Annotated in this window: 213 protein-coding genes, 2 tRNA genes and 1 other RNA gene (2 of these 216 cut by a window edge); 83 read left to right on the top strand and 133 right to left on the bottom strand. The window is 59.4% G+C overall.

Annotated elements, in window-relative coordinates:
- Positions 1–872 carry the 5' portion of a LysR family transcriptional regulator gene (locus FMN63_RS02095; protein ID WP_162529961.1) on the bottom strand. The gene continues 34 nt to the left of window position 1, outside the view, so only the first 872 of its 906 coding nucleotides appear in the window; the start codon lies at positions 870–872; its stop codon lies off the left edge, out of view.
- A gap of 100 nt (positions 873–972) precedes the next feature.
- Between FMN63_RS02095 and FMN63_RS02090 the strand changes: the two genes are divergently transcribed.
- On the top strand, positions 973–2,160 hold the full coding sequence (locus FMN63_RS02090) for an MFS transporter (protein ID WP_148582279.1): 1,188 nt from the start codon (positions 973–975) through the stop codon (positions 2,158–2,160).
- 16 nt (positions 2,161–2,176) lie between these two features.
- Positions 2,177–3,211 carry an aldo/keto reductase gene (locus FMN63_RS02085; RefSeq protein WP_148582278.1) on the top strand — a complete coding sequence of 345 codons (1,035 nt, stop codon included), beginning with the start codon at positions 2,177–2,179 and terminating at the stop codon, positions 3,209–3,211.
- Between the two features lie 64 nt (positions 3,212–3,275).
- On the opposite strand, the gene FMN63_RS02080 is transcribed toward FMN63_RS02085, so the two are convergent.
- Positions 3,276–4,109, bottom strand: coding sequence for a hypothetical protein (locus tag FMN63_RS02080; RefSeq protein ID WP_148582277.1), 834 nt, complete (start codon positions 4,107–4,109; stop codon positions 3,276–3,278).
- 374 nt (positions 4,110–4,483) lie between these two features.
- On the opposite strand from FMN63_RS02080, the gene FMN63_RS02075 reads away from it, so the two are divergent.
- Entirely contained in the window at positions 4,484–5,161 is a 678-nt protein-coding gene (locus tag FMN63_RS02075) for a FadR/GntR family transcriptional regulator (RefSeq protein WP_148582276.1), read from the top strand.
- Positions 5,158–6,438 carry a CynX/NimT family MFS transporter gene (locus FMN63_RS02070; protein ID WP_148582275.1) on the top strand — a complete coding sequence of 427 codons (1,281 nt, stop codon included), beginning with the start codon at positions 5,158–5,160 and terminating at the stop codon, positions 6,436–6,438. The genes FMN63_RS02075 and FMN63_RS02070 overlap by 4 nt, the downstream gene beginning before the upstream one ends.
- Here FMN63_RS02070 and FMN63_RS02065 read toward each other — a convergent pair.
- Complete coding sequence (locus tag FMN63_RS02065) at positions 6,422–6,937, bottom strand: GNAT family N-acetyltransferase (protein WP_148582274.1); 516 nt, start codon at positions 6,935–6,937, stop codon at positions 6,422–6,424. The two genes, FMN63_RS02070 and FMN63_RS02065, sit on opposite strands and share 17 nt — an antisense overlap.
- Positions 6,938–7,152: 215 nt before the next feature.
- On the bottom strand, positions 7,153–7,683 hold the full coding sequence (locus tag FMN63_RS02060) for a winged helix DNA-binding protein (RefSeq protein ID WP_148582273.1): 531 nt from the start codon (positions 7,681–7,683) through the stop codon (positions 7,153–7,155).
- Positions 7,684–7,804: 121 nt separating this feature from the next.
- Between FMN63_RS02060 and FMN63_RS02055 the strand changes: the two genes are divergently transcribed.
- The 3 genes from FMN63_RS02055 to FMN63_RS02045 all read left to right on the top strand — a co-directional run bounded on the left by FMN63_RS02055 (position 7,805) and on the right by FMN63_RS02045 (position 9,835).
- Positions 7,805–8,896, top strand: a complete 1,092-nt coding sequence (locus FMN63_RS02055) for an LLM class flavin-dependent oxidoreductase (RefSeq protein ID WP_162854973.1) — start codon at positions 7,805–7,807, stop codon at positions 8,894–8,896.
- Entirely contained in the window at positions 8,896–9,381 is a 486-nt protein-coding gene (locus FMN63_RS02050; RefSeq protein WP_148582272.1) for a flavin reductase family protein, read from the top strand. The genes FMN63_RS02055 and FMN63_RS02050 overlap by 1 nt, the downstream gene beginning before the upstream one ends.
- Before the next feature lie 271 nt (positions 9,382–9,652).
- The gene (locus FMN63_RS02045; protein ID WP_148582271.1) at positions 9,653–9,835 is read left to right on the top strand and encodes a hypothetical protein; all 183 of its coding nucleotides are present in this window, start codon (positions 9,653–9,655) and stop codon (positions 9,833–9,835) included.
- Positions 9,836–9,978: 143 nt separating this feature from the next.
- Here FMN63_RS02045 and FMN63_RS02040 read toward each other — a convergent pair whose 3' ends face one another.
- The 3 genes from FMN63_RS02040 to FMN63_RS02030 are packed head-to-tail and all read right to left on the bottom strand — an operon-like array spanning position 9,979 to position 12,306.
- Positions 9,979–11,145, bottom strand: a complete 1,167-nt coding sequence (locus FMN63_RS02040) for a glutathionylspermidine synthase family protein (protein ID WP_148582270.1) — start codon at positions 11,143–11,145, stop codon at positions 9,979–9,981.
- Positions 11,146–11,160: 15 nt separating this feature from the next.
- Positions 11,161–11,832: a PspA/IM30 family protein gene (locus FMN63_RS02035; protein ID WP_148582269.1), complete on the bottom strand. Its 672-nt coding sequence runs from the start codon at positions 11,830–11,832 to the stop codon at positions 11,161–11,163.
- A gap of 33 nt (positions 11,833–11,865) precedes the next feature.
- Positions 11,866–12,306 (bottom strand): YjfI family protein, encoded by a 441-nt coding sequence (locus FMN63_RS02030; RefSeq protein WP_148582268.1) that lies wholly within the window; start codon positions 12,304–12,306, stop codon positions 11,866–11,868.
- Between the two features lie 163 nt (positions 12,307–12,469).
- Between FMN63_RS02030 and FMN63_RS02025 the strand changes: the two genes are divergently transcribed.
- From FMN63_RS02025 to FMN63_RS02000, 6 genes are all read left to right on the top strand, one after another.
- Positions 12,470–13,525, top strand: coding sequence for a potassium channel family protein (locus FMN63_RS02025; RefSeq protein WP_148582267.1), 1,056 nt, complete (start codon positions 12,470–12,472; stop codon positions 13,523–13,525).
- A complete protein-coding gene (locus FMN63_RS02020) occupies positions 13,506–14,153 on the top strand; it encodes a DUF2491 family protein (RefSeq protein WP_148582266.1) in 648 nt (215 codons plus the stop codon). The genes FMN63_RS02025 and FMN63_RS02020 overlap by 20 nt, the downstream gene beginning before the upstream one ends.
- A gap of 20 nt (positions 14,154–14,173) precedes the next feature.
- Positions 14,174–14,584 carry a DUF350 domain-containing protein gene (locus FMN63_RS02015; protein WP_148582265.1) on the top strand — a complete coding sequence of 137 codons (411 nt, stop codon included), beginning with the start codon at positions 14,174–14,176 and terminating at the stop codon, positions 14,582–14,584.
- Positions 14,585–14,676: 92 nt separating this feature from the next.
- Positions 14,677–15,243, top strand: coding sequence for a DUF1190 domain-containing protein (locus FMN63_RS02010; RefSeq protein WP_148582264.1), 567 nt, complete (start codon positions 14,677–14,679; stop codon positions 15,241–15,243).
- A 93-nt stretch (positions 15,244–15,336) separates the two neighbouring features.
- A complete protein-coding gene (locus FMN63_RS02005; protein WP_148582263.1) occupies positions 15,337–15,915 on the top strand; it encodes a glutathione peroxidase in 579 nt (192 codons plus the stop codon).
- 302 nt (positions 15,916–16,217) lie between these two features.
- A complete protein-coding gene (locus tag FMN63_RS02000; RefSeq protein ID WP_148582262.1) occupies positions 16,218–16,892 on the top strand; it encodes a ZinT family metal-binding protein in 675 nt (224 codons plus the stop codon).
- Between the two features lie 190 nt (positions 16,893–17,082).
- Here FMN63_RS02000 and FMN63_RS01995 read toward each other — a convergent pair whose 3' ends face one another.
- Positions 17,083–18,453 (bottom strand): hypothetical protein, encoded by a 1,371-nt coding sequence (locus tag FMN63_RS01995; protein WP_148582261.1) that lies wholly within the window; start codon positions 18,451–18,453, stop codon positions 17,083–17,085.
- 410 nt (positions 18,454–18,863) lie between these two features.
- Here FMN63_RS01995 and FMN63_RS01990 point away from each other — a divergent pair, with 410 nt between their 5' ends.
- Entirely contained in the window at positions 18,864–19,214 is a 351-nt protein-coding gene (locus tag FMN63_RS01990) for a carboxymuconolactone decarboxylase family protein (protein WP_148582260.1), read from the top strand.
- Positions 19,215–19,257: 43 nt separating this feature from the next.
- Here FMN63_RS01990 and FMN63_RS01985 read toward each other — a convergent pair whose 3' ends face one another.
- The gene (locus tag FMN63_RS01985; protein WP_148582259.1) at positions 19,258–20,100 is read right to left on the bottom strand and encodes a LysR substrate-binding domain-containing protein; all 843 of its coding nucleotides are present in this window, start codon (positions 20,098–20,100) and stop codon (positions 19,258–19,260) included.
- A 147-nt stretch (positions 20,101–20,247) separates the two neighbouring features.
- On the opposite strand from FMN63_RS01985, the gene FMN63_RS01980 reads away from it, so the two are divergent.
- Positions 20,248–21,168, top strand: a complete 921-nt coding sequence (locus tag FMN63_RS01980) for a DMT family transporter (protein ID WP_148582258.1) — start codon at positions 20,248–20,250, stop codon at positions 21,166–21,168.
- Between the two features lie 19 nt (positions 21,169–21,187).
- Here the strand turns inward: FMN63_RS01980 and FMN63_RS01975 are convergent, their stop codons facing one another.
- Entirely contained in the window at positions 21,188–22,018 is an 831-nt protein-coding gene (locus FMN63_RS01975; RefSeq protein ID WP_148582257.1) for a TolB family protein, read from the bottom strand.
- A 199-nt stretch (positions 22,019–22,217) separates the two neighbouring features.
- On the opposite strand from FMN63_RS01975, the gene FMN63_RS01970 reads away from it, so the two are divergent.
- Entirely contained in the window at positions 22,218–22,595 is a 378-nt protein-coding gene (locus FMN63_RS01970; RefSeq protein WP_148582256.1) for an HAD hydrolase family protein, read from the top strand.
- A gap of 66 nt (positions 22,596–22,661) precedes the next feature.
- Here the strand turns inward: FMN63_RS01970 and FMN63_RS01965 are convergent, their stop codons facing one another.
- Genes FMN63_RS01965 through FMN63_RS01940 form a run of 6 tightly spaced genes read right to left on the bottom strand, consistent with a single transcriptional unit; the run spans position 22,662 to position 28,884 of the window.
- Positions 22,662–24,329: a hypothetical protein gene (locus tag FMN63_RS01965; RefSeq protein ID WP_148582255.1), complete on the bottom strand. Its 1,668-nt coding sequence runs from the start codon at positions 24,327–24,329 to the stop codon at positions 22,662–22,664.
- On the bottom strand, positions 24,326–25,084 hold the full coding sequence (locus FMN63_RS01960; RefSeq protein ID WP_148582254.1) for a glycosyltransferase family 2 protein: 759 nt from the start codon (positions 25,082–25,084) through the stop codon (positions 24,326–24,328). Before FMN63_RS01960 ends, FMN63_RS01965 begins: the two co-directional genes overlap by 4 nt.
- A complete protein-coding gene (locus FMN63_RS01955) occupies positions 25,084–26,556 on the bottom strand; it encodes a hypothetical protein (RefSeq protein WP_148582253.1) in 1,473 nt (490 codons plus the stop codon). Before FMN63_RS01955 ends, FMN63_RS01960 begins: the two co-directional genes overlap by 1 nt.
- A complete protein-coding gene (locus FMN63_RS01950; RefSeq protein ID WP_162529960.1) occupies positions 26,553–27,491 on the bottom strand; it encodes a lysylphosphatidylglycerol synthase domain-containing protein in 939 nt (312 codons plus the stop codon). Before FMN63_RS01950 ends, FMN63_RS01955 begins: the two co-directional genes overlap by 4 nt.
- 10 nt (positions 27,492–27,501) lie before the next feature.
- A complete protein-coding gene (locus FMN63_RS01945) occupies positions 27,502–28,290 on the bottom strand; it encodes a glycosyltransferase family 2 protein (RefSeq protein WP_148582251.1) in 789 nt (262 codons plus the stop codon).
- A gap of 9 nt (positions 28,291–28,299) precedes the next feature.
- Entirely contained in the window at positions 28,300–28,884 is a 585-nt protein-coding gene (locus tag FMN63_RS01940) for a GtrA family protein (RefSeq protein WP_148582250.1), read from the bottom strand.
- 342 nt (positions 28,885–29,226) lie between these two features.
- Here FMN63_RS01940 and FMN63_RS01935 point away from each other — a divergent pair, with 342 nt between their 5' ends.
- The 3 genes from FMN63_RS01935 (at position 29,227) to FMN63_RS01925 (ending at position 31,102) form a co-directional block, all read left to right on the top strand.
- Positions 29,227–30,033 carry an AraC family transcriptional regulator gene (locus tag FMN63_RS01935; RefSeq protein WP_148582249.1) on the top strand — a complete coding sequence of 269 codons (807 nt, stop codon included), beginning with the start codon at positions 29,227–29,229 and terminating at the stop codon, positions 30,031–30,033.
- Between the two features lie 67 nt (positions 30,034–30,100).
- The gene (locus FMN63_RS01930; protein ID WP_148582248.1) at positions 30,101–30,502 is read left to right on the top strand and encodes a DUF2000 domain-containing protein; all 402 of its coding nucleotides are present in this window, start codon (positions 30,101–30,103) and stop codon (positions 30,500–30,502) included.
- Positions 30,503–30,532: 30 nt separating this feature from the next.
- Positions 30,533–31,102: a LysE family translocator gene (locus FMN63_RS01925; RefSeq protein WP_162529959.1), complete on the top strand. Its 570-nt coding sequence runs from the start codon at positions 30,533–30,535 to the stop codon at positions 31,100–31,102.
- 149 nt (positions 31,103–31,251) lie between these two features.
- Here the strand turns inward: FMN63_RS01925 and FMN63_RS01920 are convergent.
- Together FMN63_RS01920 and FMN63_RS01915 are read right to left on the bottom strand one after the other, a co-directional pair.
- Positions 31,252–31,327 (bottom strand) — tRNA-Ala (locus FMN63_RS01920).
- Between the two features lie 152 nt (positions 31,328–31,479).
- Positions 31,480–31,872 carry a TIGR02300 family protein gene (locus tag FMN63_RS01915; protein WP_148582246.1) on the bottom strand — a complete coding sequence of 131 codons (393 nt, stop codon included), beginning with the start codon at positions 31,870–31,872 and terminating at the stop codon, positions 31,480–31,482.
- A 324-nt stretch (positions 31,873–32,196) separates the two neighbouring features.
- Between FMN63_RS01915 and aroA the strand changes: the two genes are divergently transcribed.
- The 3 genes from aroA (at position 32,197) to rpsA (ending at position 36,147) form a co-directional block, all read left to right on the top strand.
- On the top strand, positions 32,197–33,552 hold the full coding sequence (aroA, locus tag FMN63_RS01910; protein WP_205513788.1) for a 3-phosphoshikimate 1-carboxyvinyltransferase: 1,356 nt from the start codon (positions 32,197–32,199) through the stop codon (positions 33,550–33,552).
- Complete coding sequence (gene cmk / locus FMN63_RS01905) at positions 33,549–34,175, top strand: (d)CMP kinase (RefSeq protein WP_148582245.1); 627 nt, start codon at positions 33,549–33,551, stop codon at positions 34,173–34,175. The genes aroA and cmk overlap by 4 nt, the downstream gene beginning before the upstream one ends.
- A gap of 274 nt (positions 34,176–34,449) precedes the next feature.
- A complete protein-coding gene (rpsA, locus tag FMN63_RS01900) occupies positions 34,450–36,147 on the top strand; it encodes a 30S ribosomal protein S1 (protein ID WP_148582244.1) in 1,698 nt (565 codons plus the stop codon).
- A 260-nt stretch (positions 36,148–36,407) separates the two neighbouring features.
- Here rpsA and FMN63_RS01895 read toward each other — a convergent pair whose 3' ends face one another.
- The 6 genes from FMN63_RS01895 to FMN63_RS01870 form a co-directional block, all read right to left on the bottom strand.
- Positions 36,408–36,662 carry a hypothetical protein gene (locus tag FMN63_RS01895; protein ID WP_148582243.1) on the bottom strand — a complete coding sequence of 85 codons (255 nt, stop codon included), beginning with the start codon at positions 36,660–36,662 and terminating at the stop codon, positions 36,408–36,410.
- A 96-nt stretch (positions 36,663–36,758) separates the two neighbouring features.
- Positions 36,759–37,166 (bottom strand): hypothetical protein, encoded by a 408-nt coding sequence (locus FMN63_RS01890; RefSeq protein ID WP_148582242.1) that lies wholly within the window; start codon positions 37,164–37,166, stop codon positions 36,759–36,761.
- A 65-nt stretch (positions 37,167–37,231) separates the two neighbouring features.
- Complete coding sequence (locus tag FMN63_RS01885; RefSeq protein ID WP_148582241.1) at positions 37,232–37,942, bottom strand: hypothetical protein; 711 nt, start codon at positions 37,940–37,942, stop codon at positions 37,232–37,234.
- Positions 37,943–38,122: 180 nt separating this feature from the next.
- Positions 38,123–38,788 carry a hypothetical protein gene (locus FMN63_RS01880; RefSeq protein ID WP_148582240.1) on the bottom strand — a complete coding sequence of 222 codons (666 nt, stop codon included), beginning with the start codon at positions 38,786–38,788 and terminating at the stop codon, positions 38,123–38,125.
- 208 nt (positions 38,789–38,996) lie between these two features.
- Positions 38,997–39,347, bottom strand: coding sequence for a helix-turn-helix domain-containing protein (locus tag FMN63_RS01875; RefSeq protein WP_148582239.1), 351 nt, complete (start codon positions 39,345–39,347; stop codon positions 38,997–38,999).
- Positions 39,348–39,514: 167 nt separating this feature from the next.
- Entirely contained in the window at positions 39,515–41,446 is a 1,932-nt protein-coding gene (locus FMN63_RS01870; protein WP_148582238.1) for an FAD-binding monooxygenase, read from the bottom strand.
- A 270-nt stretch (positions 41,447–41,716) separates the two neighbouring features.
- Between FMN63_RS01870 and FMN63_RS01865 the strand changes: the two genes are divergently transcribed.
- Complete coding sequence (locus FMN63_RS01865) at positions 41,717–42,196, top strand: MarR family winged helix-turn-helix transcriptional regulator (RefSeq protein ID WP_148582237.1); 480 nt, start codon at positions 41,717–41,719, stop codon at positions 42,194–42,196.
- Positions 42,197–42,250: 54 nt separating this feature from the next.
- Here the strand turns inward: FMN63_RS01865 and FMN63_RS01860 are convergent, their stop codons facing one another.
- On the bottom strand, positions 42,251–42,745 hold the full coding sequence (locus FMN63_RS01860; protein WP_148582236.1) for a nucleoside deaminase: 495 nt from the start codon (positions 42,743–42,745) through the stop codon (positions 42,251–42,253).
- Between the two features lie 398 nt (positions 42,746–43,143).
- Here FMN63_RS01860 and FMN63_RS01855 point away from each other — a divergent pair, with 398 nt between their 5' ends.
- From FMN63_RS01855 to FMN63_RS01810, 10 genes are all read left to right on the top strand, one after another.
- Positions 43,144–44,136, top strand: coding sequence for an ABC transporter substrate-binding protein (locus tag FMN63_RS01855; protein WP_148582399.1), 993 nt, complete (start codon positions 43,144–43,146; stop codon positions 44,134–44,136).
- A 7-nt stretch (positions 44,137–44,143) separates the two neighbouring features.
- Positions 44,144–44,923 (top strand): ABC transporter ATP-binding protein, encoded by a 780-nt coding sequence (locus FMN63_RS01850; RefSeq protein ID WP_148582235.1) that lies wholly within the window; start codon positions 44,144–44,146, stop codon positions 44,921–44,923.
- Complete coding sequence (locus FMN63_RS01845) at positions 44,923–45,774, top strand: ABC transporter permease (protein WP_148582234.1); 852 nt, start codon at positions 44,923–44,925, stop codon at positions 45,772–45,774. Before FMN63_RS01850 ends, FMN63_RS01845 begins: the two co-directional genes overlap by 1 nt.
- Complete coding sequence (locus FMN63_RS01840) at positions 45,771–47,174, top strand: amidohydrolase family protein (protein WP_148582233.1); 1,404 nt, start codon at positions 45,771–45,773, stop codon at positions 47,172–47,174. The genes FMN63_RS01845 and FMN63_RS01840 overlap by 4 nt, the downstream gene beginning before the upstream one ends.
- 110 nt (positions 47,175–47,284) lie before the next feature.
- Positions 47,285–48,283, top strand: coding sequence for an isopenicillin N synthase family dioxygenase (locus FMN63_RS01835; protein ID WP_148582232.1), 999 nt, complete (start codon positions 47,285–47,287; stop codon positions 48,281–48,283).
- Positions 48,284–48,518: 235 nt separating this feature from the next.
- A complete protein-coding gene (locus tag FMN63_RS01830; RefSeq protein WP_148582231.1) occupies positions 48,519–48,947 on the top strand; it encodes an FKBP-type peptidyl-prolyl cis-trans isomerase in 429 nt (142 codons plus the stop codon).
- 416 nt (positions 48,948–49,363) lie between these two features.
- Positions 49,364–50,350, top strand: a complete 987-nt coding sequence (gene sppA / locus FMN63_RS01825) for a signal peptide peptidase SppA (protein ID WP_148582230.1) — start codon at positions 49,364–49,366, stop codon at positions 50,348–50,350.
- A 15-nt stretch (positions 50,351–50,365) separates the two neighbouring features.
- Positions 50,366–50,665: an integration host factor subunit beta gene (ihfB, locus tag FMN63_RS01820; RefSeq protein ID WP_006940254.1), complete on the top strand. Its 300-nt coding sequence runs from the start codon at positions 50,366–50,368 to the stop codon at positions 50,663–50,665.
- A gap of 64 nt (positions 50,666–50,729) precedes the next feature.
- The gene (locus FMN63_RS01815) at positions 50,730–51,095 is read left to right on the top strand and encodes a lipopolysaccharide assembly protein LapA domain-containing protein (RefSeq protein ID WP_148582229.1); all 366 of its coding nucleotides are present in this window, start codon (positions 50,730–50,732) and stop codon (positions 51,093–51,095) included.
- Positions 51,096–51,110: 15 nt separating this feature from the next.
- Positions 51,111–52,019, top strand: a complete 909-nt coding sequence (locus FMN63_RS01810) for an ornithine cyclodeaminase (protein ID WP_148582228.1) — start codon at positions 51,111–51,113, stop codon at positions 52,017–52,019.
- A gap of 398 nt (positions 52,020–52,417) precedes the next feature.
- Here the strand turns inward: FMN63_RS01810 and FMN63_RS01805 are convergent, their stop codons facing one another.
- From FMN63_RS01805 to FMN63_RS01735, 15 genes are all read right to left on the bottom strand, one after another.
- Positions 52,418–53,035, bottom strand: coding sequence for a trimeric intracellular cation channel family protein (locus FMN63_RS01805; RefSeq protein WP_148582398.1), 618 nt, complete (start codon positions 53,033–53,035; stop codon positions 52,418–52,420).
- A 243-nt stretch (positions 53,036–53,278) separates the two neighbouring features.
- The gene (gene grpE / locus FMN63_RS01800) at positions 53,279–53,902 is read right to left on the bottom strand and encodes a nucleotide exchange factor GrpE (RefSeq protein ID WP_148582227.1); all 624 of its coding nucleotides are present in this window, start codon (positions 53,900–53,902) and stop codon (positions 53,279–53,281) included.
- Between the two features lie 145 nt (positions 53,903–54,047).
- Positions 54,048–54,368 carry a thioredoxin gene (gene trxA / locus FMN63_RS01795; protein WP_148582226.1) on the bottom strand — a complete coding sequence of 107 codons (321 nt, stop codon included), beginning with the start codon at positions 54,366–54,368 and terminating at the stop codon, positions 54,048–54,050.
- Between the two features lie 85 nt (positions 54,369–54,453).
- Positions 54,454–57,987 (bottom strand): double-strand break repair helicase AddA, encoded by a 3,534-nt coding sequence (gene addA, locus FMN63_RS01790; RefSeq protein ID WP_205513778.1) that lies wholly within the window; start codon positions 57,985–57,987, stop codon positions 54,454–54,456.
- Positions 57,957–61,103, bottom strand: coding sequence for a double-strand break repair protein AddB (gene addB, locus FMN63_RS01785; RefSeq protein WP_148582225.1), 3,147 nt, complete (start codon positions 61,101–61,103; stop codon positions 57,957–57,959). The genes addA and addB overlap by 31 nt, the downstream gene beginning before the upstream one ends.
- 2 nt (positions 61,104–61,105) lie before the next feature.
- Entirely contained in the window at positions 61,106–61,840 is a 735-nt protein-coding gene (locus tag FMN63_RS01780; RefSeq protein WP_148582224.1) for a nucleotidyltransferase family protein, read from the bottom strand.
- Positions 61,841–61,879: 39 nt separating this feature from the next.
- Entirely contained in the window at positions 61,880–63,406 is a 1,527-nt protein-coding gene (gene tsaE / locus FMN63_RS01775) for a tRNA (adenosine(37)-N6)-threonylcarbamoyltransferase complex ATPase subunit type 1 TsaE (protein ID WP_148582223.1), read from the bottom strand.
- Positions 63,407–63,414: 8 nt separating this feature from the next.
- The gene (locus FMN63_RS01770) at positions 63,415–65,859 is read right to left on the bottom strand and encodes a PAS domain-containing sensor histidine kinase (protein ID WP_148582222.1); all 2,445 of its coding nucleotides are present in this window, start codon (positions 65,857–65,859) and stop codon (positions 63,415–63,417) included.
- Between the two features lie 312 nt (positions 65,860–66,171).
- On the bottom strand, positions 66,172–67,560 hold the full coding sequence (gene ahcY, locus FMN63_RS01765; RefSeq protein WP_148582221.1) for an adenosylhomocysteinase: 1,389 nt from the start codon (positions 67,558–67,560) through the stop codon (positions 66,172–66,174).
- A 206-nt stretch (positions 67,561–67,766) separates the two neighbouring features.
- Positions 67,767–69,077: an SAM-dependent methyltransferase gene (locus FMN63_RS01760; protein WP_148582220.1), complete on the bottom strand. Its 1,311-nt coding sequence runs from the start codon at positions 69,075–69,077 to the stop codon at positions 67,767–67,769.
- Between the two features lie 105 nt (positions 69,078–69,182).
- The gene (locus tag FMN63_RS01755; RefSeq protein ID WP_148582219.1) at positions 69,183–69,467 is read right to left on the bottom strand and encodes an HPr family phosphocarrier protein; all 285 of its coding nucleotides are present in this window, start codon (positions 69,465–69,467) and stop codon (positions 69,183–69,185) included.
- Between the two features lie 7 nt (positions 69,468–69,474).
- Positions 69,475–69,879 (bottom strand): PTS sugar transporter subunit IIA, encoded by a 405-nt coding sequence (locus FMN63_RS01750; RefSeq protein ID WP_148582218.1) that lies wholly within the window; start codon positions 69,877–69,879, stop codon positions 69,475–69,477.
- Between the two features lie 136 nt (positions 69,880–70,015).
- Entirely contained in the window at positions 70,016–70,483 is a 468-nt protein-coding gene (locus FMN63_RS01745; RefSeq protein ID WP_148582217.1) for an HPr kinase/phosphorylase, read from the bottom strand.
- A complete protein-coding gene (locus FMN63_RS01740; RefSeq protein ID WP_148582216.1) occupies positions 70,480–72,297 on the bottom strand; it encodes a sensor histidine kinase in 1,818 nt (605 codons plus the stop codon). The genes FMN63_RS01745 and FMN63_RS01740 overlap by 4 nt, the downstream gene beginning before the upstream one ends.
- 102 nt (positions 72,298–72,399) lie before the next feature.
- A complete protein-coding gene (locus FMN63_RS01735; RefSeq protein WP_148582215.1) occupies positions 72,400–73,098 on the bottom strand; it encodes a response regulator transcription factor in 699 nt (232 codons plus the stop codon).
- A gap of 503 nt (positions 73,099–73,601) precedes the next feature.
- Between FMN63_RS01735 and FMN63_RS01730 the strand changes: the two genes are divergently transcribed.
- The 7 genes from FMN63_RS01730 (at position 73,602) to FMN63_RS01700 (ending at position 82,988) form a co-directional block, all read left to right on the top strand.
- Entirely contained in the window at positions 73,602–75,212 is a 1,611-nt protein-coding gene (locus FMN63_RS01730) for a phosphoenolpyruvate carboxykinase (RefSeq protein WP_148582214.1), read from the top strand.
- Between the two features lie 243 nt (positions 75,213–75,455).
- Entirely contained in the window at positions 75,456–75,791 is a 336-nt protein-coding gene (locus FMN63_RS01725) for an XdhC family protein (RefSeq protein WP_162529958.1), read from the top strand.
- 16 nt (positions 75,792–75,807) lie between these two features.
- Positions 75,808–76,434 (top strand): LysE family translocator, encoded by a 627-nt coding sequence (locus FMN63_RS01720; protein WP_148582213.1) that lies wholly within the window; start codon positions 75,808–75,810, stop codon positions 76,432–76,434.
- Positions 76,435–76,437: 3 nt separating this feature from the next.
- On the top strand, positions 76,438–77,133 hold the full coding sequence (locus FMN63_RS01715) for an XdhC family protein (protein ID WP_148582212.1): 696 nt from the start codon (positions 76,438–76,440) through the stop codon (positions 77,131–77,133).
- Positions 77,130–78,746: an NTP transferase domain-containing protein gene (locus FMN63_RS01710; RefSeq protein ID WP_148582211.1), complete on the top strand. Its 1,617-nt coding sequence runs from the start codon at positions 77,130–77,132 to the stop codon at positions 78,744–78,746. The genes FMN63_RS01715 and FMN63_RS01710 overlap by 4 nt, the downstream gene beginning before the upstream one ends.
- Positions 78,747–79,037: 291 nt before the next feature.
- The gene (locus FMN63_RS01705) at positions 79,038–79,244 is read left to right on the top strand and encodes a hypothetical protein (RefSeq protein WP_148582210.1); all 207 of its coding nucleotides are present in this window, start codon (positions 79,038–79,040) and stop codon (positions 79,242–79,244) included.
- Between the two features lie 324 nt (positions 79,245–79,568).
- Entirely contained in the window at positions 79,569–82,988 is a 3,420-nt protein-coding gene (locus FMN63_RS01700) for a PAS-domain containing protein (RefSeq protein ID WP_148582209.1), read from the top strand.
- Between the two features lie 148 nt (positions 82,989–83,136).
- On the opposite strand, the gene FMN63_RS01695 is transcribed toward FMN63_RS01700, so the two are convergent.
- From FMN63_RS01695 to FMN63_RS01670, 6 genes are all read right to left on the bottom strand, one after another.
- Entirely contained in the window at positions 83,137–83,544 is a 408-nt protein-coding gene (locus FMN63_RS01695) for a F0F1 ATP synthase subunit epsilon (protein WP_148582208.1), read from the bottom strand.
- Positions 83,545–83,636: 92 nt separating this feature from the next.
- Entirely contained in the window at positions 83,637–85,061 is a 1,425-nt protein-coding gene (gene atpD, locus FMN63_RS01690; protein ID WP_148582207.1) for a F0F1 ATP synthase subunit beta, read from the bottom strand.
- Between the two features lie 25 nt (positions 85,062–85,086).
- Positions 85,087–85,971, bottom strand: a complete 885-nt coding sequence (locus FMN63_RS01685; protein WP_148582206.1) for a F0F1 ATP synthase subunit gamma — start codon at positions 85,969–85,971, stop codon at positions 85,087–85,089.
- A 31-nt stretch (positions 85,972–86,002) separates the two neighbouring features.
- On the bottom strand, positions 86,003–87,532 hold the full coding sequence (atpA, locus tag FMN63_RS01680) for a F0F1 ATP synthase subunit alpha (protein WP_148582205.1): 1,530 nt from the start codon (positions 87,530–87,532) through the stop codon (positions 86,003–86,005).
- Entirely contained in the window at positions 87,532–88,092 is a 561-nt protein-coding gene (locus tag FMN63_RS01675) for a F0F1 ATP synthase subunit delta (RefSeq protein ID WP_148582204.1), read from the bottom strand. The genes atpA and FMN63_RS01675 overlap by 1 nt, the downstream gene beginning before the upstream one ends.
- Positions 88,093–88,557: 465 nt before the next feature.
- On the bottom strand, positions 88,558–90,753 hold the full coding sequence (locus FMN63_RS01670; RefSeq protein ID WP_148582203.1) for a primosomal protein N': 2,196 nt from the start codon (positions 90,751–90,753) through the stop codon (positions 88,558–88,560).
- 277 nt (positions 90,754–91,030) lie between these two features.
- On the opposite strand from FMN63_RS01670, the gene fsa reads away from it, so the two are divergent.
- Both fsa and FMN63_RS01660 read left to right on the top strand, forming a co-directional pair.
- On the top strand, positions 91,031–91,684 hold the full coding sequence (gene fsa, locus FMN63_RS01665; protein ID WP_148582202.1) for a fructose-6-phosphate aldolase: 654 nt from the start codon (positions 91,031–91,033) through the stop codon (positions 91,682–91,684).
- Between the two features lie 293 nt (positions 91,685–91,977).
- Entirely contained in the window at positions 91,978–92,937 is a 960-nt protein-coding gene (locus FMN63_RS01660; RefSeq protein ID WP_148582201.1) for a tyrosine recombinase XerC, read from the top strand.
- Positions 92,938–92,940: 3 nt separating this feature from the next.
- Here FMN63_RS01660 and FMN63_RS01655 read toward each other — a convergent pair whose 3' ends face one another.
- Positions 92,941–93,444, bottom strand: coding sequence for a GNAT family N-acetyltransferase (locus FMN63_RS01655; protein WP_148582200.1), 504 nt, complete (start codon positions 93,442–93,444; stop codon positions 92,941–92,943).
- Between the two features lie 124 nt (positions 93,445–93,568).
- On the opposite strand from FMN63_RS01655, the gene FMN63_RS01650 reads away from it, so the two are divergent.
- The 3 genes from FMN63_RS01650 (at position 93,569) to FMN63_RS01640 (ending at position 95,453) form a co-directional block, all read left to right on the top strand.
- On the top strand, positions 93,569–93,973 hold the full coding sequence (locus FMN63_RS01650; RefSeq protein ID WP_148582199.1) for a serine/threonine protein kinase: 405 nt from the start codon (positions 93,569–93,571) through the stop codon (positions 93,971–93,973).
- A gap of 119 nt (positions 93,974–94,092) precedes the next feature.
- A complete protein-coding gene (locus FMN63_RS01645; RefSeq protein ID WP_148582198.1) occupies positions 94,093–94,326 on the top strand; it encodes a hypothetical protein in 234 nt (77 codons plus the stop codon).
- 173 nt (positions 94,327–94,499) lie between these two features.
- The gene (locus tag FMN63_RS01640) at positions 94,500–95,453 is read left to right on the top strand and encodes a metallophosphoesterase (protein ID WP_148582197.1); all 954 of its coding nucleotides are present in this window, start codon (positions 94,500–94,502) and stop codon (positions 95,451–95,453) included.
- Between the two features lie 22 nt (positions 95,454–95,475).
- On the opposite strand, the gene FMN63_RS01635 is transcribed toward FMN63_RS01640, so the two are convergent.
- Positions 95,476–96,072 (bottom strand): cation efflux transmembrane domain-containing protein, encoded by a 597-nt coding sequence (locus FMN63_RS01635; RefSeq protein WP_286192513.1) that lies wholly within the window; start codon positions 96,070–96,072, stop codon positions 95,476–95,478.
- Between the two features lie 126 nt (positions 96,073–96,198).
- Between FMN63_RS01635 and FMN63_RS01630 the strand changes: the two genes are divergently transcribed.
- Positions 96,199–96,618, top strand: a complete 420-nt coding sequence (locus tag FMN63_RS01630) for a MerR family transcriptional regulator (RefSeq protein ID WP_148582195.1) — start codon at positions 96,199–96,201, stop codon at positions 96,616–96,618.
- Positions 96,619–96,717: 99 nt separating this feature from the next.
- On the opposite strand, the gene FMN63_RS01625 is transcribed toward FMN63_RS01630, so the two are convergent.
- The 15 genes from FMN63_RS01625 to FMN63_RS01560 form a co-directional block, all read right to left on the bottom strand.
- A complete protein-coding gene (locus FMN63_RS01625; protein ID WP_148582194.1) occupies positions 96,718–98,256 on the bottom strand; it encodes a hypothetical protein in 1,539 nt (512 codons plus the stop codon).
- A 227-nt stretch (positions 98,257–98,483) separates the two neighbouring features.
- Positions 98,484–99,887 (bottom strand): dihydrolipoyl dehydrogenase, encoded by a 1,404-nt coding sequence (gene lpdA, locus FMN63_RS01620; protein ID WP_148582193.1) that lies wholly within the window; start codon positions 99,885–99,887, stop codon positions 98,484–98,486.
- A gap of 42 nt (positions 99,888–99,929) precedes the next feature.
- The gene (locus FMN63_RS01615; RefSeq protein ID WP_148582192.1) at positions 99,930–100,688 is read right to left on the bottom strand and encodes an SDR family oxidoreductase; all 759 of its coding nucleotides are present in this window, start codon (positions 100,686–100,688) and stop codon (positions 99,930–99,932) included.
- A 31-nt stretch (positions 100,689–100,719) separates the two neighbouring features.
- Positions 100,720–102,129 carry an LIC10280 family protein gene (lfb1, locus tag FMN63_RS01610; RefSeq protein ID WP_148582191.1) on the bottom strand — a complete coding sequence of 470 codons (1,410 nt, stop codon included), beginning with the start codon at positions 102,127–102,129 and terminating at the stop codon, positions 100,720–100,722.
- A 44-nt stretch (positions 102,130–102,173) separates the two neighbouring features.
- On the bottom strand, positions 102,174–102,788 hold the full coding sequence (locus FMN63_RS01605) for a LysE family translocator (RefSeq protein WP_148582190.1): 615 nt from the start codon (positions 102,786–102,788) through the stop codon (positions 102,174–102,176).
- A gap of 133 nt (positions 102,789–102,921) precedes the next feature.
- Positions 102,922–104,472 carry a 2-oxoglutarate dehydrogenase complex dihydrolipoyllysine-residue succinyltransferase gene (odhB, locus tag FMN63_RS01600; protein ID WP_148582189.1) on the bottom strand — a complete coding sequence of 517 codons (1,551 nt, stop codon included), beginning with the start codon at positions 104,470–104,472 and terminating at the stop codon, positions 102,922–102,924.
- A 64-nt stretch (positions 104,473–104,536) separates the two neighbouring features.
- Complete coding sequence (locus FMN63_RS01595; protein ID WP_148582188.1) at positions 104,537–107,524, bottom strand: 2-oxoglutarate dehydrogenase E1 component; 2,988 nt, start codon at positions 107,522–107,524, stop codon at positions 104,537–104,539.
- A gap of 206 nt (positions 107,525–107,730) precedes the next feature.
- Positions 107,731–108,639 carry a succinate--CoA ligase subunit alpha gene (gene sucD, locus FMN63_RS01590; protein ID WP_148582187.1) on the bottom strand — a complete coding sequence of 303 codons (909 nt, stop codon included), beginning with the start codon at positions 108,637–108,639 and terminating at the stop codon, positions 107,731–107,733.
- Positions 108,640–109,839 carry an ADP-forming succinate--CoA ligase subunit beta gene (gene sucC, locus FMN63_RS01585; protein ID WP_148582186.1) on the bottom strand — a complete coding sequence of 400 codons (1,200 nt, stop codon included), beginning with the start codon at positions 109,837–109,839 and terminating at the stop codon, positions 108,640–108,642. It abuts the gene before it with no gap.
- A 75-nt stretch (positions 109,840–109,914) separates the two neighbouring features.
- Positions 109,915–110,877, bottom strand: coding sequence for a malate dehydrogenase (gene mdh, locus FMN63_RS01580; RefSeq protein ID WP_148582185.1), 963 nt, complete (start codon positions 110,875–110,877; stop codon positions 109,915–109,917).
- Positions 110,878–111,050: 173 nt separating this feature from the next.
- On the bottom strand, positions 111,051–112,208 hold the full coding sequence (gene zapE, locus FMN63_RS01575; RefSeq protein WP_148582395.1) for a cell division protein ZapE: 1,158 nt from the start codon (positions 112,206–112,208) through the stop codon (positions 111,051–111,053).
- A 163-nt stretch (positions 112,209–112,371) separates the two neighbouring features.
- A complete protein-coding gene (locus tag FMN63_RS29330; RefSeq protein ID WP_153297086.1) occupies positions 112,372–112,548 on the bottom strand; it encodes a hypothetical protein in 177 nt (58 codons plus the stop codon).
- A 296-nt stretch (positions 112,549–112,844) separates the two neighbouring features.
- A complete protein-coding gene (locus FMN63_RS01570; protein ID WP_148582184.1) occupies positions 112,845–113,627 on the bottom strand; it encodes a DUF7662 domain-containing protein in 783 nt (260 codons plus the stop codon).
- A 74-nt stretch (positions 113,628–113,701) separates the two neighbouring features.
- A complete protein-coding gene (locus FMN63_RS01565; protein WP_209000879.1) occupies positions 113,702–114,199 on the bottom strand; it encodes a protease inhibitor Inh/omp19 family protein in 498 nt (165 codons plus the stop codon).
- A gap of 124 nt (positions 114,200–114,323) precedes the next feature.
- Positions 114,324–114,779, bottom strand: a complete 456-nt coding sequence (locus FMN63_RS01560) for an arsenate-mycothiol transferase ArsC (RefSeq protein WP_209000878.1) — start codon at positions 114,777–114,779, stop codon at positions 114,324–114,326.
- Positions 114,780–115,010: 231 nt separating this feature from the next.
- Here FMN63_RS01560 and FMN63_RS01555 point away from each other — a divergent pair, with 231 nt between their 5' ends.
- The 3 genes from FMN63_RS01555 to recQ all read left to right on the top strand — a co-directional run bounded on the left by FMN63_RS01555 (position 115,011) and on the right by recQ (position 118,439).
- Positions 115,011–115,388, top strand: a complete 378-nt coding sequence (locus FMN63_RS01555; protein WP_148582181.1) for an MAPEG family protein — start codon at positions 115,011–115,013, stop codon at positions 115,386–115,388.
- Between the two features lie 117 nt (positions 115,389–115,505).
- The gene (locus FMN63_RS01550; RefSeq protein WP_148582180.1) at positions 115,506–116,399 is read left to right on the top strand and encodes a GNAT family N-acetyltransferase; all 894 of its coding nucleotides are present in this window, start codon (positions 115,506–115,508) and stop codon (positions 116,397–116,399) included.
- A 150-nt stretch (positions 116,400–116,549) separates the two neighbouring features.
- Positions 116,550–118,439: a DNA helicase RecQ gene (gene recQ / locus FMN63_RS01545; protein ID WP_148582179.1), complete on the top strand. Its 1,890-nt coding sequence runs from the start codon at positions 116,550–116,552 to the stop codon at positions 118,437–118,439.
- A 29-nt stretch (positions 118,440–118,468) separates the two neighbouring features.
- On the opposite strand, the gene FMN63_RS01540 is transcribed toward recQ, so the two are convergent.
- The 4 genes from FMN63_RS01540 to creD all read right to left on the bottom strand — a co-directional run bounded on the left by FMN63_RS01540 (position 118,469) and on the right by creD (position 121,961).
- The gene (locus tag FMN63_RS01540) at positions 118,469–118,888 is read right to left on the bottom strand and encodes a hypothetical protein (protein ID WP_148582178.1); all 420 of its coding nucleotides are present in this window, start codon (positions 118,886–118,888) and stop codon (positions 118,469–118,471) included.
- 239 nt (positions 118,889–119,127) lie between these two features.
- On the bottom strand, positions 119,128–119,772 hold the full coding sequence (gene msrA / locus FMN63_RS01535; RefSeq protein WP_205513776.1) for a peptide-methionine (S)-S-oxide reductase MsrA: 645 nt from the start codon (positions 119,770–119,772) through the stop codon (positions 119,128–119,130).
- Positions 119,773–120,001: 229 nt separating this feature from the next.
- A complete protein-coding gene (locus FMN63_RS01530) occupies positions 120,002–120,379 on the bottom strand; it encodes a VOC family protein (protein WP_148582176.1) in 378 nt (125 codons plus the stop codon).
- Positions 120,380–120,494: 115 nt separating this feature from the next.
- The gene (gene creD, locus FMN63_RS01525; protein WP_148582175.1) at positions 120,495–121,961 is read right to left on the bottom strand and encodes a cell envelope integrity protein CreD; all 1,467 of its coding nucleotides are present in this window, start codon (positions 121,959–121,961) and stop codon (positions 120,495–120,497) included.
- Positions 121,962–122,207: 246 nt separating this feature from the next.
- Here creD and FMN63_RS01520 point away from each other — a divergent pair, with 246 nt between their 5' ends.
- Positions 122,208–123,398: a Rossmann-fold NAD(P)-binding domain-containing protein gene (locus FMN63_RS01520; protein WP_209000877.1), complete on the top strand. Its 1,191-nt coding sequence runs from the start codon at positions 122,208–122,210 to the stop codon at positions 123,396–123,398.
- Positions 123,359–124,183 carry a class I SAM-dependent methyltransferase gene (locus FMN63_RS01515; RefSeq protein WP_209000876.1) on the top strand — a complete coding sequence of 275 codons (825 nt, stop codon included), beginning with the start codon at positions 123,359–123,361 and terminating at the stop codon, positions 124,181–124,183. The genes FMN63_RS01520 and FMN63_RS01515 overlap by 40 nt, the downstream gene beginning before the upstream one ends.
- 27 nt (positions 124,184–124,210) lie before the next feature.
- On the opposite strand, the gene FMN63_RS01510 is transcribed toward FMN63_RS01515, so the two are convergent.
- From FMN63_RS01510 to FMN63_RS01475, 8 genes are all read right to left on the bottom strand, one after another.
- A complete protein-coding gene (locus FMN63_RS01510) occupies positions 124,211–125,002 on the bottom strand; it encodes a nucleotidyltransferase domain-containing protein (RefSeq protein ID WP_148582174.1) in 792 nt (263 codons plus the stop codon).
- Between the two features lie 69 nt (positions 125,003–125,071).
- Complete coding sequence (locus FMN63_RS01505) at positions 125,072–125,854, bottom strand: succinate dehydrogenase iron-sulfur subunit (RefSeq protein WP_148582173.1); 783 nt, start codon at positions 125,852–125,854, stop codon at positions 125,072–125,074.
- Between the two features lie 59 nt (positions 125,855–125,913).
- A complete protein-coding gene (locus FMN63_RS01500; protein WP_209000875.1) occupies positions 125,914–126,759 on the bottom strand; it encodes an FkbM family methyltransferase in 846 nt (281 codons plus the stop codon).
- A 12-nt stretch (positions 126,760–126,771) separates the two neighbouring features.
- Positions 126,772–128,598, bottom strand: a complete 1,827-nt coding sequence (sdhA, locus tag FMN63_RS01495) for a succinate dehydrogenase flavoprotein subunit (protein ID WP_148582172.1) — start codon at positions 128,596–128,598, stop codon at positions 126,772–126,774.
- 5 nt (positions 128,599–128,603) lie between these two features.
- Positions 128,604–128,987: a succinate dehydrogenase, hydrophobic membrane anchor protein gene (sdhD, locus tag FMN63_RS01490; protein WP_148582171.1), complete on the bottom strand. Its 384-nt coding sequence runs from the start codon at positions 128,985–128,987 to the stop codon at positions 128,604–128,606.
- Positions 128,988–128,997: 10 nt separating this feature from the next.
- Positions 128,998–129,396, bottom strand: coding sequence for a succinate dehydrogenase, cytochrome b556 subunit (sdhC, locus tag FMN63_RS01485; RefSeq protein ID WP_148582170.1), 399 nt, complete (start codon positions 129,394–129,396; stop codon positions 128,998–129,000).
- Between the two features lie 277 nt (positions 129,397–129,673).
- Positions 129,674–130,609, bottom strand: a complete 936-nt coding sequence (locus FMN63_RS01480) for a glutaminase (RefSeq protein ID WP_148582169.1) — start codon at positions 130,607–130,609, stop codon at positions 129,674–129,676.
- Positions 130,610–130,717: 108 nt separating this feature from the next.
- A complete protein-coding gene (locus FMN63_RS01475; RefSeq protein ID WP_148582168.1) occupies positions 130,718–131,416 on the bottom strand; it encodes a sulfate transporter family protein in 699 nt (232 codons plus the stop codon).
- 182 nt (positions 131,417–131,598) lie between these two features.
- Between FMN63_RS01475 and FMN63_RS01470 the strand changes: the two genes are divergently transcribed.
- Positions 131,599–132,345 carry a class I SAM-dependent methyltransferase gene (locus FMN63_RS01470; RefSeq protein WP_148582167.1) on the top strand — a complete coding sequence of 249 codons (747 nt, stop codon included), beginning with the start codon at positions 131,599–131,601 and terminating at the stop codon, positions 132,343–132,345.
- Positions 132,346–132,393: 48 nt separating this feature from the next.
- On the opposite strand, the gene recR is transcribed toward FMN63_RS01470, so the two are convergent.
- The 3 genes from recR to FMN63_RS01455 all read right to left on the bottom strand — a co-directional run bounded on the left by recR (position 132,394) and on the right by FMN63_RS01455 (position 135,470).
- Positions 132,394–133,002 carry a recombination mediator RecR gene (recR, locus tag FMN63_RS01465; RefSeq protein WP_148582166.1) on the bottom strand — a complete coding sequence of 203 codons (609 nt, stop codon included), beginning with the start codon at positions 133,000–133,002 and terminating at the stop codon, positions 132,394–132,396.
- Between the two features lie 149 nt (positions 133,003–133,151).
- Complete coding sequence (locus FMN63_RS01460; protein WP_148582165.1) at positions 133,152–133,472, bottom strand: YbaB/EbfC family nucleoid-associated protein; 321 nt, start codon at positions 133,470–133,472, stop codon at positions 133,152–133,154.
- 87 nt (positions 133,473–133,559) lie between these two features.
- On the bottom strand, positions 133,560–135,470 hold the full coding sequence (locus FMN63_RS01455) for a DNA polymerase III subunit gamma/tau (RefSeq protein ID WP_502706263.1): 1,911 nt from the start codon (positions 135,468–135,470) through the stop codon (positions 133,560–133,562).
- A 164-nt stretch (positions 135,471–135,634) separates the two neighbouring features.
- Between FMN63_RS01455 and FMN63_RS01450 the strand changes: the two genes are divergently transcribed.
- Complete coding sequence (locus FMN63_RS01450; RefSeq protein WP_148582163.1) at positions 135,635–135,997, top strand: hypothetical protein; 363 nt, start codon at positions 135,635–135,637, stop codon at positions 135,995–135,997.
- Positions 135,998–136,001: 4 nt separating this feature from the next.
- Here the strand turns inward: FMN63_RS01450 and FMN63_RS29325 are convergent, their stop codons facing one another.
- The 4 genes from FMN63_RS29325 to ffs form a co-directional block, all read right to left on the bottom strand.
- The gene (locus FMN63_RS29325; protein ID WP_153297085.1) at positions 136,002–136,157 is read right to left on the bottom strand and encodes a hypothetical protein; all 156 of its coding nucleotides are present in this window, start codon (positions 136,155–136,157) and stop codon (positions 136,002–136,004) included.
- Positions 136,158–136,184: 27 nt separating this feature from the next.
- A complete protein-coding gene (locus FMN63_RS01445; RefSeq protein WP_148582162.1) occupies positions 136,185–136,400 on the bottom strand; it encodes a hypothetical protein in 216 nt (71 codons plus the stop codon).
- Positions 136,387–136,647 carry a hypothetical protein gene (locus FMN63_RS01440; RefSeq protein ID WP_148582161.1) on the bottom strand — a complete coding sequence of 87 codons (261 nt, stop codon included), beginning with the start codon at positions 136,645–136,647 and terminating at the stop codon, positions 136,387–136,389. The genes FMN63_RS01445 and FMN63_RS01440 overlap by 14 nt, the downstream gene beginning before the upstream one ends.
- A gap of 134 nt (positions 136,648–136,781) precedes the next feature.
- Positions 136,782–136,879: signal recognition particle sRNA small type (gene ffs, locus FMN63_RS01435), an RNA gene on the bottom strand.
- Between the two features lie 132 nt (positions 136,880–137,011).
- Here ffs and FMN63_RS01430 point away from each other — a divergent pair.
- The 5 genes from FMN63_RS01430 (at position 137,012) to FMN63_RS01410 (ending at position 141,860) form a co-directional block, all read left to right on the top strand.
- Positions 137,012–137,431 (top strand): HIT domain-containing protein, encoded by a 420-nt coding sequence (locus tag FMN63_RS01430; RefSeq protein WP_148582160.1) that lies wholly within the window; start codon positions 137,012–137,014, stop codon positions 137,429–137,431.
- A gap of 173 nt (positions 137,432–137,604) precedes the next feature.
- Positions 137,605–138,555, top strand: coding sequence for an NAD(+) diphosphatase (nudC, locus tag FMN63_RS01425; RefSeq protein ID WP_148582159.1), 951 nt, complete (start codon positions 137,605–137,607; stop codon positions 138,553–138,555).
- Positions 138,555–139,133 (top strand): histidine phosphatase family protein, encoded by a 579-nt coding sequence (locus FMN63_RS01420; protein ID WP_148582158.1) that lies wholly within the window; start codon positions 138,555–138,557, stop codon positions 139,131–139,133. The genes nudC and FMN63_RS01420 overlap by 1 nt, the downstream gene beginning before the upstream one ends.
- A gap of 123 nt (positions 139,134–139,256) precedes the next feature.
- On the top strand, positions 139,257–140,414 hold the full coding sequence (locus tag FMN63_RS01415) for a lytic murein transglycosylase (protein ID WP_162854981.1): 1,158 nt from the start codon (positions 139,257–139,259) through the stop codon (positions 140,412–140,414).
- Between the two features lie 180 nt (positions 140,415–140,594).
- Complete coding sequence (locus tag FMN63_RS01410; RefSeq protein WP_148582157.1) at positions 140,595–141,860, top strand: SulP family inorganic anion transporter; 1,266 nt, start codon at positions 140,595–140,597, stop codon at positions 141,858–141,860.
- Positions 141,861–142,070: 210 nt separating this feature from the next.
- Here the strand turns inward: FMN63_RS01410 and FMN63_RS01405 are convergent, their stop codons facing one another.
- The 7 genes from FMN63_RS01405 to FMN63_RS01375 form a co-directional block, all read right to left on the bottom strand.
- Positions 142,071–143,702: an ABC transporter ATP-binding protein gene (locus FMN63_RS01405; protein ID WP_148582156.1), complete on the bottom strand. Its 1,632-nt coding sequence runs from the start codon at positions 143,700–143,702 to the stop codon at positions 142,071–142,073.
- Positions 143,703–143,712: 10 nt separating this feature from the next.
- Entirely contained in the window at positions 143,713–144,975 is a 1,263-nt protein-coding gene (locus FMN63_RS01400) for an ABC transporter permease (RefSeq protein ID WP_209000874.1), read from the bottom strand.
- Positions 144,976–144,978: 3 nt separating this feature from the next.
- Entirely contained in the window at positions 144,979–146,103 is a 1,125-nt protein-coding gene (locus FMN63_RS01395) for a microcin C ABC transporter permease YejB (RefSeq protein ID WP_148582155.1), read from the bottom strand.
- Between the two features lie 63 nt (positions 146,104–146,166).
- Positions 146,167–148,062 (bottom strand): extracellular solute-binding protein, encoded by a 1,896-nt coding sequence (locus FMN63_RS01390; RefSeq protein WP_148582154.1) that lies wholly within the window; start codon positions 148,060–148,062, stop codon positions 146,167–146,169.
- Positions 148,059–149,939: an extracellular solute-binding protein gene (locus FMN63_RS01385; RefSeq protein WP_148582153.1), complete on the bottom strand. Its 1,881-nt coding sequence runs from the start codon at positions 149,937–149,939 to the stop codon at positions 148,059–148,061. Before FMN63_RS01385 ends, FMN63_RS01390 begins: the two co-directional genes overlap by 4 nt.
- A 108-nt stretch (positions 149,940–150,047) precedes the next feature.
- On the bottom strand, positions 150,048–151,457 hold the full coding sequence (locus tag FMN63_RS01380) for a diguanylate cyclase domain-containing protein (protein WP_209000873.1): 1,410 nt from the start codon (positions 151,455–151,457) through the stop codon (positions 150,048–150,050).
- A gap of 166 nt (positions 151,458–151,623) precedes the next feature.
- Entirely contained in the window at positions 151,624–152,175 is a 552-nt protein-coding gene (locus tag FMN63_RS01375; RefSeq protein WP_148582151.1) for a c-type cytochrome, read from the bottom strand.
- A 185-nt stretch (positions 152,176–152,360) separates the two neighbouring features.
- On the opposite strand from FMN63_RS01375, the gene FMN63_RS01370 reads away from it, so the two are divergent.
- From FMN63_RS01370 to FMN63_RS01360, 3 genes are read left to right on the top strand one after another with little or no spacing between them, the layout of a single operon-like run.
- The gene (locus FMN63_RS01370; RefSeq protein ID WP_148582150.1) at positions 152,361–153,107 is read left to right on the top strand and encodes a 3-deoxy-manno-octulosonate cytidylyltransferase; all 747 of its coding nucleotides are present in this window, start codon (positions 152,361–152,363) and stop codon (positions 153,105–153,107) included.
- Between the two features lie 29 nt (positions 153,108–153,136).
- Complete coding sequence (locus FMN63_RS01365; RefSeq protein WP_148582149.1) at positions 153,137–154,027, top strand: prephenate dehydratase; 891 nt, start codon at positions 153,137–153,139, stop codon at positions 154,025–154,027.
- A gap of 31 nt (positions 154,028–154,058) precedes the next feature.
- Positions 154,059–155,060 (top strand): adenosine kinase, encoded by a 1,002-nt coding sequence (locus FMN63_RS01360; RefSeq protein ID WP_148582148.1) that lies wholly within the window; start codon positions 154,059–154,061, stop codon positions 155,058–155,060.
- Between the two features lie 209 nt (positions 155,061–155,269).
- Here the strand turns inward: FMN63_RS01360 and FMN63_RS01355 are convergent, their stop codons facing one another.
- Both FMN63_RS01355 and dapB read right to left on the bottom strand, forming a co-directional pair.
- Positions 155,270–155,890 (bottom strand): 2,3-bisphosphoglycerate-dependent phosphoglycerate mutase, encoded by a 621-nt coding sequence (locus tag FMN63_RS01355; RefSeq protein ID WP_148582147.1) that lies wholly within the window; start codon positions 155,888–155,890, stop codon positions 155,270–155,272.
- A gap of 29 nt (positions 155,891–155,919) precedes the next feature.
- A complete protein-coding gene (gene dapB, locus FMN63_RS01350; RefSeq protein ID WP_205513774.1) occupies positions 155,920–156,732 on the bottom strand; it encodes a 4-hydroxy-tetrahydrodipicolinate reductase in 813 nt (270 codons plus the stop codon).
- Between the two features lie 501 nt (positions 156,733–157,233).
- Between dapB and FMN63_RS01345 the strand changes: the two genes are divergently transcribed.
- Positions 157,234–159,990, top strand: a complete 2,757-nt coding sequence (locus tag FMN63_RS01345) for an EAL domain-containing protein (protein ID WP_148582146.1) — start codon at positions 157,234–157,236, stop codon at positions 159,988–159,990.
- An 81-nt stretch (positions 159,991–160,071) separates the two neighbouring features.
- Here the strand turns inward: FMN63_RS01345 and pnp are convergent, their stop codons facing one another.
- The 30 genes from pnp to dnaK all read right to left on the bottom strand — a co-directional run bounded on the left by pnp (position 160,072) and on the right by dnaK (position 191,855).
- Positions 160,072–162,201, bottom strand: a complete 2,130-nt coding sequence (gene pnp, locus FMN63_RS01340; protein WP_148582145.1) for a polyribonucleotide nucleotidyltransferase — start codon at positions 162,199–162,201, stop codon at positions 160,072–160,074.
- A gap of 351 nt (positions 162,202–162,552) precedes the next feature.
- Positions 162,553–162,822 carry a 30S ribosomal protein S15 gene (gene rpsO, locus FMN63_RS01335; protein ID WP_148582144.1) on the bottom strand — a complete coding sequence of 90 codons (270 nt, stop codon included), beginning with the start codon at positions 162,820–162,822 and terminating at the stop codon, positions 162,553–162,555.
- Positions 162,823–163,031: 209 nt separating this feature from the next.
- A complete protein-coding gene (gene truB, locus FMN63_RS01330) occupies positions 163,032–163,976 on the bottom strand; it encodes a tRNA pseudouridine(55) synthase TruB (RefSeq protein ID WP_148582143.1) in 945 nt (314 codons plus the stop codon).
- Positions 163,977–164,074: 98 nt separating this feature from the next.
- Entirely contained in the window at positions 164,075–164,560 is a 486-nt protein-coding gene (locus tag FMN63_RS01325) for a DUF4198 domain-containing protein (RefSeq protein WP_148582142.1), read from the bottom strand.
- A 203-nt stretch (positions 164,561–164,763) separates the two neighbouring features.
- Positions 164,764–165,180, bottom strand: a complete 417-nt coding sequence (gene rbfA, locus FMN63_RS01320; protein WP_148582141.1) for a 30S ribosome-binding factor RbfA — start codon at positions 165,178–165,180, stop codon at positions 164,764–164,766.
- Between the two features lie 244 nt (positions 165,181–165,424).
- Positions 165,425–168,154 carry a translation initiation factor IF-2 gene (gene infB / locus FMN63_RS01315; RefSeq protein ID WP_148582140.1) on the bottom strand — a complete coding sequence of 910 codons (2,730 nt, stop codon included), beginning with the start codon at positions 168,152–168,154 and terminating at the stop codon, positions 165,425–165,427.
- A gap of 29 nt (positions 168,155–168,183) precedes the next feature.
- Positions 168,184–168,819: an RNA-binding protein gene (locus FMN63_RS01310; RefSeq protein WP_148582139.1), complete on the bottom strand. Its 636-nt coding sequence runs from the start codon at positions 168,817–168,819 to the stop codon at positions 168,184–168,186.
- 140 nt (positions 168,820–168,959) lie between these two features.
- Entirely contained in the window at positions 168,960–170,621 is a 1,662-nt protein-coding gene (nusA, locus tag FMN63_RS01305) for a transcription termination factor NusA (RefSeq protein ID WP_148582138.1), read from the bottom strand.
- A gap of 67 nt (positions 170,622–170,688) precedes the next feature.
- Positions 170,689–171,282: a ribosome maturation factor RimP gene (gene rimP, locus FMN63_RS01300; protein ID WP_148582137.1), complete on the bottom strand. Its 594-nt coding sequence runs from the start codon at positions 171,280–171,282 to the stop codon at positions 170,689–170,691.
- Positions 171,283–171,583: 301 nt separating this feature from the next.
- A complete protein-coding gene (gene trmB, locus FMN63_RS01295) occupies positions 171,584–172,270 on the bottom strand; it encodes a tRNA (guanine(46)-N(7))-methyltransferase TrmB (RefSeq protein WP_148582136.1) in 687 nt (228 codons plus the stop codon).
- 82 nt (positions 172,271–172,352) lie between these two features.
- Positions 172,353–173,525 carry a methionine adenosyltransferase gene (gene metK, locus FMN63_RS01290; protein ID WP_148582135.1) on the bottom strand — a complete coding sequence of 391 codons (1,173 nt, stop codon included), beginning with the start codon at positions 173,523–173,525 and terminating at the stop codon, positions 172,353–172,355.
- Between the two features lie 112 nt (positions 173,526–173,637).
- On the bottom strand, positions 173,638–174,042 hold the full coding sequence (locus tag FMN63_RS01285) for a helix-turn-helix domain-containing protein (RefSeq protein WP_023014432.1): 405 nt from the start codon (positions 174,040–174,042) through the stop codon (positions 173,638–173,640).
- Positions 174,043–174,233: 191 nt separating this feature from the next.
- A complete protein-coding gene (lnt, locus tag FMN63_RS01280) occupies positions 174,234–175,850 on the bottom strand; it encodes an apolipoprotein N-acyltransferase (protein ID WP_209000872.1) in 1,617 nt (538 codons plus the stop codon).
- A 156-nt stretch (positions 175,851–176,006) separates the two neighbouring features.
- Positions 176,007–177,200 (bottom strand): hemolysin family protein, encoded by a 1,194-nt coding sequence (locus tag FMN63_RS01275; protein ID WP_502706262.1) that lies wholly within the window; start codon positions 177,198–177,200, stop codon positions 176,007–176,009.
- A gap of 38 nt (positions 177,201–177,238) precedes the next feature.
- A complete protein-coding gene (ybeY, locus tag FMN63_RS01270; protein WP_148582133.1) occupies positions 177,239–177,754 on the bottom strand; it encodes an rRNA maturation RNase YbeY in 516 nt (171 codons plus the stop codon).
- 16 nt (positions 177,755–177,770) lie between these two features.
- Positions 177,771–178,832 (bottom strand): PhoH family protein, encoded by a 1,062-nt coding sequence (locus FMN63_RS01265; protein WP_148582387.1) that lies wholly within the window; start codon positions 178,830–178,832, stop codon positions 177,771–177,773.
- An 84-nt stretch (positions 178,833–178,916) separates the two neighbouring features.
- Positions 178,917–180,380, bottom strand: a complete 1,464-nt coding sequence (miaB, locus tag FMN63_RS01260) for a tRNA (N6-isopentenyl adenosine(37)-C2)-methylthiotransferase MiaB (protein WP_205513772.1) — start codon at positions 180,378–180,380, stop codon at positions 178,917–178,919.
- A 188-nt stretch (positions 180,381–180,568) separates the two neighbouring features.
- Positions 180,569–181,435 carry a lyso-ornithine lipid O-acyltransferase gene (olsA, locus tag FMN63_RS01255; RefSeq protein WP_148582132.1) on the bottom strand — a complete coding sequence of 289 codons (867 nt, stop codon included), beginning with the start codon at positions 181,433–181,435 and terminating at the stop codon, positions 180,569–180,571.
- Entirely contained in the window at positions 181,428–181,877 is a 450-nt protein-coding gene (locus tag FMN63_RS01250; RefSeq protein WP_148582131.1) for a Fur family transcriptional regulator, read from the bottom strand. Before FMN63_RS01250 ends, olsA begins: the two co-directional genes overlap by 8 nt.
- A gap of 48 nt (positions 181,878–181,925) precedes the next feature.
- Positions 181,926–182,414: a ribosomal protein S18-alanine N-acetyltransferase gene (gene rimI, locus FMN63_RS01245; RefSeq protein WP_148582130.1), complete on the bottom strand. Its 489-nt coding sequence runs from the start codon at positions 182,412–182,414 to the stop codon at positions 181,926–181,928.
- Entirely contained in the window at positions 182,411–183,121 is a 711-nt protein-coding gene (tsaB, locus tag FMN63_RS01240) for a tRNA (adenosine(37)-N6)-threonylcarbamoyltransferase complex dimerization subunit type 1 TsaB (RefSeq protein ID WP_502706261.1), read from the bottom strand. The genes rimI and tsaB overlap by 4 nt, the downstream gene beginning before the upstream one ends.
- Positions 183,122–183,267: 146 nt before the next feature.
- Positions 183,268–183,825 (bottom strand): NifU family protein, encoded by a 558-nt coding sequence (locus FMN63_RS01235; RefSeq protein WP_148582129.1) that lies wholly within the window; start codon positions 183,823–183,825, stop codon positions 183,268–183,270.
- Between the two features lie 187 nt (positions 183,826–184,012).
- Complete coding sequence (locus tag FMN63_RS01230) at positions 184,013–184,507, bottom strand: universal stress protein (RefSeq protein ID WP_148582128.1); 495 nt, start codon at positions 184,505–184,507, stop codon at positions 184,013–184,015.
- An 89-nt stretch (positions 184,508–184,596) separates the two neighbouring features.
- Positions 184,597–185,901, bottom strand: coding sequence for an ATP-dependent protease ATPase subunit HslU (gene hslU, locus FMN63_RS01225; RefSeq protein ID WP_148582127.1), 1,305 nt, complete (start codon positions 185,899–185,901; stop codon positions 184,597–184,599).
- Positions 185,902–185,904: 3 nt separating this feature from the next.
- Positions 185,905–186,423 (bottom strand): GNAT family N-acetyltransferase, encoded by a 519-nt coding sequence (locus tag FMN63_RS01220; RefSeq protein ID WP_148582126.1) that lies wholly within the window; start codon positions 186,421–186,423, stop codon positions 185,905–185,907.
- A gap of 6 nt (positions 186,424–186,429) precedes the next feature.
- The gene (gene hslV, locus FMN63_RS01215) at positions 186,430–186,990 is read right to left on the bottom strand and encodes an ATP-dependent protease subunit HslV (protein WP_148582125.1); all 561 of its coding nucleotides are present in this window, start codon (positions 186,988–186,990) and stop codon (positions 186,430–186,432) included.
- A gap of 173 nt (positions 186,991–187,163) precedes the next feature.
- Positions 187,164–187,739, bottom strand: a complete 576-nt coding sequence (locus tag FMN63_RS01210; RefSeq protein WP_148582124.1) for an NADPH-dependent FMN reductase — start codon at positions 187,737–187,739, stop codon at positions 187,164–187,166.
- A gap of 128 nt (positions 187,740–187,867) precedes the next feature.
- Positions 187,868–188,530, bottom strand: coding sequence for a class I SAM-dependent methyltransferase (locus FMN63_RS01205; protein ID WP_148582123.1), 663 nt, complete (start codon positions 188,528–188,530; stop codon positions 187,868–187,870).
- Positions 188,531–188,634: 104 nt separating this feature from the next.
- Positions 188,635–189,768 (bottom strand): molecular chaperone DnaJ, encoded by a 1,134-nt coding sequence (gene dnaJ / locus FMN63_RS01200; RefSeq protein ID WP_148582122.1) that lies wholly within the window; start codon positions 189,766–189,768, stop codon positions 188,635–188,637.
- Positions 189,769–189,932: 164 nt separating this feature from the next.
- Entirely contained in the window at positions 189,933–191,855 is a 1,923-nt protein-coding gene (gene dnaK / locus FMN63_RS01195; RefSeq protein WP_148582121.1) for a molecular chaperone DnaK, read from the bottom strand.
- 356 nt (positions 191,856–192,211) lie between these two features.
- Between dnaK and FMN63_RS01190 the strand changes: the two genes are divergently transcribed.
- Positions 192,212–193,039, top strand: coding sequence for a glycine-rich domain-containing protein (locus FMN63_RS01190; RefSeq protein WP_148582120.1), 828 nt, complete (start codon positions 192,212–192,214; stop codon positions 193,037–193,039).
- Between the two features lie 21 nt (positions 193,040–193,060).
- Entirely contained in the window at positions 193,061–193,684 is a 624-nt protein-coding gene (locus tag FMN63_RS01185) for an alpha-ketoglutarate-dependent dioxygenase AlkB family protein (protein ID WP_148582119.1), read from the top strand.
- 4 nt (positions 193,685–193,688) lie between these two features.
- Here FMN63_RS01185 and FMN63_RS01180 read toward each other — a convergent pair whose 3' ends face one another.
- A complete protein-coding gene (locus FMN63_RS01180) occupies positions 193,689–194,159 on the bottom strand; it encodes an OsmC family protein (protein ID WP_148582118.1) in 471 nt (156 codons plus the stop codon).
- An 82-nt stretch (positions 194,160–194,241) separates the two neighbouring features.
- Between FMN63_RS01180 and FMN63_RS01175 the strand changes: the two genes are divergently transcribed.
- Entirely contained in the window at positions 194,242–194,862 is a 621-nt protein-coding gene (locus FMN63_RS01175) for a GntR family transcriptional regulator (RefSeq protein ID WP_148582117.1), read from the top strand.
- A 22-nt stretch (positions 194,863–194,884) separates the two neighbouring features.
- On the opposite strand, the gene ubiB is transcribed toward FMN63_RS01175, so the two are convergent.
- Positions 194,885–196,465, bottom strand: a complete 1,581-nt coding sequence (ubiB, locus tag FMN63_RS01170) for a 2-polyprenylphenol 6-hydroxylase (protein WP_148582116.1) — start codon at positions 196,463–196,465, stop codon at positions 194,885–194,887.
- Between the two features lie 3 nt (positions 196,466–196,468).
- Complete coding sequence (gene ubiE / locus FMN63_RS01165) at positions 196,469–197,218, bottom strand: bifunctional demethylmenaquinone methyltransferase/2-methoxy-6-polyprenyl-1,4-benzoquinol methylase UbiE (protein WP_209000898.1); 750 nt, start codon at positions 197,216–197,218, stop codon at positions 196,469–196,471.
- Between the two features lie 295 nt (positions 197,219–197,513).
- On the opposite strand from ubiE, the gene mutM reads away from it, so the two are divergent.
- From mutM to gyrB, 8 genes are all read left to right on the top strand, one after another.
- Positions 197,514–198,407, top strand: a complete 894-nt coding sequence (gene mutM, locus FMN63_RS01160; RefSeq protein ID WP_148582114.1) for a bifunctional DNA-formamidopyrimidine glycosylase/DNA-(apurinic or apyrimidinic site) lyase — start codon at positions 197,514–197,516, stop codon at positions 198,405–198,407.
- A 155-nt stretch (positions 198,408–198,562) separates the two neighbouring features.
- The gene (locus FMN63_RS01155) at positions 198,563–199,336 is read left to right on the top strand and encodes an enoyl-CoA hydratase (RefSeq protein WP_148582113.1); all 774 of its coding nucleotides are present in this window, start codon (positions 198,563–198,565) and stop codon (positions 199,334–199,336) included.
- Positions 199,337–199,511: 175 nt separating this feature from the next.
- Positions 199,512–199,778: a 30S ribosomal protein S20 gene (gene rpsT / locus FMN63_RS01150; protein ID WP_148582112.1), complete on the top strand. Its 267-nt coding sequence runs from the start codon at positions 199,512–199,514 to the stop codon at positions 199,776–199,778.
- A gap of 643 nt (positions 199,779–200,421) precedes the next feature.
- Positions 200,422–200,862: a rhodanese-like domain-containing protein gene (locus FMN63_RS01145; RefSeq protein WP_148582111.1), complete on the top strand. Its 441-nt coding sequence runs from the start codon at positions 200,422–200,424 to the stop codon at positions 200,860–200,862.
- 154 nt (positions 200,863–201,016) lie between these two features.
- Positions 201,017–202,492 carry a chromosomal replication initiator protein DnaA gene (gene dnaA / locus FMN63_RS01140; RefSeq protein WP_148582110.1) on the top strand — a complete coding sequence of 492 codons (1,476 nt, stop codon included), beginning with the start codon at positions 201,017–201,019 and terminating at the stop codon, positions 202,490–202,492.
- A gap of 259 nt (positions 202,493–202,751) precedes the next feature.
- Positions 202,752–203,870: a DNA polymerase III subunit beta gene (gene dnaN / locus FMN63_RS01135; protein ID WP_148582109.1), complete on the top strand. Its 1,119-nt coding sequence runs from the start codon at positions 202,752–202,754 to the stop codon at positions 203,868–203,870.
- A 38-nt stretch (positions 203,871–203,908) separates the two neighbouring features.
- Positions 203,909–205,057: a DNA replication/repair protein RecF gene (recF, locus tag FMN63_RS01130; protein ID WP_148582108.1), complete on the top strand. Its 1,149-nt coding sequence runs from the start codon at positions 203,909–203,911 to the stop codon at positions 205,055–205,057.
- A gap of 132 nt (positions 205,058–205,189) precedes the next feature.
- Positions 205,190–207,643: a DNA topoisomerase (ATP-hydrolyzing) subunit B gene (gene gyrB / locus FMN63_RS01125; RefSeq protein ID WP_148582107.1), complete on the top strand. Its 2,454-nt coding sequence runs from the start codon at positions 205,190–205,192 to the stop codon at positions 207,641–207,643.
- A 68-nt stretch (positions 207,644–207,711) separates the two neighbouring features.
- On the opposite strand, the gene FMN63_RS01120 is transcribed toward gyrB, so the two are convergent.
- Positions 207,712–209,805, bottom strand: a complete 2,094-nt coding sequence (locus tag FMN63_RS01120) for a GGDEF and EAL domain-containing protein (protein ID WP_209000871.1) — start codon at positions 209,803–209,805, stop codon at positions 207,712–207,714.
- A gap of 341 nt (positions 209,806–210,146) precedes the next feature.
- Here FMN63_RS01120 and FMN63_RS01115 point away from each other — a divergent pair, with 341 nt between their 5' ends.
- Complete coding sequence (locus FMN63_RS01115; RefSeq protein ID WP_148582106.1) at positions 210,147–210,563, top strand: septal ring lytic transglycosylase RlpA family protein; 417 nt, start codon at positions 210,147–210,149, stop codon at positions 210,561–210,563.
- Positions 210,564–210,921: 358 nt separating this feature from the next.
- On the opposite strand, the gene FMN63_RS01110 is transcribed toward FMN63_RS01115, so the two are convergent.
- The gene (locus tag FMN63_RS01110) at positions 210,922–212,478 is read right to left on the bottom strand and encodes a cryptochrome/photolyase family protein (protein WP_148582105.1); all 1,557 of its coding nucleotides are present in this window, start codon (positions 212,476–212,478) and stop codon (positions 210,922–210,924) included.
- Between the two features lie 325 nt (positions 212,479–212,803).
- Here FMN63_RS01110 and FMN63_RS01105 point away from each other — a divergent pair.
- The 4 genes from FMN63_RS01105 to FMN63_RS01090 all read left to right on the top strand — a co-directional run bounded on the left by FMN63_RS01105 (position 212,804) and on the right by FMN63_RS01090 (position 215,870).
- A tRNA-Arg gene (locus tag FMN63_RS01105) sits at positions 212,804–212,880 on the top strand.
- 158 nt (positions 212,881–213,038) lie between these two features.
- Entirely contained in the window at positions 213,039–213,797 is a 759-nt protein-coding gene (locus FMN63_RS01100) for a helix-turn-helix domain-containing protein (RefSeq protein ID WP_148582104.1), read from the top strand.
- Positions 213,794–214,255 carry a plasmid mobilization protein gene (locus FMN63_RS01095; RefSeq protein ID WP_502706260.1) on the top strand — a complete coding sequence of 154 codons (462 nt, stop codon included), beginning with the start codon at positions 213,794–213,796 and terminating at the stop codon, positions 214,253–214,255. The genes FMN63_RS01100 and FMN63_RS01095 overlap by 4 nt, the downstream gene beginning before the upstream one ends.
- Positions 214,245–215,870, top strand: a complete 1,626-nt coding sequence (locus FMN63_RS01090; protein ID WP_148582102.1) for a relaxase family protein — start codon at positions 214,245–214,247, stop codon at positions 215,868–215,870. The genes FMN63_RS01095 and FMN63_RS01090 overlap by 11 nt, the downstream gene beginning before the upstream one ends.
- A gap of 184 nt (positions 215,871–216,054) precedes the next feature.
- On the opposite strand, the gene FMN63_RS01085 is transcribed toward FMN63_RS01090, so the two are convergent.
- From FMN63_RS01085 to FMN63_RS01075, 3 genes are all read right to left on the bottom strand, one after another.
- A complete protein-coding gene (locus tag FMN63_RS01085; protein ID WP_353619084.1) occupies positions 216,055–216,477 on the bottom strand; it encodes a very short patch repair endonuclease in 423 nt (140 codons plus the stop codon).
- 23 nt (positions 216,478–216,500) lie between these two features.
- Complete coding sequence (locus FMN63_RS01080) at positions 216,501–217,550, bottom strand: DNA cytosine methyltransferase (RefSeq protein WP_148582101.1); 1,050 nt, start codon at positions 217,548–217,550, stop codon at positions 216,501–216,503.
- A 72-nt stretch (positions 217,551–217,622) separates the two neighbouring features.
- The gene (locus FMN63_RS01075) at positions 217,623–218,327 is read right to left on the bottom strand and encodes a KpnI family restriction enzyme N-terminal domain-containing protein (RefSeq protein WP_148582100.1); all 705 of its coding nucleotides are present in this window, start codon (positions 218,325–218,327) and stop codon (positions 217,623–217,625) included.
- Between the two features lie 95 nt (positions 218,328–218,422).
- Here FMN63_RS01075 and FMN63_RS01070 point away from each other — a divergent pair, with 95 nt between their 5' ends.
- The 3 genes from FMN63_RS01070 to FMN63_RS01060 are packed head-to-tail and all read left to right on the top strand — an operon-like array spanning position 218,423 to position 223,791.
- A complete protein-coding gene (locus FMN63_RS01070; protein WP_148582099.1) occupies positions 218,423–219,913 on the top strand; it encodes an ATP-binding protein in 1,491 nt (496 codons plus the stop codon).
- The gene (locus FMN63_RS01065; protein ID WP_148582098.1) at positions 219,914–220,906 is read left to right on the top strand and encodes a PD-(D/E)XK motif protein; all 993 of its coding nucleotides are present in this window, start codon (positions 219,914–219,916) and stop codon (positions 220,904–220,906) included.
- Positions 220,903–223,791 carry a Z1 domain-containing protein gene (locus FMN63_RS01060; RefSeq protein ID WP_148582097.1) on the top strand — a complete coding sequence of 963 codons (2,889 nt, stop codon included), beginning with the start codon at positions 220,903–220,905 and terminating at the stop codon, positions 223,789–223,791. Before FMN63_RS01065 ends, FMN63_RS01060 begins: the two co-directional genes overlap by 4 nt.
- 164 nt (positions 223,792–223,955) lie before the next feature.
- Here FMN63_RS01060 and FMN63_RS01055 read toward each other — a convergent pair whose 3' ends face one another.
- The 4 genes from FMN63_RS01055 to FMN63_RS01040 all read right to left on the bottom strand — a co-directional run bounded on the left by FMN63_RS01055 (position 223,956) and on the right by FMN63_RS01040 (position 229,664).
- Positions 223,956–227,150: a phosphoribosyltransferase-like protein gene (locus FMN63_RS01055; protein WP_148582096.1), complete on the bottom strand. Its 3,195-nt coding sequence runs from the start codon at positions 227,148–227,150 to the stop codon at positions 223,956–223,958.
- A gap of 342 nt (positions 227,151–227,492) precedes the next feature.
- Complete coding sequence (locus FMN63_RS01050; RefSeq protein WP_148582095.1) at positions 227,493–228,662, bottom strand: Fic family protein; 1,170 nt, start codon at positions 228,660–228,662, stop codon at positions 227,493–227,495.
- 119 nt (positions 228,663–228,781) lie between these two features.
- A complete protein-coding gene (locus tag FMN63_RS01045; RefSeq protein ID WP_148582094.1) occupies positions 228,782–229,276 on the bottom strand; it encodes a hypothetical protein in 495 nt (164 codons plus the stop codon).
- Positions 229,269–229,664, bottom strand: coding sequence for a helix-turn-helix domain-containing protein (locus FMN63_RS01040; protein ID WP_148582093.1), 396 nt, complete (start codon positions 229,662–229,664; stop codon positions 229,269–229,271). Before FMN63_RS01040 ends, FMN63_RS01045 begins: the two co-directional genes overlap by 8 nt.
- A gap of 105 nt (positions 229,665–229,769) precedes the next feature.
- Between FMN63_RS01040 and FMN63_RS01035 the strand changes: the two genes are divergently transcribed.
- On the top strand, positions 229,770–230,093 hold the full coding sequence (locus FMN63_RS01035) for a helix-turn-helix domain-containing protein (protein ID WP_148582092.1): 324 nt from the start codon (positions 229,770–229,772) through the stop codon (positions 230,091–230,093).
- Positions 230,094–230,158: 65 nt separating this feature from the next.
- On the top strand, positions 230,159–230,212 hold the 5' portion of the coding sequence (locus FMN63_RS01030; RefSeq protein ID WP_162529956.1) for a tyrosine-type recombinase/integrase. It continues 882 nt past the right edge of the window; 54 of the gene's 936 nt are visible here — the first part of the coding sequence; its start codon is at positions 230,159–230,161; its stop codon lies beyond the right edge, outside the window.

Raw genomic sequence — 230,212 nt, 5'->3', positions numbered from 1 at the left:
AGCAGCACTCGAACGCGCGCGGGCAGAGGGCCGCCCTGACCAGTGTAGACGGCGTGGAAGGACTCGTTGTCGTCTGCGTAGCATTTTTCAAGAACCGGTTTCAGACGTCCCGCGGCGATGTCGTCGCGCACGGTAAAGCCGGCGAGACGGGCAAGGCCCAGACCATGGATTGCCAGCCGGCGGATGGCCTCGCCGTCGCTGGCCTGAACGCGGCCGGGAGGGCAAACCGCTATCGGTTCGTCGTCCCGCAGAAAGCGCCAGGTGTCGACCTCCCGTGGATAGTTGAAGCCGATTTTCCTGTGTCCTTCCAGATCCGCGACGCTGGCCGGTTCTCCGGCACGCCGAAGATAGTCAGGTGAAGCGACGATCAGCATTGGCGTTTCGCCGAGCTTGCGCGCAACCAGACTGGAATCCTTGAGCGGCCCCGCCCGCACCACAACATCCGTCCGCTCCGCGAGAAGGTCGATCAAGGCGTCGGTCAGAACGATCTCAAGGGAGATATCGGGATATTGCTCAAGGAACAGAGGCAGGACCGGCTCAAGGACGTGGGTCGCATAGGAGGCGCTTGTGTTCAGCCGGATGCGGCCAACAGGCTGCTCGCCCATTCCTGCCTGCCGTTCCGCGTCATTGATGCTTGAGAGAATTTCTCTCGCACGCTCGTAAAAGACGCAGCCTTCGGCCGTCAGATCCAGACGTCGAGTGGACCGGTTGAAAAGCCTTGCGCCGAGCCGAGCCTCCAGCCGGGAAATCAGCTTGCTGACAGCGGACTGGGTCATCCCCAGTTGCCTGGCCGCATGGGAAAACCCACCCAGTTCGACTGCCTGGACAAAGACCTCCATCTCACCGCTGCGGTTAATGCTGGCACGCGACATATGATTTCAATTCACTTATCTTATTCATTTCAGGCGTATAGTTCATGATAGGATTGCTGTCTAGGTTCCGTCCATCAAAATGTCTTGGACGGAACCCACAATGCCTATTGCCCTTTATGCACTGGCTGCCGGAGCCTTCGGCATCGGCGTCACAGAATTCGTCGTCATGGGCCTTCTGCTTGAGGTCAGCCGCGATCTTGGTGTCTCGGTCGCTTCGGCGGGAATGCTCATTTCCGGCTACGCCCTCGGTGTGGTGGTCGGCGCCCCCATCCTGACCGTCTTTACCGCGACCTGGAACAGGAAGCGCGTGCTGGTCGGCCTGATGGTGATCTTCATCATCGGGAACGCTGCCTGCGCACTCGCGCCAAGTTACGGCCTGCTGATGGCGGCCCGGATCCTCACGGCCCTCGCGCACGGCACCTACTTCGGTGTCGGCTCGGTCTTCGCTGCCTCCATGGTCGGCAAGGACAAGCAGGCGTCGGCAATTGCCATCATGTTCACCGGGCTAACGCTCGCCAACATCCTTGGCGTGCCAGCTGGAACCTGGCTTGGCCAGCAGTTCGGCTGGCGCATGACCTTCTGGGCCGTGACACTGCTCGGCCTGGCCGCGCTGGCCGTGCTCCTTCTGCTCGTCCCCGCGGATCGCTCGCGTCCCGTTCCATCCGGCTGGCGGGCCGATCTGAAGGCCGTGACACGCGCAACCGTCCTGCTCGGATTCCTGACCACGGTTCTGGGGTTTGCGGGCGTCTTCACCCTGTTCACTTATATCACCCCGTTGCTGACGCAGGTCAGCGGATTTGCCGACGCGGCAGTCTCTCCCATCCTGTTGATCTTTGGTGGCGGCCTGGTCGCCGGGAACCTGCTGGGCGGGAAACTTGCCGACCTCAGACTGAAGACAGCGCTTATCGGCAGCATGACGACCCTCGCGCTCGTTCTGGCGATCATGTCCGCCGCCTTTGAAAACCAGATCGCGGCCGTGGTGCTGACGGCGCTGCTCGGCGTTGCGGGGTTCGCGACGGTTCCTCCGCTTCAGTCCTGGGTTCTGTCAAAGGCCGTTGGTGCCGGAGAAAGCCTTGCCTCCAGCCTGAACATCGCTGCCTTCAATCTTGGCAATGCGCTCGGGGCCTGGGCTGGTGGCATCGCCATCTCCCATGGGCCCGGACTGGAAAACCTGCCTCTCGTCGCCGCGGGCTTCCCCCTCCTCGCCATCGCGGTCGCGCTTGCCTCCTTCGCGATTGAGCGGCGGCACGTCCGCTCCCCGATCTCCACTCACCAGACTGCCAGCTAAAAAGGACACCATCGACATGGACTTTCGTTATCTGGGAAACTCCGGGCTCAAGGTTCCCGCCCTCAGCTTCGGTGCCGGCACATTCGGCGGCTCCGGCCCGCTCTTCAGTCATTGGGGTACAACGGACATCGCAGAGGCGCGACGTCTCGTCGATATCTGCCTTGAGGCCGGCGTCAACCTGTTCGACACGGCCGACAATTACTCCGAAGGCGCTTCGGAAGACGTGCTCGGTGAAGCGATCAAGGGCCGCCGCGACGCGGTGCTCCTGTCAACGAAAATGAGCCTTCCACTGGGGGATGGACCCAATGAGGCAGGATCTTCACGCTTCAGGTTGATCAGGAGTGTCGAGGCCGCTCTCAAGCGCCTTGGGACGGACTATATCGATCTTCTGCAACTGCACGCCTTCGATGCCTTCACCCCGGTTGAGGAGGTGCTTTCCACGCTTGACCAGCTCGTCCGCGACGGGAAGATCCGCTATGTCGGGGTTTCCAACTTCTCCGGATGGCAGATCATGAAATCGCTCGCCGTTGCAGAAAAATATGGCTGGCCGCGCTATGTCGCCAATCAGGTCTATTATTCACTTGTCGGCCGGGACTATGAGTGGGATCTGATGCCGCTCGGCGCGGACCAGGGCCTTGGCGCCATGGTGTGGAGCCCGCTTGGCTGGGGCCGGCTTACAGGCAAGATCCGCAGGAACAACCCTATCCCCGAAGGCAGCCGATTGCATGAGACCGCAAGTTTCGGACCACCCGTCGAGGACGATCTGCTCTACTCGGTGGTCGATAGCCTCGATGCGATTGCGGAAGAAACCGGCAAGACAGTGCCGCAAGTGGCGATCAATTGGCTGCTTCGACGCCCAACTGTGGCGTCAGTTATCATCGGGGCGCGCAACGAGGCGCAACTTCGCGACAATCTGGGGGCGACCGGCTGGGCTCTGACGGACGAGCAGATTGCCCGTCTGGATGCCTCAAGTGCGCGAACGGCGCCCTATCCGCATTTTCCCTATCAAAGGCAGGACGCTTTCGCACAGCTCAATCCATCCCTGGTCTGAAGAGCACGGAAGAGCGGCGCGACAGGTGAATGCGTGAACCTGTCGCGCCAGTGGACCTTCCTGCTCAATACCAGAACCCTTCCCGCCGCCAGATGGTGAAATGGCCACGCACCGGGGGGGCCGGAGTGCCACCGTCGATCGTGAATTCGCAACCGCCCTTGAGCCCCTTGCCACCGGTACGGCGCAGGATCACGTATTCGTTGCATTGCGGCCCCCCGCTGGAGCTCTGGCACATGTCGATGCGGGCGCGCTTGTCGTCCATTACATCCCAGACCCAGTCGACCATTGCCACATGTCCGTTCCAGACCATGAAATCGAGTGGCTTGACCTCGTTGATGTCATCAATGTTGATCTTGGCTACATGATCCGGGTACCGCTTGGGTGAGACGCCGTAGTATTTGTCCCATTCTCCAGTGAAAATCAGGAAATTGGCGATAAACCCAATGCAGTCCATGCCGAAAAAGCGGTCCTGCACCATCTGCTGCAACGCTGCCTGGTCTGACATCTTGTCGAAATAGAGCTTCTTGATCTTTCCGGTCTGATCGACGTCCTTGGAGCCGTCCTTGTTGGCACGGCCACAGACCTCAACCTTGTATTTGTCCAGTAGATCCTTGTTCTTCAGCATGAAGTTCCAGATCTTGACGAATGTCTTGTCGTTTCCCTGACCTTTCAGTGCCAGATCGATCTCGCGGCCGCCGACATGCTGGTTCAGCGTGATGCCGTGGGGGTCCTTGATCCAGCGAAAATTCTTGAAAAAACTGGTTGCGCTGTCATTGCCGCCGTTACCGCGGTCTTTGCAAAGATACTGCGTGAGCTTGACCCGGCCAGCGCTGGTCTGCAGGCCCGGGTTGGTCAGAACATCGACGTATTCGTAAGGCAGAAAAAAAGACTCGGCCACATTCACTCTCCCATGGTTAGGCCCCCTCAATGGCCCCTGAAGCAGCATGCGTATTCGGCGTCTCTCGTTGACTTGCCGGTGCAGCCAAATAGCCACGGTGCCGGCGAATGCGTCTGTCTTCCACGTCACACAATTTATCATTGTTCCAGTGCGCGGCGTCACACCTTTTGATAGAGCTCGACTGATAAGATTGAACCAGGGCTCTGAGCCCAGCGCGAAACAACCGATGATCCAGTGGCCTTCGATCCGGACACATTTTTCGTTCGGCCAGGCCGGCTCCGGCACAACATGTGTCCACCCCATGCAATTTCGCCAATAGACAAGCTTCACCACCAGCCGTATGATCAAGTCATCTGATGATTTGGTAACTTGTGATGCAATCTCTGGCAAAAACCAGCCTCGTCGACAGCGCGGCCGAGGCAATCCGGGCGGAAATCGTGGGCAATCGCTGGTCTGTGGGGGAAAAGCTGCCCAATGAGGCCCAGCTTTCGGCGCAGCTTTCCATCAGCCGCGGTACCGTGCGCGAGGCTGTTCGCGTGCTTGTATCACAAGGCTATCTGGAAACCCGGCAGGGCTCGGGAACCTATGTTCTGTCGGTCGTGGATACCATCGGGCCGCTGACCATGGCACGGCGGGCCACCTTGCGCGACCAGTTTGAGGCCAGACTGGCGCTGGATGCGGAGGCTGCCCGGCTGGCAGCCCATCGCCAGACGCCGGAAGTGATTTCGGACCTGCGCCGCTTGCTGGCGGAGCGGGGCAACTTTGATGGCCAAGACAAGGCCGGCTTCATCAAGCGCGACTTCGCCTTTCACCGGGCTGTCGTCGCCGCCTCGCAAAACACCGTGCTGGTCAACATGTACGAGTTCTTTTCCTGCCTGATCAGCGAAACAATCGAAGCGACGCTCGGGACAGACCTGCAGGAACCGGACATGGCCGCCCATGCCGCCATCATCGATGCCATCGAGACAGGCGATCCAGAGCAGGCCGAAGCCGCCGTCCGCCGGTTTATGGCCCCGGTGCTGAGAGACCTCGAACGACTGCTCGGCTCATGAGCAAGGCCTCTGAAATCGATCCGGGCTCCATCGAACTGATCGATGCCGAAGACATCGACGTTTCCACTGAACAACCACAGCCCGCCGCGCAGAGTGGACTGGTGCGCTTTCTGCTGGGTGCCAGCCTGGTGATGATTGCCTTCAATCTGCGCCCGGTCTTTTCCAGCGCTTCGGCGCTGCTGCCGGAAATCCGCGAGAGCCTTGGTCTGTCACCCACCGGCGCAAGCCTTCTGACGACGCTGCCCGTTGTCTGCCTTGGCCTGTTCTCGCCGCTGGCCCCACGCCTTGCCCGCCGGATCGGCACCGAACGCACCTTGCTAGCGGTCGTGCTTCTGCTGGCCCTTGGCACGGCGGCGCGCGGTGCGTCGTCCGTGCCGTTGCTGTTTCTCGGAACCGCACTGGCAGGCGCATGCATTGCCGTGGGCAATGTGCTGCTGCCCGGTCTCGTCAAACGGGACTTTCCTGACAAGGCCGCCCTTGTGACCGGCTGGTACACCATGGCGCTGTGCGCGGGCGCCGCCGCGGGCGCGGGTTTGACCATTCCGCTCGAAACAGCCCTTGGCGGCTCCGTCGACGCCGCGCTTGCGGTCTGGGCGGTGCCGGCGCTCGTGGTGGCGGTGTTGTGGTTTCCGCAGGTGATGGCAACACGCAAGCGGGCCAGAGGCCCAACGTATGCCGTGAAAGGCATGTGGGGCGACAGGCTGGCCTGGCACGTCACCTTGTTCATGGGGCTGCAATCCGCCCTTGCCTACTGCGTCTTCGGCTGGATGGTGCCGATCTTGCGCGCCCGTGGGCTGGACGGCGTCACCGCCGGGGCCATCGTGTCCGTGTCGGTGATGGTGCAGGCTGCCGCCTGCCTGATCGCGCCGCATCTTGCCGTTCGCGGCAAGGACCAGCGCGTGATCAACGTGGCTCTTTGCGTCATAGCGGTAACGGCGCTGCTCGGCCTGCAATTCGCGCCGCTGTCCACCGTCTGGATCTGGGCGGTGCTGCAGGGCGTTGGTCAGGGCGGACTGATTGCGGTGGCGCTTACCGTCATTGTCCTGCGAACGCAGGATTCCCATTCTGCCGCACAGCTTTCGGGCATGGCCCAATGTGTCGGCTATACGCTTGCGGCCGTCGGTCCGCTGATCGTCGGTCTTATCCGAAGCTGGACGGGAAGCTTTGCCTGGAGCGCGGCGCTGTTCGTGGCGCTTGGCCTTGGCGCTGCGATCAACGGCTGGTTTGCCGGAAAGGCAAGCCATGTCAACGTGGAGACGGTCAAGCTGTCTGGCTGACCTTGCCAGCAGAGCCTGATGTTTCCAGCCGGTATTTCAGGAAACGATTGCCGTCATAATCGGTCTCACCGATGAAACGCGCCCCCATGCGGCGCAGAGCACTGAGGTTCCGGCGGGAGGGCGGCAGCAGGAAGCTGACGAAAGGAATACGCGGATCTTCATTCGCAAAGGCCAGCGCTTTTCTGGTGATCGGCATGCCGAGGCCGAAGGCTGACGGATGCAGCACCAGGCCGAAATCCCACTCCTCGCCTTCCTTCTGAAATCCGCCCCAGCCGACATAGCGGCCATCTGCCAGAAAAGCCCAGTGACCAAGCCCGTCGCGCTGCCAGCAGGCTTCCTTGGCCGAGACGAATTTTGCAGCGACGTCCTGATCCCAGGCGACCGTCAGAAGCGGCATATGCGTGCCGACACGCGGATCGGACATATGCGCGACCAACTCCTCCAGAGCGATGTCCGGCAGGCGCACAAACTCGATTATCGGCTGACTTGGACTGGGCATGGGCTGGCGTCTCCTGAAACTGGCCAGCGCCTCTTGCACCCAAAATTTCGGCTTCGATCAAGACAACTCATTTGCCGGACGATCAACACTGCGTGTCCAAGGGGCCGGGCCGGTTCCGACGCTGGCGCAGCCGGTCAGCTTGTTGCGATCAAGGCTGTGCGCACAAGGCGCTTACCGGTCCGGAAGACAGGTGCCGAAGTGTGCAGCAACCGGCATCACCGGCGGTACGTCGCGGCGATGCGGGAAATCTCTTCGTATATGCCCGCCAGGATGTTCAGGCTCTGGCCCGCCTCTTTCAGGCGGGTATCGAACTCGGGCAGGCTTGAGATCTGCTCAATCAACAGCCGCTTGCGGACAGCACCGTAGTCATCGGTGATCTTCTTGCCTTCCGCTGTCGCCTGATAGGTGACGCCCGAACGGCCAGAGCCCTGTTTTTCAATCAAGCCCGCAGCCACAAGCTTTCGCATCGAATACTGTATGTTCGGAATATCGTCCCGGTTGGTGAGACGAGCCAGTTCCTTGATGCTTTTCGCTCTGTCGTTCATGCGCACGATATGCAGCAGCGCGTTTTCCGGGCCGGTCGCCCCGACGTCACTAACAGAGGCCAGACACTCTGTCTGCCAGCGCCCAAAGGCTTCGAAGCAGCGCATCAACGCGAATTCCAGCTCCGTGCAAATGACCTCCGCATCGTTCTCCGACAGGTGCCAGTGATAGTTGAGTTTCTGGTCGTCCGACTTGCCGGTCATCGATCCCTCTTCAGTCTTACAAATCGAATATAGCTGCGATTCCGTTTGACGGAAGGGCGATTTTCCACATAGCGTTAAATAAAAAATACAATTGAAAATCTATCCTAAATGGAGGGGATCCATGACTACCAATATGATGAAAGACAAGAACGGCTTTAAACTCGGGACGTTTTCGTCCAACTGCTCGTCCGGAATGACGGTCACCAAATCCCCGTCGCGATGGGTCAACAGCTGGGAAAACAACCTGAAACTCGGCCAGATGCTGGACGATGCCGGCATCGACTTCATGCTGCCGATTGCCCGCTGGATCGGTTACGGCGGCGAGACGGACTTTCACGGCAGCGTTCTGGAAACGATCACCTGGGCCACCGCGCTGCTGGCCTCGACGAAAAACATCACTGTGTTTGCCACGGTGCATACGGCAGCAAACAATCCGGTGGTCGTGGCCAAGCAGATCGCAACGATGGATCAGGTGGGGAATGGCCGCGCGGGGCTGAACATTGTCGCGGGCTGGAACAAGCCGGAATACGAAGCCCTGGGCCTGACCCTGCCCGACGATCATGAAACCCGCTACGGCTACGCCCAGGAGTGGTTCGATGTGGTTGAAAAGCTCTGGACCTCGAAGGAGTATTTCGACTGGGAGGGCAAGTACTTCAACCTGAAGCATGTCGCCGGAGAGCCCAAACCCGTCAGCGGTCGCCCGCCCATTCTGAACGCGGCAGGCTCGACAACCGGACGCACCTTTGCCACCGACAATGCGGACTACCTGTTCACCCCGGCCATCGACCTCACCCGCTCGGTTGACGAAATCAAGGAACTGAAAGCGCAAGCGGCCGAGAAAGGGCGTGATGTTGGTGTTCTGACCTTCAGCCACGTCATCTGCCGCGAGACCGAGGAAGAGGCAACCGCCCTTCGGGACCGGCTGATGGGCGATCTGGCCGACTGGGAAGCGGTGGACAATCTGGTCAACCTTCAGTTCGCGCACGCGCAGTCGTTTCCGCATGACCTGCTGGCCCAGATCAAGAACCTGTTCGCCATGGGCCACGGCGGCTTTCCCCTGGTTGGGACACCGCGGCAGGTTGCCGACGGCATCCTCAAACTGCACGAAACCGGCTTTGCCGGAACGACGCTTTCCTTTGTCGACTATGTCGAGGAGTTCCCCTATTTCCGCGACAACGTTCTGCCTCTGCTTGCGGAAGCCGGTATCCGGTGATGGATCCCGTACCGGCCAAAGATTTCACCAACGCCATGCGGGCGTTGGTGGGCAATTGTTCCGTGATCACGGTTGGCGAGGGAGAGGAAATTTCCGGGCTCCTCGTCACGTCGGCCATGTCCCTCAGTGCCGATCCACCAATGGTGCTGGCCTGTGTCAACAAGGCCTCCTCCAGCTGGCCCCTGCTGAAGAAATACCCAAAGTTCGGGTGGTCTTCGCTCGGACCGGAACACCGGACGGTTGCCGAGAACTTTTCCGGGTTCGGCGGGGTCAACGGTGCAGATCGGTACGCCGGAGCCGATTGGCGTACGGCGGAAACGGGAGCTCTTCTTCTGGAAGATGCACCGGCGGCTTTTGATTGCGAAGTCGAGGAGATGATCGACCGGGGCACCCACTCGATTGTCATCGGCAAGGTGCGCGCGATCCGGCAAGGCCGCTCACAGGGCGCACTGGTTTACTGGAACGGGGCCTTCCACCCCTTGTAGGGGTTTTGGCACCAGGCCGCTGTAGAGAAAGCCTGCGGGCGGAGAAGACCGGACCTTTTACCCAAGAGCGTCTCTCCGCCCGGCGTTCCGGAAATATCTGAAACGTTTCTCCGCGGCTGCAAGGTGTCCGAAGGTCCCTCATTCTTGCGGTTTTCAGAGCATGTCTTCCTTCTGAAAGTCCGTTTGCCCAGCTCCCTGTGCACCAGACAGGGAACCATTCTGGCTGCTGTCCGTTACTTCAGTGGACCCACAACAGATACAGGAGGACCAGATGGACCTTTCCATGAACGACCTCAGCCCGAAACTTCGCAAGGAAGCTGAAGTGGAGGCGGACAAGATCAAGCGGGTCGCCGACAAAGCCAACGCCGGCGGACAGCTCGGCGGAACCTTCTTCGGACAGGAGCCGGACGACGGCATGGCGCCGCCGAAATCGGTCGCAGCCGGCCGCAGCTGACGCAGGCCCGGAGCTTACGGCAGGCTGAGTTAGCCTGCCGGTGAACCGACCGGCGGCCGTGAGGCCCGGAATAATAAGAACGACCCATCATGGCGGCCCGGCCGCCGGGTCGGTTTCACGTAAGTTCGCGTCCCAGCGGACGATCACCATTCCAAAATCAAGTGCGGTACGAAACGGGATAGGTCCTGTGTGACGGGCGCTTTATCCTCACGCAAGCAGATGCCCGATGCCTGACCGCCGATGATCCACGACCCAATCATGACATAATCGTCGCCAAATTTCGGCGGCTCGGCATACGCCTGTAATATGTGCCCTTCAGCGCCATATTTTCCCGGCGTGCTGATGTCTTCGCCCCCGGCCCCGCGCACCGTGATATTCGCGCCTTCCCGGCTGAAAAAGGGTTTGCGCACATGCGCATTTATCAAGAACGTCTCATCTGCCTCGCCCTCGAAGTAAGACGGCAAAAGGTTCGGATGGTCCGGAAACATTTCCCACAGAACCGGCAGGATGGCCTTGTTTGACAGGAGAGCTTTCCAGGGCGGCTCCAGCAACTGGATCGGCGCATCCGGCAGGTAAGGTCCGTAGTCCTCGCGCAGCATATCCTCGTACGGATAGAGCTTGAACAACGCGTCGATCACGAAACTGTCGGCGTCGGCGAAGCGGCCTTCCGTATCAAGGCCGATTTCTTCCACGGCAACAAAATGCGGTATCAGTCCTGCCTGCCTGGCGCAGTCCTCGAGATAGCGCACCGTGGCACGATCCTCATCGTGATCCTTCGACGAGGCAAAGTGTATGTGATAGCCGGGCGCGAACATGGCGGCGAACCGCTCGATCAGGCGATCCTGCACGGAATTGAACTGATCGCTGTTGGTTGGCAAAACGCCAGCCGCCATTTGCTGTTCCAGCCAGATCCACTGAAAGAAGCCGGTCTCGTATAGCGCTGTCGGTGTATCGGCGTTGAATTCGAGAAGTTTGGCCGGGCCGCTGCCGTCGTAGAAGAAGTCGAAACGGCCATAGAGCGACGGTTGCTGCTGTTCCCAGGAATTGCGGATCCAGGAACGGTATTTTTCCGGGATCGCCATTTTATCCAGAAGCGCGTCGTCACGTACGGCCCGGTCGACCAGATCGAGACACATGCCGTAAAGCTCCTGGGAGGGATCTTCCAGGTCGTCCTCGATCTCGCGCAGGCTGAACTGATAGGCGTGGGTTTCGTCCCAGTACGGCGCGCCATACATGGTGTGAAAGCCGAAGCCGAGCTTCTCGGCTTCTTCCTTCCACCCAGGTCTTTCAGGAACTTCGATCCGCTTCATGCTGTAGGCAAAGCGTCAGAGCTTGGCCAGAAGAGCCTGCACGTCGTTGCGGGCCGGATTTTCCAAAGCCTTGATCTTGGCTTCCAGATCGGCACCACTTTCCTGACGCGCATCTTCTTCGGCCGCTTCCAGCATGGCCTGCTGTTCAGCCTGGCGCTGTTCCAGGCGGGCCAGGCTGTCGACCGCGCTGGCCAGCCGGCCATCGGAGGCAGTCGTGTTGGTGGACGCTGCCTTCTGTGCCTTGATCAACGCTTCGTTGGCCCTGGCGCTTTCCATCTTGCGCTGAAGGGTTTCGATCTTGTTCATCGACTGGCGAATGGTGCTGTCCATCCGCTCTTCGGTGGACTTGTACTGGTCGAACAGAGCCTGGTCTGCTTCCGCCTTGTCGCGCAACTTCAAAACGCTCTCGATAATCTCGATGGCCAGAGGCTCGTCCCCCTGTGCCTTGGCGTTGCGGGCGGCTTCCGTACGGCGTTCGATCTCGGTCATCAGCTCGGCGACGGATTTTTCCTTCAGCTTGCGGTTGGCCGCCATGCGCGCCTTTTCGTCCTTGGCCGCTCCGATCGCCTGCTTGGCTTCGCGGACTTCCTGTTCCAGGATCGTCATCAGGTTGGCGTCCTGAACGGACTCCGCGGCATTGTGGGCGTGGCCCTTGAACGCCGTAATCAATTTGCCCCAAACACTCATCTTCAAATGTCCTTCTTCAAATTGGCAACGGGATCAGGCAACGGCCTTCGGGCCGACGTCGGAGGCCAGCTCCAGAGCGCTGTTTGCGATGGTGCGCAGTTCCGTCTCGACGGAATCGAGGGCGGATCTCACGGACATGGCGCCGAAGAGCTCATAATATTCGCGTCCGTCGATCTTATCGATGGACAGGGCACAGAGCGGTAGCAGCTTCTTGTGGTTGCGCAGCATCATCGCTTCGAAGGAAGCCGGATCGTCCTGGGCATCGCACGGCCAAAGGACGGTGGATGTCAGGATCTGGGTTTCGCTGACAACCATGAACAGGGTGATCCCACCGGCCGACTGAAGCTGGACTTCCAGCACGCCGGGCTGGTCCGGGCTGATCACGCAGCCGATTTCACCTTCTCCGAAGGAGTCCGACTGCTCCAGAGCTTCCTTGAGCTCCGCAAGTGTCCAGGGAGATTGCCGCGTACTCATCCAAAGCCCTCCATTTATAATTTCGTGCCGAAATCCGGCACCGAACAAGTAGAAGCCCCGTCTACCCGTTTCAAGCGATTATTCGGAAAGCTATGGCGAATTGACAAGGCGGCGACGGCTGGTCAAGGTAGCCCGCGACCGAAACAGGGGGCAGATTTCAGCGGTGCCAATCCTGCAACTCATCATATCCCGGCTCTACCAGCACGTCCTCGAGCTCAAGCTCTGGCTGCTTGCGACGATGATCTGCGCCTATATGGTGATTTCCTGGATCCTGTTTTTCCTGGCCGGAGAAACAGGCCTGACAGGCAATCCGCTGACCTTCATCTATTTTGCGGCAACGACCGCCTCGACGGTCGGTTACGGCGATCTGTCGCCGGCAACGGAGGCGGGCCGGATGGTCGCAGCCTTCTGGTTCTTTCCGGGCGCGCTGCTGATTTTCTCCGCCGTCCTGGGCCGGTTGACGGGTGTCCTTGTGGAAGGAGTGAGGCGTATGGCTGACGGCAACGGAAACTATGAGCGGGTGCAGAACGCCACGGTGATTGTCGGCTACCACCGGGACAAGACTCCGCTGATGGTGGAGAACCTGGTCGCCGGCCAGGACGGCGACGACAAGATTATCCTGCTTGCGGATTCCAAGAATGTGGAAGTGCCAGAAGGGGTGCGGCTGATCCGGGCCGAACGCATGGATGCACTGCAGTCGCTGCGGCGCGCGGCCATTCCCGGTGCGCAGAAAGTGCTGGTCTATGCCAGCTCGGATGCGGAAACCTTCAACACCTGCCTTGCCATCCGCGAACTGAACGACACCGTGCACGTGGCAGCCTATTTCGAGGACCGGGACACCGCGCGCCGCGCAGGCAAGCTCGCCCATATCGAACCGGTCGTCTCGAGCGCCTGTGAGGCGCTGGTGCGGGCGGCGCAGGATCCAGGCGCAGGCCAGATCCTGATGGCGCTGTCGACGGCCGGGCTCGGCGCGACCATCTATTCGGCCGTGGTCGAGAGCGGCGCCGGTACGGAAACCGACAAACTGGAACAGGCGCTTTCAAGTGCCGAGGGCACGCTGATCGCGGTTTCCCAGCCGGACGATCCGGATTTCCTGTTCAGGCCTTTCCCCAAGACATTGAAAACAGGCGGCTCGATCTATTATCTCGCGAACAAACGTCTCGCGGCGGGCGAGATCGAGAAGGGCCTTGGGGGAGCTGATGTTCGGATCACTGTTTAACAGGAAAGCCAAAGGCTGGCAGCCGCCGGAAATTCTCGGTCTGACCATTGGGCGGGGCATCTCCTTTGACCCCATCGCGCTGCGCCTTCTGCCGACTGACAGCTTGATCGAGCGGCCGGACACAACGCTGATGATCACCGCCCAGGGCCATTGCGATCTCGGCGAGCAATCGCACATGCATCGTTTCTATCCCGATGACGACCGTTTTCTGATCCAGTTTCAGGGCGGCGACGGCGCGGAGGACGAGCGTGTCGACGAGATCATGCTCTGGTATTTCTATGACGTGCAGTACCCGTCCGGCGATGCCGAATGGAACCGGGTGAAAACCGCGATCCGCCAGACCAGTTTTTCGCTGCCGGGCGACGGCCAGGATTACCGCTTCGAGCGCGCCTGGTTCGACACCTCAACCGTTCCCGAAGACCCCATGACCTACTGGGAGGAAGTCTGCGACGACCGCGAAGGCGGCGGCAGGCGGAAGATTTTCCAGACAGCCATGCTCTTTGCCCGAACCCTGCAGGACGGGCGGGACGAAATGCTGCTCGTCAACATGGAAGAGCCGGAAAATGCGGAACGCAGTGTCGCGTTCATGCTAGGGTTCCCGCTCGAACGTCATAATTTTTCTGTCTGAACTGAATAGTGGAGACCCATATGGCAGACCTTCAGGCATCCCTTTCAGGCATCGTTCCGTTTATTGCCTATTTCATTACAGCCATCGTCATGCTGCTGGTTTTCATGAAAATCTATACTGTGATGACGCCACATGACGAAATGGCCCTGATCAAGGAAAACAACGTTGCCGCTTCAGTGGTCTTCAGCGGGGCGTTTCTCGGCTTTTCGTTGCCGCTGGCCAGCGCCGCGGCCAATTCGGTGAGCATCTTCGACTTCATCGTCTGGGGCATCATCGCCTGCGCCGCGCAGCTTGTCGTCTATCAGGTCTTCCGCCGGTTCTTTCCGAAAGTCACGGAGCGTATCAAGGGTGGCGAGATGGCGATCAGCACCAATCTTGCTGCCATTTCACTCACGGTCGGTCTGCTGAACGCCGCCTGCATCACCTACTGACCAGGCCGGTTCGGGCACGGTCGTGCGCCGGTGCTCCAGGCCTTATCATGCAAAGCATTTCATCAGACCGTTAGAAGGTCGGGAGAAAATTCATGAAACGCTCCAAGTCGATCAAGCTGATGGTCATGGCGACAACAACCGTGACCATTGCGGGCTGTTCGGACGAACCGACACTGGATGGCAAGGTCTACAAGACCGAGGCGGAATGTGTCGCTGACAACTATGTTCCGGACGAGGTTTGTGCCGAGGCAATTACAGCTGGCAAGGCAATCCACAGGGCTTCGGGTCCGCGCTACTCAACTGTCCAGCTGTGCAACGAGCAACACGGCAACAATGCCTGCGCCTATGACACTGCCAGCAACGGGTCGTCCTACTACACGCCGTTTCCGGCAGGATACTTCCTGGCAGGGGCGCTGACCGGTCCCGTGACCAACCAGCTGATCCAGAGCAATGTCCGTCCGATCTATTCGGAACGCGGCAGCTCACGGTACTACACATCCGGCGGTTATTACGTCGGTAGCTATGGCGGTGGCAGCTGGCGTACCTATGACGACGCCGTCAAGACGCCGCCCAAGCCGGCAAAGGTCCAGACACGGACCTCCATCGCCTCGCGCGGCGGGTTCGGCAGCCGGTCGAGTTCCGGTTTCCGGGGCGGATAACCGCCCCCACTGGCGTTGGCGCCGCCGTGTCCAGGGTCAGTGATCTGACACCAAACCCTGCGCGTAGCATTTTCAAACCGCAAGGATGTTGAAATGTTCCGGCTGTACTCTTTCGTTTTGTACGTGGCGGCAGTGTTGGTCTCTACCGCCGTTCAGGCCCAGGACCTCGATGAGCAGAGTGGGGCGGGTCAGACGGCCCATGCCTTCACCTTTGAAATGCCCTATGGCGAACCGCTTGCGCTGAAGGACTACGCCGGCAAGGCGGTGCTGGTCGTCAACACGGCAACGGAATGCGGCTTCAGTGGTCAATTGGCCGGCCTGCAGAAACTTCATGAAACCTATTCAGACCGTGGCTTGCTGGTGCTCGGTGTCCCTTCCAACGATTTCGGCGGCCAGGAACCCCGGGCCCATGGTGACATCGCCAAGTTCTGTGAGGCCAAATACGGTGCGGAATTTCCGCTGACCGCCAAAACGGTGGTGAAGGGTGATCGGGCCCATCCGTTTTACCTCTGGGCTGCCCGCGAACTCGGCCCCATGGCGCGGCCCTACTGGAACTTCCACAAGTATCTGGTTGGGCCTGACGGCAGCATTGTTGCCTGGTTTCCGACACCAGTGCCCCCGACCGCGCCGGATGTAACAACCGCGATCGAAAAAGTCTTGCCTGGGTCCTGATCGCCCCCGCAGCTCCCCACCTCACCGCTTCAAAACTATAGAATCTCTCGCCCGTCACTGCCGCAGTTTTCCTCCGAGCAACCGGGTGCGAGAGGACTTGGTTTTTGAAAGAGGCCATTCACTGTCTTCCTTTACCCGGTGGCTCCCCTCCTCCTCCTTGGCTCCGGCTTTCTGCCCCGTGTGGAAATTATGTCTTTGACGTTGCCTCACCACGTGCGGTGCGTTAGGTAGCTCCAAGTAATGTAATAACGTTACGAATCAATTCCCACTTTCCCTCCCCTTTTCATCAGAGGATCACATCCATGCAATCACGTTTTGGCAGGCTGGCAGGCGCCTTTGCGGTCATAACGACGCTTTTCGTGGCCGGCCCCGCACTGGCGCAGAGCGCCAAGGACACAGCGACAAAACACGACCATTCGCACGATCATGCAAGCGATGCAGAGCGGCAGATTTCCAAGGGCTATTTCGAGGATAGCCAGATCAAGCCGCGCCTGCTGACCGATTGGCAAGGCGAGTGGCAATCCGTTTATCCCTACCTGCAGGACGGGACACTGGACCCGGTAATGGCACATAAGGCCGAACACGGCAGCAAATCGGCAGAAGAGTACAAAGCCTACTACGAGGCGGGCTATCGCACCGATGTGGACCGGATCGTGATCGATGCGGACAGCGTAACCTTTCAGACGGAAAACGGCGCCTTCAAAGGGCAGTATGTTGCCGACGGCCTGGAAGTCCTGACCTACAAGAAAGGCAACCGCGGCGTCCGCTTCATCTTCAAGAAAACCGCGGGCGATGACAACGCTCCGGCCTTCATCCAGTTCAGCGACCACCGGATCGCCCCTTCGAAAGCCGATCACTATCACCTTTACTGGGGTGAGGACCGGGCGGAGATCCTGAAGGAACTGACCAACTGGCCAACCTACTATCCGGCGGCGTTGAACGGTGACGAAATCGTCCATGAAATGACGGCGCATTAAGGCCGCATACCGGCTGAAACCGATGATGCGCGCTGGCCGCTTCCCCACAAGGCAGGCAGAGCGCGCATCGTCTCGCGAGGGCGACGACAGAGCGGCCTCGCCAGCAGGCTTGAGCCACATCAACGCCTGCATCGCGGTCCCCGCCTAGACGTGAGTACTAATCAAAGTAATTCTTCCCTATGAAAGCTAACTATGCCGAATTATCATTTCCGGATACCGCGTTGGCTTCGCTTTCTTCCTCAAGCGCCTGTACAGTGACATCACTTGCTTCATTGCGTTGGCTTTTGATTTGGGGAGCTTTTTCTCGCCACGGCACAATAAACTGCCCAACTTCTCGATAGAATTCGGGAACAATTTCCTCCAAATCAGATATAAAATTCTTTCTCTGCGTAAATCTACTTGAAAGTCTTCTAGAAATAAAAATCTGAAATCCCAGTACTTGAGAACCATTTTTGTTGACCTCAATAATAGATGGGTCTTCTTTCAAGCTCTTGAAATCAGCATGATTATTCTCACTTCTGCCTGGCCATATGAATCTTATGTGCAAATCGTCTGGAACCTTTTCCCTGAATTGCCTTAATAACCAATTCAAACGCGCCTTGGAACTTTGCTTATCTTTAGGCGCTGAAATAGACATGCTTACCTCAACTGTACGACGCGTAATATCCGCGACAATTTCCAAAGGAGCAGCTGCATTCGGTATATCTAGCCACGTCTCTAATTTACATTGCTCCTTAAGATGTTGAAGTTCGTCTGCGATGCGCAAGCTGGGATCTGCGGCATGTTTACGTGACAAGCGCTCCGAAACCGCGGCCTCTGTCAGACGGCTGAGTATTAAAGAAAGATCTTTCGTTTCTTGATGCCAAGCAATGAGTACAGATTGGGCAATTTCTGATTTTGTTGAAATCTTGCTACCGGCTGATACTTGTTTGTTAAGTTCCACCCATTCAGGGGGCATACTATCAAAACCTTTTACACCCGCGCTGTCATGGGTAAGAAAACGTCTAAGCTCTTCAAGGAGTAAATACTGATCTCGATCTTCAATAGAATTAGTCTTAATCAACAAGTCTGCTGAGGTTAGCACAAACATCCACGACCAGTGAAAAATCGGTATTTTAGATCGTGTTTTCCGAACCGCTTCAATTGGATGATGATCAACTCTAGTTGCAAATTGATTGGATATTGTGAGTACACAATCAATTCCATTTTCTTTCGCCAAATTTCTATATTTTTCGATTTGATCTGAAGTTAACTCTGCAATACCAACCTTCGCCTCTACTAAACAACGCCATTCCTTTTTTCCGTTTCTTACAATAATGAGGCCATCTGGACGGTCTTTTATTCCTTTACTCTCATTTTTGAATACAATTTCCGTCCAACATTCAACGCTAGCTCGTTTTCCCATAGAAACCCCGATCGGTCTTAGTAACTCTCGAGTGAATTCATCTATTTTTGACAAGCAGGCTAACAAAATGGAAGTCGTTCTTCCTTCTTTGCTTGTCGTTGCCAGTACCGGAAATAAACGAGCTGGTTCTCCTTGAATGAGATATTCTGGCCTCATAACGCTTCCCCCCAATTAATTTATGTAATTAAGAGTGCTACTTTTGCGGGAAATGTCAAAATTTAATCTTAGAAACCTGACTTGAAAAAGATTGGACAAAAAAGTCTATAATTCTGATTTAATTGGTAAAAATCATTATTTACTCTGATGACTTTTTGAAGATTACGCCCGCCCTTCTAGCAGAGCCATGGCCATGTCCTCACACGCACTGGATTATGGTTCTTTGCTGAGAACAAACTGAAACCGATGATGCGCGCTGGCCGCTTCCCCACAAGGCAGGCAGAGCGCGCATCGTCTCGCGAGGGCGACAACAGAGCGGCCTCGCCAGCAGGCTTGAGCCACATCAACGCCTGCATCGCAGTCCCAGCCTAGGTTGCCTGACATAATTTCCCGCAACATGGAGATGAAGCATGGCTGTTTCCGACTGGGACGAGTTTGTGGCCCAAACCGATGAACGCATGGCCGCCGTGCGCAAAGGCATTCCGGAGGTCGCCAAGGGTTTCGGATCCCTGGCGAAAGCCGCGACTGCACCCGGCACGCTTGACGCAAAAACCAAGGAACTGATCGCGCTGGCCATCGGCATCACCGCCCGCTGCGACGGTTGTCTTGCCTATCACGCCCGCGCCGCGGCACGCCTGGGGGCGAACAGGGACGAGATACTCGAAGTGATTGGCGTCTCCGTCTATATGGGCGGCGGCCCCTCGATGATCTACGGAGCCGAGGCGCTAGCAGCCTTTGACGGGCTGAAAGACGACGGCTGAGCACAGCTCTGACCTTTGCGTGCCGGACGGCTGGCCGGTGCGCTCACATCTCCCCTTCCAGCAGAGCGGTTGCCAGAGCTTCGCACGCACTGGATTGTGCGCCTTTGCTGCGCACGAGGATGATGTCCAGCGGCTCCAGGGGCGGCAGGCCGCGGTCGTGATCGACACGCTCGACCGTTGGAGGAACGGCCATCTGTACGACGGCGGCAACCGCAAGGCCCGCCTCGACAAGCGTGACCAGCGCCGAATGACTGAAGCTTGAATAGGCGGACCGGTAGCGCAGACCGCTACGCCCCAGCGCCTCCAGCGTAACCGCGCGGGCCTGGCTGCCAGCCTCATAAAGTGCGACGGGAAGCGGATCCCGTTCCAATGCCTGACCATCGCGGGAGCTGATCCAGACCATCGGCTCCCGGCGGATGAGCCGCCCTTCCGTTCCGCCTGTACGCGTGACAATGGCAAGGTCGATCTGGCCATCGTCGACCTGCGGCAGCAGTGCCGTCGACTGGGCACAAACGACGTTCAACTCGACACGCGGAAACAGACTGGCGAACCGCCTGAGAACATCTGGCAGCATGGCGGCGATGTAGTCGTCCGGCGCTCCGATCGTGACTGCTCCTTCCATCTCGGGCTGGCGAAAGGCTTCGACGGCCTCATCGTGCAGGCGCAGGATTCTCCTGGCGTAACCTTCCAGTTCCTCTCCCGTCCGCGTGAGGGCCAGATTGCGCGTGTCGCGCATAAACAGCGGCTTGCCGATGCGGTCTTCCAGGCGCTGAATCTGCATGGACACCGTCGCCGGCGACTTGTGCACGCGGGTTGCCGCGCGCGAAAAGCTCATGGCATCGACACAGGCGAGGAAGGTGCGCAGAAGGGCGTGATCAAGCTGCATTATTCTTCAATAAATCCAATAAGTATCTTCAAATTATATCGTTTGACCGAACAATAAAAGTGGCCTCATTTTAGCAGCAGACGGCGAGAACACGCCGATGTTGCATCTATGCGCAGCGGCTGAGCGCCGCCAGTCAGGACCCGTCCCATGACCAGACAGATGGAAGGCATGTTCGGCGTCATCACGGCACAGACACTGCTTGGCACGATCGGCCTGTGTGTTCTGGAAAGCGGTGCGGACCCGGTCACCGTCGCTTTCTATCGCTGTGCAATCGGGGGCCTGGCCCTGGCGTTCTACTGCCAGTATCGCGGGGACCTGGCACGGCTTGCCAGGCTGTCACCGCGCATTCTGGCCATGGCTGTTGCCAGCGGTGTTCTGATGGCAGGGAACTGGGTGCTGTTCTTCGAGGGTATACAGCGGACGGGCATTGCCGTTGCCACCATCACCTTCCACATCCAGCCGTTTCTCGTGGTGCTTCTGGGCGCTTTCGTGTTCCGGGAAAAGCTTCATGCGGTCACGATGCTCTGGATCGGCGTTGCCCTGGCCGGTCTTGCGCTGGCCACGGGATTGAGCGGCATGGAGCTGGCAGCAGACCGGTCCTATGTCATCGGGCTCGCGTCAACGCTGGCCGCGGCGTTTCTTTATTCAGGCGTGACAATCATCGCCAAGGGACTGACCGGCATATCCGCACCGCAGCTTGCCACCGTTCAATTCGCGACCGGTTCCGTGATGCTCGCGGCCTTTTATCCGGCAAGCCCCCTGAGCTTGGCCGCCAGCCAGTGGGGGTGGCTCGCGGTTATCGGGCTCGTGCACACCGGCGGTGTTTACGTCGTGCTCTACAAGGCACTGCCGAAACTGACAACACCCGTGATCGCCGTGCTCTTGTTTCTCTATCCGGCCAGCGCTGTGCTGGTGGATGCCGTTGCCTATGGCCATCTGATCAGCCTTCTGCAGCTTGCAGGCCTCGGACTGATCATTCTGGCCAGTCTTGCCGTCACCTTGCGGTGGGGCGTACGGAGAGTGACCCCAGCCGAAGGTCCGCAGATCATCCCTCCGGCCTCCCGCTAGCTCTCGCAACCTCCTGCCGTCACACTTCGTAGCGCATATAGGCAAAACGCCTGCTGTCCGGCGCCCAGGACGGAACATTGATCGTTCCCTGGCCGCCGAACAGCGACCGCAGGATGCGCGGTGAACCGCCTTCAGCGGGCATAACGCGCAACTCGACTGTTCTGTTGGCCGGATGCCCTGTCGTACCGACCTCGTAGGCGAGATAGGCAACGGTCCTGCCGTTGGGAGAAGGATGCGGAAACCAGTTGACCCGCTCGTCCTTCGTCATCTGCTGCAAGCCGCTGCCGTCCGGCCGGACCCGCCAGAGCTGGACAGCCGCTGCCCGCTCGCCGTTGAACCAGATCCATTCGCCATCGGGCGTATAGTCCGGCCCGTCACAATGATCGAACTCGCGGGTGATCTGCCGTTCTTCACCGCCGTCGATACCAATCGTGAAAACCTGAAAGGTGCCCCCGGTTTCCGGCCTTTTGCCGACATAGGCAAGTGTCTCGCCATCCGGCGACCAGCCGTGCCAATAGGACGGTGTTTGCAATGTGACCCGTCGGGGCGCACCACCCGTCACGGGCAGCGTGTAGATGCAGCTTGCCCCGGTCTCCGTCCCGTCGCTGACCGCCAGCAGAGAGCCATCCGGCGACAGACCGTGATCATTGTTGAGGGCTGTGGCAAAGCCGGTATCGATCTCAAGGAGCTTCGGATCATCGAGCGAAAACCGGTAGAGCCGGCCACCGCCATTCACGATCAGAGCCGCCCCGTCCGGCGTCCAGTTCGGCGCTTCCAGATGGTGCTCCGTCTCGTACAGAACGGTTTCCGTGGCGGTTTCAACATCGATCGTTGCAAGAATGCTCTTCATCGGCGGCTCCTGATTTCTCCGGAGCTTGGCACGGGACTGCGCTTTTGAGAAAGGGCGGATATGGCACGCTGTCGGACATAACCAACCCGGACGGCGGGCTTTACCCGGCCTTGATGATTTGTGGGTATAGCAACACCCCGAACAGTAATTTCATGATCTTCCGGTCTCTGCGGAACCGGACCAGCGGGGAGTTGAACCCATCAAGCGCCTTGTTATCGATCTGGACGGTACCCTGACCCTTGCGGATACCTCCGACTACCGGAACGTTTCACCGAACCTGCCCCTTGTTGAAAAGCTGCGGGAGTACAAGGAACAGGGATTCGAGATCGTGATCCAGACCGCACGCAACATGCGGACACACGAAAACAACGTCGGCAAGATTACGGCGCACACCGTGCCGATCATCATCGAATGGCTGCAGAAACACGACATTCCCTATGACGAGATCTTCGTCGGCAAACCCTGGTGCGGTCACGAGGGCTTCTATATCGACGACCGCGCCATCCGGCCGGACGAATTTGTCCGTCTGTCAAAAGCGGAAATCGACGACTTGCTCGACAACGCTCCCAAGAGCTGACGCCGCATAGGTTCCGCGGCCAGACACCTGCGGAACCGGACGCCTTCCCGGGCTAAGGCGTGGCCCCTAAAGGTCCTGACTGTCCTGTCCCTTCTTTCGGTAGACGGTCCAGAACGGGCTGCGGGCAACCTCCCGGTAGTGCTCCAGAACGTAGGGCTGGTAGATTTCCCAAAGCGCTTCTCCAGATTGGTCTCCGTGCCCAACGATCACGAATTCCGCATCCGAAAAGAACTCGTCTTCCGGCTGATGAATATCCTTGGAGAACGTTCTGCCGTCGTGAAACCAGATCGGTGCCCTGGCGGGTGAAGGCTTGTTCAGAAGGGATGGAAACGGATTGGAGAAGTTGAGCGCCAGGACGGGTCCGGCATCCGGCTCTTCGGCTCCGGCTTCCCGTAGCAGGTTGAAACCGTCCAGCATCCGATTGTAGTCGACGTTCACTTCCGCTTCGGGCTGCTCTTGCCTGCGCGGATTCACGACAAAGCCCGCCTGTCCGGTGCCAGCCAGCCGATCGTCCGCAGGATATTGCCGGCTTTGCAGAAACTGCGCGACCATGGCCCCGCCATCACGCACAGGATAGAGCAAGGCTATTGCGATGGCCGCCACCGAGAGAATGTTCAGCGTCAGAGCCTGCGATGCCACTTCCCCCGGCTGCGCAACAACCTTGTCCTTTCGGAACAGGCCGGCCCACTGCACGGCGATGACCGGAAGCACCGCGTACATCGGGCTTTGCGACAGCCAGTGATTCTGCATGAGAATGACGCAGGCCATGGCGGCTGCGACCAGGATCAGAATGACAGGCGTAAAGCGCCTGGGCTCAGAGCTGTTTTCACACAGCAGCAGATAGAGCGCGGCACTGCCGATGGCCCAGATGGCCGCTTCCCCAAGCTGGGTGATCAGCTTGATGATGCGCCAGGTTTCCTTCGCAAACGCGGAAACGGTCTTGAGGTCCGCAAGGTTCGCGCTGACCTGTCCGGTGATCAGCTCAGCCGCCACAAGGGACGCCGCGAGGCCGATCAGAACCACGACGGCATGTTTTAGCGAAACATTCCGGAAGACCGTTGCCGCAACCAGCAGACCGACCAGCGCAGCGCCGAAAGTGACCTTGATCAGGCAGACGACGGCAATCGAAACGCCGAGCAGAAAAGCTTCAGGCACGCCCCTGCGTCCGGGAGGACAGCAAAAGGCCGCCGTAACAACAGCCGCAAGAGCCGCCGCCCAACGATTGTAGGGAGCAAGCCAGCTCATGCTGGTATGGGCGAAGATCGTATCCGGTTCGCGCGGCGTCACGGCCGTGGCAACAGCAATCAGAACAACGAGGCCAAGGGTGCCGAAATTGAGCTGGCGCGTCAGAGTGAGAACCGCCAGCACCAGCGTGGCCAGGGCGAAAATGGCGTTTGCCAGGGGAATAGACGTCGCATCCACCTGGCGCAGACCGGCCCCGATCCGGAAGACCCAGTCGTACACCGGACCGATCAGGCTGAAATAGTCGACGCTCGAGGCCAGCCCGTTTGCGGACTTGTTTGCCGCGTCAAAAGCCGTCCAGAGGTCGTGCAGATAGCGCTCATGATCATAGAACAGGTGCGGCAGCGTGGCGCTGACGAAGATCAGTCCCACGGCGCCCGACAGACAGAGCAGCCCGACGAAGCCGGAAGCATAGTCCTTGCGCAGGTACCAGACCGCAACAAGCGCCGGAAACAGCAGAATGGCAAAGGCATAGGTGGAAAGGGCAATCATTTGGCAATCGTCCACTTTGCTGCCGAAGGTGGCGGGGAGATGATGAAGGATTCCAGCTGTTCCGGCGTGCCGAGCATGCCGACATCTTCGAACGCAAGCTGGCTGATGGTGACATCCGCTCCGTCCGAAATGATCTGGTTGTACATGGGCGCGATATACCGCTCGCCCTTTTCCTCTCCGCTTGCACGGAAGAAACGGGCATAGACGTCCCGATAGCGTGCGACGCTGTCGAACCAGTAGAGACCGACGGTCGCATGATCGGAAATGCGCTCCTTCTCGCGCAGCTCCACCACGCGGCCGTCCTCATCGGTCCGCGCGAAGGACCAGCCATCGCCCGGCCCGGGGAAACACGGCACATGTCCGGCACAAACCGCCGGATCCGCAGGCGCCATCGCACCCGGGGCCACATAGGTATCGATGTTGAAGATGGCGAGCGGCTGGTTTTCAGAGGCTGTGGCCACCAGTTCCAGAGCCGTCGTCGCCTGTCCGTCGGTGAGTTCGTCAAGCTGGACGATGCCGTCGACCTTGATACCAAGCGCCTTGCAGCGGCCAGTCAGGAAGTCCGGCGCGTTCAATCCGCTGCGCACCGCAAACCTGAACGACCAACCGGCTTCCCGATAGGCTTCCAGCGAGAGCATGGACCAGTCGAACAACGGCCGGCCGAGCGCCTCGATCTCGTATTTCGGCCGCTCGTATCCCGCCTTTGTGAAGCGGCTGCCGAGACCTGCCATGGTAATTGCCACGATGCCGCTCATCAGCTGGCCTTTCTCTGCCGTTTCTGTCCGCTTTCGAGCTGATCGAGGATCGACGCCGCGATCAGCGCAAAGCCGACAAGCTTGTCCGGGTGGTCGGTGTGAAGCGGCAACATCGACAGGAACAGTGACAGTTCGACCGCACGCACGTGGGCAATGTCGAGGCCTTCCGCATCCAGCCTGTCGCAGAAGTGCCGTTCGGCCCAATCTGCCGGAGGCGCAATCGTCCAGTCGAGTTCCAGCCTCAGGTCCTTGTTCAGATAGACGCGGAACAGGCCGTTGTTGACATAGTCGTAGCTGCCCAGAATGGAGTGACTGATCTTGGCCACATCATAGAGCGGATGCATCATCGCATCGTCCGCGGACAAGGCGCCACGTGGATCGATCAACCGCATCAAGCCGATCCGCCGATCGAACAGGATGTTGGAAAAACATGGGTCGCCGTGGGAAAACACCAGTTGATCCGTGGTGGCCACCGCCTTGCGGACGAACGGACGTGCCTGCTCCAGCATGTCGGGCAAACCGCCGCGCGGCCCCGCCCGTTCCAGGATCTGGTTGGTCTGCCTGCCAGGCTCGGTTTCCAGGAACGCCGCGATCCTCTTGTCCATTTTTTCCAGTATCTGTTTTTCCGCACGAACCCGGTCTTTCTTTCCCGGTGTTCTGGCGTTCAGATAATTGAAGGCCTGATCGAGCAGGACCTTGAAATCACCTTCGGTGAAGGAGTGATGCACCCATTGCAGCGCTGCATCGGGGATTGCCAGATGCTCCATGCGGTAGCCCGCCTGCTTACCGTCCTCCCAGAAACCAAAGGTCGGCAACAGAAACCGCTGCAGTTCCGGTGGTGCGGCATGGAAGAAGCCGTATTCGGCGCGCATTTTCGCGATGTCGCTGGATTGCTTGTGAAAGACATTGTCTTCCGCGCGGGCGGAATTGAAATGGCGCAGCTCGGTTGCGCCGGACAGAAACAGCATCAGATTGCGCGGTTCGCGAATATCGATGAACCGCGCGTGATCCGTGATGATCTCGGAGCGGTCGCGCAGCGACAGCAGCAGCAGGCGGCGGGCCTCGGGCGTTTCCGCACACAAAAGCGATGCGGCCTCGGTGTGGAACAGGACAGCGACGGCCTCGTCGTTGATGACCGGAGTGGCCAGCATCGTCGTCAAGGCGTATCCGGCCTTGCGGACAAGCACCGAAAAGCCCTCCGGATCAAGCGGTGGCAGGCAGAGCGGTACGCGCAGATAGATCGCCGCATCGCCCCGGTCGCGGATACGGTCGGCAAGTTCCACCCCGCTTTCCCGCGACGTCAGATGCTCGACCGCTTCCGCTCCGGCCTCCAGGGACATGGCTGTCAGTTCCTTCGCCAGGGTCTGGCGACGGCGCATGATGTCGGAAAACCGGACTTCGCCAAGCGCGGCACGCACGCTTTCGGCCTGCGGATCCCGGTCGTCTAGAATTACGGAAAGTGCTTTTGTCATAAGACACCGGTCCTGTTCTGGGCGCGCAGCGGTTCATTGCGCACGCGCGGCAGGTAGATCCACATGGCAAGCGGCCAGACCAGGGCAAGGGACAGAAGACACAGGCTGCTCCATGTGCCGACGGCCCCCTGGAAGCTGCCAACAGGCCCTTCGAACACCCGTTCCGCCAGGAGCACGATCCCGCTGGTTCCAACAAAGTCGGCCGAGGTGAAGGCCAGGACAGTCGCGGCCAGCGCCTCCAGGCCCCAGATGACCATGGACATGACCAGCAGCACAGGCCCCTGCACGCGGAAAAGGTCGGCCCCGCGTGTCGTGATCTGGCGCAGACCATCAAGCTGGCCGAGGTGCCGCAGTGAGTTCGGGTTGCGGTGGTTCAGAACCACGTAGTGCTGCAGGGCCTGCAAGATGCCCGGCCCAAGCACGAAGACGACAAGGCCTGCCAGCACGGCAATGCTGGTTACGGCCAGAAGAACCATCGGGCCGGTGGCCAGCGGTCCGTGATAGGCGTAGACGACGCCAAGCAGAACCAGGATCATCAGCCCGTCGAAAAACCGCTCCAGCAGGATGATGATCAGCGCGCCGGGAAAGCTTTTGCCCAGATACCAGAGCTGATGCAGCCTCAGGATCTCGCCAAGCTTGAACGGAATGACAAGGGCGCCCGGGCTGGTCACAATATGCAAGAGCGCGCTGGAACGCCCGGAAATGCCAAGCAGCCGCGAGGCCATGATGGCGAGACGAACGGCACGCACGCAATGAGAGCCGAGATAGATGCCCCCTGCCAGCACAAGAGCCTGCCAGGGTTTGCCGGTGAGCTCGCCCAGGCCCTGCTCAACCAGCCACCAGACGGCAAGGCCGAACGGCACGAACAGGACCGCATAATGCAGGGCAAGGCCTGCTGGCTGCCTGGCGTGCCGCGACCGGGCAAATATCCGCAAGGTCCGCACCTCAGGCGATCCTCGTCGAAGGATAGGCGGCGCGCGTTGTCTGCCGGTGATCGGCGGCAAAGAAGGCCGCAGGACTGAACAGACGGAAGCCGACGATACGCAGCAGCTGGACCCCCATCTTGCTGAGCTTGGCATTGGAGATCTGGTCGTCTTCACGCCAGGTCAGCGGAAAGAACGCCAACCGGAACCGGTTTCGGACAACACCCAGGATCAGGTAATAATTGAACGTCAGGTCGTCGGCATATTTCAGGTGAAAACCGGACTTGAAGGCCTCCACCCGGAACAGGTTCAGCCCGGAGCCGAGGTCGAAGAGACGTTGGCCGCTGATTGCCGAGAAGATCAGGTTGAAGGCATGATTGGCTGCCGTGCGCACCAGCGAATAGCCCTCCAGCTTCGAGCCCTTCATGAAGCGCGCGCCCATCAGGAAATCGAGGTCCTTGTGGCGGCCGGCGGCAATATGCGGCACCAGGTCGGCAATCGAGCCCTGATCGTCGCCGTGCAGCACGACCAGATAGTCGTAGCCGTTCACCATCGCGAAATTGATCGCAACCTTGTGCGACCCGCCAAGGCCGTAGTTGTCGTCGTTGTGCAGCAGGGCCGTTTCGGCATAGCCGAGGTTCGCCAATCCGGCTTGCGCTGCTTCGCGCGTGCCGTCTGTCGAGCGGTTGTCGACGCACAGCACACCATCGACAACGGCCCGCACCTCCGGCGCTTCAAGCTGTTTCAGCACACGCGGGATCTGCGCTTCGCAGTTGTAGCAGGGAATGAAAACAAGAACGCGGCCGGTCATGGAGGCCCCTCAATCTGACTTGCGGTATTCGAGTAGAAACCGCATGAAAAAGAAATTCGCGACAAGGGTGAAGGGCGTGACCAGCATCTTGGCGCTGATGCCACACAAGGTCACCGGTTTCAGACCGTAACCGGCAACAACGGACATTCCGCCCACGGCCTCCAGCAGCGACATCAGGGCCCAGCTCAAGGCGGCTGTCAGGGCCGAGGCGGCCGTCACCGCAACGACCTGCCAGATCCAGTAAAGCACCAGGAGGGTCGCCGTTGATCTGTTGCCGGCCTTTTCGAAAATGTGCTTTCCGGCAACAAAGAAGACGAAGGTCACGCCACAGAAAGCACCGATGAAATTTGCCCAGAACACGGGCAGCCCGCTCTGCGTGAGCGTTGCCATGGTCAGGAAATCCAGACACCAGCCGATCCCGGAGATCAGGGCAAATCCAGAAAAGCGTTTTGCGATTGCGTTGTAACGGTTCAAGGAAGACAACCCTGACTTCTGTTTGCCGTCACGTTCCGCAACGATCGATGCGCTTCCGACGTGCTTCATGCTGCCACCGTCAGCACGCACGGGAATGACAGTCGATCCATGTGCTGACATTGCCTTCGGCCGGCATCGGAAAAACCTGTTCAAATCCTGAAAACAAGCGAGCCGTTTTCGCCGACCTTCGCGACCGAAACGACCCACCCTCACGTAACGAGACCCTAGGGACGAATTATTTCGATGCCGTTAATCGGTGAATCTGACAATGGGTCGACCCATCGGGCCGGTGTCAGCACGCGCGCAAGGCCGAGCTGTGATGTCGTCTTATTGTCAGTGAGATTTGTCTTTCATGGGTTTCGGCAGCACCCGAAGCTGCCGTTCAAACAGCGCGCTGCAAACGGGTGGAAAGAGCCCATCCAAGACCTTACCAAGACAATTCCACGATGCTATTTTCCTGAGATGCAGGGCAATCGCTATCACCATCTCGACTGGCATCACGGGGTTCAGCTCTTCGAGGCTTCGTTCAGTCGGCAGACCTTCACCCGGCACGCGCACGAAGGATTTGCCATAGGCGCCATCGCCGCTGGTGCCGGCGGTTACATTTGCCGCGGAGAGAGCATGACGCTTCCTGCGGGGTCGCTTTCGCTCATGAATCCCGAGGAGCCCCATACCGGGCATGCCGCGACCAACCACGTGCGTTACAATATGCTCTATGCGTCCGAACAGGCGGTTCGCGCGATCCTCGACCTGAAAGAGCTGCGCGGCTTCAACCAGGTCGCTCCCCGGGATCGCGGCCTTCGGCTGGCACGAGCGCTCGGTGGCCTTGCCCGTTTTCTGAACATGCCCGCGTCGGCTGACCGGACCCTGGCAGTGGAAGAGGCTGTTCACGATGTTCTCTCCGTCGCGTTCACTCGCTATGGCAGAGCGGACCTGCGTGCCGCCGGCCGCGAACCTGCGGCAGTCGGTCTGGTGCGGGCGCGAGTGATGGCGGCGGTCGAGTCCGGCGAGCCTCTGACCCTTGATGATCTGGCGGCCGAAGCCAATCTCAGCGTGTCGTATCTGATCCGAAGTGTCCGACGCGCCACCGGCATGACGCCGCACGCCCTGATCGTCCAGGCCCGTGTGGATCATGCGCAACGGTTGTTACTGAATGGCGTTCCTGCCGCTGAGGCTGCCCACGAAGCGGGGTTCTGTGATCAGGCCCATTTGATCCGGCAGTTTCGCCGCCATTATGGCGTGACACCCGGCGCGCTGAAACGGCACTGACGGTTCACTTTTGTCCAATCGCTCCCGGATCCGTCCATGCCAATAGCGTTCCGAAAGGAGCGCGTTCATGTCATTCAAACCTGTTATCATTTTGTCCCAGGAACTCCCCCTCGGAGTGAAAGCCAATTTCGCCGCTGTTCTGGGGATGAGCCTTGGGCATCTTCGCCCGGACCTCATCGGAGCCGAGACGCCAACCCACGACGGCGTTTGCCTTCCCGGTATCACCAACACAGCGCTTCCGGTCCTGGGTGCGCCTGCCGACGATCTGCCTGCGCTGTTCTTCGCCGCAGAGGACCTACCGATCCGGTTGGCTTACATGCGCGACGCTTTCGAGGCGAAGGACTATGCCGATTACACGGCCCGGATCGCGTCCAGGCCAATCTCCGACCATGCGCCGCAAGCGATCCTGCTTGGAGGACCCAGAAAGAAGGTCGATCGCATTTGTGGCCGCCTGCCCCTGTTGCGCTGACCCATGCCTACGTTGGAAACAATTGTGGCCATGTCAGGCTTTGCCGTCGCTGCATCGGCAACGCCCGGACCGGTCAACATCATCGGAGCGATGACCGGCGCGCGCTATGGGATGGGGCAGGCTCTGATATTTGTCACTGGCGCCACTGCGAGTTTTCTCTTCATTCTCCTTGCCTGCGGCGCGGGCCTCCTCGGCGGGGCGGAGTCGATCACGGCTTTGCAAGTTCCGATGATCGTGATCGGCAGCACCTATCTGATCTGGATGGCAGTGGGCCTCCTCCGCGACGACGGGGTAACAGACCGCCCGAACTTCCTCCGTACGCCAGGCTTCTGGTCAGGGGTGCTGGTTCAGGGGTTAAACCCGAAAGCGTGGCTTGCGGTGGTCTCGTCGCTTTCGGCTTTTGTGCTGCCGCTGGCCGACCCCGTCACAGGACTGGCAGTGTTCGCCGCGCTCTTCGGCGCAATCTGTTGGGCATCTCTGGCCATGTGGGCCTGGGGCGGCGCTCAAATCACGCCCAACCGGATGCGTTTGTTCAACCGTGCGATGGCCCTCGCACTCGTGATCGCGGTGACGTGGATGCTGGGCAAGACTTTCGGATGAAGTTTCTTACGGTTCCGAGGCAGCTTCGCCCCGCTCTGCCGTTGCTCGCCCCTGTCGCAGAGAAAGGCCGGTTCAGCATAGGCTAATAGCTCAGAGGCAATGCTTCTGGCGGATAAGGCAGATTTATCTGGAGCTGTCCGAAAGAGGAATGGTGGAGCCAAGGGGAATCGAACCCCTGACCTCTACAATGCCATTGTAGCGCTCTCCCAACTGAGCTATGGCCCCATGTTCCATATGCGCACCGGCTTGGGTGTCCGGCGTCGATGGAGGCGGGTTATAGTCACACCTCCACACAAGATCAAGCAGAAAATACCAGGATCTTTTCCGCCGCTTGTGGAAAAGCCCGGACGGGCAGAAAAGCCTGTCCGGGCAATAGCTTAGCGATCCGTATCTTCGTCGATTTCGACGCGGATACCCGGAACGGATTCTTCGTCTTCGTCCTCATCGTCGATGAAGACGTCGTCGTCGCTACTTTCTTCATCCTCGATATCGACGTCCGCATCTTCCAGATCCGGCACATCATCGTCGCCGCCTTCTGCTTCCGCATCGGCCTCTTCCAAGGTCACGATTTCCGGAGCAGCGACGTCTTCCTCATCGTCATCGTCTTCCGGCGTCTCTTCGACCTTCGCAGCTTTCGCAGCACGGGAGGTCATGACCGCCTCGAACACCGTGCCGCATTTGGGGCAGGAGATCGGGGAACGGTTGAGATCGTAGTATTTGGCGCCGCAGCTCGGGCAAAGCCGCTTTGTGCCAAGTTCAGGTTTTGCCACAGTGCTCACCCTTCTTCGTTATGTAATCGACTTGAATTCGTGGGCCGCCCCATAGCGTCAAGCCGTTCCGGTGTCAAAGGCAAATCAATCGAAAAAACATTCTTCGAATTATTGTTCTGCACGTTGTGACTCAAATTTCAAGCGCCTGACTGCGTTACCCACACGAGCTGCGGACCGGCACCGGGTTGAATCCGTTGCCATTCGGCCATTACCGGGAAATTCCGCGAAGTTGAGAATAGGGCGGTCTGAACGGATGACGCAGGCGCATCCACATGATAGGACGTGTCACCTTTTGACAACCGATCCAATTTGCGGACATTGAAAATGTCACACGATTCTGCGCCCAAGCCACTGACATCCAGCCTGGGTAGCCCCTTGACCGGCACAATCCGCGTGCCTGGCGACAAGTCCATCTCGCACAGATCCCTGATGTTCGGCGCGCTTGCCGTTGGCCGGACCACCGTGAAGGGTCTGCTTGAATCGGAAGATGTGCTGGCGACGGCCGATGCCATGCGCGCCGTCGGCGCGACCATCACCAAACTCGAAGACGGCAGCTATACCGTGGACGGTATCGGCCTCGGCAGCCTGCTGGAGCCGGAACATGTCATCGATTTCGGCAATGCCGGCACCGGCGTGCGCCTGACCATGGGTATTTTCGGCAGCCACAACATCGCCGCCACGTTTGTGGGCGATGCGTCCCTGTCCAAACGGCCGATGGGCCGCGTGCTCAACCCGCTGCGCGACATGGGTACCAACGTGATTGCCCGCGACGGCGACCGCCTGCCGGCCTCCATCCGCGGCGCGGAACAGGCACTGCCGATCACCTATCGGGTGCCGATGCCGTCGGCACAGGTCAAGTCCGCGGTTCTGCTGGCGGGCCTCAATGCCGCGGGAGAGACCACGGTGATCGAGCCGATCCCGACCCGCGATCACACGGAAAAGATGCTGAAGGGGTTCGGCGCCGACATCTCCGTGAACTTGAACGAGGCCGGCGAGCGCGTAATCAAGCTTCAGGGCCAACCGGAACTGAAGCCGCAGGACATCGACGTGCCCGGCGACCCCTCCTCCGCAGGCTTCCCGCTGGTTGCTGCGCTGATCGTGCCGGGTTCGGACGTCATCATCGAAAACGTTCTTCTGAACGAGCACCGCACCGGCCTGATCACCACCCTGATCGAAATGGGCGGCGATATTTCGATCGTCAACCGGCGCGAAACAGGCGGCGAGGAAGTGGGCGACCTCCACGTCAAGGCCAGCAAGCTGAAAGGCATCACCGTGCCGGCCGACCGCGCGCCGTCGATGATCGACGAGTATCCGGTGCTGGCCGTGGCCGCTGCCTTTGCCGAGGGCGAAACCTTCATGCCCGGCCTTGAGGAACTGCGCGTGAAGGAATCCGACCGTCTGGCCGCCGTCGCCCGCGGACTGGAAGCCAACGGCATTCCGTGTGTTGAAACCGAAGACACACTGACCGTGACCGGCGGAGCCGATGCCATCGGCGGCGGCACAGTGGTGACCCACCTCGACCACCGCATCGCCATGTCCTTCCTGGTGCTGGGCATGGCCGCCCACAAGCCGGTGACGGTGGACGACGGTGCCGTAATCGCGACCAGCTTCCCGACGTTCACGAGCCTCTTCGACGGCCTTGGCGCTCAGATTACCGCAAACACCAGCGAGGCCGCATGATCATCGCAATCGACGGGCCGGCCGCATCCGGCAAGGGCACGCTTTCCCGCCGGCTGGCCGACCATTTCGGACTGCGCCATCTGGACACCGGGCTGACCTATCGCGCCGTCGCGGCCGCGCTTCTGGCCAATGGTCTGCCACTTGGCGACGAGGGCGTTGCCATCGAGATTGCCCATAATCTCGATCTCGCCCAGATGGACAAGTCTGTCCTGTCGGCACATGAAATCGGCGAGGCGGCATCGCGCATCGCTGTGCTTGGCGGCCTTCGCGACGAGCTGGTGCAGCTTCAGCGCCGTTTCGCGCAGACACCTCCAGGAGCTGTTCTCGACGGGCGCGACATCGGCACCGTGGTGTGCCCCGATGCAACGGTGAAGCTGTTCGTGACCGCCTCTCCAGAGGCCCGCGCGAAGCGCCGGACCGACGAGATGGTCTCCAAGGGGCAGGACGCGCAATATGCCGCCGTTCTGGAAGATCTCAAGCGCCGGGACGAGCGCGATTCCAAGCGAACTGTGGCTCCGATGCGCCAGGCGGACGATGCGGTCTTGCTTGATACGACAGAAATGGATATAGAGACCGCGTTCCAGGCGGCTGTGGATATTGTGTCTCGCGCCAGGAATGCCTGATAAGGACAAGGGGTTCACCACCGGTGCGCCCCTGTTTGTGCATCCGGAACACATGTGGCCGCAGGCCATCAGTTCTTTTATGGAACGACCAGAGAATTTCGGCAGGGCGCCCGTTGCGGCGACCTGTGACGAGACCGGATTTTCCGCCTCTCGCCCCGCCGGCCCGCTTTAAAAAAGCGGCAGGATCAGCGGAAACCGCGATCCCGGGAGAAGGACAGATCCGGAGTGCAACACCAACCCGCCGGCGGCGCGCCTAAAGGCGCCAGGAGCATATATGTCTGATTACAATCCCTCCATGGAGGATTTCTCCGCTCTTCTCGAAGAGTCTTTCGTTCAGAACGACCTGTATGAAGGTGCCGTCGTAAAAGGCACCGTCGTTGCGATCGAAAAAGACCTGGCTGTCATCGACGTCGGTCTGAAGGTCGAAGGCCGCGTGCCGCTGAAGGAATTCGGCGCAAAAGGCCGTGACGGCGAAATGAAGGTCGGCGACGAAGTCGAGGTTTACCTGGAGCGCGTTGAAAACGCTCTTGGCGAAGCTGTTCTGTCGCGCGAAAAAGCTCGCCGCGAAGAAAGCTGGGTCCGCCTGGAAGTTGCTTTCGAAGCCAACGAAAAGGTCACCGGCCAGATCTTCAACCAGGTCAAGGGTGGCTTCACCGTCGATCTGGATGGCGCCGTTGCCTTCCTGCCGCGTTCGCAGGTCGATATCCGTCCGGTTCGCGACGTGACCCCGCTGATGCACACTCCGCAGCCGTTCCAGATCCTGAAGATGGACAAGCGCCGCGGCAACATCGTCGTGTCCCGCCGTGTCGTTCTGGAAGAAACCCGCGCCGAACAGCGTTCGGAACTGGTCCAGAGCCTGGAAGAAGGTCATACCGTGGAAGGTGTGGTCAAGAACATCACCGATTACGGTGCGTTCGTCGACCTCGGCGGTATCGATGGCCTGCTGCACGTCACCGACATTGCGTGGCGCCGCATCAACCATCCGTCGGAAGTTCTCACCATCGGCCAGACCGTCAAGGTGCAGATCATCCGCGTCAACCAGGAAACGCACCGCATCAGCCTCGGCATGAAGCAGCTTGAAACCGATCCGTGGGATGGCATCGAAGCCAAGTACCCGATCGAAGCCAAGTTCACCGGCCGCGTGACCAACATCACCGACTACGGTGCATTCGTGGAACTGGAGCCGGGCATCGAAGGCCTGATCCACGTTTCCGAAATGTCCTGGACCAAGAAGAACGTCCATCCGGGCAAGATCGTTTCCACTTCTCAGGAAGTCGAAGTGATGATCCTGGAAGTCGATCCGGTCAAGCGCCGCATCTCCCTGGGCCTCAAGCAGACCCTGCAGAACCCGTGGGATGCATTTGCTGAACAGTTCCCGATCGGCACCGAAGTCGAAGGCGAAGTCAAGAACAAGACCGAATTCGGCCTGTTCATCGGCCTCGACGGCGACGTGGACGGCATGGTCCACCTGTCCGACCTCGACTGGAACCGTCCGGGCGAACAGGTCATCGAAGAGTTCAAGAAGGGCGACATGGTCAAGGCCGTCGTTCTGGATGTGGACGTCGACAAGGAGCGTATCTCCCTCGGCATCAAGCAGCTTTCCGGCGATCCGATGGAATCGGGTGCAGCTGGCGAACTGCGCAAGAACTCCGTCGTGACCTGTGAAGTCGTCGAAATCAAGGACGGTGGCCTGGACGTCAAGATCGCAGACAGCGACCTGACCGCCTTCATCCGTCGCGCCGACCTGTCCCGCGACCGCGAAGAACAGCGTCCGGAGCGGTATTCCGTTGGCGACAAGTTCGATGCCCGCATCACCCAGTTCGACAAGAAGACCCGCCGGGTCACCGTGTCGATCAAGGCTCTCGAGATCGCAGAAGAGAAGGAAGCTGTCGCTCAGTACGGCTCTTCCGACAGCGGTGCGTCTCTCGGCGACATCCTGGGCGCGGCTCTGAAGCAGCAGTCCGACGACTAAAATTTCCGTTTCTCTCACGAGAACCGAAAGCGAAAGGCCCGGCAGCAATGCCGGGCCTTTTGTTATTGCACTGCCTCAGGCTCAGTACGATCAACGTGCCGTTGCGATACCCCCATTTGGGGAATGCAGTAATTACGGTGGTTAATCGCCTCCGGTTCTTCAGCTCCCCGGCGCCAAAGCATGTTCGACCGGCATGAGCTGCACAATGTGTTGGAAGACAATCGTGTCATCTGCATTAGCGCCCGGCCAGCCATCTGCAATCAGGCGACACCGTCACGGACATAGGTGAACGCATTCAAACCGGCCCCAATCGCAACCACCTTTATCTTGCGCTTGACGCCGCCCGGCATCGGATCATCCAACCGGTAGACACCGCCCCGTGTGAGCCCGAGACCTGCCGCGGCAGGCACCCATCCAGCCTGCGCATATTCCTCGAACCCCCCTGTTGCCTGAGGTGCGTCAGTGGTCTGGGACAGGGTTGCCCCGGTTTCATAGGATTTCAAAATATAAGGCATGGCTCTTCTTTCCTCTGCTGTTTCAGGAAAAGCTGCCCCTTGTGACGGATACCAAAGGGCAATTGGCGCGTGACCGCGCTGGATATCAGGCGGGCATTACTGACAGGCTGGCAGCCCGCCCGGGTTGGTGATGGCCTGGAAACCGACCTGAAGGATGGTCCCGTCGCTGCGGGCCTGGAAGCAATAGTTGTCGTCAGGATCGGGTGCGGCGACTACGCAGGAGTTCACGCCCGCGGGGACGACATAGTTGTTCAGACCATTGATCGCGAACACAGTGGCGGTTCCAGCGGGATGCGGCACCGGATGTTTCGAAAACAGGATTGCATTTTTGGGCGGGTTCACCTGGATTTGCTGGTGGTTCCGGCAATCCGGCGAGAAGGCCAGTTGCGCCTGCGCCGTTTGCGCGGCAGCAAGGCTGCAGAAGGCTACGGCTGCAAAGGCCAGGAGAGACCTGCGTGCCTTGTGAACCGGACGGGGTGCATCGGCCAAGGGAATGGAAAACATGGCATTTCCTTTCAGTAACACATTGAAAGACAGAGATATTTCAAGTTTCCGGTGCTGCTTGATGTCTACCTCCCTTTTGTCGTGAAGGTTCCGTCTGCGTTGTAGGCAACGCTGAAGACCGAATAGCCTTGCGAGAAATCGCATTTGGCAGCTTGCGACGTGTCGTAGGTGATGATCTCGCCCACGGCGTGGGACCCGACCTTGACGAAGTAGACCGGGAGCGGAGCGCACTCGAGATCGCTGTTCGGCTGCGGCGCAACGAAACTCGACAGGGTGACACCGCCGTTCTGATTGATGGCTGCGCTACCACAGTAGAGGTTCGGCGTTGGCGCCGGAGTAAAGGCCGGCACCTGGATACCGAAGCTTCCGGGCAGCGGCCCGGTCTGATAGCTGGCCGCCGACAGCCCAAGCGGGTTGAGCGACAGGACCGTATGATTGTTGCTCTGGCCGGATGCCGGCGTCAGGTCGACTGGTTGAATGGCCGAGGTTTGGCTGACCACCATCTCGTTGGTTGAAAACGAAAGTCGCACACTGAAATTGGCCACAGCGGCCTGGGTGTTCGGCTCAATCGCCCCCGCATAAACCTGGGTATCGAATCCGAAAGTGAGCTGCGACCCGGAAGTGGCATACGATGCCAGTGCCCCCGTCGCCAGACTGCTCGATTGCACCGTCAGCTTCGCACCGGAATTGGTGAAACCGGCCTGCTGCTGAAACGCATAGAAACTGATCGTCTGTTTCGACAGGTTCTTAATAATGATCTGGTGCTGAGAGGTCATGGGTCAGCGCCTTCGTTTGCTTCCGCGCCGACAGGTCTCGACCGCCGTGACGGGAAGGCCGGAACCATGGTGAGGCAATCGCACAAGGAAAGTCCCGTGCTGCCAGCCATGGCGGGGTGTGAGCAGGCCGGATGGCGAAAGACCTGCTCACAGGCTGAAGGACCTTGAAAGGATCCGTCGTTACTTGACGATGGATGTATTCCAGGTGCCGTCGGCATTCAGCGTGACGTCAATGATCGAATGACCACCGGTGAAATCGCAGACGGCTGCATCCACGCTCGAAGCCGTGAAATTCATCACGGTGCCCGGCGTGTAGTCGCCGGTCTGAACGTAGTATTTCAGGATCGGCTGACAGTCCGTGTTGTTGTTCGGGTTGGCAACCACGAAGTTGGACAGCGTGATGCCACCGTTCACTTCCACCGCGGAGCCGACGTTGTAGATCGCCGGCGGCGAATAGGTCGGCGTGGTGATGCGGAAGGCCCCGGGCTGCACACCGTTGCCGGAGGTGGGCTGGGTGAGACCGAGCGGGTTCACGGACGCCGTGACCCAGTCGTTTGCCGTCCCAGACGCGGGAGCAAGGTCGATTGCCCGACTGGCAGAAGAAAACCCGGACGACTGACCGACCTTCGGTGTGCTGTGCGCCTCCTGAATACCGGCGTAATATTGCATGTTGACCTGGAACGTCAGGATCGACCCGGTTTGAGCGTAGTTGCCAAGGCTCTGGGAATACAGGCTGTTGCTGTAAACCTGACCACCCCCGGTATAGATCGCCGGCTGCTGGAAAAAATAAAATCCCTGGGTGGCGTTTTCCAGGTTCTTTACATTGATTGTCAAAAGCGTAGACATTTTCTCGGTCTCCATATTTTATCTTAAAAAGGGCCGCAAATGACTTTCCGTACTCAGAATTATTTTTCAGGAACACTTTGTTCATATGCATCGCCCTCGAAGACCATCTTCCGCGAATTTCAAAAATTTTCTATCTTTAGTTGTTTACTGGCGGTTTATACAATCTTCTTGATATTTACCTGTGGTTGCTTTTTGGCCACTGTTCCCGCTAAATTCGCTCAGGGATCTCGGTGACAAGACTGAGCAGAACTTTCACGACCCGGGTTGGCCGGGCCCGCAGCTTTTCAATCAGTTCCAGCTCTTGCCTGCTCATGGTGTTCGGCAACAGCCAATCAGGTCCGTTGCGGCCAAGCAAAAGCCAATCCAATGAAATATCGAGCGAATTTGCCAGATTGCACGCGTTCTCTATCGACATTGCATGCCCCTGCTTCCATTTGGTAATGGCTGCAGGAGAAATGTTCAGCTCCGCTGCCAGAGCCATGGCTTTCCGGTGACCGCGGCTGCGCATTGCCTGCGTCAGCCGATCTCCCCGGTCTTTGTCGATGTCCTGGGACCCCATTCCCGCGCCTCCCCAAAAAGGGGAGTAGACGCGCGATTCTCTCAATAAGAGATTTTATTAGGTTTTACATTTTTTAGTTGTATTTTTGATTGTGATAAAATTTTTCTACGTTTTATCCGATATTTAACGCAGAGTTATTTTTAAACAAGACTTATCGAAGCTCGACCTCACGCTCTGCGTTTGAGAATGCGACTGAAGTAGCTGGACAGAGCTTCGCAGGCCTCCAGAGGCAACACCTCGGCAACGGCTTGATCCGGCCGGACGATCACCACACAGCCTTTGTCCCGGTCGATGCCCCGCATATCGAAAATATCGCTGCCGCTTTTGAGATCCGGGCAGAACATCTTCTCATAGTCCCTCAATCCGTAGCGCCCTTTTGCAGGCAGAAGCATTGAAGGCATAGCCGTGAGCCTCAGGCCGCGGTGGTCTTGCTGAAAAACCGCGCGCAGATCGATGATCGCGTCGATATCCTCGCCTTCAGGTGTGTGTCGCAACACTGGCGAGGACGGGTCATTTTGCAGGAAATCGCACAGACGGCGGATGGCCGAGGTTTCCGCCGCCGGGTCGCTTCTGTCGGCAAAGGCGAAGATGCGCCAACGGCCATCAGCCTTGTTCACATGCCCCAGCTGCAACGGCCTGGCATCGGCGAGACGGATGACGGGGGCAGAATGAAACCGCATGCCGATCTGAAAGCCTTCAGCCAGGTGCTGATGCGTGCCGTCGCCGGTGAGGACGGAGGGCACGTAGCGTGAGGCTGTTCCAGCGGTGTAGCGCCCATGCTGCACGAAGTATTTCTGCACTGCCGCCGGATCCACACCATCCGGATTGCTGTCCGACTTTACCGGCGCGCTGACGAGCTTTGCCCATTCCCGGTCGAAGTCGATCAGGTTCTGAGCGATCGCCTGGCGTTCGGCCGAATAGCTCGCCAGCAGATCCGGTTCACTTAATCCTTTCAGCACGTGCGCGAGTTTCCAGCCGAGGTTGAACGTATCCTGCATGGAGACATTCATGCCCTGTCCGGCTTTGGGGCTGTGCGTGTGACAGGCATCGCCTGCGATGAAAACGTGAGGCAGGCGGCCCGACGCGTCGTCTGCCGGAACATCGTCGAACTTGTCGCAAAGCCGCTGGCCGATCTCGTAGACCGACCACCAGGCGACCTCTTTCACATCGAGGGAATATGGCTGAAGAATGCGACCGGCGGCGGCAATCAGATGCTCGACCGTGATGTTCCGGTTCGCGATCCGCTCGTCCGGACGCAGCTTGTCGAGTTCCACATAGATGCGGACCAGATATCCACCTTCGCGTGGAATGATCAGGATACTGCCTTCGCCGGCCGACTGCACCAATGACTTGAAGCGGATGTCGGGAAAGTCCGTGACCGCCAGAACATCCATGACGCCCCACGCCTGATTGGCGCTATCGCCCTTCAACTCACGGCCGAGTGCCTTGCGCACGGAACTGCGGGCGCCATCGCAGCCAACCACATATTTGGCGCGCACTGTTTCCGTCTCGCCTTCGTGCCCGCCGTCTGTCCGTTCCAGATGGACCGTCACCGGCCGCTCCAGGCCCGCCTCATTTGACACTTCAAGATGGACGAGCTTTCGGGAATAATTGGGTTCCAGCCGATTGGCAGAATTGCGCATGATCTCGAGATAAAAATCATGCACTCGCGCCTGGTTCAGTATGACATGCGGAAATTCGGACAGCCCGTCCTCGACATCCTGAACACGACCACTGCGGGCAATCTTGCCCAGTGTGACCGGGTCCGGTTTCCAGAAGGTCGTCTCGTTGACCCAGTAAGCTTCCTTTTCCAGCCGCTCGGCGAAACCGAAGGCCTCGAACATTTCCATTGTCCGGCAGGCAACCCCATCCGCCTGGCCGAGCTGCAACGGGCCGGATTTCTGTTCCACGATCCGCGTCCGGATCTCCGGGAAAGCTGCCAGTTGAGCGGCAAGCGTCAGCCCTGCAGGGCCACAGCCGACGATCAGCACATCAACCTCTTCGGGCAGGCTGTCGCTATCAGCGAGGGCAGAGGCGTCCGGATTCGGCTGTTGAATGACCGGATCGCCGGTTTTGAACCCTTCGAGATGAAATTGCATGAAACCGTCTCCTCCGCCGTATCTGCCTGTCCGGCTATCGCTACCCGCCTGCTGATCCGCCCCTGCTCGGGTCTTTCGGGGCCATGCAGGAACGTCCGTGTTCAGGCTCGACCTTCATTGCCGGACATGCGGGTCTTTCGCATTTGACAATCCCGCTGCGATGCCCAAACAAACATCGACAACCGATTAATTAGAAAGCATACTGATAATCAGCATGCTGTCAATTTTAATCAGCATACTCCCTTTTTCTCTGACTGCCTGGAGACAGCGATGCACGACCTTGACCAGATGCCAGGACACCTGATCCGCCGCCTGCAGCAGATCGCAGTGGCGGTCTTTCACGCGGAGGTGGAAGCTGTCGGGTTCGACATGACGCCGGTGCAATTTGCGGCGTTGGTGCGGGTGTCTGAAAATCCGGGCATCGACCAGATCACGCTGGCGGGGCTGATTGCCTATGACCGGACCACCATTGCCGGTGTGGTCGACCGGTTGGTTCAAAAAGGGTTTCTGTCACGCGCGGTGAGCGAAAAAGACAGACGGGCAAAGGTGCTGCATATGACCGACACGGGTAACGAGGCGCTGACACGGCTTAGACCCGCGGTGGACAAGGCACAGGACGTGATGCTGAGCGGGCTTGACCGGCAAGAGGCCGAAGACTTCATGCGGCTGCTGCACAAGGCAACAGAAGCAGTCAATGGCCTCAGCCGTGCACCTCTGCGCTCCGCGTCAAAGGCCGCTGAAAAGACTTGAGCGGCCTGTACCCCTCCCCTCTCCGGCCGGCAAAAGGCCGGAAATCGGCAGAGCCTATTTCTCTGCCCAGAAATCTGCCTGCAGGCTCGCCGCTTCCTCTTCCAGAAGCGGCCCGACAACCTCCACATTGCGCTGGCCTGCGGCAAACACCGTCCTGCAAGGCAGATCAAGCGTCGGGTTTTCCTCGTGGTCGCCGGTCTGTTCCTTGAGAGCCTTTTCCGTCTGGCCGAAGACGACCCGGCCGATGCCCGCCCAGTAGACAGCACCCGAACACATGGCACAGGGCTCCGCCGAAGTGTACATGGTGCAACCTGCCAGGAAGTCCGGCCGCCAGCGCTTGCTGGCCCGTGTTGCCAGCAGCCTTTCGGCGTGCGCCGTCATGTCCTGCCCTTCGGCCGAATAGCCGTTTCCCTGCTCCATCAGAACCTCGCCGTCAGGCCCCGCCAGCAGACATCCAAAGGGATGATCGCCCGTTTCCCGCGCCTGACGCGCGATTTCGAAAGCCCGGCGCAAAAGCGCGATATCTTTGTCGTCTGGAGTATCGGTCACGCATGGCTCCTTTGATTTCTTCCAGTCGAAGGGAGCACGATCCCGTTCACGCTGCAAGACCTTGAAAACAGCCAATCGGATTGAATAGCAAACGATCAAAAGACTGGCGATTTAAAAGGCAAATGCTGAAATATTGTACTGGCCGGCACGTTTCTTGTCGTTTCATCTTGGAGCTTTCTTGACAAAAATCGCGCGCGGGTTTCCCGTAAGTGACGAGTAGAAGCGGTGGAGCCCAGCGGCTCCGACATTGCTCATCTTTCAGGTTTTCGACGATGCTCAGGGCAAAGATGCCCTGCATCCAGAAGCAGGAGATGACGATGCCGGCCAGAGACAACAAAACGCTCCCGCCACTCGAAAACCTTCCAGAGAAAATACAGCGAAAGGGTGTGCCGATGCGCATGTTTGACGGTAAGTCGTTGGTTGTTGCCATGGCGGCAATGGTTGGGTCGTTTCCGGCGGCTGCGGCCGATCTCGTGACCTATCAGCTCGACTGGTTGCCCGGCGGCGACAAGGCACCGATCTATGTCTGCATTGAGGAAGGCTTCTGCGAAGACGCCGGGCTTGAGGTCAAGATCGAACCTGGGCGCGGGTCCTCGGAAGCCATCACGAAGATCGCCACGGGCGCATCGGACATCGGGTCCGCCGGCATGGGCGCCCTGATGGCAGCCAAGGCGACCGAAGGTGTGCCGGTGACGGCTGTCATGAGCATCTTCAACATGGGGCCGCACGCTTTCTACACGACCAAGGACACCGGCATCACGTCGATCAAGGATGTCAAAGGCAAGAAGATCGCGACCTCGCCCTTTACCTCCTCCAACGTCTTCCTGCCGCTGGTTCTGGCCGACAACGGATTGACGGAAGAAGATATCACCCTGACCAAATCCGACCCCGGCGCGCTGGGGCCGTTGCTGATGACCGGCCAATCGGACGCAATCATCGCCTGGTTGACCGATGTGTCGCGCTACTCCGGCCAGGCGGCGGACGCCGGCAAGGAACTGGTTGTGCTGCCCTGGGCAGATGCAGGGCTTGAGCTTTATTCCGCATCGCTTGTTGCCAGTGACAAGTTCCTTGAAGAACGCCCGGACGTTGCCAAGCGCTTCGTGGCGGCCTTCAAGAAGTCTCTCGAATTTGCCTACGCAAACCCGGACAAGGCAGCAGCGGCTGTTGCCGCTCAGGTGCCCGAGCTTTCGGCGGAAGACGTCAAAGGGTCCTGGCTGGATGCGTCCAAGCTCGCCTTCAACGAGGTCACGGAGAAATTCCCGCTCGGCACCATCGACGCTGACCGGCTGGCGGCAACATGGTCCCGCGTGGCCGCAGCGCAGGCTCTGGACCCGGCCTCCCTGAAGCCTGAAGACGCCGTCAACCGCTCGTTCCTGCCGGCTGCGGAGTAACCCTCAAGTGGCGCTCACCAGCAACGCGATCAGCTTTTCCTCGGTCGGTCAGACTTTTCTGACCGGCTCGGGGTCCGTTACCGCCCTGGACGGGGTTACCGTCACCATCGCACAGCATGAGTTTGTTGCGGTGCTCGGCCCATCCGGATGCGGAAAATCGACCTTGCTGAGGCTGACCGCCGGTCTGATGAAACCTTCCAAGGGAACGGTGAGCGTCTTCGGCAAGGAAGTGACGATGCCAAGGGACGATGTCGGCATCGTGTTTCAGAAACCGACATTGCTGCCCTGGGCCAACATCGAGGACAACGTCGTCTTCCCGGTGCGCCACAAATACGGCCGGGTGACGAACGAAGACCGCGCCCAGGCGCGCGCGATCATTGAAACTGTCGGCCTGAAAGGCTTCGAAAAGCGCCTGCCGTCGGAACTTTCCGGCGGCATGCAGCAGCGGGTCGGCATTGCCCGGGCGCTGTTTCTCAATCCGGACATTCTGCTTATGGATGAGCCGTTTTCAGCGCTTGATGCCCTGACCCGCGATGCCATGGGCATAGAGCTTCTGCGGCTGTGGCAGGCAAGCCCGAAGACCGTGCTCTTTATCACGCACTCGATTCCGGAAGCCGCGCTGCTGGCAGACAGGATCCTGGTGCTGAGCGAGCGTCCCGGGCGGATCATCGCGGACCTTCAGGTGCCGACCGCCCGCCCACGGGACGAAAGCGCGTTGAGGACACCAGAGATGCAGGATTTTTCGGCTGAACTCCGTTCGCTCCTCATCCGGAAGGAAGCCGCCTGATGACTGCCAGCGAGACGCAAGACCCCGCCATGGCCAAGACCACCTCAACGCAGGACCGTCGGGTGCAGCGAGTGCCGATCTCCGAAAAGCTGCTCCGCATGCCGGCCGTGCTTCCCCTGATCACCTTTCTCCTGATCCTGATTGTCTGGGAGGCCGGAACACGGCTGTTTGCCGTTCCCTCCTTCGTGCTGCCGGCCCCGTCCCGCATTCTGGGTGGCTTTGAAAGTGTTTCGGCGGGGCGCTGGATGGAGCATGTCTGGGCCACGCTGCGGGTCGCCCTCATCGGCTATGCGGTTTCGTTTGTCATCTCGCTTCCGATTGCCGTCGGCCTTGCCAAATCCAGACTTCTTTCCGGTGCGTTCTATCCGTTGCTGGTTGTCATCCAGTCTGTTCCGGTGGTCGCCGTCGCACCGATCATCATCGTGGTGCTGGGCACCGGCGATGCACCGCGTGTCGTGATCACCTTCATGATCTCGTTCTTCCCACTGGTCGTCTCAATGACGACGGGTCTGGCTGCCACGCCGCCGGAACTGATCGAACTGTCCAGGTCGCTGCGCGCGCCCTCCTTCCGGGAAATCACCCAGATCCGTCTACCCTTCGCGACGCCCTACATCTTCTCCGGCATGAAGATTTCGATCACGCTGTCGGTCATCGGCGCTGTCGTCTCCGAATTCGTCGCGGCCGATAAGGGCATCGGCTACTTCATCCAGTTTTCCACGTCGATGTTCAAGCTGCCGCAAGCCTGGGCCGGGCTGGTCATCCTGGTGATCATGTCGCTCGTCCTGTTCCAGTTGGTCAGCGTCGCGCAGCGGATCTTCTTTCCCTGGTCGCTGCCGAAAGGGCAGAAATGACCGACTTCCTGATCACCAACATAGATTATGGCCTGACCGGAAACCGGGATGGAGCCCGCCTCAGCGGTGCCGTCAGGGTTCAGGACGGCCGGATTACGGACATCGGCCACCTTCAGCCGCAGGAAGGCGAACGGCTCGTCGATGCGAGCGGATGTGTGGTTACACCCGGTCTGGTGAACACCCATCACCACCTGTTCCAGTCGGTGCTGAAGGCTGTGCCGGAAGGCATGAATGCGCCGCTCGATGACTGGCTCATGACCGTTCCCTACAGCTATTGGCCGCTGATCGATGAGGAGACCCTTCGTGTATCCGTCCGGATCGGGCTGGCGGAATTGCTCCTGACCGGAATGACGACAGTCTGCGATCATCACTACGTCTTTTCAGACCGTTACGACTACGATCCGGCCGACGTGCTTTTTGAAGAAGCCGAAGCCCTCGGCATCCGTTTCGTTCTGGCGCGCGGCGGCGGTACCAAGGGCCGGTCCTTTCCCGACCCAAGCCTGCCGCCATCCCCCTGCGAGACACTGGACGCCTTTCTGGCAAGCATCGAGAGCACGGCAAACCGTTGGCATGATCCGTCTACGGCTTCCGTCCGGCGGGTTGCCGTCGCACCGACCACACCGACCTTCAACGTCGATGCCGGTGAGCTTGCCGACATCGCCCGCTTTGCCCGCGGCAAGGGCCTGCGCCTGCATTCGCATCTTTCGGAAAACCGGACCTATGTCGACTTCACCCTGGCGAAATACGGCAAGCGGCCGGTCGACTGGCTTGCCGGGCAGGAGTGGCTCGGGCCGGATGTCTGGTTCGCCCATCTGGTGGAATGCGACCGCGACGAAGTGCAGCTTCTTGCGGAAACCGGCACCGGCATGGCGCATTGCCCGCAGGCAAATGCGCGGCTCGGCTCGGGTATTGCCCCGGCTGACGCCCTTCATGAGGCCGGCGGCCATGTATCCCTGGCCGTTGATGGCGCAGGCGCAAACGAGGCGGCCGACATGGGGGCCGCACTTTACAGCGCCTTCGCCCTGCACCGAGCCACGAAGGGCGTGGAGGCCGTGCGTGCCGAAACCCTGCTGAGCTGGGCAACCGAAGGCGGCGCAAAGGTGCTCGGCCTTGAAGAGACCGGCGTGCTGCGCCCCGGAATGATCGCCGACATTGCCATTTTCGACATTTCGGCACCCCGCAATATGGGCCTTCACGACCCGGCTCTGGCGCCGATGCTGACAGGCGCCGCACACCTGCGCCACAGCTTCGTTGGCGGACGGCAGATCGTCCGGGACGGCTCGATCCCCGGATTGGATCTGGCCGGGCTCGGCGCGGACGCCAGGCGTGTCACCCGGAAACTGATGGAACGCAGAAAGGACATGATGGCGCCTGACCGGGCCCGCGCCGCCCTGGCCTGACGGCACACCGCCTGCCCCCTGCAGGCGCAATCTTGTGTGGAGTAGAAGCTGTCAGTGCCGTTCGGCACGGGTCATTGCTCCCGGACCTCTTTCTCAAGGAGAACGGAAATATGAGCACCTCTGCATCTTATGGTCTCGTCGAACTGGAAAAGGAAAAAGGCTTTGGCGGCGTCGGCGAAACGGTCGACCGTGCCATTCCACAGGTCGACATGTCGGACTTTTTTTCCCGCAAGGCCGAGATCACCGAGGATCTGTGGGCCGCGGCGACCGAGATCGGCTTTTTCCAGCTCAGCAACCACGGCATTCCGCAGGACCTGATCGACGAAGCTTTCCGGCTGTCCGCCGGTTTCTTCGACCTGCCTGCCGAAACAAAGGAAAAATACCCCCTTCGACCCGGCACAAACGCCGGCTGGGAGTTCAAGGCGCAGGTTCGCCCCTCCACCGGCACGGCCGACCAGAAGGAAAGCTACCAGATCACCCTGCCGCGCATGAAGGGCCTCTGGCCGACCGGAGAAGAGCTCTCCGGCTTCAAGGCGACCATGCTGGCGTTCGAGCGGCACAACTGGGCGCTGGCGATGAAGGTTCTGTCCTGCTTTGCCGACAAGCTGACGTTTCCGGCGGATTTCTTCACTGAGGGGCACGATCCGCTGACGCCGGAATATCAGTCGACCCTGCGGTTGATCCACTATCTGGGCATGGAAGATGCCAAGCCGGAAGATTTCAAGTTCTGGCGGGCAGGTGCCCATACCGATTTCGATTGTCTGACCCTGCTGCATCAGAAGGCGGGACAGGGCGGCCTGCAGCTTTGCCCGGGCAAGGACAGCCAGGGCCGAGCAATTGCCTGGACCGACGTGCCGCCGCTGGAAGGCGTGATCACCTGCAACATCGGCGACATGCTGATGCGCTGGTCGGACGACAAGCTGTTGTCCAACCTGCACCGGGTGCGCATGCCCAAGCCGGACGAATATCTTGGCCCGCGCTACTCGATGGCCTATTTCGCCCAGGCGAACATGGACACCCTCCTCAGCGGTCCGGAAGGCAAATATGAGCCGATGACCGCACATGACTACATCCAGATGCGGCTCGGCGCCAATTTCGGCAAGAAATAAGCGCGGCCGCACCATCTAACGAAGTAGAACCACGGCACCAGACCCACCGTTTGAAGCGGTCGCTGCCGTGGTTGCACCATTTCCGGCGTGAATTGTACGCAAGACTATCCAGAAGCTATCGAACCGCCAGCCTTTACTTTTGCGGCCCGTCCTTTAGGCTTGGGGACACGACGAGCACCCGCCACAGAAACGCGGCCTCAAAACTCACCCAATAGACAGAATTGCGATAGGCATCATGACCGAAGCCAAAAGCGGCGACACGGTTCGTCTTCACTATAAAGGCACACTGGACGACGGCTCCGTCTTTGACAGCTCCGAAGGGCGCGACCCGCTGGAATTCACCGTGGGATCCGGCCAGATCATCCCGGGCCTCGATCAGGCTATCCCGGGCATGAAGGTCGGAGACGAGAAGACGGTCCGCATCGAACCGGACAACGCCTATGGCGCCCACAATCCGGGGGCTCGCCAGGCCGTTCCGCGCAGCAACATTCCGGACAACATCCCGCTGGAAGTTGGTCTGCAGCTTCAGGCGCAGACAGAGAACGGCCAGATGATGACCGTGACCGTTGTGGAGATTTCCGAAAACGAAGTCATTCTGGATGCCAACCATCCGCTGGCCGGCCAGGCACTGACGTTCGAAATCCAGCTAACGTCGATCAACTGAGACCCTGCAGGGTGCAGGACGTCACGTGCCGTAACGGCACCTGCACGCTAAATTGAACAAGAGCCCCGCGGTTTGCCGCGGGGCTTTTTTTGCGGCTACGGCTGGCTGTAAAGCGCGTGGAGCGCACAAACATGTGGCAGAGAGCGGCAACATCAGCGTTCGGCAGACAAACGCTCCAAGAGGGCGAAGACCAGCCAAAACCTGCGCCGTGTCCGCTCTTCGCCGACCGCATTTCATGGCCGTACCGAGCCCCGACAAGCGGTCGATTGAAGTTGAAGAAAACATGAAACTGCGCCGGCTTGCCAGAATCTGCCTTATTGTGATGTCAAAGTGGTCTAAGACGATTGCATTTCCTACAACGGTCACCCTATGTATGTTATTGGTTTTCATAAGCTCTTGTCGGGGACTTCGTATTCATGTCGGTAGATGTTGACGCGCTGGTGGACAGACGGCGCCTCAGACGTAAAGTTACCTTCTGGCGGATCGCGACCTTTGTGGTCATCGCCGCCGCCCTGATCGGAGGGATGCTATACGTCTCCGGCGGCTCGGAATTATCCAAACGGTCAGCACATATCGCGCGCATTCCGATCGAAGGCGTCATCCTCGAAAGCCGCAAAACCTTGCAGATGATCGACAAGATCGGCAAGTCCGACGCGGTCAAGGGTGTGGTGATCTCGATCAATTCCCCCGGCGGCAGCACGACCGGCGGCGAAGCGCTCTACGAGGCTCTGCGCAAGCTTTCCGAGAAGAAACCGGTGGTTGCCGAAATCCGGACCATCGGCACCTCCGCAGGCTACATGATCGCTCTTGCATCCGATCATATCGTGGCAAGATACAATTCCATCACCGGCTCCATCGGCGTTCTGTTCCAGTTTGGCAATATCAGCAAACTCATGGAAACGGTCGGTGTCGAGATGGATGCGGTCAAGAGCGCCCCATTGAAGGCGGAGCCTGACTTCTATTCAGAGACAACCCCGGAGGCGCGGGCCATGCTGCAGAAGCTGGTCAACAACTCCTACGACTGGTTCGTGTCCCTGGTCGCCGAGCGGCGGTCCATGGACCTGCCCAGAGCCAAGGAACTGGCCGACGGCCGCATTTTGACGGGCCACGATGCCCAGACGGAAAAGCTGGTCGATGCCATTGGCGGCGAAGATGCAGCAATCGACTGGCTGGTAACTGAAAAGGGTGTTGCGAAGGATCTTCCGATCGTCACCTGGACCACCAACGATAATCTGGAAGAACTGCCGTTTTCCTCGCGAGTCTCGCGAGAGTTCGGAAAAGGCATCGGATCGGCTCTTCTGGAGCCGGTTAGTGAAGCTAAGGGGCTGATTCCACGGGGGCTTACGCTTGACGGGCTCGTATCCGTTTGGCAGGCTTCTGGCGGGGCAGACAAAAATCCGTAAACGAGGGGGCACGTCATGATCAAATCTGAGCTGGTTCAGCATATTGCCGAACAAAATCCGCATCTCTATCAACGGGACGTTGAGAACATCGTCAACGCCATCTTGGATGAGGTCACCGAGGCGCTCATGCGTGGCGACCGCGTAGAATTGCGCGGCTTCGGCGCGTTTTCCGTCAAGAACCGCCCCGCTCGTGTCGGTCGCAATCCACGCACCGGCCAGAAGGTGGAAGTGGATGAAAAATTCGTACCCTTCTTCAAAACCGGCAAGGAAATGCGTATACGGTTGAACGATGGTGTGGATCACGGCGACGACTGATTGCGCTCGCCACGACACGCCATTTAAAATCGACGTCTGATCTGGCCAAAACCGGGAGAACCCAGTGACCCGTTTCCTCAAAAACGTGATCTTGTTCGCAATCGCGGTGGTCCTGATCCCATTGTCGGTGGCAAACCGCCATACGGTGTCCCTGTCGCTCAACCCCCTCGACCCGCAGGACCCGCGCCTGACGATCCCGGACATTCCACTGTTCTGGATCATCTTCGCAAGTCTGGGTGTCGGCATCATCATCGGCGGACTTGGCGCATGGGCCAAGCAGGGCCGCTGGCGCAAGGAAGCCCGCGTGAAGCGCCGGGAAGCCGCGAAGTGGCACAAGGAAGCCGACCAGCTGCGGGAATTGAACACCTCGTCCCAGCCGGCGTCCGGCATCAAAGGTCTGGCAGGACCGGGCAATCGCAACGCCGCCTGACCGGCCGACACTCACATGCGTATTATCTCCAGCGACGAGATTGATGCTTGCCTGGAAGACAGGGCCGTCCTGGAAACGCTGCGCCGGGCCTATCGCTCCAGCACCGTCGCGCCTCAGGCATCCCCCTTGGCCATCGGCCGGCTGAACCACCAGCAAGGCGCGCTCACCGTACAGCCGGCGTGGACCGACTTCACCGCACAGGGTGACGTCAAGCGCGGTTACATCGGCTGTTCCCTGGCGCTGGATCTTCCGGAACAGGCCGGACTTTCCTCCAGTCTCTATCTGCTGTTTTCCGGCTCTGGCGGACAACCGATTGCCCTTCTGGACGGGATACGCCTCACCGTCTGGCGAACCTCCGGTCTTCATGCGCTCGGCGCAAGCTATCTCTCCCGCGAGGATACAACACGGCTGCTGATCATCGGCAACGACCCGAGACTGCCCCGGCTGGTGAGCAGCTACGCCGCCGTGCGCAATCTGACATCAATCCTGCTGGCAGGCGTCTCACCGGAAATACAGAAGCGGGTGGCCGCCCTGCCTGCCCTGAAGGGGGTGAATGTCGGTGTCACCAGCGAAATCTACGCCGCGCAGGAAGGCGCGGACATGATCTGCATCGCCGGGCCGGAAAGCGATACGGGCACCTACCACGCCCTCACCTATCTCGACCCTCCCGCCGGGTGTCATATCGATGTGCTTGATCCCGAAGCGCAGTTGCCAACGGAGCTGTTGCAGGAAGCCCGGCTGTTCACCACCGACCTGAGCGAGCCGCCGCGACCGGACCTGGAATGGGCCGCTGATCTGAAGGACCTCACCCAGGGCAGCAAGGCCGGGCGGCGCTACTATGGACAGCGCACGCTGTTTCTGCCCGCCCAGCACACAGGCCTTGCCGATTACGCGCTGGCAGCACACGTTTTTTTGAGAACGTGATCACTGGAAGTTGTGCCAAGAAGCACCCATATCGACGATCAGTCGTGGGAAACCACCAAAGAGTGTGCCCGTGAGGGTTGCCCGGACGATGGTCTGGCCACTATGAGGTCGCTTCCCAATTTGAATTTGAAGGAGTTTAACATGCTGACGACGCTTGCCTATTCGGCGAGCCTTCCGGCAATCGCACTTGGGCTGATTTACTACGTGTCAGCCTGCTCCGGGCTTGTCTATTAAGCCTTGAAGCCATGCTGGCGGCTTGCGCCAGCACGCAGGTACGGCCCGCTGGGAAGGGCTGGCGCGTTCTTTTGACGACGCCAAACACAATCCGAAAAAACGTAAAGCCGGTTCCTCGTGGACCGGCTTTTGTCGTTTCGGGGCGCTCACCTCCGCCAAAGCTATCAGTTGGTCGGGCCCGTTCCCGAGCGATGGCCCGGCAAGGTCCAGCCACGCAGGATAGCGCCTCCGCGCAGGATCAGCGCAAAGCTTGCGGCAATGATCGCTGCAAGCAATTGCGGCGCCCCCAGTTGCATCAGCACCACGAAGCCGCCCGCCCCTGCAAAGGCCGCGCCCACATAGATCTCAGGCTTTACGATGGAAGAGGGCTCATCAGCGATGGTATCCCGCAGGATACCGCCGAAGGTTGCGGTGGAAACGCCCATGAGGATTGCTACCAGGATCGTGTCCCCCACCGTCAAGGCTTTGGCCGCCCCCATGACCGAATAGGCTGCGATCCCGACAGCATCGGCCCACCTCAAAGGTTTGCTGAGCTTTTCGATCCATTCAGCGAAATACCAGACGAGCGCGCTGACGACGAAGCACACCAGCAGGTACGCTTCGTTCTCCACCCAGAAAACCGGCAGGCCCAACAGGAGGTCACGCAGGGTCCCACCACCGATCCCTGTCAGCGTGGCAAAGAACAACAGGGCAACGATATCCAGTTGCTTGCGCGAGGCGACGATGCCGCCGGTAATGGCGAACACCGCCACTCCGAGATAATCCAGCAATTGCAGCAGCATTCCGTCCCCCTGCCCCACGGTCTTCTCGAAGGCATTACCTGAGGTCCGGATCTTTGTCATCCCGTGGCGTGTCGCACCGGTGATCGGCGCCGCCCCCTTGAAGACAAAGAAATTACGCTAAAACCATGGAAGGGATCTGACCGGCCGGCTTTGAGATCCGCCTGATATGGTGCGCCCAAAGAAAAGGGGCTGCTCCGCACGATACGAAAGCAGCCCCTTCAAAAGCAATAAGGCCGGTTGACCTCAGGCGTTCTTGTCGACTGTCTGCCCGGCTTCCGCCGTTGCTGCTACATCCTTCGGACCGCCCTTGGAAACGCCGACCATGGCCGGGCGCAGCACGCGCTCGCCAATGACGTAGCCGGCTTGCATCACCTGTACCACGGTGTTGTTCGGCACTTCGGTGTTCGGCACTTCGAACATCGCCTGGTGGAAGTTCGGATCGAACTTCTGGCCTTCTGGGTCCAGCTTCTTGACACCGTTCTTTTCAAGCTGGTTGAGCAGATCGCGCTCAATCATCTCAACGCCTTCAATCAGCGAAGCAACACCCGCGTCGGCGTTCTTGCGGTCGTCTTCCGGCAATGCTTCAAGCGCGCGGCGCAGGTTGTCGGAGACCGTCAGCATGTCACGGGCGAAGCCGGACACTGCGTACTGGCGGGCATCCTTGACTTCCTTTTCCGTGCGGCGGCGCAGGTTTTCCATTTCCGCCATGACACGAAGCGCACGGTCCTTCAGTTCCGCGTTTTCAGCTTGCAGAACTTCGATCGGATCTACACCGGCGGCCTCTACAGCTTCCGGCTGTTCCGCTGCTGCAGTTTCCGGCGTTGCTTCTGCCGGCTGCTCTTCCGGGGTTTTGTTTTCGTCGCTCATGAATGATCCGTTTGCTCAGACTGTTTGCGGGTGCTTATACGACCGGTTGAGGATTTTTCAAAGAGGATCGGCGGATAGGCTTTCGCTTACCCGCCGGATGCGCTCATATGAACCGCAGCCGGTCAGCCGCAGACTCTTGTCGCTGTTAAAGGGCGCTCTTGATCCAATCGGAGAGCTTGCCTTTCGGCGCGGCACCGATCTGGGTTGCCATCGGCTCACCATCCTTGAACAGGATCAGCATCGGAATGGACCGGACGCCGTATTTCATGGCCATGTCCTGGTTCTCGTCGATGTTGAGCTTGGTGATCTTCACCTGGCCGTCCATCTCCTCGGAGATTTCTTCAAGAGCCGGGGCAATCATCTTACACGGACCGCACCATTCGGCCCAGAAGTCGACCACGACCGGTGCGTCGGATTTCAGAACTTCGGCTTCGAAGGAAGAGTCGGTAACTTGTGTGGTAGCCATAACTAGATCTCGTAGGTCTCAGGAGCGCGCCTACCCGATGTAAGCGCGTCAGTTGGCAAGAACGTAGGAAGCCGAAGGCCTGCCGTCAACCCGATGTGCCGTCAGGACGCAGTCCGGCGAAGGTTTCTTCGAGCACCTTTTCGGGGATTTCCATCAGGCTCGGCACCGCGGTCCACAGAAGCTGGGCGGAAATCTCCCTGCCCGGATAAATCTGCTTCAGCATTTCCCTGTAAACACAAAGCTGTGCGCGGTACTCGAGCGGGATTTCAGCAACTGTCGCCGGCGGATGGAAATTGGTCTTGTAATCCACAATCACCACCCGGTTATCCTCAACCACGAGCCGGTCGATCTGGCCGGAGATCTCGACTTCCGTGCCATCGCTTGCCCGAATCGTCCCGACCAGCGGAACTTCGGCGCGGGCATGACCGCAAAACAGGGTCTCGAATTCCGGCATGTCCAAGATCGCCGCCACCTCGCGCAGAAGGTGGGGACTTCGGTCCGCGAATTCCGGTTTGAGGGCCTGTTTCAGATAGGCCTCCGATGCGGCTATGCGTTCGTCTTCGGCAATGTCCGGCAACAGTTCCAGAAGGCGGTGAATCAAACGACCACGCTCCAGCGGCCAGGACGCGAGGTCCCTGCCGGCCTGCAGACGGGAGACCGCAGGCACCGGCTCGATACCTTCCTTTTCCTCCATCGCCTCAAAAGCCCTCGAGGGCTGAAGGCGCTTCTTCTTGGGAAGTGGGCGGACAGGGGTGGAGAGCCAGTCCGGCAGCGGACGTTCCTCGCTGGGCGGCTCTTCAGACCTGTGCACGGCGCCACCTGTCTCCGGCTCAGCAGTGGCTCCTTCCTTCTGCCAGCGCCAGGCGGAAACGGACCCATCCCTTTCGGTCAGCTCACGTGCCTCGGGTTTCAATGCCCGCGAGACCATGGAGTACCAGCAGTTCTCGTGGGCGCCGCGTTTCGGTTCCCAGCCGCAGACGATCAGCCTGTCTTCGGCGCGGGTCAGCGCCACATACAAGAGGCGCCGATACTCTTCCTCCTGCGCATCCCGCAGGGCTTCCACCGCCGCATCGTGCCAGGGTGTCCGGTCTGCCTTGGGCGGCAGCCAGACCAGAGCCGGAGGCAGCAGATCGTTTTCCAGGCGTTTGCGCGGCAGGAAGGCCGGATCGTGGATCGCACTGACCGGGGGCGCACCCGGATCGACCAGGACGACGATCCGCGCTTCCAGCCCCTTGGATCCATGCACGGTCATGATGCGAACCATGCCCTTGGTGTTGGTCAGCTCGCGCTTGATCTCGGTCGGTGCCGCTGCCATCCAGGCAAGAAAGCCTTCCAGGCCCGGCGTGCCGGATTGCTCATAGGCGATGGTGAGCGCCAGGAACTCGTCCAGAACGTCGTCGACTTCCACCCCGAGCCGGGCGCGGAAGGCCTTCCGGCCGCCATCAGCCCCCAGAAGGCGGGCATAGAATTCGTAAGGCGGCACGAAGTCGGCTCGTGCGCGCCAGTCTTCCAGCTTTGCGCGGACAGCCTTCCACTTGTCAGAGGTGTCGGACCGTTTCACCAGCATCTGCCACAGCGTTCCGGGCCGCACCTTTTCCGGCGTTTCCCGGGCAACCTCCAGCAGGTCGTCGTCCGTCAGGTCGAACAGGGGGCTCTTCAACACGCAGGCAAGCGACAGGTCGTCTTCCGGCAGCAGCAGGAAGCGGCCGAGGGCAGCGAGATCCTGAACCGCGATATGGTCCGTCAGCACAAGGCGGTCACTGCCGGCAGCCGGAATGTCCAGCTCCTTCAGTTCGCGGTTGAGCGCTTCGACAAAAGGTCCGCGCTTGCGCACGAGGATCATCACGTCACCGGGATCTGCCGTGCCGTCGCGCATCCACTGGGCGATTTCGGCCGCGATACGCCTTGCCACCTTCAGCATCGGGCTGCCCGAGCCGACATGGTCAATCGGCTGCCGCCAGTCGTCCGGCTCCTCGATCTCGGCTTCGGCCTCCAGAGGCCACAGATCGACGATCCCCGGGTCCCGCCGGATGGCTTCATGAACCGGTGCTTTCACGTCCTGTGAAAGGCCTCTGTGGGCACTTTCGTCGTGGAACACCTTGTCGACCGCCCCCAGCACATCCGGTGTGGAGCGGAAGGAAAGTTGCAGATTGACCGAATGGAACTCCAGTTCGGCCGCCTTGGCCTTGCCGGAGAAAGACCGGCGCATGGCATCGAAATAGGCCGGGACGGCCCCTTGGAACGAGTAGATCGACTGTTTTTCGTCGCCTACCGCAAACAACGTGCGCACCCTGTCTCTCGCGCCGGTCCCGGCGAAGAATTCCGAGGCCAGCGAGGTCACCACCTCCCACTGGCGCGGGCTGGTGTCCTGGGCTTCGTCGACGAGGATATGATCGAGCCCCTGGTCAAGCTTGTATTGCACCCAGAGCGCTGCGTCCGACTTCTGCAACAGCGTTGCCGTCTTGACCACCAGATCCTCGAAGTCGAGATAGCCGCGGGCAATCTTGGCACGTTCGTAGTGACCGATCACGGCATCGGCCAGTCGCAGCAGCGAGGAGGTCCCCTCATAGGTTGCCACCTTGCGGCGCTGGTCCAGCAGCTCCATCAGGCGCTGTTGTTCGGCTTCCAGCGCTTCAAGCATCTGGGGGAACGCCTCAGCGACCTTCTTGGTGGCGAGCGACTTGCGCGGCTCAAGCTTGGCGGTCAGAAAGATCGCCTGCCAGGCTTCGCGGAAAGCGGCACTGCCGGTGAGCTTGGCCGCAGCAACGAGATCGTCCGCACGCGCCTGATCGGTCTTTGTGCCGGTGCGCAGGGCTTCGGCATAGGCAAGACAGGTGTTCAGATCGAGCGGGCAAGCGCTTCGGAATTGTTTGTCGAAGTCCGCCAACCGTAGCTCGGGATCGGTTTCCAGAAGCTCGGCCAGTTCCGCAAGAGCGGTTTCCAGATCGCCGGCATCGACCGTCCAGCGGCGGAAGGCATCGCGGCTCTGGATCAATTCGTCCAGCGCCTTCTGGGCGCCGCCGTCGCTCATCAGATCGATGACAGACGCAAGCGCCCTGCCGAAAGCGCTGTCCGGCTCGGTCTCGGCAACATGCAGCACGGTGGCGCGCGAAGCTGCCATGAGTTCCGCCGCCACCCGGTCGTCGAGCACGGCAAAATGGCCGGCGACATTCGCCTCCAGCGGAAACTGGTGCAAAAGAGATTCGCAGAAGCCGTGGATGGTCTGGATCTTCAGCCCGCCCGGCGTTTCCAGCGCGCGGGCAAACAGACGGCGCGCCATGGCCAGACGCGCGGCATCGGGCTTGCGGCCTTCTATGTCCTGCAATTCGCCTGCGAGTGCTTCATCATCCTTGGTGACCCATTCGCCGAGGATCTTGAAGACGCGGGTCGCCATTTCGGCGGCCGCCGCCTTGGTGAAGGTCAGGGCCAGAATGCGGGAGGGATCAGTGCCGTCGAGCAGCAGCCGCACCACACGGCGGGACAGCACGAAGGTCTTGCCCGACCCGGCATTGGCACTCACCCAGGCAGAGGCCCGCGGGCGGGAGGCAAGATCCTGCCGCTGTCTGGTCACCTCGGGGATCTGAAAGCTCATGACGGCTCCTCCGATCCAAGTGCCCATTCCTGTGTTCTGGCAAGATGATCGTAATCACCGCCCATCTGTCGTTCGCGCATGACACGGGCGCGGGAGAGGTAGCCGATATCTTCCCTGACATAGTGGGCGATCAACTGTTCCAGCCGTTTCCAGGCATCTTCCACCAGATCTTCCAGCGCCGTGTCCTTGGGGTTTCGCGGCGCTTCGATCACCGGTTCGCTGCCGCCTTTGAGCTGCAGATACAAAAGCTCGGAAATCGGTGCATCCGCTGGCACATCCTTGAACCCGAACCGCCGGATCATCGCAGCTTCCAGAGGCAATTGCGGCGACAGCAATGCGTCGACCTGCTTTTGCGAAGGCACTTGGCCTGTCTTGTAATCGACCACCGAAAGCCCACCACCAGTCAGAAGGTCGATCCGGTCCGCCCGGCCGCGCAGGCGGAAATCGAAGCCGGGCAGCTTTATCTCCACACCGCCGCCGATTTCCAGGAACCGCTGATTGACGTGTTGTGAGCGTCTTGCTTCATAGGCAACGAAGCCCGCCGCAATCTTCTGGAAGCGCGGCCACCAGAGGGCCCGTATCGCCGGAAAGGCATCGAGCGGCTCGAACAGCTCTTCACCGATTTCCGTCAGGGCCTTGACGGCGCTGTCGTCAAAAGGGCCGGTCCAGGTCAGCAGGAAGTCGGCGAGCGCGTCGTGAACGAGATTGCCCTTGTCGGCTGCCCCCGGTTCCCCTCCAATCGGATCCACCAGCTGCAACTCAAGGACATGACGGGCGAAAATTGCATAGGGATCACGGATGAGGCGCTCGATTTCCGTGATCGAGAGCGACTTCGGGCGCGCAGCCAGAGGAGGACGCGGATGGGGACGGGACGCAGGCCGTACCGCGCCTTCCGGCCGGTCAAGCTGGGCAGCCAGGGCGGAATAGACCCGACCTTGCGCTTCCAGCTTCTTCGTCAGATCCGGCCCGGCAAGCGTCGTCAGACGTTGCAGCCAGCGGGACGCAACAGTGGGCGCGCCGTCGGAGCGGGCGGCACGTGAAAGAAGGACACGCCGCGCGCCCATGCCTTGCGCGAAATCATGTGCAGCCGAACCTAGTCGGCGTTCTGGCGGCTCCAGCCCCATGTCGCGTTTCATTGGCCGGTTCAGCCACGGGTCGTTCCGGGTACGCTGCGGCCAGATCCCTTCGTTGAGGCCGCCCAGGATGGCGAAATCGAAGGCCTGAAGCCGTGCTTCCATGGGGCCAAGGATCTGTACCCTCTGGTCGCCAGGCAGCCTGCGCCGCACAGCTTGACCGGACATCAGCGCGGGCAGAACGGATGGCCATTCGCCGGGAGGAATTTCCAGACCGCTTGAGCTTGCTTCCAGAAGCCCGGTCAGGAACTGGGCCAAAGCCTCGCCCGCCTCGCCGGAATAGAGTTCCGCCACCGAGCCTTCGTGGTCAATCGAGATTGCTTCGATCACCTCGACATGGCGCCGGGCGAGATCGGTCAACAGGATCGTTCCGCTTTCCTCGGCGAGCTCTTCCAGTGGCTTCACCGCAAGGGCCAGCCGGTCGACCAGGTTCCCGATGACGTCCCAGTCTTCGTCGTGGATCTTCTTCCAGCGCGGCGTGTGGGCCTTGCCCACCTCTTCCCGGCTTGCCTCGACAGCCAGACGCAAGCCTGCGGTACCCGGCCGGGCGCGCGGCCCGCGGACGACACCACGCTCCAGCGCACGGGCGGCAGACCGAATGTCCTTCACCGGCAGGCCAAGCCGTGTCAGCGGATGTTTCAGCAGCGCCAGAAGATCGATCGGCTCGCAGCCACCGAGCGCGAGTTTCGCGGCCAGGATCGCAAGGATCGCCGGTGCGGTCTGATCGAGCGGGCGGCCGGCACTGTCGTCGACCTGGATGTTCCAGCGGGCAAGCTCGGCTGCGACCCGGCGCGTCAGCATGCGGTCCGGCGAAATCAGCGCTGCGCTTTCCTGACGCTCGATGGCTTCACGCAAGGCAATCGCCACGCTCAAGGCTTCGTCTGCCTCGTTGCGGGCGGTCATGATCGAGACGCCTTCGAGAGCCTTCGCCCTGTCCGTTTCCGAACGGCTGTCCAGATAAGCTGTCCAGCCATCGGAGGTGTCGGCCGGGCGGAGCGCTTCGGAGACAAGTTCCTCGCGCAACAGGAGGCCCTGGTCCGGGTCTGGCCCAAGCGTTGCGACCTCTTCCCGCGCAGCTCCCAAACGGTCAAGCAACTGCTTCAGCGAATATTGCGGATGGGACGGCAAGGTTGCCGTGCCCGCTGGCGCCACACCCTTGCGCGTGGACGCCTTGCCGGTCCTCTGTCCGAGAACTGCCCAGGAGCGGTTGTCCAGATGCCGGTCCAACCCCGGCAGAACAACGACACCGGCTTCCAGCCTCGACACCACTTTCAGCAGTTCCGCAGTGGCCGGAACGGAGCCGGTGACGCCCGCGACAATAACCGGGCCGTGCGGAGGTGTCCTTTCCAGGCGCTCGGCCTCCCGCCGGATCAGCGCGGACCGGCGAGCCTTCGGGTCCATCATCTTCAGTTCGGCGAGATGCGCCGGCCAGGCCTCGCGCACGATCTGGAGGAAATCGAGCGTGATCTGCCAGTACCGGGCATGATCCTCCGGCACCAGACCGGACAGCTCCGACCAGTCGGCTTCTTCCGTCTCGACCTCGTCCATCAGTGTCAGCAAATCCGCCGCCAGCCAGGCGGCGTCGGCCGTCGAGGCCGGAAGGCCAAGAGGCTCATCGGACCTGAGGCTGAGGGCTTCCCGGCGCAGCATGCCCTTCCAGGCCTTCACCAGCCGCGTCATCGCCAGATGGCGTTCCAGAAGGGGCATCGCTGGCGGCAAGGGTTCCAGATCGGCGTTGGCGGTCAGGCTCTGGGCGTCCTCATCGGCATCGCCCACCGGGCGGATGGCAGGCAGCAGAACCGGCCGGCCATCGAACCGCTGCTGGAAAAGTTCAGGCAGCAGGCGCGCTGCACGGCGTGTCGGCAGATACAGCGTGACCGACGGCAGCAGCAGCGGATCGTCCAGCGGACGAAAGCCGGGGATCAAGGTGCCGTCGAGCAGGGTGTCGACCAGCGTTTTCAGAAATGGGACGGACGGCGGGACAGACCAGAGGCGCGCGCTGCGGGCCATCCTCAGGCGGCACTCTCGCGCACGGCGTATTCGGCATCGCGGATCGCGTCCGGCGTCCCGATATGCAGCCACAGGCCTTCCATCTGAACGCCGTAAAGACGCCCGGCTTCAATGGCCTTGTCAAAAAGACTGTTCATGGAGAACGGCCCTTCCGGGGCATCTTCGAACAGGCGCGGGTGCAGGATGGTGGCGCCTGCATAGGCAAAGGGCGTGACACCCTTTTCCAAGCGCCGCGTCAGGGCCCCATCCTTGGCCATGTCGAAATCGCCACGGCCGGAATAGCCTACCGCCTTCACCGTTTCGGCGACCAGAAGCAGCGCGTCCATGCGGCTCTCGTCCCAGGCTTCGATCATATGTTCGAGGTTCGGCTTGACGCCTTCGATCCAGTAGCAGGTATCGGCATTGAGCTGGAAGAAAGGCTCCCCACCCAGCAGTGGTAGGGCCTTCTTGATGCCGCCGCCGGTTTCCAGAAGCTGTTCGCGCTCGTCGGAAATCAGGATTTCCATATCGGGGCGGCGACGGACGTGAACCTCGACCAGATCTGCAAGGTAATGCACGTTGACGACACAGGACTCCACACCCGCAGCGGCGAGCCGGTCCATGCCGTGGTCGATCAGCGCCTGGCCGTTGACCTCTATCAGCGGCTTCGGCGTCGTCGCCGTCAAGGGGCGCATACGCTTGCCGAGGCCGGCGGCCAGGATCATGGCTTTGGAAGGGCGAAACCGCTTGTCTGTCATATTCAATCTCAAATGTGCAGCCGGTTGAACGCGGCGCGTTCAGTGCCGGTAGCGTGCGTACCAGTCTTTCAAATCCGACAGGAACGGCCTGTCAAGCGCCCGGTCGAGATAGCCTAACATGCGCGGCAAATGGCTCAAGTAAGCCGACTTGCCATCGCGCTCGGCCAGGCGAACAAAGATGCCGAGGATCTTGGAAACCCGCTGCGCTGCCATGACCGCATAGGCCCTCGAGAAGCCTGCTTCGTCGAACTCTGCAGACTGCATTTTTCTTGCCGACACATAGGCATCGTTAAGCTCGGTTTCCAGAGCGATGTCGATGTCCGTGCGGGCGTCCAGCAGCAGGGAGGCAACATCATAGGCAACCGGTCCATAGACCGTGTCCTGGAAATCGATCAGGCCAACCCTGTCAGTCCCTTGCGCCCCTTCCTGCCACAGCAGGTTTGGCGAATGGAAATCGCGCAAAAGCCACCCCATCTGGGCATCCCTTATGCCTTCCAGCGCATTCCGCCAAAGCCGTTCGAATTCCGAGCGCGTGGTCTCGTCCGCGGGCTTTCCGGTCACCTTCGGAACATACCAGTCCAGAAACAGGGCTGCTTCGGCCACAAGCGCGTCGGATGAATAGTCCGGCACCTGATAATGCCCACCATCGGCGAGCGAGACCGTTTTCGGCCAGACCTCACCATGCATCTTCGCCAGAACGTCGACAGCGGCAAGGTATCTTTCGCGCACCGGTTTGCCGTCTACCACGATGGTTTCCCGGCCTAGGTCGGACGACAGGATCAACCCGTTGTCCAGATCGCTTGCCAGAAGGTCCGGAGCGCGAAGGCCATGGTTACGGAGTTCCGTTCCCACGGCGACAATCGCCCGGCAGTCCCGTGCCAGATGGACTTTTTCCATGTAGGAGCGGACCGCTTCCGGCACTGCGTCTCCGTTAAACGGCCAGCGCATCAAAACGGCCGTCGAAGTTCCTGTCGTGACTGTCTCAAACGTGCGCAGGGACGCATCACCCGCCAGAAAACGCCGCTCGGCCTCCGGTACGCCTGCCGCGCCCAGAAAGGACCGCGTTGCAAGACTTTGCCCGATGCGGCTCGGCCAGAGGGGATCGTCCGAATAGAGGCTGAACCGGCGCTGGTCTTCAGCTTCTGTCGGCTGGGTGATCTGGATCCAGAGGGCATTGCCGGGCAGCAGATCATCCGCCTTCTCAGGCCATTCGATCAGCGCGGCGCCCGTTTCCAGAAGATCGTCCAGTCCGAGTTCTTCCAGTTCTTCCGGCTCTTCAAGGCGGTAGAGATCGAAGTGGGAAAGATCGAAACGGTCGAATTCATAGGTCTGCACGAGCGTGAAGGTCGGGCTCGGCACTTCCAGTTCGGGCTCGCCGGCAAAGGCGCGGATGAGGGCCCGGGTAAAGGTGGACTTGCCGGCGCCCAGATCGCCCGAAAGGCAAATGACATCACCGGGCTTCAGGACCATCGCGATGTCGTTGGCAAGGCGACGCGTGCCGTGTTCGTCGGCGATGTCGATTGTCTGAAAGGCGTCCGACAGGGCCTGCAGCTGGTGGTCTGCCATTCGGCGCCCTACTCGGCAGCCGCCTGGTCCGCCAATTCGGGCCGCGCGGGGAAGACGCAGGTCACAGTCGTGCCCTTGCCTTCGGCGGACTGAATGTCGACCGTGCCGCCGTGCAGTTCGACGAAGCTCTTGACGATGGCAAGGCCGAGGCCCGCACCCTGGCGGCGGGATCCGGTGTCATGCCCGACAAAGCGGTTGAAGACCTGGGTGAGGATTTCAGCGGGAATGCCGTAACCGTGATCCTGAACGACAAAAGTCACCTTGTCGTCTTCGCGGCTGCAGGAAACGTCGACCACGCCGTCTGGCTCGGAATAGCGCACGGCGTTGGAGATGAGATTGAACAGAACCTGACGCAGGCGCTTTTCATCGGCAACCATCATGCCGATATCGTCCGGCACATGGGTGCGCAGGTTGATGCGCGCTTCGGCGATCCGGTCCTTCAGCCCTTCAACGGCTGCCGCAACCGTCGGCGCGACATCGACTTCGCCCAGGTCCAGCTCCATGATGCCGGCATCCAGAGTCGCCAGATCCAGAATGTCGTTGATGATCGCCAACAGCGCCGAGGAGGAGGACTGGATATAGTCCGCGTATTCGCTCTGCTTGTCGGAGAGCTCGCCGAATTTCGGATCGGCCAGCAGTTGGGCAAAGCCGATGATGTTGGTCAGCGGTGAGCGCAGCTCATAGGAAACATGCTGGATGAAGGCGTTCTTGATCTGGTCGGCCTGTTCCAGCGCCTCGTTCTTTTCCAGAAGCGCCCGCTCGACATTGACGCTGTCGGTGACGTCTACAAAGGTCACCAGCGTGCCGCCATCGGGCAACGGAACGGTGGCATAGTCGACGACATCGCCGTTGTGGCGTTCCAGACGGCTGACCTTCTGGGTGCGATTGTCGAGAAGTCCCGTCACGTTGCCGGCAAGCTGTTCCCAGGCATCGCGCTCGGTTTCGCTGAGCGTGCAGGCGGAGACGACTTCCTTGACGTGCGGAAGTTCGGAAAGCTGTTCCTCTTCCAGACCCCAGATACGGCCGAACGCGGGGTTCCACAGCCGCAGGCGGCCATCGGACCCGAACACGGCGACGGCTTCCGAAAGATTGTCGAGGGTTTCGCCCTGAACACGGGTCAGCGCATTGTAGCGGCTTTCCAGATCGAGCTGCTCGGTGACGTTTTCATAAATATAGGTAACGCCGCCTTGCGGGTGCGGGTTGGCGATGACGCGCAAGGTGCGGCCATCGGGAAGATGCCACCAGCTTTCGCGCGCTTCCAGCGACTGGTAGCTCTCCATCATCTTGTTGCGCCAGACGCGATAATCGGCCTGTTCCGGGATCTTGCGCGCCGCGCGCAGGGCATCCAGAACCGCGCTGTCTTCCGGCCGGCTTTCCAGGAATGCGGGATCGAGATCCCAGAGCTGACGGAAGGCGGCATTGTAGAACTGTAGCTTGCGGTCGGCGCTGTAGATCGCAACGGCCGCGGCCAGCTGATCAAGCGTACGGCCGTGGAATTCCTCCGCTCGGCCGAGTTCCTTCTGCGCCTGTTCCAGTTCGCTGATATCTACGGCAATGCCGGCTCCACCGACATTCGCGTTGACATCGGTCACCTCAAACACCCGGCGCTCGCCGGAGGCGACAATCGGGATGCGTGCGTTGAAACAGCCATCTTCTGTGCGCTGCACGGCCATTGCAGTGCGCGCGGCAGCATCAAGGAAGGTCGCGCCCTCCTTGATCGCCAGATCGGCGTCGGTCATCTCGACCGCTTCGGCATAGGCCTGGTTGGCCCAGATCAGATTTCCTTCTGCATCACGCTGCCACGCAGGCGCCGGCATGGCATCCAGAAGCGCGTGCAGCATATGCAGTTCGCCCGAGATCTTGGCGTTGCGGGCAGCAAGTTCCGCCTGCATCTGCCGCTCGCCGGTCAGATCACGCAGACGCAGCACGACAGCGCCGCCGGTGGTGCGCCCAAGCGCTTCCACATAGGTGCCGGTGCGGGTCTTCAAGGTGGCGATGAAGGCTTCGCCGGTGCGGAACAGCATGTCCAGATGTCGTTCCAGATCACCTGCGCATTTTGCCGTCAGCCAACTGCCGAAGGCCAGCAACTGTGCCGGTGGGCGCGGCACGCCGGATTTTTCGGGAAGAATGCCCCAGATTTGCGGCATGGCACCGTTGCCGGTCCACACGATCACGCGCTGCTCGTCAGTATTGAGCATTGCCTCCAGGCGATCGACCCGGAATTTCAGATCGCTCTTTTCCTTTTCCAGCGTGTTCGTCAGCTGAGCGGACTGTTTGCGATGGCGCACGAGAGCGACCGATGCGGTGACCGCAAAGGCGCACATTCCGCCTAACGCACCGAAAAGAATCATGTTATCGGGAGAAATGGCAGCAGTCGTGTCGGCGAGCATGTCGGCTGCCGCCGAACCGCAGGACAGGCTCCAGCCTGCCAGCGCCGTTCCGCTGAGCTTCACCGATTTCAGACTCCAATCTCGCCACGCCGCGCGTTTCCGCGCGCCGTCCCTGCCGCTTGTCGGCATATTGTGATCCCCTTGTGCCGCTTTGCCCTGTTCTTGCGGGCCGCAGCTCCCGGTTTCTGGGAGCAAATCAAAGACATCCGCCTCGTGGCCTTTGATTCGCCTAAACCATAACCTTTTTGAGAATCGCGCAGAAGAGTCCGTTATTGAAAAGTTAACAGGACCCTTAAAATTAAAGGGTCCTGCATTTTTTTGTTCACAGATGCGAATCGCAGCGATCACCACATCTAGTGGGCCACCTGACCGAAATCAGTATTTGTAGTGCTCCGACTTGAACGGACCAGCCTTATTAATCCCCAGATATTGAGATTGCTCGTCGGACAATTCGGTTAACGTGACACCCAGTTTTTCGAGGTGCAGACGGGCAACCTTTTCGTCCAGATGCTTCGGCAGCACGTAAACTTCGTTCTGGTACTGATCACCCTTGGTGAAGAGTTCGATCTGCGCCAGAACCTGGTTGGTGAAGCTGGCGGACATGACGAAGCTCGGGTGGCCGGTGGCGTTGCCGAGGTTCACGAGGCGGCCCTGCGAGAGCAGGATCATGCGCTTGCCGTCCGGGAACACATACATGTCGACCTGATCCTTGACCGGGCGGCACTGGGTGTTCTTCAGCGCGGCAACCTGGATCTCGTTGTCGAAGTGGCCGATGTTACAGACAATCGCCATGTCCTTCATGCCACGCATGTGGTCGAAAGTGATGATGTCCTTGTTGCCGGTCGCGGTAACGTAGATATCGCCTTCCGGAAGCGCCTGTTCGATGGTCTTGACCTCGAAACCGTCCATGGATGCCTGCAGTGCGCAGATCGGATCGATTTCAGTGACGATCACGCGGGCACCGGCACCAGCCAGAGACTGCGCGGAGCCCTTGCCGACGTCGCCGTAACCGCAGACAACGGCAACCTTGCCCGACATCATCACATCGGTACCGCGGCGGATGCCGTCCACCAGGGACTCGCGGCAGCCATAACGGTTGTCGAATTTGGACTTGGTGACGCTGTCGTTGACGTTGATCGCCGGGAACGGCAGCTCGCCCTTTTTCTGCATCTCATAAAGACGCAGCACGCCGGTGGTGGTTTCTTCCGAAACGCCCTGGATCAGCTCTTTCTGCTTGGTGAACCAGCCCGGGTTGGCGGCCATGCGCTTCTTGATCTGCGCGAACAGGCACACTTCCTCATCGGACTTCGGGTTCTCGATCAGACCGGTTTCGCCGGCTTCGACCCGTGCACCGAGCAGGATGTAGAGCGTGGCGTCGCCGCCATCGTCGAGGATCATGTTCGCACCTTCGGGGAAGTCGAAGATCTTGTCGGCATAATCCCAGTATTCTTCCAGGGTCTCGCCCTTGGTGGCGAAAACCGGAATGCCGGCGGCTGCGATGGCAGCGGCGGCCTGGTCCTGCGTGGAATAGATGTTGCAGGAAGCCCAGCGAACTTCCGCACCCAGCGCGACCAGGGTCTCGATCAGAACGGCGGTCTGAATGGTCATGTGCAGGGAACCGGCGATGCGGGCCCCCTTGAGCGGCTTGGAGTCACCGAATTCGGCGCGGCAGGCCATCAGGCCCGGCATTTCGTGCTCGGCGATCTCGATTTCGGTGCGGCCCCAGTCTGCGAGCGCGATGTCTTTAACGATGTAGTCGGTCATGAATATGTCCTGCTGTTTTGAGCCAGCTTCAGGCGCAAGGCCCCTTGAGTGCCGCCGCCTTCTCGTGAACCGGTGCCGATAGTGGCGCCAGGGGCGAGCGGCAACCGAAATCCGGAAAGCTCCGGAAATCGTTGGATGGGGTTATAGCGTCAGCAGGGTTATCACGCAATAAAGATATAAAGAATTCTTTATATCACCTGCCCAGGTCAAGACCAATAGAGATCCGCACGCGACGGTGGCATGCCCGAAGGCCCCTTGGTGCGGCGTGTCGCGACCGTCTGGAAGATGCCGATGGTGCCGCGTTCGAAGCCAAGCGACACGCCGACGAGATAGGCCACCCACAGGCGATACTTGTGCTCACCGACCTCGGCGACGGCCGCATCCTTTGCCTTCATCAGGTTTTCAGCCCACAGGCGCGTCGTGCGGGCATAGTGCTCGCGCCAGGCTTCCACATCGTGAACCTCAAAGCCGTGGGCTTCCAGATTGGTCAGCGTCCAGCCGATATGATCGACCTCACCTCCGGGAAAGATGTAGCGCACGAGCGTCTGGTATTCCGCCTTCTTGCGGCGAAACTTTTTCAGATCCTTCTTGCCCCGCCGCGTGATCGCGTGATGCAGGTAGATCCCGCGCGGTTTCAGCAGGCGGCGGACATGACGGTAATAGTCGTCGTGATTGTCGATGCCGACGTGCTCGAACATGCCGATCGACGAAATCTTGTCGAATTGCCCGCTTTTCAGGTCGCGATAATCAATGAGTTGAACCGAGACCCTGTCCTCAAGGCCGCGCTCACGGATGCGCTCCTCAGCCAGTTTAAGCTGCTCCTCGGCGAGCGTAACCCCGAGCGCGCTAACGCCGTAATGCTCCGCCGCATGGCAGATCAGAGCCCCCCAGCCGCAACCGATATCCAGCATGCGGTCGCCCGGTTGCAGCCGCAGCTTGCGGCAGATCATGTCGAGCTTGTCCTTCTGCGCCGTTGCCAGATCGTTCGACCAGTCAGAAAAATAGGCGCAGGTATAAAGCATCTCCGGATCGAGAAAGAGCCGATAGAAGTCGTTGGAAACGTCGTAATGGAACGCGATATCGCCCTTGCGGCTACCGGAACTCCGATCTGCCGTCTGGCCCGCATCCAGCCCGTCGGGGTTGGCATCAGCTTTGCGGCCCGATCCGCGCAACAGGGAGAACCCCGATTTCAACAGCAGCATCTTGTTGAGACGCTTGCGGATCTCCCGGCTCTTGAGTGTTGGCCGCTTTTCCGCGAAGTCGAAAATACTGCCTCCACGCGGATCAACGTCGCCATTGGCGTAAAGATCGATCAGTGTCTTGAGTCCGGGACGGCGCAGAAGACGCGTCAGGGCCGTCTCCGAAAAAGCAAGCCGCAGCCCGTCCGCGGGCGCATCGGCCGGCACCCGGGATCCGTCCCAGAGTTCAAAAGCGAATTGAAGTTCCAACGCCTCATGGACGTGCGTCAGTGCAGTGCGCGCAGCGGAGATCAATCGGTCCTGAGTGTGGCTCGCCATATCGGCTCCCCGTTCGGTTTGGAAAGGTGTGGCCGATGCCCGGAATTCACTCGATCGACCGCAGCGGAAATATGCGCTACCTGGCTGCCGCGCGAAACGTCATGATCAATCTTCTTCGCCAAACCCGCTTTCGACGAGCTCGGCAATCGCCGTCATCGCGTCGTCCGCGTCAGCGCCGGTAACACTGACCGTGATATAGCACCCCGGGCTGGCGGCAAGCATCATCAGACCCATGATGGACGTCCCGCCAACGGTCTGACCGTCCTTGGACACCTGGACGTCGGCTTGGAATGTTTCCACCAGCTTTACAAGCTTGGCGGAAGCTCTGGCGTGGAGGCCACGCCGGTTGACGATCGTCAGGTCTTTTTCCAACACGGTCGGCGCTGTCATTATTTTTTTAGTTCTGCCCCGACAAGACCTGGCTGGCGACCGAGATGTATTTCTGGCCAGCCTGGCGGGCTTCGTCGACGGCATCGGCCAATTCGCGGTCGCCGCGCACACTGGCGAGCTTGATCAGCATCGGCAGGTTGACACCGGCCACCACTTCAACGGATTTGCTGTCCATCACGGAAATCGCGAGATTGGAAGGTGTGCCACCGAACATGTCCGTCAGAAGTACGACGCCCTTGCCGGAATTGGCAGCTTCCACAGCGGCCAGAATGTCCTGGCGCCGCTGCTCCATGTCGTCATCCGGACCAATGGAGATGGTTTCAACCTGTTCCTGTGGACCGACAACATGTTCGAGCGCTGCTTTGAATTCCTCGGCAAGGCGCCCGTGCGTAACAAGTACAAGTCCGATCATGCGTCAGTTAGCCTGATTATCGAGTGCGTTAAGCTCAAGACCCCAAAAGAGATCCGGGAAGAGCCGGGCGTTTATCAGTCTGATGCACTCTCTTCAACAGCTTCGTCAGTTGCAAGCAAAAAACGCCCCTGCCACCTCAAATATAATCCGGTCCTTTGGGGAAAAGTGTACGCAAAGCCCAGCGGATCAGGCGCAGACTATGCGCCGGATCGTTTTGCGGGCACACGATCACCGGCAGTTGCACGCCATCAAGGACGACATGCCCCAGAGGCTGTTCCGGCATCCGCTCGATGGTTTCGGCAGAGGTCAGCTCGATGGCCAGGTGAATTTGCGCGCCTGGCGCAAAAGGCGCTTCAACGACACCGAAGCCCCGCACTTCCATCCGGCCTTCAATAGCCTGGGGCGCATGCGCCTGAAGACGTCCGTCAACCGCGGCAATGTGGGTGTAGTCGTCGGCCACCAGTTGTCCGAGATTGCCTTTGGCACGCGCCGCTTCGACCAGATAGTCTGCAAGGGAGGACTTGCCGCTTCCCGCTCCGCCCCGGATCAAGAGGCCGGCTGTTCCCACGATCACGCAATTGGCGTGAACGGCCGGAGGGGTCACTTGCTCCGTCCCGCCGGCAGATAGATCGTGAAACGGGCCCCTGCGATCTTCTGTTTGCCGTCCTTGCCGGGCACCAACCGATTTGTTGCATCGATGGTGCCGCCGTGGGCCTCGATGATCTGCCGGGTGATCGACAGGCCGAGGCCGGAATTGTTGCCAAAGCCCTCGCCATCCGGCCGGTCGGTATAGAAGCGTTCGAAAATGCGCTCGGTGTTTTCCGCGCGGATGCCGGGGCCGTCATCATCGACAATGATCTTGATCATCCGGCCGTCCCGGCTGAGGTCCACCCGAACCGTGCCCGTGGCAGGCGAAAAGGACCTGGCATTGTCGAGAAGATTGCTGACCACCTGACCAAGGCGAATATCGTGACCCTGCATCTGATAGGGTTTGGGGCCTTGAGCGTCGGCGACGGCCAGCTTGACGCTCGCCTCATCCGCTCCCGATCGCTGATTTGCCGCATCCGCCATGTTGCGCAGCAGTTCGGCAAGGTCGATCGGTTCGGCCTGGATCCGGGCCAGTTCCGCATCGAGACGGGACGCGTCCGAAATGTCGCTGATCAGCCGGTCGAGGCGGCGGACGTCGTGCTGGATCACCTCCATCAGCCGGTCCTGCGAATTCTTCGACTTGGCCAGCGGCAGGGTTTCCACCGCGCTGCGCAGCGATGTCAGCGGGTTCTTCAATTCGTGCGCGACGTCTGCGGCAAACTGCTCGATGGCATCGATCTTGTTGTAGAGGGCGTGGGTCATTTCCCGGAACGAGCGGGCCAGGTGGCCGATCTCGTCCTGGCGATCCGAGAAGTCCGGTATCTCTTCACGGGAGGTCGAGCCCCGCCGCACACGGTCCGCCGCGGCCGCAAGGCGCCTGACCGGGCCGGCAATGGTCCCGGCCAGAAGGATCGACAGAAGAATCGTCACGGTCGCGGCAAACAGGAATACTCGGATGATGGCGATGCGTTCGGCGCGCACGATGGCGTCGATGTCGCCCCCCTGCGTCGACAACAGCAGGGACCCAAGCACCGCCCGGAACCGCTGGATCGGCACGGCAACGGAGACGATCAGTTCGCCCCGCTGCGAGATCCGCGTCACGCTGGCCGGCGATCCGGCAAGCGCCGCCTCCACTTCGGGATAGGCGCGGCCGTCACCGCCGCCGACGTCCTGATAAATCGGCAAGTCACCCTGGCGCAGCCAGCGCTTGACCCATTGCCAGGCAGAATCCCAGAAGCCTTCCTCCTCCGCCGTGGGAGGCGGCAGATCGAAGCGCAGGATCTGGGCGCTGGTATAAAGGTGGCGGCTGTCGAGAATAAGGATGCCTTCCGGATCATAGATCCGGGCCCGCGTCTTGGTCGGCGAGATCAGACGGCGCAGCACGGGACCAACCCGTTCCGGATTGATCGGAAAATCGAGGCTGTCGAGATCTTCCTGGGTCGGAGTGATGCTTTCGCCCGCCTGCAGCTGCAACAGTCGCTCCGGGTCGACGGTGATCGTGCCCGTGTCGACGGTGGCCGAAGCGGCAATGGCCCCGGCAATGATCTCGCCCTGGGTCAGAAGGCTTTGCACCCGGGCGTCAATCAGACCGGCGCGAAACTGGTTGAGATAGAGAATGCCGATCACCAGTGCCAGCAGACCCACGAGGTTGATGGCGATGATCCGCCGCGTCAGCGACGACAGCACATAGGTCCCGAAGATTCGGCCCAACTGGTTGAGCAGGCGGCGGCGGATGCGCTTGTTGCCGAGACGGCGCAGACGGGAACGTTCCGAACCATTCTGAGGTTCAGAGGCACCAATCTCTTCCGCGCTCTCGCTTTCCACCGCCATTCGGACTCACATTAGATCAAAGGCTGCTCAATCCAAACAGATTGAACAGCCAGAAGCGATCGTTTCCAGACTTCACCGGGCCTGACACTTGGGCAGCCCGCTTCAGACTTCCCGGAAACGGTAGCCGACGCCGTAGAGGGTTTCGATCATGTCGAAGTCGTCGTCCACAACCTTGAACTTCTTGCGCAGCCGTTTGATGTGACTGTCGATGGTGCGGTCGTCCACATAGACCTGATCGTCATAGGCGGCATCCATGAGCGCGTTGCGGCTCTTGACGACGCCCGGGCGCTGCGCGAGCGCGGACAGGATCAGGAATTCGGTTACGGTCAGTGTGACGGGTTTGCCGTTCCAGGTGCAGGTATGGCGCTCCTGGTCCATCACCAGCTGGCCCCGTTCCAGAAGCTTGTCGGCATCGTCGCGCGGTGCGGATGCATCGCGCGGCTGCGCCCGGCGCAGCACCGCGCGCACACGCTCGACCAGAAGCCGCTGGGAGAAGGGTTTGCGTATGAAATCGTCGGCGCCCATCTTCAGGCCGAACAACTCGTCGATCTCGTCGTCCTTGGACGTCAGGAAGATCACCGGCAGATCGGAGTTCTGGCGCAGGCGGCGCAGCAGCTCCATGCCGTCCATACGAGGCATCTTGATATCGAAAATTGCAAGTTCCGGCGGGTCGCTCTGCAGGCCGTCGAGCGCCGATGTACCGTCGGTGTAGGTTTGAACGCGATAGCCTTCCGCTTCCAATGCTATAGAGACCGAAGTCAAAATGTTGCGGTCGTCATCGACCAGGGCAATTGTCGGCATGCTTTATTTTTCCATTTCCGGCAACGCACCGATGGCGCGCATCGGCATTAATGTAACACACAGCCTTTGGCCTGCTAAATGCGCATAAATTAAGGCAGTCCGCCCGCAGGTAAGCTTGCAGGACGCAAAGACCGCCCTGCCGGCTGCATTGGTGGGGATCTGCGCAAAAGATTTCAAGAGACCAATTGGACGTCAAGTCTCCGATATCATCGGTCTGGTTCAGGCGAGTCTGCACATCAGGCGCGAATTGGACGCATTTTCTTTCGTCTCGACCGACAATTCGAACATTCCGAAAGTTTCGGATTTTAGTTTGGTGTCCAAATTAATCATTGGCAATTTATTGGTCATTTTCAATCGATTAAACAATTACATAGCCCCTTTTGTAGTCTTGCTGCCGTTTGGTCATTCCACTACGTTCGCAGCCCTCACAGCCAGATTTAGCTTTTCTTAACTTTCTCTGGCCGTGACCAGTAACTAGCCCCCATCACGAGGACTGCGGGAACATGCAAGAAGTAGGCGTCAGGAATCCTTCAATCGGTTGCGAAACTTTCGGCTTCAAGGGCCTGAAAGCGCTCTATTGGAACCAGAATGAGCCTGCTCTTTATGAATTTTCCCTATCGCGCGGCGAGACGCAGCTGGCTGCCGGTGGCGCCATTGTCGCGGAAACAGGCATCCACACGGGCCGCTCGCCGAAGGACAAGTTTGTTGTTCTCGACGAAGAAACCCGCGACACGGTCTGGTGGGACAACAACGCGCAGATGTCGCAAGCCAATTTCGACGTGCTCCTGGCCGATTTCCTGGCCCATGCGGAAGGCATGGAGCTGTTTGCGCAGGATCTTTACGGCGGTGCCGACGCGACCCACAGTCTGCCGGTGCGCGTCTTTACTGAGTATGCTTGGCATTCGCTCTTTATCCGCAACCTTCTGCTACGGCCTGAAAGCGCCGAGCTGGAAGGCTTCACTCCGGACATGACCATCATCGATCTGCCGAGCTTCAAGGCGGATCCGGCACGGCACGGCTGCCGCTCGGAAACGGTGATCGCCTGTGATCTGACGCGCAAGATCGTCCTGATCGGCGGCACCTCCTATGCGGGTGAAATGAAGAAATCCGTCTTCACCATGCTCAACCACCTGCTGCCGGCCAAGGGCGTCATGTCCATGCATTGCTCGGCAAATGTCGGCGACGACGGTGATACCGCCGTTTTCTTCGGCCTGTCCGGCACCGGCAAGACCACCCTTTCCGCTGACCCGTCCCGCACGCTGATCGGCGACGACGAGCACGGCTGGAGCGAAAGCGGCGTCTTCAATTTCGAAGGCGGTTGCTATGCCAAGACCATCAAGCTTTCCGCTGAAGCCGAGCCGGAAATCTTCTCCACCACCCAGCGCTTCGGCACCGTTCTTGAAAACGTGGTACTGGACGAAAACCGGGTGCCGGATTTCGACGACAGTTCAAAGACGGAAAACACCCGCGCCGCCTACCCGATCCACTTCATTTCCAATGCCAGCGACACCGGCTGCGCGCCGATGCCGAAGACGATCATCATGCTGACGGCCGATGCCTTCGGCGTCATGCCTCCGATCGCGCGTATGACACCGGCCCAGGCAATGTATCACTTCCTGTCCGGCTACACCGCGAAGGTGGCCGGCACGGAAAAAGGTGTCACCGAGCCACAGGCAACCTTCTCCACCTGCTTCGGTGCCCCGTTCCTGCCTCGGCATCCGTCCGAATACGGCAACCTGCTGAAGGACCTCATTGCCAAGCACAACGTTGATTGCTGGCTGGTCAACACCGGCTGGACCGGCGGCGCGTACGGCACCGGCCACCGCATGCCGATCAAGGCGACCCGCACATTGCTGACCGCCGCGCTCAACGGCAGCCTGAAAGAAGCCCAGTTCCGCACGGATGCGAATTTCGGTTTCGATGTTCCGGTTTCCGTCGAAGGCGTGGACGATAAGATCCTGACCCCGCGCGAAACCTGGGCAGACAAGGATGCCTACGACGTACAGGCCGCCAAGCTGGTGGAAATGTTCGTCAAAAACTTCGAGACTTTTGAAGACCATGTCGATGGTGCGGTGCTCAATGCAGCGCCCGCCGTGCACATGGCAGCCGAATAAGCCCGAAAAAAATATCCCACACAAACTTGACGGCCCCTCCCTGTGAGGGGCCGTTTTTTCTTGTCCGACCGATGCTGCCTGCGTGAATGCGAGACCGCCTGCCATCAGGCTGGACGCTCAGAACATCCAATGCTCGCCGTTCGCCGCGAAAAGCAGATGTGGCCTTTGCTTTCCAGCGGTTGCTCCCTTTCATCAAATTCAGAAAGATCTATATTGAAGGTCCTACCTTCAAGGGGCGACGTCATGACGGCCACAGAAACGATTTCCATTCCAGATGTTCTGAAAACCGCCGAAAATTGGCGCGGTTCCGGGCGTTCCGTTGCGCTGGCGACGGTGGTTGAGACCTGGGGCTCCGCACCGCGTCCGGTCGGCTCCCATCTGGTCATTGATGCGGAAGGCAACTTCGAAGGCTCCGTCTCCGGAGGCTGTGTCGAGGGGGCGGTGGTGTCCGAGGCAATCGATGTGATTGAGACCGGCAAACCGACAACGCTGGAGTTTGGCGTTGCCGACGAGACCGCCTGGCGTGTCGGCCTGTCCTGTGGCGGACGCATTCGCGTTTACGTCGAGCCTGTCAGTTGACCCCGGATCCGAATTGATGACCACGGAAACCCTGCTCGCCTTCATCGCCGCAACAGCGCTGTTTGCCTATATGCCCGGCCCGGCCCTGCTCTACACCGCCGCGCAGACCATCGCCCGCGGACATCGCGCCGGCTTCATGGCGGCCGCCGGCATTCACCTTGGTTGCTACGCCCACGTCTTTGCGGCCGCCTTCGGCTTGTCGGCCGTCTTTAGCGCCGTGCCGACGCTCTATCTTGCGCTGAAGCTGGTGGGCGGTGTCTATCTGGTCTTTCTCGGCGTCCAGATGATCCGCACCCGCGTGGCCGCAGCCCCGGTCCCCAACCTGCCTCAAAAATCCGCAAAGCGGGCCTTTGTCGACAGCATCCTGGTGGAAATTCTCAATCCCAAGGTTGCCGTCTTCTTCATCGCCTTTCTGCCGCAGTTCGTCACCCCCGACGCCGGACTGCCGATCTGGGCGCAGTTCCTGATCCTGGGCACAATCGTCAACTGCGCCTTCACCTCGGCGGATATCATCACCGTGCTGTTTGCCAGCGAGGTGAAAAAACGCCTGACCAAGACTTCCAGGTTTCAGAGTCTCACACGCTGGCTCGGTGGATCGCTTCTGGTGGGGCTTGGACTGAAACTGGCAACGGACCGCGCATAGACCATGGATATTTCTCTGCTCAGCGAGCTGAACAAGGACCGCGCCGCACGCCGTGCGGCAATCCTGGTGACGGAGATGACGGACGGGCGGCAACGCCTTGTCCGCAAATCCGACGTTTTTTCCGCCGATCCCCTGGCGGAGGAACTTGCAAAGCGGTTCCGCTCCGGAAAATCCGGCATGATCACCGGTGAGAACGGCGAGGTCTTTCTGAACGTCTCCCTGCCAGCCCCGCGGCTGGTCGTTATCGGTGCCGTCCATATCAGTCAGGCGCTTGTGCCGATGGCCGAGATTGCCGGGCTTGATGTAACCGTGATAGATCCGCGCACTGCCTTTGCCACCGACGACCGGTTTCCCGGCAGCACGCTCAAGGCGGAATGGCCGGAGGACGTGTTGAAGGACACGCCGCTCGACGCCTTTACGGCCGTGGCCGCCGTCACGCACGATCCGAAGATCGACGATTTCCCCTTGATGGAAGCGCTGAAGACCGGCTGTTTCTATGTCGGGGCGCTCGGCAGCCGCAAGACCCACGGCAAGAGGCTGGAACGCTTTACAGACGCCGGTCTTGCACCCGAGCTGTTCGACAGGATCGACGCACCAATCGGCCTCGATATCGGTGCAGCGTCGCCGGAGGAGATCGCGGTCGCCGTTCTGGGAGCCATCATCAAGGCGCTGCGAACGGCCCCGGGAGCTGCCGCATGAAATTCGGCCCCTGTCCGCCGGAAGAAGCCGAAGGCTGTATTCTCGCACATAGAACGGCCCTGCCGAACCGTGTGCTGAAAAAAGGCCACCGCCTGAGCGGACAGGACTGTGCCGACATGACCGCCGCCGGGATCGACAGTCTGATGGTTGCCCGAATAGAGGCCGGTGACACCGGCGAGGACGCGGCAGCCGAGCGGCTTGCCACTGCCGCCGCAGGAACGGGCCTTGAAACCGACACCGCCTTTACCGGTCGCATGAACCTTTATGCTGCCACCAACGGTGTTCTGGTGGTAGATGCGGAAGCCGTGACCAAGACCAACCGGATCGACCCGGCCATCACCTTCGCGACGCTGCCAAACTATACAAGGGTTGTTGCCGGCCGCATGGTCGCGACCGCAAAGATCATCTCGTTTGCCGTGGCACAGACGCAGCTGCAGGCAGCCGAAAGCGCTCTCAAGGGCGCTGTCCATGTTGCCGGCTTCCGTCCACGCAAGATCGGCCTTTTGGCGACGCAGTTACCGCATCTGAAGCCGTCGACCATGGACAAGACCCGCCGTGTGCTGGAGGAACGGCTCTTGCCGAGCGGATCCACCGTGCTGAGCGAGCACAGGGTTCCCCATACCCAAAACGCCGTCGCCGATGCCCTGCTGGCGCTGAAGGAAGAAGGTGCCGATCTTCTGATCCTGTTCGGAGCCTCTGCCGTCGTCGACCGGCAGGACGTTCTGCCTGCGGGTCTGGACCTCGCCGGAGGCACCGTCCATCACCTGGGCATGCCGGTCGATCCAGGCAATCTGCTGATGCTTGGCAGTCTGGGCGACACTCCCGTGCTGGGGGCACCGGGCTGTGCCCGCAGTCCGAAGGAAAACGGTTTCGACTGGGTTCTCGATCGCCTGCTGGCCGGACTGGAGGTTCGCCCGGACGATATTACCGCCATGGGGGTCGGAGGCCTGCTGATGGAGATCGGAACACGGCCACAGCCGCGCGAGGGCAAACGCAAGGGCAAGGCTGACAAGATCGCCGCGCTAATCCTTGGAGCCGGTAAATCGTCCCGCATGGGTGGGCCGAACAAGCTTCTGGCGACGCTGGACGGAAAGACGCTGATCCGGCACGCGGCAGAAGCTGCAACCGATGCCGGTCTGGCACAGACCGTCTTGGTCACTGGCCATCTGGCGGAGGAGATCGGGGCCCAGGTAGACGATCTGGGCATTACACTGGTGCATAATCCCGATTTTGCCGATGGCATGGCCGGGTCCATCCGCACCGGCATGAATGCCCTTGCAGCAGACACCGATGCGGTGATCATCCTGCTCGGAGACATGCCGCGCATCGGCAGCGATGTTCTGAAAAGGCTGATCGACGCCTACCAGGAAAACGACAACAGTCTGATCGTCACGGCCACGGCGGACGGCAAACGGGGCAATCCTGTCCTGTGGGACCGGCGGTTCTTCGATGCCCTCAAATCGCTGAGCGGCGACGTCGGTGCGCGCCATATCATTGGCGACAATCCGGGATTCGTGGCCGAGGTCGAGATTGGCGCAGCGGCAAGACTGGATCTCGATACGCCCGACGCGCTGCAACAGGCCGGAGGCAAGTTACCTGGTACGGAAGGCTAAAACTTTGGCCTTTCGAAGTAAGCTGAAGCAATAAAGCCAAGCGATAACACTACATTAACCCGGTATGCACTCAGTGCAGGCCGGAATTGCCAGCTATTCTATTGCAATTTTGTGACACGCCGCTTATGTAATGCCTGCGCTTGCTGAAGGGCACCCAACAGGGTTGGACTACGGATGACGTCCCGGGCGCCGCTTACATCCGATTTCTGTCGAAAGCTGTTCGGATCCTCCCTCCCGAGGATGCTCGAGCGCTTTTGTCACTTGATTAAAAGAAGAACGAAGGAAAACGTCATGGCTGACTTCTCTCTCCCGCGTCCGGGCTGCTGCAAATGGGCAGAAGGCGATGCTGGTAACTACATCTTTCCGTGCACCACGCGCGTTGAGCCCGGTGTTTCTTATTGCACCGAACACAGTGCCATCGTCTACATCCCGCCGGAAGAGCGCCGCCGTAACCGTTCCGGTGGTGGCATGAGCCTGTCTTTCCGCCGCGCGGCGTAACGCATACAAGCTGCTTTCACCGAATAGCAGTCATTTCGTGGAACACCACGTACCTTCAAAACCCGGTCATCAGGCCGGGTTTTTTGTTGTCTGGAATTCCCGACCGCTGCGCCTTGGAAGCTTCAGCCTCCTGATAGAAAGCAACTTCCGAATAAAAGAATAAAGTATTTCGACTTAAATATTGATAGAAATACCATATATACATTTCTCAGAAAGAGACATGAACTCTCCTGTCATTTTATACCATAGTTCATACGTAGACAATTTTAGTCCATTTCGAACATTAATGCTTTGTTTTGTTTCTGTGCCGTAGAGTTATCGGGTTTGAAACTGGCTATTGACGCGGTCGTCGGAGAGGCACAGAGCATCATGAACCCTGTGAAGGGACATAACGAACAGGACCGACTGGATTCACTCGCGTCACTCGCAATTCTAAATTCTGATCGCCTCCCGGAATATGACGACCTGGTCGAGACTCTTGCCACGATCTTTGAGGCGCCGTCCGCCTTCATTTCCATCGTTGGAAAGGACGATCTCTGGTTCAAGGCCAGGACCGGCATCACTCTCGATGACACACCCAGAAGCGGAACCTTTTGCGATCAGGCGATCCTCTCGCGCGACGTGATGGTTGTGCCGGATGCTCTGGAAGACGACCGCTTCCGGAACAGTCGCCTCGTCAACGGTCCACCTCACATTCGCTTTTACGCCGGCTATCCGCTTTCACTGGACGGCACGCATATTCTCGGGGTCCTGTGCGTTGTCGATACCAGACCTCGGCAGCCAAGCGAACAGCAGCTCCGTCAATTGCGGCGGATGGGAACCATCGTGCTTGGCCTGATGAAATCTCATAGCGCCCAAAAGGACACACAGGCTGCCCTTGCAGAAGCCGAGGAACAGCAACGGCGGGCCATACGGAAAAGGGACCTCCTGGAGGAGATCACGACGGTTTCCGGTGTCGGAGGCTGGGAGTTCGATCTCGACACAGACACGTTGACCTGGACAGACAAAACGCGGGAAATTCATGAAGTCGGCAGCGACTTCATGCCAACCGTCGAAATGGCACTTTCCTTTTATGCACCGAATTGCCGCCACCAGATCTCCGATGCCGTCGTCAAATGCATTCGGGATGGTGTCCCCTGGGACCTGGAACTTCCCTTCATCACCGCTAAAGGGCGCAAGAGATGGGTTCGGACCGCAGGAAGGCCCGTTGTTGAAAACGGTCGCACGACGCGTCTGGTTGGCGCGTTCCAGGACATTACCGAGCGCAAACGGTCCGAAGAGGCCATCTTGCAATCCGAGGCCGTTCACCGGACCACTCTGGAAACCTTGAGCGAGGGCATTCTTCTCCTGAACAAAGACGGCAAGATCCAGTCGTCCAACCCTGCAGCCGCCGCACTGCTCGGCTATTGCGGCGCGGACATGCAAGGCAGGAAGCTGCAGGATCTCGAGCTGGACATCCTTTGCGAAAAAGAAACCGACGTTTCCGGCGGCACACTTTTGCAAATGGTGGCGGAAGATCCGGAGAGGGTGCGCAATGTGGTCGCAAATGTGAGCCGGCGCGGCGTCGACCGGTCCACCTGGCTGAGCCTGAATGCAAAGCCGATCGGCGACCAGAATGCCTTTGGCCTTGATGGCGTCGTTCTTTCCCTGACCGACGTTAGCGCCGTCAAGCGACAGGTTATCGCCCTTCAGGCCATCTTCGACAATCTGCCGGGCGGCCTTGTCTACTATGATCCGGAAAGACGACTGGCAGTTTGCAACAGGGACTTTCAGAGGCTTCTGCAACTGCCGCAGGAGTTCATTGATCGCAAGGCGCATCTTGTTGAGGTGGCGACCTACCTGGCCGAACGAGGAGATTATGGTCCGGGAGATCCCGGTAAACTTCTCGAAGAAAGGCTCAGGCATTTCGACAATCCCAAACCGCATATCTATGAACATGTCAGCCCTGACGGGACCCATCTGGAGGCGCGCGGCATTCCCCTGCCCAGTGGGGGACTTATCAGCAGTTTCTTCGATATTTCGGAACGCAAACAGGCAGAGCACGTTCTCCGTCATTCCGAGGCTGTCCATCGGACGACACTCGAAACGCTCAGCGAAGGCATCCTTCTGCTAACCCATACCGGCGATATCCAGTCGGCCAATCCCGCTGCTGTCGAGTTGCTTGGCTTTGCAGGCACGGACCTGGTCGGCCTGAATGTGTCCGACATCGATTTCGGGCTCCGGTGCAGCCTCAAGGGCAAGCGTGAATGTCACGCCCCCCTGGAGTTGGCGTCCCGTGACCCCGGGATAGTGCGAGACGTCGTTGCCCGCTTGATACCAGCCAATGGGCAACCACGGCGATGGCTGCGCCTGAGTGCCAGGCCCGTCAACGTGGATCAGGACTTCGATCTTGATGGTGTCGTTGTCTCGCTGACCGATATCACGGAGGCCAAGCAACAGGCCGATACGCTGCAAAGCATCTTCGACAACTTTCCAGGAGGGATCGTTCACTATGACGAAGCGTACCGGCTGGCCTCAAGTAACGAGCAGTTCCTAACCCTTCTGGATTATCCCCAGGACCTGATTGACCGCAAGCCGAGCCTCTACGACTTCTTCCACTATAATGCCGAAAGAGGTGACTACGGTCCTGGTGATCCAGAGACGCTCGCCATGGAGCGGTACAAACAATATGATTTGAAAAAGCCGCAGGTTTTTGAGCGACGTGCCGCCAACGGATCCTACATCGAAACCCGCAGTACGCCCCTGCCCTCCGGCGGCGTGATCCATAATTTCTATGACATCACCGACCGAAAGAACATGGAAGAGCAACTGGCCTCGAACGAACGGCTGGCCAGGCACCGAACCCAGGAACTCGAAGCCATTCTCGCCAACATGCGACAGGGGGTCAGTGTCTTCGACGTGCGTGGCCAGCTGACGCTGTGGAACCGGCAGTACATTGAAATCTTCAGGAAACCTGAGAGCGAGGTGCGGGAAGGCGTCAGCTTGATTGCCCTGCTTCAGGCAGAAAAAGAACGCGGTGAATTCGACGGAGATGTTCAGGAACACGTGATGGATCTGATGATCCGCCTTTCCGCAGGTGAAGTCGTCCGGTCCAAATTCCAGCATCCCGACGGCAGGATCATCAGCGCTGTGCATGCCCCCCTTCCCGACGGGGGATGGATCGGCACCCATGAAGACGTCACCTTGCGCGAGGAGGCTGCGGAGAAGATCAGGTTCGCGGCGCATCACGACACTCTCACCGGCCTGGCCAACCGCACGCTTTTCAATGCCAAGCTCGACGAAGCCCTCACGGCCGCCGCCTACAACGGGATTGCCGGTGATCTGATGATGCTTGACCTGGATAAATTCAAACCGGTCAACGACCGCTTCGGCCATGATGTCGGTGACGCGTTGCTGAAATCAGTTGCCCAGCGACTGCGCGAATGCGTGCGCTCTTCAGATCTTGTCGCCCGGCTTGGCGGCGACGAATTCGGGATCATCCTCACGGGAACCGGCTCCGGCAATGCCGGAACAGCAGAGATTGCCGACCGTATTGTCCGCAAGCTCGGCGCACCGTTCGTCGTTCACGACAACATCATCACGGTCGGGGTGAGTGTGGGCATTTCGCCTATCACCGGTGCCGAACTCGATCCCAGCCCGGTCTTGAAGCGTGCGGACCTCGCACTTTACGAGGTGAAGAGAAACGGCCGGAACGGCTTCAAGTTTTTCGAAGAGGATGGCTCCGTTCAATTCGCCCGAGCCTGAGCCTTTCGCTGTGCTTGCCCGCAATCCAGTTTGCGTGCCAGCTTGCTGGCGGAAATTGAACCCCGTCAGCCCCGCGTTCCCCCTTCCCAAAAGCAAAAACGCGGCCCGTTTCCGGACCGCGCAATTGACTTGAGCTTGAGATGTCGGATCAGGCCTTTTTGAGAGCCTCGACAACGTCCTTCAGCTGACCCAGTGTCATTTCGGCCTTCTGACGCGAGGCATCGTCCTTGGCGTCGGCAACATCTTCCTGCGCATTCGCGATAGCTTCATCGAGCTGCTCGCGGCTGATCTCGCCAACCGGTACAGCCTGTTCGGCCAGAACGGTGAGACCGCCTGCGGCAACGTCGGCAAAGCCGCCGCGCACAAAGTATTCGTCCCAGCCACCAGCTTCGCTGCGCACCTTCAGGATGCCCGGCAGAATGGTGGAAATGAACGGGGCATGGTTCTTCAGAACGCCAAACTCGCCTTCGGAGCCCGGTACAACAACCTCGGCAACCTGTTCGGAGAGGAGCTGGCGCTCCGGCGAGACCAACTCAAACTGGAAAAGTTCAGCCATTTGGCGTCTTCCTTGTCAGTCTAACTCTGATGGCAAGCCATCAAACATGAAGAAGACGGACGCCCGAGACGGGCGTCCGGTCAATTCGCCGATCAGGCGGCTTCTGCTGCCAGGCGCTGTGCTTTCTCGATGGCTTCATCAATGGAGCCGACCATGTAGAAAGCTGCTTCCGGCAGGTGGTCGTATTCGCCTTCGACCAGACCCTTGAAGCCCTTGATGGTGTCTTCGAGAGCAACCAGCTTGCCCGGAGAACCGGTGAAGACTTCAGCCACGAAGAACGGCTGGGACAGGAAGCGCTCGATCTTACGGGCGCGGGCAACGGTGAGCTTGTCTTCTTCAGACAGTTCGTCCATGCCCAGGATGGCGATGATGTCCTGCAGAGCCTTGTAGCGCTGCAGTGTCACCTGAACCGCACGAGCCGTTTCGTAGTGCTCTTCACCGATGATGCGGGCATCCAGCATGCGGGACGTGGAGTCCAGCGGATCCACAGCCGGGTAGATGCCTTTTTCAGCGATCGAGCGGTTAAGAACCGTCGTTGCGTCCAAGTGAGCAAAGGTCGATGCCGGCGCCGGGTCGGTCAAGTCATCGGCCGGAACGTACACGGCCTGCACGGACGTGATCGAGCCCTTGTTGGTGGTCGTGATACGCTCCTGCATGCCGCCCATGTCTGTGGCCAGCGTCGGCTGGTAGCCCACAGCGGACGGGATACGGCCGAGAAGTGCCGACACTTCGGAACCTGCCTGGGTGAAGCGGAAGATGTTGTCCACGAAGAACAGCACGTCCTGGCCCTGGTCACGGAAGTGTTCTGCAACGGTCAGACCGGTCAGAGCAACACGTGCACGGGCTCCCGGGGGCTCGTTCATCTGGCCGTAAACCAGAGCAGCCTTGGAGCCATCTCCGCCGCCTTCCTTGTTCACGCCGGATTCGATCATTTCCCAATAAAGGTCGTTACCTTCACGGGTACGCTCGCCAACACCGGCAAACACGGAGTAACCGCCGTGCGCCTTGGCGACGTTGTTGATCAGTTCCATGATGAGAACGGTCTTGCCCACGCCGGCACCGCCGAACAGGCCGATCTTACCACCCTTTGCGTACGGAGCCAGAAGGTCAACGACCTTGATGCCCGTCACAAGGATTTCAGCTTCGGTGGACTGTTCGATGAACTCCGGAGCTTCCTGGTGGATCGCACGCTTGCTTTCGTGCGGGATCTCACCGGCTTCATCGACCGGCTCGCCGATCACGTTCATGATACGGCCCAGGGTGCCGTCGCCAACCGGCACCACGATCGGTGCATCGGTGTCGACCACTTCCTGACCGCGCACCAGACCCTCGGTGGAGTCCATCGCGATGGTACGTACCGTATTTTCGCCAAGGTGCTGAGCAACTTCGAGCACAAGACGTGTGCCCTGGTTGTCAGCTTCAAGAGCGTTCAGGATCAGCGGCAGGTGGTCATCGAACTTGACGTCGACAACGGCGCCGATGACCTGGGTGATCCGTCCGACCTTTTTGTCAGCCATATCCCTAATCCTCGTCTCGATCCCGTTAGAGCGCTTCCGCGCCCGAGATAATTTCAATCAGTTCCGTCGTAATCTGAGCCTGACGCTGGCGGTTGTAGCTGATCGTCAGTTTGTCGATCATTTCGCCGGCGTTGCGGGTCGCGTTGTCCATTGCGGACATACGTGCACCCTGTTCAGACGCAGCATTTTCCAGAAGTGCCCGGAAAATCTGAACGGAGATGTTGCGCGGCAGCAGATCCGCAAGGATCTCTGTCTCTTCCGGTTCATATTCGTAAACCGCATTGGCGCCTGCGCCTTCGTCAGAGCTGCCAGCCTCGAAGTGGGCCGGGATCAGCTGCTGAGAGGTCGGTTCCTGTGCGATCACGGATTTGAAAGTCGAATAGAACAGCGTGCAAACGTCGAACTCGCCATCGTCATACATGGAGAGAACTTCGCGGCCGATTTCGTCCGCGTTGTTGAAACCGACGTGTTTAACACTGCGCAGGTCGATGGTCTTGATGATATGCTGGCCGAGTTCGCGCTTCAGGGCGTCGTAACCCTTCTTGCCGACACAGATGATCTTGACCGTCTTGCCCTGCTTCAACAGGCTGCGCGCCTTTTCGCGCGCAAGCTTGGCAATGTTGGTGTTGAAGCCCCCGCAAAGCCCGCGTTCGGCAGTCGCAACGAGCAGGAGATGAACCTGATCGTTGCCGGTGCCGGACATGAGCTTCGGAGCGTCGTCGCGCCCCTCGAAGGCCACCGCGAGGTTGGCCAGCACCGCACCCATGCGTTCCGCATAGGGGCGCGCGGCCTCCGCAGCTTCCTGAGCACGACGCAGCTTCGCCGCGGCCACCATTTGCATGGCCTTGGTGATTTTCTGCGTCGCCTTAACGGAAGCGATGCGGTTTCGTAAGTCCTTCAGGCTCGGCATGGCCGCCCCTGCTCCTTATCCCGGCGTGGTCTTAAGCGAAGTTCTTGGCGAACGCGTCGATGGCAGCTTTCAGCTTGCCGGTCAGCTCGTCGTCGAGTGCCTTCTTTTCCCAAATGGCGTCAAGCAGAGCCTTGTGGTCGCCACGGAGGAACAGAAGCAGACCTTCTTCGAAGTCTCTCACGCGGTTGACCGCAATCGCATCCAGATAGCCGTTCACGCCGGCATAGATGACCGCGACCTGTTCTTCGGTCTTCAGCGGCGAGAACTGCGGCTGCTTCAGAAGTTCGGTCAGACGCGCACCGCGGTTCAGCAGGCGCTGGGTCGTGGCGTCGAGGTCGGAGCCGAACTGGGCAAAGGCCGCCATTTCGCGGTACTGAGCCAGTTCACCCTTAATCGGGCCGGCAACCTGTTTCATCGCCTTGATCTGAGCGGAAGAGCCCACGCGGGACACCGACAGACCGACGTTCACAGCCGGGCGGATACCCTGGTAGAACAGGTCCGTTTCCAGGAAGATCTGACCGTCGGTGATCGAGATCACGTTGGTCGGAATGAACGCGGACACGTCGTTGCCCTGGGTTTCGATGACCGGCAGAGCGGTCAGAGAGCCCTTGCCATGTTCGTCGTTCAGCTTCGCCGCACGTTCCAGCAGACGGGAGTGCAGGTAGAAAACGTCGCCCGGGAAAGCCTCACGTCCCGGCGGACGACGGAGCAGCAGGGACATCTGACGGTAGGCCACGGCCTGTTTGGTCAGATCGTCATAGCCGATCACGGCGTGCATGGAGTTGTCACGGAAGAACTCGCCCATCGCGCAGCCGGCGAACGGTGCCAGGTACTGCAGCGGAGCAGCGTCGGAAGCGGTCGCAGCGACAACGATGGAATATTCCAGCGCGCCGGCGTCTTCCAGGGTCTTCACGAACTGAGCAACGGTGGAGCGCTTCTGGCCGATTGCAACGTAGATGCAGTACAGCTTTGCGTCTTCGTCGTCGGTAGCGTGCAGCGGCTTCTGGTTCAGGAAGGTGTCGAGAATGATCGCGGTTTTACCGGTCTGACGGTCACCGATAACCAGTTCGCGCTGACCGCGGCCAACCGGGATCAGGGCGTCAATGGCTTTCAGGCCGGTAGCCATCGGCTCGTGCACGGACTTGCGCGGCAGAATGCCAGGTGCCTTGACGTCCACGCGACGCTTTTCGGTCGCCTCGATCGGGCCCTTGCCGTCGATCGGGTTGCCGAGCGGGTCAACGACGCGGCCCAGAAGGCCCTTGCCGACCGGCACTTCCACGATGGCGCCGGTCCGCTTGACGGTGTCGCCTTCTTTAATGCTACGGTCGGAGCCGAAGATAACGACACCGACGTTGTCGGTTTCCAGGTTCAGGGCCATGCCCTTGATACCACCCGGGAATTCGACCATTTCACCAGCCTGGACCTTGTCCAGACCATAAACACGGGCGATACCGTCACCGACGGAGAGCACCTGACCGACTTCAGAAACTTCGGCTTCCTGGCCAAAGCTCTTGATCTGGTCCTTGAGGATTGCGGAGATTTCCGCGGCCCGAATATCCATCAGCCGACCTCTTTCATCGCGAACTTGAGTGAATTGAGCTTGGTACGCAGCGATGTGTCGATCATGCGGGAGCCGACCTTGACCACGAGGCCACCGATCAGGGCAGGATCAACCTTTGCCACGATGTTTACGGATTTGCCCGTGGAAGCCGAAAGGGCTTCTTTCAGGGCGGTGACATGCTCGTCGGACAGAGCGGCTGCGGAGGTTACCTCAGCCGTTTCCTCACCCCGCTGCTGTGCAAGCAGGGAGCGGAATGCCTTGATCATGTCGGGAAGAACGAAGAGGCGCCGGTTACGGGCTGCCAGCTTCACGAAATTAGCAGCCAGGCCTTTGATGCCTGCCTTGTCGAGAAGTGCGGTAAGCGCTGCAAGCTGCTCCTCCACACTGAATACCGGGCTTTTCACGAGACGGACGAGATCTTCGCTTTCGGCAATCATGCCTTCAAAAGCTGTCAGATCCCGCTCCACGTCAGCCGTTACGCCATCGCCTTCGGCGAGGTCGAGAAGGGCGGACGCATAACGCTGTGCCACGCCGGATACGAGAGATACGTTGTCAGTCACCAGGTCCGTGCTCTCTGACGTTTTTCATGCCCGCGAAACGGCTAGCGCTTGCAAAGCATTGAAAAAATGAATGATTTCAAGGTCAGAAGGTATGACGGTTAAACCGCTGCCCCCAAAGCCGCGCCTCAATTAGCACAGGGTTTCCCAGTGTGCAACTTCGCCTAAAGACTGTTATTGCCGATTCCTAGGTGTTTTTTGCCAATGGTCGATAAAAAGCCTTTTGGATCAACGTGTCCGCACCGTCATAAACCTTTAGACGGTTTTCCGCCGATCCGCCGGAAACGCCTTTTCTGAAGGGCTTTCGGGCCGGTTGCCGAGAGCATTTTTGCCGCAACTGCACAGACTTCCCATTTATCGCCACCTTCAGCTTCGTTCCAGCCGCCAACCATTGCCTCCGGGCTGCGACCGATTCTTTCCGCAAGAAGGCCATGACAGGCGGCCCTTTCCGAATGCCTTGCGTCCTCCCTAGAGAAAATGCTGCGGGTCTATGTCGACCTGCAGACGCAAGCCCTTCGTGGGTTTGGGGCCCGTGCTCAGCCAATGGCGCAGATAGGCCTGCAGATCGTATTGGCGAGGCGCCATTGCCAGGAGGCGGAAACGATAGCGCCCGCGCACCATGGCTAGGGCGGCTTCCGCCGGCCCCAGCAGCGTGACGGCCTGATCGGGCGGTGCAGCGCGGGCAAGGGCACGGGAAAAGCCTTCCGCAAAGGTTCTGTCGGGACCCGACACGATAACAGCGGCAAGGCGGCCGAACGGCGGCAGGCCCGCGGCCCGCCGCGCCTCGATTTCGGCCTGATAAAACGCCTTCTTGTCGCTGGAAAGCAATGCCCTGATGACAGGGTGATCCGCATTGTAGGTCTGCAGGAAGCCCTTGCCGCCTCCGGTCACACGGCCCGCTCGGCCTGTCACCTGGGCCAGCAGCTGAAAGGTTTTTTCCGCGGCCCTCGGGTCGCCATGGGCAAGGCCCAGGTCCGCATCCACCACGCCAACCAGTTTCATCAGCGGGAAGTTATGCCCCTTGGCGACAAGCTGCGTGCCGATGACGATATCGGCCCCGCCTTCCTCGACAATCTTCATTTCCCGCTTCAAGCGGTCCGGCCCGCCGGCAATGTCGGACGAGAGCACCAGAACCCGCGCCTGCGGAAAACGCTCCGAGACTTCTTCGGCGATTCTTTCCACGCCGGGACCGCAGGCAACGAGACTGTCTACCGATTGGCAGGACGGACAAGCCTTGGGGACCGGCTCCTGATGGCCGCAGTGGTGGCAAACGAGCTTTTTCTGAAAGCGGTGCTCCACCAGCCAGGCGCTGCAATGGGCACACTGGAACCGGTGACCGCAGGTACGACACAGCGTCAGCGGTGCATAGCCTCGCCGGTTGAGAAACAGAAGGGACTGTCCCCCTTCGGCATAGGTGCTGGCGATGCCTTGCACCAACCCCGGGGCCAACCAGCGGCCCCGCTCCGGTCCGTCCTGGCGCATATCGATGGCCGTAAGCTCCGGCAAGGCAGCACCGGAGGCCCGCTCGGGCAGTTCGAACAGCTTGTAGCGGCCGACCTCCGCATTGACGATGCTTTCCACCGATGGCGTTGCCGAGGCCAGAATGACCGGAAAGCCGGAGAGATGACCGCGAACCACAGCCATGTCGCGCGCACTGTAGGGCACGCGGTCGTCCTGCTTGAAAGCCGCGTCATGCTCTTCGTCCACGATGATCAGGCCCAGATCCTTGAACGGCAGGAACAGGGCGGAGCGCGCGCCGATGACGACCTGGACATCGCCGGAGGCAACGCCGCGCCAGACCCGGGACCGATTCTTGACCGTAATCTGCGAGTGCCACTCGGCCGGATAGACCCCGAAGCGTTGTTCGAAGCGCCGCAGAAACTGCTCCGTCAGCGCGATTTCCGGCAGCAGCACCAGGGTCTGCTTGCCCCGGCGCAGCGCTTCGGCAATCGCCTCGAAGTAGACTTCGGTCTTGCCCGAACCGGTGACACCGTCGATCAGGGCAACGGTGCTTCCCTTGCCAAAGCAGGCCGTCAACCCGTCTACCGCGACCTGTTGCGCCGGGGTCAAAGGTTTTTGCGCATAGTCCAGTTGCGGTTTTGGCGGCGGGGGAGCCGCCGGCATCAGAACCGTTTCGAGAACCTCCTGCTGCAGCAGTCCGTCGATGACGGAGGTGGAAACACCTGCTGCGTGAGCAAGGCCGCTCTTCGTCCAGGCAAAACCATCTTCCATGGTCGCCAGAACACGTCCGCGCGCCGGCGTCAGGCGTTCCGGTTCCGCGCCTTCAATACGGCGGACACCGGGAACGGGGGCTTCCGGTTCCAAGGCTTCTTCAGAGCGCAGCACCATACGCAGCACCATGCCCGGCGCGCCAAGCGTCCAGTTCGCCACCCAGTCGACGAACCGGCGCAGATCGGCATCAAGCGGCGGCGTGGTGTCGTAGACGTGGGAAATGGTCTTCAGTTTCTTCGGATTGATGGCAGCATCCGGCTCGATGTCCCAGACCGCCCCGATCACCTCTCGCGGGCCGAGCGGCACCTTCACGATGGTGCCCGGAACCACGGATTTCCCGGGAGGCACCTTGTAGGTATAGGCCCCCGCAACCGCGACCGGCACCAGCACGCTGGCAATGGTTTCCTGGAAATCTGGATCGTCGAACAGCACTGGACGTCAGGTCCTCATCGCTCCGGGAAAAGGCACGCAACCATGTGCCGAGCATGGTCCGGACCCAGGCGAGACATTGCCCGTCCGGCCTCTTGGATCAAGCCTCCCAATTCCTGAGGTACGTACCGCAAAAATTTCGTCCACCGGAGAATCAGGGGTTCTTCTTGTCATCATCCTAAGGTAAAGAGAGCTCAGCTGACCACGCAATCGTTTTGTCCCGCACGGCGGGACCAGGTTTCCGGCGCCGCTCCGGTAGCCCTACAGGGAGTAAAGACAGATGAAATTCTTCGTCGATACGGCCGACACGGCTGAAATCAAGGAACTGGAATCCACCGGTCTCCTCGATGGCGTGACCACCAACCCGTCGCTGATCGCAAAATCCGGCCGGGACTTCAAGGAAGTCATCGCCGAGATCTGCGCCATCACCGAAGGCGACGTCTCTGCTGAAGTGGCTGCAACCGATTTCGACACAATGATCAAGGAAGCGCACGTTTTGAGCGCGATCGCGAACAACGTCGTCATCAAGCTGCCGCTGACTTTCGATGGCCTGAAGGCCTGCAAGCAGCTGACCGAGGAAGGCACCAAGACGAACGTCACCCTGTGCTTCTCGGCTAACCAGGCCCTGCTCGCCGCGAAGGCGGGAGCAACCTACATTTCGCCGTTCATCGGCCGTCTGGACGATATTCACGCCGACGGGCTGGAGCTGATCCGCGAAATCCGCGTGATCTACGACAACTACGGCTTCGAAACGGAAATTCTGGCCGCTTCGATCCGCACGCCGAACCACGTCAAGGATTGCGCCATCATCGGTGCCGACGTTGCAACCGTACCGCCGGCAACACTAAAGGCACTGGTCAAGCATCCGCTGACCGACAAGGGCCTGGAAACCTTCCTGGCCGACTGGAAGAAGACCGGCCAGAGCATTCTCTGACCCCATCCCTGCCAGAACAGGCGCGGCCCGGATATCCGGGCCGCCAGACTGCCGTCTTTCCAAATTCCGGAACGATTCGATTGCCGGGAAGCGCCGATGGGAAAGAACGCGCGACAGCCGTGCAAACCGGCGCCCCATCGGCAATCTTCTGAACGTACGGTGCTTGTCTCGATGACGCGGCCAACGCGAACGTTGGGGCAACGTACGGAAATACGCCCGCCCGAGCCCAAAAACACCCCAAAAGCGGCACCGCGTTAACCGAACCGTTGGGGATGAAGCGCCAAGGTGATGTCATGTGCGCCGCATCTTCCACGTCCGATTCGCTTCTCGTTTGTGCCCAGCCGGAGCTTAACCGGCGCGTCGACCAATGGCTGGACCACCTCTGCGACGAGCGGCGCCTTTCAGACAAGACGCTGCTAGCCTACGAGCGCGACCTTCGGCAGTTCCTGCGGTTCCTGACCAACCATCTGGGCGGGGCACCGGACCTCAAGGAGATTGCAACGCTTAGGCCGGCCGATTTTCGGGGCTTTCTGGCAAGCCGCCGCCGGGATGGCGTGCAGAGCCGGTCTCTTGCCCGCGGCCTTGCCGGGATTCGTTCCTTTCTGAGATTTCTGGAGCGGCGCGGAGAAGTGAACGCCGCAGCTTCCGCTGCCGTGCGGCCGCCGCGCCAGGCACGCTCCCTGCCGAAACCTGTCTCCTCCAAGGATGCCATCGACGTGACCAGCGGTGAGCTGGCGATGGAAAGCGAGCCCTGGCTGGAAGCCCGCAATGCTGCCGTCCTGACCCTGCTTTACGGTTGCGGCCTGCGGATTTCAGAAGCGCTGTCGCTGACCGGTGCCATGGCCCCGAAGACCGGCGCAAAGACGCTTCGTGTCGTCGGCAAGGGCGGCAAGGAACGGATCGTGCCGATCCTGCCTGCGGTTTCTCAGGCAGTCGAGCATTATCTGAAGCTCTGCCCCTATGCGATCTCACCCGAAGGGCCGCTGTTTCTTGGCGCGCGCGGCGGACCACTCAACCCGCGCATGATCCAGTTGGCGATGGCGCGCCTGCGCGGCGCACTCGGACTGCCCGACAGCGCAACCCCGCATGCCCTGCGCCACTCGTTTGCCACGCATCTGCTGGCCGGCGGCGGCGACCTCAGAACCATTCAGGAGCTGCTCGGCCACGCCAGCCTTGCCTCGACACAGATCTATACCGAAATCGACAGCGCCCATCTGCTGGCCGCCTACGACAAGGCACATCCGCGCCGGTAAAGGTCAGTCAGCTTTCGGAAATCCGTAGACCGTCCGCTCCAGGCCGTCTGGAAACAGGTCGCGCGCAATCGGTTCGCCGCCAAGTTTGCGCACCAGCCCCTTCGCTGCCTCGTTGTCATCCTTCATATGCGTTTCGACCAAGGGCCAGCCGTACACCTGGTAAGCGTGGCAGATCGCCACCTCGGAGACTTCCACCGCCGCACCGGTGCCGCGGGACTGCGGCATCAGCCACCAGGTCAGTTCCCGCCTTGGCCAGCCTTCCGGCCAGACAAAGCCGCACCCGCCAATGATGTTCCCTCCTGCTTTCGGTTCGATCACCCAAATGCCGTAGCCGCGCAATTGCCAGTGGCCAAGGTGGCCTGCCAGCACCCGCCAGGCCATGTCCTCACGCAGGGGGCCGCCATAAAAGCGTGACGCCTCACCATCCGCATAAAAGGCCCTGTAGACGGGAAAGTCCGTTTTTGCCGGCAGGCGCAGGCGAAACCGGGGCGTTTCAAGTGTTTGCATGGCAAGCCTCTGTTTGGTGAAGGGAAATTGGTTCGAATCCCGGGATGCGCCAACTCCGTTGTAGCCGCTGCCGCCACAAACGGTTAGGTTGCTGAAAGAGCTTTTTTTCACCGGGAGATAACGAATGCGTCTGTTTCTGCTCGCAGCCGGTCTTCTTCTGATGTCGGCCGTGCCCTCGGTGGCGCAGCGCGTCTATTGTCCGCTTCCTGAAGATGGCGTCTGGGTTTATCCGGATGCCAAGCCGAAGGAAATCTCGCGCATTGAAGTGGACAGCCGATGCGAGAACGAGGCCGTGCATGTGCGTGTACGCGCCTTCACGTCGTGTATCCCGCGCGATTGCAAATGGGGCTGGACCAAAGCGGAGATGCGCTCCGATGGTGCCATTCAGGTGTTGCTGATCGGCTTTCTGAGCAGCAAACAGCTCACCTTGCGCGCCTTTGGCGATCTTCTGGATGTCCACGTGATCAACGTTGTCAACGATCTGTCGGAACCACGCACCGAAAACACCTACAATCTCCAGCGCAAGTAGCCGGCAAGGGGCCGTAGGACAACAATCCTGTTCCGCTTTATCCTTGTCAGCCCCGCGAATTGCCTTACCTTACGGAAGACTGCGTGATTTTCGCGCACGCCAATGCGAGGAGAGGTAACATGCGCTTATTGAGCACCGGCATCGCGGCCCTTGCCGTAACTGCGTTTGCAATTGCACCAGCCGCAGCGTGCAGCTGGAACAAGTCGGCACAGGCCAAGCAGATGACCGTGGCGGAAACGCCTGTCCTGCCGGAGACCGGCTCGGATGTGGCCATTGCCACCAACGATCTCAGCGATGCCATCGTGAACGAGAGCGTCATTCAACCAACCGGGGGCGAAACCCTATCGGACTGATCCTTCCGGACAGACAAGATCCTGACCAAGGCCCGCTGCCGCGCAGCGGGCTTGTTTTTGCATAAACGACGTCTGCACGAAATCTGCTGAAACCTGCCTCCCTCAGGCCGCATCCCCGCGCCAACATCCCGGTTCACTTGCGATTATCCTGAAGAACCGGTCGACATTGTCTCATGATTTCCAGACGCCGCTTCCTGCAAACCTGTGGCATCGCCATGCTGGGCGCCGTTTCGGCCCCTGCCTATGCCATCGGCATTGAGCCCTTCCGCCTCAACCTGAAGCATTATCATCTGACGCCCCCGCGATGGCCGGAGGGCCTGAAGCTGACAGCCGCGGTGATCGCCGACCCGCATATCTGCGATCCCTGGATGGGGCTGGAGCGGGTTCGCTCCATCGTTCGGCAGACGAACGCGCTGAAGCCGGACATCATCCTGATGCTGGGCGATTATGTCGCCAGCCACAAATGGCAATATGATCCGATCCCGCCACAGGCCTGGGCGGATCTTTTCGGTGATCTCTCGGCCCCGCTCGGAACCCATGCCATTCTCGGCAATCACGACTGGTGGGACGATGCGGATGCCCAGCTAAGCGGCGGCGGGCCGACCAAATACGGCCAGGCGCTGCTGAATGCCAGCATTCCTCTTTACCAGAACAGGGCGCGGCGCATCAAGAAGGATGGCCATGCCTTCTGGCTTGCCGGCCTTGACGACCAGCTTGCACTGAGACCGCGCAGCAAGGTCAAACGGTACCACTGGAAAGGCCTTGATGATCTGAGCGGAACGCTTGCGCAGGTGACGGACGATGCGCCCGTGCTGCTGATGGCCCATGAGCCTGACATCATCCGCGAAGTGCCGGGCCGCGTCAGCCTGACGCTCAGCGGACACACCCACGGCGGTCAGGTCAATTGTTTCGGTTACAAACCGGCCTTTCCCAAGCAGGGCGCCAAAAGCTATGTCTACGGCCACATTGTTGAAACGGAAGGAACACGGATTGCAAGGCACCTGAACCTTCTGACAGAGCCCCGTCACCTGATCATTTCCGGCGGTCTTGGATGCTCGATCCTTCCGGTCCGCTTCGGTGTACCGCCTGAAATAACGGTGGTGCATCTGGGAGGCACCACCGTTTGAGAGGCTCATTCTGCCGCGCCGGTCATTCCGCCGCCACTTCGTGCTCCGTCTTGTGGCGATATTCGCGGATAGCCTGGCTCAGGATCTGGACCGAGGAACTGACGAACAGAGCCGCCATCAGACCGGCGACAATTAGATCCGGCCAGGCGCTTGCGGTCCCCCAGACGCCAGCAGCTGCCAGCATGACGGCCACGTTGCCGATGGCATCGTTGCGCGAGCACAGCCACACGGACCGCACATTGGCGTCCCCATCCTTGTAGCGGACCAGCAGCAGGACACTTGAAAGGTTCACTGCCAGCGCCAGAAAGCCGATGGAGCCCATCACTGCCGCCTCTGGCACGCCGAGCACGAAGACCTGGTAAAGCGTGGTTGCCGCCACCCACACACCCATCAGAAACAGACTGGTGCCCTTTGCAAGCGCTGCCAGGGCCCGTGTTTTCAGCGATGCGCCGATCACTGCGAGCGATATGCCGTAGGTTACGGCGTCGCCAAAGAAATCGAGGGCATCGGCCTGCAGAGCCTTGGAGCCGGCCGCCTGACCGGCGATCATCTCGACGATGAACATGCCGCCGTTCAGCGCTATCACCAGCCAGAGGCGGCGGCGATAGTCCGTCGACATTCCGTCAAATGTTCCGTGGGAATGTCCGCAACAGGCACCCATGATCCACTCCTTGTTCGAGTCGCTTGATTTTCGGTACCTGTCCCTTTTAATTGCTATAGCGACTAGAGCTTCAAGAGGCTTTTTATGGATTTTTCAATTGGCGATCTGTCGAGACGGACAGGCGTGAAGGTTCCGACCATCCGCTACTATGAAAAGGAAGGCCTGCTGGAGGCGCCTTTGCGCAGCGAAGGCAACCAGAGGCGCTTCCGGTCCAGCGATCTGGAAAGGCTCGGCTTCATCAAGCACTGCCGCGACCTCGGCCTGCCCATGCCGGCCATCCGAGACCTGATCGACCTCAGCCAGCATCCGGACAAACCCTGCGAAACGGCGAACCGCATCGCCGAAGATCAACTGAAGGCGGTGCGCCAGCGGATCGCCCACCTGCGCAAGCTGGAAGCCGAATTGAAACGCATCGCAACAAGCTGCGAAGGCGATCACACGGTGACCGAATGCAACGTTCTGAAGGCTTTCGGCGACCACGGACTTTGCCTGCAGGAGCACTGACCGAGTTGAACAGATGCCAAAAGGCACGGCGGGTTCGATCGCTTTGAGAGGACGCCGCAGACGCTCTCGTGTCAGCCCTGCCAGCCAGCGAGCGAACTCCTATTTTTCGGCGATTGGTCTTGGGGCCGTGCCTGCACCGAGCTCTGTCGCCATCACGGTTCCCTCACGCCTTTCCAGACGCATCATTGTCCAGCGTTTGGCGGGCAGATTGCAGGAATGACGACCCAGACTGCAGGAGAACTGCAGCACATGGTGATACTCGTTCTGTGGCCAGACCTTTTGGGCAACGTCGTGCCTGCCTTTCAGATACCCCAGCAGCGTATATTCGCTGACATACCAGACATCGCCTTCCTTCAGGTCTGCCATGCTGGTCGGGCGTCCCTTCGGGAACGTGCCGCCCCAGGTCCAGGACAGGGCACCGGACGTCTGCTGATCCAGAAAATGATGGGCCATTGTTTCATCGATGAAGACACGCTTGCCGTCCGCCAGATCCTGCCGGTATGCCTCGACCACAGCGGGCCTGTTGGGCAGTGGCTGCGAGACTACGTAGAAAACGATGAAATTGGCGGACAGCACCAGAACCAGCGCGACGCAAAGGCCCAGCTTGACCCTTTGCCAACGGGTGTCCAGTAGCGTGTCGACGGCCATCAGAAACAGCATGGCGGCGGCAAGATTGCGGATGAGCGGGCGGTCGTGCACGACGGCGCCAAGGAATTGTCCCACCGCTAGACAAAAACAGATCAGCCCGAGGGTGCGCGACTTGCGGAAAACAAACCACGCCACGCCCGCAAACATGGCTGCCCGGAAGATAGCTTCGACGTTGAACCGGCCGGAGCCATGAGACCGCGTCGCGTGATAGGCGATCTGCCGAAAGAACTCCGCAAACTCGAAATTCACCGAAACTGCAAAGAGCGTGGCAGCGATGGCAAAGGCCACAAGGCCTTCGCTCAGCACCCGTGCGATACTTGCCTGACGCGTCCTGAGCCTCCAGATCTGCAGCACGGCGATAACGCCAACACTCCAGGCCAGCATGGAAAGACCGGTCAGCGGCGCTATTCCCATAAGCGCGGTGCCGGCGATACTTGCAGCGGTCTCGCTGCCGGTCTGCCGCGCCTCACCCGTGACAGCCTTGGCCGCTATCGGCAGAAGCAAAAGAAGGCCCAGCATCCAGATGAGAGCGCCCGTGAGTTCCAGTCGAAAGCCGGAAACGACATACATCGGCGCGAAGACCAGCGGTGTGAAAAACGCCGCCGTTCGCAGGTTCGACCTGAGGCAGAACACGACAAAGACAAGGCTGGTCGCGACATAACACAGGAATTCGAACAGCACGATTGTTGCTATGCTGACGCCGGTTACCGCCAGAAACCAGCCGGCCAGAATGAGATGCAGTCTCGGCTGGAGGTGGTAGTTTTCCAGTCCCGGAAACTGAACCGCCAGAAGCGGATTGACGTGATGACCGGTCTGGGCAAATTCAGACGCCCAGGGGATGAAAAAAAGATCGTCCACATAGGGGATGGTCCTGTCTGGCCAGAAAAACACCAGACCGCAGACCAGCGGCAGCACCAGCCCCGCCACCACAAGCTGCCAGATGCCGGATAAATACGGATTCCCGTTACTGCCCCATCGCCTTTCAACCAAAGCATCACCTGCCGTTTATTGAAATGCAGACCCTCTGATTGGACCCTACCCTACTGTATCGGTTGTAGATACATCGCCCACTTTACGAATAGTTGCAATATTTTACATCTGAAAGCCGCGTCCGGTGAGCGACCCATCGCTCCGCGTATCAGCGCCCGGAAAATGCAAAGGGGCACCCGGTAACCGGATGCCCCTGAGCGATATCGTGATGATACGAAACACGTGGCTTACGAGTGGATCGACTTTGCAAATGCGCCGAGAGCCGCCTCTTTCACAGCCTCCGACATGGTCGGGTGCGCGTGGCAGGTGCGTGCAAGATCCTCGGAAGAGCCACCGAATTCCATCAGCACGGCAGCTTCGTGGATCATCTCGCCAGCACCGAAGCCGACAATGTGAACACCAAGCACCCGGTCGGTCTTGGCATCCGCCAGAACCTTGGCAAAGCCATCGGTCTTGTTCATCGCGCGCGCGCGTCCATTGGCGGAGAAGGCGAACTTGCCGGTCTTGTATTCGACACCAGCGGCCTTCAGTTCTTCCTCGGTCTTGCCGACGGAAGCGACTTCCGGCTGGGTGTAGACAACGCCCGGGATCACATCATAGTTCACATGCCCTGCCTGACCGGCCAGGATCTCGGCCAGAGCGACACCCTCATCCTCGGCCTTGTGGGCCAGCATCGGGCCGGCGACGACATCGCCGATGGCGTAGATGCCGTCGACATTGGTCTTGTAGTGGTTATCGATCTGCACACGGCCACGGTCATCGAGACCAACGCCTGCTTTATCGAGGCCCAGCCCTTCGGTGTAGGGACGACGGCCGATGGCGACCAGCACGATGTCCGCCTCGATCACCTGTGCATCGCCGCCCTTGGCCGGCTCAACGGTCACGGCAAGGCCCTTGCCCTTTTTCTCGACACCGGTGACCTTGGAAGAGAGCTTGAACTCCATGCCCTGCTTTTTCAGCATACGCTGGAAGTTCTTGGACACGTCGCCGTCCATCGGGCCGAGGATCTTGTCCATGAACTCGACCACGGTCACATCCGATCCGAGACGGTTCCAGACGGAGCCGAGTTCCAGACCGATGACACCGCCGCCAACGACAACCAGCTTGCCCGGAACCTTGTCCAGTTCCAGCGCGCCGGTTGACGAGACGACCTGCTTCTCGTCGATCTCGACGCCCGGCAGAGGCATGACATCCGATCCGGTGGCGATGACGATGTTCTTCGTTTCCAGAACGTTTGCCTTGCCGTCGGCATCGGTCACTTCGACCTTGCCCTTTTCAAGGATCTTGCCGGTGCCGGTGTGAACGTCGATCTTGTTCTTCTTCATCAGGAAGGAAACGCCGTTGACGTTGGCGTCGACCACACCGGTCTTGTGCTCCATCATCACCGGCAGATCGAGCTTGGGCTTGGGCACCTTGATGCCAAGTTTCTCGAAACCGTGTCCTGCTTCCTCGAACATTTCCGAAGCATGCAACAGCGCCTTGGAGGGAATGCAGCCGATGTTGAGGCAGGTGCCGCCAAGCGTTGCGCGTTTTTCGACGACGGCCGTTTTCAGGCCGAGCTGCGCGGCCTTGATTGCGCACACATAGCCGCCAGGACCGGTTCCGATGACGACGAGATCATATTGGGACATTTTGGTCGCCTTTGCCTCTTTCATTTCTGGTTCGAATGGGGGTTAGGGAAGGATTGCCCGGCCGCCGGACACATCAAGGATGGCCCCGGTCGTATAGCTGGACATGTCGGAGAGAAGCCACAGAACCGCTTCGGCCACCTCATCGGCGGTTCCGGCACGTTTCATCGGCAGTTTGGACTTTAACTGGGCCACCCGGTCGGGATGGCCACCCGAGGCGTGAATTTCGGTATCGATGATGCCCGGGCGAACGCCGTTGACGCGAACGCCTTCGTCGGCAACTTCCAGCGCCAGCCCCACCGTCATGGTATCGATCGCGCCCTTGGAGGCAGCATAGTCGACGTATTGATCGGGGGCGCCCAGCTTCGAGGCCGCAGAGCCCAGGTTGACGATCCCTCCGCCTGTGCCGCCGTGCTTGGTCGACATGCGCTTAACCGCCTCGCGGGCGCACAGGAACGCGCCAATGACGTTGATGGAGAACATCCGCGTCAGCCGTTCCAGTGACATTTCGTCAACACGCTGGGACAAGTCGACGACACCGGCATTGTTGACCAGACCCTTGAGCGTGCCGAGCCTGTCGGCTTCGGCGAAAAGATGCAGCACATCGGCTTCGTTCTGGACGTCGGCCCGAACTGCGACCGCCTCGCCGCCGGCTGCCTTGAGTTCCTCAACAAGAGCATCGGCCGCGGCCTGGTTGTGCGTGTAGTTGACGAGCACCTTGTGGCCGCTTGCCGCGACTTTCCGGCTGATGGCTGCGCCGATCCCCCGGCTTCCGCCCGTCACCAATACAACTGTGTCAGCCATGAATTCCCACTGGTTTGCGTTCCAATTGCCATTAAAGGCGTGTCAGTTCTTCTGCACCGCGGCCTGCGGCCCAAAGGCCTCTCAGGCGCCCGTCTTCCATAACCGCGTAGACCACGGGTGTCTTGCCCCCCCAGTCCACCGTCAGGACGTTGCCTTCCAGCGTGCCCACACCGCGATAGCTGCTGGCACCAACCGTCCACAACAGCGTGTATTTCCGTCCCTGCTGCGCCAGCTCGACCGTCCCTTGATAGGTCGTGCCGTTCGGGTTGCGGCCTGCGACCGAATAAGTACCCGCCAGACCCTCCGCGGCGGTCGGGGCGGCCCGTGCGAAAAGCATCAGTTTCTCGCTCGCGGAGCCGTCCGCCCATTCACCGTCCAGCGCATCCGTGCCGGTGATGGAATAGACCACCGGATGCTTGTCTCCCCAGTTGACCACCAGCATACGGCCCGCGAACTCACCTACACCGGTGAATATGTCGTTCCCGATCCACCAGGTAAACCGGACATTGCGATCTTCCGGAGTGACCGCAAGCATGCCGTCGTAGGAGGAGCCGTTGGGGTTGGTTCCGTCGACCCTGTAGACACCGGAGATCTGCCGGGCGGGGCCGGTGCGCGCGGCACTCTCCCTGAGAGCGGTTCCGATTGCCGCGAGAGCGGTCATCTTGGGCAGCGATCCTGCCGGATTTCCACTGCCGTCGTCAACGAAGGTGAAATCTCCGAAGAAAGTCGAGGAGATCCAGGGCGTTTGCTGACCATCCGTTTCCTGGAACACACCTTTCAGGGTGCGCTTGAAGGTTTCTTCCAGATTGAGAGCCGGGGTCGCTATGGCGCTGGCCAGATGCTTGGTGTAGGGGCTGTTGCTGCCCTGCCCGTCCAGAGCCACGGCACCGGGAGACGTCGAATAGGACACGAACAGGCGCCCACTGCTGTCGATCCGTGACAAGCCGGACGCTGCGCCACCGAGCGGATTGTTGCGGCAGGCGTCGAGCACGATGATATTGAGCCCGTCATGAGACGACGTCATCATCTCGACGGCTTCGCTGACCGCAACCGACTGCTGACGCAGAGCCTCGTTTGCGGGCGCTTCACTGGCCACAGGCAACAGGTAGTTTTCGCCGTTAATCTGGACACCATGCCCGGCGTAAAAGAACAGGCCGACGCCGCCTTTCGCCTTCAGCCGGTCGCCGAACGCCTGGATCGCCTGCTGCATTGCATCTTGGTCGGCATCTGTCTGCAGAATGACATCGAACCCGGCCTTGTCGAGGGCCCGAGTGATGGCGACCGCGTCGTTGACCGGATTGGCCAGTGGCCCGTAGCCGTATTGCGCGTTGCCGATCACCAGTGCGGTGCGTTGCTCGCCGGCATGCGCCGCGCAGATGAGGCCAAGGACAGTCCAGACCACAAGAACAGCCGAAAGGGCACAACGCTTTATGGCGTTCATATTCCTGTTCCTCCCGACCGTCTCACCCCCTGGCGATGACGCGATTATTGCTCCGCCAGAGCCAGCCGCAAGCCGAACCCGGCGAAGGTTGCCGCCACCGTCCGGCGCATCCAGACCATGACCCGGTCGCTCTTCAGCACTTTCTCGCCGACCAGCGAGGCGAACGCGCCGTAGATGACGAAGACCACGAAGGTCATCGCCATGAAGACACCGCCCATCAGCAGCATGTCGAGCGTCGGATTGAGCGCATCATGGCTGACGAATTGCGGCAGGAAAGCGAGGAAGAATACCGTCAGCTTGGGATTGAGAATGTTGATCAGAAAGCCGGTGCGCGCCGTTGCGACGAAGCTCTTGCGCGCGCTTTTGTCAGCCTTCAGTTCCATCGGCCCGCTGTCCTTCAGCGTCTGCCAGGCAAGGTAGAGCAGATAGGCAACGCCAGCGTATTTCACGCCCTGGAACACAAGGGCGCTGGTGTGCATCAGAGCCGCAAGGCCCACGATGGACGCCAGGATCGCCGGAACGATACCGAGCGTGCAGCCGAAGGCCGCGGCAACGGACGCCTGACGTCCCCTGCCAAGCCCGACGGCGACCGTGTAAACAACACCTGTGCCTGGAACAAGCACCACGACGAGAGCAGTTATCAGAAATTCCAGGCTCATAATGCGGCTTCTCCTCGATCGGACAGGCGGGCGTTCAAGCGTTGACGATCAAACGCCGCCGGCCAGGCATCCTTGAAATGTCCGGGCGCTTTGCCTGTGACTGGCAAGCCGCCCGCACGGCAGCGGAACCGGATCAGAGATCCAGAACCAGACGCTGCGGATCTTCCAGGCTTTCCTTGACGCGAACCAGGAAGGTCACGGCTTCCTTGCCGTCGACGATCCGGTGATCGTAGGAGAGCGCCAGATACATCATCGGACGGATCACCACCTGGCCGTTCACAGCCATCGGACGTTCCTGGATCTTGTGCATGCCCAGGATACCGGACTGCGGTGCGTTCAGGATCGGCGAAGACATCAGCGAACCGTACACGCCACCATTGGAGATGGTGAAGGTACCACCGGACATATCACCCATGCCCAGCTTGCCGTCCCGCGCCTTGCGACCAAGATTGCCGATTTCCTGTTCGATCTCGGCGATGGACATCTGGTCCGCATCGCGCACAACCGGAACCACGAGGCCCTTGTCCGTGCCGACGGCGACGCCGATGTGGCAGAAGTTCTTGTAGATGATGTCGGTGCCATCGATTTCGGCATTGACCGCCGGAATCTCTTTCAGAGCGTGGGTCACCGCCTTGGTGAAGAAGCCCATGAAGCCGAGTTTGACACCGTGCTTCTTCTCGAACAGGTCCTTGTACTGCTTGCGCAGTTCCATGACCGGGCCCATGTCGACTTCATTGTAGGTGGTCAGCATGGCCGCGGTGTTCTGCGCGTCCTTCAGGCGGCGCGCAATGGTCTGACGCAGCTTGGTCATGCGGACGCGTTCTTCGCGGACTTCATCCTGTGCGGCAACCGGACCACGGGCAACAGGAGCTGCCGACGATGCCGAGCCGGAGGATGTAGCGCCAGAGGCGATGGCGTTGATGACGTCTTCCTTCAGCACCTGACCGCGCTTGCCGGACCCTGAAACCTGATCGGCCGAGAGATTGTTTTCCGCCATCATCTTCTGAGCGGATGGTGCCGGCGGCATGGAGGAGCCACCGCTTGCCTGGGGAGCGGATGCAGCCGGTTCTGTAGAAGCAGAGGCTTCCTTGCCGGCAGCGGCGCCGGCGCCCGACGGATCGATCTGACACAGCAGAACGCCTGGTTCCACGGTCGTGCCGGTTTCGACAGCGATCTTGACGATGGTGCCTGCGACCGGGGCCGGAACTTCCTGCGCCGCCTTGTCGGTTTCCAGTTCCACCAGTGTATCGTCGGCCTTGACGACATCGCCGACCTTCACGCTCCATTCGCCGACTTCTGCCTCGGTGACGGATTCGCCCGCGCTCGGAGTGACGACATCGACCAGTTCGGCCTTTTCGGATTTGGCTTCTTCCTTGCGGTCGGCCTTTGCCGGAGCGGCTTCCGCCTTTTTGGGAGCCGCGTCAGCCTTTGCGGCCGGAGCACCGGCGCCTTCAGCAATCTGACCAAGCAGGGCGCCGACCTCAACGGTGTCGCCTTCCTTGACCACAATGCTTTCCAGGGTGCCTGCGGCCGGTGCCGGAACTTCGACGGTCACCTTGTCGGTTTCCAGTTCCACAAGGGGTTCGTCCTGGCTGACGGCGTCGCCCGGTTTCTTGAACCACTGTGCAATAGTCGCTTCGGAAACAGATTCACCCAGCGTGGGGACGCGAATTTCGATTGCCATGGTCGCCTTCTCTTAAAATTACCTGGCCAAATTTTTGAAAGAGGGCCCGAAGGCCCTCTTGTGACTAACTTCCCAGAGCCTCTTCGAGGAACGCCTGCAACTGCGCCAGATGCGAAGACATCAGGCCGGTTGCGGTCGATGCCATCGCATTGCGGCCTGCATAGCGCGGGCGCTTGTGCTTGGCGTCGATCTGTTCCAGGACCCATTCGATATAGGGCTCAACGAAGAACCAGCCGCCCATGTTCTTGGGCTCTTCCTGACACCAGACCATTTCCGCCTGCGGGAAGCGGGCCAGTTCTAGCATCAGGGCCTTTTTCGGGAACGGATACAGCTGTTCGACACGAAGCAGGTAGACGTCGTCGATGCCGCGCTTTTCGCGTTCCTCGAACAGATCGTAATAGACCTTGCCCGAGCACATCACGACACGGCGGATCTTGTCGTCCGAAACCAGCTTGCCATCCGAGTTCAGGTTGGGGCCCCAGTCGTCCCACAACAGGCGGTGGAAAGTGGAATCCGGTCCGAGTTCCTTCAGCGTCGACACAGCTTTCTTGTGCCGCAGCAGGGACTTCGGCGTCATGAGGATCAGCGGCTTGCGGATATCGCGGCAAAGCTGACGGCGCAGAATGTGGAAGTAGTTCGACGGGGTCGAACAGTTCGCTACCTGCATGTTGTCTTCTGCACAAAGCTGGAGGAAACGCTCCAGACGGGCGGAGGAGTGTTCCGGACCCTGGCCTTCGTAGCCATGCGGCAACAGGCAGACAAGGCCGGACATGCGCAGCCACTTGCGCTCACCCGAAGAGATGAACTGGTCGAACAACACCTGCGCCCCGTTGGCAAAATCGCCGAACTGCGCTTCCCACAAGGTCAAGCCGCGCGGCTCTGCCAGCGAGTAGCCGTATTCGAAGCCCAGGACGGCCTCTTCCGAGAGCATCGAGTTGATGACCTCGTAACGCTGCTGGTTGGGAGAGACGTTGTTGAGCGGAATATACCGGCTCTCGTCTTCCTGATCGTACAGAACCGAATGGCGCTGCGAGAACGTGCCGCGTTCGCAATCCTGACCGGACAGACGCACCGGGTGGCCTTCCTTCAGCAGCGAACCGAAGGCGAGCGCTTCGGCAGTTGCCCAGTCGATGCCTTCACCGGTCTCGATCATGCGCTCACGATGGTTCATGAAGCGCGCAATGGTGCGGTGAATGTTGAAACCATCCGGCACGTGGGTCAGAGCCCGGCCGAGCGACTTCAGATCCTCAATCGGCAGGCCGGTTTCACCACGCCGTGGGTCGTCCTCGTCGGCAGCACGCTTCATGCCCGCCCACTTGCCGTCCAGCCAGTCGGCCTTGTTCGGCTTGAAGGCCTGGCCGGCATCGAACTCGTCGTCCAGATGCTTGCGCCAGTCGGCTTTCATGTGATCGACTTCGTCTTGCGTCAGAACGCCTTCCTTGATCAGGCGATCCGAGTAGAGCTGCAGCGTTGTCGCATGCTTGCGGATCTTGCGGTACATGATCGGCTGCGTGAACGCCGGCTCGTCGCCCTCGTTGTGGCCGAAGCGGCGATAGCAGATCATGTCGATGACCACCGGACGGTGGAACATCTGGCGATATTCGATCGCGATCTTGGCTGCGAAGACAACCGCTTCCGGGTCATCCGCATTCACGTGGAAGATCGGCGCCTCGATCACCTTCGCCATGTCCGACGGATAGGGCGAGGACCGCGAGAAGCGCGGATTGGTGGTGAAGCCGATCTGGTTGTTGATGATCACATGGACCGAACCGCCGGTGCGGTGGCCGCGCAGAGCGGACAGGCCGAAACATTCGGCAACAACACCCTGGCCGGCGAATGCGGCGTCGCCGTGCAGCAGCAGCGGCAGAACCGTGCCACGATCGATCTCGGTCGTGTCGACGAAATTTCCATCCTCGTCGGCAGCCAGCTGGTCCTGCTTGGCGCGCGCCTTGCCGAGAACTACCGGGTTGACAATTTCCAGATGCGACGGGTTTGCCGTCAGCGACAGGTGAACGTCGTTGCCGTCGAAGGTGCGGTCGGACGAAGCGCCGAGGTGATACTTCACGTCGCCGGAGCCTTCCACATCGTCCGGCGTGTAGGAGCCGCCCTTGAACTCGTGGAAGATTGCCCGGTGCGGCTTGGCCATCACCTGGGAAAGCACATTCAGACGGCCGCGGTGGGCCATGCCGAACACGATTTCCTTCAGGCCCAGGGAGCCGCCGCGCTTGATGATCTGTTCCAGCGCCGGGATGAGCGCTTCACCGCCATCCAGACCGAAGCGCTTGGTCCCCGTGTATTTGACGTCCAGAAACTTTTCGAACCCTTCGGCTTCGATCAGTTTGTTCAGGATCGCCTTCTTGCCTTCCGTCGTGAAGGCCACCTGCTTGTCCGGACCTTCGATGCGCTCCTGAATCCAGGACTTGGCCGCCGGATCGGAGATGTGCATGAACTCGACACCCAGGGTCGAGCAATAGGTCCGCTTCAGGATGTCCAACATCTCGCGGATGGTGGCGTATTCCAGACCCAGAACATGGTCAATGAAGATCTTGTGGTCCCAGTCGGCTTCGGTGAAGCCGTAGGACGAGGGATGCAGTTCCTCGTGATCGCCCTTGCCAGCCAGGCCGAGGGGGTCGAGGTCCGCATGAAGATGGCCACGCATGCGATAGGCGCGGATCATCATCAGGGCGCGAACGGAATCGCGTGTCGCCTGATGAACTTGCTGATCCGAGATCGGTTCGCCCTTGGCTTCGGCCTTCTTTTTCAGTTTTTCGCCGAGCTTCTGCTCAATCGGGCCCCAGTTGCCGTCGAATGCATTGACGAGGTCGCCGTTGGCCTCGATCGGCCAGTCCTTGCGTTTCCAGGTCGCCCCGCGAGCCTCTTTCAGCACGGCTTCCTTCTCGTCCTGGAAGGCAGCAAAGAAGTCCTGCCAGTCGGCATCAACCGAGCTCGGATCTGTCTTGTACTGTGCGTAGAGGTCTTCGATATAGGCTGCGTTGGCGCCGTAAAGCAACGACGTCAGTGCGAATACGTTGTTCGCTTCCTGCCGTGCCATGTCCTTTAGCGGAGGTATCCTCCGCCCTTTTGTTTAGGCGGGCCCGAAAAATTGACCCGCGGCCGGTTTCCCTACAACGGCCGATGGTTTCCACCGACCCCTCGAAAAATGGTTACGGCACGTCAACCGCGCCGGAACCCATCCTTTCATCATGCGACAGGAAACGTAAACAGTTTCCGTCCCTATCGCGAAAGATTCTTGCAGAATCAGCCCTTCAAGACTTCGAGAAGGGTCTCGCCGAGCTTCGCGGGAGACGGTGACACCTTGATGCCAGCAGCTTCCATCGCAGCGATCTTGTCTTCTGCACCGCCCTTGCCGCCTGAAATAACGGCACCGGCGTGGCCCATGGTACGGCCCGGAGGCGCTGTCCGTCCGGCGATGAAACCAGCCATCGGCTTGGACCGACCGCGCTTGGCTTCGTCCTTCAGGAACTGCGCCGCGTCTTCTTCCGCAGAACCACCGATTTCGCCGATCATGATGATCGACTGTGTTTCGTCGTCGGCCAGGAACATTTCCAGGACGTCGATGAACTCGGTGCCCTTGACCGGGTCGCCACCGATGCCGACAGCCGTCGTCTGGCCGAGGCCGGCATTGGTGGTCTGGAAGACAGCTTCATAAGTAAGGGTGCCGGAGCGGGAAACAACACCGACGGAGCCTTTCTTGAAGATGGAACCCGGCATGATGCCGATCTTGCACTCTTCCGGGGTCAGGATACCCGGGCAGTTCGGGCCGAGAAGGCGCGACTTGGATTTCTCCAGCTTGGCCTTGACCTTGACCATGTCGGCAACCGGGATGCCCTCGGTGATGCAGACGATGAACGGAACTTCGGCTTCGATGGCTTCGATGATCGCAGCGCCCGCGCCTGCCGGCGGAACGTAGATCACGGACGCATCGGCACCGGTTGCTTCCCTGGCTTCGCCAACGGTCGCATAGATCGGCAGGGACGCTGCGCTGTCGAGACCCGAAGACCAGGTCTCGCCACCCTTTTTCGGGTGCACGCCGGCGACCATCTTGGTGCCGTAGTATTCAAGTGCCTGTTCCGTGTGGAACGTGCCGGTCTTGCCGGTCAGGCCCTGAACGATGATTTTCGTGTCTTTATTGACGAGGATGGACATTTACGCGCCCCCCTTCACGGCTTTCACGATTTTCTGGGCGGCGTCGTCGAGATCATCAGCTGCGATCACGTTCAGACCGCTTTCGTTGATGATTGTCTTGCCGAGTTCCACGTTGGTGCCTTCCAGGCGGACAACGAGCGGAACCTGCAGGCCGACTTCCTTGACGGCTGCAACCACGCCTTCCGCGATCACGTCGCAGCGCATGATGCCGCCGAAGATGTTGACCAGGATGCCCTTCACGTTCGGATCGGACGTGATGATCTTGAAAGCGGCCGTCACCTTCTCCTTGGAAGCACCACCGCCAACATCGAGGAAGTTGGCCGGCTCGGCACCGTAGAGCTTGATGATGTCCATGGTTGCCATGGCAAGGCCGGCGCCGTTGACCATGCAGCCGATATCACCGTCGAGAGCGACGTAAGCGAGGTCGTATTTGGACGCCTCGATCTCTTTCTCGTCTTCTTCGGTGATGTCGCGCAGTTCCATGATGTCCGGATGACGGAACAGGGCATTGCCGTCGAAGGAGACCTTGGCGTCCAGAACGCGCAGGTGACCGTCCTTCATGACAATCAGCGGGTTCACTTCCAGAAGGCTCATGTCCTTCTCGACGAACGCCGTGTGCAGGATCGGGAACAGCTTCATGCCGTCTTCACGCGCTGCGCCGGTCAGTTCCAGTGCATCGCACAGCTTGGCGGCATCGGCTTCCGTGACACCGGCTTCCGGATCGATCGGCAGGGTGACGATCTTTTCGGGGGTCTCTTCGGCAACCGCTTCAATGTCCATGCCACCTTCGGTGGAGACAACGAATGCCGGGCGTCCGACGGTGCGGTCGACCAGAATGGAGAGGTAAAGCTCACGCTCGATGTCGGCGCCGTCTTCGATGTAGAGACGGTTGACGACCTTGCCTGCTGCGCCGGTCTGCTTGGTGACCAGCGTGTTGCCGAGCATTTCCTTGGCGTTGGACGTGACTTCGTCCAGCGAGAAAGCCAGGCGAACACCGCCCTTGGAGTCGGCGGACAGTTCCTTGAACTTGCCCTTGCCGCGTCCACCTGCGTGGATCTGTGACTTCACGACCCAGAGCGGGCCCGGAAGGCTCTTGGCGGCTGCTTCGGCTTCGTCGGCGGAGAAGATGGCAACGCCTTCTGCCACCGGTGCACCGTATTCTTTCAGGACAGCCTTGGCCTGATATTCATGAATGTTCATGTGTTTCCCCCGTTGTCGGAGGACCGTCCCTCCCTAAGGGAAGAACGGCCGCAAATTCCGTTAGGCGGGCCCGGTTCAGGCGAGCGCCGGCTGAATTTTCTTGCAGGCCTCGACCAGGCCGTCGACAGATGCGACGGACTTGTCGAAGTTTGCCTTTTCCTCACCCTGCAGGTCGATTTCGATGATGCGCTCGACGCCATCAGCGCCGATCACGACTGGAACGCCCACGTAGGTGTCCTTGAGGCCATACTGGCCGTCGAGGGCAGCCGCACACGGCACGACGCGCTTCTTGTCCTTCAGGTAGCTTTCAGCCATGGAGATGGCAGAAGCAGCCGGAGCGTAGAAAGCGGAGCCGGTCTTCAGCAGGCCAACGATCTCTGCGCCGCCGTCACGGGTGCGCTGGACGATTTCTTCCAGACGCTCGGCCGTGCACCAGCCCATCTTGACGAGGTCGGTGAGCGGAATGCCGGCGACGGTGGAGTAGCGGGTCAGCGGCACCATGGTGTCGCCGTGGCCGCCAAGAACGAATGCGGTCACGTCTTCGACGGAGACGTTGAATTCGTCCGCCAGGAAGTACCGGAAACGGGAGCTGTCGAGAACGCCGGCCATGCCGACGACCTTGTTCTTCGGCAGGCCGGAGAACTTCTGCAGGGCCCAGACCATCGCGTCGAGCGGGTTGGTGATGCAGATGACGAATGCGTTCGGGGCATACTTTGCGATGCCGGCGCCAACCTGCTCCATAACCTTCAGGTTGATTTCCAGAAGGTCGTCGCGGCTCATACCAGGTTTACGCGGAACACCGGCGGTGACGATGACAACGTCCGAGCCTTCGATGGCTTCGTAGCTGTTGGCACCTGCCAGCTTGGCATCGAAGCCGTCGACCGGGGAGGACTCAGCCAGATCGAGCGCCTTACCCTGCGGAACACCTTCCGCGATGTCGAAGAGCACGATGTCTCCCAGTTCCTTCAAACCTGCCAGATGTGCGAGTGTGCCGCCGATCTGACCAGAGCCGATCAAGGCAATCTTGTTCCGCGCCATTTCGAAAGTTTCCCTTTACGTAAGATGGAACTCTATGCCATCCTCTGATGACTGAGGATGGCACTACTCCCTTTGGTCCGCCCGCGCAACCTCGCCAAAAGAATATTGCGCGATGGCGGGCAAATTTTCCCATATCTTCCCGCCTGCATAATTCACCTATAGGGAATGCAGACCTATGCGTGTGTATTCCGTCTTTCACCCGCAAGGTACGCCTCGGACCGCATTTCGATCAACCGCGACGATGTGCGGTCGAATTCGAAAGCTTCCGTGCCGTCCTCACCAACATACAGATCCTGTGGTTCGGCCTCAGCGGAGACAACCAGCTTGGTGCCGTTATCGTAAAGCGTATCGATCAGATTGATGAAACGCTTGGCTTCATTGCGCCGCGCCTTGGACAGCACGGGGACATTGTCCAGAAACACCGTGCTGTACGCATGGGCGACGCGCAGATAGTCACTCGCCCCCAGCGGTTGCGAGCACAGGTCGTTGAAGGAGAACCGCGCGACCCCGCCCGCCACGCAGGGAACGGCAATCTTGCGGCCCTTGTTCTCAAGCTCAGCCGAATGGAGCGCTAACCCATTGGTCAGCTTGGCGAAGAGCTTATCCATGTGCGCATCCGCGCTTTCGCCCAGGGGTGTGACGTAGACCGGCGCACCGCCGAGCTTCTCCAGGCGATAGTCCGTCGGAGAATCGAGATGCAGCACTTCCACCTTGGTCGTCAGCAACTGAATGAACGGCAGGAAGAGCTGGCGGTTGAGGCCGTCCTTGTAGAGACTTGACGGCTCGACGTTTGATGTGGCGACCACGATGACGCCGCGTTCGAACAGCTGGGTGAACAGACGGCCGAGGATCATGGCATCGGCAATGTCCGTGACGGAAAACTCATCAAACAGCAGCAGGCGCGTTTCTTCCGCAATCTGCTTTGCCACGGGCGGGATCGGATCGTCCCCCTTGACCTCGCCGCGCTTGTGCGCCTGGCGATGGGCGTGGATGCGATCGTGCACATCGTTCATGAATTCGTGGAAATGCACCCGCCGTTTGCGGCGTATGACCGTGACCTCGTAAAAGAGGTCCATCAGCATCGTCTTGCCGCGCCCGACGCCCCCCCACATGTAAAGCCCCTGCACGGAGGCCCAGAGCTGGTTCTTCTTGCTGGCGAAAAGCCAACCAAGAGAACTTTTCTTGGAGGCCAGCCGGGTTTCGGCGAGGCGGGTGTTCAGGAGATCGAGCTGGCGCACAGCCTCCCGTTGCACGGGGTCTTCCTTGATCTCACCCGAAGCGATTAGCGCGTCGTAGCGAGCGCTGAGGGCGCGGTTGACCGGCAGTTCCATTTTCAAAGGTGCTGCTCCCTCCATGAGAATTCATGGGGTCTTGGACGTATCTATTTGCACGGCGAAATAAGGTCAAAACGTCGCAGATGCAAGTCATGATATGATTGAATCCGATCACACACTCTTACGAATTTGCATTTCAACCGCTGGAAATTTCAGGATTTCAGGCCTCAAGAGGATTACGTTGCAGCCACACGATCCAGACTGGCTTCGCCAGGCCGATGTGCTGTTGAACGTTCTGCAGCTCCGTCCGCCGCTCGATCTCGTAAACCAGATTATGCAGCGTATGTTCGGCGTCAGACCTGATCGCGGCACCGCATCCGGAAGAAGACTTCGGCATCCGACACGTCCAGGAAGCAACAGACTGACCTTTGGGCTGATGTTATCCGAACTGAAAATTGCAGATGTGATGAGAGCCGCTGCTGGATTGAATGTCTGGAGGAGCAGGCAAAACAAAAGCGCCCGCAACCGGTAAGTAGGTTACGAGCGCTTTGCACAGGGAGGGGACCTGTGCGGGAGGAACGCAATAAGGCACTTGTGCCCATTTACGATGCGGCGTCGCCGGAGAGCGCCGCTGCCTCTTTTCCGTTATCGCCTGGGCACCGGAAGCTTCCAGACGATAACAGCATGATACGTCTAGCGCAGATAAAGCGCCGTCTTGCGACCGTTCTGCACTTCCTGAAGATAGAGTAGTTGAGCGACAAGATAACATTCGGATTGATCGTCCAGATTGGCCTTGCGCCCGCGGCCGTCGGTCAGCAGCCAGGCGTTGCCCGACTTGACCACATCGCATTCGATCGGGGTTGCGGCATCGAAACCGGCCTTCTTGAAGAGATCCACGCCGACACTGCTTCCGGTATCGTCGTCAAGACCCTTCATTGCCATGCGCATGCTGCGATAAGCCTTGTGGACTGACAATGTGGCGACGATAGCAGTCACCACCTCGTCTCCCTGCATGGTGGCAAAGCGCATAATGCCGCCTTCATGCGGAACGATGGAATTGGAACAGGGCGTGCGCTGAACGTCGCCAAGCGTGGTCCATTCGGACCGCAACGTTACGGTTGCAGGCTGACGCAGCGCGGCCATTTCCTTGGAGAGACGCTTTTCCGCCGTCTTCTGCGGTGTCCTGGTCGACCTGTCCGCGCGGGTGGACGACCCGGCTATGGTGCCACCGATGCGCAACCGCCGGAAAACAATGACGTCGCGCATCAGGTCGGTGCGCTCCACCCGCCACCCGGCGTCCAGCCATGCATTCTGGTGAACCAGGCTGCCGCCGGAATTGGCCCACCAGGTCCGGTGTTCCCGGGCGCTTTTGGGAAGAGACGAACCTATGATATCTTCAACTTCGTTCAGCTTGGCCGCCCAGACAACGTCTTCCAGACGCGCCAAGTGTTCCCGCAGTGGTTCATATTTTGACATTTGCACAGCCTTTCCGGTAGCCATGCAAATATACACCTATAGCGCGAGCTGTCTAGCATTAATACGGAGGGGTATTAACGGTACAGCGAGATCGGCGATCCGGTTGAGGTTTGACCGTTAAACTTACCGGGAGCGCTGGAATAAAGCTGTGCAACGATCTGGCCGCTACCGTCTTTCAGAACCACCTGATTGCCGGTCAGGTCCCAGGCAGAGATCCCGGACAGTACCGGAGAGGTACAACCTCTGGTATTTGCTCGGTAGCCACCGGACCACGAGGTCAGTGTCATGAAGGCCATGCAGTTGTCGCTCCCGGAGGCAAGTTTCCAGCCGCCCAGGAGGTCTGTCCGACCAACTTCCTTGGCATCGGCTGGGGCTGCAACCGGGTTGCTCGCCAAGTCGGTCGGCTGAGCGGATGGATCGTCAAGGCCGGCGCCTTGTGCGTTCGGATCGAGCGGGGCAAGCTGTCCTGAGCCTACTGGCGTTGTCGGGGTCGCCGGCAGCGGTGCGGCATAGTTGCGCCCCCCGGACAATCTCTGGCAACCCGCAGCCAGAACTACCAGGCCAACAATCAAAAAAAACTTTCCCGCGCGCATCATGACGAATCAATCCCTCACCTTCGTCCCAATATGGGAGCCACTCTTAGCCCACAATTTGTCGAAAATCCAAAATCCTGAAAATCGGCGATCTCAACATCTGTCAGGCGACGCGGTTCGATACGTCGGCACCGGCTGATTTCGGCGGCTCCACAAGCCGGTCTATAGCGCCTGCGATCCTCTCGAAATAGGCCGCGCAGGCAGCAAAACCTTCCGGAAAAGGCGGCTTTGCCGCAATGTGCCACCAATGGCTGGACGTCGTGGTTTTCCATTGGGGCGGCAAGACGACAGGTTCCTGATCGGCGAGATAGACCACCCTGTCGGGAATTTCCGCGTGCGGCATCAGGAAAACGCCCACCGGTTTGGGGGCGAGGCCATCGGCATCGATACCCCGCGCCGACAGAAGCCGGCGCACGTGCCGGCTCAGGCTTTGCGAAGGCGCCACGCCTGCGGAAAAGGCCCGCATCAGGCCGCCTGCCCGAAAATTCAGATAGGCTTCGGCCAGGGGCGACAGCAGGCTGTTGTCCGGACAGACGAACAGAACGGTTGTTTTTGGCACTTGGCTTTCCTTCGCGGGTCGGGTCATGACAGGGATGCCATGGGCGGCCTCCCCCTACCGCTGCGACGGGAAAACTTTATGACAAAGCCGGTAGAGACATGAAAATCATGAGGATATCTTTCCGGAGGCTGATAAACCTGCGCTCAAGCGCTCGCGCACAGGCAGGCGTTCTGCAGGTCCCTCATTGCGGGATTGCCCCGAACCTTGAAACAAGCCCAAGAGGAGCCCCCTATGCCGACTGTCTTCTGGTGCATCCTTGCCGCCGCCATCCTGCCTATACTTTCGGTCTTTCCGGCGAAACTGAACAAGTCCTTCGACAATGCCCGTCCGCGCGATCCGGAGTATTGGCGAGACGGGTTCCGCGCCCGGGCGCAGGGAGCACAGGCAAATGGCTTCGAAGCCTTCCCTCTTTTCGCAGTTGCCGCTTTCGTCGGCCTCAACCAGGGCGGTGATCCGCACTGGATCGACAGGCTCGCTGTGCTTTTTGTGCTACTGAGGATCATTTATATCGGCTGCTACTGGGCGGACCGGGCAACGCCACGCTCACTCGCCTGGGCTGCCTCCTTCTTGACATCGCTGGCAATTTTTACCAGTTCCCTGTGGAGTTGAGCCGCTTGTGAGCGGGCTTCGATCCTGAAAATCGTACAACGATCATTTGCACCAAGAAGCTGATTTCGTTAACGATGCATCGGAGTAAGGTAGTTATCTCGTGGGCAGAGGTGCATTGTGCGGACGACCGATCAGACGACAGACACCTTGCCGGCGCGCCGTCAGGCAGCGTCCCAGAGGCAGGTTTCAGAACAGCATATTGTCGATGTTCTGATCGCCGAACGGGGCAAGCTGGTAATGGCGAGCCCGTGGTGGCCGTTCATCAGACCCTTCGCGCACAAGATCCTGCGATACAAGTCCGCGGTCGAAATGGCCGACACGATCGCGCATATGGAGGCGCTGGACGTTTTTGCTCATCTGAGCAATCTGCTGTCGCTTGACGTCACCACGCTTGGCCTTGAACGGGTACCGCAGGAAGGGCCTGTCGTGCTGGTCTCCAACCACCCGACCGGCATTGCCGATGGCATCGTGCTTTACGATGCCATCAAGTCACGGCGCAATGACCTGGCCATCTTTGCCAATCGCGATGCGATCCGCATCAACCCGCGCCTTGCCGACATGATCATTCCGGTCGAATGGCGGGCGGACTTCAAGAGCCGGGAAAAATCCAAGGAAACGATCAAGCTCGCCTCTTCGGCCTTCGCCAAGGAGCGGGTCGTGGTACTGTTTCCTTCCGGGCGTCTGGCCTATTGGCACGACGGCAAGCTGACCGAACGGCCCTGGATGACATCTGCCCTCGCACTTGCGCGCAAGAACAAGGCGCCGATCATTCCCATGCACATGGGCGGGCGCAATTCCGGGCTGTTCTATTTCCTGGCCAGGGTGTCCACCGAATTGCGCGACATGACGGTGTTCAATGAACTGCTGAACAAGGAAAACGCCAAGTTCAGCGTGCATTTCGGCAAACCGATCCGGCCGGAGAAACTTGAGGGCGACCTTGGTGATCTGACCGAACAGATGCGCATTCACTGCGCTGAAACACTGGCGAAAGATCCGGACGCAGAGTTCTAGCACCGGCCCTTCCGGCCAACGACCATTCCTCTGACTTCCTCGCGGCCCGGACCGGGCCTGCCCGGTCATCCACAGGCACGGCTGCGCCTTCATTGCCCTTCTTTCGCGAATAAGACATTGTGCGGGGGAATCAAAGGACCCGTCTCACCCATGCCCGTTTCGCCCGCTGTTGCCGTGGAGGATGTCATTCCAGTGCAGCATGCTGCCGCTCCGACCGTGCGTCCGGAGCCGAAGCCGCTTGCGGTTCTGCAGAAGGTTTTCGGCTACAGCAGCTTCCGGGGCAAGCAGCAGGCGGTCATCGAAACGCTTGTGGACGGCAAGGATGCCGTGGTGTTGTTTCCCACCGGGGCCGGCAAGTCGCTCTGTTATCAGATCCCGTCGCTTTGCCGGTCCGGAGTCGGCATCGTCGTTTCGCCGCTGATTGCGCTGATGAAGGACCAGGTCGGCGCGCTGCGCGCCGCGGGTGTTCAGGCGGCCGCCCTCAATTCCACACTGTCACCGGAAGAACAGGACGGCATCCGCAGTGCCCTGCGCCGCGGCGAAATCGAGCTTTTGTACGTGACGCCGGAACGGCTGGGCACCGAGAGTTTTCGCAAGTTTCTGGACACGCTGCAGATCGCGCTTTTCGCCATCGATGAAGCGCACTGCGTCAGCCAGTGGGGTCACGACTTCCGCCCGGAATACATGTCGCTCTCCTGCCTGCGCGACCGTTATCCGGGCGTGCCGCGTGTGGCGCTGACCGCGACGGCCGATCCGCACACCCAGAAGGACATTCTGGCCCGCCTGCAGATGGAAGACGCTGCCGTCTTTTCCACCAGCTTCGACCGGCCCAATATCCGCTACGAGATTGTCGAGCGCACCAACCAGCGCCAGCAATTGCTGGATTTCCTGAAAAAGCATTCCGGCGAGAGCGGTATCGTCTATTGCCTGTCGCGTGCAAAGGTCGAGGACATCGCCGAATGGCTGTCTTCCAAAGGCATCAAGGCGCTGCCCTATCACGCCCGTCTGCCGGCGGAACAGCGCTCCGCCAACCAAGATGCCTTCCTTCTGGAAGAAGGGCTTTGCCTTGTGGCAACGGTTGCCTTCGGCATGGGCATCGACAAGCCGGATGTGCGCTATGTCGCCCATCTGGACCTGCCGTCTTCCGTTGAGGCCTATTACCAGGAAACCGGTCGTGCGGGCCGGGACGGCGCACCTTCCGAAGCCTTCATGGCCTATGGCATGGCCGATCTGGTGCAGCGCCGACGCATGATTGCCGAAGGCGATGCTCCGGAGGAAGTCAAGCGCGCGGAAAACGCCAAGCTGAATGCGCTTCTGGGCATCTGCGAGACAGCCGGTTGCCGGCGGCAGGCCCTGCTTGCCCATTTCGGCGAGACCTATCCCAAGCCCTGCGGCAATTGCGACACCTGCCTTTCTCCGGTGGAAACCTGGGACGGCACGGAAGCTGCCCAGAAACTGATGTCGGCGATCTACCGCACCGGACAACGCTTCGGCACGGCCCATGTCATCGACGTTCTTCTGGGCAAGACCAACGAAAAAAGCACCCGCTTCGGTCATGAGAAGCTGTCAGTCTTCGGAATCGGCCAGGATGTGCCTCAAAAGACCTGGCAGTCGATCGCCCGGCAGCTTGTTGCCGCAGGTTACGTCGATGTCGATCACACGCAGTTCGGCGCGCTGGTGCTGACGGAAAAGGCACGGAACGTCTTGCGCGGTGATGAAAAGCTCGCCTTGCGCAAGGACCGTAGCGCTGCGGGCCTGAAGCGGACAAGCTCATCACGCACGGCGTCCATCGCCGACGAACTCGACCATGAAGACAAGCTGCTGTTCGAGCGTCTGCGCAGGCTTCGCACTCAGATTGCCCGCGATCAGGGTGTACCACCCTATGTGGTGTTTCCGGATGCGACGCTGGCCGGCATTTCTGCCGCGCGGCCGGTGACCGAAGATGCCCTGCTGGCCGTCTCCGGCGTTGGCCAGTCAAAACTTGAAAAATACGGCGAGGCGTTCCTCGAACTGGTCGAGGCCTTTGAAGCCGGCGTATAGCAGAGCTGCCAATTCCAGAGTTTGACCGGTCAGCCGTCCTTCTGCAGGCAAAGCTGATAGACGCCGGCAAGATCCGACAAGGTTTCTTCATCAGGATGCGACAGGAAACTGTCGATGATGTCCTTGAGCGCCAGATGCATGGTCCGGTGCTGACGCAGACGTCTGTAGGAGGAACCGAGTTTGTAGATCTCTTCGATCTCCTCATGCGAGAAGAGATCAAGTCCGGCAATTCCGAGCACGACGCCCAGATCGGCGTTTGTGCGCCGAGTCAGGTTGTGGGCAATCAGGAAACCGAACAGGCCGGTGACGAAGCGATTTTCGACACCCAGACCATCGAAGTCGCGCTCGACCACCTTGAGCACGAGCCGCATGATCGCGACGGTGGCAGCGGCTGCGAATTCGGTCGGTGTGTTTGTGTCGCAGATTTCCAGCCCTGCTGCTTCCAGCATGGCGGCAGTGGATCTTCGAAGGCGATCTTCTGTCTCGACGGCTCTCAATTCAGAAATAAATTCCGGCTCTGCTGCTACACGACTTCCAAACAGGTTCAGCATGTTAGCGCCCTTTCAGACGTAAGCCCACCTGAAGTATGTAGTGCGCACCTTACCCTACGGCAAATTGATGCCTGACAATTCGTCGAAAATGCTCATCACCTGGGCCGTCTCCGCAGGAAACGGTCCGTTTTCAGGCCTTAGGACCCTGCTTTGTGCACCCCCTTGTAGGCTTCTCCACCCCACACGGCCTTGACCTGCGCATCCCTGCCGCAGCCTTTCCGATAGCCCTTGTAGGCATCGGCGCGGGTTACATAGCCGAAGCGGGTGAGCGTGCGGACTTGGCTTTTGTAATAGCCCTGGTGGTAATCTTCTGCCGGCCAGAAAACGGCCGGCGCCTCGACCGGCGTGACAATCTTGCTGCCAAGCACCTTTTCCGCCTTGGCGATTTCCGCCTTGGCCTGTTTCGCCTGGGTCTCATCCAGAGGATAGATCGCCGTCGAGTAGGCATGTCCCCGGTCGCAGAACTGACCACCGGCGTCCGTCACATCGACAGTGCGCAGAAAAATCCCGATAAGGTCGGCATAACTGATCTTGGTCTCGTCGAAGTCGACCTTGACGGCCTCGCGGTGTCCGCCCCGTTCGTAATTCTTGTAGGTCGGGTTCTGTGTCTCGCCGCCCGCGTAACCGGAAACGACGTCGCGCACGCCCGGCAGCTTTTCAAGGTCGGATTCAACGCACCAGAAGCATCCGCCGGCAAGAACAGCGGTTTCGGCCTGGGCGGTTGCCAATGGCATCGACGCCGTGACTGCGGCGAAAAGGGCGAGTGGAAGCAGTCGCTTCATGTCAGGTCCTCCAGAAAGCTGCTTGCGCGTGACCAGCGAGCTTGGGTTTCGACGTTGAAACATGCATCATTGGCGGCAGCCGCCGTGAAGCCCATTTCGAGTTTTCTCGTACAGAGGTAACGCGCTCCGCTGCGGAGACAAACTCAACTCAACTCCCCAAACCAGCACATGCACGTGAGCCTACCGTGATGAAACCCGCACCGGGCACTCAAGCCAGCTTCAGCAGCGCTTAGGTCTCCCAGGTCTTGGCAGTTTCTTCAAAGCCGGCCAATTGTGGTTTGACGATGCAGAACCGGTGGCCGCTGGTTGCCTGCATCACTGTCCAGCCATCAAGCTTTTGAACGATCGTCGCCCCCAGGCTTTCAAGCCGGGCGACTTCCTTTTCCGGGTCGTCGCTTTCGATATCCAGATGGACACGGGAGGGGTGTTCGACCGACTGGAGCAGGATACCGATTTCATCTTCCGTGCCGATGAGACGACGATAGCGGGGGTTTTTCGGCTCGGCCTCAACAGTTCGCCCAAGCGCCCCTGCCCAGAATTCCGCGTGGCGGTCGATATCGCCTCCTTCACAGTCGATCACCAGGTCTCCCAAACGGCTCTTGTGCATTTTTCCCTCCAATTCAATTGATAGAACAAAATAGGAACACTGAGATAGAAAATGCAAGCCTCGTTTTGTCCGGCGGTGCAGCACCGCACCGCCGGTCACGTGTTTGGGCAGCCGGTCAGGCTGGTTCAGCTTGCCCTCTTGCGCCGGTCTGCTGCCGTCCGGACCAGTCGATCCTCTGGGTCGCAAACATGGTGACGGCGAGAGACAGGAAGGCAAGCAGCGAGCCAATCAGCAGCGCGTAGTCCTGCTCTTGCATGAGCGCATAGAGCACACCGAATATCGCAGCGAGAACCATGAGCATCACGCCGCCCGCAAGACGGCTCTTGAGCGCCGTTCCGATATAGATCGTGTTCAGGAGCGTCGCGGCCGCCGCGGCAAGGAGATAGGCCGGTCCGTAGCCCACGTGCTCCGCCAGGGCGAGCAGCATGACATAGAAAACAATCAGCGACAGCCCGACCAGACCATACTGGATCCAGTGGACCCGCGACCTTGAGCGCATCTCCAGAATGAATACTGCCAGGAAGGTCAAGCTGATGAAGCAGACGGCGTATTTCAGAGACCTTGCGATGGTGTGGTAGAAATTGACGGGTTCGACGAATTCGACGCCAAGCGCCTTGTCCTGCAACGGCATTTGCGCGCCAAGCACCGACCTTGGAATTCCACGCGCAAGATAGGGGATGGTCCAGGACGCCGTGAACCCCGTATCACCGATATCTCTCGTCTCCGGCAGAAAGGCGCCGGTGAAGCCTGGATGCGGCCAGTCGGATTGCAGGGAGACGGTTGTCGTTTGCCCGGCCGGTGCGACGTAAAAAGCTTTGGAGCCATTCATCTGAATCGGAATATCGAAGGAAAACCCGTTTCGCCACAAGCCGGCCGCAACCGGGGCATTGATGCCGGACGGGGACATGCTGGCAACGGATCGCCGCATCGGATCCATGGTCAAGGGCCCGAGACCCGGCTCGAACGGAACGGACCCGTTGCCGTTCAGAACCAGACCGACCTCGCTTTTCAAGGCGGCGATGTCTCCGATACCGACCACAAGCACCGCCTTGTCCGCTGCGATGTCGATTTGCCCGCCAAATTGCGGTTCGAAGGTTTCGGGAGACGTGGCTGCAAACCGGCCCTTCAGGTTCACGCTGCCATGGTAGACCGGCAGGGAGTAGATCGATTTCCGGCGCTCCTGGACGGAAATGTCGCCACCGACATCCAGCTTTTCCGGAAACAGGATGGCCGTATGCCACCGCATTTCTGTTTTCGAGCTGTCATCCGTTGAAACGGTGTAGGTCTCGCTGAAGGGAACGACCAGATAGGGGCCGTTGATTTGCTGGACGCCGCCCCAGGACCGGGCAATGTCCTGGGCGACGTCACGGGCCCTATCGGCACGTTCTTCCACCAGAACCCAGACAAACAGGCTCGGCACGAGCAGCATCACGGTCAGCACCCCGATGATCACGAATTTGACCGCTGGAGAGCCCAAAAAAGAAGGCGGCCGCAAAGGTGGCGCCTTTTCAGACCGGCGCTGCGCAGACTGCGTCTGTTCCTCCGGTTGTTCGACGGTGTCATAATGATTATCGCTAGTCATACAGATTTACCCTCTGCCAGAGGGCGCCCGCATAAGGGCACCCAGTCAACACGGCAACCATCAACCGCTGAACGGGACACAAGAGGGCAAGAAAGAGCGACTTTTCAGGAGTGTTTGTGCAGGGACTGTGCAGACCGCCGGAAGACAGGGATTCGCCACTTCATTTTTCCGGCCTATTTCAAATCTCGCACTTGTGCGTGCGGGCAGCACGGTGCCAGAATGAAGGGACCCTCGGAATAACTGACAATGCACTCATTAAGCAACCTACCCAGCTCTGACGTGCCTGCCTTTGCCCGGCGAGCGGACTATCTGCCCGCGCTGGTGAAGCGGCTCGACCTGTTCAAGAGCGAGGGGCACCGGTATCTGCTGGTAGCCCATCTCTTTGACGACACCCGGCGCATGATCGATGCGCTGGAGGGCGTCATGGATTTCGACGCCATCATCGGGATTCCCTATTCCTCGGGAAGCGATGTGACACGGCTGAAATGGCAGGCGATCTACGGCGACAAGGTTCACTGCCCGAAGACCGAACCTGTCTTCAAGCAGGTGCTGGCAGAGGCGCTGCAAAAGAGCCTCGACGCGTGCAAGGCCTCCGACCAGAAGCTCGTCATTCAGGAAGTCGGCGGTTACGCAGTCGAATTGCTGCACGAACAGTTTCAGGACCAGTTGCACCTGGTGGAAGGGGTGGTTGAAATCACCAAACAAGGCGTCTGGCGGGCTGGCCAGACACACTTGAAGGTGCCCGTGCTGCATTGTGCCGACAGTGAGTTGAAGCGCCTGGAGGCGGTGCGCTGCGGCGAAACCATCGCCCGCTGCCTCGACGGCCTCATGCGCGACATGGGCAACACGCTGGCTGGCCGGCGGGCCGCCGTCTTCGGCGCTGGCTGGATCGGCTTCGGTCTGGCCAAAGCCTTGCGCCGCCTCGATGTTATCGTCTCGCTGATCGACGTCGACCCGCTGAAGATCGCCGAGGCCCGTCTGTCCGGCTATCCCGCGACGCTGCATCCTACTGATCTGGAAACCTGTGATCTCGTCGTCGGGGCATCGGGCCGCCTGTCGATAACCGGCGACGTGCTGAAACAGCTCCGAAACGGTTGTCTGGTGGCCAGTGCCAGTTCCCGGCGTATCGAAATCGACGTCGACTTTCTGGAACAATCGCCGTTCACAGACATTCATCCGTCGATCAAGGCCTTCCAGCTTCCCGGCCCGCAGGGCGCGGACAAGCAGATCTGCCTTGTCAATGACGGATACCCGGCCAATTTCATTCCAGGCTCCGGCAGCGTTGCCGATGAAGTGGTAGAGTTGATCCTGGGCGAGCTGATCGTCCTGATGACAGACCTGACGACCTACACCTACGAACCCGGCATACACCGCTTGGCGACAGAAGGAGAGGCAGTGTGCACCAAACTCTGGATCGAACAGAGAGACCAGACATAGCGGACGAAGAGCAATCCGAAGTCACCGTGCATTCGCAGTATCTGGTCAAGAAACTCGCGAACGCCCAGAGGAACCTGTACGGGACGGTGAAATTCGACATCGTCTCCCGCACTATTTCAAGCTGGGCACAAGACCTCGGGCGGTCGCCGCGGATTCTGGACATTGGCTGCTCGACATCGATTTCGAAAGAGTATCTCGCCGCTACGGGTCTTGATTTCGAATATTGCGGCGCGGATTACGAAGCGGCCTTCGAACCGGACATCGTGCTGGATGCCACACGCCTTGCCGAACACCGCGACGACCTTCCCTGGCAACCGGATATCATCGCGCTGCTGGATGTGTTGGAGCATCTGCCCGGTCGCCAGGAGGCGATTGAATCGGTGATGCGCCAATGCGGTGAGGTTGTCTCCCCCGGCGGGCTGATCCTTGCCGTCGTGCCCCAGCTCTATCGTCTCGACCGGTTGAAGCTGAAGCACCTGCATTATGCCGAACACCAGGTCCGAATGACCTTGAAGGAATGGTCGGACATCATCGGCCGCGCCGTCACCATCGAATCGGTTCACGGCATCGGCTATCTCTCCTGCCTGCCCTATCTGCCGATGCTCAGCCCCTGGTACGAGGAAACCAACCGCCACGGAAAGCTGTTCCATCACCTGCGCGGAAAGACCTTCGAATGGGGACCGCTGAAACCCACCGAAATCGCCCTCACCCGCATGCTTGGACGCGTTCCCGGGTTCCGGGGCTGGTGCAACAGCTCGCTTCTGGTGTGCCGGGCGAAGGGGTGAGTTTTCAGAGCCTGCCGGTCTGGCACTCTAGGACGGACTGAGCTCGGCAGACCAGTGCCGCCAGAAATCATCTATCCGGCCCTGATGCTCCGCTGAGGGCTCGCCCGCGTTGGCAAAGGACTGGAAACTGTCGAAAGTATCGAGAATGAAACCGGACAAGACAGGGGTCAGCGTTTCGGAGCCCATTTCGGAACTCAACGCCTTGCGTTCCAGCAAGATGTCGATCTCGCGGGAAACGGCATCCGGGAACCCGGCGTCCTGACGCAGATCCTGAAAATTCATCGGTGCGACCGCGCGCTCGGGATGGTGACTTAACCACATCAGCGCTGCGAGTGGCCTCAGGCAATAGAGCGTTTTCTTCAGGGATACATCGCCCTGGAAAAAGTTCTGTCTATGGATCTGAGCTTTTGCGAGATGATAGTAGTGCTTGCAGATTAGTCTGCGGTCACACACGACATCTGCCAGATCAAGCGCGGCGTCGCGAAAAGGTTCGTGCAGTTGATAGGCGAAGACCGACTTCAACCACTCCACAATCACCGCATTGCCCGCATACATCAGCCGCAGGGCCTTCGCGAGGTCCCAGCCGTTTATGTCGAAGACCGGTGTCAGCAGTTCCTCGATGACGTCGCGCACCGGAAACAGTGTCACCGTCTTTTCTATCGTGCGGACATAGACAAAGCGGCAGTCATAGTCACTGTCGGCTGAAGGGAAGCCCCATGCTCTGCTGCCGCTTTCGATGGCCAGCGGAATGGTGATCCGCTCCCGGGTTTCCAGCTCCTTCAGCCGAGCTTGAATTTCAGAGACAATTTGCGGATCCATGGTCCATGTCTTCCCAAAGAAATGGCCGCCCGAGGGCGGCCAAATCGCATAACAAATCTGACCGGTCCATCAAACCCGGCGTTCGACCATCATCTTCTTGATCTCGGCAATCGCCTTCGCCGGGTTGAGACCCTTCGGGCAGGCTTGCGAGCAGTTCATGATGGTGTGGCAGCGGTAGAGGCGGAAGGGGTCTTCCAGGTTGTCCAGACGCTCGCCAGTGGCTTCATCGCGGCTGTCGATCAGCCAGCGATAGGCCTGTAGCAGAACAGCCGGGCCGAGGTAACGGTCGCCGTTCCACCAGTAGCTCGGGCAGGAGGTGGAGCAGCAGGCGCAGAGAATGCACTCGTAAAGCCCGTCGAGCTTCACACGGTCTTCATGCGACTGGCGCCATTCCTTTTCCGGCGGCGGAGAAATGGTCTTCAGCCACGGTTCGATCGAACGGTGCTGCGCGTAGAAGCGCGTGAGATCCGGCACAAGGTCCTTCACCACGGGCATATGTGGCAGCGGGTAGATCTTGACGACGTCACCGGCAACCTCGTCCATGCCCTTGGTACAGGCCAGGGTGTTGGTGCCGTCGATGTTCATCGCGCAGGACCCGCAGATACCTTCGCGGCAGGACCGGCGGAAGGTCAGCGTCGGGTCGATCTTGTTCTTGATGTAGATCAGGCCGTCGAGAACCATCGGACCGCAATCGTCCGCATCGATGAAATAGGTGTCGACGCGCGGGTTGCGGCCATCGTCCGGGTTCCAGCGATAGATGCGGTATTCACGCAGGTTGGTGGCGCCTTCGGGCTTGTCCCATACCTTGCCTTCCGTCACCTGGGAGTTCCGGGGAAGCGTCAGCTGAACCATCTCGTTACTGCTCCGCGTTGGGCCCTTGGGTTCGCGTCCAGGGCCAAATCGTCTTTCGCTCAGGCAGAGAGCTCAAAGACCATGTTGTCATTCGTCTGGCCGGTTACCTCGTAGCCGCGGTTTGCCAGTTCACTCAGGCAATCCTCGGTCCAGTAGGGCCGGCAATTGGTTTCAAGCAGGATCACGCGGGGCCAGAGGCTCCGGTCCGCGTGCCTCAGGAAAGGCAGGACCACGCGGTCCTCGAAGCCTTCCACGTCAACTTTCAGGACGTCGATCCGGGTGAGCGCCTGCTCCTCGGCGATGGCTGTCAGCGGACGAACCTTGACGAAGGTCGGTGTCCAGTCGCCCGCCCATTCGCCCGTGGTCAGGTCCTTCACAAAGGTGGCGAAGCCGCAATTGCTCGGTTCCTGCCAGAGCGGCAGCATATCGTCGCGCGGCCCAACGGCCGAGTTGACCACCGTGACGGTGTCGAGGTCGTTCGCACGCACGTTGAAACCAAGTTTCGTCGCCGTTTGCGGATTGGCCTCGATCGCGACAACCTGCGCGCCCAGACCTGCGGCAAAAATCGAATAGGAGCCAATGTTGGCACCGATATCGACAAACACCTTGTCCTTGCCCAGATGCGGCTCGATCAGCTTGTGCTCTTCCCGTTCCGGCAGGCGTCCCTTCGCCAGGATCTTGCGGTCGTCGTAGTTCTCGCCCGGATAGATCCGGAACTTCAGACCGTCCGCTTCCATGTCGTAAGGGCCCTTGAAGAACCGCGCCACCAGGGAGCGGATACGCCTGCGCAGGCCCTTGGACAGGTCATGCCGGTCGGCAAGACGCCAGGCAGCACGAACCATCCGTTCGGCGGGATAGGTGCCGAACGGACTTCTCGTGTCCAAAAGGGTTGCCGCCTGGCTCACCACATCGTCTCCTTAGTAGACGCGCGCTTTCGGCGCGATCTTCTTCGGATCGATACCACCCTCGTCCAGAGTGGTCAGCGGATCGACGACCACCGGACGGTAGTCCAGCTTGACCTTGCCGGCTTCGTCGACCCAGGCAAGCGTGTGCTTGCGCCAGTTCTCGTCGTCGCGGCCGGAGAACGGACCGTCCTTGTAGTCCTCGCGGGCATGAGCGCCGCGGCTTTCCTTGCGGGCTTCCGCGCCATAGACCGTGGTGATGGCGTTGGCCATCAGGTTTTCCAGCTCCAGCGTTTCCACCAGGTCGGAGTTCCAGATCAGCGAATGATCGGAGACCTTGATGTCCTTCAACTCGCCCCAGATATCGGTGAGGCGCTTGCAGCCCTGCTCCAGGGTTTCCTGGGTGCGGAAAACGGCTGCGTCTTCCTGCATGGCGCGCTGCATCTTGTCGCGCAGATCCGCGGTCGGGATCGAGCCGGAAGCGTTCCGCAGCTTGTCGAAACGGTCCATGATCTTTTCGCAGGACGCTTCGTTCGGTGTCGGCACGGCAGACTTGGGGTCAACGACCTCAGCCGCCTTGATCGCCGCCGCACGGCCGAAGACCACAAGGTCGATCAGGGAGTTGGAGCCGAGACGGTTGGCACCGTGAACGGATGCGCAGCCAGCTTCACCAACGGCCATCAGGCCTTCCTGGATGCGGTTCGGATTGTCGCCGTCCGCATTCAGCACTTCGCCCCAGTAGTTGGTCGGAATGCCGCCCATGTTGTAGTGAACGGTCGGCAGGACCGGGATCGGATCCTTGGTCACATCGACGCCGGCGAAGATGCGGGCACTTTCGGAAATGCCCGGCAGACGTTCGGCCAGCATTGCAGGATCGAGGTGATCCAGGTGCAGGAAGATGTGGTCCTTGCTCTTGCCGACGCCGCGGCCTTCACGGATTTCCATGGTCATGCAGCGCGAGACCACGTCACGGGAGGCAAGGTCCTTGGCCGACGGTGCGTAGCGCTCCATGAAGCGCTCGCCTTCGGAGTTGACCAGATACCCGCCTTCGCCGCGAGCCCCTTCGGTGATCAGACAGCCGGAGCCGTAGATACCGGTCGGGTGGAACTGAACGAATTCCATGTCCTGAAGCGGCAGGCCCGCACGGGCCACCATGCCACCACCGTCACCGGTGCAGGTGTGGGCGGAGGTTGCCGAGAAGAAGGCACGGCCGTAACCGCCGGTCGCCAGAACCACCATCTTGGCGGCGAACCGATGCATGGTGCCGTCATCGAGGTTCCACGCGATCACGCCCTGGCAGACACCGTCTTCGGACATGATCAGGTCGAGTGCGAAATACTCGATGTAGAATTCTGCATTGTTGCGCAGGGACTGGCCGTAGAGCGTGTGCAGAATGGCGTGACCGGTCCGGTCGGCCGCCGCACAGGTGCGCTGCACGGGGGGGCCTTCGCCGTAGTTCTGCATGTGGCCGCCGAACGGACGCTGATAGATGCGGCCATCTTCCGTACGCGAGAACGGCACACCGTAGTGTTCCAGTTCGTAAACCGCCTTCGGAGCTTCACGGGCGAGATATTCCATGGCGTCGGTGTCGCCGAGCCAGTCGGACCCCTTCACCGTGTCGTACATGTGCCATTCCCAGCAGTCCGGCGTCATGTTCTTGAGCGACGCGGCAATGCCGCCCTGGGCAGCAACCGTGTGGGAGCGGGTCGGGAACACCTTGGTGATACAGGCCGTTCTCAGGCCCTGCTCGGCCATGCCGAGCGTTGCCCGCAGGCCCGCGCCACCGGCGCCGACGACAACCACATCATAGGTGTGGTCGACAAATTCATACGTCTTGGCCATTCGGGTCAGCCTCCAAAGCCAATCTTGAGAACTGCGAAGACGCAGCCGAAACCGATAAAGGCACAGAAGAAGGTGTTCGCCATCAACGTGAGGAACTTGAGACCTTCGCCATGCACATAGTCTTCAATGATCACCTGCATGCCGAGCTTCATGTGATAGACGCCGGACAGGATAACCAGGAGCAGGATGATTGAAATAAGTGGGTTCCTGAGGGTGTCGACCACATCGCCGTGGGACGAGCCCTGCATTGCGATCACGAGGATCACGAAGAACGAGATCAGGAACACGTTGGCGACAGCGGTCAGACGCTGTTTCCAGAAGTGATCCGTCCCCTCCTTGGCAGAACCCAGGCCGCGAACCTTGTTCAGGGGTGTGCGCATATCCGTCATGACACTCTCCTTAGCTAACTGCGTAGCCGATGATCCAGAGGATCACCGTCAGGGCAACGGAACCGATGATGGTCGCTTTCGCGAACCACTCGCGCGCTTCCTTGCCGAAGCCCGCGCCCATGTCCCAGACGAAGTGACGCAGGCCGCCGAGCATGTGATGCACGAGCGCCCAGGTGAAGCCGAACAGGATCAGACGGCCGATGATCGAGCCGTAGATGCCGTTGACGAAATCGAAGTAGCTGGGGCCCGCCGCAGCGGCGATGAGCCACCAGGCCAGCAGGACAGTGCCGAAATAAAGCGCCGCGCCAGTGATGCGGTGCACGATCGACATGACCATCGTCAGAATGGGCTTGTAAATCTGAAGATGGGGCGACAGCGGGCGATTGCCCCGCAGATCGGCGTTCGACATGGAATTCCTCTCCCGTACGACGCTAGAGCGAAATGCGCTTAAGATGACCCGTTCGAACCTGTTTCCGCCCCCGGACGAACCGGCGCGGCCGCATGGCCAAACGACCCAACCTCAACTCACCTCGCCCCAGTTTACGTTTACGCAAACGTAAGCAAATCAAAGCGTTGCCTAGATGCGTAATAGCGCCAACGCTTCAAAAGGTCAAAACATCCTATAGGCCTAATTGACCCGAAACTACTTCTATATCGTTTAAATCCATCCCGGGTCGGCACGTGACCTAACCGTGAGCGCCTTCACCGCCATGGGGAACACCGAACACCGACCAGCCGGTTTTTCGCGCGAAATGCTCCATCGCCTCTGTGCCGAGCTTGGAATTGCCATAGGGGTTGAGCCCCGGTGACCAGACGGCGATGGACGCCCGGCTGGGAGAAATCACGAGGATGCCACCGCCAACACCGCTTTTGCCCGGCATGCCGACACGAAAGGCAAAATCACCCGAGCCGTCATAATGGCCGCAGGTCATCATGAGGGCGTTGATCCGCCGGCGCCGCTCGATCGAAACAAGGCTCGGCACGCCGGGCGCATCCACCAGAAAGCGGCCGGCAAGCGCAAGCTGCCGGCAGGACATTTCGATGGCACACTGATGACAGTAAGTACCGAGCACCTTTTCGACGGAGGCCTGCAGGTTGCCGCAGGAGGCAAGGTAATGCGCGAGCGAGAAATTCCGGTGACCGGTGGCAAGCTCCGATTTGGCGACCTTCTCGTTCATGTGAATGCTGTCGTCGTCGCAGGCCGCGCGGATGAACCGCAGCAATTCTCCCAACGCTTCGCGCGGTGTGGATCCGGCAAGATAGGTATCCGTCGTTACCAGCGCGCCGGCATTGATGAAGGGGTTGCGCGGAATCCCCTGCTCGCGCTCCAGAAGCAGGATCGAATCGAAGGAGAGCCCGGACGGCTCGCGGCCAACGCGGCGCCAAAGCTGGTCCCCCACGCGGCCAAGCGCCAGTGCCAGGGCAAAAATCTTGGAAACCGACTGGATGGAAAACGGAACATCGGCGTCGCCGGCGGTAAACACCCTGCCGTCTGTCAGCGCGATGGCCATGCCGAACTGGGCGGGATCGATCCCCGCCAATTCGGGAATATAGGTCGCAACGTTACCCTTTTCGGGGTTGGCCGCAGCCGCCTCCGCGATTTCCGTCAGCAATTCCTGCATGGGCTCCTCCACTTCGGAGGGGCACTTGGTCAGATCAGACCGCGCAATGCAAGTGTCTGGGTGCGTGCGACAACGAAACGTCGGCCTGTGGGAAGCCTTTACGTGAAGCTAGAGGGTATCGTTCCGCCGTGCGGATGCGGGCATCGACGCGCGGGCAGCCAGCAGCTTGTAGAGATGCAGCATGAAGATGGTAGCGAAGATCGGCGTCACCAGATTGAGGATCGGCACCGCAAGCAGGCCCGCGATGACCAGTCCGCCCAGAAATACGGTTCCTCCGCGCGCCTTGCGGAACGCCTTTGCCTCGGCCGCCGGAAGAAAGCGCATGGCCGCGAACTCAAAGAATTCCCGTCCAAGCAGATAACCGTTCACAATGAAGAAGGCGACCAGGTTGACGCCAGGAACAAGCAGCAAGACCAGCGCAAACAGGTTGCCCAGGATGACAACGCCGGTGAACTTGATGGTCTGCATGATCGACTGGGACAGCGGCAGAGCTCTTCCGGGCCGGTCGCCCGGGTAGTCTTTCCGGTCGACGATGTCGGCAATCTCGTCCTGAAACAGGCCAGCGAACAGCGCTGAAATCGGCGCGATCAGAAAACCGAGTACAAAAATCGCACCAATGCCCGTCAACACGGATAACGCCGTGTCCATCCAGGCATAGGGAAGTGCAACGAAGGCGGCGATGACGCCCTGCAGGGCGATCCAGATGACCACCAGCACGCCAAGTGTAAAGCCAAGCATCTTCCAGAAAATTGCCCGGAACGGCGGTTCGAACACCTCGGACATGGCGCGGGAGGCAGCTTGGAACATGACACCTTCAAATTTTTCGTGAACGACTGCGCTGACATAAGTGCGGTGCCCGCCATGTGCAAGCCTGCGCTAGCGTACAGCCGAGGAACTAAACTTAATGTTGTAGGTTCGCACTTCTGAAACTAGTGTTTGCTGAACGGCATTTTCCGTCGGTCCCTCACTCCATCGCTCCGGACAGTTCGATGCTGCATCTTCACTTCAACCCCGACACCGATGTCAGCAAGGTTCTGGCACCCGATGCCCTCGACATGTTCCAGTTCGAGTGGAAGATTTATCAAAAGCTCGTGCGCGCCAACGAGATGCACCACCGGGAAATCGGCCAATTGTTGCGCGTAGAGATCGGCAGGCGTTTCGACAGGCCCTTTGCCTTTCTGGATCTGGCGTGCGGCGACGCCAGCCTTGCGCATATGGTTCTGGAGGGCAGCAAGGTTGCCAATTACGAAGGCCTCGACCTGTCACGACCGGCGCTGCAAGCTGCTGCCAAGGTGATGAAAGACGTGCCCTATGACGTGGAACTTGCCGAAGAGGATATGGTCGAAGGCATCCTGAGCCGCCCGGACAGCGCCAACTTCATCTGGTGCGGCTATTCCATCCATCATCTTCAGCCCGCGCAGAAACAGGAAATGCTGACGGCGATCCGGGGCGCCCTCAAGCCGAGCGGCGTCTTCGTCTGCGCGGAACCTGTGTGTCTGGCCGGCGAAGACCGGGCAAACTACACACATCGCTGGCAGACAGAACTGCGCCACCGGTTCCGCTCCCTGACCGACGCCGAATACGACCACCTCTGGCAGCACATCAGCACGCACGATTTTCCCGAAGCCCCGGAGGACTGGGTGGCGATGGGCAAGGCGGCCGGCTTTTCCTCAAGCCGGGAGATCTACCGGTTCCCCGGCGATCTGTTTTGCGCAGCGTTTTTATTTGAGAAGTAGGGTCGTCAGCTTCTTCGGTGCGCCGGGCGTCCGGCCTCAAGGGGCTTTCTAGAACCGCGTTCGGGCGCGCAGTGCCTGTGCCAGCGTCCCCTCGTCCAGATAGTCAAGCTCGCCGCCGACCGGCACGCCATGGGCCAGCCGTGTGACATTGACCTCAAGGTGAGACAACTGGTCCATGATGTAGTGAGCCGTGGTCTGCCCTTCGACAGTGGCGTTGATCGCCAGAATGACTTCCGTAAAGCCTTCCGATCCGCAGCGGTCGATCAGCGATGCAAGATTGAGGTCGTCCGGACCGATACCATCGAGAGGCGACAGGTTGCCGCCAAGAACGTGGTAGCGGGCATTGACCGCGCCGGCGCGTTCCAGGGCCCACAGATCGGCAACATCCTCGACCACCACCAGAACGCTCTGGTCGCGCTTGGGATCTGAACAGATCGTGCAGGGGTCGGAGGTATCAACCGTGCCACAGGTGGAACAGATGCCGATTTCCCGAACCGCGATGCCCATGGCCTCGGCCAGTGGCACCAGCAGCTGATCCTTTTTCTTGATCAGGTGCAATGCGGCGCGGCGCGCAGACCGGGGCCCGAGCCCCGGCAACTTTGCCAGGAGCTGGATCAGCCGTTCGATTTCCGGTCCTGCCACACTTTTCTGCGCCATGGTTTTCTCTTCACCGCACGTTCCGACCACCTGAAAGATCTGCCGCGTCAAACCAACCACCCGCGCCCCTGGTTTGCAGGACGCGGTCAGAGGACCGGATTACGTGGCACAGCGCACGGCCTTCATGGCCCCGCGCCCTTCAGCCGGTATCAGAACGGCAATTTCATGCCGGGGGGCAGGCCGAGGCCACCCATCAATTCCTGGGTCTTTTCCTGAATGGCCTGCTCGACCTTGGCACGGGCTTCGGTATGAGCGGCAATCAGCAGATCCTCGAGGATCTCCTTTTCCTCTTCCTTCAGAAGAGACGGATCGATCGACAGCGATTTCAGATCGCTCTTGCCGTTGAGACGCACGGTGACCAGACCGCCGCCGGCCGAACCTTCGGCCTCGATCTCAACGATCTGCTCCTGCAGCGAGCCCATCTGCTCCTGCATTTGCTTGGCCTGTTTCATCATCTTGAGGAAATCCATGGATTCTCCTTCCAAACCCTCACGTGGTGCGGATCTCCGCGACCTTACCTATCTGGGAACTGCATTTAGAAGAACAAGAAGCACGGATCAATCGTCTTCGTCATCGCCGAGCGCTTCGCTCAGCAGCGGATCGCTGACCATCGGATCGGCCAGAGCAGCGTCGTCTTCCTCGGTTACCTGAACCTTGACGTCGACCACACGAGCTCCCGGGAACTGGGACAGCAGGGCGGCAACGGTTGGGTGCGACTTCGCGTCGGACAGAAGCTGCTGCTGGTTGGCCTCCTGTTCCTCATGAATAGTGGGCCGGCCCTGATTGCGCGACACCACGACGAACCAGCGCTGCCCGGTCCATTCGGTCAGTTTGCGGCCGAACTCGCCGGCAATATCGGCCGGCGCATCGTCTGTCGGCTGGATCTCGATCTTGCCGGGCTCGAATTTCACCAGCCGCATGAGACGCTGGATTTTCACCTTGAACGGAATGTCGCCCTTCTCGGAAGCAAGGGCGGCGCAATCGTAAAGGGTCTTCAGATTGTACGCGGGCTGAGCCTGCGGTTCGGGAGCGGCTTGCGGCGTTACCTGAGGCGCCGGCTTGCCGCCCTGAATGGCCGAGAGCTGCGGGCGGGCGCTTGCCTGCATGGTCGGGCCACCGCCGGTTTTGCCGGAAGTGTAATTCATGCCGACCGCCATTGCGGACGGACCGCCGCCGCCACCGGCGGGAGCACCACCACCACCGGACGGCCCAGCGCCGCCAAACGGGTTCTGGCCGTTCTTGATCTGCGCCATCAGGTCGCCCGGGTCCGGCAGGTCCGCGGCGTAGGCGAGGCGCACCAGCACCATATCTGCCGCCGCCAGAGGCTTGGACGCAGCCTGGACTTCCTGAACACCCTTCAGCAGGATCTGCCAGGCACGGGACAGAAGCCGCACGGAGATCTGCTCGGCAAACTCGCGTCCACGCGCCCGCTCGGCCTCGGTAACGGACGCTTCGTCCGCCGATTTCGGCGCAACCTTCATACGGGTGACAAGGTGGGTGAAGTCCGCCAGGTCGGTCAGTACAATGGCCGGGTCCGCGCCGACTTCATATTGCGCCTGCAACTCGCCCAGCGCCTCTTCGATACGGCCGGCCATGATGTGGCCGAAGAGGTCGATCACCCGGGCGCGGTCTGCAAGACCGAGCATCTGGCGCAGATCTTCCGCCTCGATGGCACCGGCCCCATGGGCCATGGCCTGGTCGAGCAGGGACAGGGAATCACGCGCAGACCCCTCGCCCGCACGGGCAATCAGCATCAGGGCTTCGTCGGAAATCTGGATGCCCTCGGCATCGGAAATCCGGCGCAGCAGGCCGATCAGCTTGGACTGGTCGATCCGGCGCAGGTCAAACCGCTGGCATCGCGACAGGACGGTGATCGGCACCTTGCGGATTTCCGTCGTCGCGAAGATGAATTTCACATGTTCCGGCGGTTCTTCCAGCGTTTTCAGCAACCCGTTGAAAGCGGCGTTCGAGAGCATGTGCACTTCGTCGATGATGTAGACCTTGTAGCGCGCCGTTGCCGGGCGATAGCGGGCTGCATCGATGATCTCGCGAATATCGTTGATGCCGGTATGGGAGGCGGCGTCCATCTCGATGACGTCGACGTGGCGGCCTTCCATGATGGCCTTGCAGTGCGTGCCTTCCTGGGTCAGCTTCACCGTCGGCTTGTCGGCGACACCCGGCACTTCGTAGTTCAGGCCACGGGCGAGAATACGGGCGGTGGTGGTCTTGCCGACACCACGCACACCGGTCAGCATCCAGGCCTGCGCGATCCGCCCGGTTTCAAACGCGTTTTCCAGCGTCTGCACCATCGGCTCCTGGCCAACCAGATCTTCAAAGGTCTTCGGCCGGTACTTGCGCGCAAGAACACGGTAGGCGCCATCGTCGGCCGCCGGTTTCACCGCGCCCTGATCCGCCATCAGTCCCGGCGTCTGTCCGCCGCCATTTTCTGAAAAGCCTGTCTCGTCCATGAGCCGCACCATAACCATTTTTTCAAAAAGTGGGACGGGCTTTTGAAAGTTTTTGTGTGTTGTCCGGCAACTGATCGCACCGCCCGTGGGGAACCTTTTGCCCAACCCTCGCGTTGAGTACCTGCCGGCCGTGATTTCCTGCCGGGTTTCACCCGGGAGCCGATATGTCTGGAAAACTCGCGAACGACCTCTTCACCCTGTGGTTTCAAGCGCCTGTCGTCATCGCGTTGCGTTGCCAGGACTGGGCGACCAGCCTGCAGTCCGGGACGTCAAACTCCAATCCGGAGTTGCTGCGGATGGTGAGTGAAAAACTCGACGCAGCCACGGAAAGCACGCTTGCGCTGAACATGGCGATGATGCGTCATGGAATGACATCCGCTCGCCACTTCTGGCTGGGCCCATATTTTCCATTTTCCCTACGCCAGTTTTCCGCAAGTCTGGGTCAATCGACCGCGGCCGAGGGCCTGGGGCCCTATGCCAAGCGCGTGCGTGCCAACGCCAAGCGCCTTGGCAGAAAGCGAAGCTAAGTGTTTAGTCCCGGTATCTGTCCGGCAAGAGAAACCCTTCCCGTGCGCCTTTTGATGCGAGCCGTGCATCCGAATACCATGTCCCCATCAGCTCCCGCGAGCTGAGGTCGGGGTTCTTCGCCAGAAACTCCTCAAAGGTTTCATGCGGCGTCTCGGCCATGCGTTCCGACAAGATGCCGAGGAAGGCCTAGGTGATGGTCGTGTTGAATTTCTCCGGAACGCCAGCGCGTGCGGCGAGACCGCGCAGCGCCTTGCCGTATCGACTGGCTGCATCGAGAAATGCGTCCTGCTGCAACATCCGGCAGGCAACGCCGATGTGGTCCACATGGCTGAAGTCCTTCGGGTCCAGGTGCCCCGCCTCAAAGCGATCGGAAAGTTCCGCATAATCCCTAAGCTCCGGCATCCCTTTCATCCTTCAGTTTGTGGCTGTCGACCGCGCTCAGATCCAGATCGTAGACGCTCTTGAGCTGGCGGATCTTGTCCAGCGTTTCTTCCGAAAAGGGTGGCTTGTTCTCGAAGGCATGCAGCGCCATACCCTCGATCAGATCGCCGAGGCTGATATCCAGATGCTCGGCCAGGCCCTTGAGAACCTTGAGCAGCCGCTTTTCCAGACGCACACCGGTCTGAACGCGTTCGATTGATTTTTGCATGATGTTATTTTGGTACCAATGTACCTATCTTGTCAAAGCTGAGATTCGACAGGGAGCGTAGCCAACCCCGAAAACAAAAAAGCACCGTGGCGAACCGGCGGTGCTTTTTGGCAAAGCTTGAAGCTTTTAAGAGGGTGGGAGGCTGGCACGATGACCCGTGCCGAGGCTCGTTAGGGCTGCTTCCTTCCGGACCTGACCCGGTTGGCGAGTGGCTCGTCCACCACCAACCTCCCGAGGGCCTTATATCAGAAGGATGATGGGGTTTGGCAAGAGGGAAACACGGTTTTTTGTTCGCCGGGAAATCACACTCCCAAACCCGGCACGAAGCGTGTAGCCTTCGGGAAATTCTGTCCGGAGTCGTTTCATGTCATCCTTTTCCCTTAATCCGCGTCTTGAAGGCGACAGTTACTTCATCACCGATCTGACGCTGTGCACCGTCCGTCTGCTGAAAGATGCCAATTATCCCTGGTTGATGCTTGTTCCGCGCAAATCGGATCTTGTCGAGATCATCGACCTGGAAGACGCGGAACAGATGCAGTTGATGCGTGAAATCGCCCTGGCCAGCCAGGCGCTGCGTGAGGTCACCGATTGCGAAAAGCTCAATGTCGGCGCTCTCGGAAACCAGGTGTCGCAACTGCATGTTCACGTGATTGCCCGTTACCGGGAAGATGCCGCCTGGCCTGGCCCGGTCTGGGGCGCCGCGCCGGCGCAGGCATATTCCCACGACAAAGTGGAATCCCTGATCGAAAAGCTGCGGGATGCCCTTACAGGTGACGAGGATTGATTTCCGGTGCCGCCGCGCGCTCTTGCCCCTCCTGTTGGTTTGACTTCAGGTGCGCCCGACAGCAGACGTAACAGGCGGCAGTCGCGGGAAGCGGTTTCTCCGCGCCTCAAAATGCATTAGATGAAGATCCACCGTCTTTCGAACTCGCTCCCTTCTCTTCCAAGGACTTTGACATGCTCGCCACATCTGCCGGTTCCCTGGCCATGGAAATGAGTTTCCTCGGCAATACGCTCGACCGGCAATCGACACGGCGTGGCGACACCGCTTACCTTACCGCACTTCTGGAAAAGCCGGACACACGGATCGTGCTGTCGACGGATCGGACGCTGGTCTTCAAGGCAGGTGAAAGCCCTTCTGTCGGGCACCGAGTGGAGGACGCCCTGTCGCTTGGCGCCGTGCGGGAAGAGTTGATCTTCCTTGGTCTGCGTCCGGAAAACGGAGAGGCGCTGTTTGCAGCTGCCCTGCCGGCAACGGACGAAGACCTTGCGGAGCGCACCGACCTTCAACTCATCGACTTGCGAACCCTTACCTTGGAGAATGCCTTCGCCCCGCAGGACGCGGGTGCGCTTGCGCAGGCACGCGCCCTGATCCACTGGCACCGCACCCACCAGTTCTGTTCGCGCTGCGGCGAAAAGAGCCGGCTGGCCGAAGCCGGATACCGGCGCGATTGCCCGTCCTGCGGCGGACAGCATTTTCCGCGCACGGACCCGTGTGTGATCATGCTGATTACCGACGAGAGCGGCGACAAGGCCCTGCTGGGCCGCCCGGCCCGGCTCGCGGAGGGCATTTACACCACTCTTGCCGGCTTCATGGAGCCGGGTGAAACCATCGAACAGGCCGTGCGGCGCGAGACGCTGGAAGAAAGCGGCATCATCGTTGGCGATGTTCGTCTGCTTGCCAACCAGCCCTGGCCCTTTCCGGCCAATCTGATGCTCGGCTGCATTGGCAAGGCGACGTCGTTCGAGATCGCCATCGAAGACGACGAGCTGGAGGCCTGCAAATGGTGCGACCGGGAGGAAGTGCGGCAAATGGTGGCCGGCACGCATCCGGAAGGCCACAGGATACCGCCTTCGATCTCCATCGCCTTTGAACTGATCAAGGGCTGGCTCGACGGAACGCTCTGATGACCTGGTGCGCCTATCTGACCCATCCGGAGGTTGTCATCGATCCGGATATCCCCGTCCCCGAGTGGGGCCTGTCTGAGACGGGACGTGAGCGGGCGGCGAAAGCTGCCTTCCTGCCCTTTGCCAAAGACATCCGCCAGGTGATTTCCAGCACGGAAAAGAAGGCGCTCGAAACCGCTCAGGTCTTTGCCGGCCGCATGGGCGTCTTCCAGCGGGCGCTGCCTTTCCTGCATGAGAACGACCGCAGCGCAACAGGCTTTCTGCCTCCGGAAGAGTTCGAGCAGACTGCCGATCTTTTCTTTGCCGATCCATACACATCGGTGCGCGGCTGGGAGCGGGCGATCGATGCCCAGGACCGGATCGTCAACGGCGTCAGAAGCGCCCTGCGCCACGTTGGGGAAGAAGACCCAGTCCTGTTCGTCGGTCATGGCGCTGTTGGCACGCTGCTGATGTGCCACCTCATGGCCACACCGATTTCCCGGCAACACGATCAGAGACGCGGCGGCAGCTGGTATCGGCTCGAAAAGTCCTGGCTGATGACCCAAGCCGGGCGCAATTTGGCTTGGACAGACCTTTAAGCACGGTCGGACGCAGACCTGGAACATGTTAGGCTGCAGGGACCATTCGTGATCCGGGAGCCTCATGTGATCTGCCGCCTGCCGAAGCTTGTTCTTGCGACCCTGACCTGTCTTGCCGCTGCCATGCTGCCCGCACGGGCCGGTCAATACGACGCCCAGTTCCGTCAGTTCCTGTCGTCTGACGTCATCCCGGCGGCACGCCAGCAGGGCATTTCCCAGGCGACACTGGACCGGGAACTGAAAGGTTTGACCCCTGACACTTCCCTGCCCGGTCTGGTCGGGCCCGGGGGCAAGGGCAAGCCGCCCAAGATCAACTTTCAGGCCGAGTTCAGCTCTCCCAGCCGCTACTTCCGGGACAGCCAGTTCAACGCCCTTGTGCCGCGCGGGCGGTCATTGATGAAAAAACATGCGGCCGTCCTGTCGCGGATCGAAGCGAAATACGGCGTGCCCAGCCGGATCATCCTGGCGATCTGGGCAAGGGAATCGGGCTACGGCGGCGCAAAGATTCCTTACGACGCCATCCGTGTCCTGGCGACACAGGCGTTCATGGGGCAGAGGCCGGACTTCTTCAAAGGAGAGCTGATCGCCGGACTGAAGATCCTTCAAAATGGCGACGTATCCAGGAAAGGCATGAAAAGCTCGTGGGGTGGCGCCATGGGGCAACCGCAATTCCTGCCGTCCTCCTTCTGGAAATACGCTGTCGATTTCGACGGCGACGGCAAGCGCAACATCTGGACCTCCGACGTCGACACCATGGCCTCCATCGCCCATTACCTTTCGGCCCATGGCTGGGTGTCCGGCCGGGACTGGGGCTATGAGGTGTTCCTGCCCGACAACGTTTCATGTACGCGGGAGGGGCCGGACAACCGCCAGAAGATTTCCGACTTCGTGCGCGAGGGCATCAAACGTGTCAGCGGCAAACCCTTTCCGGCCAATGAAATCAACCAGCCAGGCAACATCCTGTTGCCCGCGGGCCGGTATGGCCCGGCCTTCATTGCCACGGAAAATTTCTATGTCATCAAGGACTACAACGAGAGCGACACCTACGCGCTCTTCGTCGGTCACCTGGCAGACCGCTATGGCAACAACAACGGTTTCGTCGGCAACTGGAAACCGATGAAGGAAACCACCCGGGGCGCTGTGCGGAACCTTCAGCAGAGGCTCGAAGGCCTTGGGCATGATGTCGGTGGCGCCGATGGCCTGATCGGCTTCAAGACCCGCCGATCGATCGGCAAGGATCAGGAGAAGAACGGCTTCTTTGCAACATGCTGGGTCGGATAGAAAGCGCGACTTACACCCTTAAAGGTTGTATTTGGAACCCTCTGTGAACGCAGCCCTTTCCGCCTTGAACCCGGCGTGACCAAGCGCCGCGGCGCATCGGTTTCAACAAACAGTTGATTTTATGCGTGCACTGCGAAAGACTGTGCGCACATCCTTCCTCAGTATTACTCTGGTGCCTTCATGCGGCTCCCCAAGATCGTTACCACCTTGCAGGAATATTCCCTGCCGCTTTTCCGTGCCGACCTTGTCGCCGGGATAACCGTTGCCATGGTCGCCTTGCCGCTCAGCCTGGCAATCGCCATCGCGTCAGGCGCCGATCCGGCCAAAGGCCTGGTGACAGCGATCGTCGGCGGTTTCTTCATCTCGCTTCTGGGCGGCAGCCGCGTACAGATCGGTGGGCCGACCGGTGCGTTCATCGTGGTGGTCTACGGTGTCATAGCCGACCACGGATATGACGGGTTGGTTCTGGCCACCTTCATGGCCGGGATACTGCTTCTGATCGGCGGATATTTCCGGATCGGCAGATTGATCCGCTATGTGCCGGAGGCCGTGGTCAACGGGTTTACCATCGGCATCGCAGTCATCATTGCCTCCAGCCAGATCAAGGATTTTTTCGGCCTTCAGATCTCGGAGGTTCCCGCGGACTTTCTGGAAAAGCTTCCCGTCCTGTGGGAAGCGCGGGATACCGCGTCTCTTGCCGCCAGCGTCCTTGCCCTGGTCACGCTTGTGCTGATCGTTGCCCTGCGCCGTCTGGCACCCGCCTTTCCGGGACTGATCGTTGCCGTGTCCGCAGCGTCGCTGGTTGCGGTCCTGGCCACCCTGCCGGTGGAAACCATTGCCTCGCGCTTCGGTGCCCTGCCCAACACGCTGCCATTTCCGGAGCTGCCGAGCGTCACGATCGCACGAGTGGTGGAACTGTTTCCCTCCGCCATCGTGATTGCCTTTCTGGCCGGGGTGGAATCGCTTCTGTCAGCGATGGTTGCTGACAGAATGATCGAGGGCAGCCACCGCCCCAATGCCGAAATGCTGGCCCAGGGAACGGCAAACATCGCATCTTCCCTCTTCGGCGGCCTGCCCGCCACGGGCGCCATTGCACGCACGGCCACCAACGTGCGGGCCGGCGGCAAAACACCCGTTTCCGGTCTGGTGCACGCGTTCACCATCCTGCTGATCATGCTGGTTGCCGCGCCTCTGGCCGGATATCTGGCCTTGCCCGCTATGGCGGCCCTGCTGGTTCTGACCGCCTGGGGCATGAGCGAACCGCACAAGTGGAAATCCTATCTGAGTGCACCGATGGCGGACCGGCTGCTGCTCCTGACCACCTTGATCCTCACGGTTCTGATCGATCTGACCGTTGCTATCGGTGTCGGTGTTTCCATCGGTCTTGCGCTCAAACTGCGAGAACGCAAGAAGCAGCCCGACGACTGGTCGATGCCCGAGCGCTGACCCGGTTCAATCCTGATTTTCCGGACGGCATGAGCCTGCTTGCAGGGCTTTGCCTGCGTGTTTCCTGATGATCGGGACAGTGGACGGGAACAACAGCAAGGCAAAAAAATAGGCCGCATCGACGGCGGCCCGAGAGGACGCTCAAGGCCTCGTCACCCCATTCGAAGGGGCGGTGCGCATTGCCCACCGCCGTCAATCAGGTGGGGCACGTCAGGCGCTCACCACACCTTCCGGCGCTGCTTCCAGACGGAAGGCAGCGGCCATCAGGGCCTTGGTGTAATCGGTTTTCGGCGCATCGAAGATCTGTTCGGATGACCCCTGCTCCACCACCTTGCCCTGACGCATGACGATGACCTCGTTGGCCAGCGCCCGAACAACCTTCAGGTCGTGGGAAATGAACAGATAGGCAAGGCCATGCGCTTTCTGGAGATCGCGCAATAGATCGACCACCTGGGCCTGAACGCTCATGTCGAGGGCCGACGTCGGTTCGTCCAGCATCACGAATTTCGGCTCCAGAACCATGGCCCGGGCGATGGAGATGCGCTGACGCTGACCGCCGGAGAATTCATGCGGGTAGCGATGACGGGTGGACGCATCGAGCCCGACTTCCTCCAGCGCCTTGGCCACCTTGCGGTCGCGCTCCTCGGAGGAGATGCCGGGAAAATGCACCTGCAGGCCCTCGCCGACGATGTCGGCCACCGACATGCGCGGGCTGAGCGCCCCGAAGGGGTCCTGAAAGACAATCTGCATGTCCCGGCGCAGCGGCCGCATTTCCTTCCAGGAATTCTTCTGGATTTCCGAACCGTTGAAGGCAATCCGGCCGGTGGAGGAAATCATGCGCAGGATCGCGAGGCCGAGTGTTGTCTTGCCAGATCCGCTTTCTCCCACGATCCCGAGGGTCTGTCCCTGCCGCACTTCCACATCGATGCCATCAACCGCCTTGATGTGGTCGACGGTCTTGCGCAGGAAGCCGCGCTTGACCGGGAACCACACCTTCAGATCGTCGGCCTGAACCACAATCGGCTTGCTCTTGTCGGTCGCCGGCGGCTCACCCTTCGGTTCCGCCGTGAGAAGATGTTTGGTGTAGGCGTGCTGCGGCCGGTCGAAGATATCGGCAACCGGCCCCTGTTCAACGATCTTGCCCTTGGTCATCACGCAGACCCGGTCGGCGAACTTGCGCACGATGCCCAGATCATGGGTGATGAACAGCATCGCCATGCCGTGCCGGCTTTGCAGATCCTTCAGGAGTTCCAGAATCTGCGCCTGAACCGTGACGTCGAGGGCCGTCGTCGGCTCGTCAGCAATCAACAGCTCCGGCTCGTTGGCCAGCGACATGGCGATCATCACGCGCTGGCGCTGACCACCGGAGAGCTGGTGCGGGTAGGAGTTGAGGCGTTTTTCCGGCTCGCGGATGCCCACCTGGTTGAGCAGTTCAAGCACGCGCTCACGCGCCTTGGTATCGCTCATGCCCCGGTGGATCTTCAGGATTTCCGAAACCTGCTTTTCCACTGAATGCAGCGGATTGAGCGAGGTCATAGGCTCCTGGAAAATCATGGAGATGCCGTTGCCGCGCACCTTGCGCAGTTCGGCTTCCTTGACCGCCAGAAGGTCCTGACCGTTCATCAGGATACGGCCGGAGGGATGCGAGGCGGCGGGATAGGGCAGAAGGCGCAGGATCGACTGGGCGGTCACCGACTTGCCGGAGCCGCTTTCGCCCACCAGCGCGACCGTTTCTCCCTTCTTGATATCGAAGGTGACCCGGTCAACGGCAAGGTTCCTCCGGCCGCCCTGCGAAAAGGCGACGGACAGGTCTTCGACGGAGAGGAGCGTTTCTTTTGTCATGTTGGTGTCCTCACGCCAGGCTCTTGCGTGGATCGAACGCATCGCGCACGGCCTCGCCGATGAAGATCAACAGGCTCAGCATCAAGGAAATAACGATGAAGCCGGTGATCCCGAGCCAGGGTGCCTGAAGGTTGTTCTTGCCCTGCGCCAGCAATTCGCCCAGCGATGCCGACCCCGGAGGCAGGCCGAAGCCAAGGAAATCCAGCGCCGTCAAAGTGGAAATCGAGCCGTTGAGAATGAAGGGCATGAAAGTCAGCGTCGCCACCATGGCGTTGGGCAGCAGGTGCCGCCACATGATCACCGGATTGGAAACGCCGAGGGCCCGGGCCGCGGAAATATATTCCAGGTTCCGGCCCCGCAGGAATTCCGCCCGCACGACACCGACCAGCGCCACCCAGGAGAATGCCAGCAGGATGGTGAACAGGGTCCAGAAGCCGGGGACCAGGAAGGACGACACGATCAGGATGAGATACAGCGTCGGCACCGCCGTCCATATCTCGATAAAGCGCTGGAACAGAAGGTCAGTCCAACCGCCGTAGTAGCCCTGTACGGCACCTGCGGCGATGCCGATGACAGAAGAAGCCAGCGTCAGCGCCAGGCCGAAAAGCACGGAAATCCGAAAACCGTAGACGAGACGCGCAAGCACGTCCCGACCCTGATCGTCCGTGCCGAGCCAGTTCCAGTTACCCATGACGCAATTGGGATCTTCCGCGCCGAGGGGATAACGCGAGCAACGCTTTTCCTTGTCCATTGTCCAGGACGGTGGCGCGGGTGCAGGCACCGGAATGTCGTTGTTGACCGAGCGGTAGGAATAGCGCACCGGCGGCCACAGCATCCAGCCGTTGGCGTTGATTTCCTCCTGGATGAATGGATCGCGGTAATCGGTGACAGCCAGGAACCCGCCGAATTTTTCTTCCGGGTAATCCACAAAGACCGGTGTCAGCAGCTCGCCTTTGTAGGAGACCAGGATTGGCCGGTCATTGGTCACGAATTCGGCCAGCATGGCCACGACGAACAGCACCAGGAAGATCCAGAGCGACCAGTAGCCTCGCCGGTTGGCCTTGAAGTTCGCCAGCCGCCGCTGGTTGATCGGCGACAGGCGGGCCCTGGGAGCGGCTGCCGGGACGACAAATCCCGCGCGGTCTTCCGTTTCGGCTGCATCAAGGTAGTCTGCCTGGAGCCGCTCGCGGCTTTCAGCTTCATAGCCGCCAGTCTCACGCCCGCCGGCATCGGACTCCACACTTCCCGCGTCACTGCCTGAGTCGGTAGCCATCAATCAGACCTCCCTGCTTTCGAAGTCGATCCGCGGATCGATCCAGGTGTAGGTCAGGTCGGAAATGAGGTTCACCAGAAGGCCCATGAGCGAGAAAATGTAAAGCGTTGCAAAGACCACCGCGTAGTCGCGGTTGATCACCGATTCAAAGCTGAGCAATCCGAGCCCGTCGAGCGAGAAGATCGTCTCGATGAGCAGCGAACCGGCAAAGAAGGACGAGATGAAGGCTCCCGGGAAACCGGCCACCACGATCAGCATGGCATTGCGGAACACATGACCGTAGAGCACCTGGCTTTCCGTCAGGCCCTTTGCCCGTGCCGTGATGACATATTGCTTGCGGATCTCATCCAGGAACGAATTCTTGGTCAAAAGCGTGGTGGTGGCGAAAGCAGACAGGGCCATGGCCGTCAAAGGCAGGGCAAGGTGCCAGAAGTAGTCGGCGATCCGGGCCGGCCAGGAAAGCTGCTCCCAGTCGTCCGAGACGAGCCCCCGCAAGGGGAAGATATCCCAGAAGGACCCGCCGGCAAAAAGCACGATCAGCAGAACCGCAAACAGAAAGCCGGGAATGGCGTAGGCCACCACAATGACACCGGAGGTCCAGACATCGAACCGGGACCCGTCTGAAACGGCCTTGCGGATTCCGAGCGGTATGGACACCGCATAGGAAATCAGCGTCATCCAGAGGCCGAGAGAAATCGACACCGGCAGCTTTTCGGCAATCAGGTCGAGGATCTTGATGTCCCGGAAATAGCTTTCGCCGAAATCGAAGAGGGCATAATTGCCCAGCATCTTCAGGAACCGCTCCAGCGGCGGCTTGTCAAAACCGAACTGCTGCTCCAGCTCCTTGATGAACTCCGGGTCCAGTCCCTGCGCACCACGGTATTTCGAGCTGCCAGCGTCTGCGGAGGCTGAGCCGCTTCCTCCCGACGCGTCGTTGCCGCCACTCAGCATGTCGCTGCCCCCGCCGCTGATCCGCGACGTTGCCGAAACGTCGGTTCCCTGCAACTGGGCGATGACCCGCTCGACCGGACCGCCAGGCGCAAACTGGATGATGACGAAGTTGATGGCCATGATGCCGACCAGCGTCGGTATCATCAGCAGCAAACGGCGAAGGATGTAGGCGCCCATGGAGTGTGTGCAGTCCCTTTTGTCTTGGCCTTCTGAAGCGAGCCGGAGGTTTCGCCGGAAATATTACCCGGCTTTGCCGAGCTTTTCCGACTTTTCCTTGTCTATCCACCACAGTTCTTCAACGGGGAAGAAGTAACGCGGGGGTTCTTCGGGAAAGCCGTAGACATCCCACATGGCAACAGTGTGGACATTCTTGAACCATTGCGGAATCCAGTAATGCCCGGCCCGCAACACCCGGTCCAGAGCCCGCGCCGCGGTGATCATTTCATCCCGCGTTGTCGCCGCGATGGCCTTGTCGATCAGCGCGTCGACAACAGGGCTGGCTATGCCGGACGTATTGTAGGTGCCTGGAACCGATGCCGCCTTCGATCCCCACATTTCACGAATGGTATCGGAAAGCGTGGGCGACAGGCTCAACCTGCGGCTGGCAATATCGAAGTCGTAATCGTTGAGGCGGGCTTCATATTGCGCGGGATCGACGATGCGCAAATTGGCCTTGATGCCGAGCCGTCCCAGGTTCTTGATCATCGGATTGACGATACGCTCATACGCGGCGGTGTTGTTCAGGAACTCGATCGTCAGCGGTTCGCCGTCCGGGCCGATCAGATCCGTCCCCTTTCGGGTATAGCCGGTCTCTGTCAGCAGTTCGTTTGCCCGTTTCAGCAGCTTGCGGTCATGCCCTGAGCCGTCGCTGACGGGCTGTATCACGGCTTCACCGAAGACAGCGTCCGGCACCTGGCCGCGGAAAGGCTCCAGCAGCGCCAGCTCCCCAGCCGAGGGCATTCCCTCCGCTTTCATGTCGGAGTTTTCGAAGAAGGACTGGGTTCTCGTATAAAGCCCGTAAAACAGGTTCTGGTTCGACCATTCGAAATCGAATGCATAGCCCAGCGCCTCGCGCACGCGCGGGTCCTTGAACTTGTCGAGCCGGGTGTTGATGAACCAGCCCTGAGCCCCCGAGGGACGGCCGTCGGGAAACTCACGGCGCACGACCTTGCCCTCGTCCACCGCCGGGAAATTGTATTCCGTCGCCCAGTTTTTTGAGGTGAACTCCTCACGGTACAGCGTATTGCCCTTCTTGAAGGCTTCGAAGGCTGTCTGGCGTTCGCGGTAGAACTCCACCCGGATAACCGCGAAATTGCCCTGCCCCACCCTGACCGGCAATTCCCTTGCCCAGTAATTTTCGACCTGGTGATATTCGACATAATGGCCGACGGCATGTTTGCCGACCTTGTAGGGGCCGGACGATAGCGGCGGCGTCAGGGTCGACTGTTTGAAATCGTAGGCGGAATAGTAGCGCTTGGAGAAGATGGGATAGTCCGCCGCGACGACGAGAGGCAGATTGCGCGACTGCGAGCCGTCGAACTCAAGCTGGACCTTATAATCCTCCAGAACGACCGCCCCCTTCAGTGCTGACAGCGGCTGGCTGAGCAAGGGATGGCCGTCGGCCTTCAGAAGCAGCAGCGAAAAGGCAACATCCTCGGCGGTCAGTTTGGAGCCGTCGTGAAACCTGGCTTCCGGCCGGAGATTGAACGTGAAGACGTTGCCATCCTCCGACACTTCGACAGTTTCTGCCACAAGGCCATAGACCGCGTCCGGTTCGTCATAGGCCCGCACCATCAAGGTGTCGAAACACAGCTCCATGCGTGGCGGTGCGTCGCCTTTCAGGACAAAGGAGTTGAAGGTGTTATAGGTCAGGACATTCTGATTGAAGACCCAGTAAGGTGCCTGAAACGAGAAGGTGCCGCCCTGCGGCGCCAACCGATTGACATACTCGAATTGGGTAAACTCAGGCCCGTATTTCAGATCGCCGAAGACGGACAGTCCGTGAACGGGGCCTTCCGGATGGGCGATTTCCGCCGAGAAGGCCCTGGAGACCGGCCAGGGTGCAGCAGACACCAGCGCCGCGGCGCTGCCCATTTGCAGGAAACGCCGGCGGGAAGCCGTCAGGCTTTTGCTCATCGCGCGGCTCCCGTCTTGGCGGCCAAGGCCTCGTCATACCACCAGATGGTCGGGAACCCGGTGCTGTACTCCGGCATCTTTTGCGGATGACCAAAGCGGTTCCAGCGTGCCGTGCGGGTTTCGTCGGAATAGAACTGCGGCACCACATAGTGGTTCCACAACAACACACGGTCGAGCGCGCGAGTGGCTGCCACCAGGGTTTCCCGGTCCTTCGCGAATATGACCTTGTCGATCAGCTTGTCGATCGCAGGATTCTTGATGCCCGCATAATTGGCCGAACTTTGATTGTCGGCGGATTCAGAACCCCAATACTCCCGCTGCTCGTTTCCGGGCGACAGGGACTGGCCGATGGCCAGCACAACAGTATCGAAATCGCGGCTGCGGACGCGGTTGATGAATTGCGACGTGTCGACCAGCCGCAGGACGGGCTTGATGCCGATGTTTTCCAGGTTCTGCGCATAAGGCAGAAGGGTGCGTTCGCTGGCCTTGTCGCGATAGAGAAATTCGATGCTGAGCTGTTCGCCGGCCTTAGCATCGACCATCTTGCGGTCCTTCAGCTCGTACCCGGCCTTGCGCAGCAGCTTGACCGCCTCTCGCAGGTTGGCACGGACGTTCTGCGGATTGCCGCCAACAGGGTTCTTGTATTCCTGTGTGAAAACCTCGGGCGGCACCATGTCCCGCACCTCTTCCAATATCTCCAGCTCCTTGCCTTCCGGCAGGCCGCTGGACGCCAGTTCCGTCCCGGCGAAATAGGAATTGACGCGTTTGAGGAGATTGGCGGAAACGATCTCGTTGGTGGTCTCGAAATCGTAGGCATAGTTCAACGCCTGACGGACATCCGGGTTCTGGAACTTTTCCCGGCGCTGGTTCAGGAAAAAGCCCTGCATGACACCCCGAGACTTGTCGGGAAAGATCTCCTTGACCACACGGCCATCCCTGACGGCCGGAAAGTCGTAGCGCTTGGCCCATTGGCTGGAACTGCGCTCGACGTGGAAGTCGTACTGGTCACCCTTGAAGGCTTCAAACTGGACGGAATCGTCGAGGAACGAAATGTAGCGGATTTCATCGAAATTGTCGGTTCCGACCCGGATCGGCAAATCCTTGCCCCAATAGTCCGGCACGCGTTCGTAGATCACCTGCCGGTTGGGAGAGAATTCCTTGATCCGGTAAGCACCGGAGCCAAGCGGGGGCTCGAGTGTCGTCCGGGAAATGTCCCGGGCTTCTCCCTTTTCATTTGTGCCTTCCCACCAGTGTTTGGGCAGAACGGTCAACTGGCCCATGATCTTGGGCAGCTCACGGTTTCCGCTGACGTCGAAGGTGAAACGCACAGTCCCATCTCCCACGACCTCTGCCTTGTCGACATTTTGAAAGTAGTACTTGCGTTGCGGATCGAGCTCGATGGCCTTTTCGAACGACCAGATGACGTCTTCAGCCGTCACCGGCTCGCCGTCATGCCACTTCGCATCGGGATTGAGCCGATATTCGACCCAGGAGTAGTCATCCGGATAACGGACCGCGTCGGCCAGTACCCCGTATTGAGCGCTGATGTCCTCTTCGTCCAGGGAAGGTTCCATCAGGCTTTCGTAGATGTTCAGGATGCCCGGGGCGATGTTGCCCTTCTGCGCCAGAATGTTGAAGGTGTCGAAACCGCCGCTGGCGGACAGCCGAACCGTGCCGCCCTTGGGCGCATCCGGATTGACGTAATCGAAATGTGTGGCATCGGGACCGTATTTGGGTGTCCCGTTCAGGGCGGCCGCGTGGTGCCATTCCGGTTCAGCCGCGTCAGCCGGTCCAGGACCGATCCCCGACATCACCACGACACTCGTCACGACAAGCGCTGCGGCCGCGCGTTTCCCTGCATGCCATTTGAACACCATCGGCTTCTCTGTCCCTTCCGGTTCCTGAACCCAAATCGCCGGTTCAGAGAATCAGTGTAGGGACCTGACAGCCCTGCGTCACCTGCTGGCGGTCCAGATGACAGAAATTTAACCCGTCTGGGGAAGGCCCTTTTCGGGAACATCCTGCAAATTTCTCTGCGACTTGGCCTTTTGTGCGTACATTCTGCCGTCGGCAACCCTGAGCAGATCTTCCACCGTAGCCGCATCACCGGGATAGCTCGCCGTGCCAATGCTGGCCTTCACATCGATGCTGGCACCCGAGAACTCGAAAGCCTGGGTGACCCGGTCAACAAGCCTCTTGAGAAAGGTAAGCTTTTCCTGGCGCCGCATGTTACCAGGCGTCAGAACGATGAACTCGTCGCCGCCAACCCGGGCCACGGTATCGGTTTGCCGGGTCTGGTTCTGCAGACGATGGCCCACCTCGATCAGAAGCTGATCTCCAACAGCATGGCCGTAGTTGTCGTTGACCGGCTTGAAGGCATCCAGATCGACGTAAAAAATCTCGAACCCCGACCCGCTTCGTTCACACATTGCGGCGAGCTGGTGCATACGATCTTCCAGGAGGCGCCGATTGGCCAAGCCTGTCAGCGGATCGTGCAGCGCCATGGAACGCACCTTGTAGACCTCGCTGATCAGCAGGAACGCCATTGCGCTGAAAACCAGCGATATGAGACTGCCGACGAGCTGGGTAATCCAGACCTGATTGGCGGCGCTCGACCAGCCGTATTCCGGCATGCCGACAAGCTCCCAGTCCAGACCTCCTGGAAGGTGGAGCGGTAGCGACACGTTATCCTTTTCCAACAAGGCCGGGCTGCCGAAGATCATGTTGTTGGAGGCAAGGGCGCTTCTGTTCACAAGGCCAATGTGCAGACCGTTCATGACATCCGAGATGCCGGCCGCGCTCATCATGCCTTCCTCGTCCACCACCAGCGTGGCGACGCCCCAGTAGCTTCGCTCCCTGAGCGGCTGACCGGCAAAGCTTGCGGGAAAGATAGGGACGCGGATCAACAGTGCCTTGCCGCCCTGTACCAGCTCTAACGGACCGGCAATCACGACCTCACGGGTCATCATGGCCTGCCGGATCGCGGGCCACTGGGCAGTGTTCAGCCGATAATTCAGACCGAGCGCCCCCCGATTGGGCTCCAGCGGGAAAACCGCGCGCAAAATGTTGTTGGGTGCCAGGCCGATAGACCGGATAGACGGATTTTCCTCGATCAACTCGACCGCGATTTCACGGTAGTCCTCAATATCGAAGGGCTGATCCACGAACCGGGAGATATAGGCCCGGATTCCAAACCCGTGGGCCACCGTCCGGTTGATTTCACCTTCCAGACGGGCGCGGACTTCAGACAAGAATCCGACGGCCTGACGTTTGTGATGGGAAACCAGTTCATTGCGAACCAGTTGGCCGACATGGGCGGTTACGGCGATACCGGCAAGAAAACAGACAGCAGCAACAATGGAAGCGGCCCACGTTCCATTCGACTTAGAAAACAAACCCCTCGTCAAGTTGATGCCCATAGGCTCCTTGCCTGATCTCACCATCCTCAGTCGAACTACGTAACGTAAGATTTGTTAATTTTTTATATAAATCAAATAAAAAAGCCGGGTACTACCCGGCTTCTTCAATACTCAAAAAGAGAATCACACGCTCGACGCGCTTTTACTGGTCCGGCAATGGTGCCGGCGATTCGGCTTGTCCGCGAAGATAAGCAATGATGTTTGCCCGGTCTTCCGGCTTACGCAGACCGGCGAACCCCATCGTGGTTCCGGAAATGAACTTCTTCGGCGACGCCAGGAAGTGGTCCAGTTCTTCGTAGGTCCACTCGGGATTGGCTGCGCCAAACTCGGTCATTGCGGAAGAATAGCTGAAGCCTTCGTGGGAACCAGGCTTACGACCGACCACATCCCAAAGTCCCGGACCGACCTTGTTGGGTCCACCTTGTGTGAAGTCGTGGCAGGCAGCGCATTTCTTCGCCACTTTGGCCCCGTCCTCAGCAGATGCCTCGAGCAGGCGCTCGGAGATCGGAACCACTTCCGGAACAGCCTCCACCTCAGAGGTGCCATCCTCTGCGGACGCGACGACGATTTCATACCCCGGCTTACCCGGAATCGTCGGATGGAAGATGATGTCGGAGACAATGCCGACACCCATTGTCAGAATCAGAACCATCAGTACCGCACCGGCGGCCTTGTTCAGCGTGAAGGAATCCATTCTCTCCGGCTCCAAGCTCATACGCGTCCGGGCCCGCAGCGTCGCTGCGACCCCTATCAGCTTTTCGAATTTTGCCGGAACCTACAAATTTTTTGACCTTGCTGTCCATAGCTTTAAAAGGGCATCTGATACGACAAACGGACGCGGCGCGCTTTTTTTGCATTTTTTTCCGCCCGTCCGGCTCCATGGAGACCCGATTGACCGCTGCTCTTGTAATTATCCCGGCCCGCCTCGCCGCCACCCGTCTGCCACGCAAACCGCTTGCCGACATTTGCGGAAAACCCATGATCGTGCGTGTTCTGGAACAGGCGCGTAACGCGGATATCGGTCCGGTCGCCGTTGCCTGTGACGACAAGGACATTTTCGAAGCGGTGCAGGATCACGGCGGCAAGGCCGTGATGACCCGGGCAGACCACGCCTCCGGCTCCGACCGTATTCACGAGGCTGCAGGGCTGATCGACCCTGATGGCAAACACGATGTCATCCTGAACGTGCAGGGCGATGTACCCTTGATCGCACCGGAAGCGATCCGCGCGGCCTTCGCACCGCTTTCCATTGCCGATGTTGACCTCGGCACCATCATGACGGAATTCACCAACACGGCCTTCCGCGACGATCCGAATTTCGTCAAGGCAGTCACGACACCCAACGGCCACGGCCATCATCGCGCGCTTTACTTTACCAGGGCCGTCGCCCCGCACGGTGACGGCCCGTACTTCCACCATATCGGCATCTACGCCTACCGCAGGGCAGCTCTGACGAAATTCGTCCAGATGCCGCCCTCCCCGCTGGAACAGCGTGAAAAACTGGAACAGTTGCGGGCCCTTGAAGCGGGTATGCGGATTGATGCCTCCGTCATCGACAGCGCGCCGATGGACGTGAACACGCCCGAAGATCTGGAACGAGCCCGGGCGGCCTATCAGACCAACTGACGAAAGACTGCCGGAAGGCAGAAAGACAAATGACCGACAGAAAAAATATCGTGTTTCAGGGAGAAACCGGCGCCAATTCTCACATGGCCTGCCGGAGCGTTTATCCAGACTATGAAGCCATCCCCTGTGCCACTTTCGAGGATTGCTTCTCGGCCATGGCCGACGGGTCGGCCGATCTTGCCATGATCCCGATCGAAAACTCCGTTGCAGGACGCGTGGCAGATATTCACCACCTGTTGCCGAAATCGAACCTGCACATCATCGGCGAATATTTCATGCCGATCCGGTTTCAGCTCATGGCAGTCAAGGGCACAAAGCTGGAAGACCTGAAAAAGGTGCAAAGCCATGTCCACGCGCTGGGACAATGCCGGAACGTGATTCGCGAACTCGGCCTGACGGCGGTCGTCGGAGGCGACACCGCGGGCTCCGCCCGACAGATCGCCGAGCTGGGCGATCCGAGCGTCGGGGCCCTTGCTCCCGAAATGGCGGCGGAAATCTATGGTCTGGACATCCTGCGCCGGGATGTGGAGGATGAGGCGCACAACACGACCCGCTTCGTTATTCTCTCGCGCGACAAGATGGAGGCCGCGCATAACGGCCAGCCAGTCATCACGACCTTCATCTTCCGGGTCCGCAACGTTCCGGCCGCGCTTTACAAGGCCCTGGGCGGTTTTGCGACAAACGGGGTCAACATGACGAAGCTGGAATCCTATCAGCTTGAAGGGCAGTTTTTCGCGTCGATGTTCTATGCGGACGTCGAAGGCCATCCGGATGATCCGAAGGTGGCTCTGGCGCTCGAGGAATTGGCCTTCTTCTGTGCCGAGCTGAACATGCTCGGCGTCTACCGGGCAAGTCCGTTCAGGGACAAGATCAGGGAACCGGAAGCCAACCGTGCCTTGCGGCCCAATCCCTACTCGTAACGCTGGCTGCCCGACATAACCAGAGGAACTCATGACTGAAACAAGATTTGATGCCCTGTGCATCGGCAATGCCATTTGCGACGTCTTCGCCCATGTCGAAGAGGATTTCCTGCTTCAGGAAAATCTCGTCAAAGGCTCCATGCGCCTGATCGACACGGACGAGGCGGTGCGCCTGTTCGACAAGATGGGGCAGACTGTCCGCATCTCGGGCGGCAGCGCCGGCAACACGGCCGCTGGCATTGCCTCGCTCGGCGGGCGCCCCGCCTATTTCGGCAAGGTGTCCGAAGATGAGCTGGGCGACAGCTACTATCACGACATGAACGGCACCGGCGTCTATTTCAACACGCCGCGCCTGAAGGAAGGCAAGCCGACTGCCCGGTCGATGATCCTGATCACACCGGACGGGGAGCGCACGATGAACACTTACCTCGGCGCCTGCACGGAATTCGGCACGGCCGACGTCGATGAGGAGGTCGTTGCCTCCGCCGCCGTGACCTACATGGAAGGTTATCTGTGGGACCCGGCAGACGCCAAGAAGGCGTTTTTGAAGGCGGCCGAAATTGCCCATGCCAACGGACGTCAGGTGGCGATCACCCTGTCCGACTCGTTCTGTGTCGACCGCTACCGCGGCGAATTCCAGGGCCTTCTGACCGACGGCGTCGTCGACCTGATGTTCGCCAACGAACATGAGCTGAAGGCCCTTTACGAAACGTCGGATCTGGATAGCGCCGTCAATGCGGCACGGGAGTCCGGCGCGCTGACAGCCCTGACGCTTGGCAAGGAAGGCGCAATGGCCATCAGCCGTGAGGAAACCGTGAAGGTTCCCGCGCAGGTCGTCGACAATGTGGTCGATCTGACCGGAGCCGGCGATCTGTTTGCTTCCGGCTTCCTGTTCGGTCTTGCCCGCAACTACAAGCTTACGGAAGCAACCGAACTCGGCTGCCTGTGCGCCGCAAGCGTCATCAGCCACGTCGGAGCCCGGCCGGAACGGGCCTTGAATGACATTGCCACCCAGAACGGCTTTGTGATCTGACGTTTCCTCGGGAGACTTTCGGGGCGGCCTTCGGGCCGCCCTTTTTTGCGCCTTAGCGCCTTCAGGCTGAGACGCTTTTCAAAAAGAAAGTCCCGCTGCCTCAGCGAGGCAACGAGACGTTTTGTCTGCCAGAGCGAAGTGAAGTGACTGCCATTTTTAGCAACGCCTCCAAGGCCTTGCCGGCAGTTGGCTCCGGTTTTCAATTGACCTTAGTCGGCAAGATCCTGAACGCTGACCACACTGCCATTTTCATCAAGGCGATAGATGATCGGCGTGCCGGTGCCCAGTTCCCGCTTCAGGATTTCTTCCGGTGACAGGTTTTCAAGGTCCATGATCAGCGAGCGCAGCGAGTTGCCGTGCGCGGCGACGATCGTCCGGCTGCCGGCCAGAACCCGCGGCAGGATTTCCGCCTTGTAGTAAGGCAGAACGCGCTCCGAAGTCATCTTCAGGCTCTCGCCACCCGGAGGCGGAATATCATAGGAGCGGCGCCAGATATGGACCTGCTCTTCGCCGAATTTCTCGCGCGCTTCATCCTTGTTCATGCCGGTGATGTCGCCATAATCGCGCTCGTTGAGAGCCTGGTCCTTGAAGGTTTCAAGGCCTGTCTGGCCGAGTTCTTCCAGGATGATGTCGAGCGTCTTCTGTGCCCGCATCAGATCCGAGGTGAAGGCAATATCAAAGGACAGCTTCAGGTCCCTGAGCTGTTCGCCGGCCTTGTGAGCCTCCGCCACGCCCTGTTCGGTCAGGTCCGGATTTTTCCAGCCGGTGAACAGGTTCTTCAAATTCCATTCGCTCTGTCCGTGACGGACAAGCACAAGAAGGCGGTCCATGCCATTCTCCTCAAGCTGATTGCGTATCTTCAAGAATCCAGGCCGAGGACATCGGCCATCGAATAAAACCCGGGCTTCTGGTCAAATCCCCACAGCGCCGCCTTGACGGCACCGCGAGCAAAGAGCTGCCGGTCTTCCGACCGGTGGGTGAGTTCGATGCGCTCCCCCTCACCGGCAAAAATCACTGAATGTTCGCCGATGACAGAGCCGCCCCGCAGAGTTGCAAAGCCGATGTCACCTGTCTTGCGGGGATCCATGATGCCGTCGCGCGAGCGAACAGAATGGGCCGCCAGATCGATGCCCCGCCCTTCGGCCGCCGCTTCGCCAAGCAGCAGGGCGGTGCCCGAAGGCGCATCGACCTTGTGCTTGTGATGCATTTCCAGGACCTCGATGTCGAAATCCGTATCGAGCGCAGCCGCCGCCTTGCGCACAAGGCTCGCCAGCAGATTGACCCCAAGGCTCATGTTGCCGGACTTGACGATCCGGGCGTGGCGGGCAGCCGCCTTCAGAGGTTCATCCTGCCCTTCAGCCCATCCGGTGGTGCCGATGACATGGACGATGCGGGCCTGCGCGGCCAGCTCTGCGAACCAGAGGCTCGCCGCTGGAGCCGTAAAATCAAGAACGCCGTCAGCTGCGGCAAAGGCCGTCAGAGGATCGTCAGTGACGGGGACGCCCAAAGACCCGGTTCCCGCCAGTTCTCCCACGTCCTTGCCCAGAAACTCTGACCCCTCGCGCTCTATTGCCGCGACGACGGTGGCACCAGGGGTATCCGTGACTGCGCGCGTCAATGCCCGGCCCATCCGGCCACCAGCCCCAACGACTACCAAGCGCATCTGCCCCATCAAGTGGCTCCGTTTTCCGCAATAGGCCAACAGCCCTTTTCATGTTCCGATGGGGATATACCAGTTTCACCGGAGGAGGCAAACGCCTGATCAAGGGCGGCAGCCGAGACAGTCTGCCGAGACCGGCAATTGTCAAATATGCCATAATAAATCTTCGTCAAACCGATGATTTGCAAGTTAAATTTACAATATGCCGTAAATAAATTCTCTTTTTCAATTCACAATCGGTAAACTTGGAGAAGTTACATTAAAGTTCGCAAATTCCTTTTCTTGGGGTTGCGAAGTGGAGGCAAGATGTCATGATGCTGTTGCTATGGACCTATCGGTTTGTCACAACCTTTTCGTTCACTCTTCGGTTTTCAGCAACCGTAGAGTGGTGCCCCGTTCCTCCAAGAAACGAGGCAGGTTGTTCTGCCAATCCGGTAGAACCTCTCCTCGTCTTGCTTTCCCCATCCGTCCATCTGCCTTTCAAATGAGATCCGCCAGTCCAGGAGCGCTGCGTTGAAGGCCCGCTATTCCATTCCTTTCAACCGCCTTGTCATGGCCCTATTTGCATTCGGGCTCGTGGGAACGGCGGTTGCGCTCTTCTGGATTACGTATCTCGGCAGCCTGTCGATTGCCGAACATGAAATTGCCCGCAGTGCAAAATCCCAGGCGACACTCGCCAGGCTCGTCTTCACGCAGCATCTGGACAAGCTTGAAGCCCAGATTCGGGCGGTCGCAGCAAACCCGGACATTCGCCGAGCCCTGCTGGAAAATGATCGGGAAACCGCGAAGGTCATCGTTGAACATGCTTCCGAACGGCTGACGAGCGCGGTCCTGGACATTCTTCTGATCGACCGCCCGGCTGAAGATAGCTGGGTCAACGGCAGCCTCGGTCTCGTTGACTTGAGCCACCAGTTGCCGGTGAAGGTGCGCAACGCCATGCCACCGGACATCTGGGTGACATACGCGGATCACGACTCGGATCCCGTTCAGATCACCGCAGCCCTCTCGGTTCTCGTTCTGGATCCCGACACGGGCCGTGCGCTCGGCAGGATCTACGGCGGCACCACCATTACCGATTCCTTCTCCCTGCCCGGGGGCCTTGCCAAGGCGCTACAGGTGGAGGATCTCGCCTTTTATCACGATCACGATGTTGTCGCGGGTCTGGGAGACCTGACCACGGAGGTCCCGCCCAAACGGCTCTATGACACTCCGGATGAAGTCAACTACGCTCTCAGCGGAGGAAATCTGTTCGTTTTTGCGCCCCTTATGCAGGCACTGGACCGCCACATGCTTTCTGCGGTGATCAAGCAACCTGTGGACACGCTGCAAAAGGCCGAGGACACCTATATGCAGCTCTTCGCACCTTTCCTGCTTTATACGGCCATTCTCGCCATAGGCGCTGCGCTGCTGGTCAATCGCATTACCTCCGCCGGACTTGGCAGCTTGCTGACCTACGCAATGAGCCTGCGGCAAAACAGGGCGGTGACACCTCCGCCACCCGGACTGATCTTCGAATTCAACAAACTGGCGACCATGTTCCAGGCGGCTTTCGAATCCGTGCGCGCCCGTGATGCCCAGTTCAGGGACATGATCGACGGATCCATGCACGGTGTTCTCGTTCATGCCAATCACCGTATCCTTTATGTGAACGACGCCCTGCTGAAAATGTGCGGGTACGAACCCGGCAATCCGAAGCAACTGGTCGATTCGCCCACACTGGTGATCTATGCCCCGGAGGAGCACAGCCGCCTGCGCAGCTATTACAACATGCGCGAAAACGGTAGCGGTGCCCCGCGCGTCTATGAGGTCAAGGGCGTTCGGAAGGACGGCAAGACGATCTGGCTGGAACAGCATGTCAGATTGACGGAATGGCGCGGGGAACGCGCCTATTACGCAACCGTCACCGATATCAGTGAGCGCAAGCGCCAGGAGGAACTTGCGACCAAGAACGCCAATTTCGATATTCTGACCGGCCTTCCGAACCGGCGCCTGTTCATGGACAGGCTGCGTCAGGCAATCCAGCGCGGCAAGCATCAGGGTGAGCTGACGGCGCTGATGATCCTCGACCTCGACCGGTTCAAGACCGTCAACGAATCCTACGGCCCCAAGGCGGGTGACAAGGTGATCGAGACCATCGCCGCGCGGCTGACGAAAATCCTCGGCCCGGACCAGACCATCGCGCGCATGGGCGGCGACGAATTCGCCGTCATTCTGTCGAACCCGGAAGACCGTTGGCAGATCGAGCAAACCGCCCGCGATATTCTCCAGGCCGTTGGAGACCCCGTCGACCTGGAAGATGGCGATCAGGCGGTGCTTGCGGGTAGCCTCGGCATCGCCGTTTGTCCGCATGACGGCACAGACGACGAAGCCCTGCTGATGGAAGCAGACACCAGCATGCTGCAGGCAAAGGCAGACAGCGGCGCCAGCTACCGTTTCTTTGCGAGCCGCATGAACGAACAGAACGCCCGTGCGAGCCAGGTCGAGATTGCCCTGCGCCAAGCCGTGGAAAAGGGCGAGTTGCATTTGAATTTCCAGCCGATCGTGGACTGCGAAAAGAACCGCGTGGTGAGCTGCGAAACCCTTGCACGCTGGACCGACCCCAAGCTGGGCGCCGTGCCGCCGGCGGAGTTCATCAAGGTTGCCGAGGATTGCGGGCTAATCGTCCCGCTCGGCGAACAGGTGCTGCGTGAAGCTTGTGCGTTTTTCCAGTCCTGTAACCGCAACGGCCTGCAGCTCGACGGTATCAGCGTCAACATTTCCCCGCGTCAATGCCGCGATGCGGACTTCCTGACCCGGCTGCAGGACATTCTCTGGGAAACCGGAATGGACCCGACCCGCCTGCAGCTCGAGATCACCGAAAGCGTGATGTTCGAGGACCAGCGCATCAATCCGGTCGAGATCCTTCAGGACATCAGCAAGCTCGGTATCAAGATCTCTCTCGATGATTTCGGCACCGGCTATTCGTCGCTCAGCCACCTGAAACGCCTGCCAATCGACACCCTCAAGATCGACCGGACCTTCATCATGGGCCTGGAACGGGATCAGGACGGCCAGGCCCTGGTGCGTGCCATCATTTCCATGGCAGCGTCATTGCACATCGACGTGGTGTGCGAGGGCGCGGAAACGCGGGAGCAGTGCGAGCTGATCCATTCCTTCGGCTGCTCACTGATCCAGGGCTACAGCTTTTCCCGGCCACTCTCCGGTGTCGACTTCCAGCGCTATCTCTCCAATATGAACGGCATCAATTCGGTTGCGGCCCAGGCAGGCTGACGCGCCCTTCCCACCTTCGGACAAACAAAAACGGGGACCTTTCGGCCCCCGTTTCCTTTTTCACGTCAGTCGGAAGGAAGCTTATTCAGCTTCTTCCTTCTTTTCGATTTCCTTGCCGGTCTCCTGATCGACAACCTTCATGGACAGGCGGACCTTGCCGCGCTCGTCGAAGCCCATGAGCTTGACCCAGACCTTGTCGCCTTCCTTGATCACATCGGTGACCTTGGCAACTTTCTTGGGAGCAAGCTGGGAGATGTGGACCAGACCGTCCTTGGCGCCGAAGAAGTTCACGAATGCGCCGAAGTCAACGCATTTGACGACGGTGCCTTCATAGATCATGCCCACTTCCGGCTCAGCGGCAATGGAGTTGATCCAGTTGACGGCTGCCTTGATCGCCTTGCCGTCGGCAGATGCGATCTTGACGGTGCCGTCGTCTTCGATGTTGACCTTCGCACCGGTCTTTTCCACGATTTCGCGGATGACCTTGCCGCCCGAACCGATGACTTCACGGATCTTGTCGACCGGAATTTTCATCACTTCGATGCGCGGAGCATGTTCGCCGAGCTCGGCACGAGCTTCGGTGATGGCCTTGGACATTTCGCCGAGGATGTGGATACGGCCGTCCTTGGCCTGACCCAGAGCGACCTTCATGATCTCTTCGGTGATACCGTCGATCTTGATGTCCATCTGCAGCGAGGTGATACCGTCCTGGGTACCGGCAACTTTGAAGTCCATGTCGCCGAGGTGATCTTCATCTCCCAGAATGTCGGACAGAACCGCGAAACGGTCGCCGTCCTTGATCAGGCCCATGGCGATACCGGCAACCGGTGCCTTCAGCGGAACGCCGGCATCCATCAGCGCCAGCGAGGTGCCGCAGACGGTTGCCATGGAAGACGAACCGTTGGATTCGGTGATCTCGGAAACAACGCGGACGGTGTACGGGAACTCGTGATGCGCAGGCATCATCGGGTTGATCGCACGCCATGCCAGCTTGCCGTGGCCGATTTCGCGGCGTCCTGGGGAGCCCATGCGGCCGGTTTCACCGACGGAGTAGGGCGGGAAGTTGTAGTGCAGCATGAAGTGAGACTTCACGGTGCCTTCCAGCAGGTCGATGTACTGCTCGTCTTCGCCGGTCCCGAGGGTGGCAACGACCAGGCCCTGGGTTTCGCCGCGGGTGAACAGGGCGGAGCCATGCGCACGCGACAGAATGCCGACTTCGGAAGAGATCGAACGGACGGTCGACAGGTCACGGCCGTCGATACGGGTGCTGGTGTCGAGGATTGCGCCACGAACGATTTCCGCTTCCAGCTTCTTGAACTGCTCGCCCAGAACGGTGCTTTCGACGGCTTCGCCTTCGGCAGCGTTGGTGATCAGCGCTTCAACGACCTTCGCCTTGGCAGCGTCGATTGCGTTCTTGCGGTCGGTCTTGGACGTGATCTTGTAAGCGGCAACCAGGTCGCTTTCAGCCATCGCCTTGACCTTGCCGAACAGCTCGGAATGATCCGGCAGGACCAGTTCGCGCGGTTCCTTGGCAGCGGTTTCAGCCAGTTTGATGATCGCATCGATCACCGGCTGGAAGCCCTTGTGGCCGAACATCACTGCGCCGAGCATGATGTCTTCGTCCAGTTCCTTGGCTTCGGATTCAACCATCAGAACGGCGTCGTTGGTACCGGCAACAACCAGATCCAGAGTGGATTCCGGCATGTCGTCGACCAGCGGGTTCAGAACGTATTCGCCGTTGATGTAGCCAACGCGCGCGCCGCCGATCGGGCCCATGAAGGGAACGCCCGACAGGGTCAGAGCAGCGGAAGACGCCACCATCGCCAGGATGTCCGGAGCATTTTCAAGATCGTGCGACAGAACGGTGATGACCACCTGGGTGTCGTTCTTGTAGCCGTCTGCGAACAGCGGGCGGATCGGACGGTCGATCAGGCGGGAGGTCAGCGTCTCGTGCTCGGACGGACGGCCTTCACGCTTGAAGTAGCCACCCGGGATCTTACCGGCGGCAAATGCCTTTTCCTGGTAGTTCACGGTGAGCGGGAAGAAATCCTGGCCCGGCTTCGGCGACTTGGCGGACACGACGGTCGCCAGAACCTTTGTTTCACCATAGGACGCCATCACGGCGCCATCGGCCTGACGGGCAACCTTGCCCGTTTCGAGGACGAGCGGGCGTCCGCCCCACTCGACTTCTACACGATGAACATCAAACATCATCTGTCCTTACAGCTTTGCCTGCCTTTGGCTGTTTTCGGTACAGCACGGTCATGGCAGACACATTCCCGGTCGGCCCCGTATGGGCCGGTTACCGGCGGACAGGTCACGGGCAAGACGACGAGCTGCTTTCGCTCAAGACGGAAAGAAGCCGGCAATCCTGCCCCATGACATGTCACGAGGTCTCTATAGAGCGTTCCACTTGATTTTGAAACACTCAAAGCTCTTTCCGCGAACAAAGACCCGAAGCGGATCAGTGTTTTGCCGGCAAGAGCTGCGTCCGGCAAAAGCCGTCACGCAATACAAAAACGCGGCGGGTTCTCACCCACCGCGCTTCCAGGTTCTGAGATCTTAGCGGCGAATGCCAAGACGCGAGATCAGCGACTTGTAGCGTTCTTCGCTCTTGCCGCGCGTGTAGTCCAGAAGGGACCGGCGCTGCGCAACCATTTTCAGAAGACCGCGGCGGGAGTGGTTATCCTTGCCATGACCCTTGAAGTGTTGGGTCAGGTTGTTGATCCGCTCGGTGAGGATCGCAACCTGTACTTCCGGGGAACCGGTGTCGCCTTCTTTGATGGCGTATTCCTTGATGAGCTCAGCTTTGCGCTCTGCAGTAATCGACATCGCTCTTTCCTTTCAAAGAGTGGGGTCCGTTGACCGGACACGTTGAAATGCCGGAGACCGGCCTGATCCGGATGTTTCCAGAGCCGAGATGTCGTTCAGCAAAGGATCCTTCCGGACGAATTGGACATCAGTGCCCAATGGCGGCGGAATATGGCGGAAAACCATATGGAAATCCAGAGGTTTCTCAGGTTTTTTCGCCATACCCGAATTTACAGGTGAAACACCCTGCTCGGCTGGAACCGGCCCTTGTCAATTGAGCCGATGGCGACCGGCACGCTGGCGTGGCTGGCAAAGGCCACTTCCGTGTTGAGCGGAGCATCGCGGCCGCGCAGCAGCACAGCCATGCCCTTGCGGATCTTGGCAGCGTCATCGAGCGAAACGGGAACCTCGATCAGGTTGTCCATTGCCTCGCGAACCGGCAGGACAAATTCCTCGACCAGCGCCTCGACGCCAGCACCTTCCTCAAGCGCTTCCGATGCTTCCAGGATCTCGTCCAGCCCGATCAGGTCGTCTTCGCCGAACGGACCGACCAGGAGCCGGCGCAGTTCGGTGACATGACCGCAGGTGCCAAGACGGCGGCCGAGGTCACGGGCGATTGCGCGCACATAGGTGCCCTTGCCGCATTCCGCTTCGAAAACCGCACGGTTCTCGTCCGGACAGTCGACCAGGTCCAGCCGGTGCACGTCGATGGGACGGGCTTCCAGCTCGACCTCTTCGCCATCGCGCGCAAGATCATATGCCCGTTCACCGGCGACCTTGATGGCGGAAAACTTCGGCGGAACCTGCATGATCGTGCCGACGAACTCGCCAAGCACTGCGGAAATTTCATCCGCATTCGGCCTCACGTCGGACGTTGCGACCGCCTCACCTTCGGTGTCGTCGGTATTGGTTTCGACGCCCCAGGTGACCTCGAAACGGTAGACCTTGCGGCCGTCCATGACAAAGGGCACGGTTTTTGTGGCTTCGCCGAAGGCAACCGGTAGGAGACCGGACGCGCGCGGATCGAGCGTACCGGCGTGACCCACCTTTTCCGGCGAGAAGATCCGCTTGATCTTGCCGAGCGCCTCGTTGGAGGTGATGCCATAGGGCTTGTCCAGGACAAGCCAGCCGTTGATTGCGTTCTTTTTTCTTTTGAATTGTTTTTGGCGTGCCATGAGAACGTTTCAATACGATTGCAGTAGATTTGGTCAGCTAAACGAAAAGCTGATGATCAGTCTCGCTAGTCAAGCTCGACAACGGGACACTCAACACATCAGCTGTCGTCAGTGACCATTTTCAGTTTTTCCAGCCTGTCATGATCACAGTAAGTCACTTGGTTTCCAACGCTGCGGGCCTTGGCCAAGTCGCATACCCCACTTAATTTGGAGGGTACACTCGCTATTTCACTGTAAGTGAACCCTATCAACTCTTTGTTCCCTGCCCTGATAACAATGTAAAATCCAAGGAGTTCATCGCCGTATGTATGAACTGTTTTGACCCCTGTCAGCGGTCCTACTTTGAATTTGCCATTTGCATCTGTTCTGGCAACGGCATGACTTGAGCCGGGCGGAATTTCCGATGATGCGTCTGAAGGAGCCAATGCGGCCACCAACTCGATCTCTGCATTCGCAACCGGCTTACCGTCGTTAAGCAGCACGCCCGAGACCTCCGGCGCAATGACGCGTGGAACCGGAAACACGACACACGCGGACGCCGCCGCGCCAAGCGCGATAATTGCTATTGCTCTGGAGAGTGCCATGTCGGGTCCGCTTGGGTTAGGCCTTGGCCTCGGCGAAGAACTCACTGCTATTCATGTCATCCCGGTCCGAGTGGTGCGAGAGACCGAGGTCCGGTAACCCAAGCGCAACCCGCTCTTCCGGAAATCAAGCCAATCGCCTGTGTTTGCCGGGTCCCCGCCTTCGCGGGGACCACAATTCAACAGGAACAGTGAGACGTTGATCTCTAGTTCTTTTCGTTCTCTTCGTCCGCGTCGAGATCTCGGGAGACTTCCGGAGAATGCAGCAGCGTGTCGATGCGGTCGTCGTCATCGAACCTCGTGTCGAGAACAAAGCGCAGGTCCGGCATGTATTTCATCGTCAGCCGCCGGGACACCTGACCGCGCAGATATTTGGCGCTGCGGTTCAGGGCCTTTTCAACCTGCTCAGCATTGACGCCGCCAAGCGGCATCACGAGGCAGGTCGCCAGGCGCAGGTCCGGTGTCATGCGCACTTCGGGGATCGTGACGATCACGCCGTCGAGATCGGGGTCGGAAAACCGTCCCCGGGTCAGAATATCGGACAGCTCCTTGCGTACCGTTTCGCCGACGCGCAACTGGCGCTGGGAAGGGCCGCGGCTGTCCTGTCCGTGTTGTCTTGCCATTGTTGTTGTTCCTGCATCTCTGGCAGCGCAGTCCACCCCGACGTTTCGGGTTGCCGTTGCCGGTCCTTGTCAGGCTATCCACGCCTTTGCCGGGCTTGAAGCACGGACGCTGGCGGGATCACCTGGTGGCGCGGATGCCACGGCCGGGCCGTGGCATGACGGGGTTACCTGCGACCAGATACGACGTCAGCGGCTTAATTGAATAAGCCGCTGACATCAGTTTCAAGTAAATTTCTGACTTCGATCAGAGTGTCCGTGCGATCTGCTCGACGCGGAAGCACTCGATGACGTCGCCCGGACGCATGTCCTGGTACTTGACGAAGTTCATGCCGCATTCCTGACCGGATTCGACAGACTTGACCTCGTCCTTGAAGCGCTTAAGCGTGCCCAGTTCGCCTTCGTGGATGACCACGTCGTCGCGGATGAGGCGAACGTTGGCGCCACGTTCCACGACACCTTCGGTAACCAGACAACCTGCAACCTTGCCGACCTTGGAGATGTGGAAGATTTCCTTGATCTCCGCATTGCCGAGGAAGGTTTCGCGGCGTTCCGGCGACAGCATGCCCGACAGGGCTGCCTTGATGTCGTCGACCAGGTCGTAGATCACGTTGTAGTAACGGATCTCAATGCCTTCGCGGCTTGCCGCTTCACGGGCCTGCTTGTTGGCACGTACGTTGAAGCCGATGATCGGAGCCTTGGAAGCGAGCGCCAGCGTGACGTCGCTTTCGGTGATGCCACCGACACCGGAGAGCAGTATGCGCGCGCCGACTTCCTCGTTGCCGAGTTCGTTGAGCGCATGAGCAATCGCTTCCGCAGAGCCCTGCACGTCGGCCTTGAGCACCAGCGGGAACTCTTTTTTGCCGGTTTCCTGCAGACGGTTCATCATCTGCTCAAGCGAACCACGCGTTCCCGAGGCGACCACGGAGGCCTTCTCGCGGATCTGGCGCTGACGGTAGTCGGTAATTTCACGAGCGCGGGCTTCGTTATCGACGACCGCAACCATGTCACCGGCTTCCGGCGTGCCCTGGAAGCCCAGAACCTCGACCGGTTTGGCCGGGCCGGCTTCCTTCACCTGATTGCCATTCTCGTCGAGCATGGCGCGGACGCGGCCCCATTCGGCACCGGCGACAAGAATGTCGCCCGGCTTGAGGGTCCCCTTCTGCACCAGAACGGTGGCAACCGGACCGCGGCCCTTGTCGAGCTGTGCTTCGATGACGATGCCTTCTGCCTTGCGTTCCGGATTGGCCTGGAGTTCCAGAACCTCGGACTGCAGCAGGATCATTTCCAGAAGCTTGTCGAGCCCCAGGCCGCTCTTGGCCGAGACTTCCACGTCGATCACGTCACCGCCCATGGATTCCACAACGAGATCCTCGCTGAGGAGTTCCGTGCGGACGCGGTTCGGATCGGCTTCCGGCTTGTCCATCTTGTTGATGGCCACGATGATCGGCACGTCGGCCGCCTTGGCGTGCGCAACGGCTTCCTTGGTCTGCGGCATGACGCCATCATCGGCGGCAACAACCAGGATCACGATATCCGTCGACTTGGCACCGCGAGCACGCATCTGCGAGAACGCAGCGTGGCCCGGAGTATCGATGAAAGTGATCTTGTTGCCGTCCTGATCGACCTGATAGGCGCCGATATGCTGGGTGATGCCGCCGGCTTCGCCGGTGACAACCTTCGACTTGCGGATCGCATCGAGCAGCGAGGTCTTGCCGTGGTCGACGTGGCCCATGATGGTCACGACCGGAGGACGCGGCAGCATCGTGGACGGCTCGTCTTCCGTGGTGAACAGACCTTCTTCAACGTCTGCTTCAGACACACGCTTGACAGTGTGGCCCATTTCCACGGCGATCAGTTCGGCGGTATCAGCATCGATCACGTCGTTGATCTTGAGCATCTGGCCCTGCTTCATCAGAAGCTTGATCACATCCACGGCGCGCTCTGCCATACGGTTGGCGAGCTCCTGGATGGTGATGGCTTCCGGCAGAACGACTTCACGCATGATCTTTTCACGCACGACCTGCTGCTGCCCGCGCTTCGCCTTTTCCTGGCGGCGGCGCATGGAGGCCAGGGACCGTGCGCGCTGACCGTCGTCGCCACCCGTGGCGGCGGAAATGGTCAGCTTGGAGCGGCGGCGATCGTCGCCGGTGCGCGGACGCGCAGCGGGAGCCGGTGCCTGTTTCGGGCGCTTGACCGCACGAACGCTCTTGTTGTTGCGATCTTCTTCGGTTTCCCCGCGCTCGGGCTTCGCACGTGCGGCCGGAGCTTCCGGCGCCTTGCGCTTGCCCATGTCGTCAAGGCTCGGCGGCTTGCCGCCGTCGGCATGAGCGGGCTTGCGAACCACGGTGCGGCCGGTGCTAGCCTTGCGGGCAGGCGCTGCGGCTTCCGGAGCCGCTTCGGCAACCGGTTCACTCTTCGGTTCGGCCTTGGCCTGTTCCGCTGCCTGCAGAGCTTCTTCGGCTTCGCGCTTGGCGCGCTCTTCCGCTTCCACCTTGGCGCGGGCTTCTTCTTCAGCCTGACGCTGCGCGGCTTCGATCGCCCGACGCTTGTCTTCTTCTTCGCGGCGCTTGCGGTCTTCCTCGTCACGCACCTTGGCCATCTGAAGGGCTGCCGTACGGGCTGCCGCTTCTTCCTTGGTCAGGGTACGCAGAACGTTGCCGTTGCCCTTCTGGCGCTGGCCAGAGGCAGACCGGCGGGCCTGCTTGGTGACCTGCGGATCCTGCTGCGGCGGCGTACGCGGCGCTTCAGCCGGACGCTCGAGGCGCTGCGTTGTCGGCGCAGGGGCATCTGCCTTGGCTTCTTGCCCGGGAAGCACAACACGGCGCTTCTTCTTTTCCACGACGACGGCTTTGGTCCGGCCATGCGAGAAGGACTGCCGAACAGTTCCCTGATCGCCACCACCGCGCTTTAGGCCGAGCGTCTTTCCACGCTCAACGCTGATTGTCTTGTCGCCTGGATTTTTCGTATCGCTCATATTGCCTTCAGTCCTGCGCAACCGCCTTCTCAAGCGTTGCCATTATCGCTGCTTACCGCGGAGGAGTAGCGAAACCGCTCCAGATCGCGCACACGCGACAGGAAGTTTTCGCTCGCCTGCCCCGCAAGCAGTGCAGCATGTATCACATTTGACCGGCCCAATGCCAAATCCAATTGGTCCGAATCGAACAAACGGACGATTTGGCACCCGTTTGCGTGTTCCTGAGTGCCGGCAGCCACCGCCGCCAGCTTCCTTACCCCGTCTTCTGCAGCGTCCGAGGCATGGACCAGCCCGGCGACATCGTCCTGCCGCAGGGCTGCTTCAACTTTCGCGAAGCCTGTCACCAGCTCGCCCGCCTTGCGCGTCATGGAGAGCGCTTGCAGCGCCGATCGTTCCATGAGCGCATCGACACGATCCGCCAGTCCCGGCTCGACAGAGGCTTCCCCTTTAAAGCCTCGGCCAAAGACCTTTTTCCGGTCCTTTTCGGCAACAGCCACGTTTTCTTTCGTGGCGGTCACCCAAACACCGCGTCCCGGAAGAACCCGCTTCAGATCCGGAACAACCTCGCCCTGCGGGTCGAGAACGAACCGGATCAGCGCACTGACGGGCTGAACCTCCCGGGTCACGGCACACTGCCGTTCGGTTGGCTCACTCTTCCTGGGCACGCTGCCACTCCTTTAGATCAACCTGCTTTCCGGTGGAAACACCTCCGGCGCAGAAAAGCTGATCGAACTTGCGAATTGGAAGCTCCCGGATGGCCACAGCCGGGCCGGAAACTTCAGACAGGAGGCTTTTGCCTCTCTCGTTACCCGTTGAGGATTGCGCCGCCCTGCGGCTCTTCTCCAACGGTCTCGGTCATTTCGACCTCTTCTTCTTCTCCAGCTTCGGCTTCGTCTTCCTCAGCCTGAGCTGCGAGTTCTTCCTCGGTGATCCAGCCTGCAGCCAGACGCGCCGCCATCACGACGTTTTCCGCTTCTGCGCGGGACATGTCGAATTCCGAAAGGGCACCTTCGAAGCGCTTGGTCTCGCCGTCCTTGCGTTCGGTCCAGCCCACAAGATCGTCAGCAGCGCAACCGGCAAGGTCTTCCATCGTCTTGACGCCGTCCTTGCCCAAGGCAACCAGCATAGCCGTTGTCAGGCCATCAATCGACCTCAAGTCGTCGGCAACGCCAAGCGAAATACGCTCTTCGTCGAGTTTTGTTTCCAGCTCGGCCAGGTAGTCCCGGGCACGGGCCTGAATTTCAACCGCGGTGTCGTCATCGAAGCCTTCGATCATGGAGATCTCATCGAGCTCCACATAGGCGACTTCCTCAACCGAGGTGAAGCCTTCGGTCGCCAGCAACTGGCCGACCATCTCGTCCACGTTGAGGGCTTCCATGAACAGCTGCGAACGCTCCAGGAATTCCTTCTGGCGGCGGTCGCTTTCTTCCTGCTCGGTCATGATGTCGATGGCCCAGCCGGTCAGCTGAGAGGCCAGACGCACGTTCTGGCCACGACGGCCGATCGCAAGAGATAATTGGTCATCGGGAACGACAACTTCAATACGCTCGGCATCTTCGTCGAGAACGACCTTGGCCACTTCGGCCGGCTGCAGGGCGTTGACGATGAAGGTTGCCGCTTCGTCGTTCCACGGAATGATGTCGATCTTTTCGCCCTGGAGCTCGCCAACAACGGCCTGAACACGGCTGCCGCGCATACCCACGCAGGCGCCGACCGGATCGATGGAGCTGTCCTTGGAGATCACGGCGATCTTCGCGCGCGAGCCCGGATCGCGGGCCACGGACTTGATTTCGATGACGCCGTCGTAGATTTCCGGAACTTCCTGAGCGAACAGCTTCGCCATGAACTGCGGATGGGTGCGCGACAGGAAGATCTGCGGGCCACGCTGCTCGCGGCGCACGTCATAGATGATGGCGCGGATACGGTCGCCAGTGCGGAAGATCTCGCGCGGGATCAGTTCGTCGCGGCGGACGATGCCTTCGCCGCGGCCCAGATCCACAATGACGTTGCCGTATTCGGCACGCTTGACGACACCGTTGACGACTTCGCCGACACGGTCCTTGAATTCGTCATACTGGCGGTCACGCTCGGCTTCGCGCACTTTCTGCACGATAACCTGCTTGGCGGACTGGGCAGCAATACGGCCGAAATCGAGCGGCGGCAGCGGCTCGGCGATGAAGTCGCCGATGCTGGCTTCCGGATTGCGGGCCTGCGCGTCATCAAGAGAGATGTCGGTGGAAACGTTCTCGACGGCATCGACGACCTGAAGCAGACGCTGCAGACGGATCTCGCCGGTCTTCGGATTGATTTCGGCGCGGACTTCCGTTTCCGTACCATAGCGGGAGCGGGCTGCCTTCTGGATCGCATCTTCCATTGCATTGATGACGATCATCCGGTCGATGGATTTCTCCCGTGCGACCGCGTCAGCGATTTGCAGCAGTTCCAGCCGGTTCGCGCTGATTGCCATATTCCACTCCTCTTGCGCCAAGGATCGGTTCGGGCGCGTTCTTCTTCTTTCCCTTAAAGCCTGAGGCTCAGTTGGGCGTGTTGTCCTGCGTCAGCCCGTCATCCTGACCACGGGCGGCCAATGCCGCCTTTTCGGCCTGAAGAGCTGCGGTAATCAATTCGTCGGTCAGCACCAGCTTGGCTTCGCCGATGTTTTCCATCGGCAACGCCACGGTGTCTTCCTTGCCTTCACGCGCATCGGGAAGACGAATGGTGGCCACACCGTTCTCCGCGCCGATGAGCGTTCCCCGGAACCGCTTGCGGCCATCCAGCATGACGGCCATCTCGACCTTCAGCTCATGGCCTGCCCAGCGGTTGAAATCGCCGGCGCGCACGAGCGGACGGTCGATACCCGGAGAAGAAATTTCCAGATGATATGCCCGGTTGATCGGGTCTTCGACATCGAGCGCGGGCGACACGGCCCGGCTGACGGTTTCGCAGTCCTCGACGGTCATGGTGCCATCCGGACGCTCTGCCATGATCTGCAAGGTGCAGCCGTTCTGAGCACTGATCTTCGTACGCACCAGACGGTAGCCGAGATCCTCGATCACCGGCTCCACAATTGCGGCAACACGGGCATCAAGTCCCTGCTCCGTCACAATTCTCGGTTCGTGTGCGCTCACACTTGGCTCCTGTTGGCGGCCGTTACCGGCTCTTGAGCATCAGATGCACCTGATTGTCGATTTACATAGGGCAGTCCTGCTCGAACTCGTTGGTTTCCGGTTATGTAAGCAAAAAAGAGCGGGTCCCCGGCGGGCCCACTCTCAAAGTGCTCAGATAAGCCGTTTGAGGTGAAACACGGGCTGTATAACGCCAAAGCGGGCAAAAAGGCAAGAGCCCGGGCCAAATTCCTCAAAGAAGTTGGCTCCTGTCCGGAATCTCCCGGCGAACGGCAGCAAAAGCGCCGTTTCCCTCGCCGCTCCGCTATACCCTGCGGAAGGTCAGGTACCGGCCGACACGGCCTTCGCGGATGGCCTTGGCCTCGTAGCGCGTGCCCGGCCAGCCTTCCCAGGGCGATTTCCAGTCGGACGCGGTTTCGGCGGTCCATTCAAACGCGTCATGATCGCGGCAATGGCGCAGCGTCCAGTCAACATAGGTGTCGATGTCGCTGGCAAACCGAAATTCGTGGCCAGGTTTGATCGCCCGGGCATAGCGATCGAGGTTCTGCTCATTGATGAACCGGCGCTTCCAGTGGCGCTTCTTGGGCCAGGGGTCCGGATAGAGCTGGTAAGCCAGGTCGAGGCTCGCCTCGGGCAGCCAGTCCAGAACACCGACGGCATCATCGTCGTAAAGACGGATGTTCCGCAGCCCTTCTTCCACGACGGCCGTCACCGCCTTGGCCATGCTGCCGACGAACGGCTCCACACCGATAAAACCGATCCGCGGATTGGTTCGTGCCCGGTGCAGCAGGTGCTCGCCGCCACCAAAGCCGACTTCCAGACAGACCGCGTCGACCTCTGCCGCAAAGAGGCTCGTCAGATCCTCCGGGGCGGGCGCCGTCAGGTCCAGCGCCAGATGCGGCAGCTCTTTTTCCATCAAAGCCTCGCGGCGCGGGCTGAGCGGCTTGCCCTTGCGGCGGCCGTAAAAGGAACCTTCGTAACGATCAGTCATTCTGCCACTTCAAAACAAAAGATCGCCGGGTCTGAACCGGCGATCTGTTCCACGTCTTCATTCGTTCAGATGGAAGGCAAGCTTATCCCGCAAGCGGGCGAAGCTCGTCAACAAGGTCTGTCTTTTCCCAGCTGAAACCGCCGTCCGCTTCCGGCTCACGGCCAAAATGACCATAGGCAGCGGTGCGCTCATAGATCGGGTTGTTCAGCTTCAGGTGCTGACGGATGCCGCGCGGGCTGAGGCCCATAACATCGCGCAGTGCCTTTTCCAGCTTGGCCTCGTCGCAACGGCCCGTGCCATGCAGGTCAACATAGACCGACAGCGGCTCCGGAACCCCAATGGCGTAGGACAGCTGGATGGTGCAGCGATCGGCCAGATCGGCTGCGACAACGTTCTTGGCAAGGTAACGGGCCGCGTAAGCCGCGGACCGGTCAACCTTGGTCGGGTCCTTGCCGGAAAACGCACCGCCACCATGCGGCGCAGCGCCGCCATAGGTGTCGACGATGATCTTGCGGCCGGTGAGGCCTGCATCCCCATCGGGGCCGCCAATGACGAAGGCGCCTGTCGGGTTGACGTGCCAGACGGTGCTGTCCGTGATGAAACCATCCGGGAGTGCAGTGCGGATATACGGATCGACGATGGCGCGCACTTCGGCGGACGTCAGGGCCGGATCCAGATGCTGGGTCGACAGAACGATCGAGGTTGCCTCGACAGGCTTGCCGTCTTCGTAGCGGATAGTGACCTGGCTCTTGGCGTCCGGGCCGAGCGCCGGTTCCTTGCCGGATTTGCGGACATCTGCAAGCAGACGCAGGATCTTGTGCGAAAACAGGATCGGAGCCGGCATCAGCTCTTCGGTCTCGCGGCAGGCGTAACCGAACATGATGCCCTGGTCGCCCGCGCCTTCATCCTTGTTGTCGCCAGCGTCGACGCCCTGGGCGATATGCGCGGACTGCGCATGCAGATGAACGGCGATGTCGCAGTTTTCCCAATGGAAGCCGTCCTGCTCGTAGCCGATATCCTTGACGGCCATGCGGGCAAGATGGGCGATGTAATCGTTGGTGATGGTGGCCGGACCCCGGGTTTCGCCGGCAATCACGATGCGGTTGGTGGTTGCCAGCGTTTCACAGGCAACACGCGCTTCCGGCATTTCCTTGAGGTAGGCATCTACAACCGCATCGGAAATGCGATCGCACACTTTGTCCGGATGTCCTTCGGAAACGGACTCGGAGGTGAACAGGTAATTCTGACGTGCCATTGGCGATCGTCCTTCTGGGAATGAATATGACTGAAGCGACGATAGTCATCGCCGCTTCGCCTGCATCAATCTTAGAAGTTTTTCGCCGCGTCAAGCGCGCGCGTGAATTTTGTCAGTCGTCACCGGCAAGAGACCGGACGAGATCAACGATCCGACGGCGCACTTTCGGGTCTTCGATTCGGACAAATGCCTTGTTCAGGGACAAGCCTTCAGAGGACGACAGGAAGTCGACCACATAGGACGTCGGCTGCGTTTCGCCGAAGCCTTCGGCCTCCTCAGGTGTTCCGGGCGCATCTTCGAAGAAGAAGGAAACCGGGACCTTGAGAACTGTTGCAATGTGCTGCAAACGGCTGGCACCGATACGGTTGGTGCCTTTTTCATATTTCTGGATCTGCTGGAAGGTGATGCCCAGGCTTTCGCCGAGCTTTTCCTGACTCATGCCTAGCATCATGCGGCGCAGCCGGACGCGGCTGCCAACATGAATATCGATTGGATTCGGAGACTTCTTACTGGGCATCTGTGTCGCTCTTTCTTTTTCTCGCGGACGTAGCCCGCTCGTTTTTCGTTTGCACAAGTTCTCCTGAATTCCCCCCACAGGACCAAGAGATCGAAGTTTGCCCGCAACCTTACACTTGTACATGAAGCAGCCTTCAATCGGCTATTTCACGGTTGTATCACATTTTCTTCACTCAACTCAAATAAAAAATATCAATTTATGCGCGAGTTGCGGTTGTATTGATTAACACCCGCAAATACTACGATGAAAAGGGATACAATAAGGGCTAATGCATCGCCAATACTGCCGTAGAGAGTGTTGCTTACCCTCTGCGGAAGCCTGGTATCTATCAGGCCTTTTTCAAATACCGCAAGTTTTGCAACGACGCGACCTTTGGGGTCGATCACAGCGGATATGCCTGTATTGGCGGCCCGAATCAGCGGCAAACCGGTCTCGATGGCACGCAAACGGGCCTGTGCGAAGTGCTGATAAGGGCCTGGCGTCCGGCCGAACCAGGCGTCGTTGGTCACATTCAGCAAGAAATCCGGTCTGCTGGAAACGCCGTCCAGAGCACCTGGAAAAATCGCCTCATAGCAAATCATGGGTAGAAAACCAAAACCCTCGGACGTGGTCAATACACGCGGCTGATACCCTGCCTCGAAGCCCGACAAGGGCCCGGCCAGGTTGGTTATTCCCAGCGTTTCAAGCAGAGGTTTAAACGGCACGTACTCGCCAAAAGGCACAAGCCGCACCTTGTCGTAGATGCCCTGAACGGTGCCCTCGCTGCCAATCACAAACACGCTGTTGAAGTAGTCAGCGCCCTGAAGCCCGGGCTCCGCCCTGATTGCTCCGGTCACCAGTTCGGTCTTGTCGCCAAGCGACTGGCCGATCCGGAACAAGGCACCCGGCTCCTGCGTGAGCAGAAAGGGTACGGCCGATTCCGGCCAGACCACCAGGCGCTGTTGCCCGACGCGCGCAGCGCCGCCAAGGGGAGCTTCGGTCATGTCGAGGAAAGTCTGGAAGATCTCGTCGCGCAGTTCCGGCCGCCATTTGTCTTTCTGGTCGATCGAGGGCTGAACGATTCTCACGTCGAGATCGGCAACGGCGGGGTCCGTCTGCCAGAGCCTGACAGCGCCGTAACCTGCAACCGCGGCCAGCACAACGGCGGCGGCTACAACGGCCGCCACACGCTGGCGCAGCGGCCGTGAATCCGCCAGAACAGCCGGGGCGGAAAACACCGCAATCACGAAGAAGGTAAGACCGTAGAGCCCGACGAGACTGGCCGCCTGCGACAGGCTCAACGATCCGGACACCCCGTAGCCAAAGGCGTTCCAGGGAAACCCGGTCAGGACATGGCCGCGCAGCCAATCCACAAGGGTCAGACTGGCCGCCAGCAACAGAATACGGCGAAACTGATCGCTCCAGAAAATTGCTGCGAGGCCAACGCCAAGTCCCGTGAACAGCGCCAGACCGATGGGCATCGCCAGCACGGCGAAGGGCATCAGCCAGGCAAAGCGGTCCGCTTCGACAAGAAACGCCGCGCCGATCCACCACAGGCCGGACAGGAAGTATCCGAAACCGAACAGCCAGCCGAGCGCGAAACCCGTGCGAAACCGCTGAAGGCGCTTACCGGGTGCGGGATCGACCGCCCCGTCCAGCAGCCAGACCAGGCAAGGAAAGGTGAGGAGGAGCACGAAGGTGAAGTCATAGGGGGGAAGCGCAAAGGCCGTCATGGCCCCGCAGGCTGCGCACAACAGCCGGCGCTGCCACCCCCATGCCAGCAGAAAGGTATTTGGCAGGACCGACAGGCGGTGTGACAACCAGTGCATCAAAGAGCATTCCCATTCTTGCGGTCAGGAGATTTGTCGGCTCGCCGCAGTGGGGTCAAGTATTAATACCTATGCTGCGCAAACAAGTCGTTTCCCGAAGACGGAAACCCGCACCGTTGGCGACGATGCTTTTAGCCGGATTTGGCGACGATCCGCTCACCCTTTTCCGCTGGACGCGGCGACCTTGTTTTTTTTGCTTTCGCTATCCTGACCGCCCTCGCCAGAGACAGTGTCTGTCCGTTTGGAGCGGCGGCGCAGATCCGGCGGACGGGCGTCGGTACGGCGGCGACGGATCTTCAGGCGCTTGATGCGGCGCGGATCGGCGTCCATCACCTCGAATTCGAACCCCGGAACTTCGTCCGGCACCAGCAGAAGTTCGCCGCGAACCGGAACCCGGCCCACCGAGAAATAGAGCAGGCCGCCAAGCGTATCGACATCTTCGGAAATTTCACCATCGTTCAGCTGCGTGCCGAGCGCTTCGTCGAGATCTTCAAGGGTCAGACGCGGATCGGCGATCCAAACGCCCTCGCCGGCGGAGGCCAGCATGGCTTCCTCATCCTCGTCGTGTTCGTCTTCGATATCGCCGACAACTTCCTCGACAAGATCTTCCAGCGACACCAGGCCGTCGGTCCCGCCATATTCATCGATCACCAGGGCCATCTGAATGCGGTCGGCCTGCATCTTCGCCATCAGATCGGTCGCCGGCATCGAAGGCGGCACGAACAGGACGTTGCGCAGAAGATCCGTGTCCTTCAGCGAGACCGAGAGGTCGACACAGGACAGGTCCAGGTCGGGCATGTTGTGCCCGTTGCGCGCAGGCGCGTTGGAGTTGGACGGTTGAAAGTCGGTTGTGTCGGCTTCCTTGTCCACAGAAGTTGCAGGACGGTTCGACGCACCGCGTTCGGCGATATAGGCCATCAAGTCCTTGATGTGGACCATGCCCCGCGGATCGTCCAGCGTCTCTTCGTAAACCGGCATGCGCGAATGTCCGCTGGTCTGGAACAGTTCCATGACCCGGCTGAGACTGGTTTCCACGTCCACCGCATCGATGTCCGCGCGCGGGATCATGACGTCGTCGACGCGCAGCTCCCGCAGTCGGAGGATGTTGCCGAGCAGCATCCGCTCTTCTGGCGAAAACGCGGCATCGCCACCTTCGCGAGCAAGCTCATCCTCCAGGTTCTCGCGCAAGCTCGAAGACTGGCGGCCCAAGCGCAGAAAGCGTTTGAGGAGGTCGAAGAAGGCCGCAGGTTTCTGCGGCTTCGGCTGTTGCGGGTCTTCCCCGTCCTGGTCCTGTCCGGTGCTGGCAGGCTTCTGCCCATGTGCCGGACTTTGCGGTTCAATTGAGTTCATCATCCATCAATCAAGAACATCACGCCCCATGATGCCCCTTACCCGCCGTCGGCCACAAGTGGCCTGTCCGCGTAGGGGTCATCGATGCCAAGAGATGCCAGAATGGCCTTCTCAAGGCTTTCCATAAGTTCCGCTTCGTCACTTTCCTGATGATCATAATCGAAAAGGTGAAGCAAACCGTGAACAGTCAAATGGGTAAGGTGATCGGAAAATTCAATTCCAAGGTCTGCGGCTTCTGCCGCAACGGTTTCGTAGCCGAAAACGATATCGCCCAGAAGTGGGCCATAAACATCGCCTTGCGGATCGCTGCCGGGAAAGGACAGGACGTTTGTCGCCTTGTCCTTGCCACGCCATTTTGCGTTCAACTGCCGGATCGACATATCGTCGGTAAACAGCAGAGAAACTTCGGTTCCCTCCAGCACTTCCAGATCCGCCCCGGCAAAAGCAGCGGCAACCGCCTTCGCGGTTGTCGCTTCCAACTGGTCTTCCGCCGGCCAATCGCCCGCCTCTATCGACAGGTCAATCTGAAAACTTTCGGGCAATCGGTCTGGCATCGTCGGCAGGAGCTTTTCAGGAATTTACGGCTTCACGAGGGCGCACAGGGGCACCATCGCGGTCCGTACCACGTTTTCGTTCGGCAAAGCGGCGTTCCCGCGCTTCCGATTCTTCACGCGAGGCGTTGTCATAGGCGGTCACGATCCGTCCAACCAGCTCGTGGCGAACAACGTCCTTCTCGTTGAACCGGATATGAGCGACCTCGGGAATATCGGTCAAAAGCCCAAGCGCTTCGCGCAGACCGGACACCTGCCCGGATGGCAAGTCGATCTGGCTCGGATCGCCGGTGACGATCATCTTCGAGCCTTCCCCCAGACGCGTCAGAAACATCTTCATCTGCATGGAGGTCGTGTTCTGCGCCTCATCGAGCAGCACCACGGCATTGGACAGCGTGCGGCCACGCATGAACGCAAGCGGCGCCACCTCGATCATGCCGGATTGCAGACCACGGTCGACCTTCTCGGCAGGCATCATTTCATAGAGAGCGTCGTAGATCGGCCGCAGGTAGGGATCGACCTTATCCTTCATCTCGCCCGGCAGGAAGCCGAGACGTTCGCCAGCTTCGACAGCGGGACGGGACAGGATCAGACGGGCAACATCGCCGCGCTCCAGAAGCGCAGCGGCATAGGCAACCGCCAGAAAGGTCTTGCCGGTACCGGCCGGGCCGGTTCCGAAAATCAGGTCAGCCCGGTCCATCGACCGGATATAGGCGTCCTGGGTCGGTGTGCGGGCAACGATTGTCTTGCGGCGGGTCGCGATCTGGGCAAAGGCCAGACGAGACTTCGGCTCCAGCGTCGGCAACGGCAATTGCGCTTCGGCAGCTGCCGCCATGCGCAAGGCACCGTCGACATCGCCCGGATGGATTTCCTGGCCCTGCAGCAGACGCTGATACATGGCCTCCAGCGCGGTGCGCGCCTGAGCACATCCCGCCTGACTGCCCTTGAGCGTCACCTGGTTGCCCCGGGCAATGGCATCAACACCCAGGCGCTGCTCGATCAGCGCAAGGTTCTGGTCGAATTGCCCGAAAAGATCTCCGATCAGCCGGTTGTCTTCAAAGGCAAGAACAATATGGGTCATGTCGGAGGCCGAACCGGCCGCAGAGGTTTGTACCGAGGACTTGCGGGATGAAGAGTGGCTGTCGCGCGTCAAATGACGTCTCCTTTAGGCCGCCGGAGCCGGGATGCGTCCGGACCTTCCAAGATCATCTTGCCCCGCAATCAGCCGCCCGAACAGGGAATTGGAACCGATGTCAACGATTTCCACCGCTTGTATCGACCCGATGAGGTCTTCTGGTGCATCCAGTTGCACCGGTTGTAGCCAAGGTGACTTGCCGACCAGCTGGCCGGGATTGCGGCCGGTCTTTTCCAGAAGCACGTCGCAGGTCATGCCCAGACGCGAGGCGTTGAACGCCTTCTGCTGCTCGGTGACCAACGCCTGAAGCTCGGCAAGCCTGGCGGATTTGACGTCTTCCGGCACCTGTCCGTCCATGGTTGCGCCAGGCGTTCCGGGTCTGGAACTGTATTTGAACGAGAAGGCAGAGCCGTAGCCGACCTGTCGAATCAGATCCATCGTGTCCTCGAAATCCCGGTCGCTCTCGCCCGGGAACCCGACGATGAAATCGCCGGAGAGCGCGATATCGGGAGCCGCCTCGCGGATGCGGTCGATCAGACGGAAATACTCATCGCGCGTGTGCCGGCGGTTCATCGCCTTCAGGATCTTGTCGGAGCCGGACTGCACCGGAAGGTGCAGATAGGGCATGAGGCTCTTAAGGTCCCGATGCGCATCGATCAGATCGTCATCCATGTCACGCGGATGGCTGGTGGTGTAGCGCAGCCGGTCGAGGCCGTTGATTTCCGAAAGGCGCCGCAACAGCCGGCCAAGTCCCCATACGGAACCGTCCGGCGATGTGCCGTGATAGGCATTGACGTTCTGGCCCAGCAGGGTGATTTCCCGCACCCCGGCTGCCGCCATGCGCTCGGCTTCGCTCACGATCTGCTCGACGGAGCGGGAGACCTCGGCCCCGCGCGTATAGGGCACCACGCAGAAGGTACAGAACTTGTCGCACCCCTCCTGCACTGTGAGGAAGGCGGACGGAGGGCGTTTCAGCACCTGCTTTTCGGCACGTTCCGACAAGTGATTGAACTTGGCGTCGATATCGAACTCGGTTTCGACAACCTTCGCGCCTGCTCGGGCCTTTTCCAGAAGGGATGGCAGTTGATGGTAGCTCTGCGGCCCCACGACCAGATCGACGATGGGCGCACGGCGGGAAATTTCTTCGCCTTCCGCCTGCGCCACGCAGCCTGCGACACCCACCATCATGTCCTTGCCAGACTTGGCGCGCTCTTGCTTGACCTTGCGGATACGGCCAAGCTCCGAATAGACCTTCTCGGCTGCCTTTTCACGAATGTGGCAGGTGTTCAGGATGACCAGATCCGCGTCTTCCAGATCGTCCGTCGCCTCGAACCCTTCCGGCGCCAGGACATCGGTCATACGCTCGCTGTCGTAGACGTTCATCTGGCAGCCATAGGTGCGCACGAACACCTTGCGGGTATTCCCGCCTTTGCTGGTGTCTGCCGGACCGGTGGCGGAATGCGTTTCCAGGTCTTGTTCAGGACGGCTTGTCATTCGCTCCTCGTGGGGCTCCTCATGGCCTTCATCAAACAGGCCTTTGTAAAGTGTGCCTTTGTCTGGCGCCGGATGTCGTGAATGTCAGCGCCTTCATGGGGTATTCCCCCGGCACGGGCACAGGATCGATCCGTCCATCATGCCCGGGACCCGCGCCTTTCAACGGCGGCGGACGGCACCTTGCAAATTCAGGCGCCAGCTTTAGCGGTTTTTTCCGCGTTTGAGAAGAACTCGCTTGGCTCGATTTCGCTGAAATCTTCGGTGTCGACCGGCTTTTGCAGCAATGAGGCAATCGTCATGGCCCGAACTTCCCTTTCCAGACGACGGCTCAGGGCTTTCCGGTCCGTTGTCCGGTCGACCAGAACCGGCTCGCCCCAGCGTACCATGACGTCAAGCGCGCCGTGCGAGAAGATGCCCCACAGGTGGCCTGCGAGCTCCATATCGCCGTACCAGGCGACATGCGGACGGTGGGCACGGCCCATGGGCAGGCCGTAAAAGCCGCGATAGGCGACCGAAAGCGGCTGCACCCAGACTTTTGACGTCTCGTCCGCACCGACAGCGCGGGTTGCGGCCCCCAGAAGTGCCGAGCGAAACGGCAGAACGCAATTGCCATCGTTGGAGGTGCCTTCGGCAAAGAGCACCATCGCATCACCGGCTGCCATGCGTTCGGCGATCGCATCGGCCACCTGGCCGGTTTCCGTGCGGCGGGTCCGATTGACGAACACCGTGCGCTGAAGCTTCGCGAACAGGCCGAAAATGGGCCAGCCGGAAACTTCGGATTTGGCAATGAAGGAAAGGGGCATCAGCGAACCGACAACGGTGATGTCGACCCAGGAGGCGTGGTTGGAGGCGATCAGCAGAGGTCTGTCCGTGGATGGAGCTCCGATCTGCTCGATCTTGATGCCGACGAGCCGCGTCGCGATCCAGTGCCAGAGCTGGGGCAATTTCCGTTGCATCGGAAGACCGAGCTTCACCGCCAGCCACTGCAGCGGGATCAGCACCAGCGAGACCAGCGTCAAAAGGAAGATGATGAGCCCGGCCTTGACCTCAGCCATCAGCCTGATCGTCCTTTTTGGCTTCCAGCGGAACGCCGTAAAGTTCCAGGCGATGATCGACCAGCCGATAGCCCAGTTTCTTGGCAATGAATTCCTGCAAGGCTTCGATTTCCTCGTTGCGGAACTCGATGACCCGGCCCGACCGCAGATCGATCAGGTGGTCGTGATGTTCGTCCGGAACGGTTTCGTAGCGCGAGCGGCCGTCGCGAAAATCATGCCGCTCGATCATGCCCGCGTCCTCGAACAGTTTGACCGTCCGGTAGACCGTGGAAATGGAAATGCCGGGATCGATAGCGACGGAACGGCGGTAGAGTTCCTCCACATCCGGGTGTTCGTCGGAGGCGGCTTCGATGACGGAGGCAATGACGCGGCGCTGCTCGGTCATGCGCATGCCTTTTTCGATGCACAAGTCCGCTAGCGTTGATTGCCGCTCTTCCGCCATTGCGATGCCGTCCGCTGTCTGTTTCCGATACCGTATCTGCTACAGCGCTTAACCAAGATCGACGCGCATGACAAGCGCAGTGCCGTCTCCTCCACTGTCGCTGTAATAGCCCTTGCGGCTGCCGACCTCCTTGAAGCCGAGCGACCTGTACAGCAGCAAGGCCGCTTCGTTGGCTGCATCCACCTCCAGAAAAAGGTGCTTGCAGCGCTCGCCGTAAAGACGGAACAGGGCGGCTTCCATCAACTTCTTGCCGACACCACGACCGCGCTGGCGCGGGTGGACGGCAATGGTGATGACCTCGGCCTCGTCGGCAGCGGTACGCACGATCAGGAAACCGAGCGGCGCGCGCGTGCCATAGGGGCTCGCCCGGCGCGCGACCAGAAACAAGGTTCCCTCGTGCGCCTTCATCCGCGCAAGCTCGCCCGTATTCCATTTGTGATCAAATGACAGCGCGTGGATATCGGCAATCTTCGGTAGATCTTCGTCCAGCGCCTCTTCTATCACCGGCGGCTGGGTCCAGAACCACCAAAAGCTCATTGCCGTTCTATCCTTCCCTTCGTTTGCGGCGTCGCATCGGGCGGCCGCAAATAGAGTGGCGAAGGGGATGACCTCGACGGATCGGCGGAGATCCCCAGTTCCGCAACATCCCGAATACCCGGGAAAGTGCTGCGGGACAATATCGCGCTTTCCGGAAGACCGAGCTCCCTCGCGATTTTTTCCGATGCCGATCCTGCCAATCTTACGTCCTTGGGCAGGTTCGCCGCAAGGTCGGCGATGGTTCGTACACCAGCTTCATCTTTGGCTATGCCGCTCGCGTGATAAAGCTGACAGTAAACTTCGTCGGCCTTCCCCGTCAGCGCCACCAGAACGGGTCCGCCTTCGTCCGCCGGCAAGCAGGCGCGGGCAATGGCCGCCAGCGTCGTCACACCGACAACGGGCTTGCCCAGCACCAGGCCGAACCCGCGTGCAACGGCCAGCCCGACACGCAGGCCGGTGAAGCTGCCGGGCCCAATGGTCACGGCAACGCGGTCGAGTTCGGAAAAGGTGGTGGACGATTCGGCCATGACCTCGCCGATCATGTCCATCAGCTTCTCGGCATGCCCCCGTCCGATCTCTTCCCCGCACGCCTCGAAACACGCGGTTTCGGCACCGTCGTCCAGAACGGCGGCGGCGCAATTGGCAAGGGCTGTATCGATGGCGAGGACGCGCATTCCGGATTGGCTCATGGTTTTCGTTTGTTCCATGCCACTACCCCGGCACGGCCCGGGAGTCGAGCGGGGCTTTGGACCTAAGTCCAAAGGGGGGCTTGCCTTCCACAAAGAATGGGAGTCGAAAATATGAAAGGCCCGGACGCATGCCGGGCCTTTGAAACTTTACAGGAATTGTCCGATCAGATCGGGCGAACTTCCTCGACTTCCGGCACGAAGTGCCGCAGCAGGTTCTGAATGCCATGCTGCAATGTTGCCGTGGAAGACGGGCACCCGGCACAGGCACCCCGCATGGAAAGGTACACGATCCCTTCCTTGAAGCCCTTGAAGGTGATGTCGCCACCGTCTTGCGCCACCGCCGGACGCACCCGGGTTTCCAGGAGTTCCTTGATGGTGCTGACAGTGTCCGCGTCACCGGCCTCGAAGAACTCGCCTTCTTCGATATTTTCCGCTTCGCTGGTTGCCATGACCGGCTGGCCGGACATGAACTGCTCCATGATCACGCCAAGGATGGCGGGCTTCATGTGCTGCCAGTCGGTTTCGTCCTTGGTCACGGTCACGAAGTCGTGGCCGAAAAAGACCGCCACCACGCCCGGCACGTCGAACAGTTTCTGCGCCAGAGGCGATACCGCTGCATCCGCCCTGGAGCGGAAGTCGTAGGTTCCCTCGGGCAGAACAACCCGTCCCGGCAGAAATTTGAGTGTCGCCGGATTCGGTGTGGCTTCGGTTTGAATGAACATCTTGTCTCGTCCTTGCGCTTCTGGTCGCGCCCGTGTTGCCGGATTCGTTTTGCGCCTCACCTCCATCGCAAAACGCCGATGAATGTTTCTAACGCATCTGGCAGCAGTTTGGAACCGTTAAAAACTAGATAGGTGCAGATCCTGCCCGGTCAAGCAATCTTCAGAAGACCCATGGAACCTTTGCCGGTCAGGCCAGTGCTGCGATGGAATCATCGTCCAGATTGCCCGGTACGATCGTTACCGGAATCGGGAAGGTTCCCGCGGATTTTCCGGCAATCGACGACACCAGAGGCCCCGGACCTTCCGAACCCGTGCTGGCGGCGAGGATCAGAATGGCGATATCGGCATCCGCCTCGATCAGTTCCATGATCTCCTCGGCCTTGGAGCCTTCCCTGACCACCGATTCCGGTTCCGTGCGAGCAACGGACCGCACCCGTTCGGCAGCTTTGGCAAGGGCCGCCTCGGCTTCTTCCTGGGCTTCGGCCCGCATGATGTCTTCAACCCCCAGCCAGTGCTGGAAGTCGCCCGGTGCGATGATGAAGACCAGCGTCACAACGCCGCCGGTCCGGGCCGCCCGCTTGGCGGCATAAACGATCGCCCGGTCAGATTCGGGCGTTTCATCGACCACGACCAGAAATTTCCGGCGGTGGCCTTCCTCGTTGCTTTTTCGAATAGCTACCATGGGGCGCATGCTGCCACCGGTCCGCGCGCTCCGCAAGCGGCGAAATCGCCGCGCACGAAGCGCTTGACCGGGGTCTGTTGGAACGACTGTTAGAGGATGAACTTCGACAGGTCGACGTTCTTGGCAAGGTCACCGATATTGTCACGGACGAATGCTCCCGTGATCTCCACCTCTTCACCGGGCCGGTCCGGCGCCGTGAAGGAAATCTCGTCGAGAATGCGCTCCATCACCGTCTGCAGGCGGCGGGCACCGATATTCTCAACCGAGGCATTGAGGTCGACCGCAATGGACGCGATCTCGTCAATGGCATCTTCGGTGAAGTTCAGCTTGACCTTTTCCGTTTCCATCAGCGCCACATACTGCTTGATGAGGCTGGCTTCCGGCTCGGTCAGGATCGCCCGGAAATCGTCCTTGTCGAGCGCGCGCAATTCCACACGGATCGGCAGACGGCCCTGCAATTCCGGCAGAAGATCCGAAGGCTTGGCGACGTGAAACGCACCCGAAGCGATGAACAAAATGTGGTCGGTCTTGACCGGTCCGTGCTTGGTGGAGACGACCGTGCCTTCGATCAGCGGCAGAAGGTCGCGCTGCACGCCTTCGCGTGAAACGTCAGCCCCGGCGCGGCCTTCGCGGGCACAGATCTTGTCGATCTCGTCCAGGAACACGATGCCGGAATTCTCGACCAGCGCAATCGCCTCTTCCACCACCTTGTCGTCATCGAGCAGCTTGTCCGACTCCTCGTTGATCAGCAGTTGGTAGCTGTCGCCTACGGTGGTGCGTTTGGTCTTTGTCTGTCCACCGAACGCCTTGCCCAGGAGGTCGGAGACATTCATCACCCCGACGCTGGCCCCCGGCATACCCGGCAGATCGAAGCTCGGCATCTGGGCCTGGGCCCGGACCTCGACCTCGATTTCCTTGTCGTCCATCTCGCCGTCGCGCAGCTTGGTGCGGAAGCTGTCCCGGGTCGCCGGGCTTGCGTTCTTTCCGACCAGTGCATCCAGCACGCGTTCCTCGGCCAGCATGTGCGCTTTCGCCTTCACCGCCTCACGCTTCTGGTCACGTACGAGCGTGATCCCGGCTTCCACCAGATCGCGAACGATCTGTTCCACATCGCGGCCGACGTAGCCGACCTCGGTGAACTTGGTGGCTTCCACCTTGGTGAAGGGTGCGTTGGCGAGCTTTGCCAGCCGACGGGAAATCTCGGTCTTGCCGACGCCGGTCGGGCCGATCATCAGGATGTTCTTCGGCAGAACCTCCTCGCGCATCTGGCCCTGAAGCTGCTGGCGGCGCCAGCGGTTGCGCAATGCGATGGCGACCGCGCGCTTGGCATCTTTCTGGCCGACGATGTAGCGGTCGAGTTCTGAAACGATCTCACGCGGAGAAAAATCGGACATTGTTTAAGACACGCCTTCTTTACTTACGAGTTCCATCAGCAGGCTGTCGCCGGTGCGTCCCAGAAGCGCTTTGATCTCTTGAAAGCCGGCTTTACGATAGGCTTTCACGGCTCTGAGATTGGCCGGATCCGGATCGATGATGATCCGCTCATGGCCTTGTTCACGCAGTTCGCGGACGAATGCCTGCAACGTTCTTGTTCCAAGTCCCCGGGACAGATCTTCCTCGACCGCAATCGACAGGTCGACACCGACGGCATCGGACGGCAGCAGATCCAGCCAGGGATAATCCGCCGCATGTGCGCCGCCCTGCTGATCGCCGACAAACCAGACCTGGATATAGCCCTTGTCGGCGCCGTTCGACTGAAAGATGAAAGGCCGGGTCGTGTCCCTGCCTTCGATCATGTCCCGGATGTGGCTCAGTTCCTCTTCCGGATCGCCCCACCAGTGCCGCCAGTGCGGCCGCGCCAGCCAATTCGCCAGCATCGGCAGATCTTCGGCGGTGACGGAGCGAAACGAAATCATTGGCCGCTACTCGGCCGTATCCAGCGATTCGACTGTGACGCTGGAGTTGGTGTAGACGCAGATTTCCGCGGCAACCGCCATCGCCTTGCGAGCAATGGTTTCCGCGTCATAATCGGTGTCGACCAGAGCGCGGCCAGCGGCCAGAGCGTAGTTGCCGCCCGAACCGATGCCCATGACACCGCCTTCAGGCTCCAGAACATCGCCGGTGCCGGTCAGCACCAGTGACACATTCTTGTCGGCCACCAGCATCATCGCCTCCAGACGGCGCAGATAACGGTCGGTCCGCCAGTCCTTGGCGAGTTCCACGCAGGCGCGCATCAACTGGCCCGGATACTGTTCCAGCTTCGCCTCGAGGCGCTCGAACAGCGTGAAGGCGTCGGCGGTGGCGCCGGCAAAACCGGCGATAACCTCGCCCTTGGCCAGCAGGCGTACCTTGCGGGCGGTGTGCTTGATGACGGTCTGGCCGAGGGAGACCTGGCCGTCACCGGCGATGACCACCTTGCCACCCTTGCGCACCATCATGATCGTCGTACCGTGCCACTGGGCCGGTTCGCGCGTTTCGCTCATTCAATCCTCTTGGCAATCGTTCATGGTCTTCTGTCTGCCGCCCTATGTAGGCGGCAAAGCGGGCTTTTCCAAGCAGTCAATGACATCCGGCCTCTCGGGGACGGATTTAAGGGCAGCTTGAGAACGGCCCACGCAGGCTTTTGCGCCTCGCATTTCGCCGGGAAATCGCACCGTCAGTGCGACATCTCGATCCGGGTTGCCCGCAAGAGCCCGTCCACCAGCTTGTCGAGCTGACCGGCTGCCCGGTCGTCGGTGAGGTCGTCCTTGCCATCGAAGGCATTGGCGGCATTGGCAACGGCCACCATCTGCGGCAGCACCATCGCCCCAAGGCCGACTTCCAGTATGGTGCGCATGGCGATCAGGCCTCGCATGCCGCCAAACGCACCGGGCGAGGCCGCACCGAGCGCAAACACCGTGCTCCTGTAAGGATCCCCCGGTTCCTTTACGCGGCTGATCCAGTCGAGCGTGTTTTTCAAAAGGGGTGTGATGCCAGCATTGTATTCCGGGCAGGATAGAAAGACGCCATCCTGCGCCAGAAACAAGCGTTTGAGTTTCTTGGCATTTTCCGGGACGCCTCCCGTGTCTTCCAGATCGCCGTCATAGAGCGGCAACGGATAATCCTTCAGCGACAGATGCGTCACGTCCGCATCCAGGATCGCAAGTTTCTTGGCAGCCAGGGCCGCAAGTTTGCCGTTGAAGGAACCGCCCCGGACAGAGCCCGAGCAAACGAGGATCTTAGGATTGCGCATCAGAACCTACCCAACTCTTGTCCGGCCTGCGCATGACGCAGCGCGGAAACCACCTGACGGGCAAGTGTAGGGCGCTTTTCCGAAAATGGGAGTGGTTCTTGCCCGCTGTCCCCTGCCGTCTCAGGCGCTCAGTGCGCCTTGCGGTAGACCCAGACACGCGCGGGAGGCAGGTTCTTCCAGACCCACTCCGAGCTCAAGACCGAGACCGACCGGCTGTCCGGCTTGACCGGAGCAACAAGCCCGTAGGAAAACTGGATGAAGGGTGCACCCGGCTTGAGAAGCTCGAGGGCTTCCATCAGAAGGGCCTTGCGGGCCGCTTCAGGCCGCGTCAGCAACGGCAGGGACGAGACAATGCCATCCAGCGAATGTTGCTGCCCTTCCGACGATGAATAGGTATTTCCGGCGAGGCCAAGGGTTTTGCCAAGCGTATAGGCATCGCCCTGCACAACCTTCAGACCGGGGTATCTGCGGGTCAGAAGGTCGCAAAACTCCGGACAATATTCGATGAGACTGAGCTGCTGGGACGAGAACCCGCGCTCCAGGATTGCCTTGGTGACGACGCCGGTTCCCGGGCCGAGTTCAACAACCCTTGAATGCGGCCGCGGGGTCAGAAAGGACGCCATCTTGGCGGCTAGTTCCGGTCCTGAAGGGGCGACAGCCCCGGTTCGAAGCGGATTCTGAGCCCAGGAGCGTATGAATTTAACCTCATCAAGCACCTTGGCCCGAACGTTACCGGCTTTTTCAAGCTTTTCGCGAAAGGCCTCCCGACGGGAGCTATTGCGTTTCAGCATCTTTCCTCACTCATCCCCACACACAGGGAATATAGGAGTGATTGCAATGAGATGCTATGGCCCAGCGCACAGATTGCACGTCTAAACCGCCCATTTTCGACCGCTTATGCACCGAGATTATCGATAAAATCTTTCACCTTGGAGAAAAAGCCCGCGGATTCGGGATGGTTCTCGCCGGAAGATTCCTTTTCGAATTCCGCCAGAAGTTCGCGTTGGCGGCGGGTCAGATTGGTCGGCGTTTCGACCGTCACCTGGATATACATGTCGCCGTGCTGGCTGGAGCGCATGATCGGCATGCCCTTGCCGCGCAAACGGAACTGCTTCCCGGTCTGGGTGCCTTCAGGCACCTTGACCCGGCTGGTGGCCCCTTCGACCGTCGGCACATCGAACTGACCGCCCAAAGTCGCCGTCGACATGGAAATCGGCACGCGGCAATAAAGGTCGGCGCCGTCGCGCTGGAAGAGTTCGTGCGGCCTGATCGAGAGGAAAATATAGAGATCGCCCGCGGGTCCGCCGCGCACGCCAGCTTCACCTTCACCTGCAAGCCGGATACGGGTTCCGTCCTCGATGCCGGCTGGAATGTTGACCGACAGCGTGCGTTCCTGGGTCTTGCGACCGGAACCGCCACAGCTTTCGCACGGATCGGTAATCACCTGGCCGCGGCCCTGACAGCTCGGACAGGTGCGTTCCAGCGTGAAGAAGCCCTGTGCGGCACGCACTCGGCCAGCGCCACCACAGGTGCGGCAGGTGGTCGGGCTGGTTCCGGGTTTTGCGCCCGAACCGGAGCAGTCGTCACAGGTGACGCTGGTCGGAACCTCGATCTCCACCGTCTTTCCGCTGAAGGCATCCTCCAGCGTGATATCCAGATTGTAGCGCAGGTCCGCGCCGCGCTCGCGTCCGCCAGACCGGCGGCCACCGCCACCGCCCATGCCGAAGAATTCCTCGAAGATATCGGACATGGTGGACGAGAAGTCATGGGCGCCTGCGCCGCCACCGCCGCCAAACCCACCGTTTTCGAAGGCCGCATGGCCAAAACGGTCGTAGGCCGCGCGCTTCTGCCCGTCCTTCAGCGTGTCATAGGCTTCGTTGACTTCCTTGAACTTGGCTTCGGCGGCCTCGTCGCCCGGATTGCGGTCCGGGTGAAACTGCATGGCCATCTTGCGGTAGGCGCTTTTCAGCGCTTTTTCATCCGCATCGCGCGAAACACCCAGCACCTCATAGAAATCACGTTTCGACATCAAGATCTTCCGGTCTTGTTGTTGCGCCGCAGGCGGCCTGGCAAAGGCCGGCGCCAATTACGGCGAAGGCGCCGCGCACAAGTGCCTGTATTATCAGACAGTCGAGCACCCGGCGCCGGGATTGGACCAGCCAGCCGGAGGGCCGGCTGGCTGGCGTTTTTCAGTTATGCGGATTTTTTGTCGTCGTCGTCTTTGACTTCTTCGAAATCCGCATCGACGACATCGTCTTCAGCCTTGGCTTTCGGATCGGCTTCTTCGCCGTCCTCGGTCTGGGCGTCAGCCTGAGCGGCCTGATACATGGCTTCGCCAAGTTTCATGGACGCTTCTGCCAGAGACTGGGTCTTGGCCTTGATGTCTTCCAGGTCTTCACCTTCAAGAGCAGACTTCAGGGAGGCGAGAGCAGTTTCGATCGCGGACTTGTCGTCCTCGGAAACCTTGTCGCCATAGTCCTTCAGGGACTTTTCGGTGGAATGAACAAGGGACTCACCCTGGTTCTTGGCTTCCACCAGTTCCTTCCGCTTCTGGTCCTCATCGGCATGCGATTCAGCGTCCTTGATCATCTGATCGATGTCGCTGTCGCTGAGGCCGCCGGAGGCCTGGATGCGGATCTGCTGTTCCTTGCCGGTGCCCTTGTCCTTGGCGGACACGTTGACGATACCGTTGGCGTCGATGTCGAAGGTGACTTCGATCTGCGGAACGCCACGCGGTGCCGGCGGCAGGCCGACCAGGTCGAACTGACCGAGGATCTTGTTGTCCGCAGCCATTTCACGCTCACCCTGGAAGACGCGGATGGTCACGGCCGTCTGATTGTCTTCAGCGGTCGAGAACACCTGACCCTTCTTGGTCGGGATCGTCGTGTTGCGGTCGATCAGACGGGTGAAGACACCGCCAAGCGTTTCGATGCCGAGCGACAGCGGGGTCACGTCGAGCAGCAGAACGTCCTTGACGTCGCCCTGCAGAACACCGGCCTGGATCGCTGCGCCCATGGCAACGACTTCGTCCGGGTTCACACCCTTGTGCGGTTCCTTGCCGAAGAACGTGTTCACTGTTTCCTGGATCTTCGGCATGCGCGTCATACCGCCGACCAGAACCACTTCGTCGATTTCACCGGCTGCAACACCGGCATCTTTCAGAGCGGCTTTCATCGGTTCGATGGTGCGCTTGACCAGATCGTCAACCAGCGACTCGAACTTGGCGCGGGTGAGTTTCAGCGTCAGGTGCTTCGGACCGGATGCATCCGCCGTGATGAACGGCAGGTTGATTTCGGTCTGGGACGAGGACGACAGTTCGATCTTCGCCTTTTCCGCAGCTTCCTTCAGACGCTGCAGGGCCAGCTTGTCGTTCTTCAGGTCGATGCCCTGGTCCTTCTTGAACTCGGACGCAAGGTAATCGACGAGGACCATGTCGAAGTCTTCACCGCCGAGGAACGTGTCGCCGTTGGTGGACTTCACTTCGAAGACGCCGTCGCCGATTTCCAGGATGGAAACGTCGAACGTGCCGCCGCCAAGGTCGTAGACCGCGATGGTTTTGCCGTCGTTCTTGTCGAGACCATAGGCAAGCGCTGCTGCCGTCGGCTCGTTGATGATGCGCAGAACTTCCAGACCCGCGATCTTGCCGGCATCCTTGGTTGCCTGGCGCTGCGCGTCGTTGAAGTAAGCCGGGACGGTGATAACCGCCTGGGTCACTTTTTCGCCGAGATAGCTCTCAGCGGTTTCTTTCATCTTCTGAAGGATGAAAGCTGACACCTGGGACGGGGAGTATTTTTCGCCGTTGGCTTCTACCCATGCATCGCCGTTGTCCGCTTCGACGATCTCGAACGGAACAAGCTTCTTGTCCTTGCCGACCGTCGGGTCGGCATACCGGCGACCGATCAGTCGCTTGACTGCGAACAGGGTGTTGGTCGGGTTCGTGACCGCCTGGCGTTTTGCCGGCTGGCCGACGAGACGCTCGCCATCTTCGGAGAAGGCCACCATCGACGGGGTGGTGCGGGCGCCTTCTGCGTTTTCAATTACCTTGGAATCTTTACCGTCCATGACGGCGACGCACGAGTTCGTCGTGCCGAGGTCGATACCAATGACCTTTGCCATATCTGCCTCTCTTTCTAGCAAACCGGATAGACCCATGTAGGCGTCATTCCGGCTCCTCTCAGTTGGGTACCGGGTTTCCCCGGACATCGCACCAGAACGCTAGGTTCATGTTTTGGCGCGAAGCTTGACCGCTATATAGGTGGATGAAACTTTGCCTGCAAGACATCTGTCCAATGACATTTCGCAGACTTTGCGTTCTTGGCCGATATTTCTTCCCAGATCGTTACCGCCATTGTCAGCTTTGCGAATTCCACATGCAATTGCGGGATTGGCGTCAGGTTTTGCTGAAACGGGTGCGACAAAGCGGTTAAACTGAGCTCGTCACAGCAGAGACTCTGGTGGAAAGGAGACCTGATTTGCGCGACCCCCGCCTTTGGAGCCGGCTTGAAGCCTGTCACCCGGATGACGTGGAAGCGGATTTCCCGTTTACCGCACGCCTTGCCCGCGACAACGGCTGGAGCAAGAGCTTTGCCGGCCGGGTCGTTGTCGAATATCTGCGTTTTGCCTATCTCAGCCGGCTTGGCGAGGGCATCGTGACACCGAGCGACGAAGTGGACCAGGCCTGGCATCTGCACCTGACCTACACCAAACATTACTGGGGGCTCTTCAGGGAAGCGCTAGGGGGCCCGCTGCACCATATGCCGACGAAGGGTGGCCCGGACCAGGAAGTCCGGTTCCGGCAGGCCTATGCCAAAACGCTCCAGCTTTACCGCACAGAATTTGGCGAGCCGCCGCGGGATATCTGGCCGCCGGAAGACATTCGTTTCGGCAAGGCTCCGGGCTTTGTCCGGATCAATGCGCAGGATGTCTGGATCATCCGCAAGCCGCAGTGGCCGAACCGGGTCGCGCATTTGGCCAGACGGTTAGTCGATGCGCCTGCCGCTGTGCATTGCGCGTTGCTGGCCGCCATGTCGCTTCTTCTGGGGACGAGACTCGCCTTCGCCCATGGCGAACCGCAAGGCGACAAGTTCCTGGAAAGACTGGGCAACAGGGTGTGGCATTGGGCGACCATGCACACAACCGAGTTCGTGATGACCCTGTTCATAATCGCCTTGGCAGTGGCGATCTTATCCATGAAGTCGTCCGGCGGCAACTCCTCCGGATGCAGCACTGGCTGCAGCGGCGGTGGTAGTGGGGGCAGCGGCTGCGGTTCCGGCTGCAGCGGTTGCGGCGGTGGAGACTGACCGAAGGCCCGAGCATCGACCATGCAGGACATTCCCATCAACGGCCTGAACGGACTTTCCTATCTGCCGAGCTATTTCGATCGTGCGGGCCAGGATCAACTCCTGGACCAAATCCGCGCGATCGTGGCTGAAGCGCCGCTGTTCCAGCCGGTGATGCCGAAAACCGGGAAGCCCTTTTCGGTGCGGATGAGCAACTGCGGGCGGCTTGGCTGGGTGTCGGATATCCGCGGCTACCGCTACCAGCCGCAGCACCCGGAAACCGGCCTGCCCTGGCCGCCCATTCCCGATGCCTTGACGCGCCTTTGGGCGGAGGTTGCCGCCGCAGCGCCGCCCCCCGAAGCCTGCCTGATCAACTACTATGATCAGGGCGCGCGTATGGGCCTGCATCAGGACCGCGACGAACAGATGTTCGACGCCCCGGTCGTCTCGGTTTCCCTGGGAGATACGGCAACCTTCCGCGTCGGCGGCCTGTCCCGCAAGGATCCGACCAAGTCCTTCCGCCTGCAGTCCGGCGATGTGGTCGTGCTTGGCGGCGAGGCCCGTCTTGCTTTTCACGGCATCGACCGGGTGCTGGCGGGAACATCCACCCTTCTGAAGAACGGCGGGCGGATCAACCTGACGCTGAGACGGGTCAATCCGGCCTGATCTCTCAGGCTTCCAGGTAGGTCGCCTCGAAGCTGACCGGAAAATTCACTGACCGGGCGATGAAACAGACCTTGTGGATCTCCTGGTGGATCGCATCGGCCGTTGCCAGGTCCGTGCCTCTGGGCACCGTAATGACCGGCTTCAGCACAGCCCTCAAAAACCTGCCTGCACCGGAAGGTTCCGTCTCCCCCGTCGCCTCTGGTGCATCCTCGTAGGCCATGACTGCAATGCCCGCGTCACTTGCCAGATGCAGGTACCAGAGCATGTGACAGCTTGCCAGGGCGGACAGGAGCAGGTCCTCCGGGTTATGGAGCGCCGGATTTCCGCCAAGCAATGGGTCGTTTGAGCAGAAGACCGGCGGTTTTCCGGGCGTGCGTATCTCCCAGGTCCGGTCGTAGGACCTGTAACTTTTCGTCCCCTCGCCCCGATTGCCGGTCCAGCGAATGAGAGACGTATAGCCGTGTTCTTTGCTCATGCATCCTCCAAAATGTATACATTTATACATTTTGGATTTACAGTCCACTGTCAAGGCTCTATTCAAAAACGAGGGAGGCGCCATGTCCGCAGAAAAAATCGCAGCGACACTCGAAGCCGACATCGTTTCCGGAGTTTTACGGCCGGGCGAGGACCTGAAACAGGGGGAGATCGCCGCCCGCTTTTCGGTGAGCCGCATTCCCGTGCGCGATGCCCTACAGCTCATGGCCGCACGAGGCCTGATCGACCTTGAGCGCAACCGCCGGGCCCGTGTGATCGATCTTTCCCCGTCAGAAATCGACGAGGTCTATCATCTGCGCGGCCTTCTGGAGACCGATTGCCTGCGCCAGGCGATCAGACAATTGGAGGCGGACGATCTTGTGAAGATCGAGGCGGCCCTTGCCCATTCCAATATCGACGCGGCGACCGATCGATGGGCCGACGGCGACTGGGCCTTTCACAAGAGCCTGTATGCACCGGCAAAACGGCCGAGAGAACTGTCGATGGTCGAAGACCTTCGGCGAACCTGCCGCATTCACATTGCCGGTTACGGCGTGTTGCCGACACTGACCGACAAATGGCTGAAGGACCATGAAAACCTGGTTGCAGCCATGAGGTCTCGCGCGGAAGATCGGGCGGTGGACATTCTCGCCCGCCATCTCGCAGATGCGCGCGAGACGTTGCTGGCGGCAATGCCCGGCTAAACAGCCAAGGCATCCGCGAACCTTAGAAAAGCATGTAGGTCGCCACGACCGCACAGGCGGCAATGACCCAAAGGGCGGCCCGCCCGGAGCGGGTGTGACGCGCCTCCGCCCGGCCAATGGCCTCGGCGGTCTCGTCGTCGAACCTGAGCCCGCCCTGCGTCATCTTTTCCAGCTCTTCCGACATGCGGCCGATCCTGTCGGCAAAGAGCGGCATGTCGTTGGCGATACGCGCGAGCGCCGACAGCGCATCGCCTGCGTCACGAATCTTGCCGACCGGCCCCAGATTATCCTTGATCCAGGTACCGACAACGGGCTCCGCCGTCCGCCACATATCGAGGTTGGGATTGAGTGACCGCGCCACGCCTTCGACCACGACCATGGTCTTCTGCAGCATGATAAGCTGGGTCTGGGTCCGCATTTCGAAAAGCTCGGTGACCTCGAACAACTGGGTCAGCAGGCGGGCCATGGAGATTTCGCTGGCATCATGACCGTGGATCGGCTCGCCAATGGCACGGATCGCCTGGGCGAACATATCGACGTCCTGATGCGACGGCACGTAGCCCGCCTCGAAGTGAACTTCCGCCACCCGCCGGTAATTGCGGGTGATGAAGCCGAACAGGATTTCGGCCAGAAACCGCCGCTCACGCTTGTTGAGACGGCCGGTGATGCCGAAATCGACAGCAACCAGAGTGCCATCCGGCTCGACGAAGAGATTGCCCTGATGCATGTCGGCGTGAAAAAAGCCGTCGCGCAGCGTGTGACGCAGGAAGCTCTGGATCACGGCGGCGCCCAGCGCCTCCAGGTCATGTCCGTCTTCCTTCAGACCGTCGACGTCCGACATCTTGCGGCCGTCGATCCATTCCATGGTCAGGACGCCCTTGGCGGTGCGCAGCCATTCGACCGCCGGAACGCGGAATCCGGGATCTTCTGCGGTGTTCTCAGCCATTTCCGACAGGGCAGCAGCCTCGAGGCGAAAGTCCATTTCCATCGCAACCGACTGCGCCAGCGTGTCCACCACCGCTACCGGCCGCAAACGCCGTGACGGCGGATGGAACCGTTCGGCCAGGCGCGCAACCAGATAATAGCTTTCAAGGTCTCGCTGAAAACGGCGGGAAACACCTGGTCGCAGCACCTTGACCGCAACTTTCTGCTCCATACCGTCCTTGTCGAGGATCACGGCCGGATGCACCTGCGCAATCGAGGCTGCGGCAACCGCCTCACCGAAGGAGACGAAGACCTCGTCGAGTGGCTTGCCGAGTTGCTCCACCACCGCGGCGCAGGCCTCGTCGTGATCGAAGGCCGGCAGCCGATCCTGAAGGGCCGAAAGTTCGCGAGCAGCCTCCTTGCCGACAACGTCGGCCCGGGTCGCCAGAAACTGGCCAAGCTTTACATAGGAGGGGCCGAGCTTGTTGAGTGCATCGGACAGGCGCAGGTCAGCCCGCTTGTTTCGAACCGAGGGGCGCTCCAGTAGCCGCGCCATGGCAATGGCGAACCGGGGACCGGCCGGTAGATCCGGAAGCGAAACGAGGCCGAAAACGCCTTCGCGCGCCATCACGAAACCCGCCCGCATCAGGCGGAGAAAAGGCATCACGGGAAGGGCCATATATCAGAGTTTCCAGCCGTAATGCAGGGCGGCGATGCCGCCGGAATAGTTGCGGTAGCCGACGCGCTCGAACCCGGCTTCGCGGATCATGTCGGCAAAGCGCTTCTGGTTCGGGAAATTGCGGATCGATTCCACCAGATACTTGTAGGGATCGCCGTCGCCCGTCACCCAGCGCCCCATGGCCGGGATCGCCTTGAAGGAGAAGGTGTCATAGACCTTGTCGAGCATCGGCACGTCGACTTCGGAAAATTCCAGGCACAGGAAGCGGCCGCCGCGCTTCAGAACCCTGCGCGCTTCCCGCAGCGCCTTGGGAATGTCCGGCACGTTCCGGATGCCGAAGGCGATGGTATAGGCATCGAAGCTCTTGTCGGGAAACGGCAGCTCCTCGGCGTTGCCCTGGCTGAAGGTGATGAGATCGGAAAGCCCGGCCTTTTCAGCCCGGTCCCGGCCGACGCCGAGCATGCTTTCATTGATATCGCACACCACCGCACGGGCGGTTTCGTTGGACCGGCGCACCACACGGGTGGCGATATCGCCGGTGCCGCCGGCCACGTCCAGCAGGCGCCAGTTGGAGCTCTCCGTCTTGGGTGGAGCCAGGAAGGAGACCATGGCATCCTTCCAGACCCGGTGAAGCCCACCGGACATCAGGTCGTTCATGAGGTCGTAGCGCTCGGCGACCTTATGGAAAACATCATCTACAAGCGCCTGCTTGTGACCTTCGGCAACCCTTGTGAAGCCGAAACTCGTCGGCATTTCTTCCGGAGCGCGGTTCGGCCTGGCCGACTGCCCGTTTGGCTGTTGCGTCATGAAAGCGCCTCCAAGACCGCTCCGCGCCGCGGCACTGCTGCCGGCCGGCTGCGGGGCCGGTCACTTCTTACCCGTTGGACAAGCCACCTGTTGAAAGTGCTGGCGGATTGCCGTTTCGAAACTATCTTCAAAGTGCGCCGGACCATAGTACAAGCCATTGGCAAGCGCTATCGTTGCCGGCCACCAAAAACCATATGCCGCAGGCCTATAGCCTGCCATGACAGCGGACACCAGACCTCTCATGCCCGAACTTCCGGAAGTCGAAACCGTCAAGCGCGGCCTTGCCCCCACTTTCGAAGGGGCTCTGATTACAAAGGTCGACCAGAACCGGCCGGACCTTCGCTTCCCGTTTCCGGCGGAATTCGCCGACCGGCTGACCGGTCGCAGGCTGACGGTGCTGTCCCGGCGGTCCAAATATCTACTTGGCGACGTCGACAGCGGCGATGTGCTGGTGATGCACCTTGGCATGTCTGGATCGTTCCGGATCGAAAACGATCTCGCCGCTGCAACGCCAGGCAGCTTTGCCCATGCCCGCAGCAAGGACCCGAAACACGATCATGTGATCTTCCACCTGGAAACACCAGATGGTGCGCGGGCCCGGATTGTCTACAACGACCCGCGCCGGTTCGGCTTCATGGACCTCATTTCCCGTCCCGCGCTTGCAGATCACCCCTTTTTCCGCGACCTCGGCCTGGAACCTCTCGGTAACGATCTGGGCGGCGAAACGCTTGCGCGGCTGTTCAACGGGCGCAAGACGCCGCTGAAGGCAGCGCTTCTCAATCAGAAACTGATTGCAGGCCTCGGCAACATCTATGTGTGCGAAGCGCTATGGCGCACCGGGCTGAGCCCGGAACGGGCCGCCGGAACGCTGGTGACCAAAACCGGCAGGCCGACAAAAAAGGCTGTGGAACTTGCCGCCAATATCCGCGCCACGCTGGAGGATGCCATCAAGGCCGGCGGATCTTCGCTGCGCGATCATACGAAGGCGGACGGCAGCCTCGGCTATTTTCAGCATTCCTTTGCGGTCTATGACCGCGAGGGGCAAGCCTGCCGGACGCCTGGCTGCACGGGCACCGTGGCGCGCCTTGTGCAGTCGAACAGGTCGACCTTTCATTGCCCGGCCTGCCAGCGCTGACCTGTCCTAACGGTCAAGCTTGCCAGACCCGCCCGACCTCAGGTACGCATTGCCGATGAACTACACGTCCAGGAAACCGCAGGCATCCGGAGGTGAGCTCAAGCGAGCCCCATCCATCCGGCCCGCCACGGGTTCCAGCACCGGGAGCTGGCAACATGGGATATGAGAACATCCGCGTCGAAAAACGGGGAAAAGTCGGTCTGATCACACTGGACCGGCCAAAAGCCTTGAACGCACTCAATGCGGCACTGGTTAACGAACTGGGGACCGCGCTTGACGGGTTCGATGCGGACGAGCGGATCGGCTGTATTGTCATCACAGGCTCGGAAAAGGCCTTTGCCGCCGGTGCCGACATCAAGGAAATGCAGCCGCACAATTTTTCCTCCGCGTACCAGACGGATCTGATTACGCCTTTCGACCGGGTCTCACGCAACCGCAAGCCGATCATTGCCGCCGTGGCGGGGTACGCGCTTGGCGGAGGCTGCGAGCTGGCCATGCTGTGCGACTTTATCATTGCCGCGGACACGGCCAAGTTTGGCCAGCCGGAAATCACCCTTGGCGTCATTCCCGGCGCCGGTGGAACCCAGCGCCTGACGCGGTTCGTCGGAAAGTCCAAAGCCATGGAAATGGTGCTGACCGGACGCATGATGGACGCCGAAGAAGCCGAGCGCAGCGGTCTCGTCAGCCGCATCGTTCCAGCGGACGACCTGCTTGAGGAAGCGCTGAAGGCGGCCGAAAAGATCTCCGATTTCTCGCTTCCCGTTGTCATGATGGCCAAGGAAAGTGTCGACCGTGCCTATGAAACGACGCTTTCGGAAGGCGTGCGTTTCGAACGGCGTGTTTTCCAGGCCCTGTTTGCGCTGGAAGACCAGAACGAAGGCATGAGCGCCTTCAGCGAGAAACGGGCACCGCAGTTCCGGAACAAATAAACTACGGCGTCGAACGATAAAGCCGTTGACTGCATCCGAAAGCGAGATTATAAGCTGCGCCCAATCGGTGGCGGTTTTCCGCCGCCGTTGTTTTTTGATCGGGTCTTGCAGCTCTTGCTCCCTCGTCCCGATCGCCACCGGACACTAGTCCCAATTACCGATCAGGATAGAGCCCATGGCCAACACACCATCGGCCAAGAAGGCGGCCCGTAAGATTGCCCGCCGGACGGCCACGAACAAAGCCCGTCGCAGCCGCGTGCGCACCTACCTGCGCAAGGTTGAGGAAGCGATTGCTTCCGGCGACCAGGCCGCTGCAAGCGAGGCCTTCAAGGCCGCACAGCCGGAAATCATGCGCGCTGCCAGCAAAGGCACGATGCATGCCAATACGGCGTCCCGGAAGGTTTCCCGCCTCAATGCCCGTATCAAGGCACTCAGCGCGTAACCGCACCGTCATATGAGCGTTAAAAAGACCCGGCCTAAGTGCCGGGTTTTTTTTAGCCGCGTAATTTTGTGGATGGTCAAATTCAGCAACCTGAGCGCGCAATATTGCAATTTCTACCGAGCGCAATAGTGTCATAAAAAGTCGTTATTTATCAGACTCTTACGGACATGTACCATTGGGAAAAGGCAATCAATCCGGATTCGATACGAGTCAAGCTGTCAGTTGCGAAATTTTTTTTGAAACTGTTGTTTTTGGACTGTGACAGGGCGCTTCAGCGGGAAAAGTCATTGCGGGAAAACACGTTTGCTCTTTCGCCAACAGAGACCAAAAAAACGATTGCACAGGGAAACAAAAGGCACTTTCCGCCATTAGCAAAAACACGCTGTTGCCCCTTCGCTCGCGGTCTGTATATTAACGATACGGCTGGCGGGTAAGACCAGCGACCTACTTAAAAACGGTGCTTGGAAAACAATGTATAAGTTAAGCCGGACCATCGCTGAGCACAGTATATCAAAATCATGGAATGAATACGTTAGCGTATTCGACCACCCAGGCACTTAGCCTGCGGAAGTCTATTTCCTTCTCAAGAAAACCTTGAAGAATACTTTTAATCAATAGCACTACGCTATTGAAGGGGGCTGTTTTGCAATTTGACGGTGGATATGCAGGAAACGTAACTGCGCAGGAGGCCTTTGACGGCCTTGCCGAGCAGCAGGACGCAATCCTTGTCGACGTGCGGACTCAGGCGGAATGGTCCTTTGTCGGACTGCCGGATCTGCGCCCGATCGGCAAGGAGCCGATCCTGGCGGAATGGCAGAGCTTTCCGTCTGCAGGCCCCAATCCGAGCTTCGTGGAATCGGTTTCTGGTCTTTTGGTCGAAAAAGGGCTTGACCGGAACGCGCCAATCTATTTCTTGTGCCGCTCCGGAGCACGGAGCCAGGCCGCAGCAATCGCGCTGACGCAGGCCGGCTACTCCAAGTGCTTCAATATCTCCGATGGTTTCGAGGGCCCGCTCGGTCCGGACGGCCATCGTGGGACCCAGTCCGGGTGGAAAGCGGCCGGATTGCCCTGGATTCAAAGTTAGATACCCTGCCCATCGACAGGGTCAGGTGAAGGGAACAATCCCTTCGCCAAATAAACAACCGTCCCAAAAGGGACATTATAATGCTGCAAAAGTAGCAAGGCGTCGAAGAGTGGCTGTGGCGGACTGCTCTTCACATATACAGGAGGCAGATAATATGCAGGTTCAGGAGGCAGGTGGCTCCGAACAGTGGAAACGGGTGAAGAAGCAGCTTCGCGCAGAATTGGGCGATGATGTTTTCACCAGCTGGTTTGCACGCGTAGACCTTGAGGAACATCAGGACGGCACCGTCCGTCTGTCTGTTCCGACCCGGTTTTTGAAACAATGGATTCAGAACAATTATAATGACCAGCTGATGGGCCTCTGGCAGCGTGAATGCGACAACGTTCACCGCATCGAACTGACGGTGCGTGGCGCAATCCGCCCGCGTCAGACCCCGATTGCCAAACCGAGCCTTGCAGCGCCCCAGGGCAGCAAGCCGGCTACAGCCGAAAGCCGCTCCGACGCTCTTGCCGATGCGACCCAGGTGACGCGGGCCCAGGCGGCAACGGCTGCCCTCGGCCGCGGCGAAAGCAGCTCCGATACCACTCGTGACGTGCTCCAGGGTGCAGCACTCGATCCGAAATACACGTTTGAGACCTTTGTCGAAGGCGAGTCCAACAATCTGGCTCTGGCTGCGGCCCGTCAGGTTGCCGCCGGCGGCGCGGTCACTTTCAACCCGCTTTACCTGCATGCCTCCGTTGGCCTGGGTAAAACCCACCTGATGCAGGCTGTTGCCGCAAAGGCGCGGGCATCCGGCCGCAAGGTGCTTTACCTCACGGCCGAGCACTTCATGTACAAGTTCGTGACCGCCCTGAAGTCCCAGTCTGCCCTGGCCTTCAAGGAAAACCTGCGCACGATCGACCTTCTCCTGATCGACGACATGCAGTTCCTGCACGGCAAACAGGTGCAGCAGGAATTCTGCCACACCCTCAACGCCCTCATCGACGGTGCCCGTCAGGTGATCGTGGCTGCGGATCGCGCGCCGTCCGAACTGGACACGCTCGACGACCGTGTCCGCTCACGCCTGTCCGGCGGCCTGGTGGTTGGCATTCAGGAACCGGATTTCGCCTTGCGCCGGAACATCCTGGCCACACGTGTCGACACGGCCCGCAGGACCTACCCGCAGTTCGACGTTCCGGACAGTGTGCTGGACTATGTCGCGCGCCATGTCGCCTCTTCTGGCCGCGACCTTGAGGGTGCACTCAACCGGCTGATCGCGCACAACCAGCTGACCAACCAGCCGATCACGCAGGAAATGGCAGAAATGACCTTGCGCGATCTGGTTCGCTCCAGTGAGCCGCGCCGGGTCAAGATCGAAGACATCCAGCGGGTGGTCTCCAAGCACTATAATGTCACCAAGGCTGATCTGCTGTCTGCACGGCGTACCCGGACCATTGTCCGCCCGCGTCAGATTGCCATGTATCTTGCCAAGGTCATGACGCCGCGCTCGCTGCCGGAAATCGGCCGCCGCTTCGGCAATCGAGACCACACCACAGTTTTGCACGCTGTGCGCAAGATTGAGGAAATGGCGCGCGCCGACTACGCCCTGGCGCAGGAGCTGGAGTTGCTCAAGCGCATGCTCGACGCCTGAGGCGGAGCGCTTCGGAAACAGGTCTATCGTGGGTGCCCGGCGATTTCAATCGGGCATCCACCGGCCTCTTCCCGGCCCGCGGCGAAGCAAGATTAAAATACACGATTTTCTACCAAAATTGGGGGCGTTCTGGCTGAACGCCCTCTTGCTTTTGCAGCCGGTTAAGGGCAGTGTCGTCCACCCCGCTCCTCACCGGAGCCAAGAATATTCAATCAGCCCGGCAGCTCAGCCAGGCGTTTCATGAGTACGGAACGAGAGTATGAAAGCGACCCTCGAGCGGACCGACCTCCTCAAGTCCTTGACCCATGTTCACCGCGTCGTCGAACGCCGGAATACCATTCCGATCCTGTCGAACGTTCTTCTGCGCGCCGATGGCGGCGCGCTCAATCTGAAGGCAACGGATCTCGACCTGGAAATCGTCGAGAGCGTGCCGGCCATGATCGAACTGCCGGGTGCGACCACCGTTCCGGCCCATATGTTCTACGACATCGTGCGCAAGCTGCCGGAAGGCTCGCAGGTGGTTCTTGAAACCACCAGCGACAACGCCACACTCGAAATTCGCGCAGGCCGCTCGAAGTTCACCCTGCAGATGCTGCCGGAAACAGACTTCCCGGATCTGACCGCAGGCGATTTCAGCCACGGCTTCGCATTGACCGGCGCCGATATCCGCAAGCTGATCGACGCGACCCAGTTCGCGATTTCGACCGAAGAGACCCGCTATTACCTGAACGGCATCTACCTGCACACGGTGGATGCGGGATCCGGCTTACAGTTCCGCGCGGTCGCGACCGACGGTCACCGTCTGGCGCAGGCCGAAGTGCCCGCACCGTCCGGTTCGGCAGGCATGCCCGGCATCATCGTGCCGCGCAAGACAGTTGGCGAAATCCAGAAGTTGCTCGAGACGCCGGAAGCCAATGTCCAGATCGAGCTTTCCGACACCAAGATCCGCCTCACGACCGGCTCCGTTATCCTGACGTCGAAGCTGATTGACGGCACCTTCCCGGACTACGGCCGCGTGATCCCGCAGAACAACGACAAGGAAATGCGCGTCGACCGCGACGAGTTCAAGGAAGCCGTCGACCGCGTGTCGACGATCTCCTCCGAGCGCGGCCGCGCCGTGAAGCTGTCCTTGACCGAAGGCCGCCTGGTGCTGACGGTGAACAACCCGGATTCCGGTAGCGCGACCGAAGAAGTGGCCGTCGAATATGATGCCGAGCCTTTGGAAATCGGCTTCAACTCCCGCTACCTGCTCGATATTGCCAACCAGCTGTCGAGTGATACGGCTCTGTTCCGTCTGGCGGACAGCGGCTCTCCGACCCTCATTCAGGACAACACGGTTGACGACTGCCTGTTCGTTCTCATGCCGATGCGCGTCTGAGTTCAGCGGCACGCCCAAACTGTAGCGGAAGTGGGGTCATGACAGAATACCGGACAGCGCAGCTGACCCGTCTGTCATTGACCGGCTTCCGCAACTACAGCGCCCTGACGCTGCCGATGACGGCCAAGATGGTCGCCTTTGTCGGGCCCAACGGCGCCGGCAAGACCAATATCCTGGAAGCCATATCGTTTCTGACCGCCGGCCGCGGCCTGCGCCGGACAGCGCTTGCCGACATTGCCCTGAAAGGTGGCGATGGCAGCTGGAGCGTTGCCGCAACGGTGCAACTGGACGGGTTTGAAACCAGGATTGGAACCGGTCTCGTGGCCGGGACGTCCGGGCGCAAGGTGCGTATCGACGGCGAGGAGGTTCGCGGCTCGGAAAGTCTGCTCGACTATATGCGGGTGCTCTGGCTGGTGCCGTCGATGGACGGGCTGTTCACCGGCCCCGGCTCCGACCGGCGCCGCTTTCTCGACCGCCTGACACTGGCGATCGACCCGACCCACGGACGCCGGGTGAGCGACTTTGAAAACGCTCTCCGGCAACGCAACCGGCTTCTCGACCAGGGCGGCTCCGATGCCTATTTGAGCGCGCTGGAACAGCAGGTGGCGGAACTCGGGACCGCCGTCTCCATTGCCAGAACGGAAACCGTTGACCTGCTCAGCCGCATGATTGCCGGACAGGCCGCACAGGATCTGCCGTTTCCCCATGCCACCGTCAGCCTGGAAGGCGCCTTCGAGGCGGAGACCGCGGGTCTGAGCGCCTCCGACCGGGAAGACCGCTACCGCCAGATGCTGCAGGACGGCCGCGGGCGTGACCGCGCGGCCGGGCGCACGCTCAACGGTCCGCACTTGAGCGACCTCACCGTTCTGCACGCGGCCAAGGCCATGCCGGCGTCGCAATCCTCCACCGGCGAACAGAAGGCCCTGCTGATCGGGCTCATCCTGGCCCATGCCGAACTGACGGCAAAGGTGTCGGGAATGACGCCCCTTCTGCTGCTCGATGAAGTGGCGGCGCATCTTGATCCCGACCGGCGGTCGGCCCTGTTTTCGAAGCTGGATTCCCTTGGCGGACAGGTTTTCATGACCGGCACGGACGAGGCCCTCTTCGAAGCTTTGCCAGCGGAAGCGGAAGTGTTTGAGATCAGGGAGCACCAGGGACGCCTGCTCGAGCGGAGCAAGGCCCCTTAAATCCGCCGGAATCTTATGGTTTTCCACCAGAATTCCTTCGCTGGCTGGCCTATGGCCGGCACGTGGTTGAACCCCCGCCGGAACCCCGTATAACGGGGATGGAAAAGAAAAATCGATTGGTGATTGATTCGCATGAGCGACACGTCCACGCCCGACAGCAGCCCGACCCCCGAAACCAATAGCGGTGCCGAATATGGCGCCGACAGCATCAAGGTCCTCAAGGGTCTCGATGCCGTGCGCAAGCGGCCCGGCATGTATATCGGCGACACCGATGACGGCTCCGGTCTGCACCACATGGTGTATGAGGTGGTCGACAACGCCATCGACGAAGCACTTGCCGGTCATGCCGACCACGTGACGGTGACCCTGAATCCGGACGGATCGGTCACCGTATCCGACAACGGCCGCGGCATTCCGACCGATGTGCACACGGAAGAAGGCGTGTCGGCCGCAGAGGTCATCATGACCCAGCTGCACGCTGGCGGTAAGTTCGACCAGAATTCCTACAAGGTTTCCGGTGGCCTGCACGGTGTGGGCGTTTCCGTGGTCAACGCCCTGTCGACCAAGCTGGAACTGCGCATCTGGCGCAACGGCAACGAACACGCCATGACCTTTGCCCATGGTGATGCCCAGGCACCGCTGAAAGTGGTCGGACCTGCCAATGGCCGGAAAGGAACCGAGGTTACCTTTCTGCCGTCCACGGAGACCTTCACCAAGACCGAGTTCGATTTCGGCACCCTGGAACACCGTCTGCGCGAACTGGCCTTCCTGAACTCCGGCGTCCGCATCATCCTGACCGACAAACGCGGTGTTGAGGACAATGTCGAGGAGCTGTTCTACGAAGGTGGCCTGGAAGCCTTCGTGCGGTATCTGGACCGCGCCAAGCACCCCTTGATCGAAGCACCGATCAACATGCGGGCCGAGCGCGACGGCATCACCGTCGAAGCCGCCATGTGGTGGAACGACAGCTATCATGAGCATGTACTCTGCTTCACCAACAACATTCCGCAGCGCGACGGCGGCACCCACCTTGCCGGTTTCCGGGCGGCGCTGACCCGGCAGGTGACCGGTTATGCGGAAGCGACCGGCCTGATGAAAAAGGAAAAGGTGAACCTTTCCGGCGATGACTGCCGCGAAGGCCTGACCTGCGTTCTTTCCGTCAAGGTGCCGGATCCCAAGTTCTCGTCCCAGACCAAGGACAAGCTGGTTTCCTCGGAAGTGCGTCCGGTCGTTGAGAACCTGATTTCGCAAATCCTGAGCGAATGGCTTGAGGAGAACCCCGCCCCGGCCAAGACGATCGTCTCCAAGGTGGTGGAAGCGGCCTCCGCGCGAGAAGCTGCGCGCAAAGCGCGCGAGCTGACCCGCCGAAAGGGCGCTCTCGACATCGCCTCCCTGCCCGGCAAGCTTGCCGACTGTCAGGAGCGCGATGCTTCCAAAGCCGAACTCTTCCTGGTGGAGGGTGATTCCGCAGGTGGCTCTGCCAAACAGGGCCGTCACCGGGAAAACCAGGCTGTGCTGCCTCTGCGCGGCAAGATTCTCAACGTGGAACGTGCCCGCTTCGACAAGATGCTGTCCTCCAACGAAATCGGAACGCTGATCACGGCGCTCGGCACCGGGATCGGCAAGGAGGAATTCAACGTCGAGAAATTGCGCTACCACAAGATCATCATCATGACCGATGCTGACGTGGACGGTGCGCACATTCGAACCCTGCTGCTGACCTTCTTCTTCCGCCAGATGCCGCAGCTGATCGAGAACGGCTACATCTATATCGCGCAACCGCCGCTCTACAAGGTCAAGCGCGGCCAGTCAGAGCAGTATCTGAAGGACCAGAAGGCGCTGGAAGATTATCTGATCGGCCAGGGCCTCGACGAAGCCTCCCTGACGCTTGCCAACGGCGAAGTGCGCACTGGCGAGGACCTTCGTGCGGTGGCCGAGACCGCCCGTGCGATTTCCGACATCTTCGACGGATTGCATTCGCGCTACAACCGGGATGTGGTCGAGCAGGCAGCGATTGCCGGTGCGCTGACACCGGAAATGCTCGACGACAAGGGCAAAGCCGAAGAAGCCGCCGCCTATATCGCCCGGCGCATGGATATTCTGGCTGACGAATTCGAACGGGGCTGGACCGGCGAAGCGCAGGACGACGGCAGCCTGGTGTTCAAGCGGATGGTGCGCGGCGTGCAGGAAGCCGCCATGATCGATGCCGCTTTGCTGGGGTCCACAGACGCGCGCCGACTGGCCGCGCACGCCGACCATCTGAACGAAATCTACGGCAAGGCCGCCGTCTTGCGGCGCAAGGATATCTCCACGGAGATACGTGGCCCGAGGACCCTGCTGGCGCAGATCTACGCTGCCGGCCAGAAGGGCATTTCGCTTCAGCGCTATAAAGGTCTTGGCGAGATGAACCCGGAGCAGCTCTGGGAAACGACGCTCGACCCGAATGTCCGCTCCCTGCTGCAGGTGAAAGTGCGCGAGGCGGACGACGCCGACGATATCTTCACCAAGCTGATGGGTGACGAGGTCGATCCACGGCGCGAATTCATTCAGGAAAACGCGCTGGCCGTCGCCAATCTCGACATCTAAGTTACCGAAAAGACAAACAAAAAGAGCGGCGCCAGGCGTCGCTCTTTTTTGTGCGCACCGAGCGTCGATCAGGCGCCTGGCCAAGGCTCCGGACGGCCGAAGAAAAAGCCCTGCGCCGCTTCGATGTCCAATTCGCACAGCAATCTTGCTTCTTCAGATGTTTCCACGTGCTTGGCGATCACCTTGATGCCGAGTTCATGCGCTGCACGGACCAGGCCGTTCAAGATGGCGGCCTTCGCCGGCTCTTCCACAACCTGCTGGGTCAGGCTCGATTCAAGCTTCAGCCAATCGACGCGCAGGCCGGTCAACCGGGACAGCACTGGCCAATGTCCGGCAAAATCGTCGATGGCGGTCTGGCAGCCAAGTTCATTCACGAACCGGAAAAACGCCTGCACGCTGGCAGGTTCGCGCAGAAAATCCTTCTCCGCGATCTCAAGGCAAAGCTTGGCCGCCAGCAGCGGATTGACCGACAGACGCTGGTAGAGACCGTCGCGGAAATTCGGGTCGCGGGCCGATTCCGCCGATACGTTCATCGTCAGAATGCTGCGGTCTGAATTCCGCTCAGCCGCATCCAGCACCTTGTCCAGGGTCCAGGCATCCACTTTCGCAATGAAACCGGAGCGTTCGGCGGCCGAAATCCAGGCCCGCGAAGACAGGCCCCGCGCCCGGTCGCCCTTGAGACGCAACAGAATCTCCGATCCCCAAGGCTTGCCGCGCTTGAGGCAGACAATCGGCATTGCATAGAGGGTCAACTCATTGCCGCGGAAACTGCCCGGCTCGGGCAGATCGACCAGTTCGCCGCCCACGCCTTCGAAATCCTGTGGCTGGACCGCGTGAACCTGCACCGAACGGCCTCCAAATCGCTTGCCGCGCAGACAGGCCCGATCGGCCAGGCCCAGAAGAGCTGCCGCATCGGTTTCGCGCAATTTGATGCCACCACCGAGATAGGCGACCCCAATGGATCCGCCGATGGTGAACACACGGTCCCCGACCTCTAGGCGGATGCGGTCAAAAGCACCGAGAATTTCTTCGGCAATATCGAGGGCGGCTTCCTCACTGGCGACCGGCACCATGCCCGCAAATTCGTCGCCGCCGATCCTGGCGGCGGTGCCGAATTCGCCCAAAGTCAGGCGCAGGCAGGCCGCAACACGCAAAAGCATATCGTCGCCCGCATCGTGACCGCCAAGATCGTTGACCTTCTTGAATTCGTCGAGATCGATATAAAGAACGGCCAGGCCCGTTTCCGTGTCGGTTGCCAGCCGCTTCAGTTCACGCTTTAGCGCCCTGGTGAAAGCCCGGCGGTTCTCCAGCCCCGTCAACGGATCGAGATAGGCCAGACGCCTGTTTTCCGCGGTTTCCTGAGGGCAATCAACATTGCGCCGAATGACAGCCATGGACGCGCGGTTGCCCAATTGCTCTTGCCCCGCGCCGGGAATGGGGACGACCCGCACTTCGCACATCTGACGGTCCGCGGCACGGCCTGCGGACTGAAAACTCCTGTTTTCAGGAATATAGAGGGTTTGTGGCAGTCCGCCTTCCAGACTTGCCAAGGCTTCGGCCAGTAAGTTGGCATCGTAATCACTGCCGATCAGTTGCAGAAGTTTTTCAGCTCTTGCCTCGACACTTTCAGAGGCACCAAACACCAGAACATCGTCCGGAAAATGTTCCATGAGATCAAAGCCAGGTTCTTCCTTTCCGGAGAACGCGGCGTTGTTTACCGGTTCGGACATCACGACCATCTCGTCCTCCCGGTTTTGCTCCAGTTCGAACTGAACCAGAACGGCCTGACGTTCACCCGGCAGTGAAACAAAGGATGTGCAGATCATGTGGTGGCAGAAAGTTTCCCCCGATTGCATGAGGATCGCACCGCTTGCCTGTGCCGGGATACCGCCGAACGCCGCTGACAGAACCGGTTCGCACCGCCGCCAGCATTTTTCTGAAAGAAGTGCGGGCAAGCTGAGAGGAACCGGCGAGACACCTTTTGCCGCACAAAGCGCCTTCATTTGCTGATTATGAACCAGGAAGCTGCCATCCTTCGTGACATAGGCCGCAGCATGAGGGAGCACCTCCAGCAAGGACGTGTGGAAGCCTGTAAGAGTATTGTTTCGTGCACGACCGGATTGTTCCAGCCGGTCACTCAAGAACCGATGGCTGACCTGCACCAGACCGCCCTTTCAAAATTATTCGTCAGGTTGGCGCTAATCAATACACTTGCGCCGTCGCTATGAAAAATTACTAACACAGTTCAGTATTTAAAATTGATGCAGAAAAACAACCCACAACTCTTAGGATTTTTATAGTAAATGAAATGTTAATCTTGAAATTTTAAATGTAATTAAAATCTTGTTATAAATTTATACTAATGCCGAATTCGTCCAGAAAATCTGCCACATTTTGATCATTGTCACGGCTTAAAGGCGCCGCTACGGAATGTTATTGGCTGTGACTCAAAATTGTGTTCACGATCTATCGGGGCGGCTTGAAGGGCTCCAGGGGGACAATCATGAAGAGAAGTGTTCTCGCACGGCACGTATCGCGCGTCGCGCTGAGCGGTGTTTTGCTTCTGGCAGCTGGTGCTCTCACCAGTGCTCAGGCCGGTGCCTATCAGCAATGCGGAAAAGCATCCTGGTACAAACTCGGGGGCACCACCGCCAGCGGGGAACGCGCCAACCCGAACCAGCTTACTGCCGCACACAGAAGCCTGCCTTTCGGAACGCTGGTGAACGTCACCAACCTTGCCAACGGCAAGACCGTCACCGTCCGGATCAATGACCGGGGCCCTTATGCCAAAGGGCGCGTTATAGATGTGACCTGGGCCGCAGCAAAAGAGCTCGGCTTTGTTCGAAAAGGCATTACGCGCGTCAAAGTTTCCAGCAAATCAGGAAAAATTTCCTCCAATTATAAGCAAATTTGCCGATAACATTCCTGCGCTCTAAATGCCGTTGCTTTGAAGCGACGGCATTTTTTAAATGTACGACAACATTAAGGTGCTGAAATTAATAAATTAATTTAAGCTGCAAATTGTTTCATATTTAACTCAGTATGAATAACGATCAGTCGCATTACAGTGAATCAAAAAATAAAATATTTTACGGTAATGACAATCCCAAGAGATGCCGCTAGAGTTGCCGCCGTGGTCGATGGGGCCACGTGCACAGTAACTTTATTCGCGCAGTCTCACGACTGCGCGTTTTTTTTGTGACACCGGCCTTGGCCCGACAAACGGCAGAAAGCCGCGCTCCAGAGCGCTTCGCCGGTCCTGACATGGGAAGAAACCTTCAGACTTCTTCCCCATCAAAGAGGCGCTTGCGAAAATCTGCCGCGCTTTCCTTCAGGGCCTCTTGCCGGTCTGTCTTCATTCTGTCCCAGGACGCATAGGGCTGAGCCAGGCGCGGATTGCCGCGCAGTGTCTTGCTGTTGCGATCCAGAAAGTCCCAGTAGAGCGCGTTGAACGGGCACGCCTCCGCCCCTGTCTTCTGACGGACGTCATAGGAGCAGGTGCCGCAATAGTCCGACATGTTATCGATGTAGTTGCCGCTTGACACATAAGGCTTCGAGCCGAGCAGACCGCCGTCGGCAAACTGGCTCATGCCGATGGTGTTGGGAGCTTCAACCCATTCATAGGCGTCCGCGTAGACCATCAGATACCATTCATGCACGTCCTTCGGCCTGACGCCCGTCAGCAGCGCAAAGTTGCCGGTCACCATCAGTCTTTGAATGTGGTGGGCATAGGCCTCTTCCAGCGTCTGACCAATGGCCTCGGCAAGGCAGCGCATGCGGGTCTTGCCCGTCCAGTAGAAGTCCGGCAACGGCTGGTCTGCGCCAAGCGCATTGCTGTCGACGTAGTGCGGCATCTTCAGCCAGTAGATACCACGCACATATTCGCGCCAGCCAAGAATCTGCCGGATGAACCCTTCGGCCGCGTTGAGCGGAATCTTGTCCGCCTGCCAGGCCGCCTCCACCTTCCGGCACAGCACCTTGGCGTCCAGCAGGCCAGCATTCAGATAGGCCGACAGCACAGAGTGGAACAGGAACTTCCGGTCCCGCAGCATGGCGTCCTGATAGGTTCCGAAATCAGCCAGAGCCTCCTCCAGGAAATGATCGCAGGCTTTCTCGGCGTCCTTGCGGGTCACCGCAAACCAGAATGGCTCCAGGTCGCCGATATGCTCTGAAAACCGCTCGCCGACCATATCCAACACCTCCCGCGTGGTCGCGTCGGGCTTGAAGTGTTTCGGCTCGGGCATGAAAAGGTCCGGCTTTGCCGGTTTGCGGTTGTCGGCATCATAATTCCACTTGCCACCCGCCGGTTTGTCGCCGTCCATCAGCAAGCCGGTCGAACGGCGCATTTCCCGATAGAAATATTCCATGCGCAATTGCTTGCGCCCATCCGCCCAGGCCCGGAAATCCGCGACCGTTGAAAAAAACCGCGTATCCGTGAGGACCTCCACCGGCAGGCCGAAGGCATCCGACCACGAGCGCATGTCCTCCAGCACCCGCCATTCACCGGGCTCGGTGACCAGTAGCTGCTCCGGCTGCAGGCGGCCACACGCGCGCTCCACCTCCCCTTTGAAACTGCCAGTGTTGTCCGGGTCGTCCAGCTTGACGTAATCAACCGTCCATCCGTCCTGCCGAAGCTCTTCGGCGAAATGGCGCATGGCCGAGAACAGGAAGGCAATCTTCTTCTTGTGATGGCGTACATAGGTGGCTTCCGTCATCACCTCAGCCATCAACACCCTGTCGCGGTCCGGGTCTGCCCGCTTCAAACTGGAGAGGTCCATGCTCAACTGGTCCCCCAGCACAAGAACCAGCGATCGGCATTTATCTGTCTTGGTCATCGGTCTCTGCAAAACTCAGGTCATCGACCTTCCTACGCACGACCCCCGCCGCCCTATCACCGCACCGGACATTTTTTTCCAGCTTCCAGACCCCTCCGACATTTCAGCCCTGCCGTTTGCGTCGAGTCGCCCGCCAAGATTTTCTTGGAGCTTTGTCGGCACTTCACACACATCAAAGCCGCCTCAAGCAAGCAAAGCGCCCACTTTCATCTGGCAGTACAGCCACGCCGATATCTTGTCCAAAATCTCAAAAAGCAATTGCCCCGGATCGCCGGATCTTGTATCAGACCCCTCTATCCGCCGCGCAAATCCCGCGCCGCGACGAGCACCCGTAGCTCAGCTGGATAGAGCGCTGCCCTCCGAAGGCAGAGGTCACAGGTTCGAATCCTGTCGGGTGCGCCAAAAATCTGAAGCAAATTCAAAAACTTATAGAAGTCTGCGTGTTGCTCGAAACGGGCATTGTTCGCAGTATGTACGAGAAACGACTTTTGTTCGCGTTTTCTCCCTGGCCACGACCACAGTTCATCTGCGGGTAGCGACATCATTCCAGGGAGGCGCACATGGCTGAGCGCCGTCCATTCCGGGAAGTGAAGCTTCAGTGGCTGCGTCTGCTGAGCTGTGATGCCAATATCAACGACAATGCGAAGTGCGTTGCCCTCTATATCGTGACCGCACATGTGAACGGCCACACCGAGAAGGCGTGGCCGTCCTACAAGACCATTGCCGAAGCAACCGGCAAGAGTGTCAAATCCATCCAGCGTGCCATCCGCGATCTGGAAGAAGGTGGCTGGCTTGGCGTTCAACGCGGGAATGGCGTCGGGCACAATACGGAGTATTGCCCCACCGACGCATCGATCCTAAAGGCCTCCGAGCTTCGAGAAAAGACGGACAAATCTGTCTCCCTTACCCCGTCAGAAGGCGGACAGATCTGTCCTGAAAAGCGGTCAGATGTGTCCGGCAAAGGCGGTCAAATCTGTCCACCAAACTTAGAGAAAGAAAAAAATAAAAAATCTAACGCGCGTGAGGCGCGCGCGAAGGCCGCTTCCCGCCGTTCCATTCCCATCGTCGTGCTTCCAACAGCTCAAACCCGGCAGGTCGATGAGTGGAACGCCTGGCTGGCCGAAAAGACCCTGCCCGACCTGGCCCTGTTCGATCTCGCAACCAGCGTCAACGGCTCGTCCGGATACCAGCTTCCAGGACGATGGCCACCGGAAGATGGCTCGGACAAAGAACAGGATTGCCTGTCGTATTTCCTGAACAGACTGCCGGCAATCCCACACCAAACGACCTCTCAGGCAGCCTATAGGCAAGCGGCATGACTGCGGCGGATCTGACGAGAGCAAGGCGACCCGTGTCATACGACACAGGACCTTGCGAGGGGCGGCAGGCCTCCCCTTCGAACCCCTCCGGACCGCAAACGGCCCGTCTCGACGAGACGGTTGTTATGCGCTGTACGACGGAGGAAAAGAGATATCTCAAGCAACGTGCGGCCGCGGACAAAATCTCCGTTTCGGAGCTGTTGCGCGGAGCCTTGGGGCAGATCAAAGCGCCTCGCCGTCGTGCCACGCCGCAGGCCGATCCGCAGCTTGTGACGGCGCTCAGTCGCATCGGTACCAACCTGAACCAGATCGCACGCGCCGTGAATGCCGCCCAGGCGGCTGGCGACATGCGTCAGCTCGACGGACTGCAGCTGCTTGCCGAGTTGATCGGCATCGAGCGCCAGATGTCGGCCCTTCTTGCCAACCACACACGGCGGGACGCAGATCATGCTGATTAAGCTGTTCGGCAGTGGCAAGGGTGGCGGCACGGCGCCGGTCGATTACCTGATTGCCTCTCATGTGCTCGCCTACGACGCCAATCGCGATCTCATCCGCGACGATGCTGGCGTCCCGCTGATGAAGAGCCGCGATCCGTTGCCGGAGGTCTTGGCGGGCGCCCCGGACCACACCCGTGCCCTGATCGATGCTTGCCCGCACGCCTGGACGTACCGGGCGGGTGTGATCAGCTTCGACAAAGACGACGATCCGACGGAAGAGCAGCAGCAGGCCGTCATGGATGCCTTCGACGAGCTTGCCTTTGCCGGTCTGGACCGCGACCAGGTCGACATGCTCTGGGTCCGGCACAGCCATGAAGGCCGCGTGGAACTGCATTTCTGCACCCCTCGCATGGAGCTCACGTCAGGCAAAAGCCTGAACATCGCTCCGCCTGGCTACCAGAAAGCCATGGATAGCCTGCGTGACATGCTCAACAAGGAGCATGGCTGGGCCGACCCGCAAGATCCGGCCCGGTCGCAGGACACCAAGCAGCTTCCGGAAAAGAAACTTCGGGCCCAGGGCCGCGAGGACATCCAGAACTGGCTGGAAGACCTGATCGTCGCCGGTCGCATCTCATCCCGGCCGGACATGGTCGCCGCGCTCGAGGCTGCCGGATTCGAACTGCCCCGCCAGGGCAAAACCTATATCACAGTCAAAGACCCCGACAGCGACACCCGCTGGCGGCTCAAGGGAGACATTTTCCATGCAGATTGGACCAGAGAGAAGACCGCTCAGAGAGCGGCTGAGCGAGAACATCGAGCAGGCGCGCCAGGAGGATCAGAACGCCTCGCTGCTCGAAGCCTTTCAGACCTCCGAGACGAATATCGAGCGCATGTTGAAAAGCGCAGGCTCTACAATCAGCAAAGATATCCGCTCGTCTCAGGAGAAACTGAACGCGACCTTAGAAAGGCATTTGAGGTCGAGCGAGGATCAGATCCATCAGCTGAAAATCAGCATGGCGGAAAAAGAGAGATTGGCCACGAAGAACCGCCTTCTGAAACTGTCAGCGGCGGCCCTGATGTCAGCCGTCCTGACGCTTGGCGGGGTCCTGTTCCTGAACCATCAGCTGAGATGGGCTCTGATTACCTCGGCCTTCAATCAGACGACCTACACAGAATTTCCGATCCTGATCTTCGACACGAAAACCGGGACATACCAGCGTTGCCGGGACGCAGCCGGACAATTCTCTTGCCAACTAACCGAGTAGAGCCCCATGACAGACACCAATCCCTCAGCACCGAACCTGCCATCCCAACAAACGCTGACGCCGCTCGAGCGCGGATTGCTGAGCATGGTCGAACGCTTGACCAACGCCTTCGAGCATTCGACCGCTCAGCTGGAGCATTTGGAAAGGCGCTCGACCGGCTTGCTGGAAGAACGGCTGACCGAACTCGAAACGTTGCTCGACAGGTCCATCAGCTCGCAGCGGGCCTTCGACGAGGCTTTGCTCGACTTGCTCAATGCGCAGGACTCCTCAGGCAGATCGGTGGAAGAGCTTCGCAAGGCCTCGGGCGAAATCAAGGCCATTCTGCGTCAAGAGCGATGAAGACGCGACGCCAGACTGCGCTGGAACGTTAGCATTGCGCAAAGGCAGTAAATACTCGCGCCCTAGCCAATGACGTGAATGAGCCGCAAGCGGATTGGCGGGTTTCAGTTTGAAAATCGATGAAACAGACGCTCGTTGAGTCTGCGAAATAAGCTGCGCGTCGGCCGCTTGGTTGGACTAGAGAGGAAAGGCAAGAAACGCATAGAGATATATTTGTCAGTTAGATGGACACAACCTATCGATCGCCGCACGTAACCTCTTTTCGATACTGCTCTCGTCCTTAAGCTCACATTCCCACAGGACGAGTACGGTCCAGCCCAAAGCCAAAAGTGCAGCCTGCTGCGTCCGATCCCGCGCAACATTTGCCTCGAATTTCGCTTTCCAGAATTCCCGACGCGTCGCAGGCATTGAGGCGCGGCTACAATCGGTGTGACGATGCCAGAAGCACCCGTGCACGAATACGGCTAAACGATAGCGCGGAAACACCAAATCTGGCCGACCCGGCAGATCAGCGCGGTGTAACCGGAAACGAAGGCCTATCCGATGCGCGATACGACGCACTCGCATTTCTGGCTCTGTGTTTTTACCGTGAACGCGGGCCATATTCTGACTGCGGCGTTCAGGGTCGAGCTTGTCCACAATCCCTCCGACTGCCCGAGAGGTCAGGCTGTCAATTTCATCGGCTTCAACATGCGCACCACCATACGCCCAAGTTCTGCAGCAAGTGGAGGAGGCACGGCGTTACCGATTTGACGCGCAATTTCAGTCTTATTGCCGCTGAACCGAAAATCGTCTGGGAACCCCATCAACCGCGCGGCTTCCCGATGTGTGATCGGACGGTGCTGTTCGGGATGCAAATAGCGGCCTTTCTCAGGTTTGAAGAATTCTGTGCGGATGGTAACCGACGGCCGATCCCACCAGAGCCTACCGAACAGATCGGTACCACCGGATGTTTTCCTCACCCAGCAATCTGGAGTCAGATTTGGCGCGTTACGCTGAAGGTCGAAGCGATTTCCCCCCTTCGGAACGGCTTTATATCGCGCGATACTGAGTTCGGTCGGACGGCGACCAAAGTGCAGATCGATTGGGGAGCCGACGCCGATCTCGGTACCGACCGGTTCTGGTAGATCACCGATGGCTTCCTTGACCGTGCGCCAAGGGGGCAGATTCAGCTTCTTACTTGGGTCAGCGTGGGTAGGACGTGGCGGAAAATGTGGCTCGGCGACACGACGCCAACCGACGACGATAGTCCGCTTTCGGTTTTGAGGCGCGCCATAGTCCGCCGCGTTTACGATCGCCGCCTTGGTTAGGAAGCCATATTCAGCCGCCCTTGCTCGAATCGCGACGAGTTCGGGTGAACGAAGCAGTTCGGCAACGTTCTCCATCACGAACACACGCGCATTGGAACGATGGGCGATCTCAAGATAAGGTTCCCACAAAGCACGCCGACTATCGCCGTCACGCTTCTTGTTGAGCAAACTAAATCCTTGACAAGGCGGCCCACCAATCACTACGTCAGCCTCTGGGATTTCGGCTGTTTTCAACCACGCATCTATGTCGCCGCAATATGCTTGGCCGGAAAAATTAAGTTCATGCGTTCTAACCGCAGACGCATCGTTATCGACTGCCAGGAGCGGTTCTATACCCTCGCTGCGAAAGCCAAGCGACATGCCACCAGCACCGCAAAACAGGTCAATAAGGCAATAGGCCATGTAAAAATCTGACTGCCTTTTCTTCGATTTACGGGACAGAATGTAGATTAATGGCGGTCAAAAAACTAGGCATCAAGTCTCCAATAAAAAAATACCTGGGGGTACATCGGCGGCGGTTAGATCAGCGCCCCTGATCATGCAGCCGCTCGCCGCCATTTCCGCGACACCGAGCGTCCACGTGGATTTGTTACCAACGAGATAGCGAAGTTCCTCGGCTGTGATCCGCTGGTTAGGGAAACGTTCGAAGTATTCTCGCACCAGATTTCGCACAGGTTCCTTTGACGTCCGCATAATCTTGGTGGCGCTCCATCGCGTGGGTGCTAGAGCATCTCTACGGTCCTCCAACAGAATATATTCGTCAGTCGCCATGCCGCCCGGCACACGTTTCAAAACGTCCCGAGACGCACTCAAGGTTCGAAGGTCGCGAACCGCCATTCCAGATATGATCGGCCAACCATGGTCTGCTCGAGCTTCGCGAATGCGGCGTGGATAGTCGCCAATGCCGGAGACAACCATTAACTCATCAGTGTGAACGATACGTCCAGTTTGCACACGTAAATAAGCAATCATACGAGCGCGCCCTGAGTCCGAGTCGTCCGGCGCGAGCGATGCACCGATGGATGCACCGAGATCCCTTAGGATATGGTGTACCTGCACCAGCTCACCGACCTGCTCTCCGACCGAGCCATGCTTTAGTCGATTAGGCAAATCGCTCAGCACTTCGATTAGTCTGGAATGGAGCGATTCTATATCGTAGTTCTTTACGCGCGGAGTCATGATCACTTGAATACAGCATGTGACCGCCCATCGCTACCGTGTTGCTCAATTGTTCGACGTATTGGTAGACGATTGCATCCGGTTAGGGGGAGGAAATGCTTGAAGGTTTGAAGGCTGTCGACAGCACCAATCTCCCCCCGGAAGGGGATGGTACCATCCGAGCATTGTCGAGGATCGGATATGACCTTTCTGACGCGTTGGCGGACCTGATCGACAATTCGATTGATGCGGGCGCGAGCAGAGCGGAAATCACAATATACCGGAGCGATGACGAGGTTACCTCGGTGACTATCGCAGACGATGGACGAGGCATGAGCGATGCGGAACTGCGGATTGGTATGCAATTCGCAGCACGTACCGATCACAATCCGAACGATCTTGGTGCATTCGGTTTGGGACTAAAATCGGCATCATTTAGTCAGTGCGAAACTTTGACCGTCATCTCCCGTAAAGCCGGCACCACTGCGGCAGCGCGCTGGTCCGTCGAGCAGATCGGCAAAGACTGGAAGTGCGAACTTTTGGAGAGCGCCGCCTCTGAAGCTGAGTTTCGTAGACTCTGTATTCCAGCAAAGCGACCCGTGACTGGTACTATTGTCGTGTGGGACAGGTTGACGCGGCTTGCCGTCGGAAGCGGTGATCACGATCTTGACGAGTTTCTCGCCAACGAAGTGGCCATCATCGAAGCGCATCTTGGCCTTGTGTTCCATCGCTTCTTAACCGCGGGCTCGCTGATCCTAACGATTGTGGTAAAGCACGAGCGTCGCAGCCTTGCCCTGCCACGAACGGTTAAACCTCGCGACCCGTTTGACTATCGCCGCTCGGGATCGGAAGGCTGGCCGAAGAAGCTGATCACCGAACTGCCAGGCGTTGGCACGCTAAATATGGAAGCGCATATCTGGCCAGCGGGATCGCTCGCGGACGGATATCTGCTGGGTGCCAAAAGCGGCCTTCGATGGCAGGGGTTCTACTTTTATCGCAACCACCGCATTATTCAGGCGGGCGGGTGGAACGGCGTTGTCCGCAACGAGCCGGATAACGATCTAGCGCTTGCTCGGGTAAGCATCGAACTCCCGCCAGGCGGATTGGAAATGAACGTGCAGAAATCAGCGTTGCAGGTGACCGCTGCGCAAGAGCAGGCGTTTCTCGGTGCCCAAGGCGATGGCATTACATTCGAGGAATACCTAGAGGAGGCGCGCAAGGTTTGCACTTCCGCCCGACGAGCGAACAAGGCGCCGAAAAACGTCCCATTAGTACCTGGTCAAGGCATTCCAATGCCAGTGCGACGAACTGCCCAGAAAATTTTAGCCAGCAGTGGGCCGCATCAGGAACTGGATTTTGTTTGGCAAGTGTTGGATCAGGAAGAATTATTTCGCCTGGACCTCGCAGAAACCCGTGTTTTGCTCAACAAAAACTATCGTCGCGAGATCTTGGGTGAGGCCTCCGCGTCCGCCACAGACGCTCCGATCATCAAGATACTGATATTTCTTCTGTTTAAGGACGATTTCGAGCGATTTCGGTTTTCAGCGAAACGTAACGCGTACCTCAAAGCGTGCAATGCGCTGCTCCTCGAAGCAATAGGCATATAAATGACAACCGAAGTTTCGATGCTTCCGCCCTGGGAGGACATGCTGAGCAACTATGTCGAACCAGGACTGCCGCACCGGTTGACTGTACGAACCGCGCCTGGAATTCACATTTTTACCGACGCCTCTGCCTCACGCATCGGCGCCAGATTTGAACTGACGACGGAAGCCCCAGCGGCGCCGAAATCTAAGCTTGAACAGATCGAGGTGAACGACGTCAGCACTGACGGGCGCAGATGGCTTGAGATTTCGACTTCAGTTCCGCGGCTTTTCGAAAGCTTCTACCGGTTGATCACCCAAATTACGAATGCGGTCTTGAGCGGCACGGCACCCCATGTAGGGCTCGAACAGGCGGTCGGTCTGTGGGACAGTCTCGTCGAGGAAATCTCGCTCCTGTCCGAGGAGCGCCAAGCTGGTCTATTCGGCGAGCTATTGCTCCTCGAAAGGTTGCTGCTGAACGGCACGTCTGATGCGGTAGCCTCATGGGTTGGCCCCGATCGTCAGCCGCACGACTTTCGCGTAGGGGTTCAGGAATTTGAAGTGAAAACGACGTCAAGCGCGAAACGCGTGCACACGATAAACGGGCTAGACCAGTTGCAGCCGAGTACTGGCTGCACACTCTTCTTGATCTCGATGCAACTCACCGACGCGGGCACAGGTGGTCGAAGCCTTCCGGAACTAGTGGATGGTTTGAAAACTGTTATGCCCGCTACAGATATCGCACAGTATGATGCACGGCTTCAGACCTCGGGATATGAGGCACGTCACGCGGCACACTACACGCGACGGCGTCGCCTCAGAAGCGAGATGGCTTTGATTACGGTCGAGGACGGTATGCCTAGATTAACCGCAGCATGCCTTGCGGCACTACCTTCCAGCTATGCAACCGAACGTATTGGTTCAGTTACCTACGACATCGATGTTACCAACCTCGGAGTCACTGACGGCTCTGATCAATTTCTAGCTGTTATTCCACTGGCGGTATACGCATCATGATGTTCGATATTCTACACAGTGCCCTGGCTGGAATGACGGACATTCCAAAAAGGCTCTTTCGTGCGCTCGAGTTTGCTGCCGAACAGCGAGATGTTGAAAATTTCGAAGCCGCCACTCTGCTCGATCACCTCAAGACGTGTCCCGCTACAGATGACGCGTTGAGCGCATTGCGGCATCGGCTAGCGCTATGGGACAATGCCGATGGCGAATGGGCAAAAGGCTCGCCACGCAATTCCCAGGCCCGTCGAGAGGTCATCTATCAGCTACTCTCGCTGGATAAGGACTGGACTGCGCTCTGCGAGGAGCGCCTACAGTTCCACCCTCTCGAAGAAGCAACCGTGATCGCAGTAAAAAATACTCCCTGGTACACGCCCGAAGTTCGTGCGGCGCGGTCCTTTTATTGGAATGCTTATGAGCGTCAGCTCCGGGCCAATAACTGGGACGACGACGCTGTCAACCAGCTAGATCAGAATACCAATAGAATCGTTGAGAAACTGGCCAACCCGAAGGCCAGGGCGGCGTACCAGTCCAAAGGATTGGTAGTCGGCTATGTTCAGAGTGGAAAGACAGCCAATTTCACCGGCTTAATCGCGAAAGCCGTGGATGCTGGCTACAGACTAATCATCGTGATGGCGGGCTTGCTGGATGTGCTTCGTTCTCAAACCCAGCGGAGGATCGATAAGGAACTAATCGGTCGCGAACTGCTACAGGACGAATATCAGACCGATCCTGACTATGATGAATTTGTATCGCACGGAAAGCGGCCGAGTGAATTGTCTGCTTTCGATATCTATAGACTCACCGGGCCGGATACGGATTATAAGAGTTTAGCTTACGGAAAAGAGGCGCTAAAATTCGACCGCAAAGATATGTCGCTTCCATTCTGGGCCGAAGAAAACCTCCACCCGTCGACCGCTCGAATTGCAGTCGTCAAAAAGCATCCAGCGATCCTCCAGAAACTCGCAGCAGATTTGCGCTCATTGTCTCGCGATAATCTCGGAGCACCACTCGACCAAGTGCCGGTGCTCATCATTGACGATGAGAGCGATCAGGCATCAATCAATACTGCAGCACCGTCGCCGTCTGGTGAGGTGATCGACCGGACGAAAACCAACAAGGCAATAGTTGGGCTGCTTTCGCAGCTTCCACGATCACAATACGTTGGGTTCACCGCGACACCCTCAGCAAATGCACTCATCGATCCCGGCGCCGCTGAGGACATCTTCCCGAAAGATTTCCTCATTTCTCTGCCGCGACCCGTCGGCTATATGGGTGTAGCAGATTTCTATGACCTTGATTTACCGTCTGATGGCACCATTGGTCCCAATCAGCGCGACTTCGTGCGAAGCGTTACAGGTGAGGACGAAGACGAGAGTAATTTGCGCAAAGCAATAGACAGTTATGTGCTGTCCGGCGCCGTCAAACTTTTCCGAGCTAACGCAAATCCAATATTTAAGTTTAAGCACCACACTATGCTGGTGCACGTCTCCCAGCTGCAAGCTGACCACAAGGATCTTGCCAGAAAAGTGCAGAGCATCTATGGCAAATCTGGGTATGAAGGTGGCATGGGATTGCCGCGCCTCGAGGAGCTATTCAAACGCGACTTCCTCCCTGTTTACAAGGAACGCGGCGGGGATCTGCCGTTCCCAGCAGACTTCGAAGAATTGACACCTTTTATCGCCGAATGCCTACAAAAGATAGGAGAACCATCACAGGCTATCCGCATCATTAACACCGAGCATAAAAAGAACACTCCTGATTTCGATCGTGAACGTGTCTGGAAGATACTCGTCGGCGGCGCAAAACTCTCGCGGGGCTATACCGTCGAGGGGCTGACTATCAGCTATTATCGGCGACGTGCTGGGGCATCCGATACACTTATGCAGATGGGCCGCTGGTTCGGCTTCCGAAAGGGATATCAGGATCTAGTGCGGTTGTTTATCGGTACGGATGAGATTGACGGCGGCCCGAAGTCGAAAAAGCGGATTAATCTTTACGAGGCATTCGGCGCAATCTGCCGAGACGAGGAGATGTTCCGTCGCGAGCTTGCTCGCTATGCCGAGGATCCGGATATCATTCCTGCGGCGATACCGCCTTTAGTGCCAGCGCACATGCTGCGCCCCACGGCCCCAAACAAGATGCGAAATGCTAGGATCACTTTCCGCAACTTTGGGGGTGAGTTGTCAGAATCTACTTACGCACCAAATGACGCAACAGCGAAGCATCACAACATTGAAGCGCTACAAGCTCTGATCGTGGGATGTACTCCGACGCATTTCAATGCATCTGCAAAATATGAGAAGGCAACAAAGTCTTTCTCAGCCTTCGTTTTCGAGACTTCGAACGAAAAGGTGATCACTTTCCTGAAGGCATACAAATGGTATGACGATAAATCTCCGGAAAGAAAGTTCGGAAACCCGCTTCACCTGCAGCTCGAGTTTCTGGAGGGCTCGGCGGGTGACCCCGGTATCGATCGGTGGTTAATCTTGAGCCCGAAAATATCGACACCTCAATCCACCTTTCGTCTGGCAGGCGAGAAACTCCACGTGGTGTATCGTTCGCGGCAATCGTCGTCGCGATTCAACACCTACAACGATAAAGTTCATCGAGCCTTCGCGCGACATATCGCAGGCCCTACTGAACTCGAAGATGCTTCAAAAGAATTTGAGACATTGAAGGCACCTCGCACCGGAGTGATGCTGCTCTATCCGATTACTGAGAAAAAGGGCCGCGGGAAGACGCAAAGCATAACAGTTGGCTTCACGTTGCTTTTCCCCCCGAACAAAATTCGGAATGCCGTCGGTTTTACTGTTCATGTGCCTGCGCAACCGTTCGATGCGCTGATCGACCTGAATAGCGTCGAGGAGACTAACAATGCTGATTAGTGTGCGTAGGCTGACGGCTGATAGAGATTCGTTGAGTAGATGACGCTTTGCGAAGCAGAAAGGGGTCGCGAGGCATTGACCTAATGGGATGAACTGCCTCCCCACCGAGACGCAGCTTCTAAGCAACACACCAGAAAGGCAGTTGATTGCAAGTACATCTTATTTCAGTTTATCAGCCTTTCGAAAAGCGGGCGCCATTGAGGTGCTGCTCCCTTGCCTCGTGAGTGTAGAAGCGGAAGACTGTTGTTGGGTACAGTTGTCGGAAAGACCACATTGAGGCTTTGAGAACCATATCCCAAAGGTGCATTCTTATAGATTGTTGCGCCGATATCAGTAGCCAACGCCTTTGCCCTGTCCCGTTCTTCAACCGTCGTAAAGATACCTTTTTCACCATGGAAAATTGATGAGTGCTCGTCCAGGGTTTCGCCAGCACGGAAATCTATCCGATCGTAGCTCAGTTCGGACAGCTCACGCAGCAGCACCTTTTGGCCTTCAACAGTCGTGAGCAACGCAAATGCCAGAACTAGAGGCCTACCATCTTTAAGCAAGTCCAAGTGAGAATCGTGGAATTTTTTCATATTCGCAGCAAGGGATTGGCCCGTACCAACCATATCATCTATAATTACGATCAACTTTGGCACGCCGTGCCGCTCCTCGTGCTGCCGATAGGCTTCTTCAAAGTTTGAAGGAGGCAATATGGCGGTGGCGGCAATGAGGTTCTCCTCAGCGTACAAGGACGCATACTTTTGTCCGCTTTTCCCCTCTCCGTCGACGTAGGTTATGACGACGTCATTGCGCCGTTCTGATGCTTTCCGTCGTACCGCTGCATCGATCATTCCGAGCATTGTGAGGCGGGCACCCCGTATGCGCTCCAGAACATCTGCTTCGGACAAAAATCGCGTGGCCTTAAGGATGTTGAATAGTGCCCGCTGATCGCGATTACTGGGACGCTGGTTTAGCCATGCGCGAACTTCCTCTGCGCCGACATGCCTACCTCTGTAGGTGGGCCATTCGCGGGTCAAAGAAACTAGTTCCTCAGAAAGAACACGCGCGTCGTCTTCCGCGCGTTGTGTAACAGCAGCCAGATCCTGAGATAAAGCATCGGCAGCCAGTCTGGTCAGACCAACATCGACGAGCCACAGCTCAAAGATAGGCAGGACTGCACGGTACAGCCCCCCTTCTTCGAACAGCACTTCACGACTTACAAAGTCGGCCAACACGCTTTTAAGTTCAGCTTCTGACAGATCAGAGCCACTTCTCTGTTCGTAAATCTCGGCGAAAGTTGCTGGCCGGCTAGTCCTGAAACATCGGGCGAGGGCCGCGAGCGCGCGCTTTCGCTTTAGTACAATGGGCTCGCGCTCATCAATTGGTGCAAATATTCCATCCTGCCAGAGATGGGCGAACAGATTGTCGTCAAAGCGTGAAATTTCAGCGGTGACCGACTCCCTAACTTCTTCTCTCGTGATGTCAACGTCGCGTTCTCTCAAGGCGCGCGCGAAAACTTTCGAGCAGATGATTTTACTGAAATATGGGTTCCCGTTGGTAAGGTCGTACACTTCATAGATGGCGTCATCATGCCATTCCAAAAAACCATCAGAGGGCTCGCGGATCAGCCGAACATAATCATCCCACTCAGAAGCACGATCAAAGTATGTCAAATTCACGCGCGAGAACTTGTTGAGTTTCTGTCCCTGTCGATCCATGACAAAAGGCATATTTTCCCCACCAACAAGTAGCAGGCAAATATTGTATGTAGCTGTTAACGCACGAATATTTCCAAAAACAGTGTCCGCCAAATTTCCTTGCAGATAAAGGTCTTGCGGCATTTCATCGAATTCATCGACAATGACCACAAAGCGATGATCTGGATCTAACGTTTTCGCCGTAGCCGAGAGTTTGATTAGCGGGGAGAGCGAACCTTCGAAGTTTCCTTTAGGTACCTCGACGTTTTTTGGAAGTTGACTGAAAATAAATTCCTCAATCTGCTCGCCTAGTTGGCGTAAGGAAACACGGGGATCCTCATGAGCGATCTGACCCCACAAAATATAATGCCAGGAGAGTTTTTCCTTTGGGTCTCGCATACGCGCCTGCGTTACCGAGGCAGTGGCGAGCGAGGTTTTTCCAACCCGTTTTTGACCAGTGATGTAAGATGGCTCCATAGGTCGCCGCAGCATTCGCGCCACCAGTATTTGCACTTGCTCGCGCCGCCCAACAAACTGTTCCCCTTCTGCCGGCCCCGTACCATAGGGATCCGCGTAGGTATATGCGTCCCATTCGATATTGGATGCCTGCGCGAGAACGCGCACCTCAAAATCGGCTTTCTTTCGCGCAGCAGTGCCAACTTCACCCCATTCCATCTCCAAAATTGCAGAGACCTCTGTGCTTGGGTCAACAACGTGAATGTCGAGTGCAACTGAAAACTTTCCGGGTGACACGCTCCCGACTACAATTTCCTCATTAAGGAACATGATTTCTTGGCTATCACTCAAGACGTTAACGCGCACATCAATCGCGGCGCCTCGACCTTTGCTACTGAACGGCACTAAAATGCGTAAATCGCGGCCAACCTCGAGTAACGGATAATGCTTAGGTAACGTCGCCCCGGACCAATCTTGATCGACGAACGCAGTAAACCGCCCCTGCTGCGAGTCGATGAACTCTCGTAGCCGTTCTGAAGCACCCACCAAGAACGGCTTAAGATAATCAACGGTGACAAAAGACGGGTCATTCGTCACCAAACTCATTGTATCATTTATAGTGTTCTCACACGTCTCCACATCGGCGACGAGCGTCGTGGCAATATTTGAAACTTGCTCAAGGCTAGAGAATACGGCTTCAACCGCGTCCCTGACTTCTGGAATTTTATAGACAGCGCCGAACTCGAGCAGTCGTCCATGCGAAAGCGAGCTACGAATTGTATTGCGTGCCGATAGAAGCGATCCAAATGTCGTATAGCTCCTACTGAGGGGGGCTAATTGTCCATCCACCCATGATTTAACGCCTCTCAGTACATCAAACTTCTCGTAAGTTTGACTCTTTTCATGGAGCTTGAGAAAACCGCACAATCCAGGGAGTCCTTTCTCAGCCAAGACTACTGTATTCCTAGCGAGATTGTTCACGTTGTTTGTTTCGATAAAATCATCAATCGCGATCGCACGAAGTAAGATTGACGCCGCAGTATTTGGGGGCTGGGTTAGGCCAGCCAACACATTCACAGCATCTCCTACCGACCCTTCGGGTGGAATGTTTGCAAGGCCGAATAAAAGCGTCCGCAGCACCTTACGAGCAGCAACCAAATCCCGGTCAATTATCCGAGTTTCGAATTCATTAAGTGCTTTTTGAATTTCAAAATTTGTCATTATCAGGAACTAACGTTCATTCTCGAATCAAGGACAAACCACCAAGGGTTGAAAAAAATAATAAATGTGTCCGGCTGTGAAATTCAACTTCATCTCGAGAGATGCTGCCAAAACTTGCCTCGAAACGGGAGATTAATTCAAATAATTTTTAGAATACTCGCCGTGTGTATCGATAGCGCGGCTCATAGAATACCCGAGTGGAACAGATGCATAATGCATGCAATATCGTGTCCGCTATCGGGCTTACCCCAGAAGTTCAAACGGCAGAAATGGGGGCGTAAAACGGCCGCAAGAGCAGTTGTTTCTCAAGACAATGGAAACGAACTCATCTTGCCAAGCTTGTTACAGTGCCGCCCCTTCGCTCAAGATATTCAAATAGGCTCGATAGGCGAATACGCGGCCACGTTTCCGGCCTGTTACCTCATCAACCAACCCAAGTGATTGCAACTGCGCCAGGGCTGCATTGACCGTTGGCATTGTGAGCCCACTTTGTTCAACTGCAGCGGCTGCTGTTAGGAATGGGCGCGTACGCATTAGGTCGTGGACTTGGAGAACCGAACCGGTCCGGTCCGCTTCCGCAACAATCCGCTCGCGGTCCTCTGCTAGTAGGGAAGCGATCCGGTTTGCGGTTTCAAACGCCTGGTTGGCGGTTTCCGCGACACCATCCAGGAAGAATTCGAGCCAGGCTTCCCAAGCGCCGTGCTCGCGCACTTCCTGCAATAGGCGGTAATAGTCGGTACGATTGGTCTTCAGATAAAGCGAGAGATAGAGAAGCGGTTGTCGCAGAACACCCTCGGCGCAAAGGAACAGCGTGATCAACAAACGGCCCAGTCTGCCGTTGCCATCCAGGAACGGATGGATCGTCTCGAATTGCACATGGAGCAATCCCGCCTTGATGAGCGGGGGGATGTTCTGAGCGTCGGAGTGCAGAAAACGCTCCCAATCTCCAAGGCAGCTCATCACCTCATTTGGAGGTGGGGGAACGAACATTGCGTTGCCTGGGCGCGTTCCGCCGATCCAGTTTTGCGAGCTGCGAAATTCACCAGGGTTTTGTGTGGCGCCTCGACCACTGTCGAGCAGCCTTCCATGCATCTCGCGAATAAGGCGAAGGGAAATCGGTAACGTGGCCATCCGGTCAAGGCCGTACATCATTGCATCGACGTAGTTGGAAACTTCCCGAATGTCATCGAGCGGCGCGCCGGCGACTGCTTCCGTTTCAAACCGCAAGAGATCGGACAGCGTCGATTGCGTTCCTTCGATCTGCGAAGACAGAACCGCTTCCTTGCGGACGTACATGTAGAGAAAGAGTTCCTTGTTCGGCAGAAGGACCGAAACCCCGTCCAACCGCCCCAGTGCCCGCTCTGCCGCGCTCAGGCGTGTCAGAAGGTTTGAGAGGTCAATGGGAGGCTTCGGCGGCAGCGGCGGGGGCACAAAGGAACGCACGCGTTCACCGGCTACCGACGTCTCGACAAACTTTCCCAAGCGTCCGTCCAGTTCGCGGATTTCGGGCACGTAAGAGCCTCCAAAGCGTTAAGTGCGGCGATTTAAATAACGGAGTTCGTTAATTAAGGAAATGCCAATTTCGTTAATTAAGTTCCACCACTAATTAAATTGCTGAAAACAGCGGCTGGTCAGGATCTTGGTCCGGGAGCATCATGGCGTGCTTTAACAAAGCGGCCGATATCAGCGGGAACGAACATCCACTTTTTATTCGACAAGCCATCTGGCCCAGTAACCGCAGGCCGTTTCCACAGTCCGAAATGCTGTTCTAGTGACTCCAGAAAATACAACATGATCAGTGACAATATAAGAACGATCGCATTACTCACAGTTCCATAGATTGAAATTTCGATTACGTTGAATACGCGACCCATCAACATCAACAAGGAACAAATAAAACCTAAAACGATAAGAAGTTTAACCTTTAAGGCGTTTCTCTTCCAAAACCGCTCGAAATGGCTCATCGAAATATGTGCTCGGATCATTTCCATGTCTTCTCGTGGAAAGGAAACTTGGCCATTTTCAAATGGAACCCCATGCATGGCACACATTTCGGCAATTTTCTTGCGATGTAGTGCCAACATTGCTTCGTAATAAATCGAATCTTCACCCGACAAGTCAGCCATTGCCTGCGAAACTTTCTTTTTGTTCCAATTTTTTCTGCTTCAGTTCATGGAAATAAAACTGATCGAACATCTTACAAATTAGCTGCACCTCTTGATCTGCGGTCAAATCTAGTCCGCATTCTTCCGCAAAGGTGCGAGCAGCCAAGACTGCCGATTTGACGATTTGTGTTGCAGCTTCTCGCGTGGGGTCTCCGTCTCCCAAAAACAGCCACGCTGGGGAAACGTCAAAGTCATGACATAGCGCCAAAACCACAGTGCTCGGGATCGGCGTGGCCCCTCTTTCGTAGTTTTTATATGCAGTGCCCGAGACCCCAAGCTCTTTGGCAAATTGGAGCTGGCTCTTTCCAACGCGAACGCGGAACTCCCGTAGCCGGTTGTGTAAATCCATTTTTCGCCTTGCATATAGACCGAATTATGTCTATTTTCGCCTTTATTGACCCATATTCGCTGTATGGTGCCACGCCCACCTATTCCGTTCAAGGGAAAGGCTGAAATGAATCTAGAAACCCCGAAACAAGCCGCTGAACGCACAATCTTCACCGAGAAACGCATCCGTGCCTGGATCAGCCAGGGCAAGATCCGGCACGTGAGGATCGATGGGAGCCTGTTCCTTCCAGAAGGAGCAATTGAAGAGTTGATTGAACGAAACACGATTGAGCCATGCCAAGACCCGCAGACCCACCAAAACTCAAAAAGCGCAAGAACCGGCCATTCTACTTCATTGTCTTCCACGATCCCGAGACTGGAAAAAGACGTGAGTGTTCAACAGGTACTTCGAACCGTGACGAAGCTGAGGAAAAGCTCGAAGACTTCCTGAGGGATAGGCGTACCCAACGAACAGGGCGCCCCGTTCCGCCGCACAAAATGAAGATTGCTCAAACGTTGGACGACTACGCAAACTTCAAAATGGGAAAGAAAGCGGCAGAACGCTTGAGC

This window comes from Stappia sp. BW2 (genome assembly GCF_008107695.1).
GTDB lineage: Bacteria > Pseudomonadota > Alphaproteobacteria > Rhizobiales > Stappiaceae > Roseibium.
The sequence above is the reverse complement of the archived record's forward strand: the minus strand, read 5'-3'. Positions and strand labels throughout refer to the sequence as shown.

Excerpts from the sequence above, each read along its gene's own strand:
- FMN63_RS02090 (WP_148582279.1), top strand. The coding sequence starts at position 973 with ATGCCTATTGCCCTTTATGCACTGGCTGCCGGAGCCTTCGGCATCGGC.
- FMN63_RS02085 (WP_148582278.1), top strand. The coding sequence starts at position 2,177 with ATGGACTTTCGTTATCTGGGAAACTCCGGGCTCAAGGTTCCCGCCCTC.
- FMN63_RS02075 (WP_148582276.1), top strand. The coding sequence starts at position 4,484 with ATGCAATCTCTGGCAAAAACCAGCCTCGTCGACAGCGCGGCCGAGGCA.
- FMN63_RS02070 (WP_148582275.1), top strand. The coding sequence starts at position 5,158 with ATGAGCAAGGCCTCTGAAATCGATCCGGGCTCCATCGAACTGATCGAT.
- FMN63_RS02065 (WP_148582274.1), bottom strand. The coding sequence starts at position 6,937 with ATGCCCAGTCCAAGTCAGCCGATAATCGAGTTTGTGCGCCTGCCGGAC.
- FMN63_RS02060 (WP_148582273.1), bottom strand. The coding sequence starts at position 7,683 with ATGACCGGCAAGTCGGACGACCAGAAACTCAACTATCACTGGCACCTG.
- FMN63_RS02055 (WP_162854973.1), top strand. The coding sequence starts at position 7,805 with ATGACTACCAATATGATGAAAGACAAGAACGGCTTTAAACTCGGGACG.
- FMN63_RS02050 (WP_148582272.1), top strand. The coding sequence starts at position 8,896 with ATGGATCCCGTACCGGCCAAAGATTTCACCAACGCCATGCGGGCGTTG.
- FMN63_RS02045 (WP_148582271.1), top strand. The coding sequence starts at position 9,653 with ATGGACCTTTCCATGAACGACCTCAGCCCGAAACTTCGCAAGGAAGCT.
- FMN63_RS02040 (WP_148582270.1), bottom strand. The coding sequence starts at position 11,145 with ATGAAGCGGATCGAAGTTCCTGAAAGACCTGGGTGGAAGGAAGAAGCC.
- FMN63_RS02035 (WP_148582269.1), bottom strand. The coding sequence starts at position 11,832 with ATGAGTGTTTGGGGCAAATTGATTACGGCGTTCAAGGGCCACGCCCAC.
- FMN63_RS02030 (WP_148582268.1), bottom strand. The coding sequence starts at position 12,306 with ATGAGTACGCGGCAATCTCCCTGGACACTTGCGGAGCTCAAGGAAGCT.
- FMN63_RS02020 (WP_148582266.1), top strand. The coding sequence starts at position 13,506 with ATGTTCGGATCACTGTTTAACAGGAAAGCCAAAGGCTGGCAGCCGCCG.
- FMN63_RS02015 (WP_148582265.1), top strand. The coding sequence starts at position 14,174 with ATGGCAGACCTTCAGGCATCCCTTTCAGGCATCGTTCCGTTTATTGCC.
- FMN63_RS02010 (WP_148582264.1), top strand. The coding sequence starts at position 14,677 with ATGAAACGCTCCAAGTCGATCAAGCTGATGGTCATGGCGACAACAACC.
- FMN63_RS02005 (WP_148582263.1), top strand. The coding sequence starts at position 15,337 with ATGTTCCGGCTGTACTCTTTCGTTTTGTACGTGGCGGCAGTGTTGGTC.
- FMN63_RS02000 (WP_148582262.1), top strand. The coding sequence starts at position 16,218 with ATGCAATCACGTTTTGGCAGGCTGGCAGGCGCCTTTGCGGTCATAACG.
- FMN63_RS01995 (WP_148582261.1), bottom strand. The coding sequence starts at position 18,453 with ATGAGGCCAGAATATCTCATTCAAGGAGAACCAGCTCGTTTATTTCCG.
- FMN63_RS01990 (WP_148582260.1), top strand. The coding sequence starts at position 18,864 with ATGGCTGTTTCCGACTGGGACGAGTTTGTGGCCCAAACCGATGAACGC.
- FMN63_RS01985 (WP_148582259.1), bottom strand. The coding sequence starts at position 20,100 with ATGCAGCTTGATCACGCCCTTCTGCGCACCTTCCTCGCCTGTGTCGAT.
- FMN63_RS01980 (WP_148582258.1), top strand. The coding sequence starts at position 20,248 with ATGACCAGACAGATGGAAGGCATGTTCGGCGTCATCACGGCACAGACA.
- FMN63_RS01975 (WP_148582257.1), bottom strand. The coding sequence starts at position 22,018 with ATGAAGAGCATTCTTGCAACGATCGATGTTGAAACCGCCACGGAAACC.
- FMN63_RS01965 (WP_148582255.1), bottom strand. The coding sequence starts at position 24,329 with ATGATTGCCCTTTCCACCTATGCCTTTGCCATTCTGCTGTTTCCGGCG.
- FMN63_RS01960 (WP_148582254.1), bottom strand. The coding sequence starts at position 25,084 with ATGAGCGGCATCGTGGCAATTACCATGGCAGGTCTCGGCAGCCGCTTC.
- FMN63_RS01955 (WP_148582253.1), bottom strand. The coding sequence starts at position 26,556 with ATGACAAAAGCACTTTCCGTAATTCTAGACGACCGGGATCCGCAGGCC.
- FMN63_RS01945 (WP_148582251.1), bottom strand. The coding sequence starts at position 28,290 with ATGACCGGCCGCGTTCTTGTTTTCATTCCCTGCTACAACTGCGAAGCG.
- FMN63_RS01940 (WP_148582250.1), bottom strand. The coding sequence starts at position 28,884 with ATGTCAGCACATGGATCGACTGTCATTCCCGTGCGTGCTGACGGTGGC.
- FMN63_RS01935 (WP_148582249.1), top strand. The coding sequence starts at position 29,227 with ATGCAGGGCAATCGCTATCACCATCTCGACTGGCATCACGGGGTTCAG.
- FMN63_RS01930 (WP_148582248.1), top strand. The coding sequence starts at position 30,101 with ATGTCATTCAAACCTGTTATCATTTTGTCCCAGGAACTCCCCCTCGGA.
- FMN63_RS01925 (WP_162529959.1), top strand. The coding sequence starts at position 30,533 with ATGTCAGGCTTTGCCGTCGCTGCATCGGCAACGCCCGGACCGGTCAAC.
- aroA (WP_205513788.1), top strand. The coding sequence starts at position 32,197 with ATGTCACACGATTCTGCGCCCAAGCCACTGACATCCAGCCTGGGTAGC.
- cmk (WP_148582245.1), top strand. The coding sequence starts at position 33,549 with ATGATCATCGCAATCGACGGGCCGGCCGCATCCGGCAAGGGCACGCTT.
- rpsA (WP_148582244.1), top strand. The coding sequence starts at position 34,450 with ATGTCTGATTACAATCCCTCCATGGAGGATTTCTCCGCTCTTCTCGAA.
- FMN63_RS01895 (WP_148582243.1), bottom strand. The coding sequence starts at position 36,662 with ATGCCTTATATTTTGAAATCCTATGAAACCGGGGCAACCCTGTCCCAG.
- FMN63_RS01890 (WP_148582242.1), bottom strand. The coding sequence starts at position 37,166 with ATGTTTTCCATTCCCTTGGCCGATGCACCCCGTCCGGTTCACAAGGCA.
- FMN63_RS01885 (WP_148582241.1), bottom strand. The coding sequence starts at position 37,942 with ATGACCTCTCAGCACCAGATCATTATTAAGAACCTGTCGAAACAGACG.
- FMN63_RS01880 (WP_148582240.1), bottom strand. The coding sequence starts at position 38,788 with ATGTCTACGCTTTTGACAATCAATGTAAAGAACCTGGAAAACGCCACC.
- FMN63_RS01875 (WP_148582239.1), bottom strand. The coding sequence starts at position 39,347 with ATGGGGTCCCAGGACATCGACAAAGACCGGGGAGATCGGCTGACGCAG.
- FMN63_RS01870 (WP_148582238.1), bottom strand. The coding sequence starts at position 41,446 with ATGCAATTTCATCTCGAAGGGTTCAAAACCGGCGATCCGGTCATTCAA.
- FMN63_RS01865 (WP_148582237.1), top strand. The coding sequence starts at position 41,717 with ATGCACGACCTTGACCAGATGCCAGGACACCTGATCCGCCGCCTGCAG.
- FMN63_RS01855 (WP_148582399.1), top strand. The coding sequence starts at position 43,144 with ATGTTTGACGGTAAGTCGTTGGTTGTTGCCATGGCGGCAATGGTTGGG.
- FMN63_RS01845 (WP_148582234.1), top strand. The coding sequence starts at position 44,923 with ATGACTGCCAGCGAGACGCAAGACCCCGCCATGGCCAAGACCACCTCA.
- FMN63_RS01840 (WP_148582233.1), top strand. The coding sequence starts at position 45,771 with ATGACCGACTTCCTGATCACCAACATAGATTATGGCCTGACCGGAAAC.
- FMN63_RS01835 (WP_148582232.1), top strand. The coding sequence starts at position 47,285 with ATGAGCACCTCTGCATCTTATGGTCTCGTCGAACTGGAAAAGGAAAAA.
- FMN63_RS01830 (WP_148582231.1), top strand. The coding sequence starts at position 48,519 with ATGACCGAAGCCAAAAGCGGCGACACGGTTCGTCTTCACTATAAAGGC.
- sppA (WP_148582230.1), top strand. The coding sequence starts at position 49,364 with ATGTCGGTAGATGTTGACGCGCTGGTGGACAGACGGCGCCTCAGACGT.
- ihfB (WP_006940254.1), top strand. The coding sequence starts at position 50,366 with ATGATCAAATCTGAGCTGGTTCAGCATATTGCCGAACAAAATCCGCAT.
- FMN63_RS01810 (WP_148582228.1), top strand. The coding sequence starts at position 51,111 with ATGCGTATTATCTCCAGCGACGAGATTGATGCTTGCCTGGAAGACAGG.
- FMN63_RS01805 (WP_148582398.1), bottom strand. The coding sequence starts at position 53,035 with ATGCTGCTGCAATTGCTGGATTATCTCGGAGTGGCGGTGTTCGCCATT.
- grpE (WP_148582227.1), bottom strand. The coding sequence starts at position 53,902 with ATGAGCGACGAAAACAAAACCCCGGAAGAGCAGCCGGCAGAAGCAACG.
- trxA (WP_148582226.1), bottom strand. The coding sequence starts at position 54,368 with ATGGCTACCACACAAGTTACCGACTCTTCCTTCGAAGCCGAAGTTCTG.
- addA (WP_205513778.1), bottom strand. The coding sequence starts at position 57,987 with ATGGGCACTTGGATCGGAGGAGCCGTCATGAGCTTTCAGATCCCCGAG.
- addB (WP_148582225.1), bottom strand. The coding sequence starts at position 61,103 with ATGGCCCGCAGCGCGCGCCTCTGGTCTGTCCCGCCGTCCGTCCCATTT.
- FMN63_RS01780 (WP_148582224.1), bottom strand. The coding sequence starts at position 61,840 with ATGACAGACAAGCGGTTTCGCCCTTCCAAAGCCATGATCCTGGCCGCC.
- tsaE (WP_148582223.1), bottom strand. The coding sequence starts at position 63,406 with ATGGCAGACCACCAGCTGCAGGCCCTGTCGGACGCCTTTCAGACAATC.
- ahcY (WP_148582221.1), bottom strand. The coding sequence starts at position 67,560 with ATGACCGACTACATCGTTAAAGACATCGCGCTCGCAGACTGGGGCCGC.
- FMN63_RS01760 (WP_148582220.1), bottom strand. The coding sequence starts at position 69,077 with ATGGCGAGCCACACTCAGGACCGATTGATCTCCGCTGCGCGCACTGCA.
- FMN63_RS01755 (WP_148582219.1), bottom strand. The coding sequence starts at position 69,467 with ATGACAGCGCCGACCGTGTTGGAAAAAGACCTGACGATCGTCAACCGG.
- FMN63_RS01750 (WP_148582218.1), bottom strand. The coding sequence starts at position 69,879 with ATGATCGGACTTGTACTTGTTACGCACGGGCGCCTTGCCGAGGAATTC.
- FMN63_RS01740 (WP_148582216.1), bottom strand. The coding sequence starts at position 72,297 with ATGGCGGTGGAAAGCGAGAGCGCGGAAGAGATTGGTGCCTCTGAACCT.
- FMN63_RS01735 (WP_148582215.1), bottom strand. The coding sequence starts at position 73,098 with ATGCCGACAATTGCCCTGGTCGATGACGACCGCAACATTTTGACTTCG.
- FMN63_RS01730 (WP_148582214.1), top strand. The coding sequence starts at position 73,602 with ATGCAAGAAGTAGGCGTCAGGAATCCTTCAATCGGTTGCGAAACTTTC.
- FMN63_RS01725 (WP_162529958.1), top strand. The coding sequence starts at position 75,456 with ATGACGGCCACAGAAACGATTTCCATTCCAGATGTTCTGAAAACCGCC.
- FMN63_RS01720 (WP_148582213.1), top strand. The coding sequence starts at position 75,808 with ATGACCACGGAAACCCTGCTCGCCTTCATCGCCGCAACAGCGCTGTTT.
- FMN63_RS01715 (WP_148582212.1), top strand. The coding sequence starts at position 76,438 with ATGGATATTTCTCTGCTCAGCGAGCTGAACAAGGACCGCGCCGCACGC.
- FMN63_RS01710 (WP_148582211.1), top strand. The coding sequence starts at position 77,130 with ATGAAATTCGGCCCCTGTCCGCCGGAAGAAGCCGAAGGCTGTATTCTC.
- FMN63_RS01705 (WP_148582210.1), top strand. The coding sequence starts at position 79,038 with ATGGCTGACTTCTCTCTCCCGCGTCCGGGCTGCTGCAAATGGGCAGAA.
- FMN63_RS01695 (WP_148582208.1), bottom strand. The coding sequence starts at position 83,544 with ATGGCTGAACTTTTCCAGTTTGAGTTGGTCTCGCCGGAGCGCCAGCTC.
- atpD (WP_148582207.1), bottom strand. The coding sequence starts at position 85,061 with ATGGCTGACAAAAAGGTCGGACGGATCACCCAGGTCATCGGCGCCGTT.
- FMN63_RS01685 (WP_148582206.1), bottom strand. The coding sequence starts at position 85,971 with ATGCCGAGCCTGAAGGACTTACGAAACCGCATCGCTTCCGTTAAGGCG.
- atpA (WP_148582205.1), bottom strand. The coding sequence starts at position 87,532 with ATGGATATTCGGGCCGCGGAAATCTCCGCAATCCTCAAGGACCAGATC.
- fsa (WP_148582202.1), top strand. The coding sequence starts at position 91,031 with ATGAAATTCTTCGTCGATACGGCCGACACGGCTGAAATCAAGGAACTG.
- FMN63_RS01660 (WP_148582201.1), top strand. The coding sequence starts at position 91,978 with ATGTGCGCCGCATCTTCCACGTCCGATTCGCTTCTCGTTTGTGCCCAG.
- FMN63_RS01655 (WP_148582200.1), bottom strand. The coding sequence starts at position 93,444 with ATGCAAACACTTGAAACGCCCCGGTTTCGCCTGCGCCTGCCGGCAAAA.
- FMN63_RS01650 (WP_148582199.1), top strand. The coding sequence starts at position 93,569 with ATGCGTCTGTTTCTGCTCGCAGCCGGTCTTCTTCTGATGTCGGCCGTG.
- FMN63_RS01645 (WP_148582198.1), top strand. The coding sequence starts at position 94,093 with ATGCGCTTATTGAGCACCGGCATCGCGGCCCTTGCCGTAACTGCGTTT.
- FMN63_RS01640 (WP_148582197.1), top strand. The coding sequence starts at position 94,500 with ATGATTTCCAGACGCCGCTTCCTGCAAACCTGTGGCATCGCCATGCTG.
- FMN63_RS01635 (WP_286192513.1), bottom strand. The coding sequence starts at position 96,072 with ATGTCGACGGACTATCGCCGCCGCCTCTGGCTGGTGATAGCGCTGAAC.
- FMN63_RS01630 (WP_148582195.1), top strand. The coding sequence starts at position 96,199 with ATGGATTTTTCAATTGGCGATCTGTCGAGACGGACAGGCGTGAAGGTT.
- lpdA (WP_148582193.1), bottom strand. The coding sequence starts at position 99,887 with ATGTCCCAATATGATCTCGTCGTCATCGGAACCGGTCCTGGCGGCTAT.
- FMN63_RS01615 (WP_148582192.1), bottom strand. The coding sequence starts at position 100,688 with ATGGCTGACACAGTTGTATTGGTGACGGGCGGAAGCCGGGGGATCGGC.
- lfb1 (WP_148582191.1), bottom strand. The coding sequence starts at position 102,129 with ATGAACGCCATAAAGCGTTGTGCCCTTTCGGCTGTTCTTGTGGTCTGG.
- FMN63_RS01605 (WP_148582190.1), bottom strand. The coding sequence starts at position 102,788 with ATGAGCCTGGAATTTCTGATAACTGCTCTCGTCGTGGTGCTTGTTCCA.
- odhB (WP_148582189.1), bottom strand. The coding sequence starts at position 104,472 with ATGGCAATCGAAATTCGCGTCCCCACGCTGGGTGAATCTGTTTCCGAA.
- FMN63_RS01595 (WP_148582188.1), bottom strand. The coding sequence starts at position 107,524 with ATGGCACGGCAGGAAGCGAACAACGTATTCGCACTGACGTCGTTGCTT.
- sucD (WP_148582187.1), bottom strand. The coding sequence starts at position 108,639 with ATGTCCATCCTCGTCAATAAAGACACGAAAATCATCGTTCAGGGCCTG.
- sucC (WP_148582186.1), bottom strand. The coding sequence starts at position 109,839 with ATGAACATTCATGAATATCAGGCCAAGGCTGTCCTGAAAGAATACGGT.
- mdh (WP_148582185.1), bottom strand. The coding sequence starts at position 110,877 with ATGGCGCGGAACAAGATTGCCTTGATCGGCTCTGGTCAGATCGGCGGC.
- zapE (WP_148582395.1), bottom strand. The coding sequence starts at position 112,208 with ATGGAACTGCCGGTCAACCGCGCCCTCAGCGCTCGCTACGACGCGCTA.
- FMN63_RS29330 (WP_153297086.1), bottom strand. The coding sequence starts at position 112,548 with ATGCCGAAGTCTTCTTCCGGATGCGGTGCCGCGATCAGGTCTGACGCC.
- FMN63_RS01570 (WP_148582184.1), bottom strand. The coding sequence starts at position 113,627 with ATGTCAAAATATGAACCACTGCGGGAACACTTGGCGCGTCTGGAAGAC.
- FMN63_RS01555 (WP_148582181.1), top strand. The coding sequence starts at position 115,011 with ATGCCGACTGTCTTCTGGTGCATCCTTGCCGCCGCCATCCTGCCTATA.
- recQ (WP_148582179.1), top strand. The coding sequence starts at position 116,550 with ATGCCCGTTTCGCCCGCTGTTGCCGTGGAGGATGTCATTCCAGTGCAG.
- FMN63_RS01540 (WP_148582178.1), bottom strand. The coding sequence starts at position 118,888 with ATGCTGGAAGCAGCAGGGCTGGAAATCTGCGACACAAACACACCGACC.
- msrA (WP_205513776.1), bottom strand. The coding sequence starts at position 119,772 with ATGAAGCGACTGCTTCCACTCGCCCTTTTCGCCGCAGTCACGGCGTCG.
- FMN63_RS01530 (WP_148582176.1), bottom strand. The coding sequence starts at position 120,379 with ATGCACAAGAGCCGTTTGGGAGACCTGGTGATCGACTGTGAAGGAGGC.
- creD (WP_148582175.1), bottom strand. The coding sequence starts at position 121,961 with ATGACTAGCGATAATCATTATGACACCGTCGAACAACCGGAGGAACAG.
- FMN63_RS01520 (WP_209000877.1), top strand. The coding sequence starts at position 122,208 with ATGCACTCATTAAGCAACCTACCCAGCTCTGACGTGCCTGCCTTTGCC.
- FMN63_RS01510 (WP_148582174.1), bottom strand. The coding sequence starts at position 125,002 with ATGGATCCGCAAATTGTCTCTGAAATTCAAGCTCGGCTGAAGGAGCTG.
- FMN63_RS01505 (WP_148582173.1), bottom strand. The coding sequence starts at position 125,854 with ATGGTTCAGCTGACGCTTCCCCGGAACTCCCAGGTGACGGAAGGCAAG.
- sdhA (WP_148582172.1), bottom strand. The coding sequence starts at position 128,598 with ATGGCCAAGACGTATGAATTTGTCGACCACACCTATGATGTGGTTGTC.
- sdhD (WP_148582171.1), bottom strand. The coding sequence starts at position 128,987 with ATGACGGATATGCGCACACCCCTGAACAAGGTTCGCGGCCTGGGTTCT.
- sdhC (WP_148582170.1), bottom strand. The coding sequence starts at position 129,396 with ATGTCGAACGCCGATCTGCGGGGCAATCGCCCGCTGTCGCCCCATCTT.
- FMN63_RS01480 (WP_148582169.1), bottom strand. The coding sequence starts at position 130,609 with ATGCAGGAATTGCTGACGGAAATCGCGGAGGCGGCTGCGGCCAACCCC.
- FMN63_RS01475 (WP_148582168.1), bottom strand. The coding sequence starts at position 131,416 with ATGTTCCAAGCTGCCTCCCGCGCCATGTCCGAGGTGTTCGAACCGCCG.
- FMN63_RS01470 (WP_148582167.1), top strand. The coding sequence starts at position 131,599 with ATGCTGCATCTTCACTTCAACCCCGACACCGATGTCAGCAAGGTTCTG.
- recR (WP_148582166.1), bottom strand. The coding sequence starts at position 133,002 with ATGGCGCAGAAAAGTGTGGCAGGACCGGAAATCGAACGGCTGATCCAG.
- FMN63_RS01460 (WP_148582165.1), bottom strand. The coding sequence starts at position 133,472 with ATGGATTTCCTCAAGATGATGAAACAGGCCAAGCAAATGCAGGAGCAG.
- FMN63_RS01455 (WP_502706263.1), bottom strand. The coding sequence starts at position 135,470 with ATGGACGAGACAGGCTTTTCAGAAAATGGCGGCGGACAGACGCCGGGA.
- FMN63_RS01450 (WP_148582163.1), top strand. The coding sequence starts at position 135,635 with ATGTCTGGAAAACTCGCGAACGACCTCTTCACCCTGTGGTTTCAAGCG.
- FMN63_RS29325 (WP_153297085.1), bottom strand. The coding sequence starts at position 136,157 with ATGGCCGAGACGCCGCATGAAACCTTTGAGGAGTTTCTGGCGAAGAAC.
- FMN63_RS01445 (WP_148582162.1), bottom strand. The coding sequence starts at position 136,400 with ATGCCGGAGCTTAGGGATTATGCGGAACTTTCCGATCGCTTTGAGGCG.
- FMN63_RS01440 (WP_148582161.1), bottom strand. The coding sequence starts at position 136,647 with ATGCAAAAATCAATCGAACGCGTTCAGACCGGTGTGCGTCTGGAAAAG.
- FMN63_RS01430 (WP_148582160.1), top strand. The coding sequence starts at position 137,012 with ATGTCATCCTTTTCCCTTAATCCGCGTCTTGAAGGCGACAGTTACTTC.
- nudC (WP_148582159.1), top strand. The coding sequence starts at position 137,605 with ATGCTCGCCACATCTGCCGGTTCCCTGGCCATGGAAATGAGTTTCCTC.
- FMN63_RS01420 (WP_148582158.1), top strand. The coding sequence starts at position 138,555 with ATGACCTGGTGCGCCTATCTGACCCATCCGGAGGTTGTCATCGATCCG.
- FMN63_RS01415 (WP_162854981.1), top strand. The coding sequence starts at position 139,257 with ATGCTGCCCGCACGGGCCGGTCAATACGACGCCCAGTTCCGTCAGTTC.
- FMN63_RS01410 (WP_148582157.1), top strand. The coding sequence starts at position 140,595 with ATGCGGCTCCCCAAGATCGTTACCACCTTGCAGGAATATTCCCTGCCG.
- FMN63_RS01405 (WP_148582156.1), bottom strand. The coding sequence starts at position 143,702 with ATGACAAAAGAAACGCTCCTCTCCGTCGAAGACCTGTCCGTCGCCTTT.
- FMN63_RS01400 (WP_209000874.1), bottom strand. The coding sequence starts at position 144,975 with ATGGCTACCGACTCAGGCAGTGACGCGGGAAGTGTGGAGTCCGATGCC.
- FMN63_RS01395 (WP_148582155.1), bottom strand. The coding sequence starts at position 146,103 with ATGGGCGCCTACATCCTTCGCCGTTTGCTGCTGATGATACCGACGCTG.
- FMN63_RS01390 (WP_148582154.1), bottom strand. The coding sequence starts at position 148,062 with ATGAGCAAAAGCCTGACGGCTTCCCGCCGGCGTTTCCTGCAAATGGGC.
- FMN63_RS01385 (WP_148582153.1), bottom strand. The coding sequence starts at position 149,939 with ATGGTGTTCAAATGGCATGCAGGGAAACGCGCGGCCGCAGCGCTTGTC.
- FMN63_RS01375 (WP_148582151.1), bottom strand. The coding sequence starts at position 152,175 with ATGGATTCCTTCACGCTGAACAAGGCCGCCGGTGCGGTACTGATGGTT.
- FMN63_RS01370 (WP_148582150.1), top strand. The coding sequence starts at position 152,361 with ATGGAGACCCGATTGACCGCTGCTCTTGTAATTATCCCGGCCCGCCTC.
- FMN63_RS01365 (WP_148582149.1), top strand. The coding sequence starts at position 153,137 with ATGACCGACAGAAAAAATATCGTGTTTCAGGGAGAAACCGGCGCCAAT.
- FMN63_RS01360 (WP_148582148.1), top strand. The coding sequence starts at position 154,059 with ATGACTGAAACAAGATTTGATGCCCTGTGCATCGGCAATGCCATTTGC.
- FMN63_RS01355 (WP_148582147.1), bottom strand. The coding sequence starts at position 155,890 with ATGGACCGCCTTCTTGTGCTTGTCCGTCACGGACAGAGCGAATGGAAT.
- dapB (WP_205513774.1), bottom strand. The coding sequence starts at position 156,732 with ATGGGGCAGATGCGCTTGGTAGTCGTTGGGGCTGGTGGCCGGATGGGC.
- pnp (WP_148582145.1), bottom strand. The coding sequence starts at position 162,201 with ATGTTTGATGTTCATCGTGTAGAAGTCGAGTGGGGCGGACGCCCGCTC.
- rpsO (WP_148582144.1), bottom strand. The coding sequence starts at position 162,822 with ATGTCGATTACTGCAGAGCGCAAAGCTGAGCTCATCAAGGAATACGCC.
- truB (WP_148582143.1), bottom strand. The coding sequence starts at position 163,976 with ATGGCACGCCAAAAACAATTCAAAAGAAAAAAGAACGCAATCAACGGC.
- FMN63_RS01325 (WP_148582142.1), bottom strand. The coding sequence starts at position 164,560 with ATGGCACTCTCCAGAGCAATAGCAATTATCGCGCTTGGCGCGGCGGCG.
- rbfA (WP_148582141.1), bottom strand. The coding sequence starts at position 165,180 with ATGGCAAGACAACACGGACAGGACAGCCGCGGCCCTTCCCAGCGCCAG.
- infB (WP_148582140.1), bottom strand. The coding sequence starts at position 168,154 with ATGAGCGATACGAAAAATCCAGGCGACAAGACAATCAGCGTTGAGCGT.
- nusA (WP_148582138.1), bottom strand. The coding sequence starts at position 170,621 with ATGGCAATCAGCGCGAACCGGCTGGAACTGCTGCAAATCGCTGACGCG.
- trmB (WP_148582136.1), bottom strand. The coding sequence starts at position 172,270 with ATGACTGATCGTTACGAAGGTTCCTTTTACGGCCGCCGCAAGGGCAAG.
- metK (WP_148582135.1), bottom strand. The coding sequence starts at position 173,525 with ATGGCACGTCAGAATTACCTGTTCACCTCCGAGTCCGTTTCCGAAGGA.
- FMN63_RS01285 (WP_023014432.1), bottom strand. The coding sequence starts at position 174,042 with ATGCCCAGTAAGAAGTCTCCGAATCCAATCGATATTCATGTTGGCAGC.
- lnt (WP_209000872.1), bottom strand. The coding sequence starts at position 175,850 with ATGCACTGGTTGTCACACCGCCTGTCGGTCCTGCCAAATACCTTTCTG.
- FMN63_RS01275 (WP_502706262.1), bottom strand. The coding sequence starts at position 177,200 with ATGAACTCAATTGAACCGCAAAGTCCGGCACATGGGCAGAAGCCTGCC.
- ybeY (WP_148582133.1), bottom strand. The coding sequence starts at position 177,754 with ATGCCAGACCGATTGCCCGAAAGTTTTCAGATTGACCTGTCGATAGAG.
- FMN63_RS01265 (WP_148582387.1), bottom strand. The coding sequence starts at position 178,832 with ATGACCCATATTGTTCTTGCCTTTGAAGACAACCGGCTGATCGGAGAT.
- miaB (WP_205513772.1), bottom strand. The coding sequence starts at position 180,380 with ATGACAAGCCGTCCTGAACAAGACCTGGAAACGCATTCCGCCACCGGT.
- olsA (WP_148582132.1), bottom strand. The coding sequence starts at position 181,435 with ATGGCTGAGGTCAAGGCCGGGCTCATCATCTTCCTTTTGACGCTGGTC.
- FMN63_RS01250 (WP_148582131.1), bottom strand. The coding sequence starts at position 181,877 with ATGGCGGAAGAGCGGCAATCAACGCTAGCGGACTTGTGCATCGAAAAA.
- rimI (WP_148582130.1), bottom strand. The coding sequence starts at position 182,414 with ATGAGCTTTTGGTGGTTCTGGACCCAGCCGCCGGTGATAGAAGAGGCG.
- tsaB (WP_502706261.1), bottom strand. The coding sequence starts at position 183,121 with ATGGAACAAACGAAAACCATGAGCCAATCCGGAATGCGCGTCCTCGCC.
- FMN63_RS01235 (WP_148582129.1), bottom strand. The coding sequence starts at position 183,825 with ATGTTCATTCAAACCGAAGCCACACCGAATCCGGCGACACTCAAATTT.
- FMN63_RS01230 (WP_148582128.1), bottom strand. The coding sequence starts at position 184,507 with ATGGTAGCTATTCGAAAAAGCAACGAGGAAGGCCACCGCCGGAAATTT.
- hslU (WP_148582127.1), bottom strand. The coding sequence starts at position 185,901 with ATGTCCGATTTTTCTCCGCGTGAGATCGTTTCAGAACTCGACCGCTAC.
- FMN63_RS01220 (WP_148582126.1), bottom strand. The coding sequence starts at position 186,423 with ATGATTTCGTTTCGCTCCGTCACCGCCGAAGATCTGCCGATGCTGGCG.
- hslV (WP_148582125.1), bottom strand. The coding sequence starts at position 186,990 with ATGAGCGAAACGCGCGAACCGGCCCAGTGGCACGGTACGACGATCATG.
- FMN63_RS01210 (WP_148582124.1), bottom strand. The coding sequence starts at position 187,739 with ATGCGCAATCCTAAGATCCTCGTTTGCTCGGGCTCTGTCCGGGGCGGT.
- FMN63_RS01205 (WP_148582123.1), bottom strand. The coding sequence starts at position 188,530 with ATGCTGAAACGCAATAGCTCCCGTCGGGAGGCCTTTCGCGAAAAGCTT.
- dnaJ (WP_148582122.1), bottom strand. The coding sequence starts at position 189,768 with ATGTCGAAACGTGATTTCTATGAGGTGCTGGGTGTTTCGCGCGATGCG.
- dnaK (WP_148582121.1), bottom strand. The coding sequence starts at position 191,855 with ATGGCAAAGGTCATTGGTATCGACCTCGGCACGACGAACTCGTGCGTC.
- FMN63_RS01185 (WP_148582119.1), top strand. The coding sequence starts at position 193,061 with ATGCAGGACATTCCCATCAACGGCCTGAACGGACTTTCCTATCTGCCG.
- FMN63_RS01180 (WP_148582118.1), bottom strand. The coding sequence starts at position 194,159 with ATGAGCAAAGAACACGGCTATACGTCTCTCATTCGCTGGACCGGCAAT.
- FMN63_RS01175 (WP_148582117.1), top strand. The coding sequence starts at position 194,242 with ATGTCCGCAGAAAAAATCGCAGCGACACTCGAAGCCGACATCGTTTCC.
- ubiB (WP_148582116.1), bottom strand. The coding sequence starts at position 196,465 with ATGGCCCTTCCCGTGATGCCTTTTCTCCGCCTGATGCGGGCGGGTTTC.
- ubiE (WP_209000898.1), bottom strand. The coding sequence starts at position 197,218 with ATGCCGACGAGTTTCGGCTTCACAAGGGTTGCCGAAGGTCACAAGCAG.
- mutM (WP_148582114.1), top strand. The coding sequence starts at position 197,514 with ATGCCCGAACTTCCGGAAGTCGAAACCGTCAAGCGCGGCCTTGCCCCC.
- FMN63_RS01155 (WP_148582113.1), top strand. The coding sequence starts at position 198,563 with ATGGGATATGAGAACATCCGCGTCGAAAAACGGGGAAAAGTCGGTCTG.
- rpsT (WP_148582112.1), top strand. The coding sequence starts at position 199,512 with ATGGCCAACACACCATCGGCCAAGAAGGCGGCCCGTAAGATTGCCCGC.
- dnaA (WP_148582110.1), top strand. The coding sequence starts at position 201,017 with ATGCAGGTTCAGGAGGCAGGTGGCTCCGAACAGTGGAAACGGGTGAAG.
- dnaN (WP_148582109.1), top strand. The coding sequence starts at position 202,752 with ATGAAAGCGACCCTCGAGCGGACCGACCTCCTCAAGTCCTTGACCCAT.
- recF (WP_148582108.1), top strand. The coding sequence starts at position 203,909 with ATGACAGAATACCGGACAGCGCAGCTGACCCGTCTGTCATTGACCGGC.
- gyrB (WP_148582107.1), top strand. The coding sequence starts at position 205,190 with ATGAGCGACACGTCCACGCCCGACAGCAGCCCGACCCCCGAAACCAAT.
- FMN63_RS01115 (WP_148582106.1), top strand. The coding sequence starts at position 210,147 with ATGAAGAGAAGTGTTCTCGCACGGCACGTATCGCGCGTCGCGCTGAGC.
- FMN63_RS01110 (WP_148582105.1), bottom strand. The coding sequence starts at position 212,478 with ATGACCAAGACAGATAAATGCCGATCGCTGGTTCTTGTGCTGGGGGAC.
- FMN63_RS01100 (WP_148582104.1), top strand. The coding sequence starts at position 213,039 with ATGGCTGAGCGCCGTCCATTCCGGGAAGTGAAGCTTCAGTGGCTGCGT.
- FMN63_RS01095 (WP_502706260.1), top strand. The coding sequence starts at position 213,794 with ATGACTGCGGCGGATCTGACGAGAGCAAGGCGACCCGTGTCATACGAC.
- FMN63_RS01090 (WP_148582102.1), top strand. The coding sequence starts at position 214,245 with ATGCTGATTAAGCTGTTCGGCAGTGGCAAGGGTGGCGGCACGGCGCCG.
- FMN63_RS01080 (WP_148582101.1), bottom strand. The coding sequence starts at position 217,550 with ATGGCCTATTGCCTTATTGACCTGTTTTGCGGTGCTGGTGGCATGTCG.
- FMN63_RS01075 (WP_148582100.1), bottom strand. The coding sequence starts at position 218,327 with ATGACTCCGCGCGTAAAGAACTACGATATAGAATCGCTCCATTCCAGA.
- FMN63_RS01070 (WP_148582099.1), top strand. The coding sequence starts at position 218,423 with ATGCTTGAAGGTTTGAAGGCTGTCGACAGCACCAATCTCCCCCCGGAA.
- FMN63_RS01065 (WP_148582098.1), top strand. The coding sequence starts at position 219,914 with ATGACAACCGAAGTTTCGATGCTTCCGCCCTGGGAGGACATGCTGAGC.
- FMN63_RS01060 (WP_148582097.1), top strand. The coding sequence starts at position 220,903 with ATGATGTTCGATATTCTACACAGTGCCCTGGCTGGAATGACGGACATT.
- FMN63_RS01055 (WP_148582096.1), bottom strand. The coding sequence starts at position 227,150 with ATGACAAATTTTGAAATTCAAAAAGCACTTAATGAATTCGAAACTCGG.
- FMN63_RS01045 (WP_148582094.1), bottom strand. The coding sequence starts at position 229,276 with ATGGCTGACTTGTCGGGTGAAGATTCGATTTATTACGAAGCAATGTTG.
- FMN63_RS01040 (WP_148582093.1), bottom strand. The coding sequence starts at position 229,664 with ATGGATTTACACAACCGGCTACGGGAGTTCCGCGTTCGCGTTGGAAAG.
- FMN63_RS01035 (WP_148582092.1), top strand. The coding sequence starts at position 229,770 with ATGAATCTAGAAACCCCGAAACAAGCCGCTGAACGCACAATCTTCACC.